Origin of the sequence: Nocardioides sp. CCNWLW216, from assembly GCF_037120545.1 — a bacterium.
In the GTDB taxonomy this organism is placed as follows: Bacteria; Actinomycetota; Actinomycetes; order Propionibacteriales; family Nocardioidaceae; genus Nocardioides; species Nocardioides lianchengensis.
The window spans coordinates 248,144-474,514 of record NZ_JBBBBJ010000001.1 but is presented as its reverse complement, the minus strand read 5'-3'; the positions used below and the strand labels follow the sequence as shown (position 1 = coordinate 474,514).

The 226,371-nt window shown below is 71.5% G+C and carries 222 protein-coding genes (1 of these 222 running past the window's edge); 105 read left to right on the top strand and 117 right to left on the bottom strand.

Annotated elements, in window-relative coordinates; translation table 11 throughout:
* Nucleotides 1–227, bottom strand: the 5' portion of a protein-coding gene (locus V7S47_RS02240; RefSeq protein WP_336560057.1) for a PspC domain-containing protein. The gene continues 1,057 nt to the left of window position 1, outside the view; only the first 227 of its 1,284 coding nucleotides appear in the window; the start codon lies at nt 225–227; its stop codon lies off the left edge, out of view.
* Nucleotides 228–359: 132 nt separating this feature from the next.
* Between V7S47_RS02240 and V7S47_RS02235 the strand changes: the two genes are divergently transcribed.
* Together V7S47_RS02235 and V7S47_RS02230 are read left to right on the top strand one after the other, a co-directional pair.
* A complete protein-coding gene (locus V7S47_RS02235) occupies nt 360–1,532 on the top strand; it encodes a PspC domain-containing protein (protein ID WP_336560056.1) in 1,173 nt (390 codons plus the stop codon).
* The gene (locus V7S47_RS02230; protein WP_336560055.1) at nt 1,529–1,831 is read left to right on the top strand and encodes a hypothetical protein; all 303 of its coding nucleotides are present in this window, start codon (nt 1,529–1,531) and stop codon (nt 1,829–1,831) included. Before V7S47_RS02235 ends, V7S47_RS02230 begins: the two co-directional genes overlap by 4 nt.
* Nucleotides 1,832–1,834: 3 nt before the next feature.
* Here the strand turns inward: V7S47_RS02230 and V7S47_RS02225 are convergent, their stop codons facing one another.
* Both V7S47_RS02225 and V7S47_RS02220 read right to left on the bottom strand, forming a co-directional pair.
* Nucleotides 1,835–2,965 (bottom strand): glycerophosphodiester phosphodiesterase, encoded by a 1,131-nt coding sequence (locus tag V7S47_RS02225; protein ID WP_336560054.1) that lies wholly within the window; start codon nt 2,963–2,965, stop codon nt 1,835–1,837.
* A 48-nt stretch (nt 2,966–3,013) separates the two neighbouring features.
* A complete protein-coding gene (locus V7S47_RS02220; RefSeq protein WP_336560053.1) occupies nt 3,014–4,030 on the bottom strand; it encodes a glycerophosphodiester phosphodiesterase family protein in 1,017 nt (338 codons plus the stop codon).
* Between the two features lie 77 nt (nt 4,031–4,107).
* On the opposite strand from V7S47_RS02220, the gene V7S47_RS02215 reads away from it, so the two are divergent.
* Nucleotides 4,108–4,659, top strand: a complete 552-nt coding sequence (locus V7S47_RS02215) for a YbaK/EbsC family protein (RefSeq protein ID WP_336560052.1) — start codon at nt 4,108–4,110, stop codon at nt 4,657–4,659.
* Nucleotides 4,660–4,662: 3 nt separating this feature from the next.
* Here the strand turns inward: V7S47_RS02215 and npdG are convergent, their stop codons facing one another.
* Nucleotides 4,663–5,349 (bottom strand): NADPH-dependent F420 reductase, encoded by a 687-nt coding sequence (gene npdG / locus V7S47_RS02210; RefSeq protein WP_336560051.1) that lies wholly within the window; start codon nt 5,347–5,349, stop codon nt 4,663–4,665.
* Between the two features lie 112 nt (nt 5,350–5,461).
* Here npdG and V7S47_RS02205 point away from each other — a divergent pair, with 112 nt between their 5' ends.
* The 3 genes from V7S47_RS02205 (at nt 5,462) to V7S47_RS02195 (ending at nt 9,190) form a co-directional block, all read left to right on the top strand.
* The gene (locus V7S47_RS02205; protein ID WP_090849970.1) at nt 5,462–6,499 is read left to right on the top strand and encodes an LLM class F420-dependent oxidoreductase; all 1,038 of its coding nucleotides are present in this window, start codon (nt 5,462–5,464) and stop codon (nt 6,497–6,499) included.
* Entirely contained in the window at nt 6,496–6,918 is a 423-nt protein-coding gene (gene arr / locus V7S47_RS02200) for an NAD(+)--rifampin ADP-ribosyltransferase (RefSeq protein WP_336560430.1), read from the top strand. Before V7S47_RS02205 ends, arr begins: the two co-directional genes overlap by 4 nt.
* 88 nt (nt 6,919–7,006) lie before the next feature.
* Nucleotides 7,007–9,190, top strand: coding sequence for an acyltransferase family protein (locus V7S47_RS02195; RefSeq protein ID WP_336560050.1), 2,184 nt, complete (start codon nt 7,007–7,009; stop codon nt 9,188–9,190).
* Here V7S47_RS02195 and V7S47_RS02190 read toward each other — a convergent pair.
* A complete protein-coding gene (locus V7S47_RS02190; RefSeq protein ID WP_336560049.1) occupies nt 9,168–9,875 on the bottom strand; it encodes a MerR family transcriptional regulator in 708 nt (235 codons plus the stop codon). The two genes, V7S47_RS02195 and V7S47_RS02190, sit on opposite strands and share 23 nt — an antisense overlap.
* A 79-nt stretch (nt 9,876–9,954) precedes the next feature.
* Between V7S47_RS02190 and V7S47_RS02185 the strand changes: the two genes are divergently transcribed.
* The 15 genes from V7S47_RS02185 to V7S47_RS02115 all read left to right on the top strand — a co-directional run bounded on the left by V7S47_RS02185 (nt 9,955) and on the right by V7S47_RS02115 (nt 28,049).
* Nucleotides 9,955–11,103 (top strand): acyl-CoA dehydrogenase family protein, encoded by a 1,149-nt coding sequence (locus tag V7S47_RS02185; RefSeq protein ID WP_090849967.1) that lies wholly within the window; start codon nt 9,955–9,957, stop codon nt 11,101–11,103.
* A 134-nt stretch (nt 11,104–11,237) separates the two neighbouring features.
* The gene (locus V7S47_RS02180; RefSeq protein WP_336560048.1) at nt 11,238–12,080 is read left to right on the top strand and encodes an ABC transporter permease; all 843 of its coding nucleotides are present in this window, start codon (nt 11,238–11,240) and stop codon (nt 12,078–12,080) included.
* 34 nt (nt 12,081–12,114) lie between these two features.
* Complete coding sequence (locus V7S47_RS02175; protein ID WP_336560047.1) at nt 12,115–13,200, top strand: taurine ABC transporter substrate-binding protein; 1,086 nt, start codon at nt 12,115–12,117, stop codon at nt 13,198–13,200.
* The gene (locus V7S47_RS02170) at nt 13,197–13,985 is read left to right on the top strand and encodes an ABC transporter ATP-binding protein (protein WP_336560046.1); all 789 of its coding nucleotides are present in this window, start codon (nt 13,197–13,199) and stop codon (nt 13,983–13,985) included. Before V7S47_RS02175 ends, V7S47_RS02170 begins: the two co-directional genes overlap by 4 nt.
* An 84-nt stretch (nt 13,986–14,069) precedes the next feature.
* Nucleotides 14,070–15,557 carry a hypothetical protein gene (locus V7S47_RS02165; protein WP_336560045.1) on the top strand — a complete coding sequence of 496 codons (1,488 nt, stop codon included), beginning with the start codon at nt 14,070–14,072 and terminating at the stop codon, nt 15,555–15,557.
* Nucleotides 15,554–16,510, top strand: a complete 957-nt coding sequence (locus V7S47_RS02160) for a phosphatase PAP2 family protein (protein ID WP_336560044.1) — start codon at nt 15,554–15,556, stop codon at nt 16,508–16,510. Before V7S47_RS02165 ends, V7S47_RS02160 begins: the two co-directional genes overlap by 4 nt.
* Before the next feature lie 4 nt (nt 16,511–16,514).
* Nucleotides 16,515–16,970 (top strand): VanZ family protein, encoded by a 456-nt coding sequence (locus V7S47_RS02155; protein ID WP_336560043.1) that lies wholly within the window; start codon nt 16,515–16,517, stop codon nt 16,968–16,970.
* 99 nt (nt 16,971–17,069) lie between these two features.
* Nucleotides 17,070–17,474 carry a pyridoxamine 5'-phosphate oxidase family protein gene (locus V7S47_RS02150; RefSeq protein ID WP_336560042.1) on the top strand — a complete coding sequence of 135 codons (405 nt, stop codon included), beginning with the start codon at nt 17,070–17,072 and terminating at the stop codon, nt 17,472–17,474.
* A gap of 107 nt (nt 17,475–17,581) precedes the next feature.
* Nucleotides 17,582–19,714 (top strand): MMPL family transporter, encoded by a 2,133-nt coding sequence (locus V7S47_RS02145; RefSeq protein WP_336560041.1) that lies wholly within the window; start codon nt 17,582–17,584, stop codon nt 19,712–19,714.
* On the top strand, nt 19,711–22,209 hold the full coding sequence (locus V7S47_RS02140) for a bifunctional FO biosynthesis protein CofGH (protein ID WP_336560040.1): 2,499 nt from the start codon (nt 19,711–19,713) through the stop codon (nt 22,207–22,209). The genes V7S47_RS02145 and V7S47_RS02140 overlap by 4 nt, the downstream gene beginning before the upstream one ends.
* A 72-nt stretch (nt 22,210–22,281) precedes the next feature.
* Nucleotides 22,282–23,319: a mechanosensitive ion channel family protein gene (locus V7S47_RS02135; RefSeq protein WP_090849948.1), complete on the top strand. Its 1,038-nt coding sequence runs from the start codon at nt 22,282–22,284 to the stop codon at nt 23,317–23,319.
* A gap of 183 nt (nt 23,320–23,502) precedes the next feature.
* Complete coding sequence (locus tag V7S47_RS02130; RefSeq protein ID WP_336560039.1) at nt 23,503–24,597, top strand: sugar ABC transporter substrate-binding protein; 1,095 nt, start codon at nt 23,503–23,505, stop codon at nt 24,595–24,597.
* Nucleotides 24,598–24,729: 132 nt separating this feature from the next.
* Nucleotides 24,730–25,506 carry an ATP-binding cassette domain-containing protein gene (locus tag V7S47_RS02125; RefSeq protein WP_090849946.1) on the top strand — a complete coding sequence of 259 codons (777 nt, stop codon included), beginning with the start codon at nt 24,730–24,732 and terminating at the stop codon, nt 25,504–25,506.
* Between the two features lie 20 nt (nt 25,507–25,526).
* Nucleotides 25,527–26,801 (top strand): sugar ABC transporter permease, encoded by a 1,275-nt coding sequence (locus V7S47_RS02120; protein ID WP_090849944.1) that lies wholly within the window; start codon nt 25,527–25,529, stop codon nt 26,799–26,801.
* A 21-nt stretch (nt 26,802–26,822) separates the two neighbouring features.
* Nucleotides 26,823–28,049, top strand: a complete 1,227-nt coding sequence (locus V7S47_RS02115) for an ROK family protein (protein ID WP_090849942.1) — start codon at nt 26,823–26,825, stop codon at nt 28,047–28,049.
* On the opposite strand, the gene V7S47_RS02110 is transcribed toward V7S47_RS02115, so the two are convergent.
* The 3 genes from V7S47_RS02110 to xylB are packed head-to-tail and all read right to left on the bottom strand — an operon-like array spanning nt 28,032 to nt 31,793.
* Nucleotides 28,032–29,246: an ROK family transcriptional regulator gene (locus tag V7S47_RS02110; RefSeq protein WP_336560038.1), complete on the bottom strand. Its 1,215-nt coding sequence runs from the start codon at nt 29,244–29,246 to the stop codon at nt 28,032–28,034. The genes V7S47_RS02115 and V7S47_RS02110 overlap by 18 nt on opposite strands.
* Nucleotides 29,236–30,402, bottom strand: a complete 1,167-nt coding sequence (xylA, locus tag V7S47_RS02105) for a xylose isomerase (protein ID WP_336560037.1) — start codon at nt 30,400–30,402, stop codon at nt 29,236–29,238. Before xylA ends, V7S47_RS02110 begins: the two co-directional genes overlap by 11 nt.
* A 26-nt stretch (nt 30,403–30,428) precedes the next feature.
* Nucleotides 30,429–31,793 carry a xylulokinase gene (xylB, locus tag V7S47_RS02100; protein WP_336560036.1) on the bottom strand — a complete coding sequence of 455 codons (1,365 nt, stop codon included), beginning with the start codon at nt 31,791–31,793 and terminating at the stop codon, nt 30,429–30,431.
* Between the two features lie 103 nt (nt 31,794–31,896).
* Here xylB and V7S47_RS02095 point away from each other — a divergent pair, with 103 nt between their 5' ends.
* Nucleotides 31,897–32,358 carry a DUF5709 domain-containing protein gene (locus V7S47_RS02095; RefSeq protein WP_090849933.1) on the top strand — a complete coding sequence of 154 codons (462 nt, stop codon included), beginning with the start codon at nt 31,897–31,899 and terminating at the stop codon, nt 32,356–32,358.
* A gap of 24 nt (nt 32,359–32,382) precedes the next feature.
* On the top strand, nt 32,383–32,526 hold the full coding sequence (locus V7S47_RS02090; protein ID WP_170866893.1) for a GPGG-motif small membrane protein: 144 nt from the start codon (nt 32,383–32,385) through the stop codon (nt 32,524–32,526).
* Between the two features lie 53 nt (nt 32,527–32,579).
* Here V7S47_RS02090 and V7S47_RS02085 read toward each other — a convergent pair whose 3' ends face one another.
* Nucleotides 32,580–32,978, bottom strand: a complete 399-nt coding sequence (locus V7S47_RS02085; RefSeq protein ID WP_336560035.1) for a VOC family protein — start codon at nt 32,976–32,978, stop codon at nt 32,580–32,582.
* Nucleotides 32,979–33,038: 60 nt separating this feature from the next.
* On the opposite strand from V7S47_RS02085, the gene V7S47_RS02080 reads away from it, so the two are divergent.
* Nucleotides 33,039–33,914: a TIGR03619 family F420-dependent LLM class oxidoreductase gene (locus V7S47_RS02080; RefSeq protein ID WP_336560034.1), complete on the top strand. Its 876-nt coding sequence runs from the start codon at nt 33,039–33,041 to the stop codon at nt 33,912–33,914.
* Between the two features lie 41 nt (nt 33,915–33,955).
* On the opposite strand, the gene guaA is transcribed toward V7S47_RS02080, so the two are convergent.
* The 6 genes from guaA to V7S47_RS02050 all read right to left on the bottom strand — a co-directional run bounded on the left by guaA (nt 33,956) and on the right by V7S47_RS02050 (nt 43,148).
* Nucleotides 33,956–35,521, bottom strand: a complete 1,566-nt coding sequence (gene guaA, locus V7S47_RS02075) for a glutamine-hydrolyzing GMP synthase (protein ID WP_336560033.1) — start codon at nt 35,519–35,521, stop codon at nt 33,956–33,958.
* A 255-nt stretch (nt 35,522–35,776) separates the two neighbouring features.
* Nucleotides 35,777–37,504: a GMC family oxidoreductase gene (locus V7S47_RS02070; protein ID WP_336560032.1), complete on the bottom strand. Its 1,728-nt coding sequence runs from the start codon at nt 37,502–37,504 to the stop codon at nt 35,777–35,779.
* Nucleotides 37,504–39,126: a succinic semialdehyde dehydrogenase gene (locus V7S47_RS02065; RefSeq protein WP_336560031.1), complete on the bottom strand. Its 1,623-nt coding sequence runs from the start codon at nt 39,124–39,126 to the stop codon at nt 37,504–37,506. Before V7S47_RS02065 ends, V7S47_RS02070 begins: the two co-directional genes overlap by 1 nt.
* A 231-nt stretch (nt 39,127–39,357) precedes the next feature.
* Nucleotides 39,358–40,812, bottom strand: a complete 1,455-nt coding sequence (locus V7S47_RS02060; protein ID WP_336560030.1) for an aldehyde dehydrogenase — start codon at nt 40,810–40,812, stop codon at nt 39,358–39,360.
* Nucleotides 40,813–40,885: 73 nt separating this feature from the next.
* Complete coding sequence (locus tag V7S47_RS02055; protein WP_336560029.1) at nt 40,886–42,004, bottom strand: hypothetical protein; 1,119 nt, start codon at nt 42,002–42,004, stop codon at nt 40,886–40,888.
* Between the two features lies 1 nt (nt 42,005).
* Complete coding sequence (locus tag V7S47_RS02050) at nt 42,006–43,148, bottom strand: phosphotransferase family protein (protein WP_336560028.1); 1,143 nt, start codon at nt 43,146–43,148, stop codon at nt 42,006–42,008.
* A gap of 94 nt (nt 43,149–43,242) precedes the next feature.
* Between V7S47_RS02050 and V7S47_RS02045 the strand changes: the two genes are divergently transcribed.
* On the top strand, nt 43,243–43,848 hold the full coding sequence (locus V7S47_RS02045; protein WP_090849916.1) for a TetR/AcrR family transcriptional regulator: 606 nt from the start codon (nt 43,243–43,245) through the stop codon (nt 43,846–43,848).
* 36 nt (nt 43,849–43,884) lie between these two features.
* On the opposite strand, the gene V7S47_RS02040 is transcribed toward V7S47_RS02045, so the two are convergent.
* The 3 genes from V7S47_RS02040 to V7S47_RS02030 form a co-directional block, all read right to left on the bottom strand.
* Nucleotides 43,885–44,697 carry a carbon-nitrogen hydrolase family protein gene (locus V7S47_RS02040; RefSeq protein ID WP_336560027.1) on the bottom strand — a complete coding sequence of 271 codons (813 nt, stop codon included), beginning with the start codon at nt 44,695–44,697 and terminating at the stop codon, nt 43,885–43,887.
* Nucleotides 44,698–44,726: 29 nt separating this feature from the next.
* A complete protein-coding gene (locus V7S47_RS02035) occupies nt 44,727–46,748 on the bottom strand; it encodes a pre-peptidase C-terminal domain-containing protein (protein ID WP_336560026.1) in 2,022 nt (673 codons plus the stop codon).
* 126 nt (nt 46,749–46,874) lie between these two features.
* Complete coding sequence (locus V7S47_RS02030; RefSeq protein WP_336560025.1) at nt 46,875–47,981, bottom strand: GuaB3 family IMP dehydrogenase-related protein; 1,107 nt, start codon at nt 47,979–47,981, stop codon at nt 46,875–46,877.
* Nucleotides 47,982–48,024: 43 nt separating this feature from the next.
* On the opposite strand from V7S47_RS02030, the gene V7S47_RS02025 reads away from it, so the two are divergent.
* The gene (locus tag V7S47_RS02025) at nt 48,025–50,046 is read left to right on the top strand and encodes an AAA family ATPase (RefSeq protein WP_336560024.1); all 2,022 of its coding nucleotides are present in this window, start codon (nt 48,025–48,027) and stop codon (nt 50,044–50,046) included.
* A gap of 158 nt (nt 50,047–50,204) precedes the next feature.
* On the opposite strand, the gene guaB is transcribed toward V7S47_RS02025, so the two are convergent.
* Entirely contained in the window at nt 50,205–51,707 is a 1,503-nt protein-coding gene (guaB, locus tag V7S47_RS02020; RefSeq protein WP_336560023.1) for an IMP dehydrogenase, read from the bottom strand.
* 79 nt (nt 51,708–51,786) lie between these two features.
* Between guaB and zwf the strand changes: the two genes are divergently transcribed.
* Genes zwf through V7S47_RS02005 form a run of 3 tightly spaced genes read left to right on the top strand, consistent with a single transcriptional unit; the run spans nt 51,787 to nt 55,859 of the window.
* Entirely contained in the window at nt 51,787–53,199 is a 1,413-nt protein-coding gene (gene zwf / locus V7S47_RS02015; protein WP_336560022.1) for a glucose-6-phosphate dehydrogenase, read from the top strand.
* A complete protein-coding gene (locus V7S47_RS02010; RefSeq protein ID WP_336560021.1) occupies nt 53,192–55,000 on the top strand; it encodes a glycoside hydrolase family 15 protein in 1,809 nt (602 codons plus the stop codon). Before zwf ends, V7S47_RS02010 begins: the two co-directional genes overlap by 8 nt.
* A gap of 34 nt (nt 55,001–55,034) precedes the next feature.
* On the top strand, nt 55,035–55,859 hold the full coding sequence (locus tag V7S47_RS02005; RefSeq protein ID WP_336560020.1) for a hypothetical protein: 825 nt from the start codon (nt 55,035–55,037) through the stop codon (nt 55,857–55,859).
* Here V7S47_RS02005 and V7S47_RS02000 read toward each other — a convergent pair.
* Nucleotides 55,856–56,758: a GNAT family N-acetyltransferase gene (locus V7S47_RS02000; protein WP_336560019.1), complete on the bottom strand. Its 903-nt coding sequence runs from the start codon at nt 56,756–56,758 to the stop codon at nt 55,856–55,858. The genes V7S47_RS02005 and V7S47_RS02000 overlap by 4 nt on opposite strands.
* A 76-nt stretch (nt 56,759–56,834) precedes the next feature.
* On the opposite strand from V7S47_RS02000, the gene V7S47_RS01995 reads away from it, so the two are divergent.
* Genes V7S47_RS01995 through V7S47_RS01985 form a run of 3 tightly spaced genes read left to right on the top strand, consistent with a single transcriptional unit; the run spans nt 56,835 to nt 60,292 of the window.
* Nucleotides 56,835–58,373: a glycosyltransferase family 39 protein gene (locus V7S47_RS01995; RefSeq protein ID WP_336560018.1), complete on the top strand. Its 1,539-nt coding sequence runs from the start codon at nt 56,835–56,837 to the stop codon at nt 58,371–58,373.
* 39 nt (nt 58,374–58,412) lie between these two features.
* Entirely contained in the window at nt 58,413–58,943 is a 531-nt protein-coding gene (locus tag V7S47_RS01990; RefSeq protein WP_336560017.1) for a SigE family RNA polymerase sigma factor, read from the top strand.
* Between the two features lie 2 nt (nt 58,944–58,945).
* A complete protein-coding gene (locus tag V7S47_RS01985; protein ID WP_336560016.1) occupies nt 58,946–60,292 on the top strand; it encodes a hypothetical protein in 1,347 nt (448 codons plus the stop codon).
* A 159-nt stretch (nt 60,293–60,451) separates the two neighbouring features.
* On the opposite strand, the gene groL is transcribed toward V7S47_RS01985, so the two are convergent.
* The 3 genes from groL to V7S47_RS01970 form a co-directional block, all read right to left on the bottom strand.
* Nucleotides 60,452–62,077, bottom strand: a complete 1,626-nt coding sequence (gene groL, locus V7S47_RS01980) for a chaperonin GroEL (protein ID WP_336560015.1) — start codon at nt 62,075–62,077, stop codon at nt 60,452–60,454.
* Nucleotides 62,078–62,156: 79 nt separating this feature from the next.
* A complete protein-coding gene (groES, locus tag V7S47_RS01975; RefSeq protein ID WP_090850792.1) occupies nt 62,157–62,450 on the bottom strand; it encodes a co-chaperone GroES in 294 nt (97 codons plus the stop codon).
* Nucleotides 62,451–62,625: 175 nt separating this feature from the next.
* Nucleotides 62,626–63,696, bottom strand: a complete 1,071-nt coding sequence (locus V7S47_RS01970) for a hypothetical protein (protein ID WP_336560014.1) — start codon at nt 63,694–63,696, stop codon at nt 62,626–62,628.
* A gap of 56 nt (nt 63,697–63,752) precedes the next feature.
* Between V7S47_RS01970 and V7S47_RS01965 the strand changes: the two genes are divergently transcribed.
* Nucleotides 63,753–64,922, top strand: coding sequence for a class I SAM-dependent methyltransferase (locus tag V7S47_RS01965; RefSeq protein ID WP_336560013.1), 1,170 nt, complete (start codon nt 63,753–63,755; stop codon nt 64,920–64,922).
* 37 nt (nt 64,923–64,959) lie between these two features.
* On the opposite strand, the gene V7S47_RS01960 is transcribed toward V7S47_RS01965, so the two are convergent.
* From V7S47_RS01960 to V7S47_RS01950, 3 genes are all read right to left on the bottom strand, one after another.
* Entirely contained in the window at nt 64,960–65,589 is a 630-nt protein-coding gene (locus V7S47_RS01960) for a hypothetical protein (protein WP_090849888.1), read from the bottom strand.
* Between the two features lie 141 nt (nt 65,590–65,730).
* On the bottom strand, nt 65,731–66,354 hold the full coding sequence (locus V7S47_RS01955; RefSeq protein WP_336560012.1) for an MBL fold metallo-hydrolase: 624 nt from the start codon (nt 66,352–66,354) through the stop codon (nt 65,731–65,733).
* Complete coding sequence (locus V7S47_RS01950) at nt 66,351–67,451, bottom strand: S-(hydroxymethyl)mycothiol dehydrogenase (RefSeq protein WP_336560011.1); 1,101 nt, start codon at nt 67,449–67,451, stop codon at nt 66,351–66,353. The genes V7S47_RS01955 and V7S47_RS01950 overlap by 4 nt, the downstream gene beginning before the upstream one ends.
* Before the next feature lie 98 nt (nt 67,452–67,549).
* On the opposite strand from V7S47_RS01950, the gene V7S47_RS01945 reads away from it, so the two are divergent.
* The 5 genes from V7S47_RS01945 (at nt 67,550) to V7S47_RS01925 (ending at nt 73,125) form a co-directional block, all read left to right on the top strand.
* Nucleotides 67,550–68,029, top strand: a complete 480-nt coding sequence (locus V7S47_RS01945; protein ID WP_336560010.1) for a SigE family RNA polymerase sigma factor — start codon at nt 67,550–67,552, stop codon at nt 68,027–68,029.
* On the top strand, nt 68,026–69,177 hold the full coding sequence (locus V7S47_RS01940) for a hypothetical protein (protein ID WP_336560009.1): 1,152 nt from the start codon (nt 68,026–68,028) through the stop codon (nt 69,175–69,177). The genes V7S47_RS01945 and V7S47_RS01940 overlap by 4 nt, the downstream gene beginning before the upstream one ends.
* A gap of 101 nt (nt 69,178–69,278) precedes the next feature.
* Complete coding sequence (locus V7S47_RS01935; RefSeq protein WP_336560008.1) at nt 69,279–69,800, top strand: SigE family RNA polymerase sigma factor; 522 nt, start codon at nt 69,279–69,281, stop codon at nt 69,798–69,800.
* Complete coding sequence (locus tag V7S47_RS01930) at nt 69,797–70,945, top strand: hypothetical protein (RefSeq protein WP_336560007.1); 1,149 nt, start codon at nt 69,797–69,799, stop codon at nt 70,943–70,945. Before V7S47_RS01935 ends, V7S47_RS01930 begins: the two co-directional genes overlap by 4 nt.
* Nucleotides 70,946–71,007: 62 nt before the next feature.
* Entirely contained in the window at nt 71,008–73,125 is a 2,118-nt protein-coding gene (locus tag V7S47_RS01925; RefSeq protein WP_336560006.1) for an MMPL family transporter, read from the top strand.
* A 91-nt stretch (nt 73,126–73,216) separates the two neighbouring features.
* Here V7S47_RS01925 and tsaD read toward each other — a convergent pair whose 3' ends face one another.
* The 11 genes from tsaD to glmS all read right to left on the bottom strand — a co-directional run bounded on the left by tsaD (nt 73,217) and on the right by glmS (nt 86,051).
* Nucleotides 73,217–74,266 carry a tRNA (adenosine(37)-N6)-threonylcarbamoyltransferase complex transferase subunit TsaD gene (gene tsaD / locus V7S47_RS01920; protein ID WP_336560005.1) on the bottom strand — a complete coding sequence of 350 codons (1,050 nt, stop codon included), beginning with the start codon at nt 74,264–74,266 and terminating at the stop codon, nt 73,217–73,219.
* A gap of 46 nt (nt 74,267–74,312) precedes the next feature.
* Entirely contained in the window at nt 74,313–74,765 is a 453-nt protein-coding gene (rimI, locus tag V7S47_RS01915) for a ribosomal protein S18-alanine N-acetyltransferase (RefSeq protein WP_336560004.1), read from the bottom strand.
* Nucleotides 74,762–75,394 carry a tRNA (adenosine(37)-N6)-threonylcarbamoyltransferase complex dimerization subunit type 1 TsaB gene (gene tsaB, locus V7S47_RS01910; RefSeq protein ID WP_336560003.1) on the bottom strand — a complete coding sequence of 211 codons (633 nt, stop codon included), beginning with the start codon at nt 75,392–75,394 and terminating at the stop codon, nt 74,762–74,764. Before tsaB ends, rimI begins: the two co-directional genes overlap by 4 nt.
* 21 nt (nt 75,395–75,415) lie before the next feature.
* Nucleotides 75,416–76,855 (bottom strand): tRNA (adenosine(37)-N6)-threonylcarbamoyltransferase complex ATPase subunit type 1 TsaE, encoded by a 1,440-nt coding sequence (gene tsaE / locus V7S47_RS01905; RefSeq protein WP_336560002.1) that lies wholly within the window; start codon nt 76,853–76,855, stop codon nt 75,416–75,418.
* Entirely contained in the window at nt 76,852–77,886 is a 1,035-nt protein-coding gene (locus V7S47_RS01900; protein ID WP_336560001.1) for an alpha/beta fold hydrolase, read from the bottom strand. Before V7S47_RS01900 ends, tsaE begins: the two co-directional genes overlap by 4 nt.
* Nucleotides 77,883–79,034 carry an alanine racemase gene (gene alr / locus V7S47_RS01895; protein WP_336560000.1) on the bottom strand — a complete coding sequence of 384 codons (1,152 nt, stop codon included), beginning with the start codon at nt 79,032–79,034 and terminating at the stop codon, nt 77,883–77,885. The genes V7S47_RS01900 and alr overlap by 4 nt, the downstream gene beginning before the upstream one ends.
* A 15-nt stretch (nt 79,035–79,049) precedes the next feature.
* Entirely contained in the window at nt 79,050–80,429 is a 1,380-nt protein-coding gene (locus tag V7S47_RS01890) for an NAD(P)H-hydrate dehydratase (protein WP_336559999.1), read from the bottom strand.
* A 54-nt stretch (nt 80,430–80,483) separates the two neighbouring features.
* Complete coding sequence (locus V7S47_RS01885) at nt 80,484–81,584, bottom strand: cohesin domain-containing protein (protein WP_336559998.1); 1,101 nt, start codon at nt 81,582–81,584, stop codon at nt 80,484–80,486.
* The gene (locus V7S47_RS01880) at nt 81,584–83,425 is read right to left on the bottom strand and encodes an amidase family protein (protein WP_336559997.1); all 1,842 of its coding nucleotides are present in this window, start codon (nt 83,423–83,425) and stop codon (nt 81,584–81,586) included. The genes V7S47_RS01885 and V7S47_RS01880 overlap by 1 nt, the downstream gene beginning before the upstream one ends.
* Nucleotides 83,426–83,859: 434 nt before the next feature.
* Nucleotides 83,860–84,210: a holo-ACP synthase gene (locus V7S47_RS01875; protein WP_090849851.1), complete on the bottom strand. Its 351-nt coding sequence runs from the start codon at nt 84,208–84,210 to the stop codon at nt 83,860–83,862.
* A complete protein-coding gene (gene glmS, locus V7S47_RS01870) occupies nt 84,207–86,051 on the bottom strand; it encodes a glutamine--fructose-6-phosphate transaminase (isomerizing) (protein WP_090849849.1) in 1,845 nt (614 codons plus the stop codon). Before glmS ends, V7S47_RS01875 begins: the two co-directional genes overlap by 4 nt.
* 106 nt (nt 86,052–86,157) lie before the next feature.
* On the opposite strand from glmS, the gene coaA reads away from it, so the two are divergent.
* Complete coding sequence (coaA, locus tag V7S47_RS01865) at nt 86,158–87,126, top strand: type I pantothenate kinase (protein ID WP_090849846.1); 969 nt, start codon at nt 86,158–86,160, stop codon at nt 87,124–87,126.
* On the opposite strand, the gene V7S47_RS01860 is transcribed toward coaA, so the two are convergent.
* From V7S47_RS01860 to rplM, 6 genes are read right to left on the bottom strand one after another with little or no spacing between them, the layout of a single operon-like run.
* Nucleotides 87,113–88,129: a GNAT family N-acetyltransferase gene (locus V7S47_RS01860; protein WP_336559996.1), complete on the bottom strand. Its 1,017-nt coding sequence runs from the start codon at nt 88,127–88,129 to the stop codon at nt 87,113–87,115. The genes coaA and V7S47_RS01860 overlap by 14 nt on opposite strands.
* Nucleotides 88,126–88,917 (bottom strand): ABC transporter permease, encoded by a 792-nt coding sequence (locus tag V7S47_RS01855; RefSeq protein ID WP_090849842.1) that lies wholly within the window; start codon nt 88,915–88,917, stop codon nt 88,126–88,128. The genes V7S47_RS01860 and V7S47_RS01855 overlap by 4 nt, the downstream gene beginning before the upstream one ends.
* The gene (locus tag V7S47_RS01850; protein WP_336559995.1) at nt 88,914–89,813 is read right to left on the bottom strand and encodes an ABC transporter ATP-binding protein; all 900 of its coding nucleotides are present in this window, start codon (nt 89,811–89,813) and stop codon (nt 88,914–88,916) included. Before V7S47_RS01850 ends, V7S47_RS01855 begins: the two co-directional genes overlap by 4 nt.
* Nucleotides 89,814–89,844: 31 nt before the next feature.
* Complete coding sequence (gene glmM, locus V7S47_RS01845) at nt 89,845–91,188, bottom strand: phosphoglucosamine mutase (RefSeq protein WP_336559994.1); 1,344 nt, start codon at nt 91,186–91,188, stop codon at nt 89,845–89,847.
* Between the two features lie 10 nt (nt 91,189–91,198).
* On the bottom strand, nt 91,199–91,702 hold the full coding sequence (gene rpsI, locus V7S47_RS01840; protein ID WP_090849837.1) for a 30S ribosomal protein S9: 504 nt from the start codon (nt 91,700–91,702) through the stop codon (nt 91,199–91,201).
* 38 nt (nt 91,703–91,740) lie between these two features.
* Complete coding sequence (gene rplM / locus V7S47_RS01835) at nt 91,741–92,184, bottom strand: 50S ribosomal protein L13 (protein WP_090849835.1); 444 nt, start codon at nt 92,182–92,184, stop codon at nt 91,741–91,743.
* A 237-nt stretch (nt 92,185–92,421) separates the two neighbouring features.
* Here rplM and V7S47_RS01830 point away from each other — a divergent pair, with 237 nt between their 5' ends.
* Both V7S47_RS01830 and V7S47_RS01825 read left to right on the top strand, forming a co-directional pair.
* The gene (locus V7S47_RS01830) at nt 92,422–93,711 is read left to right on the top strand and encodes a citrate synthase (RefSeq protein ID WP_090849834.1); all 1,290 of its coding nucleotides are present in this window, start codon (nt 92,422–92,424) and stop codon (nt 93,709–93,711) included.
* 100 nt (nt 93,712–93,811) lie between these two features.
* Entirely contained in the window at nt 93,812–94,456 is a 645-nt protein-coding gene (locus V7S47_RS01825; protein ID WP_336559993.1) for an HAD family hydrolase, read from the top strand.
* A gap of 142 nt (nt 94,457–94,598) precedes the next feature.
* Here V7S47_RS01825 and V7S47_RS01820 read toward each other — a convergent pair whose 3' ends face one another.
* Together V7S47_RS01820 and V7S47_RS01815 are read right to left on the bottom strand one after the other, a co-directional pair.
* Nucleotides 94,599–97,061, bottom strand: a complete 2,463-nt coding sequence (locus V7S47_RS01820; protein WP_336559992.1) for a choice-of-anchor A family protein — start codon at nt 97,059–97,061, stop codon at nt 94,599–94,601.
* Between the two features lie 120 nt (nt 97,062–97,181).
* On the bottom strand, nt 97,182–98,807 hold the full coding sequence (locus tag V7S47_RS01815; protein WP_336559991.1) for a long-chain-fatty-acid--CoA ligase: 1,626 nt from the start codon (nt 98,805–98,807) through the stop codon (nt 97,182–97,184).
* Nucleotides 98,808–98,911: 104 nt separating this feature from the next.
* On the opposite strand from V7S47_RS01815, the gene V7S47_RS01810 reads away from it, so the two are divergent.
* Nucleotides 98,912–100,246 (top strand): S1C family serine protease, encoded by a 1,335-nt coding sequence (locus V7S47_RS01810; RefSeq protein WP_336559990.1) that lies wholly within the window; start codon nt 98,912–98,914, stop codon nt 100,244–100,246.
* Nucleotides 100,247–100,338: 92 nt separating this feature from the next.
* On the opposite strand, the gene V7S47_RS01805 is transcribed toward V7S47_RS01810, so the two are convergent.
* Entirely contained in the window at nt 100,339–101,355 is a 1,017-nt protein-coding gene (locus V7S47_RS01805) for a GNAT family N-acetyltransferase (RefSeq protein WP_336559989.1), read from the bottom strand.
* Nucleotides 101,352–103,037: an ABC-F family ATP-binding cassette domain-containing protein gene (locus V7S47_RS01800; protein ID WP_336559988.1), complete on the bottom strand. Its 1,686-nt coding sequence runs from the start codon at nt 103,035–103,037 to the stop codon at nt 101,352–101,354. Before V7S47_RS01800 ends, V7S47_RS01805 begins: the two co-directional genes overlap by 4 nt.
* A 157-nt stretch (nt 103,038–103,194) precedes the next feature.
* Between V7S47_RS01800 and V7S47_RS01795 the strand changes: the two genes are divergently transcribed.
* Genes V7S47_RS01795 through V7S47_RS01770 form a run of 6 tightly spaced genes read left to right on the top strand, consistent with a single transcriptional unit; the run spans nt 103,195 to nt 109,395 of the window.
* On the top strand, nt 103,195–104,340 hold the full coding sequence (locus tag V7S47_RS01795; RefSeq protein WP_336559987.1) for an acyl-CoA dehydrogenase family protein: 1,146 nt from the start codon (nt 103,195–103,197) through the stop codon (nt 104,338–104,340).
* A gap of 12 nt (nt 104,341–104,352) precedes the next feature.
* Nucleotides 104,353–105,498 (top strand): acyl-CoA dehydrogenase family protein, encoded by a 1,146-nt coding sequence (locus V7S47_RS01790; protein ID WP_336559986.1) that lies wholly within the window; start codon nt 104,353–104,355, stop codon nt 105,496–105,498.
* A gap of 35 nt (nt 105,499–105,533) precedes the next feature.
* Nucleotides 105,534–106,487 carry a phosphatase PAP2 family protein gene (locus V7S47_RS01785; protein WP_336559985.1) on the top strand — a complete coding sequence of 318 codons (954 nt, stop codon included), beginning with the start codon at nt 105,534–105,536 and terminating at the stop codon, nt 106,485–106,487.
* Between the two features lie 37 nt (nt 106,488–106,524).
* Nucleotides 106,525–107,676, top strand: a complete 1,152-nt coding sequence (locus V7S47_RS01780; protein WP_336559984.1) for an acyl-CoA dehydrogenase family protein — start codon at nt 106,525–106,527, stop codon at nt 107,674–107,676.
* Nucleotides 107,677–107,699: 23 nt separating this feature from the next.
* Nucleotides 107,700–108,650: an alpha/beta hydrolase gene (locus tag V7S47_RS01775; protein WP_336559983.1), complete on the top strand. Its 951-nt coding sequence runs from the start codon at nt 107,700–107,702 to the stop codon at nt 108,648–108,650.
* 22 nt (nt 108,651–108,672) lie between these two features.
* Nucleotides 108,673–109,395: a hypothetical protein gene (locus V7S47_RS01770; RefSeq protein ID WP_336559982.1), complete on the top strand. Its 723-nt coding sequence runs from the start codon at nt 108,673–108,675 to the stop codon at nt 109,393–109,395.
* Between the two features lie 12 nt (nt 109,396–109,407).
* Here the strand turns inward: V7S47_RS01770 and V7S47_RS01765 are convergent, their stop codons facing one another.
* Nucleotides 109,408–110,619 carry a PucR family transcriptional regulator gene (locus V7S47_RS01765; RefSeq protein ID WP_336559981.1) on the bottom strand — a complete coding sequence of 404 codons (1,212 nt, stop codon included), beginning with the start codon at nt 110,617–110,619 and terminating at the stop codon, nt 109,408–109,410.
* 153 nt (nt 110,620–110,772) lie between these two features.
* On the opposite strand from V7S47_RS01765, the gene V7S47_RS01760 reads away from it, so the two are divergent.
* From V7S47_RS01760 to V7S47_RS01730, 7 genes are read left to right on the top strand one after another with little or no spacing between them, the layout of a single operon-like run.
* Complete coding sequence (locus tag V7S47_RS01760) at nt 110,773–111,537, top strand: ABC transporter ATP-binding protein (protein ID WP_336559980.1); 765 nt, start codon at nt 110,773–110,775, stop codon at nt 111,535–111,537.
* Nucleotides 111,537–112,241: an ABC transporter ATP-binding protein gene (locus tag V7S47_RS01755; RefSeq protein WP_336559979.1), complete on the top strand. Its 705-nt coding sequence runs from the start codon at nt 111,537–111,539 to the stop codon at nt 112,239–112,241. The genes V7S47_RS01760 and V7S47_RS01755 overlap by 1 nt, the downstream gene beginning before the upstream one ends.
* 23 nt (nt 112,242–112,264) lie before the next feature.
* On the top strand, nt 112,265–113,143 hold the full coding sequence (locus V7S47_RS01750; protein ID WP_336559978.1) for a branched-chain amino acid ABC transporter permease: 879 nt from the start codon (nt 112,265–112,267) through the stop codon (nt 113,141–113,143).
* Nucleotides 113,143–114,180, top strand: a complete 1,038-nt coding sequence (locus V7S47_RS01745) for a branched-chain amino acid ABC transporter permease (RefSeq protein WP_336559977.1) — start codon at nt 113,143–113,145, stop codon at nt 114,178–114,180. Before V7S47_RS01750 ends, V7S47_RS01745 begins: the two co-directional genes overlap by 1 nt.
* Nucleotides 114,177–115,496: an ABC transporter substrate-binding protein gene (locus V7S47_RS01740; protein ID WP_336559976.1), complete on the top strand. Its 1,320-nt coding sequence runs from the start codon at nt 114,177–114,179 to the stop codon at nt 115,494–115,496. Before V7S47_RS01745 ends, V7S47_RS01740 begins: the two co-directional genes overlap by 4 nt.
* 42 nt (nt 115,497–115,538) lie before the next feature.
* Complete coding sequence (locus V7S47_RS01735) at nt 115,539–116,459, top strand: hypothetical protein (protein ID WP_336559975.1); 921 nt, start codon at nt 115,539–115,541, stop codon at nt 116,457–116,459.
* 2 nt (nt 116,460–116,461) lie between these two features.
* Nucleotides 116,462–117,130 carry a maleylpyruvate isomerase family mycothiol-dependent enzyme gene (locus V7S47_RS01730; protein WP_336559974.1) on the top strand — a complete coding sequence of 223 codons (669 nt, stop codon included), beginning with the start codon at nt 116,462–116,464 and terminating at the stop codon, nt 117,128–117,130.
* Here V7S47_RS01730 and V7S47_RS01725 read toward each other — a convergent pair.
* From V7S47_RS01725 to V7S47_RS01715, 3 genes are read right to left on the bottom strand one after another with little or no spacing between them, the layout of a single operon-like run.
* Nucleotides 117,120–117,521 carry an arsenate reductase ArsC gene (locus V7S47_RS01725; RefSeq protein WP_336559973.1) on the bottom strand — a complete coding sequence of 134 codons (402 nt, stop codon included), beginning with the start codon at nt 117,519–117,521 and terminating at the stop codon, nt 117,120–117,122. The two genes, V7S47_RS01730 and V7S47_RS01725, sit on opposite strands and share 11 nt — an antisense overlap.
* Complete coding sequence (locus V7S47_RS01720) at nt 117,518–118,186, bottom strand: aquaporin (RefSeq protein ID WP_336559972.1); 669 nt, start codon at nt 118,184–118,186, stop codon at nt 117,518–117,520. Before V7S47_RS01720 ends, V7S47_RS01725 begins: the two co-directional genes overlap by 4 nt.
* On the bottom strand, nt 118,183–118,542 hold the full coding sequence (locus tag V7S47_RS01715; protein ID WP_336559971.1) for a metalloregulator ArsR/SmtB family transcription factor: 360 nt from the start codon (nt 118,540–118,542) through the stop codon (nt 118,183–118,185). The genes V7S47_RS01720 and V7S47_RS01715 overlap by 4 nt, the downstream gene beginning before the upstream one ends.
* Before the next feature lie 74 nt (nt 118,543–118,616).
* On the opposite strand from V7S47_RS01715, the gene V7S47_RS01710 reads away from it, so the two are divergent.
* Complete coding sequence (locus tag V7S47_RS01710; protein ID WP_336559970.1) at nt 118,617–119,015, top strand: ArsI/CadI family heavy metal resistance metalloenzyme; 399 nt, start codon at nt 118,617–118,619, stop codon at nt 119,013–119,015.
* 6 nt (nt 119,016–119,021) lie between these two features.
* On the opposite strand, the gene V7S47_RS01705 is transcribed toward V7S47_RS01710, so the two are convergent.
* Both V7S47_RS01705 and truA read right to left on the bottom strand, forming a co-directional pair.
* Nucleotides 119,022–119,621 (bottom strand): class I SAM-dependent methyltransferase, encoded by a 600-nt coding sequence (locus V7S47_RS01705; protein ID WP_336559969.1) that lies wholly within the window; start codon nt 119,619–119,621, stop codon nt 119,022–119,024.
* Nucleotides 119,618–120,409, bottom strand: a complete 792-nt coding sequence (gene truA, locus V7S47_RS01700) for a tRNA pseudouridine(38-40) synthase TruA (RefSeq protein ID WP_336559968.1) — start codon at nt 120,407–120,409, stop codon at nt 119,618–119,620. Before truA ends, V7S47_RS01705 begins: the two co-directional genes overlap by 4 nt.
* A 37-nt stretch (nt 120,410–120,446) precedes the next feature.
* Here truA and V7S47_RS01695 point away from each other — a divergent pair, with 37 nt between their 5' ends.
* Entirely contained in the window at nt 120,447–122,114 is a 1,668-nt protein-coding gene (locus V7S47_RS01695) for an FAD-dependent oxidoreductase (RefSeq protein ID WP_336559967.1), read from the top strand.
* A gap of 13 nt (nt 122,115–122,127) precedes the next feature.
* On the opposite strand, the gene V7S47_RS01690 is transcribed toward V7S47_RS01695, so the two are convergent.
* The gene (locus V7S47_RS01690; protein WP_336559966.1) at nt 122,128–123,039 is read right to left on the bottom strand and encodes a PfkB family carbohydrate kinase; all 912 of its coding nucleotides are present in this window, start codon (nt 123,037–123,039) and stop codon (nt 122,128–122,130) included.
* Nucleotides 123,040–123,069: 30 nt separating this feature from the next.
* On the opposite strand from V7S47_RS01690, the gene V7S47_RS01685 reads away from it, so the two are divergent.
* From V7S47_RS01685 to V7S47_RS01675, 3 genes are read left to right on the top strand one after another with little or no spacing between them, the layout of a single operon-like run.
* Nucleotides 123,070–123,417, top strand: a complete 348-nt coding sequence (locus V7S47_RS01685; RefSeq protein ID WP_442945324.1) for a GntR family transcriptional regulator — start codon at nt 123,070–123,072, stop codon at nt 123,415–123,417.
* A 21-nt stretch (nt 123,418–123,438) separates the two neighbouring features.
* A complete protein-coding gene (locus tag V7S47_RS01680) occupies nt 123,439–123,645 on the top strand; it encodes a hypothetical protein (protein ID WP_336559964.1) in 207 nt (68 codons plus the stop codon).
* Nucleotides 123,642–124,610, top strand: coding sequence for a ketopantoate reductase family protein (locus tag V7S47_RS01675; RefSeq protein WP_336559963.1), 969 nt, complete (start codon nt 123,642–123,644; stop codon nt 124,608–124,610). Before V7S47_RS01680 ends, V7S47_RS01675 begins: the two co-directional genes overlap by 4 nt.
* A 61-nt stretch (nt 124,611–124,671) precedes the next feature.
* Here V7S47_RS01675 and rplQ read toward each other — a convergent pair whose 3' ends face one another.
* The 9 genes from rplQ to V7S47_RS01630 form a co-directional block, all read right to left on the bottom strand.
* Entirely contained in the window at nt 124,672–125,244 is a 573-nt protein-coding gene (gene rplQ, locus V7S47_RS01670) for a 50S ribosomal protein L17 (protein ID WP_336559962.1), read from the bottom strand.
* A gap of 150 nt (nt 125,245–125,394) precedes the next feature.
* The gene (locus V7S47_RS01665) at nt 125,395–126,411 is read right to left on the bottom strand and encodes a DNA-directed RNA polymerase subunit alpha (protein WP_090849781.1); all 1,017 of its coding nucleotides are present in this window, start codon (nt 126,409–126,411) and stop codon (nt 125,395–125,397) included.
* A 149-nt stretch (nt 126,412–126,560) separates the two neighbouring features.
* Complete coding sequence (gene rpsD, locus V7S47_RS01660) at nt 126,561–127,169, bottom strand: 30S ribosomal protein S4 (protein WP_336559961.1); 609 nt, start codon at nt 127,167–127,169, stop codon at nt 126,561–126,563.
* A gap of 29 nt (nt 127,170–127,198) precedes the next feature.
* Entirely contained in the window at nt 127,199–127,606 is a 408-nt protein-coding gene (gene rpsK / locus V7S47_RS01655; RefSeq protein WP_090849777.1) for a 30S ribosomal protein S11, read from the bottom strand.
* A 68-nt stretch (nt 127,607–127,674) separates the two neighbouring features.
* Nucleotides 127,675–128,049 (bottom strand): 30S ribosomal protein S13, encoded by a 375-nt coding sequence (gene rpsM, locus V7S47_RS01650; protein WP_090849774.1) that lies wholly within the window; start codon nt 128,047–128,049, stop codon nt 127,675–127,677.
* A 227-nt stretch (nt 128,050–128,276) separates the two neighbouring features.
* On the bottom strand, nt 128,277–128,390 hold the full coding sequence (gene rpmJ / locus V7S47_RS01645; RefSeq protein ID WP_004008316.1) for a 50S ribosomal protein L36: 114 nt from the start codon (nt 128,388–128,390) through the stop codon (nt 128,277–128,279).
* A gap of 30 nt (nt 128,391–128,420) precedes the next feature.
* Nucleotides 128,421–128,642: a translation initiation factor IF-1 gene (infA, locus tag V7S47_RS01640; RefSeq protein WP_026145687.1), complete on the bottom strand. Its 222-nt coding sequence runs from the start codon at nt 128,640–128,642 to the stop codon at nt 128,421–128,423.
* 270 nt (nt 128,643–128,912) lie between these two features.
* On the bottom strand, nt 128,913–129,956 hold the full coding sequence (locus V7S47_RS01635; protein WP_336559960.1) for an LLM class flavin-dependent oxidoreductase: 1,044 nt from the start codon (nt 129,954–129,956) through the stop codon (nt 128,913–128,915).
* A 39-nt stretch (nt 129,957–129,995) separates the two neighbouring features.
* Nucleotides 129,996–130,988 carry a TerC family protein gene (locus V7S47_RS01630; RefSeq protein ID WP_090849770.1) on the bottom strand — a complete coding sequence of 331 codons (993 nt, stop codon included), beginning with the start codon at nt 130,986–130,988 and terminating at the stop codon, nt 129,996–129,998.
* Between the two features lie 250 nt (nt 130,989–131,238).
* Between V7S47_RS01630 and V7S47_RS01625 the strand changes: the two genes are divergently transcribed.
* From V7S47_RS01625 to V7S47_RS01615, 3 genes are read left to right on the top strand one after another with little or no spacing between them, the layout of a single operon-like run.
* Nucleotides 131,239–132,120, top strand: coding sequence for a WXG100 family type VII secretion target (locus tag V7S47_RS01625; protein ID WP_336559959.1), 882 nt, complete (start codon nt 131,239–131,241; stop codon nt 132,118–132,120).
* Entirely contained in the window at nt 132,117–132,887 is a 771-nt protein-coding gene (locus V7S47_RS01620) for a hypothetical protein (RefSeq protein WP_336559958.1), read from the top strand. Before V7S47_RS01625 ends, V7S47_RS01620 begins: the two co-directional genes overlap by 4 nt.
* Nucleotides 132,884–133,141 (top strand): hypothetical protein, encoded by a 258-nt coding sequence (locus V7S47_RS01615; protein ID WP_336559957.1) that lies wholly within the window; start codon nt 132,884–132,886, stop codon nt 133,139–133,141. Before V7S47_RS01620 ends, V7S47_RS01615 begins: the two co-directional genes overlap by 4 nt.
* A gap of 8 nt (nt 133,142–133,149) precedes the next feature.
* On the opposite strand, the gene map is transcribed toward V7S47_RS01615, so the two are convergent.
* The 24 genes from map to rpsJ all read right to left on the bottom strand — a co-directional run bounded on the left by map (nt 133,150) and on the right by rpsJ (nt 145,690).
* Nucleotides 133,150–133,974, bottom strand: a complete 825-nt coding sequence (gene map / locus V7S47_RS01610) for a type I methionyl aminopeptidase (protein WP_336559956.1) — start codon at nt 133,972–133,974, stop codon at nt 133,150–133,152.
* 99 nt (nt 133,975–134,073) lie between these two features.
* Nucleotides 134,074–134,649, bottom strand: coding sequence for an adenylate kinase (locus tag V7S47_RS01605; protein WP_090849760.1), 576 nt, complete (start codon nt 134,647–134,649; stop codon nt 134,074–134,076).
* Nucleotides 134,650–135,945, bottom strand: a complete 1,296-nt coding sequence (secY, locus tag V7S47_RS01600; RefSeq protein ID WP_090849758.1) for a preprotein translocase subunit SecY — start codon at nt 135,943–135,945, stop codon at nt 134,650–134,652.
* A 185-nt stretch (nt 135,946–136,130) separates the two neighbouring features.
* Nucleotides 136,131–136,571, bottom strand: coding sequence for a 50S ribosomal protein L15 (gene rplO, locus V7S47_RS01595; RefSeq protein ID WP_090849756.1), 441 nt, complete (start codon nt 136,569–136,571; stop codon nt 136,131–136,133).
* Between the two features lies 1 nt (nt 136,572).
* Nucleotides 136,573–136,755, bottom strand: coding sequence for a 50S ribosomal protein L30 (gene rpmD, locus V7S47_RS01590; RefSeq protein WP_090849754.1), 183 nt, complete (start codon nt 136,753–136,755; stop codon nt 136,573–136,575).
* A complete protein-coding gene (rpsE, locus tag V7S47_RS01585; RefSeq protein ID WP_090849752.1) occupies nt 136,755–137,369 on the bottom strand; it encodes a 30S ribosomal protein S5 in 615 nt (204 codons plus the stop codon). Before rpsE ends, rpmD begins: the two co-directional genes overlap by 1 nt.
* 34 nt (nt 137,370–137,403) lie before the next feature.
* Nucleotides 137,404–137,787, bottom strand: coding sequence for a 50S ribosomal protein L18 (gene rplR / locus V7S47_RS01580; RefSeq protein ID WP_090849750.1), 384 nt, complete (start codon nt 137,785–137,787; stop codon nt 137,404–137,406).
* Between the two features lies 1 nt (nt 137,788).
* On the bottom strand, nt 137,789–138,328 hold the full coding sequence (gene rplF / locus V7S47_RS01575; protein ID WP_090849748.1) for a 50S ribosomal protein L6: 540 nt from the start codon (nt 138,326–138,328) through the stop codon (nt 137,789–137,791).
* A 30-nt stretch (nt 138,329–138,358) separates the two neighbouring features.
* On the bottom strand, nt 138,359–138,766 hold the full coding sequence (rpsH, locus tag V7S47_RS01570) for a 30S ribosomal protein S8 (RefSeq protein ID WP_056151934.1): 408 nt from the start codon (nt 138,764–138,766) through the stop codon (nt 138,359–138,361).
* A gap of 77 nt (nt 138,767–138,843) precedes the next feature.
* A complete protein-coding gene (locus tag V7S47_RS01565; protein ID WP_090849746.1) occupies nt 138,844–139,029 on the bottom strand; it encodes a type Z 30S ribosomal protein S14 in 186 nt (61 codons plus the stop codon).
* Between the two features lies 1 nt (nt 139,030).
* A complete protein-coding gene (gene rplE / locus V7S47_RS01560) occupies nt 139,031–139,609 on the bottom strand; it encodes a 50S ribosomal protein L5 (protein WP_090849744.1) in 579 nt (192 codons plus the stop codon).
* Nucleotides 139,609–139,971 carry a 50S ribosomal protein L24 gene (gene rplX, locus V7S47_RS01555; RefSeq protein WP_090849742.1) on the bottom strand — a complete coding sequence of 121 codons (363 nt, stop codon included), beginning with the start codon at nt 139,969–139,971 and terminating at the stop codon, nt 139,609–139,611. The genes rplE and rplX overlap by 1 nt, the downstream gene beginning before the upstream one ends.
* A complete protein-coding gene (gene rplN / locus V7S47_RS01550) occupies nt 139,971–140,339 on the bottom strand; it encodes a 50S ribosomal protein L14 (protein ID WP_090849740.1) in 369 nt (122 codons plus the stop codon). The genes rplX and rplN overlap by 1 nt, the downstream gene beginning before the upstream one ends.
* Nucleotides 140,340–140,427: 88 nt before the next feature.
* On the bottom strand, nt 140,428–140,703 hold the full coding sequence (gene rpsQ, locus V7S47_RS01545; RefSeq protein ID WP_090849738.1) for a 30S ribosomal protein S17: 276 nt from the start codon (nt 140,701–140,703) through the stop codon (nt 140,428–140,430).
* The gene (gene rpmC / locus V7S47_RS01540) at nt 140,700–140,939 is read right to left on the bottom strand and encodes a 50S ribosomal protein L29 (RefSeq protein ID WP_090849736.1); all 240 of its coding nucleotides are present in this window, start codon (nt 140,937–140,939) and stop codon (nt 140,700–140,702) included. Before rpmC ends, rpsQ begins: the two co-directional genes overlap by 4 nt.
* A complete protein-coding gene (gene rplP, locus V7S47_RS01535) occupies nt 140,939–141,358 on the bottom strand; it encodes a 50S ribosomal protein L16 (protein WP_090849734.1) in 420 nt (139 codons plus the stop codon). The genes rpmC and rplP overlap by 1 nt, the downstream gene beginning before the upstream one ends.
* A gap of 2 nt (nt 141,359–141,360) precedes the next feature.
* Nucleotides 141,361–142,203 carry a 30S ribosomal protein S3 gene (gene rpsC / locus V7S47_RS01530; protein WP_090849732.1) on the bottom strand — a complete coding sequence of 281 codons (843 nt, stop codon included), beginning with the start codon at nt 142,201–142,203 and terminating at the stop codon, nt 141,361–141,363.
* 1 nt (nt 142,204) lies between these two features.
* Nucleotides 142,205–142,630, bottom strand: coding sequence for a 50S ribosomal protein L22 (rplV, locus tag V7S47_RS01525; protein WP_090849730.1), 426 nt, complete (start codon nt 142,628–142,630; stop codon nt 142,205–142,207).
* Nucleotides 142,627–142,908 (bottom strand): 30S ribosomal protein S19, encoded by a 282-nt coding sequence (rpsS, locus tag V7S47_RS01520; protein WP_090849727.1) that lies wholly within the window; start codon nt 142,906–142,908, stop codon nt 142,627–142,629. The genes rplV and rpsS overlap by 4 nt, the downstream gene beginning before the upstream one ends.
* 5 nt (nt 142,909–142,913) lie before the next feature.
* Nucleotides 142,914–143,750, bottom strand: a complete 837-nt coding sequence (gene rplB / locus V7S47_RS01515) for a 50S ribosomal protein L2 (RefSeq protein ID WP_090849725.1) — start codon at nt 143,748–143,750, stop codon at nt 142,914–142,916.
* 29 nt (nt 143,751–143,779) lie between these two features.
* Entirely contained in the window at nt 143,780–144,085 is a 306-nt protein-coding gene (gene rplW / locus V7S47_RS01510; protein WP_090849723.1) for a 50S ribosomal protein L23, read from the bottom strand.
* Nucleotides 144,082–144,708 carry a 50S ribosomal protein L4 gene (gene rplD, locus V7S47_RS01505; protein ID WP_090849721.1) on the bottom strand — a complete coding sequence of 209 codons (627 nt, stop codon included), beginning with the start codon at nt 144,706–144,708 and terminating at the stop codon, nt 144,082–144,084. Before rplD ends, rplW begins: the two co-directional genes overlap by 4 nt.
* A gap of 2 nt (nt 144,709–144,710) precedes the next feature.
* Nucleotides 144,711–145,370 (bottom strand): 50S ribosomal protein L3, encoded by a 660-nt coding sequence (gene rplC / locus V7S47_RS01500; protein ID WP_090849720.1) that lies wholly within the window; start codon nt 145,368–145,370, stop codon nt 144,711–144,713.
* Between the two features lie 11 nt (nt 145,371–145,381).
* The gene (rpsJ, locus tag V7S47_RS01495; RefSeq protein WP_008360994.1) at nt 145,382–145,690 is read right to left on the bottom strand and encodes a 30S ribosomal protein S10; all 309 of its coding nucleotides are present in this window, start codon (nt 145,688–145,690) and stop codon (nt 145,382–145,384) included.
* Nucleotides 145,691–146,103: 413 nt separating this feature from the next.
* On the opposite strand from rpsJ, the gene V7S47_RS01490 reads away from it, so the two are divergent.
* The 7 genes from V7S47_RS01490 to V7S47_RS01460 all read left to right on the top strand — a co-directional run bounded on the left by V7S47_RS01490 (nt 146,104) and on the right by V7S47_RS01460 (nt 152,942).
* Entirely contained in the window at nt 146,104–147,264 is a 1,161-nt protein-coding gene (locus V7S47_RS01490; RefSeq protein WP_336559955.1) for an NAD(P)H-dependent amine dehydrogenase family protein, read from the top strand.
* A gap of 4 nt (nt 147,265–147,268) precedes the next feature.
* Nucleotides 147,269–147,760, top strand: a complete 492-nt coding sequence (locus V7S47_RS01485; RefSeq protein ID WP_090849716.1) for a carboxymuconolactone decarboxylase family protein — start codon at nt 147,269–147,271, stop codon at nt 147,758–147,760.
* A gap of 65 nt (nt 147,761–147,825) precedes the next feature.
* A complete protein-coding gene (locus V7S47_RS01480) occupies nt 147,826–148,947 on the top strand; it encodes a hypothetical protein (RefSeq protein WP_336559954.1) in 1,122 nt (373 codons plus the stop codon).
* Nucleotides 148,944–149,564: a DUF4129 domain-containing protein gene (locus V7S47_RS01475; protein ID WP_336559953.1), complete on the top strand. Its 621-nt coding sequence runs from the start codon at nt 148,944–148,946 to the stop codon at nt 149,562–149,564. Before V7S47_RS01480 ends, V7S47_RS01475 begins: the two co-directional genes overlap by 4 nt.
* On the top strand, nt 149,561–150,679 hold the full coding sequence (locus V7S47_RS01470) for a DUF4350 domain-containing protein (RefSeq protein WP_336559952.1): 1,119 nt from the start codon (nt 149,561–149,563) through the stop codon (nt 150,677–150,679). The genes V7S47_RS01475 and V7S47_RS01470 overlap by 4 nt, the downstream gene beginning before the upstream one ends.
* Complete coding sequence (locus V7S47_RS01465) at nt 150,676–151,647, top strand: AAA family ATPase (protein ID WP_336559951.1); 972 nt, start codon at nt 150,676–150,678, stop codon at nt 151,645–151,647. The genes V7S47_RS01470 and V7S47_RS01465 overlap by 4 nt, the downstream gene beginning before the upstream one ends.
* A 2-nt stretch (nt 151,648–151,649) precedes the next feature.
* Nucleotides 151,650–152,942: a DUF58 domain-containing protein gene (locus tag V7S47_RS01460; RefSeq protein ID WP_336559950.1), complete on the top strand. Its 1,293-nt coding sequence runs from the start codon at nt 151,650–151,652 to the stop codon at nt 152,940–152,942.
* Nucleotides 152,943–152,949: 7 nt separating this feature from the next.
* Here the strand turns inward: V7S47_RS01460 and V7S47_RS01455 are convergent, their stop codons facing one another.
* On the bottom strand, nt 152,950–153,945 hold the full coding sequence (locus V7S47_RS01455) for a stage II sporulation protein M (protein ID WP_336559949.1): 996 nt from the start codon (nt 153,943–153,945) through the stop codon (nt 152,950–152,952).
* Nucleotides 153,946–153,987: 42 nt separating this feature from the next.
* Here V7S47_RS01455 and V7S47_RS01450 point away from each other — a divergent pair, with 42 nt between their 5' ends.
* Together V7S47_RS01450 and V7S47_RS01445 are read left to right on the top strand one after the other, a co-directional pair.
* Nucleotides 153,988–154,797 carry an RDD family protein gene (locus V7S47_RS01450; RefSeq protein ID WP_336559948.1) on the top strand — a complete coding sequence of 270 codons (810 nt, stop codon included), beginning with the start codon at nt 153,988–153,990 and terminating at the stop codon, nt 154,795–154,797.
* Complete coding sequence (locus V7S47_RS01445; protein ID WP_336559947.1) at nt 154,794–155,288, top strand: AraC family transcriptional regulator; 495 nt, start codon at nt 154,794–154,796, stop codon at nt 155,286–155,288. The genes V7S47_RS01450 and V7S47_RS01445 overlap by 4 nt, the downstream gene beginning before the upstream one ends.
* Here V7S47_RS01445 and V7S47_RS01440 read toward each other — a convergent pair.
* Nucleotides 155,202–155,753, bottom strand: a complete 552-nt coding sequence (locus V7S47_RS01440; protein WP_336559946.1) for a hypothetical protein — start codon at nt 155,751–155,753, stop codon at nt 155,202–155,204. The genes V7S47_RS01445 and V7S47_RS01440 overlap by 87 nt on opposite strands.
* A 115-nt stretch (nt 155,754–155,868) precedes the next feature.
* Here V7S47_RS01440 and V7S47_RS01435 point away from each other — a divergent pair, with 115 nt between their 5' ends.
* Nucleotides 155,869–156,309, top strand: a complete 441-nt coding sequence (locus V7S47_RS01435; protein ID WP_336559945.1) for a VOC family protein — start codon at nt 155,869–155,871, stop codon at nt 156,307–156,309.
* A 2-nt stretch (nt 156,310–156,311) separates the two neighbouring features.
* Here the strand turns inward: V7S47_RS01435 and V7S47_RS01430 are convergent, their stop codons facing one another.
* The 4 genes from V7S47_RS01430 to V7S47_RS01415 form a co-directional block, all read right to left on the bottom strand.
* Nucleotides 156,312–157,373 carry a hypothetical protein gene (locus V7S47_RS01430; RefSeq protein WP_336559944.1) on the bottom strand — a complete coding sequence of 354 codons (1,062 nt, stop codon included), beginning with the start codon at nt 157,371–157,373 and terminating at the stop codon, nt 156,312–156,314.
* On the bottom strand, nt 157,370–157,861 hold the full coding sequence (locus tag V7S47_RS01425) for a SigE family RNA polymerase sigma factor (protein ID WP_336559943.1): 492 nt from the start codon (nt 157,859–157,861) through the stop codon (nt 157,370–157,372). Before V7S47_RS01425 ends, V7S47_RS01430 begins: the two co-directional genes overlap by 4 nt.
* A 16-nt stretch (nt 157,862–157,877) precedes the next feature.
* Nucleotides 157,878–159,179, bottom strand: coding sequence for an MFS transporter (locus tag V7S47_RS01420; protein ID WP_336559942.1), 1,302 nt, complete (start codon nt 159,177–159,179; stop codon nt 157,878–157,880).
* Nucleotides 159,180–159,271: 92 nt separating this feature from the next.
* Nucleotides 159,272–160,477 (bottom strand): S8 family peptidase, encoded by a 1,206-nt coding sequence (locus V7S47_RS01415; protein ID WP_336559941.1) that lies wholly within the window; start codon nt 160,475–160,477, stop codon nt 159,272–159,274.
* A gap of 230 nt (nt 160,478–160,707) precedes the next feature.
* On the opposite strand from V7S47_RS01415, the gene V7S47_RS01410 reads away from it, so the two are divergent.
* Complete coding sequence (locus V7S47_RS01410; RefSeq protein ID WP_336559940.1) at nt 160,708–162,384, top strand: dihydroxyacetone kinase subunit DhaK; 1,677 nt, start codon at nt 160,708–160,710, stop codon at nt 162,382–162,384.
* A 1-nt stretch (nt 162,385) separates the two neighbouring features.
* Here the strand turns inward: V7S47_RS01410 and trmB are convergent, their stop codons facing one another.
* Nucleotides 162,386–163,111 carry a tRNA (guanosine(46)-N7)-methyltransferase TrmB gene (gene trmB / locus V7S47_RS01405; protein ID WP_336559939.1) on the bottom strand — a complete coding sequence of 242 codons (726 nt, stop codon included), beginning with the start codon at nt 163,109–163,111 and terminating at the stop codon, nt 162,386–162,388.
* A gap of 33 nt (nt 163,112–163,144) precedes the next feature.
* Between trmB and V7S47_RS01400 the strand changes: the two genes are divergently transcribed.
* Nucleotides 163,145–164,488: a transaminase gene (locus V7S47_RS01400; protein WP_336559938.1), complete on the top strand. Its 1,344-nt coding sequence runs from the start codon at nt 163,145–163,147 to the stop codon at nt 164,486–164,488.
* A gap of 63 nt (nt 164,489–164,551) precedes the next feature.
* On the opposite strand, the gene tuf is transcribed toward V7S47_RS01400, so the two are convergent.
* The 7 genes from tuf to V7S47_RS01365 form a co-directional block, all read right to left on the bottom strand.
* The gene (tuf, locus tag V7S47_RS01395; RefSeq protein WP_090849681.1) at nt 164,552–165,745 is read right to left on the bottom strand and encodes an elongation factor Tu; all 1,194 of its coding nucleotides are present in this window, start codon (nt 165,743–165,745) and stop codon (nt 164,552–164,554) included.
* 83 nt (nt 165,746–165,828) lie between these two features.
* Nucleotides 165,829–167,889 (bottom strand): elongation factor G, encoded by a 2,061-nt coding sequence (gene fusA / locus V7S47_RS01390; RefSeq protein WP_218856912.1) that lies wholly within the window; start codon nt 167,887–167,889, stop codon nt 165,829–165,831.
* 121 nt (nt 167,890–168,010) lie between these two features.
* Nucleotides 168,011–168,481 (bottom strand): 30S ribosomal protein S7, encoded by a 471-nt coding sequence (gene rpsG, locus V7S47_RS01385; RefSeq protein WP_090849676.1) that lies wholly within the window; start codon nt 168,479–168,481, stop codon nt 168,011–168,013.
* A gap of 1 nt (nt 168,482) precedes the next feature.
* Entirely contained in the window at nt 168,483–168,857 is a 375-nt protein-coding gene (gene rpsL / locus V7S47_RS01380) for a 30S ribosomal protein S12 (RefSeq protein ID WP_028636428.1), read from the bottom strand.
* 151 nt (nt 168,858–169,008) lie between these two features.
* Complete coding sequence (locus V7S47_RS01375) at nt 169,009–170,313, bottom strand: MFS transporter (protein ID WP_336559937.1); 1,305 nt, start codon at nt 170,311–170,313, stop codon at nt 169,009–169,011.
* Between the two features lie 8 nt (nt 170,314–170,321).
* On the bottom strand, nt 170,322–170,771 hold the full coding sequence (locus V7S47_RS01370) for a MarR family winged helix-turn-helix transcriptional regulator (protein ID WP_336559936.1): 450 nt from the start codon (nt 170,769–170,771) through the stop codon (nt 170,322–170,324).
* A gap of 128 nt (nt 170,772–170,899) precedes the next feature.
* Entirely contained in the window at nt 170,900–172,336 is a 1,437-nt protein-coding gene (locus tag V7S47_RS01365) for an NCS2 family permease (RefSeq protein ID WP_090849669.1), read from the bottom strand.
* A 48-nt stretch (nt 172,337–172,384) separates the two neighbouring features.
* Here V7S47_RS01365 and V7S47_RS01360 point away from each other — a divergent pair, with 48 nt between their 5' ends.
* Nucleotides 172,385–172,693 carry a DUF2530 domain-containing protein gene (locus tag V7S47_RS01360; RefSeq protein ID WP_336559935.1) on the top strand — a complete coding sequence of 103 codons (309 nt, stop codon included), beginning with the start codon at nt 172,385–172,387 and terminating at the stop codon, nt 172,691–172,693.
* Here the strand turns inward: V7S47_RS01360 and V7S47_RS01355 are convergent.
* The gene (locus V7S47_RS01355; protein ID WP_336560429.1) at nt 172,690–173,457 is read right to left on the bottom strand and encodes a DUF3027 domain-containing protein; all 768 of its coding nucleotides are present in this window, start codon (nt 173,455–173,457) and stop codon (nt 172,690–172,692) included. The two genes, V7S47_RS01360 and V7S47_RS01355, sit on opposite strands and share 4 nt — an antisense overlap.
* 77 nt (nt 173,458–173,534) lie before the next feature.
* On the opposite strand from V7S47_RS01355, the gene V7S47_RS01350 reads away from it, so the two are divergent.
* On the top strand, nt 173,535–174,986 hold the full coding sequence (locus tag V7S47_RS01350; protein WP_336559934.1) for an MFS transporter: 1,452 nt from the start codon (nt 173,535–173,537) through the stop codon (nt 174,984–174,986).
* Between the two features lie 3 nt (nt 174,987–174,989).
* On the opposite strand, the gene V7S47_RS01345 is transcribed toward V7S47_RS01350, so the two are convergent.
* Nucleotides 174,990–175,385, bottom strand: a complete 396-nt coding sequence (locus tag V7S47_RS01345) for a cold-shock protein (RefSeq protein WP_170866887.1) — start codon at nt 175,383–175,385, stop codon at nt 174,990–174,992.
* Between the two features lie 55 nt (nt 175,386–175,440).
* Nucleotides 175,441–176,871 (bottom strand): HAD hydrolase-like protein, encoded by a 1,431-nt coding sequence (locus V7S47_RS01340; protein ID WP_336559933.1) that lies wholly within the window; start codon nt 176,869–176,871, stop codon nt 175,441–175,443.
* 110 nt (nt 176,872–176,981) lie between these two features.
* Here V7S47_RS01340 and V7S47_RS01335 point away from each other — a divergent pair, with 110 nt between their 5' ends.
* Nucleotides 176,982–179,108 carry a S8 family serine peptidase gene (locus V7S47_RS01335; RefSeq protein WP_336559931.1) on the top strand — a complete coding sequence of 709 codons (2,127 nt, stop codon included), beginning with the start codon at nt 176,982–176,984 and terminating at the stop codon, nt 179,106–179,108.
* Here V7S47_RS01335 and V7S47_RS01330 read toward each other — a convergent pair.
* The 7 genes from V7S47_RS01330 to V7S47_RS01300 form a co-directional block, all read right to left on the bottom strand.
* Entirely contained in the window at nt 179,077–179,448 is a 372-nt protein-coding gene (locus tag V7S47_RS01330) for a hypothetical protein (RefSeq protein WP_336559930.1), read from the bottom strand. The genes V7S47_RS01335 and V7S47_RS01330 overlap by 32 nt on opposite strands.
* Nucleotides 179,449–179,795: 347 nt before the next feature.
* Nucleotides 179,796–181,409, bottom strand: coding sequence for an AMP-binding protein (locus tag V7S47_RS01325; protein ID WP_336559929.1), 1,614 nt, complete (start codon nt 181,407–181,409; stop codon nt 179,796–179,798).
* A gap of 17 nt (nt 181,410–181,426) precedes the next feature.
* The gene (locus tag V7S47_RS01320) at nt 181,427–181,981 is read right to left on the bottom strand and encodes a dihydrofolate reductase family protein (protein ID WP_090849653.1); all 555 of its coding nucleotides are present in this window, start codon (nt 181,979–181,981) and stop codon (nt 181,427–181,429) included.
* Between the two features lie 63 nt (nt 181,982–182,044).
* On the bottom strand, nt 182,045–182,455 hold the full coding sequence (locus V7S47_RS01315; RefSeq protein WP_336559928.1) for an SRPBCC family protein: 411 nt from the start codon (nt 182,453–182,455) through the stop codon (nt 182,045–182,047).
* A gap of 81 nt (nt 182,456–182,536) precedes the next feature.
* Nucleotides 182,537–183,823, bottom strand: a complete 1,287-nt coding sequence (locus V7S47_RS01310; protein ID WP_336559927.1) for an RDD family protein — start codon at nt 183,821–183,823, stop codon at nt 182,537–182,539.
* Nucleotides 183,824–183,840: 17 nt separating this feature from the next.
* On the bottom strand, nt 183,841–185,097 hold the full coding sequence (locus V7S47_RS01305) for an FHA domain-containing protein (RefSeq protein WP_336559926.1): 1,257 nt from the start codon (nt 185,095–185,097) through the stop codon (nt 183,841–183,843).
* Nucleotides 185,094–185,912: a PP2C family protein-serine/threonine phosphatase gene (locus tag V7S47_RS01300; RefSeq protein ID WP_090849645.1), complete on the bottom strand. Its 819-nt coding sequence runs from the start codon at nt 185,910–185,912 to the stop codon at nt 185,094–185,096. The genes V7S47_RS01305 and V7S47_RS01300 overlap by 4 nt, the downstream gene beginning before the upstream one ends.
* 33 nt (nt 185,913–185,945) lie before the next feature.
* On the opposite strand from V7S47_RS01300, the gene V7S47_RS01295 reads away from it, so the two are divergent.
* The 10 genes from V7S47_RS01295 (at nt 185,946) to V7S47_RS01250 (ending at nt 196,511) form a co-directional block, all read left to right on the top strand.
* Nucleotides 185,946–188,234 (top strand): helicase C-terminal domain-containing protein, encoded by a 2,289-nt coding sequence (locus V7S47_RS01295; RefSeq protein WP_336559925.1) that lies wholly within the window; start codon nt 185,946–185,948, stop codon nt 188,232–188,234.
* A gap of 11 nt (nt 188,235–188,245) precedes the next feature.
* Entirely contained in the window at nt 188,246–188,776 is a 531-nt protein-coding gene (locus tag V7S47_RS01290) for a CGNR zinc finger domain-containing protein (RefSeq protein ID WP_336559924.1), read from the top strand.
* Between the two features lie 95 nt (nt 188,777–188,871).
* Complete coding sequence (locus V7S47_RS01285; protein ID WP_336559923.1) at nt 188,872–190,512, top strand: DNA repair helicase XPB; 1,641 nt, start codon at nt 188,872–188,874, stop codon at nt 190,510–190,512.
* On the top strand, nt 190,509–190,955 hold the full coding sequence (locus V7S47_RS01280; RefSeq protein ID WP_336559922.1) for a hypothetical protein: 447 nt from the start codon (nt 190,509–190,511) through the stop codon (nt 190,953–190,955). The genes V7S47_RS01285 and V7S47_RS01280 overlap by 4 nt, the downstream gene beginning before the upstream one ends.
* Before the next feature lie 100 nt (nt 190,956–191,055).
* Nucleotides 191,056–191,688 (top strand): hypothetical protein, encoded by a 633-nt coding sequence (locus V7S47_RS01275; protein ID WP_336559921.1) that lies wholly within the window; start codon nt 191,056–191,058, stop codon nt 191,686–191,688.
* Nucleotides 191,685–192,311, top strand: a complete 627-nt coding sequence (locus V7S47_RS01270) for a hypothetical protein (protein ID WP_336559920.1) — start codon at nt 191,685–191,687, stop codon at nt 192,309–192,311. The genes V7S47_RS01275 and V7S47_RS01270 overlap by 4 nt, the downstream gene beginning before the upstream one ends.
* A gap of 97 nt (nt 192,312–192,408) precedes the next feature.
* Nucleotides 192,409–192,879 carry an RtcB family protein gene (locus tag V7S47_RS01265; protein WP_336559919.1) on the top strand — a complete coding sequence of 157 codons (471 nt, stop codon included), beginning with the start codon at nt 192,409–192,411 and terminating at the stop codon, nt 192,877–192,879.
* Nucleotides 192,880–193,141: 262 nt separating this feature from the next.
* Complete coding sequence (locus V7S47_RS01260) at nt 193,142–193,561, top strand: hypothetical protein (RefSeq protein WP_336559918.1); 420 nt, start codon at nt 193,142–193,144, stop codon at nt 193,559–193,561.
* A gap of 771 nt (nt 193,562–194,332) precedes the next feature.
* Entirely contained in the window at nt 194,333–195,409 is a 1,077-nt protein-coding gene (locus V7S47_RS01255) for a tyrosine-type recombinase/integrase (protein WP_336559917.1), read from the top strand.
* A gap of 121 nt (nt 195,410–195,530) precedes the next feature.
* Complete coding sequence (locus V7S47_RS01250) at nt 195,531–196,511, top strand: EcsC family protein (protein WP_336559916.1); 981 nt, start codon at nt 195,531–195,533, stop codon at nt 196,509–196,511.
* Between the two features lie 42 nt (nt 196,512–196,553).
* Here V7S47_RS01250 and V7S47_RS01245 read toward each other — a convergent pair whose 3' ends face one another.
* Entirely contained in the window at nt 196,554–197,639 is a 1,086-nt protein-coding gene (locus V7S47_RS01245) for a hypothetical protein (protein WP_336559915.1), read from the bottom strand.
* Between the two features lie 298 nt (nt 197,640–197,937).
* Here V7S47_RS01245 and V7S47_RS01240 point away from each other — a divergent pair, with 298 nt between their 5' ends.
* From V7S47_RS01240 to V7S47_RS01220, 5 genes are all read left to right on the top strand, one after another.
* Entirely contained in the window at nt 197,938–199,278 is a 1,341-nt protein-coding gene (locus V7S47_RS01240; RefSeq protein ID WP_336559914.1) for a DUF4365 domain-containing protein, read from the top strand.
* Nucleotides 199,275–200,474: an argonaute/piwi family protein gene (locus V7S47_RS01235; RefSeq protein ID WP_336559913.1), complete on the top strand. Its 1,200-nt coding sequence runs from the start codon at nt 199,275–199,277 to the stop codon at nt 200,472–200,474. Before V7S47_RS01240 ends, V7S47_RS01235 begins: the two co-directional genes overlap by 4 nt.
* A 15-nt stretch (nt 200,475–200,489) precedes the next feature.
* Entirely contained in the window at nt 200,490–200,711 is a 222-nt protein-coding gene (locus tag V7S47_RS01230; protein ID WP_336559912.1) for a hypothetical protein, read from the top strand.
* A gap of 236 nt (nt 200,712–200,947) precedes the next feature.
* Nucleotides 200,948–205,000, top strand: a complete 4,053-nt coding sequence (locus V7S47_RS01225; protein ID WP_336559911.1) for an Eco57I restriction-modification methylase domain-containing protein — start codon at nt 200,948–200,950, stop codon at nt 204,998–205,000.
* Nucleotides 204,997–208,440 carry an SNF2-related protein gene (locus V7S47_RS01220; protein WP_336559910.1) on the top strand — a complete coding sequence of 1,148 codons (3,444 nt, stop codon included), beginning with the start codon at nt 204,997–204,999 and terminating at the stop codon, nt 208,438–208,440. Before V7S47_RS01225 ends, V7S47_RS01220 begins: the two co-directional genes overlap by 4 nt.
* A 264-nt stretch (nt 208,441–208,704) precedes the next feature.
* On the opposite strand, the gene V7S47_RS01215 is transcribed toward V7S47_RS01220, so the two are convergent.
* From V7S47_RS01215 to V7S47_RS25670, 4 genes are all read right to left on the bottom strand, one after another.
* A complete protein-coding gene (locus V7S47_RS01215; protein ID WP_336559909.1) occupies nt 208,705–208,935 on the bottom strand; it encodes a hypothetical protein in 231 nt (76 codons plus the stop codon).
* Between the two features lie 637 nt (nt 208,936–209,572).
* The gene (locus V7S47_RS01210; protein WP_336559908.1) at nt 209,573–210,637 is read right to left on the bottom strand and encodes a hypothetical protein; all 1,065 of its coding nucleotides are present in this window, start codon (nt 210,635–210,637) and stop codon (nt 209,573–209,575) included.
* Nucleotides 210,634–211,758, bottom strand: a complete 1,125-nt coding sequence (locus tag V7S47_RS01205; RefSeq protein ID WP_336559907.1) for a YDG/SRA domain-containing protein — start codon at nt 211,756–211,758, stop codon at nt 210,634–210,636. The genes V7S47_RS01210 and V7S47_RS01205 overlap by 4 nt, the downstream gene beginning before the upstream one ends.
* Nucleotide 211,759: 1 nt before the next feature.
* Nucleotides 211,760–212,014, bottom strand: a complete 255-nt coding sequence (locus V7S47_RS25670) for a helix-turn-helix domain-containing protein (protein ID WP_442945323.1) — start codon at nt 212,012–212,014, stop codon at nt 211,760–211,762.
* Nucleotides 212,015–213,007: 993 nt separating this feature from the next.
* On the opposite strand from V7S47_RS25670, the gene V7S47_RS01200 reads away from it, so the two are divergent.
* The 10 genes from V7S47_RS01200 to V7S47_RS01155 all read left to right on the top strand — a co-directional run bounded on the left by V7S47_RS01200 (nt 213,008) and on the right by V7S47_RS01155 (nt 223,932).
* A complete protein-coding gene (locus V7S47_RS01200) occupies nt 213,008–213,601 on the top strand; it encodes a helix-turn-helix domain-containing protein (RefSeq protein WP_336559906.1) in 594 nt (197 codons plus the stop codon).
* Between the two features lie 123 nt (nt 213,602–213,724).
* Nucleotides 213,725–215,119: a hypothetical protein gene (locus V7S47_RS01195; protein WP_336559905.1), complete on the top strand. Its 1,395-nt coding sequence runs from the start codon at nt 213,725–213,727 to the stop codon at nt 215,117–215,119.
* Nucleotides 215,116–216,900, top strand: coding sequence for a hypothetical protein (locus V7S47_RS01190; protein WP_336559904.1), 1,785 nt, complete (start codon nt 215,116–215,118; stop codon nt 216,898–216,900). The genes V7S47_RS01195 and V7S47_RS01190 overlap by 4 nt, the downstream gene beginning before the upstream one ends.
* The gene (locus V7S47_RS01185) at nt 216,897–218,834 is read left to right on the top strand and encodes a hypothetical protein (protein ID WP_336559903.1); all 1,938 of its coding nucleotides are present in this window, start codon (nt 216,897–216,899) and stop codon (nt 218,832–218,834) included. Before V7S47_RS01190 ends, V7S47_RS01185 begins: the two co-directional genes overlap by 4 nt.
* The gene (locus V7S47_RS01180) at nt 218,831–219,274 is read left to right on the top strand and encodes a hypothetical protein (RefSeq protein ID WP_336559902.1); all 444 of its coding nucleotides are present in this window, start codon (nt 218,831–218,833) and stop codon (nt 219,272–219,274) included. The genes V7S47_RS01185 and V7S47_RS01180 overlap by 4 nt, the downstream gene beginning before the upstream one ends.
* A 66-nt stretch (nt 219,275–219,340) precedes the next feature.
* The gene (locus tag V7S47_RS01175; protein ID WP_336559901.1) at nt 219,341–220,057 is read left to right on the top strand and encodes a hypothetical protein; all 717 of its coding nucleotides are present in this window, start codon (nt 219,341–219,343) and stop codon (nt 220,055–220,057) included.
* 100 nt (nt 220,058–220,157) lie between these two features.
* A complete protein-coding gene (locus tag V7S47_RS01170; RefSeq protein ID WP_336560428.1) occupies nt 220,158–220,865 on the top strand; it encodes an RtcB family protein in 708 nt (235 codons plus the stop codon).
* Nucleotides 220,866–220,896: 31 nt separating this feature from the next.
* Complete coding sequence (locus tag V7S47_RS01165; RefSeq protein ID WP_336559900.1) at nt 220,897–221,754, top strand: oxygenase MpaB family protein; 858 nt, start codon at nt 220,897–220,899, stop codon at nt 221,752–221,754.
* Nucleotides 221,755–221,844: 90 nt separating this feature from the next.
* The gene (locus V7S47_RS01160) at nt 221,845–223,095 is read left to right on the top strand and encodes an MSCRAMM family protein (RefSeq protein ID WP_336559899.1); all 1,251 of its coding nucleotides are present in this window, start codon (nt 221,845–221,847) and stop codon (nt 223,093–223,095) included.
* Between the two features lie 132 nt (nt 223,096–223,227).
* Nucleotides 223,228–223,932: an MSCRAMM family protein gene (locus tag V7S47_RS01155; protein WP_090849621.1), complete on the top strand. Its 705-nt coding sequence runs from the start codon at nt 223,228–223,230 to the stop codon at nt 223,930–223,932.
* Nucleotides 223,933–223,941: 9 nt separating this feature from the next.
* Here the strand turns inward: V7S47_RS01155 and V7S47_RS01150 are convergent, their stop codons facing one another.
* The gene (locus V7S47_RS01150; RefSeq protein ID WP_336559898.1) at nt 223,942–224,319 is read right to left on the bottom strand and encodes a nuclear transport factor 2 family protein; all 378 of its coding nucleotides are present in this window, start codon (nt 224,317–224,319) and stop codon (nt 223,942–223,944) included.
* 67 nt (nt 224,320–224,386) lie between these two features.
* Here V7S47_RS01150 and V7S47_RS01145 point away from each other — a divergent pair, with 67 nt between their 5' ends.
* Together V7S47_RS01145 and V7S47_RS01140 are read left to right on the top strand one after the other, a co-directional pair.
* On the top strand, nt 224,387–224,986 hold the full coding sequence (locus tag V7S47_RS01145) for an HD domain-containing protein (RefSeq protein ID WP_336559897.1): 600 nt from the start codon (nt 224,387–224,389) through the stop codon (nt 224,984–224,986).
* On the top strand, nt 224,983–226,281 hold the full coding sequence (locus tag V7S47_RS01140; protein WP_336559896.1) for an 8-oxoguanine deaminase: 1,299 nt from the start codon (nt 224,983–224,985) through the stop codon (nt 226,279–226,281). The genes V7S47_RS01145 and V7S47_RS01140 overlap by 4 nt, the downstream gene beginning before the upstream one ends.
* Nucleotides 226,282–226,371 lie beyond the last annotated feature (90 nt).

Below are 226,371 nucleotides of genomic sequence, written 5' to 3'. Positions count from 1 at the left end.
GGACCGTCCTCGAACCGGGTGTCGCTCGGCAGCATCAGCCACAGCCCGGCGTACACCATCACGCCGAGCCCGCCCAGGAGCGAGGTGAGCAGGAACCCGGCCCGCACCCACAGCACCGGGACGGCGAGGTGCCGGGCCAGTCCGGACGCGACGCCACCGAGGACGGAGTCGTGGGAGTCGCGGTAGGCCTTCCGGGGCTCGTACGGCGGGTTCGTCGTCATGCTCATCGCCCCTCCATCGTCTCATCGGGCACGATGCCGGACCATGAGGATCGACCCCGAGAGAACCCCGGCCCGCCTCGGGCAGGATCAGGGTCGACCCCGATGGTCCGCGGGCCGCTCGACGACGATGGTGATGACATGACGACGACACCACCCGAGGCACCGACGGGTCCCGGCCCCCAGGAGGGGCCGCGCACCACCCGGGACGAGGTCCGCGACCTCGGCCGCCTCCGCCGCTCCACCACCGACCGCAAGATCGCCGGCGTCGCGGGCGGCCTGGGCCGCCACCTCGACGTGGACCCACTGCTGCTGCGGGTCGCGCTCGTGGTGCTGGTCTTCTTCGGCGGCGCCGGGCTGATGATCTACGGCGCCTGCTGGCTGCTGGTCCCCGAGGACGACGGCTCCGAGCCGGTCGTCAGGCTCGACGAGCGCACCCGCACGGTCGCGCTGGTCGTCGTCGGCATCGTCGCTGCGGCCGCCCTCATCGGCGACTCGTGGGGCTTCATCGGCTTCCCGTGGCCGGTGGTCGTGATCGGCGCGATCGCGCTCGTGGTGCTGACCCGCACGAAGAAGCCCACCCCGACGTACGCCGGACCGCCGACGCCGTCGTACGCCCCCGGCGTGCCGCCGTACGCCGCACCGCCGCCGTACGCCGCACCGCCGACCTACGCCGCCCCGCCCGTCTACGTGCCGCCGCCGCGGAACCCCCGCAAGCGCGGGCCGCGCCTCTTCTGGTTCACCCTGGCCCTGATCGCCCTCGCGGAGGGACTGCTCGGCACCGCCGACCTCGCCGGTGCGCCGGTCGCCGACTCGGCGTACCCCGCCCTGGCCCTCGGCCTGGTCGCGGTGATGCTGCTCGTCGGGTCGGTCTACGGGCGAGCCGGCGGCCTGATCGCGCTCGGCCTGGTCGCCGCGATCGGCGTGGTCGCCTCGACCGCCGCCGACCGGTGGGACGCCGAGGGCGTGACGGAGCGCCCGCTCACGGCGGCCGGCCTGCAGGACGACTACCGGCTCGGTGCCGGCGAGATGGTGGTGGACCTGACCGGGATCACCGACCTCGACGCGCTGGACGGCCGCACCCTCCAGCTCGACGTCAGCGTGGGCCGGATCGAGGTGATCGTGCCGGATGACCTCGCCGTCGAGGTGCAGGCGGCCGCGCACGGCCCCGGCAACATCATGCTGTTCGGCAACGACCGCGGCGGCATCGACAGCACCGCCAGCGCGTCGTACGACCCCGGACTCGGGGACCACCCCGAGCTGTCCATCGACGCCGAGATCAACGTCGGCGAGATCGAGGTGAGGACCCGATGAGCACTCCCCTGGACAGCGGACGCCACCCCGTCAACGTGGGCCACCTCGTGATGGGCTTGGCCTTCCTCGGCCTGGTCGCCGTGTGGGCCGTCGTGCAGAGCGACGTCATCGACGACGACGCCATCCGCTGGCTGCTGCCCGTCCCGTGGGTGTTGGCCGGCGCGGCCGGCCTGGTGGCCTCGGTCCTCAGCGGGCGGCGTCACACCCAGCGCCAGGTCGGCTGGGTGCCGCCGGCCGGGACCGCCGAGGAGGCGGACCCGGCCGACGACCCGGCCGACGACACCCGGTCGTTCAGCTGAGGATCAGTCAGCCCAGGCGTCCCGGGCCGTGACGGCGAGGTCGGGGTGGTCGGCGAACAGGCCGTCCACCCCGGCGTCGAGCAGGGCCCGGATCTCGGCGCCGACCCGGCCGTGAGCGTTCGGGTCGGTGCCGCGCCGGAAGTTGGTGGCCAGGAACTGGTTCTCGGCGCGGACGGTGAAGACCAGCACCCGCAGCCCCGCCGCGTGCGCGTCGCGGACCACGGCGCTCGGCCGACCGGTCGCCCCGGTGGCCGGGTCGCGCGGCAGCACCCAGTCCTTCTGCGGGCCGACCCAGTCCGCATACCGCGCGATGTCGCGCAGCCCGCGCCGGCTCAGCATCGAGGCGTACGACGTCCCCGGCCGGTCGGCCGGCCCGCCGCGCGAGTCGACGAGCTGCTCCAGCGGCAGGTCGGTGACCCGGTCGAGCTCCTGCAGGTTGCCGACCTCGAAGGACTGCAGCAGCACCTTCGCCCGCTTCGAGGCCAGGCCGTGCCTCCGCAGGCTGCGCAGCATCGGCTCCTCCAGCGAGAGCCCGATCGAGTCGAAGTACGACGGGTGCTTGGTCTCCGGCGCCACCCCGACCCACTCGCCGGTCCGGCGGTGGTGCTCGACCACCAGGTCCAGCACCTCGTCGAAGGTCGGGACCTCGAAGCGGCCGTCGTACGCCGTGTTGTCGGGGCGGACCTGCGGGAGCCGCTCGATCGCACGGAGCGACTTCAGCTCGGCCAGGGTGAAGTCCTCGGTGAACCAGCCCGTGAGCGGCACGCCGTCCACGACCTTGGTGGTCCGCCGGTCCGCGAACTCGGGGTGGTCGGCGACGTCGGTCGTCGTCCCGATCTCGTTCTCGTGACGGGCCACCAGGACGCCGTCCTTGGTCGGAACCAGGTCGGGCTCGACGTAGTCGGCGCCCTGCCGGATCGCCAGCCGGTACGACGCCAGCGTGTGCTCGGGCCGGTAGCCGGAGGCACCCCGGTGGCCGACGACGAGCGGCTCGTCGAGCTGGTCGAGGCCACGGTGGCCGGTGAAGTGGCCGGTGGAGTGGCCGGTGGCGGACGCCGGCGCCGTGGGGCCGACGAGCAGGGCGGTGGAGGCGAGGGCGAGCCCCGCGAGGAGGGAGACGGTCCGAGAGGTCATGCATCGATCCCAGCCGCGCCCGGTGTGCACGGGGTGAACGGGCACCGACTAGGCGGCGGCGACCACCGCACGGATCGCCAGGTCGGGGTGGTCGGTGATCAGCCCGTCGACGCCCGCGTCCAGGAACGCGTCGGCCAGCCCGCGCAGGTCGCCGAGCCCGGCCGGGTCGTCGCCGACGCGGTGGTCGGTCGGCAGGTAGTGGTTCTCCGCGCGCAGCGTCCAGACGTAGACGTCGAGCCAGCGCCGGTGCGCGTCGCGGACCAGCCGGGTCGGCTCGTCCAGGGCGCCGTCGGCGGTGCGGGGCAGGACCAGGTCCTGGTGCACGCCGATCGCGTCGGCGTACTCCTCGATCGCGTCCAGCGCGGGGCCGTCGACCGGGTCGCCGACGTCGAGCAGCTGCACCAGCGGCACCAGCGTGCGCCGGGCCAGGCGGCGCAGCACCGCCGGGTCGAAGGACATCAGGGTCACCCGCGAGCGGGCGTGGTCGAGGCCGTGCCGACGCAGGTCGGCCAGGAGCGGCTCGTCCAGGGACAGCCCGAGCGCGTCGAAGTACGGCGGGGACTTCAGCTCGACCAGGACGCCGACCGCGCGGCCCCGTCGTACCGACTCGGCACCGACCATGGCCAGCACCTCGTTGAGCGTCGGCACGCCCTCGCGGCCGTCGTGGACGGTGTTGCCGGGGCGCAGCCCGGGGCGCCGCTCGCGGGCGGCGAGCGTCTTCACCTCGGCCAGGGTCAGGTCCTCGGCGAACCAGCCGGTCATCGTCTCGCCGTCGACCACCTTGGTGGTGCGCCGGTCGGCGAGCTCCGGGTGGGCGGCCACGTCGGTGGTCAGGCTGAGCTCGTTCTCGTGGCGGGCCAGGAGCACGCCGTCCGCGGTCGGGACCACGTCGAGCTCGATGGCGTCGGCGCCCAGCCGGATCGCCGTCCGGTAGGCGTCGAGGGTGTGCTCGGGTCGGTAGCCGCTGGCCCCCCGGTGGGCGACCACGGCGGGCGTGACCACGAGGCTGGCGGTGCGCGGCCGGGTCCGGGACCCGCCGGGGAGTGGAACGGTCAGGACGCTCACAGGACATGGATCGCATGCCCGCACGTCCCGGCGACGGCCCGCGCGTGGCCGTCAGGTGAATGCCACATGATGGGCCCATGACCCTCCCCACGCTCGGCGGGCTGGACCCGCTGCCCGTGCTCGACCACCCCGACCTGCTCGGCCCGAACGTGGCCGCCGCGCTCGCGACCTGGCCGTACGCCGGCGAGATCGCCGTGGTGGCGATCGACCCGGACCTCGCCGACACCGCCGCGATGAGCGCGGCCTACGACCTCCCGCTCGACACCGGCGCCAACTGCGTGGTCGTCTCCGGCAAGCGCGACGGCGAGGAGCGGGTCGCCGCCTGCGTGGTCCGGGCCGACACCCGCGCCGACGTGAACGCCCTGGTCAAGCGCACCCTCGACGTCCGCAAGTGCTCGTTCCTGTCGATGGACCGTGCCGTCGAGGAGTCCTCGATGGAGTACGGCGGCATCACGCCGGTCGGCCTGCCCCCGGCCTGGCGGGTGCTGGTCGACAGCCGGGTCCTCGACGTCGACGTCGCGGTGCTCGGCTCCGGCGTACGACGCAGCAAGCTGCTGGTCCCCGGTCGGCTGGTCGGCGAGCTGCCCGGCGCCGAGGTCATCGAGGGGCTGGGCCTGACCGTCGCGTGAGGGTCACTCGGTCGCCGCGTGCTCCAGCCCGGAGACCCGGATGCCGGAGTTCACCTTGTACTTGCGGTTGATCGAGATCAGCACCGCGGTGAACGGCTCCAGCTGGCGGGCCAGGCGCAGCTTGCCGGCGTCGATGCCGACCCGGCTGGTCACCGACGCGGCCAGCTCCATCGCCACCTGCTTGGCCTCGACCACGTCGCCGACGACGAGGACGTCCTCGTCGAGGTACTCCTCCTCGCTCCACAGCAGCACCGCGGAGACGTTGTGGAACGCGCCCACCACGGTCGCCTCGGGCGCGATCCGCTGGGCCGACTCGGCCGCCGAGCCCTCGCCGCCGTCGACGACCCGGCCGTGGGCGCCGCGCTTGTCGAAGGCCAGCGGGTTCACGCACGAGATCACCGTCTTGCCGGCCAGCGGCAGCGTGGCGACCAGCTCGTCGTGGCCGTCGTACGGCACCGCGAGGAGGACGACGTCGGCTGCCGCGACGGCGTCGGCGTTGGCCAGACCGGTGACGGTGCCCGCGCCGGACACGCCCGCCAGCCGCTCGGTCACCTCGGCCGCCACCGGCTCGGCCTTCTCGGCGGCCCGTGAGCCCAGGATGACCTCATGCCCGTGCTTGGCGAACCGGTAGCCCAGCCCCTTGCCCTGCGGTCCGGTGCCACCGATCACGGCGATGCGGTACGTCGTCAACGTGTTCTCCTCCACTCGTCTCGGGGTCGTCCGACCCCCTCGGATCATGGCATTGTTAACGTGACAGCAACGCTGTCACGATGAATGTCACACCGACCACGAAGGCAACGCCATGAAGCTCTCGACCGCTCTGATGTACGCCGGCAACCCCCGCGAGTCCGCCGACCAGATCGCCACCTGGGAGAAGGCCGGCCTCGACATGGTCTGGGTGGCCGAGGCGTACGGCTTCGACTCCCCCACGCTGATGGGCTACCTGGCTGCGAAGACCGAGACGGTCGAGATCGCCGCCGGCATCCTCAACGTCTTCTCGCGGACGCCGGGCGCGCTGCTGCAGACCGCCGCCGGCCTCGACAACGTCTCCGGTGGCCGCGCCGTGATCGGTCTCGGCGCCTCCGGTCCGCAGGTCATCGAGGGCTTCCACGGAATGCCCTACGAGCGCCCGCTCGGTCGCACCCGCGAGGTCATCGAGATCCTGCGCGCCGGCCTGCGCCGCGAGACGCTGGTGCACGAGGGCCGCAACTTCACCCTCCCGCTCCCGAGCGACCAGGGTCTCGGCCTCGGCAAGCCGCTGAAGCTGCTGACCCGGCCCGAGCGCGCCGACGTCCCGATCTGGGTGGCCGCCCTGGGCGACAAGAACGTCGAGATGACCGCCGAGATCGCCGACGGCTGGCTCCCGCACCTCTTCCACCCCGGCAAGGCCGCCGACGTGTGGGGTGAGGCGCTGGCCCGCGGCACCGCCAAGCGCTCCGCCGACCTCGGCCCGCTCGAGATCAGCGCCAACGCCATGGTGGCGATCGGCGAGGGTCCGGAGACCAAGGCGATGCTCGACTTCGCCCGTCCGCTCTACGCCCTCTACGTGGGCGGTATGGGCGCGCGCGGCAAGAACTTCTACTTCGACCTGGCCTGCCAGTACGGCTACGAGAAGGAGGCGCAGGAGATCCAGGACCTCTACCTCGGCGGGAACAAGCGGGACGCCGAGGCCAAGGTGCCGCTCGAGTGGCTCGAGGCCGGCAACCTGGTCGGCCCGAGGTCGTACGTCGCCGAGCGCATCGCCGCGTTCCGCGAGGCCGGGGTGACCAACCTGTCGATCGTGCCGGCCACCGCCGACCCCGCCGCCACCATCGCGGAGGTCAAGGAGCTGGTCTCCTGAACCCGCCCGACGACCCCGGGCCGTTCTTCCACGGGACCAGGGCGACGCTCGCCATCGGCGACGACCTGGTCGCGGGCTTCGGGTCGAACTTCCAGGCCGACCGGGTGATGAACCACGTCTACTTCACCTCGATCGTCGAGACCGCGGTCTGGGGAGCCGAGCTGGCCACCGCGCTCGCCGGGCTCGACGAGCGCGGTCACGTCTACGTCGTGGAGCCGCAGGGTCCCTTCGAGGACGACCCGAACGTCACGGACAAGAAGTTCCCCGGCAACCCCACCCGCTCCTACCGCACCCGGTCCGCACTGCGGGTGGTCGGCGAGGTCGAGGACTGGGAGGGGCACCCGCCCGAGGTGCTCGCGGGGATGCTCGACAACCTCGCGCGGCTGCGCGAGCAGGGTCTGGACGTCATCGAGGACTGAGACCGAGGTCATGGCCTGGTGAGGAGTCCTCTCAGTCTGAGTGGGTAGGGTCCCCGACGATCTTGGCCGCGCCGGAAGGACCCACCCCGTGCCCCAGCGACCGGACGGACGCGTCCGCGTCCCGACCGAACGCCCCGGTCGGCACCGCCTGACGCGGGCGCCGGCCACCGGCCGGCCCGGCTTCCGCGACGACATCCAGGGCATGCGCGCGCTCGCCGTGCTGGCCATCATGGTCTTCCACGCCGGGCTCAGTCCCTACCCCGGCGGGTTCGTCACCCTGGACGTCTTCTTCGTCCTGTCCGGCTTCCTGATCACGTTCCTGCTGCTGCGCGAGATCGACCGCACGGGCACCGTGTCGCTCACCTCGTTCTACGCCCGCCGGGCCCGCCGGATCCTGCCGGCCGCCACCGTCGCGACCCTCGGCACCCTGCTCGCGACCTGGCTGTGGCTGGGGGTCGTCGAGGTGCGTGACACCGCCACCGACGGGATCTGGGCGAGCCTCTTCGCCGCCAACGTCCGGTTCGCCACGCAGGAGACCGACTACTTCGCCCAGGACCAGCCACCGTCCCCGCTCCAGCACTACTGGTCCCTCGCGGTCGAGGAGCAGTTCTACGTCGTCCTGCCCCTGCTGATGCTCGCCTGCGTCCTCGTCGTACGACGTCGCTGGGGTGGTGACCGGGGCACGACCCGGCACGCGATCGGGCTGAGCATCGCGGTGATGACCTCGGTCAGCCTGCTCTGGTCGACGCACGCCTCGACCGTCAGCCCCGACACGGCGTACTTCTCGACCTTCACGCGGGCCTGGGAGTTCGGGGTGGGCGCCCTGCTGGCGCTGGCCGCCCCGCGCTTCGCGTACCTGCTCACCGACCGGGCCCGCAACCTGCTCGCCGGCGCGGGGCTGGCCCTCATCGTCATCGCCTGCTTCACGGTCACCGAGTCCGACCCGTACCCGGGCGTGCTCGCCCTGCTCCCGGTCCTCGGCACCGGCGCGGTGCTGGTCGCGGGCGCGGAGGCGACCGGGCGACCCGCCCTGGTCCAGCGCGCCCTGGGCTGCCGCCCGCTGCGGTTCGTGGGCGACGCGTCGTACTCCCTCTACCTGTGGCACTGGCCGGTGCTGGTCATCGCGACCCAGCACGCGGGACGCGACCTGCGCCTGGGCGAGACCCTGGCCATGCTCGGGCTCAGCGTGCTCGTCGCGCTGGCCAGCTGGCGCCTGGTCGAGCAGCCGTTCCGCCGACCGGTACTGCGCCTGCCGCGCGCGCTCGTGCTCTACCCGCTCTCCGTCGTCCTGGTCGTCGGGGGCAGCGCCTGGGCGGTCCGCTGGGCCGAGGCGCCCTCCGGGACGCTCCAGCCCGCCATCACCTCCGCCGACCTCGACGAGGGCCCCGGCGACGAGCCCGTCTCCGAGGAGCCGGCGGTGGCTCTCGTCCAGGCCTCGGTGGTGGCCGCTCAGGACGGGACCGACATCCCGTCGGTCCTGCGTCCGGGGCTTCTGGACCTCGACGCCGACCGCGCCGACCTCGGGGGCTGCGAGTTCTACGGGACCCCGTTCGAGCGGTGCCAGCGCGGGGACCCCGACGCCGACCGGACCCTGGTCGTGCTGGGCGACTCCCACGGACGGCACTGGATCCCGGCCTTCGAGGAGATGGGCTTCACGACCTACTACCTGGTCAAGTCTGGCTGCAACCCGAGCCTGCGGGACGTCGCCGCCCGCGACCTCAGCGGCGACTGGGACCAGTGCGCCGACTTCGCCGACTGGGCGCGCGAGCAGGTCGCCGACCTCCGTCCCGACCTGGTCGTGCTGTCCGGGTCGGTGCCACCGGGATTCTCGATCGACGGCGAGGTCCGCACCGACGACCTCACCGCCCGGGACACGGTGCTCGAGAGCTACCGCGAGACGATCGACGAGCTGACCCCCCTCGCCGGCGAGGTCGTCGTGCTCGGCGACGTGCCCCGGCGCCAGACCCTGGCCGGCAGCTGCCTCGGCGCCCGCGGCGCCACGCTCGAGGACTGCCTCGAGCGGCCCGTCGAGCGCAACCAGATGATGACGGAGGCGATGCGGGAGGCGACCCGCGGCACGTCCGCGCGCTTCGTCCCGATCGACGACTGGTTCTGCGCCGACGACCGCTGCCCCGCCGTCGTCGGCGACGTCATCACCATGCGCGACAAGCACCACATCTCGACCGTCTACGCCGCCGAGCTCGCCGTACCCCTGGCGGAGCGGATCGGGATCGAGATCCCGACGTCGGTCATCGAGCCAGCGACCTCGTGATGACCGCGTTGGCGGCGCTCTGGAAGCGCACGACCAGCGCCTCCAGCGTCAGCTGCCGCAGCCGCGGCAGGGTCTGCTCCAGCCGGGCGGCCTCCTCGGGCGTGTGCCCCTCGCGGTACGGCGCGAGCACCTCCGCCCGGAGGATCTGGGTGAGCTCCTCGGCGAGCGCGTCCATGTGGCGGGCGATCGCCTCCCCCGCGGCGGCCACGCCCTCGGGCGCGATGTCGAGCTCGAGCAGGTCCAGCCCGATCCGCAGGTTGGGAAGCGCGCGGTAGCCGCGGCCCTGCCGCTCCAGGGCACCGAGGCGGACCAGCAGGTCCAGGTCAGTGGCGGACAGGCGGCGGCCCGCCTCCTCCTCCAGGCCGGCCCGGGTGACCTCGCGCGGCGGCTCGGACGTCCAGGACGTCAGCATCGCGCGCTGCAGCGCGAGATCCTCCACCGTGGCGCCCGCGGGCAGCGACGCGACGTACCGCTCGACGGCCTGGAGGGTGAAGCCGTGGTCCTGCAGCGCCCGGACCAGCTCCAGGTAGGCCTCGTGCAGCGGACCGTAGTAGGCGATCCGACCGCGCCGCTCGGGCGGCGGCAGCAGGCCGAGCGAGGCGTAGTAGCGCGTCGTGCGCACGGTCATACCGGCCGCGGCGGCCAGCTCGTCGACGGTCAGCAGCCCGGTCGGCGAGGTGGTCACGAAACGAACCCTAACGGTTGAACCGTGACAGTATGGCTGTCACAGTAAGACCGTCACGTCCGCACCGAAGGAGACCCCCATGCCCGAGCGCCCGTCCGTCTACGAGCAGGAGCACGAGGACTTCCGCGGCACCGTCCGCGCCTTCCTCGAGCGCGAGGTCGTGCCCCACCACGAGCAGTGGGCGAAGGACGGCCAGGTCGACCGAGCCGTCTGGACCAAGGCCGGCGAGCAGGGGCTGCTCTGCTTCGACGTCGAGGAGGAGTACGGCGGCCCGGGGATCCAGGACTTCCGCTACAACATGGTCGTCGCCGAGGAGATCTCGCGCGTCGGCGCCAGCGGACTGGGCTTCCCCGTCCACACCGACATCATCGTCCCCTACATCAGCCAGCTCGGGACCGAGGAGCAGAAGCAGCGCTGGCTCCCGGGCCTGGTCAGCGGCGAGCTGATCTCGGCCATCGCGATGACCGAGCCGGGCGCCGGCTCGGACCTCCAGGGCATCAAGACCACGGCCGTCGACAAGGGCGACCACTACGTCCTGAACGGCTCCAAGACGTTCATCAGCAACGGCATCCTCTCCGACGTCGTCATCGTCGTCGCGCGCACGAACCCCGACGCCGGCCACCAGGGCATCAGCCTCCTGGTCGTCGAGCGCGGCATGGAGGGCTTCGAGCGCGGGCGCAACCTCGACAAGATGGGACTGAAGGCCCAAGACACCTCCGAGCTGTTCTTCGACAACGTCGTCGTCCCGAAGGAGAACCTGCTCGGCGAGGAGGGCTCCGGCTTCATCTCGCTGATGGTCAACCTGCCCCAGGAGCGGGTCTCCATCGCCGCCATCGCCATCGCCGCGATCGAGCACATCCTCGATCTCTGCCTCGCCTACGCGAAGGAGCGCGAGGCGTTCGGCAAGCCGATCGGCAAGTTCCAGCACAACCGGTTCCTGCTCGCCGAGATGGCCACCGAGGCCCACATCGCCCGACTGTTCGTCAACGACTGCGTGATGAAGCTGAACGAGGGCAAGGTCGACACCGCGCTGGCCTCGATGGCGAAGTACTGGACCACCGAACTGCAGAAGAAGTTCGCCGACCAGGGCGTCCAACTGCACGGCGGCTACGGCTACATGAACGAGTACCCCATCGCCCAGGCGTACGTCGACAGCCGGATCCAGACGATCTACGGGGGCACGACCGAGATCCAGAAGGAGATCATCGGGCGGAGCCTGGGGATCTGAGGAGTCTCGATCCGCTCGCGACCGCGGCCGCCCCCCGCGAGGGGCGGCCGCGGTCGCGAGCGGGACTAGACCGATCGTCTCGAAATACACCTCCCCGATAAAGACGATCGGATCACTATGATTTGATCGGCCGCATGGCCTCCCCCACGACCGTGCGCGCCCGTGCCGTACGACGGCAGCGCCTGCGCCGGATCCCGCTACACGTCGGGACCCTGGTGGCCCTGGTCGCCCTGTGGTGGCTGGTCACCCGGCTGGGGCTGGTGCGACCGCTGTTCCTGCCACCGCCCGGCGACGTCTGGGACGCGTTCGTCCGGGCCAACACCGACCACCCGCTGAGCCCGGGGTCCGACCGGATCGTCCGCGGCGAGCAGAACTACTACCTGTGGGAGCACCTGCTCGCCAGCCTGCAGCGGATCGGCATCGGCGTCGGGGCGGCCGTCGTGGTCGGGATCCCCGTCGGCCTGGTCATGGCCACCACCTGGCTCGGCGTCGTCCTGGAGCCCTACCTGAGCTTCCTGCGCGCGCTGCCGCCGCTCGCCTACATCGGCCTGCTCATCGTCTGGTTCGGCATCGGCGACACCTCGAAGGTCTGGCTGCTCTTCCTGGCCGCCTTCCCGCCGATCGCGATGGCGACGATCTCCGGCGTGCGCGGCGTGCGCGAGGACATGGTCAACGCGGTGCTCTCGCTCGGGGCGTCGCGCCGCCAGACGCTGACCGCGGTGATGATCCCGGCGACCCTGCCCGAGATCCTCACCGGCGTCCGGGTCGCCGTGGGCTTCGCGTGGACCACCGTCGTGGCGGCCGAGATCGCCAACGGGATCCCCGGCATCGGCGCGCTGGCCTACCTGTCGGGCCAGAAGCTGAACTCCGACCTCGTCGTCGCCTGCATCCTCGTGATCGGCCTCGCGGCGATCGCCCTCGATCTCGGCCTGAAGTTCCTGGAGAAGGTCCTTGTCCCCTGGCGGGGCAAGGCGTGAACCACGCCGCCACGGCGTACGAAGGAGAACTCGCATGACCCGAAGGACCACCGGCGCGGCCGTGCTCGCGACCGCCGCACTCGCGCTGTCACTCAGCGGCTGCGTCGAGTCGGCCGACGAGCGGAAGGCCTCCGACGCCGAGAGCAAGGCGGCCGAGACCGACTGCCCCTGGACCCCGGACGAGTCGGTCACCACGACCGCCCGGATCGCCTGGCAGGCCATCCCGAACGGCGACGCGGTCGTCAAGGACCGCGGCATCCTCGAGGCCTGCCTCCCGAACGCGAAGATCACCTGGGTGCAGGCGGCCTCCGGCGGCGACGTCATCACCTACTACGGCGCGGGCGAGGTCGACCTCGGCCTGATGGGCTCGGCACCGGCGGCCCGGTCCTCCTCCGAGCCCGTGGTGCGCGACGTCGACATCGCGACGATCTGGATCCACGACGTGATCGGCGACGCCGAGTCCCTGGTCGTCAAGGACGCCGCGGTCACCGACCTCGCCGGCCTGAAGGGCGGCACCATCGCCACCCCGTTCAGCAGCACCGCGCACTACTCGCTGCTCCAGGCCCTGGCCGACGCCGGGCTGGACCCGGCGAAGGACGTCACGGTCATCAACCTCGACCCCGACAAGATGCCGGCGGCCTGGCTCGGCGACGAGATCGACGCCGCCTGGGTCTGGGACCCGGTGCAGAGCCAGCTCCTCGAGGAGGGCGGCACCCGGCTGATCTCCAGCTCCGACACCGCCGCCGCGGGCCGTCCCACCTTCGACGTCGGGACGGTCGACCGCGCCTTCGCCGCTGAGAACGAGGACTTCCTCACCACCTGGGCGAAGGCGCAGGACTGGGCCGTCCAGCTGATCCAGGACTCCCCGGCCGAGGCCGCGGAGTCGGTCGCCGTGGTGCTGGGCATCGACCCGGCCGCGGCCGAGGCGCAGTTCGCCGGGCTGGAGTTCCACGGGGCGGCCGAGCAGGCCGGACCGGACTTCCTCGGCGGCAAGTTCGCCGACGACCTGCTCACCACCGCCCAGTTCCTGCTGGAGCAGGGCGAGATCGAGGCGGTCGGCGACGCCGCCCAGTACGCCGAGCACGTCGACGCCGGCCCCGCCACCCGGGCCGCCGAGTGAGCCACGGGCGGGCCATCGCGTTCGACGGCGTCGAGCACCACTTCGACGTCGGTGGCACGCCCGTGCCCGCGCTCGATCGGATCGACCTCACCCTGGAGCCCGGCGAGCTGGTCACGCTCGCCGGGCCCTCGGGGTGCGGCAAGACCACCCTGCTGAGGCTGGTCGCCGGCTTCCTCCCGCCCGCGACCGGCTCGGTCACGGTCGGGGGCGAGCCGGTCCGCGGCCCCGCCGAGGAGCGCGGGGTCGTCTTCCAGCAGCCCACCCTCTTCCCCTGGCTGACCGTGCGCGGCAACGTCGAGCTCGGACCGCGGCTGCGTGGCGTGGCGAAGGCGGAGCGGGCCGAGCTGGCCGACCGCTACCTGCGCCTGGTGGGCCTGCAGGACTTCGCACAGCACCGGCCGTACGAGCTCTCCGGCGGCATGCAGCAGCGCTGCCAGATCGCCCGGGTGCTGGCGAACGAGCCGGGCATCGTGCTGATGGACGAGCCGTTCGGGGCACTCGACGCGCTCACCCGGGAGCGGCTGCAGGAGGAGCTGCTGGAGATCTGGCGGGCCACCGGTCGAACCATCCTGTTCATCACCCACAGCGTCGACGAGGCGGTCTTCCTCGGCTCGCGGGTCCTGGTGATGAGCCCGCGCCCGGGCCGGATCGTCTTCGACGAGCCAGCCGTCTTCGGCGAGCACGGGGCCCGGGTGCCGGCCGACGAGATCCGCGCCCTGCCCGAGTACGTCGCCCTCTGCGACCGGGTGCGGCACGCGATCCACCAGCCGACCAACGTCGGCTGAGACACCGACCCAGGTATCTGGCGCGACCTGAGAGGACTCCTCACCCTAGAGTTGTCGCCTGTCAACCGCCTGTGAGGGGAATCCGTGCACCGCCGCGTCACCAGCCCCTGGACCCTCCGGTCCCCGTGGCTGTACGTCGCCGGCCTCGCACTGCTGGCCTGCCTGGGCTGGGTGCCGTTCGCCGGCCGCACGCTGAGCCCCGACGAGGGCGGCATGCTCATCGTGGCCGGCCAGTGGGCCCCCGGCAGCTCGCTCTACGGCGACTACTGGGTCGACCGGCCGCCGGTGCTGGTGGCCCTGTTCGCGCTCGCCGACGCCTTGGGCGGCGCGGTCGCGCTGCGGGTGCTCGGCGTGCTGGCCGTGGTCGCCTCGGTCGCGCTGGCGGGTCTGATCGGGCGGCTCGCCGTACCCTCCTCGCGCGGAGCGCCGCTGCTCACGGCCGCCGCCGCGGCCGCGCTGGTCGCGACCCCGCTCTTCGGCGGCGGCGCGGTCAACGGCGAGCTGCTGGGACTGCCGTTCCTGCTCGGCGGCACGGCGGCCCTGCTGCGCTCGCGGACGGCGACCGACTGGCGGAGCGGGTTCGGCTGGGCGCTCCTCGCCGGCGTCGCCGGAGCCTGCGGGGCGATGGTCAAGCAGAACCTGATCGACGTCTTCGTCCTCCTGGCCGCCCTGGTGGTGCTCCAGTGGCGGCCACGGCGGGACGGGTCGGCGGCCCTCACGCGCACGCTGGCCGGTGCGGGCGCCGGGGCGCTCGCCGCCGTCGCGCTGGCGGTCTGGCTGGCCGCCCTCCGGGGCACCGACCCGGGCGCACTGTGGGACGCGGTCGTCTCCTTCCGCGGCGAGGCCGCGGCCAAGATCGTCTCCTCCGCCACCGAGACCACCACCCGCCGGCTGCTCGGCATGATCGGCGCCCTGGTCGCCAGCGGGGCGCCGCTGCTCGTCGCCGCGCTCGCCCTGACCGCCCGCCGGCCGCTCCGCACCGCCGACGGCCCCGGCGACCTGCGCTGGGCCGCCCTGGTCGTGCTGGGCTGGGACCTGCTGGCCGCCTACCTCGGCGGCAGCTACTGGCTGCACTACCTCACCGGGCTGGTGCCCGGCATCGTGCTGGTCGCGGCCGCCGCCGCGCAGCGCCGGCCCCCGCGCACCCGCCTGCTGTCCACGGCGTACGCCGTCACCGCGCTCTCCTCGGTCGTCGCGATCCTGGTCGTGGCGGTGCACCCGGTCGAGCGGCCCGAGGAGCCGGTCATCGACTACCTCAGCGACAAGGTCCGGCCGGGCGACACCGGCATGGTCGCGTTCGGCGCGGCGAACATCCTGCAGGAGTCCGGGCTGCGCAGCCCCTACCCTGACCTCTGGAGCCTGCCGGTCCGGGTCCGCGACCCCGACCTCGAGCGGCTCTCGGAGCTGCTCGCCGGCCCCCGGCGGCCGACCTGGCTGGTCCTCGCGGGCCGCACGATCGGCACCTGGGGCGTCGACGCCGGCACGGCCCAGGAGCAGGTCGAGACCCACTACGAGCTGGTCGGCAGCCCCGGCCGCTTCACCGTCTACCACCGGAAGGACCACACCCCGTGACGTCCGCGCCCGCCCAGGTCGTCGTACCGCCCACGCGCGGGGCGACCCGGCGCCTCGCCATGACGGCGTACGCCCTGGCCCTGCTCGTGTGGAGCCTGACGATCGGCATCCCGAGCGACACCCTCGGCGTGTGCCTGTGGATCTTCATCGGGACGGTCGCGTGGCACGCGGCCGCGCCGGTCGACACGGCACGGGCCTGGTGGCGCGACTGGTGGCTGCCGATGCTGCTGCTGGTGGCCTACTCGCTGCTGCGCGGCTTCGCCGACCAGACCTTCATCCCGGTCCACGTCACGGCGCCGATCCGCTTCGACGAGTGGCTCGGCGGCGGCACCACCCCGACCGAGCAGCTGCAGGCCGCGTGGTGCGGCGACCCGTGCATCGTCACCGACCCGCCGCGCTGGTACGACACGGTCGTCACGAGCGTCTACGCCTCCCACTTCCTGGCCTCGCTGGGCCTCGCCGGGGTGCTGTGGGTCCGCAACCGCGACGAGTACGTGCGCTGGATCCGCCGCTTCGTCGCGATGAACTTCGCCGGCCTGACGATCTACTTCCTCTACCCGATGGCACCGCCGTGGATGGCCGGGCGCGACGGGTTCATCGGCACGGTCGTCCGGATCACCGGACGCGGCTGGTCCGAGATCGGCCTGCACCGGCAGTCGATCTTCTTCGGCGGCCTGCCCAACAAGGTCGCGGCGATGCCGTCGCTGCACGCCGGCTTCTCGTTCCTGCTGGTCTTCTACGCGATCCAGCGGCTGCGCCACCCCGCCCGCTGGCTGCTGCTCGCCTACCCGGTCGCGATGTCGGCGAGCCTCGTCTACTCCGGCGAGCACTACGTCATCGACGCGATCGCGGGGGCTCTGGTCGCCCTGCTCGTGCTGGTCGGCTGCCAGGTCTGGGAGAACCGGCGCGCCGCTCGCGGCACCAGCACCGCCACCAGCACCTCGGCAGACTGAGGGGATGCTGCACCGCCACCCGTTCCTCAGCCTCGCCACGCTCGCCTACCTCGGGTTCGTGGCCTGGCTGACCCTGACGCCGGCCTCCACCGCGCCGACGTCGAGCGACCTGGTGCTGCGGGTCCTCGCCCGCCTGCAGCGGTACGACGAGCTCACCTGGCTGACCTACGACCGTGCCGAGTTCCTCGCCAACGTCGCCCTCTTCGTCCCGGTGGGGCTGTTCCTGCTGCTCCTGGTCGGCACCCGCTTCTGGTGGGTCGCCGCCGGCCTCGCCTTCGCGATGACCTCCGCCATCGAGACCGCCCAGCGCTCCATCCCCGGGCGGGTGCCGGACGAGCGCGACCTGCTCGCCAACACCGCGGGCGCCCTGGTCGGCATCGTGGTCGGCGTGGTGCTGACCCTGCCCGCGACCCTGCGTCGGGGCCGGGCCCGTCGCACCCGCAGCCACCAGCCCGCCTGACCCCCATCGCCGAGTCGGCGTGAGTTCGGTGCCCAAGGTCCCGCGTCCGTGGGACCTCCGCACCTGTCGGCACCGAGCCCGCGGCCGGACGCTGGACCCATGACGGACGAGCAGGCGCACGCGGTGGAGCTGGACCCGGCGGAGTGTTGGGAGCTGCTGGCCTCGGTGCCGGTCGGGCGGGTCGCGTGGACGACGTCGGCCGGCCCGGCGGTGGTCCCGGTCAACCACGTCGTCGATGCCGGGACGGTCCGGTTCCGGACCGCGGCGTACGCCGCCCTCGCGCAGAAGGTCGACGCCGAGCGGGTCGCCTTCGAGGCCGACGCGATCGACCCCGCGAGCCGGACCGGGTGGAGCGTGGTCGCCCGCGGCCGCGCCGAGGTCCGGTACGACGGGGGCCGCGACGGCGCCGTACCGCTGCCGGAGCCGTGGGCGGCCGGTTCCCGGCACACGGTCGTGGTGGTGCACGTCGACGAGATCACCGGCCGCCGCCTGCAGCACGGCTGACCGGTCTGGACCAGTCGGCAAAATGCCGATGAGACTCACCCGCGCGGGTGGTCGGATCAGGGACATCCCCGATGTCCTCCATCCCCCCTCCCTGCTGGAGTCTCCCCATGCATCGTCAGATCGCCGGCCGACTCACGAGCCCGGTCACCAAGTGGATCGTCGTGGTCTTCTGGATCGCCATGTTCGCGGCCATGGGCTCACTGAGCTCGAAGCTGATCGACGTCCAGAACAACGAGGCGTCCTCGTGGCTGCCCGAGAGCGCCGAGTCGACCAAGGTCGCCGACGAGCTCTCGGCGACCATCGACCCCAACGACATCCCGACGCTGGTGGTCTACAACCGGGAGGGCGGCCTCACCGACGACGACCGCGCGGCGATCACCGAGCAAGCGGTCGAGCTCGGCGAGATCGACGGCGTCACCGGCGAGGTGCTGTCGGCCGAGGCCGCTGCGGCCGCCGGGTTCGGCGGCTACTCCGAGGACGGTGCGGTCGCCGTGACATCGCTGACCTTCAACTTCGGCGCCAACGGCTGGAACGACATCCCCGACGCGGCCGACGAGATCCGGGACATCGCGGAGATCGACGGGGTCACGGTCCATCTCGCGGGCTTCGGAGGTCAGGCGGCCGACGCGGCCGAGTCCTTCGAGGGCATCGACACCAACCTGATCCTGATCACCCTGCTGGTCGTGATCGTGATCCTGCTCTTCACCTACCGCAGCCCGATCCTCTGGCTGCTGCCCATCATCAGTGCCGTCTTCGCCTACACGGTGTCCGGCGGGGTGGTCTACCTGCTCGCCAAGTACGCCGACCTGACCGTCAACGGACAGAGCCAGTCCATCCTGGGGATCCTGGTCATCGGCGCCGGCACCGACTACGCGCTGCTGCTCGTCGCGCGCTACCGCGAGGAGCTGCGCCGGCACGAGGACCGGCACGAGGCGATGGCCTTCGCCCTGCACCGCGCGGCACCCGCGATCCTGGCGAGCGCCGCCACCGTCGTGGTCGGCCTGCTCTGCCTGGTCTTCGCCGACCTCAACTCGACCGCCGGCCTCGGCCCGGTGCTCGCGGTCGGGGTCGCGATCACGTTCCTGGTGATGGTCACCCTGCTGCCGGCCCTGCTGGTCATCGTGGGCCGCTGGGTGTTCTGGCCCAAGCGCCCCACCTTCGGCTCGGACGAGCCGAACACGACCGGCTTCTGGTCCCGGGTCGGCCAGCGGATCGACCGCCGCCCCCGCCGGGTCTGGGTCGTCACGGCCGGTCTGCTGGCCATCGCCTGCCTCGGACTCTTCCGCCTCGACGCGTCCGGGCTGTCGACGGAGGACACCTACACGAAGGAGTTCGACTCCATCAAGGGCCAGAAGGTGCTGGTCGAGCACGGCATGGTCGACAACTCCAACACCGTGCAGGTCGTCACGAACACCCAGGCGGCCGGCGCGGTCAGCGAGGCCCTCGGCACCGTCGACGGACTCGGCGCGCCGCTCGAGCCGAAGCCGGTCTCCGACACCCGGGTGTACGTCGAGGCCACGATCGACGCCGACATCTCCTCGACCGCCGCCTTCGACATCGTCGAGGCCACCCGGGACGCGGTGCACGGGGTCGACGGCGCCGATGCCCTGGTGGGTGGCGGCTCTGCCTTCTACCTCGACACGAAGGTGGCCTCGAACCGCGACAACGTGGTGATCATCCCGATCGTGCTGGTGGTGGTCTTCCTGATCCTGGTCCTGCTCCTGAGGGCCCTGCTGGCTCCGCTCCTGCTGATGCTGACGGTGGTGCTGTCGTTCGGGGCGGCGCTCGGGATCTCCGCGCTCCTGTTCGAGTACGTCTTCGGCTTCGCCGGCTCCGACCCGTCGTTCCCGCTGTTCACCTTCGTGTTCCTGGTCGCCCTGGGCATCGACTACAACATCTTCCTGATGACCCGGGTCCGGGAGGAGGCGGCGGTCCACGGCACCCGTCAGGGGTCGCTGATCGCGCTCGGCTCGACCGGTGGGGTGATCACGTCGGCCGGCCTGGTGCTCGCCGCGACCTTCCTGGTGCTCGGCACGATCCCGCTGGTCTTCCTGGCCGAGCTCGGCGTCGCGGTCGCCCTCGGCGTCCTGCTCGACACGATGATCGTGCGCTCGGTGCTGGTGACCGCGCTCAACCTCGATCTCGGGGGACGGATCTGGTGGCCCTCGTCGCTCGACCGGGGCCCAGTGACCGGTCCCTCACCCACGGACCAGGGCGGCGAGGCTAGCCTGACGAGGTGACGGACCGGCCCACTCCCCAGCAGGTACGACGAGCCCTGGCGCGGGCCGAGCGAGGGGCGGCCCTCGACGTACCGGAGGCGGCGGCGCTGCTCGCCGCCACCGGACCCGACCTGGAGCGACTGACCGCGGCGGCGGCCAAGGTGCGCGACGCGGGCCTGGTCGCGGCCGGCCGGCCGGGGGTGGTGACGTACTCGCCGAAGGTGTTCATCCCGGTCACCAAGCTGTGCCGCGACAAGTGCCACTACTGCACCTTCGTGGAGACGCCCGGCCACGCGCGGCGCGAGGGCCGCGAGCCCTACCTCTCCCCCGACGAGATCCTCGAGATCGCCTCGCAGGGGGCGGCGCTGGGCTGCCTCGAGGCGCTGTTCACCCTCGGCGACCGCCCCGAGGACCGCTGGCCCGGGGCCCGCGAGTGGCTCGACGAGCGCGGCTACGACTCGACGCTGGCCTACGTCCGGGCGATGGCGATCCGGGTCCTGGAGGAGACCGGCCTGCTGCCGCACCTCAACCCCGGCGTCATGTCGTGGGAGGAGATGAACCGTCTCAAGCCGGTCTCCCCCTCGATGGGGATGATGCTGGAGACCACCTCGGCGCGGCTGTTCGAGACCAAGGGGCTGGCCCACTTCGGCTCGCCCGACAAGGACCCCGCCGTACGCCTGCGGGTGCTGGAGGACGCCGGTCGGCTCTCCATCCCGTTCACCACCGGGATCCTCGTCGGCATCGGCGAGACGCTCGAGGAGCGGGCCGAGACGATCTTCGCGCTCCGCGCCACCTCGAGGGCGTACGGCGCTGTGCAGGAGGTGATCGTCCAGAACTTCCGGGCCAAGCCCGACACCGCGATGCGGCACACCGACGACCTCGACCTCGACGAGTACCGCGCCGCGCTGGCCGTCACCCGCCTCGTCCTCGGCCCCAAGGCCCGGATGCAGGCGCCGCCCAACCTGGTCGACCTGGCCGAGTGCCGCGCGCTGCTGGACGCCGGCGTCGACGACTGGGGCGGCGTCTCGCCGCTGACCCCCGACCACGTGAACCCCGAGCGGCCCTGGCCCTCGCTGGAGCGGCTGCGCTCGATCACGGCGGAGTGCGGCTTCGACCTGCAGGCGCGGCTCACCGTGCACCCCGAGTACGTCCGCCAGGGCGAGCCGTGGCTCGACCCGCGCATCTCGGCCCACGTCGCCGCGCTCGCGACCGACGACGGACTGGCGCGGCCCGGCGTACGCCCGACGGGGCTGCCGTGGCAGGAGCCCGACGGCGGCTTCGCGAGCGTCGGACGCACCGACCTGTTCGCCGCCGTCGACACCGAGGGCCGCACCGACGACCGGCGCTCCGACTTCACCGACGTGTACGGCGACTGGGACTCGGTCAAGGACGCCGCGTCCGCGACCGGCGCTCCCGCCGTGCTGCACGCCGAGGGCCGCGAGGCGATGGCCGCCGCCGAGGCCGACCCCGGCAACCTCTCCGACGAGCACGCGCTGACCCTGATGACCGCCGAGGGCCCGCTCCTCGAGCAGGTCGTGAAGCTGGCCGACGCGCTGCGCCGGGAGACCGTGGGCGACGACGTGACCTACGTGGTGAACCGGAACATCAACTTCACCAACGTCTGCTACGTCGGCTGCCGCTTCTGCGCCTTCGCCCAGCGGCGCACCGACGCCGACGCCTACTCCCTGTCGTACGACGACGTCGCCGACCGGGCCCAGGAGGCCTGGGAGCTCGGCGCGACCGAGGTCTGCATGCAGGGCGGCATCGATCCCGAGCTGCCCTCGACGGCGTACTTCGACCTGGTCGCGGCGGTGAAGCAGCGCGTCCCCGAGATGCACGTGCACGCCTTCTCGCCGATGGAGGTCGTCAACGGCACCGCCCGCACCGGGCTGTCCATCGAGGACTTCCTCATCAAGGCGCGCGAGGCCGGCCTCGGCTCGCTGCCCGGCACCGCCGCCGAGATCCTCGACGACGAGGTCCGCTGGGTGCTCACCAAGGGCAAGCTGCCGACCCGCACCTGGATCGAGATCGTCTCCACCGCCCATCGGGTCGGCATCCCCACGACCAGCACGATGATGTACGGCCACGTCGACAACCCGAAGCACTGGGTCGGCCACCTCCGGGTCCTCTCCCGGATCCAGGACGAGACCGGCGGGTTCACCGAGTTCGTGCCGCTCCCGTTCGTCCACACCAGCGCGCCGATCTACCTCGCCGGCGTGGCCCGCCCCGGACCCACCCTGCGCGACAACCTCGCGGTGCACGCGATGGCCCGGATCCTGCTGCACGGCCGGATCCGCAACATCCAGACCTCCTGGGTCAAGCTCGGCATCGACGGCACCCGCGCCATGCTGAACGCCGGCGCCAACGACCTCGGCGGCACCCTCATGGAGGAGACCATCTCCCGGATGGCCGGCTCCGAGCACGGCTCGGCCAAGACCGTCGCCGAGCTGGTCGAGATCGGCAGCGGCATCGACCGACCCGTCCGCGAGCGCACCACGACGTACTCCCTCCGCTGAGCGCCTGTGGAGTGACCGACCGCACCGGGACGGGGCGCATCGGCGGGCGGTGACGCGGGGACCGGTGGCCACATGGCTGTCTCTCCCGTGAACGCCCTGGTCGCCGCCGGCTCCGCGCTGGGCGGCGCACTCGTCCTGATCCTGGTGGTGCACCTGCTCGCCAAGGTGCTGGTACGACGGTGGCCGCCCGCCGACGAGCTGGTGCGTACGGCGAAGCTGCCGTTCCGGGCGCTCGTGCTGATCCTGGCGGTGAACGGCTGGGTCGCAGGAGTCCGTCCGCACGACGGCGGGGACCTCTGGTGGGACGCCGCCGGCCTGGGCTGTCGCGTCCTGGCGATCTCGGCCGGCGCCTGGCTGCTCGCGGCCGCGCTGCTGTTCGTCGAGGACCTCGGGATGGGCCGGGCGCGCACCGACACCCGCGACAACCGGGTGGCCCGCCGGGTCCGCACCCAGGTGCTGATCATCCGGCGGCTCACGGTCGCCGCGGTCGTCGTGATGGCAGTGGGGGCGATCCTGCTCAGCTTCCCCGGCGTCCGGGCGGTCGGCGCGAGCGTGCTGGCCTCGGCCGGCCTGATCTCCGTGGTCGCGGCGCTGGCCGCCCAGTCGACGCTGGCCAACGTCTTCGCCGGCCTCCAGCTCGCGTTCAACGACGCGATCAAGATCGACGACGTCGTGATCGTCGAGGAGGAGTGGGGCTGGATCGAGGAGATCACGCTGAGCTACGTCGTCGTACGGCTCTGGGACGACCGGCGGCTGATCCTGCCGTGCACCTACTTCACGACGACCCCGTTCCAGAACTGGACCCGGCGCAACTCCGAGCTGCTGGGCGCGGTCGAGCTGGATCTGGACTGGGACGTCGACACCGACGCCCTGCGGCTCGAGCTCGACCGGATCATGGCGACGGCCGATCTCTGGGACGGCCGGGTCGCGCACTTCCAGGTCGTCGACGCGGTCGGCGGCTACGTCCGGGTCCGGGTGCTGCTCACCGCCGTCGACGCCCCGACCCTGTTCGACCTGCGCTGCCACGTCCGCGAGGCGCTGGTCCGCTGGCTGCGGACCGAGGCCCCGCAGGGCCTCCCCCGCCAGCGTCTCCGGATCGACCCGTCCTGAGCGTGGTCGCGCGTCGTTCGTCAAGGGTCGTACGGACCGCTTGGTAACAGATCGGAAACGTCGCTCGTCACAGGTAGACGTGACTGCAGTCACCTCATATGTTGTGGCGCACAACAAACGCGCGGCGAACCTCCGACGGACGGACGGGCGGGCGCGGTCGAAAATCGCAAGGAGGCGGTTCGCGTGAAGCGAAAGCACAGCTTGGCCATCGTCGGGATGCTCGGCGTGGCGATGTCCCTCACCGCATGTGGGGACGACTCGTCGTCCGGCAGCGGTGGCGGCTCGGGCAACGAGGGTGGGTCTGAGGTCGGCAAGGTCGGCGTCATCCTGCCCGACACGGAGTCGTCGGTCCGCTGGGAGAGCGCGGACCGGCCGGCCCTCGAGGCGGCCTTCAAGGCGGCCGGCGTCGAGGCCGACATCCAGAACGCCGGCGGCGACGCCGAGCGGATGACCCAGATCGCCGACACCATGATCGGCGACGGCGTCACCGTCCTGGCCATCGTCAACCTCGACTCCGAGTCGGGCGCGGCGATCCAGGAGAAGGCCAAGGCGGCCGGCGTGGCCACCATCGACTACGACCGCCTGACCCTGGGCGGCACGGCCGAGTACTACGTCTCGTTCGACAACACCGTCGTCGGCGAGCTGCAGGGCCAGGGCCTGGCCGACTGCCTGGGCGACAAGGACGCGAACATCGTCTACCTGAACGGGTCGCCCACGGACAACAACGCGACCCTGTTCGCGGAGGGCGCCCACAGCGTCCTCGACGCCAAGACCAACTACAAGGTCGTCGGCGAGCAGGCCGTCCCGGACTGGGACAACGAGCAGGCGGCCACGATCTTCCAGCAGCTCTACACCGCTGCTGACGGCAAGGTCGACGGCGTCCTCGCCGCCAACGACGGTCTCGGTGGCGCCGCCATCGGCATCCTCGAGGGCAACGGCCAGGCCGGCAAGGTCCCGGTCACGGGTCAGGACGCCACGGTCGAGGGTCTGCAGAACGTCCTCGCCGGCACGCAGTGCATGACGGTCTACAAGTCCGCCACGCAGGAGGCCGGCGCGCTGGCCGAGGTCGCCATCGCCCTGGCCAAGGGCGAGGAGGCCGACGTCACCGGCACCACGGTCGACTCCTCGGACGACAGCGAGGTCCCCTCGATCCTGCTGGAGCCGCAGTCCATCACCAAGGAGAACGTGAAGGACGTCATCGACGACGGAGGCCAGAAGGCCGCCGACGTCTGCACCGGCGACTTCGCCGCTCTCTGCACGGAGGCCGGGATCTCCTGATCCCCGCCGGGCAGGCCGCCGACCGGATCGGTCGGCGGCCTGCCTCCTTCCACGAGAGGCGCCTGGCTCGTACCCTCGGCCCGGGCGCCTTTCGTTCTTCCGAACAACAATTACTGAGGAGAGTGGGACCTCATGACACAACCGCTGCTCGAGCTGCGCGGGGTCAACAAGAGCTTCGGTGTGGTGCACGTCCTGCACGACGTCGACTTCGCCGTCTACCCGGGCCAGGTGACCGCCCTCGTCGGCGACAACGGCGCCGGCAAGTCCACCCTGGTCAAGATCATCGCCGGCATCTACGGCCGTGACACGGGCGACTACCTGTTCGACGGTGAGCAGGTCAACGTCCACGGCCCGCGCGACGTCGCGGACCTCGGCGTCGAGGTCGTCTACCAGGACCTCGCGCTGTGCGACAACCTCGACATCGTCGAGAACATGTTCCTCGGCCGCGAGCTGCGCTCAGGCATCGTGCTCGACGACAACGCGATGGAGGAGAAGGCGCGAGAGACCCTCGCCTCCCTGTCGGTCCGCACCGTGAAGTCGGTGCGCCAGAGCGTGGCCAGCCTCTCCGGCGGCCAGCGCCAGACCGTCGCCATCGCCAAGGCCGTGCTGTGGAACTCGAAGGTCGTGCTGCTCGACGAGCCGACCGCCGCCCTCGGTGTGGCCCAGACCCGCCAGGTCCTCGATCTGGTGCGCCGCCTCGCCGACCGCGGCCTGGGCGTGGTGCTGATCTCGCACAACATGACCGACGTGCTCGAGGTCGCCGACCGCATCACTGCTCTCTACCTCGGCCGGGTCGCGGCCGACGTCTTCAAGGAAGACGTCAACCAGACCCAGATCGTCGAGCTCATCACGACCGGACGCTCCGGGGAGCTCGGCATCGCCGAGAACCCCGCGACCGCGACCGTCTGAGAAGGACCGGAGACCTCATCATGACCGTCGGATCCGACATCCCCGCGAAGACCGCCGACAGCGACTTCGCCAACGACAACCGCCAGGCCGCCACCATCGGCGACGCCGCGCGTGACTACCTCAACCGCCTCCGTGGCGGTGACATGGGCTCGCTCCCGGCCATCCTCGGCCTGGTCGTGCTCTTCGGCGTCTTCACGACGCTCCACGACCGGTTCCTCACCACCTACAACATGGCGAACCTGGTCATCCAGGCCAGCTCGATCATCGTGCTGGCCATGGGCATCGTCTTCGTCCTGCTGCTCGGCGAGATCGACCTCTCGGCCGGCGTCGCGGGCGGCGCCTCGGCGACGATCATCGCCCTGGTGATGATCGACTACGACTGGCCGTGGTGGGCAGCCACGATCGCCGGCATCGCCGCCGGTGCCGTGATCGGCTTCGTGATCGGCTCACTGGTCTCGTTCCTGGGCATCCCGTCCTTCGTGGTCACCCTGGCGTTCTTCCTCGCGCTCCAGGCGGTGCCGCTGAAGCTCATCGGCTCGGGCGGCTCGCTCCGGTTCGACGACTCGGTGCTGCGTGGCCTGTCGATCAAGAACATCCCCGTGACCGCCGGCTGGATCGCAGCCGGCCTCATCGTCGTCGGGTTCGCCGCCCTGTCGCTGTGGCGCTACCGGTCGCGCTCGGCGCGTGGCCTGGTCCACCAGCCGCTGGCCCTGGTCGTCATCCAGATCGTCGTCCTCGCCGCGATCGTCCTGGGCCTGACGGCGCTCCTCAGCGCCAACCGCGCCCCGAACCCGAACCTGTTCGAGATCTCCGGGATCCCGCGGGTGCTGCCGGTCGTCATCGCGCTGCTGCTGTTCTGGACCTTCGTGCTGACCCGGACCCGCTTCGGCCGACACCTGTACGCCGTCGGCGGCAACGCCGAGGCCGCGCGCCGCGCCGGCATCAATGTGACCCGGATCAAGATCAGCGCCTTCATGATCTGCACCGGCATGGCGGCGATCAGCGGCCTGCTGTCCGCGTCGTACACCGGCAAGGTCTCGCCGGGCTCCGGCGGCGGCAACGTGCTCCTGTACGCCGTCGCGGCGGCCGTCATCGGCGGCACCAGCCTCTTCGGTGGTCGCGGCCGGGCCATGGACGCGGTCATCGGCGGCCTGGTCATCGCGACCATCCCGAACGGTCTGGGCCTGCTCAACCAGGCGGCGTACATCAACTTCGTGGTGACCGGCGGCGTGCTGCTGCTCGCCGCGAGCGTCGACGCGATCTCGCGCCGCCGTCGCTCCGCAGCGGGCGTCTAGGTCGAGACCGGACCGATCACCATGAGCCGCCAACGGGCGGGCCTCGGCACCAACCAGGAGGCCGTGCGCCGCCACAACCTCGGGACCCTCCTGCGCCACGTGCACCGGGCGGGACACATCTCCCGCGCCGAGCTGACCAGCATGATGGGGCTGAACCGCAGCACCATCGCCGGGCTGGTCGCGGAGCTGGAGTCGCTCGGCGTCACCGAGCGCGCGCTGCCGGTCGGCGCGCGCCAGGGCGCCGGGCGACCCTCCGCGGGGGTCGCCCTGGCCGACAACGGCCCGTACGTCATCGCGGTCGACCTCGGGGTCGATCGCGCGGCGGTGGCCCGGGTCGGGCTGGGCGGCGTCGTCCAGCAGCGCACCGAGGCCCCCATCGACGGGGGCGGGGGCGAGGCCTGGCAGGTCGGCGCCTCGGTCGCCGCCCTGATCCGGGGCGTCGTCGAGGGCGCGCCGGCCGCCGCTCCCCTGGTCGGGATCGGCGTCAGCGTCCCGGGTCTGGTCCGGCGCAGCGACGGGCTGATCCGGCTGGCCCCGAACCTGGAGTGGCACGACGTCTCCTTCGGCAGCATCGTGCTGGCGGCGCTCGGCCTGGACATCCCCGTGTCGATCGCCAACGACGCCGACCTCGGCGCCCTCGCCGAGCACCAGCGCGGCGCGGGCGTCGGGATCGACGACCTCATCTACGTCTCCGGCAACGTCGGCGTCGGTGCCGGTGTGATCACCGGCGGTCACCGGCTCCAGGGCGCGGGCGGGTACGCCGGCGAGCTCGGCCACCTGCGCTTCAACCCGCAGGGCCGGCCCTGCCACTGCGGCAACCTCGGCTGCTGGGAGACCGAGGTCGGCGCGCACGCGATCGCCGAGGCGATCCACTGCCCCGCCGACAAGGTCGCCCAGCTCGGCGAGGTCCTCGGCGGCTTCGACAAGCCGACCCGCGAACTGCGCGCCACCGGTACGGCGCTCGGCCACGGCCTGGCCAGCATCGTCAACGCCTTCAACCCGCGTCTGGTGGTCCTCGGCGGCTACTTCCGCTCGCTCTTCATGCTGGTGGGCGCCGAGGTCAACGCCGGTCTCGCCGACCGCGCGCTGCCCGCTCCTCTGGAGTCGGTCACCCTCGCGCTGCCGGGCCTGGGCGAGGACTCGGTGCTCCTCGGGGCCGCCGAGATCGCCTTCGAGCCGCTCTTCGTCGACCCGGTCGCCGCACTCGGCAACGCCCTGGTCGACGTGCGCTCACGCCTCGCCGGCTGAGGCCTCGCGCGCCGTCAGGTCGAGATCGCCGGCGAACACGTCCGCGAAGGCCTGCTCGGCGGCGCCCAGCGCGGCCGCCTGGATGCCGAGCGTGCTGAGCCGCAGCTCGGGCCGCACCTGGGCCGCCGACGCGAGTCGCCGGTCGAGGGTGGCCCGGGCGGGGGCCAGGACCAGCTCGCCGAGCGGCACGAAATAGCCGCCGAGGACGACCACCTCCGGATCCAGTACGCCGGCCAGCATCGCCAGGCCGAGACCGACGTCCTCCCCCACCCGGGTCAGCACCGCCCGTACGCCGGGGTCGAGCGCCGCCCGCTCCGCGACCGCGGAGGCCGTCTCCAGCGGGGTGTCCAGCTCCGGCATGCCGACCGCCGCGAGCACCGCGTGCAGGCCGATCGAGGCCTCCCAGCAGCCCTGCCGCCCGCAGCCGCAGCGGGCCGAGGAGTCGCCGATCGGCATGTGGCCGACCTCCCCGGCGAACCCCGCTGCACCGCGGACCAGCTCGCCGCGGTCGACGATGCCGGCGCCGATACCGACGGTGCCGGTGAGGTAGAGGGCATGCTCGGCGCCGACCGCCGCGCCGTGGTGCGACTCGGCGTACGCCGCGCAGTTGGCGTCGTTCAGCACCCGGACCGGCGCGCCGACCAGTGCCTCGACCCCGTCGGCCAGGCCCGGGCCCTCGACGCCCAGGTTCGGCGCCCAGGCGACGGTGCGGTCGTCGCCCCGCACCAGCGCGGGTACGGCGACCGTCGCGCCGACCAGGACCTGCCCGGCGGCCCGGCAGCGGGCGGTGACGTCACGGGCCAGCCCGGCCAGGGCCGCCTCGTCGACGCCCCCGTCGAGGGCGACCGGGCGGGTCTCGGTGAGCCGCACCTGCCCGGCGAGGTCGAGCACGACCGCGGCGACGTAGTCGACGTTGAGCTCCAGGCCCAGGCCGACCCAGGGCTCACCGCGCAGCGCCACCGGGCGCCCGGGCCGACCCCGGGCGCCGCTGCGGACCTCGCTCTCGGCGGAGGACTCGGTGACCGCCCCCGCCTCCTCCAGGCCGGCGACGATCACGCCGACCGTGGCCTTGGCGAGGGCGGTGCGCTGCGCCAGCTCGGCCCGGGTCGCGGGTCCGAGCTGGCGCAGGCTGCGGAGCACCAGCGCGGCGTTCTGCCGCCTCAGGCGCTCCGTGCTGGCCGGTCGGTCAGCGGACACCGTAGAGGTGCTCGAGGGCGAGCTGGTCGAGGTGCTCGACCGCGGCGCCCTGCTGGGCCAGGAGCTCGGGGTCCGGCAGCGGCCAGTCGAGCAGCTGCTGCCACCCCTCGCCCTCACCGAGCGTGGTCTGCGCCAGCTCGGGGAGCTTGGCGGCCGCCAGCGCGGCCTGGACCTCGGGGTCGGCGCGGAAGGCCTTCACCTTCTCGCGCAGGATGAGGTAGTTGCGCATGTTGGCCGCGGCCGAGACCCACACGCCGGCCTCGTCCTCGATGCGCGCCGGCTTGTAGTCGAAGTGGACCGGGCCGTCGTACCCGCCGGCGAGGAGGGTGTCGACCACCCAGAACGCGCCACGGACGTTGCCGGCCCCGAAGCGCAGGTCCTGGTCGTACTTCGGGCCGTTCTGACCGTTGAGGTCGATGTGGTAGAGCTTGCCGGCCCACAGCGCCTGGGCGTAGCCCGCCGCGGCGTTCATGCCGGCCATCTCCTCGTGCCCGATCTCCGGGTTGACGCCGACCAGCTCGGGCCGCTCCAGCTCGTTGATGAAGGCGAGCGCGTGACCGATCGTCGGGAGCAGGATGTCGCCGCGGGGCTCGTTCGGCTTCGGCTCGATGGCGAAGCGGAGGTCGTAGCCCTTCTCGGTGACGTACTCGCCCAGGAGGTCGAAGGCCTCCTTCATCCGGTCCAGCGCGACCGCGGTGTCCTGCGAGGCGCCGTACTCCGCGCCCTCGCGGCCGCCCCAGGCGACGTAGACCTTGGCGCCGAGCTCGGCGGCCAGGTCGACGTTGCGCATCACCTTGCGCAGCGCGAAGCGGCGGATGTCGCGGTCGTTGTTGGTGAAGCCGCCGGCCTTGAAGACCGGGTGGCTGAACAGGTTGGTGGTCGCGGTCGTCACGGCCAGGCCGGTGTCGGCCAGGCCCTTCTTGAACCGCTCGATGATCGCGTCGCGGGTGGCGTCGTCGCTGCCGAAGGGGATCACGTCGTCGTCGTGGAAGTTCACGCCGTACGCGCCCAGCTCGGCGAGCTTCTCCAGCGCGTGGATGGTGTCCATCGGCGGGCGGGTCGCGCCGCCGAACGGGTCGACGCCCTGCCAGCCGACGGTCCAGAGACCGAAGGAGAACTTGTCCTCGGGCTGCGGCGTGGGGATCTCGATGGTCATGGTGGTGCCTCTCTTCGTTGAGCCGGTCAGGCGTCGCGCACGGCCGCGTAGGCCGTGCGTACGACGGGGGTGGGGTCTGCGGTGAGGGTCTCGGTGGCGGCCAGCTCCCAGTCGGGCAGCCGACCGGTCAGCGCCCAGGCGGCCTGGCGGGCGGCGCCGCGGGCGACGTACTCCCCGGCGGGCGGGAGGACGACCGGACGGCCGAGGACCGCCGGCGCCAGCGCGCGTACGGCGGCGCTGCGCGTCGCCCCGCCGACCATGAGGATCCGGCGCGGCTCCTGCCCGGTCGCGCCGACGACGAGGTCGACGGCGTCGGCCAGCGAGCAGAGCAGCGCCTCGACGGCGGCGCGGGCGAGGTCCTCGCGGGTGGTGCGGGGGGTGAGCCCGACCCAGGTGCCGGTGGCGTCGGGCCGGTTCGGGGTGCGCTCGCCGCCGTAGTAGGGCAGCAGGGTGAGCCCGTTCGACCCGGCCGGCGCGGCGAGCGCGAGCGCGGCCAGCTCGTCGTGGTCGACGCCGAGCCAGCGGGCCTGCAGGTCGAGGATCTGGGCGGCGTTGATGGTGGTGGCCATCGGCAGGAAGCCTCCGGCGGCGTCGGCGAAGCCGGTGATCGCCCCGCTGCCGTCGGCGACCGGGACCGCGCTGATCGTGGACGCGACCCCGGAGGTGCCGATGGAGACCAGGACGTCACCCGCCTCCAGGCCCATGCCGAGGGCGGCCGCGGCGTTGTCGCCGGAGCCGGCCGCGACCGGCGCGCCGCCGGCGGTGTGCGCGGCGACGGCGTCGGGGGCGACCACGGTCGGCAGGCCGACGACGCGGCCGAGTGCGAGCTCGAGCAGGTCGGGTCGCCACTCCCCCGCCGCGGTGGCGAAGTAGCCGGTGCCGGACGCGTCGCCGCGGTCGGTGAAGGCCGGGGTGCCCGGCGCCGAGAGGTGGCGCGAGACGTAGTCGTGGGGCAGCAGCACCTCGGCGACCCGGGCCGCGTTCTCCGGCTCGTGGTCGCGCAGCCAGCGCAGCTTGCTGGCGGTGAACGAGGCGACCATGACGCTGCCGATCGCGTCGGCGCAGGCCTGCGGGCCGCCCATCTCCTCGATCAGGTCGCGGGCGGCCCCGGCACTGCGGGTGTCGTTCCACAGCAGGGCGTCGCGGACCGGCACGCCGGCCTCGTCGAGGGCCACCATGCCGTGCTGCTGGCCGCCCACCGCGACCGCGTCGGCCCGCTCCAGCAGGCCGGCGGTGGCGGTGTCGAAGGCGCTCAGCCAGGCGCGCGGGTCGACCTCGGTGCCGGCGGGGTGCGGCGCCGTACGGCTGTCGACGACGGTGCCGTCGTCGGCATCGACGAGCAGGGCCTTGGTCGACTGCGTCGAGGAGTCGACGCCTAGGACGAGGGTCACACCCGCAATTAAGTACGAGACTCGAACTAAAGTCAAGGAGTGGGCATGACGCTCGTGACGGCCGGGTACTCGATCGGACGGACACGACAGACGAGGAGGGACCATGACCCAGGGCGACAGCACCCCGGATCCGGCCGACCAGGAGACCTACGGCGACTACAGCGTCGACGACGAGGACCAGCCGGTCGCCGAGGACCAGCTCCTCGACCAGGACGTCGCGGACGAGGCCGACCGCGGGTACAGCCCGCCCGAGAGGTACTCCGCCGGCCAGGGCTACGGCAACACGCCCTGGGAGGAGGAGCACCGCGAGACCATCGACCAGCGCCTCGACCAGGAGGAGCCGGAGCCCGACCCGTACGACGAGAAGGTCACCGAGGACCTTCGCGACGGCGAGGTGGGCGATCGCCGCGCCGGCCGTCTGGTCGACCCCGACCAGGGCTTCGGCACCGACACCGAGTCCGACCTGGTCGGCGAGGACGTCGGCATCGACGGCGCCGCGGCGTCGGCCGAGGAGGCCGCCGTCCACATCGTCGAGGACCCCTCCTCCGACGACGACTACCGCTAGACCTCTACGACAGGAGCAACACTCATGGGCTTCATTCTCTGGATCATCGCCGTCATCCTGGTGATCGCGGGCATCTTCCAGCTCTTCAAGGGCGAGACCCTCTGGGGCATCGTGCTGATCATCGTCGGCTTCGCCGTCGGCCCGGGCGGCTACAGCATCTTCAAGTAGCGCCCGCTCCTCGATCGCCCGTCCGACCCCGTCGGACGGGCGATCGTCATTTCTCAGTCCTCGGGCTCGTCGGCCAGCACGACCTCGACCTCGAACCCCTCGTCGTTCTCCAGGTAGAGCGCCGTGTGCCGGTCGCCTCCGGCGTGCGGGTAGCGGTCGGCGAACATCTCGTGCCAGCCGTGCGCGCTCGACTCGGCCCGGAGCCGGTCGAGGGTACGGCGGTCGCCGATGTGCAGCGCGAGGTGGTTGACCCCCGGCCGGAGCCGGTCGTGCGGCTCGTCGACCTGGTCGCCCGAGCGCTCCAGGAAGACGTAGGTGCCGTCCGGGTGCGCCCACGAGCGGACCGCCTCATCGGCCTCCCAGCCCAGCTCCCCGAGCAGCCAGCCCCATTCCTCCGCAGCCAGGTCCGGGTCACTCACCCACAGATCGAGGTGGTGCAGCGCACGCATCATCGGGCCACCCTAAGTCCCGTCCGCCGCGCACGAAACGAGAACAGGTTCTAGTCTGGCCTCGTGCGCTTCTCCATCAGTACGGCGTTCCTGCCGACCGACCAGCTGACGCCCATCGCCCGGGCGGCCGACGAGCTGGGCTACCACGCCCTGGCGATCCCCGACCACGTGGTCGACCTGGAGACGCTGAGCACGCCGTACCCCTATACGCCGGACGGCGCCCGCCGCTGGGACTTCTCCGCGGAGTGGCCCGATCCCTGGGTCCTGGTCGGCGCGCTCGCCGCCGTCACGACCCGGCTGCGGTTCTTCACCTCGGTCTACGTGCCGGCGATGCGCAACCCGTTCCAGGTCGCGAAGTCGGTCGGCACCGCGGCCGTGCTGTCGGGCAACCGGGTCGCGCTGGGGGTGGGCATCGGCTGGTGCGAGGAGGAGTTCGCGCTGCTGGAGGAGAACTTCCGCACCCGCGGCAAGCGCACCGACGAGGGGCTCGCCCTGGTCAAGGAGCTCTGGGAGCCCGGCTGGACGGAGTTCAAGGGCGACTTCTACGACGCCCCGAGACTGGTGATGGAGCCGACCCCGACCGAGCAGCCCCCGGTCTACGTCGGCGGCCTCTCCGAGATCGCCTTCGCGCGCGCCGCCCGGCACGACGGCTGGATCGGCGATATGTACAAGACCGACGAGGCCATCGGCTGGGCCACCCGGCTCGCCGAGGTGCGCGAGGAGAAGGGCGCGACCGGCGACTTCTCGGTCATCGTCGCCCTCACCGACGCGTTCCTCCCCGAGCACTTCGAGCGCGCCCGGGCCGGCGGCGTCACGGACTGCATGACCATGCCGTGGGCCTACTACTTCGGTCTGGACGCGGGCGTCGACCAGAAGGTCGAGGGCATGGCCCGCTTCGCTGCCGACGTCATCGAGCCGCTCCGGGCCGCCGCGGGCTGATTCGTCCGCTATCCGGACGCCGCGCAGCCGACCGACCCCGGCTACTCCCACTCGATGGTGCCGGGGGGCTTCGAGGTGACGTCGAGCGTGACCCGGTTGACCTCGGCGACCTCGTTGGTGATGCGGGTGGAGATGCGCTCGATGACGTCGTACGGGAGGCGGGCCCAGTCGGCGGTCATCGCGTCCTCGGAGGTGACCGGGCGGATCACGACCGGGTGGCCGTAGGTGCGGCCGTCGCCCTGGACGCCGACGGAGCGTACGTCGGCCAGCAGCACGACCGGCATCTGCCAGATGTCGCGGTCGAGGCCGGCGCGGGTGAGCTCCTCGCGGGCGATGGCGTCGGCCTCGCGGAGCAGGTCGAGCCGCTCGCGGGTGACCTCGCCGATGATCCGGATGCCCAGGCCGGGGCCGGGGAACGGCTGGCGCCAGACCATGGTCGACGGCAGGCCGAGCTGCTCGCCGACCGCGCGGACCTCGTCCTTGAACAGGGTGCGCAGTGGCTCGATCAGCTCGAACTTGAGGTCGTCGGGCAGCCCGCCGACGTTGTGGTGGGACTTGATGTTGGAGGTGCCGGCGCCGCCGCCGGACTCGACCACGTCGGGGTAGAGGGTGCCCTGGACGAGGTACGCCGTCTCCCCCTCCTCGGCGTCGCCGAACACCCGGACCTGGGCGGCCTCGAAGGTGCGGATGAACTCGCGCCCGATGATCTTGCGCTTCTGCTCGGGCTCGCTGACCCCGGCGAGCGCGTCGATGAACTGGTCGGCGGCGTCCACGACGTCGAGGGCGTCGAAGACCTCCTCGAAGTCTCGGCGGACCTGCTCGGTCTCGCCGAGGCGCATCATCCCGTGGTCGACGTAGACGCAGGTGAGCCGGTCGCCGATGGCGCGCTGCACGATCGCCGCGGCCACGGCGGAGTCGACACCGCCGGAGAGCGCGCAGATCGCCCGCCCCGCGCCGACCTGCTCGCGGATCCGCTCGACCTGCTCCTCGACGATGTTGAGCATCGTCCAGGTCTGCCGGCAGCCGGCGATGTCGTGGAGGAAGTGCTCGAGGACGGCCTGGCCGTGCTCGGAGTGCAGCACCTCGGGGTGCCACTGCACGCCGGCCAGGCCGCTGTCGACGTTCTCGAACGCCGCGACCGGCGTGGACGCGGTCGAGGCGAGCACGGTGAAGCCCTCGGGGGCCGCCGTGACGGAGTCGCCGTGCGACATCCAGACCCGGTGCTCGGCGGGGATGTCGGCCAGCAGGGTGCCGGGCTCGCCGACGACCACGTCGGTGCGGCCGTACTCGCGGGCCCCGGTGTGCGCGACCTCGCCGCCGAGGCCGCTGGCCATCAGCTGGAAGCCGTAGCACATGCCGAAGACGGGGGTCCCGGACGTGAAGATGGCGGTGTCGATCCCGGGCGCGCCCTCGGCGTACACCGAGGACGGACCACCCGACAGGATGATCGCCTTCGGCTTGCGCGCGAGGATCTCCTCGACCGGCAGCGTGTGCGGCACGATCTCGGAGTAGACCCGCGCCTCGCGGACCCGGCGGGCGATCAGCTGGGCGTACTGGGCGCCGAAGTCGACGACCAGGACCAGGTCGTGGTCGGGCTGCTGCGTCATGGGCTGAGCCTATCGGCGCGCGGGCCCCTCCCCCCAGTCGGGAGACGCCCCCGGACGTGCATCAGGGCCCGGCCGGGGAGGGAGGGTGGCCGGGCCCTGATCCGTCCACGCACCTGTTGGACAGCGCCTGGACACGTCGACCCGGTGGTGGGAGGGAGCAAGTGGTCCGGGTCTTCTGCTGCTCCAACGACCCCTCGACGGGCGGGTTACGGCGGGCGCCGTACGAGTTCCGCCGAGGTCTGGACCAGCGTGCCGTCAGCTGACCCCGACGATGGGCAGCCGCAGCGCCCCCGGCGCGTCGGCGGGTACGACGGGCGCCGCCGGGGCGACCGGTTCGAGGCGGACGTAGCTCTCCCCGAGGCCGGGACGCTGGTCGCGCTCGCCCTTGTTGGGCCAGAACGCCATCGCCCGCTCGGCCTGCGCCGTGATGGTCAGCGACGGGTTCACGCCCAGGTTGGCGGTGACCGCGGAGCCGTCCACGACGTGCAGGCCGGGGTGGCCGTAGAGCCGCTGGTAGGGGTCGACCACGCCGGTCTCGGGCGAGTCGCCGATCGCGCAGCCGCCCAGGAAGTGGGCGGTCAGCGGCATGTTGAACGCATCGCCCACCGCGCTGCCGGGGAAGCCGTTCATGATCCGCGCCATCGCCCGGATCGCCTCGTTGCCGGCCGGGATCCAGGTCGGGTTCGGCACGCCGTGGCCCTGCTTGGAGGTGAGGTAGCGCTTGCGCGTGAACGGGATCCGCTTGGTGTAGGTCGTGATCGAGTTGTCGAGGCTCTGCATGACCAGCGCGATGACCGTCCGCTCCGACCAGTGCTTCATGTCGTAGAGGTTGGGGACATCGCGACGCTGCCGCCACATCTCCCGGGCCCAGGTGCGCCAGCGCGGCTCGTCGCCGTCGCCGTCGGTCAGCACCGACTGCAGCAGCGACATCAGGTTGCTGCCCTTGCCATAGCGCACCGGCTCGACGTGGGTGTCGGGGTCGGGGTGGAAGCTGGAGGTGATGGCGACGCCCTGGCTGTAGTCGACGTCGCCGTCGTAGGCGATCGCCCCGCCGATGGACTCCGAGTTCGTCCGCGCGAGGTAGCCGATCCGCCCCGAGACGCCGGGCAGGTGCCCCTCGTCCTTCATCCGGTGCAGCAGCCGCTGGGTGCCCAGCGCCGAGGCCGAGAAGACGACCTGCTCGGCCGTGAGGGTACGGCGGGCGCCGCGGCTCGGTCGCTTGGCCTTGGTGAACTTGACCTGGACGTCGTACCCGCCGCCGTCGCGGGGGCTGACCCGGGTCACCGTGGTCAGCGGCAGCACCGCCGCGCCGTGCTGCTCGGCGAGGTAGAGGTAGTTCTTGACCAGGGTGTTCTTGGCGTTGTGGCGGCAGCCGGTCATGCACTCCCCGCAGCCGATGCAGGTGGTGCGCTCGGGGCCGGCACCGCCGAAGAACGGGTCGGCGACCCGCTCGCCCTGCTCCTGGCCGGGACCGCCGAAGAAGACGCCGACCGGGGTCGGGTGGAAGGTGTCGGCCACGCCCATCTCGGAGGCGACCTTCTCCATCACCTCGTCGGACGGGGTGCGCAGCGGGTTCTCGACGACCCCGAGCATCCGCTTGGCCTGGTCGTAGTAGGGCGCGAGCTCGGAGCGCCAGTCGGTGATGTGACCCCACTGCGGGTCCTCGTAGAACGCCGGGAGCGGCTCGTAGAGCGTGTTGGCGTAGACCAGCGAGCCGCCGCCGACGCCCGCGCCGGAGACGATCAGGCAGTCGCGGAGCGCGTCGATGCGCTGGATGCCGTAGCAGCCGACCTCGGGACGGAAGAGGTACTTCTTCACGTCGAACGAGGTGTCGGGCAGGTCGGCGTCCTCGAAGCGGGCGCCGGCCTCGATCACACCGACCCGGTAGCCCTTCTCGGTCAGCCGCAGCGCGGTGACCGAGCCGCCGAAGCCGGAGCCGACGACCAGGACGTCGAAGTCGAAGTCCTCGTGCTTGCCGCTCATCAGGCTCGCCCCAGCTTCTTCATCAGCCGCAGGTTGGCGGTCATCACCTTCGCGTACGCCGCGTCGGACATGCCGAGCATGGGTGCGAACCGGATCAGGCGCTGGGTCGCGACCGACTGCGACTCGGTGTAGCGGTGGATGCCCTCGCTGCCCTGGCGGCGACCCATGCCGGACTGCCGCATGCCGCCCATCGGGGAGTCGATGCTCGCGAAGGTGGCCCCGAAGGCCTCGTTGATGTTGACCGTCCCGCACTTGATCCGGGGCGCGATCGCCCGGGCGCGGGCGCCGTCCTGGCTGTAGATCGACGCGTTCAGGCCGTACTCGCCCTCGTTGGCGCGGGCGACGGCGTCCGCCTCGTCGTGGAAGCGGTAGAGGGAGACGACCGGACCGAAGGTCTCCTTGCCGAAGCAGGTCATGTCGGGCGTGACGCCCTCCAGGACGGTCGGCTCGAAGAAGTAGGGGCCGAGGTCGGGCCGGGCGCGGCCACCGGTCAGCACCCGGGCGCCCTTCGCCACCGCGTCCTCCACGTGGGCGACGACCGTGTCGAGCTGGGCCTGGGAGATCAGCGAGCCCATGTCGTTGCCCCAGTCGAGCGTGGCCCCGAGGGTCATCGCCTCGGTGCGGGCCACGAACCGCTCGACGAACCGGTCGTAGACCTGGTCGGCCACGAACACCCGCTCCATCGACACGCAGAGCTGGCCCGCGTTCGAGAACGACGCGCGTACGGCGCCCTCGGCCGCCTTCTCGAGGTCGGCGTCGCGCAGCACGAGCAGCGGGTTCTTGCCGCCGAGCTCGAGCGAACAGCCGATCAGCCGCTCGGCGCAGGCCTGGGCGACGGTCCGACCGGTGGCGGTCGACCCGGTGAAGCAGACGTAGTCGGAGCGGGCGATCACGGCCGGACCGGTCTCCGCGCCGGGGCCGGCGACGACCTGCCACAGGTCGCGCGGGAACCCGGCCTCCTCGAGCAGCTCGGCCGCGAGCAGGGCCGAGAGCATGGTCTGGGCGTCCGGCTTGGCGACCACGGCGTTGCCGGCGAGCAGGGCGGGGAGGCCGTCGCACAGCGCCATCGTGAAGGGGTAGTTCCAGGGCGAGATGATGCCGACGACGCCCTTGGGCACCCGGTTGACCTCGACGCGCGTCAGGCCCGGGACGACGCCCAGCTTGCGCTGGGTGTCGAGGTGCTGGTGGGCGGTGCGGGCGTAGTAGCGCGCGGTCAGCGCGATGTGGAGCGGCTCGTCGAAGGCGTGCTTGCGGGCCTTGCCCGACTCCCACACGATCAGGTCGATGATCTCGTCCTGGCGGTCGAGCACCAGGTCGTGCAGGCGCAGCAGGGCGGCCGACCGGGCCTCGATGCCGGTGCGCGCCCAGGCCGCCTGCGCGCGCCGGGCCCGCGCGAACGCCTCGTCCACGTCGGCGTCCGTCGACTGCGGGATGTGGGCCAGGGGCGCGCCGTTCAGCGGCGAGCGCACCTCGACCGTGCGCCCGGACGTCGCGAGCAGCCGGGCGGTCAGCGCCTCGACGTACTCCGGCTCCAGGGCGTACGACGCCGCCGGGTCGTGCTCGGGGTCGCGCGGTCCCTCGACGAGCGGACCGCCGGACGGGGTGGGGTTCGAGGCACTCATGATTCCGAGGGTATGTGACCCCCGTCTCCGGAACTACCTTCCAGTAGGAATGTGTCCGGATTTACAAGAGCGGGGTCACTGTCAACGCCGCGCTCTGGTGGTTGAGGTGCGAGCGGAGCGAGCCTCGAAACCCGTCTTGCCGAGAGTCGGCCTCGTCCGAGGGGGCTTCTCAACTCATCGGGTTTCGAGGCTCGGCGCGAGCGCGCCTCGCACCTCAACCAGCGTCGGGGGTCACATGGCCGGCGCGCTGGGGTAGATCGCCTTCAGCTCGGTGTACTGCGCGAGGCCCTCGGGCCCGAACTCCCGGCCGATGCCGGAGGCCTTGAAGCCGCCGAACGGGGCGGCGAAGTCCATCGTGTAGGTGTTCACGCCGTACGTGCCGGCGCGGACCCGGCGGGCCACGTCGAGGCCGGCGGACTGGTCGGCGGTCCACACCGTGCCGGCCAGGCCGTAGTCGGACTCGTTGGCGATCCGGACGGCGTCGTCGACGTCGTCGTACGCGATGACCGAGAGGACCGGGCCGAAGATCTCCTCCTGGGCGATCCGCATCCGGTTGTCGACGTCGGCGAAGACGGTGGGCCGGACGTACCAGCCCGAGGAGAGGCCGTCGGGCATGCCGTTGCCGCCGACGACGAGGCGGGCGCCCTCCTCCTGACCGAGGGCGATGTACTTCTCCACCCGCTCCTGCTGGCGCTGCGCGACCATCGGGCCGATCTCGGTCGCCGGGTCCTCCGGGTCGCCGACGGCCATCCCGGAGACGGTCTCGGCGAGCGCGTCGACCACGGCGCCGTAGTTCTTCCGCGACGCCAGGATCCGGGTCTGGGCGACGCAGGCCTGCCCCGAGTTCATCAAGGCCACGAACTTCAAGCCCTCCATGGTCGCGGCCAGGTCGGCGTCGTCGAGGACGATCGCCGCCGACTTCCCGCCGAGCTCCAGCGACACGCGCTTGAGCTGCTCGCCGCACACCGCGGCGATCTTGCGGCCGGCCGCCGTCGAGCCGGTGAAGGCGACCTTGTCGACGCCCGGGTGGGCGACCAGGTGCTCCCCCACCTCGCGGCCGGCGGCCACGATGTTCACGACCCCGGCGGGTACGCCGGCCTCCGCGAGCAGCTCGGCCATCAGGTAGGCGTCCAGCGGGGTCTCGGGCGCCGGCTTCACCACCACGGTGTTGCCGGCGAGCAGCGCCGGGACGACCTTCGAGATGGTGGTGAACTGCGGGACGTTCCACGGCGGGATGGCCGCGACCACGCCGACCGGCTCGCGCCGCACGATGACGTCGGCCCCCAGCGCCCCCGGCCGGGTCTCCTCCCACGCGAAGGCGCGGGCGATGGTCAGGAACGACTCGATCTGCATCCACGGCGCCGGCGACTGCGCCAGGTTCGCGAACGAGGTCGGGGAGCCCATCTCCGTCGTGATCAGGCCCGCCATCTCGGTCAGCTTGCCGGCGTACAGCATCGAGAAGGCCTGGATCACCTCGATCCGCTCCTCCGGGCTCATCCGCGGCCACGGTCCCTCGTCGAAGGCCCGGCGGGCCGCGGCCACCGCGGCGTCGACGTCGGCGTTGCTGCCCTCCGGCACGGTCGCCACGACCTGCTCGGAGTGGGGCGAGACGACCTGCAGGGTCGCCGAGGTGGCGGGGGCGGCCCAGCCGCCGTCGATGAAGAAGGAGTCGCGGTCGAGGCTCATAGCAGGGTCTCCTGGAGGGGTGCGGGGGTTTCGAGACGGGACTTCGTCCCTCCTCGACCACCGTCGGTCGGGGTCAGGGGGCGAGGGTGAAGTAGTCGACGAAGCCGCTGGGGTCGTGGCGGCCGATGCAGAAGTGCTCGAAGAGGCCCCAGCCCTCGACGGTGCGGCCGCCCTCGGTGAGCAGGCCCTGGCCGACGTGGTCGACGCAGCCGAACATGAAGCGGCCCGTCACCGCCTCGTCGGCCATGTCGTAGGTGACGCGCTCGACGAACTTCTCGCCCTTCCACACGCCGTGGGTCCAGTCCGGGTCGCCGCCGTACCCGCCCCCGACGTGGAGCGGCGTCGCCAGCAGCGAGGAGACCTCGAGCTCGATCAGGTCGCCCGCGCCGTTCGTGCACCGGATCGTCGCGCCGGTCGGGGTCCGGGTCCCGGCGGTGTAGTGGACCTCCACCCGCGGCCAGCCGAGCTGCTCGACGCGGCCGTCGGGCCAGACCCGGTGGCAGTCGTTGAGGGTGCGGTAGCCGTTCGGGTCCTCCTGCAGGATCAGGACGACCGCGAAGTCGTCGAAGGCCAGCGGCACGTAGAGCCACCACATGCCCTCGAACGGCGGGTCGCTCGGCGCGCCCGGAGGCTCCGCCTCCCCGACCGGCCGGATGCCCCAGGAGCGGTCGCGGCTGCCGATCCAGCGGTCCGGGGTGACCTCGATCCGCTCTCCGTCGATCTCGAGGTGGCCGGACCAGCTGCCGAGCTGGGCGAACCGCTGCGCGTCCAGGGTGGTCCGGGCGCCGGAGCGCAGGATGTGGTGCTCCTCCTGGATCACCGGGAAGAGGCCCTGCCAGGTCAGGTCGGCCGCGATGCCCTCGGTCTCGTCGACCTGGATCCGGATCCGCTGGAGCGGCTCCTCCACCTCGACGCGGTAGCCGCCGACCTGCTGGTGGAGCCGGTCCCCGTCGCAGAGGTCGGAGAAGTGCAGGGCGGTCTGCTTCCCGTCGCGCGCGACGAGCAGGTAGGCGTCCTTGGTGCCGAGGTTCGGGTAGTAGCCGAGCCCGGTGATCACCATGATGTCGCCGCTGCGGTCGTGGCAGTTGAAGTAGTTGCGGTCGTAGAAGTTGCGGTCGCTGGACGCCGGCCAGGCGATCGGCAGCGGCGCCTGGTGGATCGGGTACTCGTCCAGGGGGCTGATGCCGGACATCTCAGTTACCTCCTTGTGAGGCAGCCGCCTCGTCGAGGAGCCGCTCGAGCAGCGGCTTGTGGTGGAAGAGCGACTCGACGTCCGCGGGCGGCTCGATCTCGCCGAAGTGCACCGACCGGGCGCCGGTGCGCATGAAGACGACGGCCCACTGGACCGCGTTGTAGACGTGGTACCAGCGCAGGTCGCCGAGCTCGACGCCGGTGAGCCGGGCGTACGTCGCCGCGACGTCCTCGTCGCGCATGAAGTCAGGCATGCCCGGCATCTCCAGCATGTCGGTGATCGACTGGAACACCTGGTGGGCGAAGATCATCCAGCTCACGTCGAGCTCGCGCGGGCCGATGGCGACCATCTCCCAGTCGAGCACGGCGACCGGCTCGAAGTCGGCGTACATCATGTTGCCGATCCGCGAGTCGCCCCAGCAGAGCACCGTGTCGTGCCCCTCCGGCATGTTCGCCTCGAGCCAGGCGAAGGCCCGCTCGACGACCGCGGAGCGGCCGATGTCGGCGACGGCGAACTCGTACCACTCGCGGGCCCGGGCCAGGGTCCGGTCGAGCAGGTCCTCCCCCGGGTGGTCGGGGTCGAGGAAGGCGAAGGTCTGCTCCGCGTCGGGGATCGCGTGCAGCTGGGCCAGCACCTCGACACTCGAGTCCTGCAGTCGGCGCTGCTCCTCGGGGGTGGCGTCGAAGAGCCAGTTGTCGCCGAAGGTGTAGGGCAGCACGTCCTGCGGGACGATGCCGTCGATCCGGTCCATGAGGAAGAACGGGCTGCCGAGGACCGTGCCGGTCGGCTCCATCCAGCGCACGCCGGGCACGGGCACGTCGGTGAGCTCCCCGACCAGCCGCATCACGTCGTACTGGTGCTGGAGCTCGTAGTGGGCGAAGACCGGGAAGTCGGTCTCGGCGGGGGCCACTCGAGCGACGAACCGGTGGGCCTGCCGCTCGCCGTCCTCGGTCCAGGTCGCGTCGAAGAGCAGGGTCTCCGACGACATGCCGTTGCTGTCGACGCCGGCGTGGAGCACCACGGTCGGGTCGGCACCGGCGGGCAGCAGGGTGGCCAGCCAGTCGGCCAGCAGGCCCGGGACGGTGCTGGCGTCGCGGCTGGAGACCTGCAGCTTCATGTCGGCGGGCGGCGGTGCCTGGGTCACGGTTCCTCCCGGGGTGTGACGTAGGTCATGAGACGGCCAGCATTGTTGGAACGTGTTCTAGTTGTCAACGGGTTCCGTTACGCTGCGTCTCGTTATGGCCTCACCGGTCCAGTCCGCCGCCCCCGGTCGACCGCGCGACCCGCGCATCGACCAGGCCGTGCTGCGCGCGGCCGAGGAGCTCGTCGTCGAGGTCGGGTACGCCGACCTGACCGTCGGCGCGATCGCCGAGCGGGCCGGCACCACCAAGCCCGCCGTCTACCGACGCTGGCCCGGGAAGGCCTACCTGGTGCACGAGGCGGCCTTCCCCGACCTCGCGCCAGGCCCCGCGCCCGACGACGGACCGCTCGCCGACGACGTCCGCGCGATGGTGGCCGCCTGCCGCGACGTGTTCGCCCGGCCGGTGGCCCGCGCCGCCCTGCCCGGCCTGCTCGCCGAGGTGGTCGGCGACCCGGTCCTCAACGCCGCCGTGCTCGCCCGCTTCCGGGCCGGCACCTGGGGGTCGATGCACGAGCGCCTGGTCCGCGCCGTCGAGTCCGGCGAGGCCCGCCCCGACGTCGACCCCGACGTCCTCATCGAGACCGTCGGTGGCGCGACCCTGCTGGCCCTGCTCAACCGTCCCGACGGCGTCCTGGGTGACGACTGGGTCGAGTCGCTGTCGGCCCTGCTGCTCGGCGGCCTGCTCGGCCCCGACAGTCCCTGACGTCCTGCTGGTCGCCGACCCGCAGATGGTCAGGGACTATCGGCGGAGGCGGGGGCCGAGGGTGGGGCGGTGGTCGTGGTGCATGCGGTGGCGGGCGCGGGTGGCCGTGACCAGGGCCGGGTCGAGGTCCGCGACCGCCAGGCCCTCCTCCTCGGCCAGGCGCGCGAGCGGGCGGCCCTCGGGGTCGTAGACGGCCGAGCCGCCGATGAAGGACGACGCGCCGCAGCTGCCGGTCAGGCCGGCGACGACGACGTAGAAGCCGTTCTCGAGGGCGCGGGCGGCGTAGTAGAGGTCGCGGCGGTGGGCGCCGCCCGGGAAGTAGGCCATCGAGCTGAGGTAGCCGACCGCCCCGTCGTCCGCCGCCGCGCGCGCGTGCTCGGGGAAGCAGCCGTCGTAGCAGATCGAGAGGCCCAGCTCGTGGCCGTCGACGGTGATCGAGGCGCCGTGGTCGCCGGGCGTGAAGTGGTCGTTCTCGGCCCCGTCGAGATGCTGCTTGTCGTACGGCGCGTCCGTCCCGCCGTCGGGCCGCACCACCACCGACGAGAGCGTACGACGACCTCCGCGCTCCAGCGCCGCGCTCGCGACGACCGTGGTGCCGGTCGCGGCCGCGGCGGCGCGGAGCGGGTCGAGGACCGGGCCGGCCAGGTCCTCGGCCGTCGGGAGCGGGCCCGCGAACACGGCGGCGTCGTACCCGGTCAGGAAGGCCTCGGGGAGGACGAGCAGCCGGACGTCCTGGCTGCCGGCGAGCTCGGTGAGCCGGGCGGCGGTGGTGACGTTGGCGGCCAGGTCGCCGGCGACCGCGGCGGCCTGGCCGGCCGCGACGCGGAGCACGGGAGGATCGACGTCCATGCGCCGATCCTCCCGTGCCCGGGGGTGGATCAGGAGGAGGGGTAGGCCCAGGCGGTCACGTTGAGCGTGTCCTCCAGGCCGGTGAAGCCCTCCGCCGGGGTGTAGGTGTCCTCGGTGAAGTGCACGTCGAGGTCGTCGGCGGTGCCGCCGATCCCGTCGGGCCCGACGCCGAAGAGGTTGTCGAAGCCGGCGCCGCCCGAGTCCATGATGTTGACGGTCTCGGACAGGTTGTCGGTGTGGTAGCTGCCGACCATGTGGCCGACCTCGTGGGCGGTCACGTTGCCGACGGCCTGCGCGACGAACGCCTCGCGGTCGCTGGCGCTCGTCAGGTAGGTGTTCAGCGACGCGTCGTCGCCGGCCGGGTCGCTGAGCACGTCGAGCAGGACCAGCGCGGTGTCCTCGTGGCCGTAGTTGCCGGGGTCGATGTACTGGGCGATGCCGATGGTGCTGATGCCCGACTCGGCGATGGTGCCGCCGACGACGACCCGCGAGACGTTCTCCTTCCCGGCCACCTCCGGGTGGTTGCGGGAGTTCACGACCCGGACCTGGAGGTTCGGGTTGAGGCCGCCCTCGGCGACCTCGTCGCGGAGGTTGTCGCGGACCTCTCGCGTGATCTTGGTGATCATCGCGTCCTCGCGGGCCCGGGTCAGGCCCCACTTGCCGAGGAAGGCGGAGAACGGCGAGAGCTCGCGGACGCCGGGCCCGCCCCACAGGCCGGTGTTGACCCGCCCGCCCTCGAAGTCGAGGTAGACGGTCTGCTTCTGCTTCGGGTCGGTCTCCGCACCGGGCCGGTAGGCCTCGAGGCGGACCTGGTAGTCGCCGAGGGTCGCGCCGATGTCGAGGACGTACCATCCGGCCTCCTCGGCGACGTAGGCCAGCGTGGTGTTGCCGCCACCGGGCAGGGGCGACTCCGGGGCGTAGAGCGCCGAGGCGTCGAGCAGCTCGGAGCCGACCGCGACCGAGCCGTCGGGACGGTGCACGGTGAGACCCGACGCGGCCTTCTCGGCGACCGCACCGACGACGTCGCCCGGCTTCAGGCGCACGGCGTACTTGTCGGAGTCGACGGTGGTCGCGGCGATCGACAGGCCGTAGTCGCCCTCCTCGCCGACGCCGTTGCCGGAGCCGGAGTCGAACGGGTCGTTCGGGAGCGGGCCGAAGAAGTTGAAGCCGCCGACCATCAGGTAGTAGGTGCCGACCGTCTCGGGCGTGTAGCTCAGCAGACTGGCGTAGCCGGCGCCGCCGTCGTCGTCGGCGGCGACCAGCTCTCCGGCCTCGTCGTACAGGGCGAGAACGGTGTCGGTGGTCGTCGCCGAGGTGTCGGCCACGATGCTCAGTCCCGCGGCGACGTCGACGGCGTAGAAGTCGAAGTCGCCGGAGCCGTCACCCTCCGACCCGTGCGGCCCGTCGCCGAGGGTGCCGGTCGTGGTGACCGCCGCCTCCCCCTCCAGGCCGGTGTCGCCGGCCAGCGGGATGGCGCCGTTGTCCTCGGCCACCGGCGCGAGGGCGGCCGGGGTGCCGGTGAACAGGTCGGCGCGCTCGCCCAGGATCCGCACGACGTTGTTCTTCTTCGCGCCGGTGCCGAACGTGGTGATCCGCTCGGCGGTCTCGAGGGTGTCGTTGGAACCGCCCGTGCCGTCGGGCTCCTGCTCGTCCCAGACCACGGCGGCCTGGGCGGCCGGGGTCGCGGTGGCGGCCTGCTGGCGCGCGTTCCGGAGCGAGGCCGACGACTGCCGGGTCGCGCCGGCGGCCGCGAGGCGCTGCTTCCACCCGGCGTAGTCGACCTTCGTGACGTCGGGGACCTCCGCCAGGAACGGGTTGGGTACGACGGCGCCGGCCGCCTTGGCCTGCCGGGCCGCGAGCGTCTTGGGCGCGACCTGGAAGCCGGCCTCGAGGGCGGTGCGCTGACCCGGGGTCAGGTCGGGGGCGGCCGCGGATCCTGGGGAGGGATCAGCCGCGAGGGTGGACGCCGGGACCGCGAGCGCGGCCAGCGCGAGGCCGAGCGCGCCGGCCAGCGGCGCGAGCAGCCGCCGACGGCGGGAGGGGTGAGTCATGGGGGTGCTTCTTTCCCGAGAACGACGGTCCTCAGGGACCCCACGATCGGCAGGATCCCCGATGACCCTGGAGCCTGGAACGTAGGCCCTCGCCCCGGGAAGGTGAAGACACTCCCCAGCGGAGATTTACTCCACGACGACCTCGACCCGCTGGAACTCCTTCAGGTCGGTGTAGCCGGTGGTGGCCATCGACCGCTTCAGCGCACCGATCAGGTTCATGGTGCCGTCGGCGACGCGCGAGGGACCGAACAGGATCTCCTCGAAGGTGCCGACCGTCTCGAACTCGACCCGCTGGCCGCGCGGCAGTTCGGCGTGGTGCGCCTCGGTGCCCCAGTGGAAGCCGCGGCCGGGGGCGTCGCTGGCCCGGGCGAAGGGCGAGCCGACCATCACGGCGTCGGCCCCGCAGGCGATCGCCTTGGCCAGGTCGCCGGACTTGCCGATCGAGCCGTCGGCGATGACGTGGACGTAGCGGCCACCCGACTCGTCGAGGTAGTCGCGGCGGGCGGCGGCGACGTCGGCCACCGCGGAGGCCATCGGCACCGCGACGCCCAGGACGGTCCGGGTCGTGTGGGCGGCCCCGCCGCCGAAGCCGACGAGTACGCCGGCCGCGCCGGTGCGCATCAGGTGGAGCGCCGCCTGGTGGGTGGCGCAGCCGCCGACCACCACGGGCACGTCGAGCTCGTAGATGAACTCCTTGAGGTTCAGCGGCTCCGACTGCGACGAGACGTGCTCGGCGCTGACCGTCGTCCCGCGGATGACGAACATGTCGACACCCGCGTCGACGACCGCCTTCGCGAACTCCTTGGTGCGCTGCGGCGACAGCGACCCGGCCACCGTCACGCCGGCCTCGCGGATCTCGCGCAGCCGCTCGGTGATCAGCTCGGCCTTGACCGGCTCGGTGTAGATCTCCTGCAGCCGCCGGGTGCCGTCCGTGCCGCGCAGACCCGCGACCTCCTCCAGCAGGTCGCTCGGGTCCTCGTAGCGCGTCCACAGCCCCTCGAGGTTGAGCACCCCCAGCCCGCCGTACCGACCGAGCGCGATGGCGGTGGCCGGGGACATCACCGAGTCCATGGGCGCGGCCAGGACGGGCAGCTCGAAGCGGTAGGCGTCGATCTGCCAGGCCGTGCTGACCTCCTCGGGGTCGCGGGTGCGCCGGGAGGGCACGATCGCGATGTCGTCGAAGGAGTACGCGCGGCGGGCCCGCTTGGCCCGGCCGATCTCGATGTCGGTCACGGGGCGAGTCTCCCATGGGGTCGCTTCCTAGGATGAGCCCACCATGCTGGTCCTCCCGCCGCACCTCGCCCCCCTGCTCTCCGGTCGACCCGTCCTGGACGCGGTCGGGTACGCCGACCCGTGGCCGATCCCGGAGGGCTGGACGCAGCAGGTCCAGCAGCGGGTGCGCGAGCTGGCCGAGGACCCGCGCGGGTTCGGCGAGAAGAAGATGGGCGGCAGCTTCCTCCCGACCACGTCGTACGTCGTGCCGCTAATGTGGCGGCTGCTGACCTACCTGCCGGGCGCGATCCCGGTGTGGACCGGCGCCGGCACGTCCCTGTCGGGCCGGATCATCGAGCCGTGGTTCACGGCCGACTACCAGGTCGTGGACCGCGAGGTCACGATGTACCGCAACACCGAGCACCTGTGGTTCCTCGACACCTTCCGCTCGGCCTTCAGCTCCGGAGCGGAGGCCCGGATCGCCTCGCTCGAGCTGAGCCTGGAGGGGATCGCGGTCCTGGAGCCGGTGCCGCCCTTCCAGCCGCGCGCCCGACTGCTGACCACCCTGCTGAACCGGGTCCTGGAGGACCCCGCGCTGCGTGCGGTGCACGCGACCGGCACCTGGGCCGAGGTCGAGACCGCCTGGCGCACCTCCGTCCTCACCGACGAGGAGGCCCAACTGCTGCCCGAGGCGCGCGGCTGGCCGGCCCACCTGGCCTGGTCGCTGGACGGGCTCGACGCCGCGCACGCCCACCTCGCGGCGCGGACCAGCCGCACCCAGGGCGTCGACGAGCTGGTCGCGGCCCTCGCGCTGCACGGCGGCGTCGACGAGCTGCCGTCCGCGCTGGTGGCGGCGGTCGGCGCGACGCGCTACGGGCTGGTCCACACCGAGTTCGAGCGGCTTCGCCCCGGCTTCGACCGCGACGATTGGCTCGGCGACACCCGGGGCTGGCTGGCCCGCGCCATGGTCGGCGGCCACCTGGACGCCGTACGGCTCTGGCTGGTGACGGCCTCGCAGGTCGGCCACCTCGTGGTCGGCCTGCCGGACTGGAAGCGCTCGTCCGGGGCTCCGAACCGCTCCGGGTACGTCGAGGACCTGGCCAACGTGTTCCGCCCGCCGAGCCGGCCGGACAACCCGCTCGTCAGCCGACTCGACCATCTGGCCCCGGTCGGCGGCACCCCGCTGGTCGCGACCGGCGCCGACCCCGACGTGGTGCTCGGCGACCCGAACGAGCGTCAGGTGGAGATCGGCGACCCGCTGGGCGAGCTGGACGAGCTGATCGGCCTCGCAGACGTCAAGGAGCAGGTACGACGGCTGGTGGCCGAGGTCCAGGCGGAGAAGCTGCGCGTCGACGCCGGCATGCCGCCCTCCGAGCGGGCCCGGCACATGGTCTTCCTCGGCAACCCCGGCACCGCGAAGACCACGGTCGCCCGGCTGCTGGCCCGGATCTACGCCCAGCTCGGCGTGCTCGAGAACGGTCACCTCGTCGAGGTGGCCCGCGCCGACCTGGTCGGGCAGTACATCGGCCACACCGCCCCGCGCACCACCGCCGCCTTCGAGCGTGCGGTCGGCGGGGTGCTCTTCGTCGACGAGGCCTACGCGCTGGTCCCGCCCGACTCGGCCCGCGACTTCGGGCACGAGGCGATCGCCACGCTACTGAAGCTGATGGAGGACCGCCGCGACGACGTGGTCGTCATCGTGGCGGGCTACCCGGTCGAGATGCGCCGCTTCCTGACCTCCAACACCGGCCTGGCCTCGCGCTTCCCGACCACCATCGGCTTCGCCGACTACGCCGTCGAGGAGCTGGTCGCGATCTTCGAGCTGGTCGCCGGGAGGGCGGGCTACGCCTACGGCCCCGAGGTGCTCGACGGGCTGCGCCGCCTGGTGCCGTCGCCGCGCCCGGTCGGCTTCGGCAACGGCCGCTTCGTCCGCAACGTCTTCGAGGAGGCGGTCGCCCGCCAGGCGCTCCGGATCACCGCGCTCGTCTCGCCCACGCCCGAGCAGGTCCGCGAGCTGCTGCCCGCCGACCTCCCGCCCGTCCCGCCCCCGCCGAAGCAGGCGGCGACGTCCGGCATGTACCTCTAGCCCCGCCGACCCGTCACTGAGTGACCGCTTTTCGCGGCGTGTCGATCCGGAAGTGACGGGTCGATCCGCGTCCTCGCGGCGGCGGCTCGGGATCGACCCGTCGATCGCTGCCCGACACGCCGCGAAAATGAGGCATTCAGTGACGGGTCAGCGTGGGGTCAGCGGCCGGTGTAGTTGGGGGCCTCGACTGTCATCTGGACGTCGTGGGGGTGGCTCTCCTGGAGCGAGGCGGAGGTGATCCGGACGAACCGGCCCTTCTCCTGCAGCTCCGGGACGGTCGCCGCGCCGACGTAGAACATCGACTGGTTGAGACCGCCGATGAGCTGGTGGGCGACGGCGGCCAGCGGGCCGCGGAAGGCGACCTGGCCCTCGATGCCCTCGGGGACGATCTTGTCGTCGCTGGTGACCTCGGCCTGGAAGTAGCGGTCCTTGGAGTAGGACTTCTTGCCGCGGCTCGACATCGCGCCCAGCGAGCCCATGCCGCGGTAGGACTTGAACTGCTTGCCGTTGACGAAGACCAGCTCGCCCGGCGACTCCTCGCAGCCCGCGAGCAGCGAGCCGAGCATCACGGTGTCGGCGCCGGCGACCAGCGCCTTGGCGATCTCGCCGGAGTGCTTCATGCCGCCGTCGGCGATCACGGGTACGCCGGCGGGCTTGCAGGCCAGCGAGGCCTCGTAGACCGCGGTGACCTGCGGGACGCCGACGCCGGTCACGACGCGGGTGGTGCAGATCGAGCCCGGGCCGACGCCGACCTTGACCGCGTCGACGCCCGCGTCGACGAACGCCTGGGCGCCCTCGCGGGTGCCGACGTTGCCCCCGATGACCTGGACGTGCTTCGTGGCCGGGTCGCTCTTGAGCCGCTGGACCATGTCGAGCAGCAGCCGCACGTTGCCGTGGGCGGTGTCCGCGACCAGGACGTCGACGCCGGCGTCGATCAGGGTGGTGGCGCGCTGCCAGGCGTCGCCGAAGTAGCCGATGGCCGCGCCGACCAGCAGGCGGCCCTGGTCGTCGTACGACGCGTTCGGGAACTGCTCGCCCTTGACGAAGTCCTTGACGGTGATCAGGCCGGCCAACCGGCCCTGGCCGTCGATCAGGGGCAGCCGCTCGCGCTTGTGCTTGCGCAGCAGGACGGTGGCGTCCTCGCGGCTGATGTCGGCCGGGCCGGTGATCAGCGGCATCTGGGTCATCACCTCGTCGACCTTGGTGGTCGCCCACTCCGCGACCGGGGTGAAGCGCAGGTCGCGGTTGGTGATGATGCCGATCAGCCGGTTGTCGAGGTCGACGACCGGGAGGCCGGAGACGCGGTACTCGCCGCAGATCCGGTCGAGCTCCTCCAGCGTCGCGTCCGGGCCGATGGTGACCGGGTTGGAGATGATCCCGGTCTGGGTCCGCTTGACGAGGTCGACCTGGTAGGCCTGGTCCTCGATCGACAGGTTGCGGTGGAGCACGCCGAGGCCGCCCTGGCGGGCCATCGCGATGGCCATCCGCGACTCGGTCACGGTGTCCATGGCCGCGCTGACGAGCGGCACCTTCAGCGAGATCCCGCGGGTCAGCCGCGAGGTCGTGTCGATGTCGGCCGGCGCCAGGTCGGAGTGACCCGGCAGCAGGAGGACGTCGTCGTAGGTGAGACCGAGGGCGGCGAACTTGTCGGGGAGCTCCACGCCCCCAGCCTACCGGCGCCTCACCCGTCCGGGCGCCGCGGACCGTGTGCCGCCGGGCACGTCCGGGCACCGGGCGGAGGTGCCCGACGACACCACCTCCGATGCCCAGCTCCCTCCCCACGTCCTGGTCCTCTTCGGCGCCACCGGCGACCTCGCGAAGCGCAAGCTCTTCCCGGGCCTCTACGCCCTGGCCGCCGCCGGCCGGCTCCCCGAGCAGTACGCCGTCATCGGCAGCGGCCGGCACTCCCCCGGCACCGACGACGAGTTCCGCCAGCAGGTCCGCGACGGATTGACCGACTCCGTCGAGGAGTACGACGAGCAGGTCCTCGACGACCTGGTCGCCCGGGTCTCCTTCCAGACGTCCGACGCCGACGACGGGGCCGACCTGGCCGCCGCCGTCACGAAGGCCGAGGACGGCATGGGCGACGACGTACGACGGCTCGTCTACCTGTCCGTGCCGCCCTCGGCGATGGAGGACATGGTCGCCATGCTCGGCCGCGAGGGGATCGTGGAGCGGGCCCGGCTGGTCGTCGAGAAGCCGTTCGGCCTCGACCTCGAGTCGTCGCGGTCGCTGGACGCGGCGCTGAAGGACGTCGTCGACGAGGAGCAGGTGTTCCGGATCGACCACTTCCTCGGCAAGGAGGCGGTCCAGAACATCCTGGCGCTGCGCTTCGCCAACGGGCTGTTCGAGCCGGCCTGGGACCGGCGCAGCGTGGCCAGCGTGCAGATCGACGTACCGGAGGACCTCGGACTGGAGGGCCGCGCCGCGTTCTACGAGTCGACCGGGGCGCTGCGCGACATGGTCTCGACCCACCTCTCCCAGCTGCTCGGCTTCGTCGCCCTGGAGGACCCCGGCAGCCTCGACGAGCGCGCCGTACGCGACGCGAAGGCGGCGCTCTTCGCCGACCTGCGGCCCTTCGACCCGGACCGCGTGGTCTTCGGCCAGTACGACGGCTACCGCGACGAGGACGACGTCGAGGACGAGTCGGACGTCGAGACGTTCGTCGCGCTGGAGGCCTTCGTCGACAACGACCGCTGGCAGGACGTGCCCTTCTACCTGCGCACCGGCAAGGCGCTGGCCGAGGGCCGGCGGACCATCACGCTGCGCTTCCGGACGCCGGAGTCGCCCCTGCTCGCCGGCGATCCCGGTCGCAACGAGCTGGTGCTGGAGCTGGCCGACGACGCCGTCATCAGCATCGACGTCCGGGCCAAGAAGCCCGGGCCCGACATGCGGCTGACCGAGGCGACCTTCCACCTGGACCTCGGCGACGAGGACCCGGCCGAGCCGCTGGAGGCCTACGAGCGGCTGCTGCTCGACGTGCTGCGCGGCGACCAGACCTTCTTCACCCGCGCCGACGAGGTGGACCGGCTCTGGCAGGTCTGCCAGCCGGTCCTGGACGCACGGCCCGCCGTACATCCCTACGAGCAGGGGTCGTGGGGGCCGCAGGCCGCGCTCGACCTCCCGGCGGGTGGCTGGCGGCTCGGTGGCTGAGGGCTACCTGCCGATCGCCGACCACGGCCTGATCGGGGACCTGCGCACCTGCGCGCTGGTGGGGGCGGACGCGACGATCGACTGGTTCTGCGCGGGGCGCTTCGACTCCCCCAGCGTCTTCGGCTCGCTGCTCGACCCCGAGCGCGGCGGGTCCTGGCGGCTCGGTCCGGTCGGCGGCGCGGCCCGGACGACGCAGTTCTACCTGCCCGACTCGGCCATCCTGGTGACCCGCTTCCTCACCGAGGAGGGCGTCACCGAGGTGCACGACTTCATGCCGGTGCTGCGCTCGCACGACCCCGACCACCGACAGCGGATCACCCGCCGGGTGGTGGCCGTCCGCGGGCACGCCCGGATCCGGATGGAGCTGACCGCGCGGCCCGACTACGGCCGCTGCGACCCGACGACCGAGCCCGTCGAGGGGGGCGTGCTGGTCACGGGCGCCGGCGTACGGCTGGGGCTGACGTCGACCGTCGACCTCGACACCACCGACGGGACGGTCAGCGCCGAGGTCGCGCTCGACACCGGCGACGAGGCGCTCTTCGTGCTGCACGTGCTCGACGAGGACGACGACCTGCGCCCCGACGACTGCGCCGACACCGAGCACCTTTTCGAGCAGACCGCCCGGTTCTGGCGGGACTGGCTCGCGCAGTCGACGTACGCCGGACGCTGGCGCGAGATGGTCGACCGCTCGGCGATCACCCTGAAGCTGCTCACCCACGAGCCGAGCGGCGCGATCATCGCCGCGCCGACCACGAGCCTGCCCGAGGAGGTCGGCGGCGGGCGCAACTGGGACTACCGCTACGTCTGGATCCGCGACGCCGCCTTCAGCCTCTACGCCCTGCTCCGGCTCGGCTTCACCGACGAGGCGGGCGCATTCATCGAGTGGCTGTCCGAACGGATCGGCTCCCCGGAGACCACCGACGACGACCTCGGACCCCTGCGGGTGCTCTACGACATCGACGGCAACCTGCCGCACGAGTCCGAGCTCGACCACCTGCGTGGGTACGCCGACTCCCTCCCCGTCCGGGTCGGCAACGGGGCGGTCGACCAGCTCCAGCTCGACATCTACGGCGAGCTCATCGACTCGGTCTACCTGTTCAACAAGTACGGGCCCGGCATCAGCCACGACGCCTGGGCCGACCTCACCCGGCTGCTGGAGTGGGTGCTGGACAACTGGGAGCGCGAGGACGCCGGCATGTGGGAGATCCGCGACGACCCGCGGGCCCACACCACCTCGCGGCTGATGTGCTGGGTGGCCATCGAGCGGATGATGCGCACCGCCCGCCAGCGCGGGCTGCCCGGCGAGCTGGCTCGCTGGGCCGAGGTCCGTGACGCGATCTACGCGCGGATCATGGAGCACAGCTGGGACGACTCCGTGGGCGCGTTCATGCAGCACGAGGGCGCCGACACCGTGGACGCCGGCGTGCTGCTGATGCCGATGGTGAAGTTCGTGGCGCCGAACGACCCACGCTTCGTCTCGACGCTGAGGGTGGTCGAGGAGCGGCTGGTCTCCGACAGCCTGGTCTTCCGCTACGACCTCGGCCACGCCACCGACGGCCTCGACGGCACCGAGGGCACCTTCTCGCTCTGCTCGTTCTGGTACGTCGAGGCGCTCACCCGGCTCGGTCGCCTCGACGACGCCCGGCTGGCGCTGGAGAAGATGTTCACCTACGCCAACCACCTCGGCCTGTACGGCGAGCAGGTCGGCCTCACCGGCGAGCAGCTGGGCAACTTCCCCCAGGCGTTCACGCACCTCGGCCTGATCAGCGCCGCGCTGAACCTGGACCGGGCGCTGGGCTGAGGAACTCGCCGCCGCCGCGACGCGTCGTACGAGCATGCGTCGACTCCTCGCCCTCGCCGTCCTGGTGCCCCTGCTCGCCGGGTGCGGCGACGAGACGCAGCAGGCGACCTCCGCCGCGGCGGCCAGCCGGTCGTACGACGGCCCGCTGTTCGTGACCCGCGAGGAGGCGACCCGCCCCCGGGCGGGTGCGGCCGGCGACGTCGTCGCGTGCGACACCTGGGGCGGCGGCGGGTTCGAGGACGCCGAGGTGTTCGCCGAGGGGGCGACCGCCGACGGTCCCGACCAGGCGCTCGAGACGGCGCGTAGCGAGGGCGGCGGCCCGTGGGCCTTCCGCGCCGAGGACCTCCGGGTCGCGGCCGAGACCGACGACCGGGTGCTCTACGTGGCCGAGGTCGACGGTCGGCCCAAGCAGGCGCTGATCGTGCACGACGGCCAGGGGTCCGAGGGCGCGGGTGGCGACGGCTGGTACCTGGAGTCGTGGGCGCAGTGCGACCCGGTCGAGCTGCCGGCGTACGCCGAGGAGATCGGGCTGCAGGTCTGGACCGACGCCGACGGGCGCCCGGTGCCGAAGTCGGGGCTCGAGGCCTGGCTCGGCCCCGTGCACTGCGGCTGGGAGTCGATGGTCCTGCTGACCCTCGGCGAGCGGACCTACGTGCGGGAGCCGCTGGCCGAGCTCTCCGACTTCTTCGCCGAGGAGTACGCCGAGGGCGTGCGCGTTCCGCGCGACGCGGTCGACACGGGCTTCGAGCGCGAGGGCGAGCAGTTGTGGCTGGCCGCCGACCGCTCACGGGCCTACGTCGGCACCCGCGACGACGCGGAGCTCTGGCCCGCGACCGTCGAGCCCCTCGGCTGCGACTAGCCCAGCGGCTTCAGGTCGCGCACGGGCACCCGGACGGTGAGCACGTCGGCGGCCATCCGGATCCGGCCGCGCATGCCCGCGGCCAGGACCATCGGGAGCACGGCCTGGTTGTCGGAGCGGGTGGTGAGGATGATCTCGGCGGCGCCCATCCGGTGCGCCAGCCGGGAGGCGTCGACGAGCAGCCGGGTGCCGATGCCGCGGCGCTGCCAGGTCGGGTCGACCCGCAGGATCACGGGGCGTACCTCGGGGTCGTCGGCCAGCGCCGGCTGGACGGTCGCGAGGCCGACCACGACGTCCCCCATGATCGCGGAGACCGAGTCGCCCTCGTTGACGTAGTCGGGCGTCTGCCCGCCGCCGAGACGGCGACCGGTGGTGTTGGAGCCGATCGCGGCCGACTCCTTGCTGCGCTGCAGGACGTCGCTGACCAGGTCGGCCATCGCCGCGCCGCGCGCGTGCTCGGTCGGCGTGAAGGGCGCCTGTCGACGCACCTGCACCTGGACGTCGCCGACCGTCATCTCCATGACGTCCTGGGCGATCCCGGCGCCGGTCGCCGGGTCGGCCTCGGCGTCGAAGAGCTGGGCGACGACCTCCGGGAAGGACGCCGGCTGGGCCAGGATCGTCCGGGCGGCCTGCACGTAGCGGGTCGGCTGGTCGGAGAGCGCGGCCTCGGTGCAGGGGGCCGCGTTCACGAAGACGGCGCCGGAGCCCTCGATCAGCCCGCCGATCTCGGTACTCCCCCACCCGTCGGGGGTCCGGAGCACCAGCTCGTCGGTGACGTTCTCGATGTCGGGGAAGATCTGCAACCCCAGGATGTTCACGCCGGCCGCCCCGCAGTGCTGGGCGAGGACGGCGAGTGCTCCGGGGCGGTCGGGCAGCGTCGTACGAACTCTCCACAGCATGCTCCCCACCCTCCTCGCACGACGTTGCGCACCCGCGTCGACCCTGTTACCTGCGTGCAACAAATCAGATCGAGGGGTGTCTGAGAAGGTGTCCGGCATGGGCCGGCTCATCGGCTGGGTCGACGCCCGGCACACGATCGCGATCTCCGCCGTCGCCGCGTTCCTGCTGCGGCTGCCCGGGCTGACCCGGCCGGTGCGCGCCGACGAGGCCGGCTTCACGCTCGTCGCCCGCGCCTGGGACCCGTCGCCGGAGCACCTCTACGGACCGTTCTTCGTCGACCGCCCGCCGCTGCTGATCGCGATCTTCCGCGGCTCCGACGACCTCGGCGGTCCGCTGTTCATCCGGGTCCTGGGCGCGCTCGCCTGTGCGCTCCTCGTCGTGCTGGCGGCCTGGACCGCGCGACTCGTGGCCGACGAGCGATCGGCCCGCTGGACGGCGGTCTGCGTCGCCACCATCACCTCCACCACGGTCATCGACGCGGTCGCGGTGAAGGGCGAGCTGCTGGGGCTGCCGTTCGTGATGGCGGCGTGCGCGCTCACGCTGCTCGCCGTACGACGGCGCTCGGCGTGGCTGGCCCTGCTGGCCGGTCTGGCCGCCGGCACCGCGCCGCACATCAAGCAGAACCTGGTCGGCGGGCTGGTCTTCGCCGCGGTGCTGCTGCTCGCGTCGGGGCTCACCCGGGTGCTGCGCCCGGGCGAGGTGGCCCGGCTCACGGCCGCCGGCCTGGTCGGCGCATCCGTGACGACGGTGGCGACGATCGCCTGGGCGCTCTCGGCCGGCGTGCACCTCGACGTGCTCTGGTACGACCTGGTCGGCTTCCGCTCCGACGCCGCGTCCGCGATCGCGGCCGGCTCGCCCGACGCCCCGGTGCTGCGCGCCGGCGTCCTGCTCCTGGCCGCCCTGGTGTCCGGGCTGCTGATCGTGGTGGGCGGCTTCGTGTGGCACGTGCGTGAGCTGTGGTCGGCCGACCGGGCCCTGACCGCCGCGACCGCCGCGCTGCTGGTCACCGACACCCTCGCCCTGGTCTACGGCGGCAGCTTCTGGCGCGACTACCTCTTCCCGCTGGTCCCCGGCGCCGCGCTGGCCGCGGCCCTGCTGGTCACCCGGCCCGACCCCGGCGGGCGCCGGATGCGGGCCGTCGTGCTCGGGGCGGCCGTCTCGGCGCTGGCCTGCCTGGTCGGCTGGTCCGTGCTCAACGCGGCCGGGCTGCAGGAGTTCCACGAGCACGACACCGGCGTCGCCATCGAGGCCGCGGCCGAGCCCGGCGACACGCTCGTGGTCTTCGGCGGCCGGGCCGACCTGCAGCTGGCCAGTGGGCTGAGGTCGCCGTACGAGCACCTGTGGAGCCTGCCGATGCGCACCCTCGACCCCGACCTCGACGACCTCGACACCCTCGTCGCCGGCCCCGACGCCCCCACCTGGCTGGTCGAGTGGGTCGGCTTCACGACCTGGAGCGAGGACGGTGGTGCGCGCCTGCGCCGCCTCGTCGAGGAGCGGTACGACGTCCACGGCGCCGGCTGCGACGGCCGACCGGTCTACCTCCTGCGGGGACTCGACCGCGGACCGGTGGCGCCGAACTGTGGCGAGACCGTCATGCAACCGATCCGGCCCTGACCCCGTTCTTCTCGGCATGGGACGACGAGAGGGACGCGGGTGAACCGGACGGACGAGCAGGCCTTCACCGAGTTCGCCCTGGCCTCGCGGACCCGGCTGCGGCGTACGGCGTACCTGCTGTGCGGCGACTGGGACCGGGCCCGCGACCACGTGCAGGAGGCGCTGGTCCGGGTCTACGTGCGCTGGCCGAGGCTGCAGAAGCAGGGCGGTGAGCTCGCCTACGCCCGGCGCGCGGTGGCCAGCGTGGTCATCGACGAGTCGCGGCGGCGGTCGAGCCGGGAGCTCCCGGCCGACCCCGACCTGGACCGGCCGTCCACCGAGGACGTGGCCGCGGCGGTGACCGACCGGGCCGCCCTGATGGCGGCCCTGGCCGGGCTGCCGCCGCGCCAGCGGGCCTGTGTCGTCCTGCGGTACTTCGAGGAGCTCGACGTCCGCGAGACCGCCGCCACGCTCGGCTGCAGCGAGGGGACGGTCAAGAGCCAGACCTCGCGCGCCCTGGCGTCGCTGCGGTCGGTGTTCGAGAGCGCGTCGCGGGACGCGCTCGTCTTCGACGTGATGGGGAGGCAGTGATGGTGAACGACCTGGTGGACCTGATGCGGGGCAGCGCGGACGACGCGCCCCCGGACGACGTCGACGTCGCGGCGGTGGTCACCACCGCCCGCCGGCGGGTACGGCGCCGCCGCGGGGCGGTCGGCGCGGTCGCCCTGGCGACCGCGGCCGTCACGACGGCCGGCGCGCTGAGCTGGGGCGGCCCGGGGACCGGGACCGACGGGCCGGTCGCCGGCAGCCCGCCGCGCCCGGACGCGCCCGTGCTCCGGCTGGCCGATGCCGAGGCGGCCGTGGCAGGACGCGACTACGACGAGCTGACGTCGTACACGAACGAGGACCTGGACGCCGACAACGGGCAGTACCTCGACGGCGTCACGACGGACGGGCTGGTGCTCTTCCGCGACGGGCCGCGGGCGGCTCAGCGCTGGCCGCGCTTCGCCCTGATGGATCCGGCGACCGGCGAGAAGGACTGGCTCCCCCGCCTCGACATCGGACAGAGCCAGACCTGGCCGATCGAGCTCGGCGCGGACCGCCTGGTGCTGCTCGGGGTGGACGAGTCCGAGATGGACGACGACGGCCTGGAGGGCGGTCTGCTCGCCTACGTCTTCGACCGCGACGCCCGGGCCTGGACCACGATGACCTGGGCGGACCTTCCCCCGGTGGAGATGGGCACCGGGGACGTCGGGCCCGACGGCCGGCTCTACGTGCGGACCCCCGACACCCGCGGCGCGGTCCCGGAGGGCGGATGGCCGGTGAGCGCCGACGGCGACGCCGAGGACGCCGACGCCGAGGGCGACACCTACCGGCTCTGGTCGGTCTCGCTGACGGACCCCGAGGACGTCCGGGACGAGCGGCTGGTGGTCGGCGACGTCGCCTTCACCGACACCGCGATGGTCTGGACCGACTCGACGAACGGCGACGCCGGCCGGGTGCACGTGCGGAACCTCGACTCGGGCGAGGAGAACGTCTTCGACCCCGACACCGGCGAACGGTGCAACCTGCTCGGCTTCGGCGCGAGCGGCGAGCGGATCGTGATGAGTCAGTACTGCGGCACCTACGCCGGGGGCGAGCGCGACGACCGCGTGCAGGTCCTCAGCACCGACGGCGACCAGGTGGTCACCCTCCAGGACAGCGGCGCCGAGGGCTGGCTGCCGCGGGGCAGCGACGTGGTCAACGTGACCGTCTACTCCGACGACGAGGCCGGCACCTACGTCTACGACCTCGGAACCGACCGGTTCCTGCGGGTCAGCGACGCGCTGTCGTCCTGGGGCCTCGGCGGCCCGACCGGGGAACCTCGCCAGTTCCTCTGGCACACCCCCGAGAACGGCGGCAGGGGCGCGACCCAGCACCTGGGTGTGCTGAAGGACTGACCACAAAGGGCCGAGTCAGCACTACTAGTGCTGACTCGGCCCTCGTGCGTGGTGCGGTGGTCGGGTCTCGGGACGCCCGTCGCGACCTCGTTTCCTCGGCCGCGGGGCTACTCGACCTTCGTGCCTGCTTCCGTCCGGAGCGAGCTCCGGACGGGGCACTCAGTGACCGTGGCCGTGCCCGTGGCCGCCAGCGGCCGGGGCATCGTCCTCTTCCTCGGGCTTCTCGACGATCAGCGTCTCGGTCGTCAGCAGCATCGCCGCGATCGAGGTCGCGTTGACCAGCGCGGAGCGGGTCACCTTGACCGGGTCCAGGACGCCCTGGGCGACCAGGTCGCCGTACTCGCCGGTGGCGGCGTTGTAGCCGTTGCCGACGCCGAGCTCGCGGACCTTGGTGGTCACGACGTAGCCGTTCTCGCCACCGTTCTCGGCGATCCAGCGCAGCGGCTCGTCGGCCGCCTTGCGGACCACGCGGACGCCGGTCGCCTCGTCACCGGTGAGGCCGAGGTCGCCCTCGAGCACCGACACCGCGTGGATGATCGCGGAGCCGCCGCCGGGGACGATGCCCTCCTCGATCGCGGCGCGCGTCGCGGAGACGGCGTCCTCGATGCGGTGCTTCTTCTCCTTCAGCTCCACCTCGGTGGCGGCGCCGACCTTGATCACGCACACGCCGCCGGCCAGCTTCGCGAGGCGCTCCTGGAGCTTCTCGCGGTCCCAGTCGGAGTCGGTGTTCTCGATCTCGGCCTTGATCTGGTTGACGCGACCCTCGACCTCGGCCGAGTCACCCGCGCCCTCGATGATCGTGGTGTCGTCCTTGGTGATCACGACGCGGCGGGCGGTGCCCAGCACGTCGAGGCCGACCTGGTCGAGCTTGAGCCCGACCTCGGGGGCGATGACCTGGCCACCGGTGAGGGTGGCGATGTCCTGCATCATCGCCTTGCGGCGGTCGCCGAAGGCCGGGGCCTTCACCGCGACGGCGTTGAACGTGCCGCGGATCTTGTTGACGACCAGCGTCGACAGCGCCTCGCCGTCGACGTCCTCGGCGAGGATGAACAGCGGCTTGCCGGCCTGGATGACCTTCTCGAGCAGGGGCAGCAGCTCCTGGATCGAGGAGATCTTCCCCTGGTGCAGGAGGATGTAGGGGTCGTCGAGGACGGCCTCCATGCGCTCCTGGTCGGTCACGAAGTAGGCCGAGATGTAGCCCTTGTCGAACTGCATCCCCTCGGTGAACTCCAGCTCGGTGCCCATGGTGTTGGACTCCTCGACGGTGATCACGCCGTCCTTGCCGACCTTGTCGAAGGCCTCGGCGAGGAGCTCGCCGATGTGGGCGTCGCGGCTGGAGATCGTGGCGACCGAGGCCATGTCCTCCTTGGAGTCCACGTCGCGGGCGGCCGCGCGCAGGGCGTCGCCGACGGCGGCGGCCGCGGCGTCCATGCCCCGCTTGAGGCCCATCGGGTTGGCGCCGGCGGCGACCGCGCGCAGACCCTCGTGGACCATCGCCTGGGCGAGCACGGTGGCCGTGGTGGTGCCGTCACCGGCGACGTCGTTCGTCTTGGTGGCCACCTCCTTGGTCAGCTGCGCGCCGAGGTTCTCGAACGGGTCGTCCAGCTCGATCTCACGGGCGACGGTCACGCCGTCGTTCGTGATGGTCGGGGCGCCCCACTTCTTGTCGAGGACGACGTAGCGGCCCTTGGGGCCGAGCGTCACCTTGACGGCGTTGGCGAGCTTGTCCACGCCACGCTCGAGCGCGCGGCGGGCGTTCTCGTCGAACTCCAGGATCTTGGGCATTGCTCTCCTCTAACGAGTTCGGGTCGTGCGGCTCAACGGGCGCCGGAGCGCACGCTGAGCCACACGACCCGGAGTGAAATCAGGAAACGACGGCGAGGACGTCGCGCGCGGAGAGGATGAGGTACTCCTCGCCGGCGTACTTGACCTCGGTGCCGCCGTACTTGCTGTAGATGACCTTGTCGCCCACGGCGACGTCGAGCGGGACCCGGTTGCCGTTGTCGTCGATGCGGCCGGGGCCGATCGAGATGACCTCGCCCTCCTGGGGCTTCTCCTTGGCGGTGTCCGGGATGACCAGGCCGGAAGCCGTGGTCTGCTCGGCCTCGAGCGTCTTGACGACGATGCGGTCCTCGAGGGGCTTGATGTTGACCGACACGATGTCGACCTCCACTTTCGAACTTCGGATGGCGGGTGGAACACGTCTGGTGCCTGCGGTTCCGGTACGCCGTCGCGGGGGTCGAACCGGCCTCACAAGCGCTGGCACACTCGCGGGGAGAGTGCCAGCTCCGAAACTAGCACTCTGCCCAACTGAGTGCCAGGGCCACCCCTGCTCAGTCGTCGGCACCGGGGTCGGGCACGCGCACCGACCGCGCCAGGGACACCGTCGGGCGCTCGGGGGCACCGGGCAGGAGGGTGCCCGTGGGTCGGCCCACGTAGGTCGCCCGGAAAGAGACCCGGTGGCGCTCGCGGGGCTCGACGGCGAAGACGACCCGCTTGTCGTCCTGCTGATTGCCGAGGCGCCGCGGCAACGTCGAGACGGGGCGCATCCCGTCGGCGAGCACCTCCCACGTCCGCAGGCGGGTGCGGTAGTCGGTCAGGTCGTTGTCGCCGATCCACCGCAGCGCGAGCAGGTCGCTCGAGGCGTCGGCGACGAACCAGACCTGGCCGGTGCCCGCCCAGCCCAGGCCGTCGACGTACGGCACCTCCCACGAGTCCAGGACGCCGCACGCGAAGAGCGGCTCCAGCCCGCGGGTGCGCTCGGAGACGGGGCAGGAGCCCCCGCCGTCGCCGAGCGAGCGGTCGGCCCCCAGCGGGACGTCGTACAGGCCGGCCGCCCGGCCGGGGTCGACCGCACGCGTCGCGAGGTCGACGGTCTGGGTGACGCCGTCGTAGGTCACCTCCAGCGCGAGGTCGTCGGCATCGCGGGGCACCCCGACGTAGACGCGGTCGGGGTCGCCGACGCCGCTGAGCTGCCCCACGTCGGGCACCTCGGTACGCCGGCCGTCCACGAGCACGGCGAGCCCCACGTCGAGGCCCTCGTCGCTCACGTCGGACCCGGTCATCAGGCGCATGACGTCCGAGCCGTAGCCGAGGAACTCGCGTCCCCAGGCGAGCCGGAGGACGCGGGCGTCGTCGGCCGCGGGCACGTCCTCGAACTCCCCCGGCACCTCGTCGTCCGGCACGGCCCGCAGGTCGTCGTCGACCTCGAAGTACGCCGGGCCCGACGGCAGCCGCACCTCGATGCCCCCAGTCACCTCGGGCAGCACCGCCCGGCCCTCGATGACGTCGCCCACGGCGACCACCGGCCGGTCGTCGTGGTCGCCGGTCGCGCCGTCCCCCGGGCTGCATCCCCCGAGCAGGAGGGGCACCGCGGCGATCGGGGCGAGGAGGCGTCGGGGCACGACGAGAAGGTTCCGCCGCCCGCGCTCCCTGAAACCGGGCCTGACAGGATCACCACGTGGACCTCGACGCCTTCCGCTGGCTGCTCACCGAGCCCGGCCAGCAGCTGCTGGCCCGGGCCACCGAGGTCGCCGGCGACGACCCCCTGCGGGCCCAGTCCGCGCTGCGCCGCGACGCCTCCGCCGAGCAGGTGGCGGCCGCGCTGACCCAGGCCACGCTGCGGCTGCGCGCGGTCCCCAAGTTCGGCGACCTGGCACCGCGGCTCTACTTCACCCCCGACGGCCTCGAGCAGGCGACCCGGGTGCCGGTGGCCGAGCACCGCGCCGCGCGTCTCGAGGCGTTCCGTACGACGACGCTGGTCGACCTGGGCTGCGGGATCGGCGGCGACCTGATGGCCGCGGCCCGGACCGGCATCACCTGCGCCGGGGTCGACCTGGACCCGGTGCGGGTCGAGGTCGCCCGCGCCAACCTGGAGGCGCTCGGCCTGCCCGGCGCGGTGATGGTCGCCGACGCGACCACGGTCGACCCGGCGCCGTTCGACGTGGCGTTCGCGGACCCGGCCCGCCGTACCGGACGGGGACGGTCGTTCGACGTGGACGACTGGACGCCGCCGTGGCCCTTCGTCGAGCAGCTGCTGCGCCGGGACTCCTGCGTGAAGGTCGCGCCCGGCATCCCGCACGGGCTGGTGCCCGCCGCCGTCGAGGCGGAGTGGGTCAGCGACCACGGCGAGGTCAAGGAGGCCGCGCTCTGGTCCGGCAGCCTGGCCACGACCGCGCGCCGCGCGACGGTGATCGGCGACGGCGGCCTGGCCACCATCACCGACGAGGACGACCCGGGGCCCGGCACGGTCGGCGTGGTCCCGGTCGGACGGTTCCTCTACGAGCCCGACGGCGCGGTCATCCGGGCCGGGCTGGTCACCGCGGTCGCGTCCGGGGTGGGCGGCGGGCTGGTCGACGAGCACATCGCCTACGTGACCTCGGAGCAGTCGTTCGCGACCCCGTTCGCCCGCGGGTACGAGGTGCTGACCGAGCTGCCCTACCGCGAGAAGCAGCTGCGGGCCGCCCTGCGCGAGCGCGGCATCGGGCGGCTGACGATCAAGAAGCGGGGCGTGGACGTCGTACCCGAGCAGCTGCGCAAGCGGCTCGACCTGCGCGGCGACGACGAGGCCACGATCGTGCTGACCCGGGTCGCCGGACAGGGAACGGCCCTGCTGGTCCGACCCTTCTGAGGGCCGACCCAGCAGGACCGGTACGACGACCTGGGGTTCAGGCCATCTGCGGGACGGGCGCGCCTGCCGTCCGGGTGGCGGTCCGGCGGGCGTGGACCAGCCCGACCGCGCCGAGCAGGAGCAGGAAGCCCGCGCCGACGAAGGAGACGATCGCCGCGATCCCGGCGATGGTGCCGATGGTGGCGAACGCGTAGCCGTAGAGGAGCAGGCCGCGGAGGGTGTTGCCCATGAAGAGCGACTCGCGCAGGCCCATCCAGGCGTCCGCCTCGTCGATCTGCGCCTGGGTGGCGGCCGGGTTGTCGGCGACGGCGGCCGACAGCTCGCGGCCCTTGGCGCTGGCCTCCTCGTAGGTGACGGCCTCGCCGTCGTTGAGGGCGGCACCCTGCGCGTTCATGTGGGCCTGGATGTAGTGGTCCGCGAAGGCCTTGGCCTCGGCACCGGTGTCGAGCGGGCTGCCGGCGTACTCCTCGAGGGCCTCGCGGTCGGCGTCAGGCAGGGAGGTCAGCGCGTCGCCCTCGGGCATCACGATGTCCTGGGCCGAGAACTGCTGCTCGACCTGGTCCCCGATGAAGGTGTTGGCCCAGGTGAGGAGGCCGCCCGCGATCAGCAGCACCGCTGCCAGGAGCACCCCCGTCCACGAGATGAGTCTGTCGAATGCGGCGCGCATGGTGACCCTCCTGGATCTCCTGCCCGGGACCTGGTGTCCCGTGCTGATGAGTCCAGGTTGTCGTCGGCCGTCGGCGTGTCGGCAGAGGCGAAGGTGACCGGGTCCCGGGCCGGAGGTCCTGCCGGCCCGGGACGTCTGGCGTCAGGCGCCGAGCGCGGCCTTCTCGGCACCGATGGTGGTGTCGTCGCCGTGGCCGGTGTGCACGACCGTCTCGTCCGGGAGCGCGAAGAGCTTCGCGCGGATCGAGGCCTCGATGGTCGGGCGGTCGCTGAAGCTGCGCCCGGTCGCGCCCGGGCCGCCCTGGAAGAGCGTGTCTCCGGTGAAGACGGCACCCAGCGAGGGGGCGTGGAAGCAGACCGCGCCCGGGGCGTGGCCGGGGGTGTGCAGCGCCCGGAGCAGGGTGCCGCCGACCATGATCTCGAAGCCGTCGCCGAGGTCGACGTCCCAGAGGTGGCCCCGATCGTCCTGAGGGTGCGTGAGCTCCCACAGCGGCTTGTCATCGGGGTGCAGCATGATCGGCGCCACCACCCGCTCGCGCAGCTCCGGCGCCTTCCGCGAGTGGTCGTCGTGGGCGTGGGTCAGCAGGATCGCGCGTACGGCGCGGTCGCCGACCACGGCCAGGATCGCGTCCACGTCGTGGGGGGCGTCGATGACCACGCACTCGGCGTCGTCGCCGACGACCCAGATGTTGTTGTCGACGTCGAAGGTCTCGCCGTCGAGGCTGAAGGTGCCGCTGACCACCGCGTGGTCCACCCGGGCGGTCACAGGATGACGACCGATCGCAGCACGTCGCCGTGGTGCATCTTCTCGAAGGCGGCCTCGATGTCGTCGATGCCGATCTCCTCGGTCACGAACGCGTCCAGGTCGAGCCGACCCTGCTGGTAGAGGTCGACCAGCATCGGGAAGTCGCGGGTCGGCAGGCAGTCGCCGTACCAGCTGGACTTCAGGGCTCCGCCGCGGCCGAACACGTCGATCAGCGGCAGGTCGGGGACCTTCATGTCCGGGGTCGGGACGCCGACCAGGACCACGGTGCCGGCCAGGTCGCGGGCGTAGAACGCCTGCTTCCAGGTCTCCGGGCGCCCGACGGCCTCGATGACCACGTCGGCGCCGTCGGCGCCGTCGTAGGTCTCGGCGGCGATCCGCTTGATCTCCTCGACCGGGTCCACCTGGGACGAGTCGACCGTGTGCGTCGCGCCCATCGCCTTCGCCTTGGCGAGCTTCTTGGGGTCGATGTCGACGGCGATGATCGGGCTCGCGCCGGCCAGCGCGGAGCCGGCGACCGCGGCTACGCCGACGCCCCCGCAGCCGATGACCGCCACGCTCTTGCCCCGCGTGACCGCGCCCGTGTTGATCGCCGCGCCGATGCCGGCCATCACGCCGCAGCCGAGCAGGCCGACCGCGGCCGGGCGGGCCGACGGGTCGACCTTGGTGCACTGCCCGGCGGCGACCAGGGTCTTCTCGGCGAACGCGCCGATGCCGAGGGCCGGGGAGAGCTCGGTCCCGTCCTCGAGGGTCATCCTCTGGGTCGCGTTGTGGGTGTTGAAGCAGTACTGCAGGTCACCGCGCTTGCAGGCACGACACTCGCCGCAGACCGCGCGCCAGTTGAGGATCACGAAGTCGCCCGGGGCCACGCCCGTGACGTCCGGGCCGACCGCCTCGACGATCCCCGCGGCCTCGTGGCCGAGCAGGAACGGGAACTCGTCGTTGATCCCACCCTCGCGGTAATGGAGGTCGGTGTGGCAGACCCCGCAGGCCTGGACCTGCACGACCGCCTCGCCCGGGCCCGGGTCGGGAACGTTGATGGTGACCACCTCGACGGGTGCCCCCTTGGCCTTCGCGACGACGGCCTTGACCTGCTGCATGCTGCTCCCTCTCCTCGAAACCTGACGGGCTCATGCAACCGTATGCGGGCCGTCCTCGTGTAGGGGGTGTGCAGGAGACAGGGACGAGGAGCGGATCAGTGACGGACTTCGAGTCCTGGCTGGTCGCCCGCGAGCCTGCCCTGCAGCGTCTCGCGCACCTGCTGACCGGCGACGCGCACACCGCGCAGGACCTCGTCCAGACCTCGCTCGCCAAGCTCTACCTGGCCTGGGACCGACTGGCCGACCGCGACAACGTCGACGCCTACGCACGCCGGATCCTCGTCAACGAGCACCGTTCCGCGTGGCGCCGACCGTGGCGCCGGCGCGAGGTCCTGACCGAGGAGATCCCGGACAGCGGCTCCGCCGCCGAGGAGTACGACGGCCGCAGCGAGGCGGTCTGGCGTTTCGTGGCCACCCTGCCGCCGCGGCAGCGGGCCGTGATCGTGCTGCGCTACTACGAGCAGCTGACCGAGGCCGAGACCGCGGACGTGCTCGGCATCTCCGTGGGCACCGTCAAGTCGCAGGCGAGCCGGGCCCTCGCCGCGCTGCGGACCCACCTCCCCGAGGAGCTGGCATGAGCACCGAGGACCTGCTCGGCGACGCGCTGCGCGCCCGGGTCGACCACACCGACCACCCGCGCACCCCGCTGGCCGAGGTCGTCTCGACCGCCCGGCGGATCCGGCGCCGTCGCCGGGCCACGACGGCCGCGGTGGCTGCGGTCGTCGTCGCCGTGCTGACGACGCCGTTCGTCCTGACCGCCGGGGACCGTCCCGACAGCGCCCCCGATCCGACGCCGCCGACGCCGGACGTCCGGCTCGGGGACGTCCCGCTCGGCGACCCGCCGGGCGTCGCGTGGCTGGACGGCAGCGACTACGTCGCCGCCGACGGCACCCGCACCGCCCTGCCCCTCGACCAGGTCACCCGGGCGACGCCGTACGACGGAGGCTTCCTGGTCACCTCCTTCGGTGACAGGCGCATCACGCTGCTCGACGGGCGGCTGCGCGAGGTGTCGCGCCGCTGCTACGCCGGCGGCGGGTTCGCGGTGAGCGACGACGGCCTGCGCACGGCGTACACCACCAGCGGCTGCGACCGCTCGGACCCGGTCCTCCACGTGGGTCCGACCGGCGGCGACGGCGGCGAGCGGACCGCACCGCTGCCGATGGTGGACGCCGGACCGGTCGGCTTCCTGGGCGACGGGGTGGTCGTCAACTCGCTCAACGAGGGACCGCCGGCGATCGTCACCCCGGGCGACTCCCCCACGCGCCTCGACGTGCTGGGCACCGCCGTCGACGTCGACGAGCGGCTCGGTCTCGTCGCGGGTCGCCTGGCCGGGGAGCCGACGCCCGAGCAGGCGACGTCGACCGGCGCCGTGGTCGACGCGCGCACCGGCTCGGTCCGGTGGACCGCGCCCGGCTGGGGTCCGCTGGCGTTCAGCCCCGACGGGTCGATGGTCCTCGCCGGAAGGTCCGGGGACCCACTCGTCCTGGCGGCCTTCGACAGCGCGGCCGGCGACCGGCTGCACGAGCTCACTATGCCGGCGGGGGTCCAGGTCTGGCAGGTGGGCTGGGAGGACGACGAGCACCTGCTGGTGGTCGTCAGCCAGGGCCGCACGGAGACGATCCTGCGCACCACCCTCGACGGGACCCTCGAGCGGGCGACCGACACCGCGCCGTACGACGAGGACGCCGACCGGCGCCTCGGGCTCGCGCCCAACGACTTCCCCTGACGGCTCTTGCAACCCTTTCCGCGGCGATCGCGTCCTCCTCTCGACACGAACGGGAGAGGCAGATGCAGACCACCGAGAGAGCGGGCCCCGACACTGGGGGCATGAGCCGCTCGGAGGCCCGGGACGCGGAGTTCACGGCGTACCTCGTCGCGCGGCAGCCGGCGCTGCTGCGGACGGCGTACCTGCTCACCGGCGACCGGCACCAGGCCGAGGACGTCCTGCAGACCGCGCTGGCCAAGCTCTACCTGAGCTGGGACAAGGTGCGCGACCGCGGCGCCGTCGACGGCTACGTACGGCGGATCCTGGTCAACGAGAACAACTCCGTGTGGCGGCGAGGGTGGAAGCGCCGCGAGCACGCGACCGAGGTCGTGCCCGAGGGCGCCCCGCACGTCGACGCGTACGACGAGGGCACCGGCGACGCGCTCTGGCAGGTCGTGCGGACGCTGCCCCGCAAGGCGCGCGCCGTGGTGGTGCTGCGCTACTACGAGCAGCTGACCGAGGCCGAGACCGCCGAGGTCCTCGGGATCACCGTCGGGACCGTGAAGTCCCAGGCCAGCCGGGCGCTCGCCACCCTGCGTGAGCGCACCCCCGCCGCACTCGACCCCCGGGAGGAGGAGCGATGAACGACCAGACCCTTGAGGAGCGGCTCGTCCGCTCCCTCGACCAGCAGGCCGGCGCCGTGTACGACGCCCCGTTCGGCCTGGACGACGTCCGCGACCGGGCCTCCTCGATCCGTCGCCGGCGGCGCGGGATCGCGGTCGGCGCGGTCGCCGCCGTGCTCGCGGTGGTCGTCCCCACGGCGCTGCTCGTCGGCGGCGGGAACGACCGCGCCGTCGACCCGGCTCCGCAGCCCGTGGTGGAGCCCGGTTCCGCCACGCTCCACGACGGCGTGATCACGCTGGCGGACGGCCGGACCGTGGCGGTGGACCTCCCCGACGACGTGACGATGTTCGGCGTGCTGGCCGACGGGCGGTTCGTCGTACCGGTGAACGAGACGGAGAGCGTCCATGTCCTGTCCCCCGACGGCGCGCCGATCGCGGAGTACCCGGTCCTCAGCACCGTGATCAGGATGGGCGAGGGCCACCGGACCGTGGCCTGGACCGGGCCGGACTACCGCATCCAGGTCCTCGAGAGCGAGGTCGCCGAGCCGGTCGCCTTCCCGGGCGTCCCGATGGAGGGCGAGGCCGAGGGCTCGATCGACGCGGTGCTCGGCTCCGACTGCGCCGGCGGCGGGTGCCGCGTGCTCGCGGGTGACTACACGACGACGTCGTACGAGATCACCCTGGGCGGGGCGGCGCCGCTGACCACGTCCGCGCCGTTCCGGGTCGAGGACGTCAGCCCGGACGGCGGCCTCTGGACGGTGCAGTACGCCGACGACGGCGACCCCCAGTTCGGCTGCTCCGGCGTGTACGACGCCGCGGCCGCGACGATCACCGCCCGGACCTGCGACACGTCCAACCTGCGCTTCTCCCCCGACGGGCGGCACCTGACCGGCATGCGCGGCGACAACAGCATGTACGACGGGGTGACGGTGCTGGACCTCGATCTCAAGTCGACCGTCCTGCGCTACGAGCCCGCCGACGGTGCCGTCGTGAGCCGGGCCGCCTGGGCGGACGCCGACCAGCTGCTCGTCAGCACGGCCGATCTCGAGGGCGAGGGCTGGACGCTGTCCCGGATCGGCATCGGCGGCGCGACGAGCGACGTCGTGGACGGCCCCGCACCCGGCGGGGAGCCCGAGCTGGTGACGGAGTACGTCTTCTCCGAATGACCCCGAACATCGCTACCTAAGTCGCATGCACCCCGGGGTACGGCGTCGCTAGGTTGAGGATCATGTTCGGAGCCCTCGGTCGCCTCGCGTCCCGTCGTCCCTGGTACGTCATCGCCGCGTGGCTCGTCTTCGCGGTCCTGGTCGTCGCCTTCGCCCCCAAGGTCGAGTCGACCACCGACCAGGCCGACTTCCTGCCCGACTCCTACGAGTCGATCAAGGCCACCAACCTGATCAGCGACGCGTTCCCGCAGCAGCAGGACTCCGGCGCCACGATCGTGTTCGACCGGACCGACGGCGAGCCGCTCACGGCCGACGACCAGACCAGGGCCGGCGAGATCGTCAGCGGCCTGGACCTGCCGGAGGTCTTCACCGCCGCCGGGGAGCTGCAGGTGTCGCCGACGCAGCAGGTCGCGATCGCCAACCTGGCCCTCGACCCGGACGTGACCGGGCAGGACCCCGACGAGTACAACCAGGTCGAGGACCTGCGCGACGACCTGGCCGAGGCCACCGACGGGACCGACCTGCGGGCGCAGACGACCGGGTCCCTGCCCCAGACCTACGACCAGGCGGAGTCCGGCAGCAACGCAGAGCTGATCGTCGGCGTGGCCACGATCGTGCTGATCGTCGTGCTGCTCGGCATCATCTTCCGCAGCGTCATCATCGCGATCATGCCGATCTTCCTGGTCGGCGGCATCTCGGTCATCGCCAACGGCCTCATCGACGTGGCGGCCAAGGTCTTCGACCTCCAGAAGGACGACTCGACGAGCGTCATCCTGATCGTCGTCCTCTACGGCATCGGCACCGACTACATCCTGTTCTTCCTGTTCCGCTACCGCGAGCGGATGCGGGCGGGCGAGGAGCACCGCTCGGCGGTCGCCCAGGCGCTGGAGCGCGCCGGTGAGGCGATCGCCTCGGCCGGTGCCGCGGTCTTCGTGGCCTTCATGACGCTCGCCCTCTCCAGCCTGGGCATCTTCCGGTCCATCGGGCCGTCCCTGGCCATCGCGGTCGCCGTCACCCTCGTCGCGTCCCTCACCCTGGTCCCGGCCGTGGTGACCGTGCTCGGCCGCGCCCTGTTCTGGCCCTCGAAGAACTGGAAGCAGCCGGCCACCGGCACCCGGTTCGGGTCGATCGGCACGTCGCTGGGCAAGCACCCGGTCCGTTTCGCGCTCGCCTCGGGCGGCGCCCTCGCCGTACTCGCCGTGTTCGCGCTGGGCTTCAACCCGACCTTCGACCTGGGCTCGGCCGGCTCGTCGTCGACCGTCGAGTCGGCACAGGCGACCGAGACGCTGGAGGACGGCGGCTTCTCGGCCGGTGCGACCCAGCCGACGCCGATCGTCCTGCACGCCGACGACGGGCTCGACCCGGCCGACTTCGCCGCCTTCTCGGCCGCCCTGGCGAAGGCCCCGGGCGTGGCCGCGGTCTCCCCGGACGCGGTGCCGTCCGAGGACGGCACGACCGCGCTCTTCATCGTGACGCTGAAGGAGGACCCGTCCTCGGACGCGGCGCTCGGCGACGTCAAGGACGGGCTCCGACCGGCGGCCGACGCGGCCGCTCCCGAGGGCAGCGAGGCGTACGTCGGCGGGCTCACCTCGGTCTTCGTCGACTTCCAGGCGGCGATGAACCGCGACTACGCCGTGGTCTTCCCGGTGGCCGCCGTCATCATCATGATCATCCTGGCCCTGCTCCTGCGCTCCCTGGTCGCGCCGCTCTACCTCATGGCCTCGGTCGGGCTCGGCTTCGGCGCGACCCTCGGCGCCGCGGTGCTGGTCTTCCAGCACGCCGCTGGCGAGAGCGGGCTGATCTTCCTGCTGCCGATCTACATCTACCTGTTCGTGGTCGCCCTCGGCACCGACTACAACATCCTGATGATCGCCCGGCTGCGCGAGGAGTCGCGGGAGGGCAAGAGCTCGCGCGACGCCGCGGCCGAGGCGGTGCACCACGCGGGGCCGACGATCGCCGCCGCGGGCGTGATCCTGGCGGGCACGTTCGCGTCCCTCATGCTGGCCGGCAACTCGCTGCTGGTGACGATGGGCTTCTCGATCGCCTTCGGCATCTTCGTCGCGGCCTTCGTGATGTCGATGTTCTTCACCCCGGCCATCACCGCGCTGATCGGACACGCCGCCTGGTGGCCGGGTCACGGCGACGAGAAGAAGCCGGAGCCGGAGACCGCGGAGGGCTGACCTCCCGGGCACGCCGCGGCGAGGCCAGAAAACTGACGGGCCGGCTCGACGGGACGCGCGCTCCGGGTGGCCCCGCCCGTCAGTTTCGGACCTAGCCGGCGAGGACCTCGGTCACCGGCAGGCTGGAGTCGGCGGGCAGGTCGAGTGGCGACGGCGTCCGGCCGCGGGCGACCATCTCGGCGCCGAGGGCGGCGACCATCGCGCCGTTGTCGGTGCACAGGCCGGGGCGCGGGACCCGGACCCGGATGCCCAGCTTCGACGCCCGCTCCTCGGCGACCGCGCGGAGTCGCGAGTTGGCGGCGACACCGCCGCCGATGAGCAGGTCCTCGATCCCCTCCGAGGTGGCGGCGTCCAGCGCCTTGCGGACGAGCACGTCGCAGACCGCCTCCTGGAACGACGCCGCCACGTCGGCGACCGGCACCGGCTCGCCGGACCGCTCGCGCGCCTCGACCCAGCGCGCGACGGCCGTCTTGAGCCCGGAGAACGAGAAGTCGAAGCGGTGCCGCTCCAGGTCGCGGCGGGAGGACAGGCCGCGCGGGAAGTCGACGTACACGCTGCTGCCCTCGCGGGCGACCCGGTCGATGTGGGGACCGCCCGGGAACGGCAGGCCGAGCAGCCGGGCGACCTTGTCGAACGCCTCGCCGGCGGCGTCGTCGATGGTGGCACCCATCGGCTGGACGCCGCTGGTGACGTCCTCGACCCGGAGCAGGCTGGAGTGGCCGCCGCTGACCAGCATGGCCAGGCACGGCTCGGGCAGCGGCCCGTGCTCGAGCTGGTCGACCGCGACGTGCGAGGCGAGGTGGTTGACGCCGTAGATCGGCTTGCCGAGACCGAGCGCCAGCGCCTTGGCCGCGGCGACGCCGACCAGCAGCGCGCCGGCCAGGCCGGGTCCGCTGGTCACGGCGATCGCGTCGACGTCGCGCAGCCGGACGCCCGCGGTCTCGCAGGCACGCTCGAGGGTCGGGACCATCGCCTCCAGGTGGGCACGGCTGGCCACCTCGGGGACCACCCCGCCGAAGCGCGCGTGCTCCTCGACGCTGCTCGCGACCGCGTCGGCCAGCAGGGTGCGGCCGCGCACGATGCCGACACCCGTCTCGTCGCAGGACGTCTCGATGCCGAGGACCAGGGGCTCGTCGCTCACCCGACCATCGTGCCCGACCGGGTCGCCCGGCCGGAACTCGCGGGTCCTACCCGCAGCCGCTGACCAGCGGCAGCCGCAGCACGATCGCGGTCGTGCCGTCGGCGTAGTAGCGCGGTCGCCGGTCGATCTCGACGAAGCCGCGGGCGGCGTAGAAGCGCAGCGCGCCGGCGTTGTCCTCGCGGACCTCCAGCAGCAGCCGGTCCGCGCCGGACGCGCGGGCCAGGCGGCAGCCCTCGTCCAGCAGCGTCGTCGCCAGCCCGGTACGACGGGCCGCGGGGGTGACGGCGATGCGCTGCAGCTCGGCGATGTCGGCGACCGCGCTCACGACGGCGTGCCCGACCAGGGCCCCGTCGACCTCGGCGACCAGGTAGAACACGGTCGGCAGGTTGCCGGCGATGCCCTCGCCGACCAGGTGCGGCGACCAGGCGTCGGCGCCGAGGTTCTCGGCCTCGAGCGCAGCGACCTCCTCGACGTCGGCGAGGGTCGCCGCGCGGATCACGACACCTTCTTCGGCGGCCGCGGCAGCTCGGCGTCCGGCCGGCGCAGGTAGAGCGGCTCCGGGTCGACGATCTCGGCGAGCTCCTCGGCGACCGCACGGGCCAGCCAGCCGGCGCTGGGACGCTGCGGGCCGGTGGCGTGCGGGAACGCGTCGGGGTAGAGCGACCCGCCCTCCCCCACCACCGGCAGGTCGGTCGCGACGTCCGCGGGCTTCGACACGACGGGGCCGTCCAGGCGGGCGCCGGTGGCGTCGTACGACGCGAGGTAGACCTCCTTGCGCCGGGCGTCGGTCGCCACCACGAAGTCCCCGCCCAGCGAGGACGCCGCCTCGACCGCGAGGACGTCGAGCGAGCAGACGCCGTACACGGGGACCTCGAGGACGAAGCCGAGCGTGCGGGCAGTGACCAGGCCGACCCGCAGGCCGGTGAACGGGCCGGGGCCGACGCCGACCGCGATCGCGGTCAGGTCCTGGCGGACCAGGCCGGCCTGCTCCAGGGCGGACGCGATCAGCGGCGCGAGCTGCTCACCGTGCTTCATCGGCCGCTCGGAGGTCAGCTCGACGACCACGTCCTCGCCGTCGTGGAGGGCGACGGCGACCAGGGGCGTGGCGGTGTCGAAGGCGAGCAGCACGGGCGCGAGCCTACGAGAGACCTACGAGAGGCCCAGCGCGAGCCGGGCCAGATGGGCGTCGATCGGCGACAGACCGGGCAGGTCGGACTCGAGGTCCCACCAGACCATCTGCTTCACGTCGCCGGCCGGGGCCGCGTCGGAGGGGTGGTCGACGACGCAGCGGTAGATGGCGGCGTACTCGATGCGGCGCTCGTGGCCCAACTGCACCGTGGCGACCCCGACGAAGTCGAGCTCGGGCGCCTCGGCACCGGTCTCGGTGAGGTACGCCGTCGCCGCGGCCCGACGGGGGGTCTCGCCCAGGTCGTCGTCGACCTCCTTGCCCGACAGCTCCCACTCGCGGCTCCAGTGGTTGCGGACCATCAGGGCGCGGACCTGCGAGCCGTCGCGGTGCTCGGCGACCGTCAGCGACAGCACCAGCGGGATCTCGGGGTCGAGGTGGTCGAGCTCGGCCTCGGGGCAGCGGCGGAAGTCGAGCAGCAGGTTCTCGTTGAGCTTCTCGGCCAGGGGGGGCCGGTGGCTGGAGGGGACGTCGAGCTCGTACCAGCGCGGGCCGACCGGCGTCATCAGGACCCGACGCGGGTCGAGCTCGGACGGGTCGTCGAGGTCGGGGTCGTCGTCGGCGAGCGCCCGGATGATCCGGACCTCCAGCCGCGACTCGGCCAGCCCCTCGGCCACGCCCTCCCCCCACTCGACGACGGTCACGGCCTCGTCGAGGGAGGTGTCGAGGTCGAGGTCGTCGAGCTCCTCGATGCCGCCGAGCCGGTAGGCGTCGACGTGCACGAGGGCCGGGCCGTCGACCAGGGACGGGTGGACCCGGGCGATGACGAACGTCGGCGAGGTGACGTCGCCGCGCACCTGCAGCCCGGTCCCGATGCCCTGGGTGAAGGTGGTCTTGCCGGCGCCGAGCTCGCCGCTGAGGACCAGCAGGTCGCCCGCCGCCAGCTGGGCGGCGAGGGTCTCGCCGATCTCGCGCATGGCCTCCGCGTCGGGCGCGTCGAAGACGAAGGTGTTCAGCGGCCTGCGCAGCTCGACGTTCGGCGAGTGGCGGCGTACCTCCCGGAAGCCCTGACGCTGCCAGAAGCGCACGGTGCGGGGCAGCTCCTCGCGGGCGACCACGGTCAGGTCGTCGAAGCCGGACGAGGCGTAGACGGCCGCATCGATCAGCCGGCCCGCGACGCCGTGGCCCTGGGCGCTCGGGAGCACACCGAACCGGCGCAGGTACATCGTCCCGCCGATCGGGTCGAGGACCAGGGCGCCGACGCTCACCTCGCCCAGCCGGGCCACCAGGCCGCCGTGCTTGCCGAGCAGCGCGGCCAGGCTCTCCTCGGTCTCGGTCAGCGCGTCGGCGGGCGGGTCGAGCGGCGGGCGGGCCGCGAACGCCTCGCGGACCACGCCCAGCACCTCGGCGGCGGCCTCCGGCCCGACGCGGTGCACCGACGGGACGATCCGGGTCGTGCTCATCGTCCGGCTCCTGCCTCGGCGTAGAGCTGCCCCAGGGCCGGGTCGACCTGGTCGTGCGACTCGATCATCACCATGTGCCCGGCCCCTTCGACCTCCAGCAGGCGCGAGCCCGCGATCCGCTCGTGCAGCTTGCGGCTGTGCCCGATCGAGGTGAGCCGGTCGTCGGTGCCGCAGACGATCGTGGTCGGCACCTTGCCCATCACCTCGACCGCGTCGAACTTGTCCAGGCCGCGGAAGCTCGGGAAGAACTCGGCCACCACCTCGAACGGCGTGGCGGAGAGCATGTCGTCGACGAAGTCGACGTACGCCGGCGGCACCGGTCCACCGAAGGCGAAGACGTCGGTGGCGACCGTGGCGACCGAGCGACCCAGCCGGCGCAGCCCGTCGACGGTGCGGTGGCTGCGCGCCAGGGTGCGGACGGCGCCGTCGGTGAGCCCGCTGCCGAGCCGCGACGGGATGAACGGCAGGAGCAGCCGGCTCGGGTCGAGGCCGCCCGCGGTGGTCGCGACCAGCCCGACGCCGACGACCCGGTCGCCGAACAGCTCCGGGCGCTCCTCGGCCAGCGCCACGACCGTCATGCCGCCCATCGAGTGCCCGACGAGGACGACGGGCCCGTCCGGCACCACCTCGTCGAGCAGCTGGGCCAGGTCGGTGCCGAGCTGCTCGATGGTGGCGTTGCCACGGTCGGAGCGGCCCGAGCGGCCGTGGGAGCGCTGGTCGTAGAGGACCGCCCGCAGCCCGGCGCGCCGGCAGGCCGCGCGCTGGAAGTGCCAGCAGTCCAGGTTGAGCGCGTAGCCGTGGCAGAACACCACGGTCAGCTCCGAGTCGGCCTCGTCGACCTCGACGTGGAGCGGGACGCCGTCGGACGCGACGACCGTGGTGGGCGTGCCGCGCAGGCTGCCGAACTCGGTGCCGTCGGGGTCGCGGCGGGCGATCGAGCGGCGCCGGCGGGTGACGCCGACCGCGGTGCCGGCCGCGGCGAGACCGGCGGCCCCGGCCGCGGCGCCGAGAAGCTTGCGGGTGACGCTCACGCGGTCGCCCCCGGATCGGTCTCGCTGTCGACGTACCGACGCGGCATCCGGCCGCTGCCGATCCGGGTGACGATCTCGTAGCTGATGGTGTCGCTGGCCTCGGCCCAGTCCTGCGCGGTCGGGCCGCCGTCGTGACCGTCGCCGAACAGCTCGACGTCCTCGCCGGGCCGGTGCTCCTCGCCCTCGAGGTCGACCAGCAGCTGGTCCATGCAGACCCGTCCGCGCACCGGCCGGCGCCGGTCGCCGACCAGCACCTCGGCGTGGTTGCCGGAGCGGCGCGGGACGCCGTCGCCGTACCCGACGGGCACCAGGCCGATCGTCGTCGGCGTCTCGGCGATCCAGGTGCGGCCGTAGGAGACGGCGTCACCCGCCTCGACGTCCTTGACCAGGGCCAGCGAGGCCCGGGCGGTCATGGCCGGCCGCAGGTCGACCCCGGAGGTCTCCCCCGGCGCCGGGTCCAGGCCGTACGACGCGATGCCGCACCGGACCAGGTCGAAGCGCGAGCTGGGCCGCAGCAGGGTGGCCGCGGAGTTGGCGAGGTGGCGCACCTCGGGCCGCAGCCCGGCCGCCTCCGCGACCGTCAGCGCCCATCGGAACGACGCCTCCTGCGCGTCGTTGGCCGGGTCGTCCGGCTCGTCGCTGGAGGAGAAGTGGGACCAGATTCCGGTGACCTTCCAATGCCCGGCCCGCTCGCCCTCCCGGGCGCGCTCGATCAGCGCCGGCCAGGACGCGGGCGACGCACCGCCGCGGGACAGGCCGGTGTCGATCTTCAGCTGGACCAGGGCGGTGCGGCCGGTGTCGCCCACCGACTCCTCGATCTCGTCGAGCTCGGCCGGGGTGTAGGCGGTCAGGTCGAGACCGGCGGCGACGCCGGCGTCGTACTCCTCGCCGGGGACGTAGAGCCAGCACAGGATCCGGCCGGTGTCGCCGGAGGCACGCAGCTCCAGCGCCTCGTCGAGGGTCGCGACGCCGAGCCACTCGGCGCCCGCCTCGCGGGCGGCGCGCGCGACCGGGACCATCCCGTGGCCGTAGCCGTCGGCCTTCACGACCGTCATCACCGGGACGCCGGCCAGCTCACGCAGCACCTGGACGTTGTGCCGGATCGCCGCGAGGTCGACGACGATCTCGGCGCGGGCGGCGGGCAGCATGACCTCTATCCTCCCTCAGACGCGTGGGAGGTTGCGGACCGCGTCCGGGATCGCGTGCGCCACCTCACCCGCGACGACCGGGCCGCCGCGCGACGCCAGGGCCGCGGCCGCGCCGTGCAGCCAGGACCCCACCGAGGCCGCGTCGTACGACGGGAGCCCGGCGGCGAGCAGCGCACCGATCAGCCCGCCCAGCACGTCGCCCGCGCCGGCGGTGGCCAGCCACGGGACCCCTGTCTCGGTGACCCGCACCCGCCCGTCGGGCGCCGCCACCAGGGTCCGGCGCCCCTTCAGCAGCACCACGCAGCCGTACGACGTCACCGCGTGCCGCGCGTGCGCCAGCGGCGCGCGCTCGACCTCGGCCCGCTCCACGCCGAGCATCCGGGCGAGCTCGCCGGCGTGCGGCGTCAGGACGGTGTGGCGCGGGAGGGTCTGGTCGACGTGGTGGAGCGCGTCGGCGTCGACGACGGTCGGGACGCCGTCGGCCAGCGCGGCCCGGAGCTCGGCCCCGGCGTGCTCACCCCCGCCCGAGCCGACCACCCAGGCCTGGACCCGGCCGGCGCCGACGACCTCGGGGTGCGCGGTCCGCACCCGGTCGGCGACGGCGGGCTCGCCGACGTACCGGACCATGCCGGCCAGGCCGCTCGCCGCGCCGGCCACGCTCAGCAGCGCGGCGCCCGGGTACTGCGTCGAGCCGGCCCGGACGCCGACGACGCCGCGGGTGTACTTCTGCGCGTCGCTCGTGGGCCGCGGCAGCAGCTGGGCCACGTCGGCGGGCTGGAGGGCCTCGACGTGCGCGTGCGGCAGCTCGAGACCGAGGTCGACCAGCTGCACCGCGCCGCAGGCCGCCGCGGCCGGGTCGACGAGGTGGGCGATCTTGTGGGTGCCGAAGGTGACCGTGAGGTCGGCGACGACGTGGGCGTCGGGGAGCTCACCGGTGTCGACGTCCACGCCGCTCGGCGTGTCGACGGCGACCAGCGGCACGCCGGCGACCCGGGCGAAGGCGGCCGCCGCGTCGGGCCGCAGACCCGGTCGGCCGCCGATCCCCACCACGCCGTCCACGACGACGTCGGGGCGGACCGGGGCGTCGGTCACGACCCGGCCGCCGGCCGCGTGCAGAGCCGCGAGACCGCCCGGGTGCGCGTGCTCGGACAGCAGCCAGGCCTCGACCGCGCAGCCGCGCCGGGCGAGGACCGCGCCGGCGTACAGGGCGTCGCCGCCGTTGTCGCCCGAGCCGACGAGCAGCAGCACCCGCCGCCCGTACGACGACCCCAGCAGGTCGAGGACCGCGTGCGCCAGCCCGTGCGCCGCCCGCTGCATCAGCGCACCCTCGGGCAGCCGGGCCATCAGCGCCGACTCGGCCCGGCGTACCTGCTCGACGGTGTGTGCGTGCCTCACCCGGCCGACCCTACTGAGCGCAGGGTCGGCCGGGTGCGGCGTGGAGCAGCCGGGTCAGCGACGGACGCGGACCGTGACCGTCTTGCTGCTGGCCGTGAAGCCGACAGCCGGCCGGTAGACGACCTTCAGCCGGTAGCTGCCGGCCTTCTTGCGGGGCAGCGTGACGGTGACCTTGCCGTTCTTCAGCGTGGCGGCGGCCTTGACCACCTTGCCGCCGTAGGTCACCTTCACGGTGCCGGCCGGGGTGATCCCGGAGGACGCCACCGCGATCCGCACCGTCGGGCGCTTGCCCTTCTTCACCGTCCGCGGCGCGGCCACCCTGGTGGAGGTGGTGGCCCGGGCGACGGTGCCGGCGGCGGCCGTGGCCGAACCGGTCACGTGGTCCTTCTTCGCCGCCGAGACGACCACGTCGACCAACGCGTCGGCATCGGCCGGGCGCAGGACGTAGGACCGGCCCGTGGCCCCGGCGACCGGCCGGCCCGCGCGGCGCCACTGGTAGGCCAGCGACACCCCGGAGACGTCCCAGCTGCCGCCCGAGACGGCGAGCGTCCGGCCGACCCGGACCGTGCCGGACACCTTCGGCGCCGTCGTCGCGACCGGGGCCGCCTTGGCGAGCGCCTCGACCGGGATCACGCCGATGCCGGTCGTCGTGGTCGACGTCCGGGCGGTGGTGACCGTCTCCAGCGACGGCGCCGAGACCGCCGCCGGGCCGACGCCGACCGCCGTGAAGGTGACCTCGGCCAGGGTGACCGGACCGGTCGCGGCCGGGGAGGTGCCGAGCTTGGTGTGCACCACCTCGACCGCCCCCGCCGACTCCAGCCCGTACGTCGAGCCGGTGAGGTCGGTGCTCGCACTGTCGTCGACGTAGTCGAGCACGTCGGCGTCGTAGGCGAGCTTCAGGTCGTAGGCGTAGAGGTCGCTCACGTCGGTGGCGGTGACCTTCACGGTCACCGTGTCACCCACGACGACCTCGTCGGCCGACACCTCGATGCCGTAGCCGTCGAGGGCCGCGGCCTCGGTGATGACGGTGTCGTCCGGACCGGCCACGGCGTTCGGGATCCAGGCCAGGGCCCCGAGGCCGAGGGCCAGGGCGGCCACCCCGCCGATCTGCTGCCGGCGCTTGCTCATCTGCTTCCTCTTCTCGATCGCGCTCATCAGTCCTCCCCGAGGGCCGGGAAGAGCGCCGGGGTGGTGCGGTGGTGGGTGGCCTGCTCGTAGTCGTAGGCGTAGCCGAGCAGCATCTCCTCGGAGTAGCTCGGGCCGAGCAGCTCGAGGTTGACGCCGGCGCCCAGGATCGGGCTAGTCCCGTCCCCGGCCGCCGCCTGGCCCATCGGGACCGACACCGCCGGCATGCCGGTGTTCGGGCTGAGCCGCATGTTGGTGCTCTGCGTGCCGTACGGGTTGCCGCTCGGGTAGATCAGCGCCGACACATTGTGCTCCGCCAGGAGGGCGTTCACCGCGACCTCGCCGTCGGCGATGGCCTTGAGGTGGGTGCCCATCCAGGTCTCGTACTGCGTCTGGGTGACGTTGTTGCGCCCCGAGTAGGTGCCGGACCGGCCCGGGACCATCTGACCGCCCGCCAGCAGGTCCGCGATGCTGCGCTGGGTGAGCGTCGGGTCGAGGTGCTGCTCGATGTAGATGTTCAGGTCGTGCTTGAACTCGTTGGTGCTGCCGCTGCCCTCGTTGAGGGTGGCGTTGAGAGACGTCGTGGTGATCGGCACGACGGTGGCGCCCTGAGCGGTCAGGTCCGCGACGGCCTGGTTGAACAGACGCACGGTCGTGGCGTTGGTGCCCACCATGCTCGTCAGGTAGCCGATCCGCTTCTCCTGGAGGGCGTTCGGGTCCAGCGCCGCCGTGTACGACGCCGGCACCTTGCCGGCCTGCTCGCTGGTGATCGGGTCCTTCGGGTCGACGCCGGTGACCGCGTCGAGCGCGATCGCCGCGTCCGCGACCGAGCGGGTGATCGGGCCGCCGGTGTCCTGGCTCAGTGCGAGCGGGACGATCCCGTCCCGGCTGGACAGGCCGACCGTGGGCCGGATGCCGACCAGCTGGTTGTACGACGACGGGACCCGGATCGAGCCGCCGGTGTCGGTGCCGAAGCCGATCGCGCCGAGGTTGGCCGCGATCGAGGCGCCGGTGCCGCCGCTCGAGCCCCCGGCGGTCCTGGTCATCACGTAGGGGCTGGAGATCAGCAGCGACTTGCCGGCGTCGCTGTTGGTGCTGAACTCCGAGGTGAAGCCGAGCGCGAACTCGTCGAGGGACGCCTTGCCCAGGATGACGGCGCCCGCGTCGCGCAGGCCCTTCACCATGAACGCGTCGTCGACGGTCTGGTTGTTCTTCCAGCCACCCGTGCCGGCGCTGGTCGGCATGTCCACGGTGTCGTAGTTGTCCTTCAGCAGGACAGGGATGCCGTCGAGCATGCTCGACGGGCCGCCGTTGGCCGCCCGGGCCGCGTCGCTGGCCGCGGCCGCGGCGAGGGCCTTCGGCCCGCCGGTCGTGACGATCGAGTTCAGGGCCCGGGTACCGGTCGCCTCGAACGTCTTCGCGTCGTACGCCGCGATCCGGTCGAGGTAGGCCTGGGTCAGCTTCACCGAGCTGGTGACGCCCGCGTTCATCGCCTTCTGCATGTCGAGCGCCGACGCCTCGACCAGGTCGAACGCGCCGTCGTCGTACAGCATCCGCTGCGAGAGGTCGGCGACGTCGGTCAGCTCGATCTCGTCGTCACCGTCGTAGTCGGCCGCGGAGACGGCCGCCCAGCCGGCGTCGCCCTTCTTCGTGCCGAGAGCTGCGACGAGCAGGTCGAGGTCGTCGCCGTCGATCTGCTGGTCCCCGGTGAGGTCACCCTTCGTGTAGTACGGGGCGAGGTAGACGCCGTCGCCCGTGGCGGCGGGAGCCGCCTCCTGCGAGCTGGCCGGACCGGTGGCGCCCACCGTCAGCACGGCCGTGCCGAGAGCCGCTGCGGCGAACGACGCCCGCGACCTCCTGAGTTTCTTCACGTTGTTCCTCCCCTGGTCGATCCCGAGACCGCCGTGACCGTAAGGAGACGGGATTACCGAACCGTTTCGGCAGCGAGTCCGGGAGGGACGACTTCGAACCGTGTTCCTCGGCGCGCGTCCAGGCGCACGACCGCGGGGCTGTGGATCGACCCGCCCTGTCCGGCCGGGTCGTCGCGACGACCGCTGGCCCGCTCAGCCGCACCCAGACGAGGTGGCTCGGTGTCCTGCACACGGGACCTCACGCACTGCTCATCGACCCGACGGCGGCCGAGGCCCAGGGGCTTCGCCACTGGCGTCTGGCCACCCCGATCTCGCTCATCGCCTGGATCGGGGCCATGCGGCACCATGCTCGCCGACCTGCGGCGCCTCGGCGTACCCGAGTCGTGACCCCGGGCGTGCGTCGAGGCGCACCTCCAGGAGCACGACTCTCGGGCTCAGCCCTCCAGGACCACCACGGCCGAGGCGATGCCGGCGTCGTGGGAGAGCGAGACGTGCACGGAGACGACGCCCAGCTCGGTGGCCCGAGCGAGGACCGAGCCGCGCATCTCCAGCAGCGGCCGGCCCGAGGACTCGTTGACCACCTCGGCGTCGTGCCAGGCCAGGCCGACGGGCGCGCCCAGCGCCTTGGCCAGGGCCTCCTTGGCGGCGAACCGGGCGGCGAGGGAGGCGAGCGGGCGGCCGGCCTCGGCGGGGGTGAACAGCCGGTCGCGCAGGCCGGGGGTCCGCGCCAGGGACGCGCCGAAGCGCTCGATGTCGCAGACGTCGATGCCGACCCCGACGATCACTCGACCGTGACCGACTTCGCGAGGTTGCGCGGCTGGTCGACGTCGTGGCCCATCGCGGTGGCCAGCTCGCACGCGAACAGCTGCAGGGGTACGACGGCGACCAGCGGCTGGAGCAGCACCGGGACCCGGGGCAGCCGGATGACGTGGTCGGCGTACGGCGTGATCGCCTCGTCGCCCTCCTCGGCCAGGCAGATCGTGTAGGCGCCGCGGGCCCGCACCTCCTGGATGCCGCTGATCATCTTGTCGTGCAGCTGGTCGCGCCCGCGGGGCGGGACGACGCACAGCACCGGCAGCCCCTCCTCGACCAGCGCGATCGGGCCGTGCTTCAGCTCGCCCGCGGCGAAGCCCTCGGCGTGCAGGTAGGCGAGCTCCTTGAGCTTCAGCGCCCCCTCCAGGGCGACCGGGTAGCCGGCGTGCCGGCCGAGGTAGAGGACCGATCGGGTGCCGACGTGCTCCCGGGCCAGGTCGTAGATCTCGGGTGCCGCGTCGAGCACCGAGGAGATGTGGGCCGGCATCGCCTCGAGCTGCTCCATGACCAGCGCGATCTCGTCGCCGTACCGCGTGCCCTTGACCTGGGCGAGGTAGAGCGCGAGCAGGTAGCAGGCGACCAGCTGGGTCAGGAACCCCTTGGTCGAGGCGACGCCGATCTCCGGGCCGGCGTGGGTGTAGATGACCGCGTCGGACTCGCGCGGGATGGTCGAGCCGTTGGTGTTGCAGATCGCCAGCACCTTGGAGCGCTGCAGCCGGGCGTGCCGGATGGCCTGCAGGGTGTCGGCGGTCTCGCCGGACTGGCTGATCGCGACGACCAGGGTCGAGTAGTCGAGGATCGGGTCGCGGTAGCGGAACTCCGAGGAGAGCTCGACCTCGACCGGCACCCGGCACCAGTGCTCGATGGCGTACTTCGCGACCATGCCGGCGTAGAACGACGTGCCGGCCGCGATGATGATGATCTTGTCGATGTCGCGCAGCTCCTGGTCGGAGAGCCGCATCTCGTCGAGCTGCAGCTGCCCGCCGCGGGTGTGCCGGCCGAGGAGCGAGTCGGCGACCGCGCGGGGCTGCTCGAAGATCTCCTTGCGCATGAACCAGTCGTGGCCGTCCTTCTCGGCGGCCGACAGGTCCCAGTCGACGTGGTAGCGCTTGCCCTCGGCGGGCGTCCCGTCGAAGCCGGTCACGGACACGCCGGAACGGGTGATCGTGACGACCTGGTCCTGGCCCAGCTCCAGCGCCTCGCGGGTGTGCTCGATGAACGCGGCGACGTCGGAGCCGAGGAAGTTCTCGCCCTCGCCCAGGCCGACGACCAGCGGGCTGTTGCGCCGCGCCGCGACCACCCGGGAGGGGTCGAGCGCGTCGACGGCGACCAGGGTGAAGGCGCCCTCGAGCTGCTGGCAGACCCGCTGCATCGCGGTCGTCAGGTCGACGCCGGTGGCGACCTGCAACTCCAGCAGGTGGGCGGCGACCTCGGTGTCGGTCTCGGAGAGCAGGTCGTGCCCGTCGGCCTCGAGCCGGGCCCGCAGGTCGGCGAAGTTCTCGATGATCCCGTTGTGGACCAGCCCGACCCGGCCGGCGTGGCCGAGGTGCGGGTGCGCGTTGGCGTCGTTGGGCGCGCCGTGGGTGGCCCAGCGGGTGTGCCCGATGCCGGTGGTCGAGGGCGGGAGCGGCGCGTCGACGATCGCCTTCTCGAGGTTGGCGAGCTTGCCCGCCCGCTTGTCGACCGCGAGCGCGTCGCCGTCGACCAGCGCGATCCCGGCGGAGTCGTAGCCGCGGTACTCCAGGCGCCGCAGTCCCTCGATGACCACGCTCTGGGCCTGCTGTTCCCCGACGTAGCCCACGATGCCGCACATGGGCCCCACTCTAGGGCGGTGTCCCCGCCCCGCCCGGGAGCGCCCGCCGGGCAGTGAGGCGGACGCCACACCCGGCGGCGGCAACCTTGCTGCAACAATCGCGCCCATGTCTTCCGGCGGTCACCACGACGGTGCCCACGAGTCCTCCCCGTACGCCAACCTCGACCGGTCGGCCTGGGCGGCGCTCGCGGCGGAGACCGAGAACCCGCTCAGCGTCGAGGAGGTCCAGAGCCTCCGCGGCCTCGGGGAGTCCCTCGACCTCGACGAGGTCCAGGAGGTCTACCTCCCCCTGAGCCGCCTCCTCAGCCTGTACGTCGGCGCCGCCGGCCAGCTGCACCGCGCCCAGGAGGCCTTCCTCCACCAGCGCACCCCGCCGCGCACGCCGTTCGTGATCGGGCTGGCCGGCTCGGTGGCGGTCGGCAAGTCGACGACGGCCCGCGTGCTGCAGCAGATGCTCGCCCACTGGCCCGAGCACCCGAACGTCGCGCTGGTGACGACCGACGGCTTCCTCTACCCGAACGCCGAGCTCGAGCGCCGCGGGATCCTGCAGCGCAAGGGCTTCCCCGAGTCCTACGACCGCCGCGCGCTGCTCCGCTTCGTGGTCGACATCAAGTCCGGCAAGGACGAGGTCGAGGCGCCGACGTACTCCCACCTCGTCTACGACGTCGTGCCCGACCAGAAGGTCGTCATCAAGCGGCCCGACATCGTGATCGTCGAGGGCCTCAACGTCCTGCAGCCGGCGCGGGTGCGCGACGACGGCCGCACGGGCCTGGCGGTCAGCGACTTCTTCGACTTCAGCGTGTACGTCGACGCCGGCCGCGACAAGATCCGCGACTGGTACGTCTCCCGCTTCCTGCGCCTGCGCGAGACCGCGTTCCGCGACCCGGGCTCCTACTTCGCCAAGTACGCCGCCCTCACGCCCGACGAGGCGGTCGCCGAGGCGCAGCGCATCTGGGACACGATCAACGGACCCAACCTGGTCCAGAACATCCTGCCGACCCGCGCCCGCGCCACGCTGGTGCTGCGCAAGGACCGCGACCACTCGGTCCGCTACGTGCGGCTCAGGAAGCTGTAGCGGAGCGCTTCTGCACGTCGAGGCAGCGCTCGACGACCCGGTAGCCGAGCGCCTCGTTGACCGCGTTCATCGGCGCGTTGACCCCGGCGTTCGTGGTGACGACGACCGGACAGGCCGGGAACAGCTCCTGCAGCCGCCGGTGGGTCGCCAGCTTCATGCCGAGCCCGAGCCGGTGACCGCGGTGCTCGGGCAGCACCAGCGTGCCGCCGACGGTGGCCAGCCGGGGGTCCGCCCGACCGACCCCGAGCTCGTGGAACCCGGCCAGTCGACCGTCCGGCGCCACCCCGACCGCGACCAGCCAGGCCCGGGCCGAGGCGGCCATCCGCTCCTCGTGCTCGTGCAGCCGCTCCGGGGTCCAGGCGGCGTCCTCGAGGTCGAGGTCGCCGCTCGGGACCATCGACATGAAGCGCGACAGCAGGCCGCAGAAGTCGTCGACCCACTCCGGCGGGACCCGGTCCTCGAAGGCCGCCACGCGGTAGCCGTCGAGGTGCCCGGCGACGTCGACCTCCAGGGGCGGCCAGCGGTCCGGTGCGACCGCCAGGTCGAGCAGCTTGGACTCCTCGGCGCTGGCGACCGGGTAGCCGTACGCAGCGGCGAACAGCGACCCCGGGCTCTCGCCGTCGACCGGCGCGTGGGTGGTCCCGACGTACGTCGTCCGTCCCTCCGCGGCCGCCCGGCGCTCCAGCTCGGCCAGCAGTGCGCGGCCGGCGCCGCGCCGCCGGTACTCGGGCCGCACCCGGACCTCGATCTCGGCGAGGTGCCGGTTCTCCAGCAGCCACCACACGACCAGGCCGTGGCCGACCACCTCGCCGTCCACGACGGCCAGCAGGCGGGAGCGGGCCAGGTCGCTGCGGACCGCCCGCATCGACGCCGACCCGACGTCCCAGGACGGCCAGGCGTCGTACGGTCGGTCGTGGGCGGTGACCGCCGCGCCGACCTCCCACCACGCACGCAGGGCGGCGTCGTCGGCCAGGTCGACCTCCCGGAGCGCGACGCCGCTCACCCGATGTCCCGCCGGAAGGTCGTGAGCCGACCGAGCAGCGCGAAGACCGCGCCGTACCCGAGCAGCACCAGCGCGCCGGCCCACCGCGGCAGCAGGTCGACCCCCGCGATCTCGCCGAACAGGCTGGCGCCGATGAGCGCGTCGGCCGCCGCTCCGGGCAGGTACGCCGAGACGCCGGCGACGGCGTCGAACGCACCCAGGGCGGTGCGGGCGATCGGCTCGACCAGCTGGGTGAAGGCGAGGATCACGACGACCACGGCGACCTGGTTGGTGAGCAGGGTCCCGAGGGCCGCGCCCACGACCGCCCACACGGCGGTCGTCACGACGCCGAGCACCAGGACCGCGATCACCTCGGGGTCGGTGAGGAACGCGCCGTCGCCGCGCCAGGACAGCAGCGGCGCGCTGGTCGCGACCAGGGCGAGGACGCCGACCAGCCCGAGGGCCAGGCCGACGGGCACCGTCGCGAGCAGCTTGGCCACCACCACGACCGTGCGTCGCGGCTCGACCAGCAGCGTCTGGGTGATCGTGCGGTGCCGGAACTCGGAGGTCACCGAGAGGCTGCCCACCACGAGCGGGAAGACGTAGCCGATCGCGTTCACCAGCGAGTACGTCGCGGTCGCGGCGTCGACGCCGGTGAGCGGGGCCTCGGCCCCGTCGGCGGTGACGGTGAAGGTGAAGGCCATCACCGCGCCGATGAACGCGAGGTAGCCGGCCATGCCGATCAGCAGCACCCACCAGAGCCGGGTCGAGACCAGCTTGCGGTGCTCGGCGAGCAGGGCGTTCCTCATGCCGCCACCTCCGGCACCGCCGTGAGCCGCAGGAAGGCCGCCTCGAGGTCCTCGGTGCGCGTGGCGAGCTGGTGCAGCTCCAGGCCGGCGGCGAAGCAGGCCGCGCCCGCCTCCGCGGCGGGGATTCCACGCACCAGGAGGCCGGCCCCCTCCGGCTCGGCGGTCCAGCCCCGGTCGGCGACGAGCCGGGCCAGCCCGGCGGGGTCGGCGGCGACCACGAGGGTGCCCGACTCCGCGGAGGCGGCCAGCTCGGCGAGCGAGGAGGCGTGCACGAGCCGGCCGCGGGCGATGACCACGACCTCGTCGACGGTGTGCTGGACCTCGGTGAGGACGTGGCTGGAGACCAGCACGGTCCGGCCCTCCTCGGCGAAGCGGCGGAGCAGCCCACGGAGCCAGACGATGCCCTCGGGGTCGAGGCCGTTGGCGGGCTCGTCGAGGACCACCGCCGGCGGGTCGGCGAGCAGCGCCGTCGCCAGGCCCAGCCGTTGCTTCATCCCCATCGAGTACGCGCCCACGCGGCGGTCGCCGAAGTCGCCCATCCCGACCAGCTCCAGCACCTCGCGGCAGCGCGCCCTCCCGGCCCCGACCTGGGGCGCGTAGGTCTCCAGGTGCGCCAGGCCGGTCCGCCCGGGGTGGAACCCGGGGTCCAGCGACGAGCCGACGAGCCGGGCCGGCTGCGGGTGCTCGGCGTACGGGCGGTCGCCCACGAGGCCCCGGCCGGAGGTCGGCTCGGCCAGGCCCAGCAGCATCCGCAGCGTGGTGGTCTTGCCGGACCCGTTGGGTCCGAGGAAGCCGGTCACCACCCCGGGGCGCACGGTGAAGGACAGGTCGTCGACGGCGCGGACCCGTCCGAACTGCTTGGTCACGCCCTCCAGGGTCAGTGTCGGCCCAGTCATGGGACCACCCTAGTGAGAGGCCGAGTCGACCTCAGCCGAGGGCGAGCCGGTCGCGGACGACCGCGGCCAGCCGCTCGGCGACGCCCTGGGCGCCGTCCTGGGTCTCCGCCTCGACCATCACCCGGACCAGCGGCTCGGTGCCGGAGGCCCGCAGCAGCACCCGGCCGCTGCTCCCCAGGGCGGCCTCCTCGGCGGCGACCGCCTCGAGGAGGACCGGGTCGTCGGTGCGGGCGCGGTCGACGCCGGGGACGTTCAGCAGGACCTGCGGGAACCGGGTCATCACGCCGGCCAGCGAGGCCAGCGACTCCCCCGTCACGACCATCCGCTCCAGGACGTGCAGCGCGGTGAGCAGGCCGTCGCCGGTGGTCGCGAACTCGCGCTGGATGACGTGGCCCGACTGCTCGCCGCCGAGGAGGTAGCCGCCGGCGTTCATGTCCTCGAGCACGTAGCGGTCGCCGACGGCGGTCTGGCGCACGCGGACGCCGTGCTCCTCCATGGCCCGGAGGAACCCGAGGTTGCTCATCACGGTCACCACGACCGTGTCGTCGGCCAGCCGGCCGGCGTCGCGCAGGCCGAGGGCCAGGATGGCCAGGATCTGGTCGCCGTCCACGACCTCGCCGCGGTGGTCGACCGCCAGGCACCGGTCGGCGTCCCCGTCGAGGGCGAAGCCGGCGTCCGCGCCGTGCTCCAGCACGGCCGCGCGCAGCGGCTCCAGATGCGTCGAACCGCAGCCGTCGTTGATGTTGAGCCCGTCGGGCTCGGCGTTGATCGCGATCACCGTCGCGCCCGCCTCGGCCAGCGCGAGCGGTCCGGCCTCGGACGCGGCCCCGTGGGCGCAGTCGAGGACGACCTTCAGGCCGCTGAGCGGCTTGGTCGTCGCGACGAGGTGGGCGACGTACTCCTGGATCGGCGTGGCGTACGGCGTGACGCGGCCGACGTCACCGCCGGTGGGCGGCTCCCACGGCTGACCCATCCGCTCCTCGATGGCCTGCTCGATCGCGTCGTCGAGCTTGACGCCCCCGCGGGCCAGGAACTTGATGCCGTTGTCGGGCATCGGGTTGTGCGAGGCGCTGATGACCACGCCCAGGTCGGCGCCCAGGGAGTCGGTCAGGTAGGCGACGCCCGGCGTCGGGACCACCCGGACGCGCAGCACGTCGACGCCCGCGGAAGCCAGACCGGCCACCACGGCGTGCTCGAGGAACTGGCCCGAGATCCGGGTGTCCCGGCCGACCACGGCGAGCGGCCGCTTGCCGGCGTACTCGCCTCGGTCGACCAGCACCCGGGCGGCGGCGACGGAGAGGTCCAGGGCCAGCGAAGCGGTCAGTCGACCGTTCGCCAGACCCCGGACCCCGTCCGTGCCGAACAGACGTCCCACGAAGGAGACGTCAGCGCTTGCTGAACTGCGGAGCCTTGCGGGCCTTCTTGAGGCCGGCCTTCTTGCGCTCGATGACGCGGGCGTCACGCGTGAGCAGCCCGGCCTTCTTCAGCGCCGGGCGGTTGGCCTCGACGTCGATCGCGTTCAGGCAGCGGGCCACGCCGAGGCGCAGCGCGCCGGCCTGGCCGGTGATGCCACCGCCGTGGATGCGGGCGATGACGTCGAAGCGCCCGTCGAGCTGCAGCTCGGCGAAGGGCTCGTTGACGACCTGCTGGTGCAGCTTGTTCGGGAAGTACGACTCCAGCGTCCGGCCGTTCACGCGCCACTGGCCGGTGCCGGGGACGATGCGGACGCGGGCGACGGCCTCCTTGCGGCGGCCGGTGGCCCCCGCCGGAGCGATGGTCGCGGGACGCAGCGGGGCGTCGGCGGACGGGGCGCTCTCGGAGCTGTAGGCAACGCCCTGCTCGTCGGCCTGGAAGGTCTCCTCGACCTCGTTGGTCTCAGTGTCAGCCACTGTCAAATCCTCTTCAGATCTCGGTTCGGCGGGTGCGATTACTGGGAGATCTGGGTGATCTCGAAGGGAACGGCCTGCTGCGCCGCGTGCGGGTGCGTCGGGCCGGAGTAGACCTTCAGCTTCTTCAGCATCTGCCGACCGAGCTTGTTCTTGGGGAGCATGCCCCAGACGGCCTTCTCGATCGCCTTGCGGGCGTCCTTCTCCAGCAGCTCACCGATCGGGGTGGCCGAGAGGCCGCCCGGGTAGCCGGAGTGGCGGTAGGCCATCTTCGTCGTCTTCTTGGTGCCGGACAGGGCCACCTTCTCCGCGTTGATCACAATGACGAAGTCACCGGTGTCGACGTGGGGAGCGAAGATCGCCTTGTGCTTGCCACGCAGGAGGTTCGCCGAGGTGACGGCGAGCTTGCCGAGGACGATGTCCGTGGCGTCGATGACGTGCCACTGGCGGGTGATGTCCCCGGGCTTCGGGCTGTACGTAGGCACAGGTCTAGCCTTCTCGTTCGTTGGGACCCGGGCGGTCTGCCGACCGGGTGGGTGAAGACGCGCCTTCTGACGAACACTGCCCGGCTCGAACTCGTCCGGATCTGCCCTCGAAGAGAGAGCGGCAGGGGCGCGACCACTCAAGATACGGGCCCCGCGAGGCGCCGGTCAAAACGCCGAGGGGACCGTGACGCGGACACCGGGTGTCGGTGCTTTACCGGCAACGGATAAGTTGCGAGGGTGACTGATTCCCTCACCGTCCGTGACAACCGCACCGGACAGGAGTACGACGTACCGATCGTCGACGGCACCATCCGCGCTGCCGACCTCGGGAAGATCAAGGCCACCGAGGAGACCCCGGGCCTCGCGGTCTACGACCCCGGCTTCGTCAACACCGCCTCCTGTCGCTCCGCCGTCACCTACATCGACGGCGAGAAGGGCATCCTGGAGTACCGCGGGTACCCGATCGAGCAGCTGGCCGAGAAGTCCAACTTCCTCGAGGTCGCCTACCTGCTGATCAACGGCACACTTCCGTCCAAGGCCGAGTACGACGCGTGGGTGCACGAGATCACTTACCACACGTTCGTGCACGAGAACGTGAAGTCGTTCATGGAGGGCTTCCGCTACGACGCGCACCCGATGGGGATGCTGATGGCGTCGGTGGGGGCCCTCTCCACGTTCTACCCCGACGCGCGCAACATCTCCGACGCCGACAACCGGCACATGCAGATGGTCCGGATGATCGCGAAGATGCCGACCCTGGGCGCCTGGTCCTTCCGGCACGCGCAGGGCAAGCCGTTCGTCTACCCCGACAACGACCTCGGGTACACCGCGAACTTCCTCTCGATGCTGTTCAAGATGAGCGAGCAGAAGTACGAGCCCGACGAGCGGCTGGTCAAGGCCCTCGACGTGCTGTTCATCCTGCACGCCGACCACGAGCAGAACTGCTCGACCAACGCCGTCCGCTCGGTCGGCTCCTCGCAGGTCGACCCCTACTCCGCGGTCGCGGCCGGCGTCGGCGCCCTCTTCGGGCCGCTGCACGGCGGGGCCAACGAGGCGGTCCTGCGGATGCTGCGGCGGATCGGCTCGAAGGAGAACATCCCGTCCTTCATCGACGGGGTCAAGAACGGCAACGAGAAGCTGATGGGCTTCGGCCACCGGGTCTACAAGAACTACGACCCGCGCGCCAAGATCATCAAGAAGTCCGCCGAGGACGTCTTCGAGGTCACCGGCACCAACCCGCTGCTCGACATCGCCCTGGAGCTCGAGAAAATCGCGCTGGAGGACGAGTACTTCGTCAAGCGCAAGCTCTACCCCAACGTCGACTTCTACTCCGGCCTCATCTACGAGGCCTTCCAGTTCCCGCCGGAGATGTTCACGGTGCTCTTCGCCATCGGCCGTACGCCGGGATGGCTCGCCCAGTGGCACGAGCTGGTGCAGGACAAGGAGCAGAAGATCGCGCGCCCGAAGCAGATCTACACGGGTGACCGCCAGCTGACGTTTGCGCCCGCGTCGGAGCGCTGGCGCTGAGCGCAGCGAGGCCCCAGCGCTCCGACGAGGCACGGGACGGGTCGAGCAGCGGCGCGGCTGAGGAACGAAGCCGCGACCCGCGTACCGAGACCACACCGGCTTGAGCAAGCAGACCACGACGACCCCCGACGGCACGACACCGTCGGGGGTCGTCTGGGATCTGGGCAACGTCCTGATCGACTGGCAGCCGGCCGCGGCGATCGCGGCAGGCGTCGGCGCGGCGGAGGCGGCGCGCTTCCTGGCGGCTGACGACTTCGACTTCCTGGCCTACAACCACGTCCAGGACGCCGGTGGCCGCTGGGCCGACGCGGAGGCCTCGGTCGCCCGGTCCCACCCGCACTGGGCCGCGCACGCGCGGGCCTACCGCGAGCACTTCCCGCTCTCGCTGGTCGGCGAGGTGGCGGGCACGGTCGACGTCGTACGCGCCCTGCACGCGGCGGGCGTCCCGCAGTGGGGACTGACCAATTGGTCCGACGAGCTCTGGCCGCACGCGCCGGCGATGTTCGACTTCCTGGCCCTGCTCGACGGCGTCGTCGTCTCCGGCACCGAGGGCGTCGCCAAGCCCGACCCGCGGGTCTTCGCCATCGTCGGCGAGCGCGCCGGCCTGCCGCTCGGCGACCTGGTCTTCGTCGACGACCGGCCCGACAACGTCGCCGCCGCGACCGCGCTCGGCATGCACGGCCTGCTCTTCACCGACGCCGCCGCGCTCCGCGCCGCACTGGCCTCCCGCGGCCTGCCGGTCTGAGCCGCCCCGGGTCGCCCGCGGCCGTCGGCCGCCCACGATCGACGCAATTGCGCTGGTTACGGGTGAGTAGGTCGGCTACCGGCCCGTAACCAGCGCAATTGCGCTGTTCGTGGGCCGGGGCATGGCGGGGCAGGGCGGGCGATCAGCTCCGCCGCAGCACGACCCGTCGTACGTCGCGGGCGCCGCGGGCGGGGGTGACCACGACGTCGACCACCCGGGCGGTACGGCGCTTGCGGAAGGCCTTGCGGCCCTTCTTGGTCAGCTTCACCGTCACGACCGTGACCGTGCCGGCGCGCAGCGCGGCCTTGCCCTGGGCGAGGACCGTGCGGCCGGAGCGCAGGACGACCGTCCCGGTGCCGGGCATGGACGAGACGACGCGGACGACGGCGACCTTGGCGGTCGCCCCGGCGGCGGCAAGGGCGGTGGCGGTGACGGCGCCGGGCTGGACGCTCATCGAGACCGAGGCGCTGTTGTTGGCCGGGTTGGCGTCCTCGGAGGTCGAGGTGACCGTGGCGGTGTTGTCGACGACCACCGGGAGGTCGTGGCCGCGGACCTCCGGACCCGGCCGGTCGCCGAGGCACTCCAGGTCGAGGAGCACCTGCTGGGCACTGCCCGTCGTGTTGAGCAGCCGGAAGGCGCGAGCCTTCAGCCGCGGGTCGTTGCCGAGGTGGACGACGCCGGCGGGCAGCGACCAGGTCGCGGTGATGCCCTTGGCCAGGTCGGAGCAGATGACCTGCTCCTCGACGACGGCGCCCGGCGGGACGGTGACGGTCCGGGCGACGTGCTGCAGCGCCAGGTCGTGCGTGTGGCCGTCGGCCGCGGACACCTCGCGCCGCAGGCAGCGCAGCGACGGGACCACGGTGGTCGCGTCGTCCAGGTCGAAGACGAACCGCCAGCCGGTCGCGCCCACGGGCTCGGACCCCGACCAGCGCGGGGCGCCGCCGGTGGTCGTGTAGCCGGGGACGATCGGGACGGTGCCGGTCGGGCAGGACAGGGTGGCGGTGCGCCGCCCCGCGGCCCACGAGTACGACGCCGTCACGGGGTTGGTGTCCGCGTCCAGCGCGTGACGGTGGCCCTGGGTGACCTCGGTCGTCGGCGGCAGGCAGACGACGAACGCCTTGGCCTGGGCGCGGCCGGCGGCGTCGTTGCGCACGACCGCCTTCCAGGTGCCGAGGCCGGTGGACTCCTGACGCAGCACCCGGACGTCGGTGAGGGCACCGGTGCCCTGGTCGACGTGGTCGACGCGGAGCTGGCCGTCGCTGAGGATCGCGCCGACCCTCGGGCAGCCGACCGACACCGTCCTGGTCTCCCCCGGCTCCAGGTCGACCTGCCACTCGTGCTTGGTCGGGGTGAGCTCGTGCAGCGCCCAGCGGTCGTCCGAAGCGCCCGCTCCGGCGACGGGGTCCGCGGTGACGGCGAGGCCGTACGACCGGGACGCGCCTGGGGCGAGGGTGCCCGCGGCGCAGGTGACCGTGCGGCCGGAGACGGTGCAGCCGCTCGACAGGGACTCGAGCGTGACGCCGACGGGCAGCACGTCGCGGACGACGACCCCCGTCGCGGCGGCCGCACCGAGGTTGCGGGCGGTCAGCGTGTAGGTGACCTGGTCGCCGCCGCGCGGGCTGACGGTCGACACGGTCTTGGCGACGGAGACGTCGGAGCGCTGCTCGGGTGCCTCCGGCTCGGTCGGCGTGGACGTCGTCCCCGGCAGGCAGACGGTGGCGGGCAGGAAGGCGACGTGGGTCTCGTTGGGCGAGCGGAACGACTTCGCCACGACCTGCCCGACGAGGACGCCGAGCTGCACGGTGACGTCCGCACGAGGGGCGATCACGTGACCTCCGAAGTCGGAGCCCACGTCGAACCGGAGGCTGGTGGCCTCCGGGAAGTTCCAGATGAACGGCCCGCGGGCGCGGACCCCGGCCGTGGTCGGCTGCGCGCCGCCCGGCGTGAGGGTCATCTTGCTGGTGATGCTGACGGAGGCGCCGCGGACGTTGACGAGCACCGCGGCACCGGTCGGGACGTCGTACGCGATGGTCTTCGCGGCGGTCAGCTCGGACTGGGTGAGCGTGAAGACGTTGAGCTTCGGGTCGGAGCCGCGGAGCACGATGATCCGGTTGACGACGTCGCTCTGCTCGACCAGCGTGCCGGTGGCCGCGGCGGCGCCCCACTGGGTGGAGGCCGCGCGCAGCTGGGCGAAGGCGGTGGCGAAGTCGATCGGGTTGGCGCTGAGGTAGCTGCCGCCGCTGTTGTGGTTGACGCCCGACTTCGGGACGACGTACGCGCTGCCCTTGTTGAGGTTGAACCACTCGCCGTGGCTGCCCGCGACGACCAGGGTCGGAAAGGTCTTGGCCACGGTCAGGTCGGACCCGACCGTCATGCCGGTCGGGAGGTTTCCGCCGTAGGCGACCGAGCCCTCCGACTCCGAGGTGCGGTGGCCGTCGCCCTCGACGAACTCGGTCCAGCCGGTGGCCTGGCCGAGCGGGTGGACGGTGTCCACGCACACGGTCCCGGCCGAGGCCGGCAGCCCGGTCACGGTCACCGTCAGTCCGGCCAGCGCGAGTGCCAGCGCCGCCAGTGCGGCGACGCGGACGCGTGCGAACCCTCCCACGACACCACCCCCCAGTTCTCGTCGTCACCGTGACCCTGGCAGGGCCGCGAGCGCGCACGGAAGGGCTGTGGAGGAGCCGTTACCGGCCTGTGGGCGCACTGGTGGTGCCCCGTGGACCGGTCAGTTCACGGAGCGCTCGCGCCCCTCCCAGTACGGCGCCCGCAGCTCGCGCTTGAGGATCTTGCCGGTGGGGTTGCGGGGCAGCAGGTCGAGGACGTCGACCGACTTGGGGCACTTGTAGTGGGCGAGGTGCTCGCGGCACCACGCGATCAGCTCGTCCTCGGTGGCGGAGGTGTCGGGCTTCAGCGCGACCACGGCCTTCACCGACTCGCCCCAGCGGTCGTCGGGGACGCCGATGATCGCCACCTCCATGACCGCCGGGTGCTCGGCGAGCACCCGCTCGATCTCGGGGCTGTAGATGTTCTCGCCGCCGCTGATGATCATGTCCTTGAGCCGGTCCTCGACGAAGACGTAGCCGCCGTCGTCGACCTTGCCCATGTCGCCGGTGCGGAACCAGCCGCCGTCGACCAGCACCTGCGCGGTCTCCTCGGGCTTGCCCAGGAAGCCCTTCATGACCTGCTTCGAGCGCAGCCAGATCTCGCCGTGCTCGCCGACCGGCAGGTCCTCCAGGGTGCCGGGGTCGACGATCCGGACCTCGACCCCCGGGATCGGACGTCCGGCGGAGACCAGCCGCTCCGGGTGGTCGGGGTCGCGGTGGTCCTCGGGCATCAGGTGGGTGGCGACGCCGGCCACCTCGGTCAGGCCGTAGACCTGCACGAAGTCGGTGTCGGGCCAGGCCTCCATCGCGGCGCGCAGCAGCGGGAGCGGCATGGGCGAGGCGCCGTAGGTGTAGGTCTTCAGGGCCCCGAAGAGCCGGACGGCGTCCGGCCCGGCCTGCAGGACCTGCGCGAGCACGGCCGGCACCAGGAAGGTGCGATTGGCGCCGTTCAGGATGGCCCCGGCCAGCGAGGCCCCGTCGGGCTCGCGGGTCATCACGCTCGCGACGCCGTCGTGCATGCCGAGCAGGACGTACGACGAGCCGCCGACGTGGAACAGCGGCATCGCCACCATCATCTTGTCGTCGGCGTCCAGCGTGAGGCCCTCGTGGGAGCAGACGGTGTGCTCGACCATGTTGGTGTGGGTGAGCATCACGCCCTTGGGCCGCCCCGTGGTGCCGGAGGAGTACATCACCAGACACACGTCGTCGGGCTCGACGTCGGCCGACCGCCCGACCGGGGTCGCCGCCGCGAGGAAGGCCTCGTACGCGTCGCCCTCGGCGCCGTCGGGTGTCACCTCGATGATCGTCTCGACCTGCGTGAGCCGGTCCCGGATCTTCTCGATCGCGGGCATCAGCTCGGTGCCGACCACCAGGACCCGGGCCCCGCTGTCGTTGACCGCGTAGTCGATCTCGTCGCCGGCGAGGCGCCAGTTGATGATCGCGTTGGCCGCGCCGAGCGACCCGGCGCCGAGGCTGATCTCGACGCACGCGGGGTGGTTCTTGTCGAGGAACGCGACCACGTCGCCGCGACCGATCCCGAGCGCCTGCAGCCCGCCCGCAGCCCGTCGTACGCGGTCGTCCCACTCGCGCCAGGTCCAGGTGCGGCCGAGGTAGGTGAGGCACTCGGCGTCGGGGCGGGTCGCGGCCCAGTGGGCCACGCGGTCGTCGACGAAGCGGGCGACCGGCGCGTCGCCGAAGGGGGTGTGGGTGGCGGCGTCGACGGCCTCGGGGGCGGCAGTGGCGTTCATGCGCCGATGGTGACCCACATCACAGACGGGGGCAAGGGCGCTTCTTCGCGGTCTTCCAGCCCGGTCTCAGCATCATCACAGGCTTCCTGGTCACAGTCATGGGTATGAACGACCGCCACCACGACGACACCCAGCCGGTCTACCCCGGCACCCCGCAGGACCCCGCGACCGACACCGCGAACCACCCGGTGTTCGGTCCCCCGCCGCCGCCCCCGTCCTTCCCGCCCCCCGGCGCGACCTCGGGCCCGGCGCAGACCGAGGTCCTGGTGCAGCAGCCGCCCCACCGCGGCCGCAAGGGCTTCGCGGCCGCCGTCGTCGCCGCCGCACTCGTCGTGGGTGGCGCCGCCGGTGTCGGGGGCGCGGCCGCCTGGTCGGCCTTCGACGACGAGCCCGCGAGCGGGACGGCGTCCCCGTCGGGCCGCACCACCTCGCAGGTCGTCGACACCCCGGACGGCCCGGCCGCCGACGGCTCGGTCGAGTCGGTCGCCTCCTCGGTGCTGCCCTCGGTCGTCAAGATCAACGTCAGCGGCTCCGACGGCGCCGGGTCCGGCTCGGGCATCATCCTGAGCTCCGACGGTCAGATCCTCACCAACAACCACGTCGCGTCGCTCGCCGGCGAGGGCGGCAAGATCTCGGTCTCGTTCAACGACGGGACCAAGGCCGACGCCGAGGTGGTCGGCACCGACGCGCTGACCGACCTCGCGGTGATCCAGGCCCAGGACGTCGACGGCCTCACGCCGGCCACCCTGGGGTCCTCCGACGAGCTCGCCGTGGGCGAGGGCGTCGTGGCCATCGGCTCGCCGTTCGGCCTCGACGCGACCGTCACCAGCGGCATCGTCAGCGCGCTCAACCGACCGGTGGACGTGGGCTCCGACGGCAACGGCAACACCACGGCGTACCCCGCCATCCAGACCGACGCCGCGATCAACCCCGGCAACAGCGGTGGCGCCCTGGTCGACATGAACGGCCACGTGGTCGGGATCAACTCCTCGATCCAGTCCACCGCCTCGTCGTCCAGCCAGGAGAGCGGCTCGATCGGCCTGGGCTTCGCCATCCCGATCGACGACGCGATGCCGATCGTCGAGCAGATCATCGACGGCGAGACCCCGACCCACGCCCGGCTGGGCATCACGGTCTCGAACGTCGGCGCCGAGCAGGGTCAGGGCGGCGGGCTCCCGCAGCAGCAGTCGGAGGCCACCGTCGAGGGCGCCGAGATCCAGGAGATCGGTGACGGCTCCGCGGCCGGCAAGGCCGGCCTCGAAGGCGGCGACGTCATCACCAAGGTGGACGACCAGCTGGTCTCCAGCTCCGACGACCTGATCGCCACCATCCGGTCCTACCGGCCCGGCGACACCGTCACCATCACGTTCCAGCGCGACGGGTCCGAGAAGACCGCCGAGCTGAAGCTGGACTCCGACGGCTCGACCTCGCGGTCCTGACGTCGGGCTCTCCGGGGGGAGAGATCGGACCCCGTCACCGGTACGCCGGTGGCGGGGTCCGTGGCATTTCGGGGGCCGTCGGGGAGCAGGTCTCAGAGCCGCTTCTGGAACTCCGCCAGCCGGGCGACCGGCACGAAGCCGAGCCGGTCGTTGACGCCGATCATGTGGTCGTTGACCTCGGCGTTGTAGGTGACGACCTTCGCCAGGCCGGGGTGGCGCTCCTGCAGCAGCCGCAGGTTCGCCACCTTCAGCGCGAGCCCCAGCCGGTGACCCCGGTGGTCGGTGCGCACCAGGGTGCCCCACTGGTAGGCGCGGTCGGACTCGTGCACGGTGACGGCCAGGTCGGTGTAGGCGACCACCTCGCCGACGGCCGTGAGCGCGACGGTGTTGATCTTGCTGCGCCCCTGCTGGGCGACCACGGCCTCGCCCTCGCGCACCGCCGTGGCACTGGCCGCCTCGGGCTCCACGTCGAGCTCGCCGGTCGGGGCCTCGGTCATCAGGGTCGACGTGAGGTCGGCCCAGCCCTGCAGGAGCTCGTCGGGCACCGGGCCCACCCAGGACCGGAGCGTGTACGACGCGTGGTGCGGCGCCGCCTCCGCGGCCAGCCGGTCGAGCAGCCCGTCGGCCACCGGCAGCGCGAGCTCCCGCTGCACGTCGCTCAGGGCGAGCGCGTAGCCGGCGGCCCGCGCGAAGTCCGGCCCGGGCGCGCCCGCGCCGTCGGCGCCGGCGTCGTAGGCGAAGGCGGCCTCGCCGCCGAGGATCGTCCGGCCGTGCTCGCGGGCGACCCGCTCGAGGTGGGCGACCATCGCGGCGCCGTGGCCGCGGCGCCGGTGAGCGGGCAGCACGTGGACGCTGAGCTCCGCCCGGTCGAGGTTGTCGAGCAGCGGGACCCGCATCCAGCCGGTGGCCACGACCTCTCCGTCCACCACCCCGCTCCAGCCGGCATGCCAGGCGCGGCTGGTGCGCTCGCGCAGCAGGACCCGCACCTCCTCCAGCTGCCAGACGACCGCGTGCTCGCCCATCCCGTGCGCCTGGGCGACGGCGTACACGTGGTGCCAGGCGTCGACCGCGGGGCCGTCGTCGGGGTCGAGCTCGCGGACCTCGATCATCGCGCGCGCTGCACCCGGCCCTCGTCCCACACGGGACCGTCCGACTCGTAGACCGCGCCGTCGGCGCCGTACACGAGGAACCGGTCGAAGCCGCGGGCGAACCAGCGGTCGTGGGTCACCGCCAGCACGGTGCCCTCGAACGCGGCCAGGCCCTCCTCCAGCGCCTCGGCGGACTGCACGTCGAGGTTGTCGGTGGGCTCGTCGAGGAGCAGCAGGGTCGCGCCGGAGAGCTCCAGCAGCAGGATCTGGAAGCGCGCCTGCTGGCCGCCGCTGAGCGACTCGAACGGCTGCTCGCCGGCGTGCGCCAGCTCGTAGCGGTCCAGCACCCGCGCGGCCTGCTCGCGGCCCATGCCCTGCCGACCGTCGGGGTGTCCGTCGCCGCGGTGCAGCACCTCCAGCAGGGTCCGGCCGATCAGCTCGGGGTGCTCGTGGGTCTGGACGAACCAGCCCGGGCGCACGCGTGCGCCGAGCTTGGCCTTGCCGGTGTGCGGGACCGGGCGGATCTCGGCGTCACCGACGGGCCGGTGCTCGACGTCGGGGTCGCTGCCGCCGGCCGCGAGCAGGCGCAGGAAGTGGGACTTGCCCGACCCGTTCGAGCCGAGCACGGCCACGCGCTCGCCGTACCAGACCTCGAGGTCGAAGGGCTCCATCAGCCCGGTCAGCCCGAGGTCCTCGCACACCACCGCGCGCTTGCCGGTGCGGCCGCCCTTGAGGCGCATCGACACCTGCTGCTCGCGCGGCTGCTCCATCGGCGGCCCGGCCTCCTCGAACTTGCGGAGCCGGGTCTGCGCGGCGCGGTACTGGCTCGACATCCCGTCGTTGTACTCGGACTTGACCTTCAGCCGGAGCACCAGCGCCTTGATCTTCGCGTGCTCCTCGTCCCAGCGCTTGCGCATCTCCTCGAAGCGCGCGAAGCGGTCGCGGCGCGCCTCGTGGTACGACGCGAACCCGCCCGGGTGGGTCCACACGGTGTTGCCAGCGGCCCCCAGCTCGACCGTCACGACGCGGGTCGCGGTGTTGTTGAGCAGCTCCCGGTCGTGACTGATCATCAGGATCGTCTTGTCCGACTCGCGGACCCGCTGCTCCAGCCAGATCTTCCCCGGTACGTCGAGGTAGTTGTCCGGCTCGTCGAGCAGCAGCACCTGGTCGGGACCGCGGAGCAGGAACTCCAGCACCAGCCGCTTCTGCTCGCCGCCCGACAGCGTGGTCAGCTCGCGGTACTTGGCCCGGTCGTAGGGCAGCGCCAGCGCGGCGATGGTGCAGACGTCCCAGGTGACCTCGACGTCGTAGCCGCCGGCGTCGGCGTACTCCCCCAGCGCCGTGGCGTAGGCCATCTGGGTCTTCTCGTCGTCGCTGTCCATCAGCGCCAGCTCGAGGCGATCGACCTCGGCGGCGGCCTCGCGCACCCGCGGCGGGGAGACGCTCAGCAGCAGGTCGGCCACCGTGGTGCTGCCGACCGCGACGTGCTGGCGCATCACGCCCAGACCGCCGCTGCGGGTCACCGCGCCGGCGTGCGGCTGCAGGTCGCCGGTGATGATCCGCAGCAGCGTCGTCTTGCCCGCCCCGTTGGCGCCGACCAGCGCGACCTTGGCCCCCTCGCCGACCCGGAACGAGACCTCGTCGAGCAGCACCCGCCCGTCGGGCAGCTCGTAGCGGACTCCTGCGACATCGACGTGACCCACGTCGACGAATTGTCCGTCATCGGGGGGTTGCGGGCATCTTCTTTACGTCGTGGGGCGTTGTCCTGCTTCCCGGATCACCGGATCCGTGCGGCGCGCACATCGTGACAGTTGCACTGTCACGGCATGATGGGCGCGACACCCAGGGGAGGGGAGAAGCATGCAGCTGGAGCTGTCACCGGAGGACCAGGCGTTCCGCGAGGAGATGCGCGAGTTCTTCACGACGAAGTTCCCGCAGGAGATCCGCGACGCGGTCATCGCCGGGCGTGAGCTGACCAAGGACCAGATCGTCGAGAGCCAGCAGGTGCTCAACGCGGCCGGGCTCGCCGTACCCCACTGGCCCGAGGAGTACGGCGGCCGCGGCTGGTCCGACCTCCAGCGGCACCTGTGGAACGACGAGATGCAGGCGGCCGGCGTACCGCTGCCGCTGGCGTTCAACGCCAACATGATCGGCCCGGTCCTCGCGCACTTCGCGTCGAAGGAGATCAAAGACCGGTTCCTGCCACCGACGGCCAACCTCGACATCTGGTGGAGCCAGGGGTTCTCTGAGCCCGACGCCGGCTCCGACCTGGCCAGCCTGCGCACGACCGCGGTCCGCGACGGCGACGACTTCGTGGTCAACGGCCAGAAGACCTGGACCACGCTCGGCCAGTACGGCGACTGGATCTTCACCCTGGTCCGTACCGACCCGGAGGTGAAGAAGCAGGCCGGCATCTCGATGCTGCTGATCGACATGACCCTGCCCGGCGTCGAGGTCCGACCGATCGAGCTGATCGACGGCGGCTTCGAGGTCAACGAGGTCTGGTTCACCGACGTCCGGGTCCCCGCCGACCTGCTGGTCGGCGAGCTCAACGGCGGCTGGACGATCGCCAAGTTCCTGCTCGGCAACGAACGGGTCGGCGTCGCGCCGATCGGGACGACCAAGCGGGTGCTGGCCCAGGCCAAGCAGCTGGCCGGGAGCCAGCTGGAGGACCCGTTCACCCGGGCCCGGTTCGTCGAGCTCGAGAACGAGCTGCTCGCCCTGGAGCTGACCGCGCTGCGCGTGGTCGCGCACTCCGAGGGCGGCGAGCCGCACCCCGCCAGCTCGCTGCTGAAGCTGAAGGGCACCGAGATCCAGCAGGCCGTCAGCGAGCTGGTGCTCGACCTGGCCGGCCCGGCCGGCCTCGCGTCCGGCGGCGACAGCGGCGTCCCCGAGTGGGCCCGGCACGCGGCGCCGACGTACCTCAACCTCCGCAAGGCGTCGATCTACGGCGGGTCCAACGAGATCCAGCGCCAGATCATCGCCAAGACGATCCTCGGCCTCTGAGAGGGGACGGACATGGACTTCACGTTCGACGACGAGCAGGACGCCCTCCGAGACGCCACCCGTGGCCTGCTGAAGAAGGCGTACGGCGACTACGAGCAGCGCCGCAAGGCGGTCGCCGAGGACCCGGGCTTCAGCGAGAGGGTCTGGGGCCAGCTGGCCGAGATGGGCCTGCTCGGGCTGCCCTTCGCCGAGGACGACGGCGGCGTCGGTGCCGGACCGGTCGAGATCGGGATCGTCGCCCACGAGCTGGGCCGGGTGCTCGCGCCGGAGCCCTACCTCACCAGCGTCGTGCTGGCCGGTGGCCTCGTCTCCGCGGCCGGCACCCCCGAGCAGCGCCAGGAGGTGCTGGGCGCCCTGTCGGCCGGCGAGAGCGTGCTGGCCTTCGCCCACGACGAGGAGGGCAGCCGCTGGGCGCCCACCGCCACGGCCGTGACCGCCGCGCAGGACGGCGACGCCTGGACGCTGAGCGGCGTCAAGGAGCCGGTCCCCCACGGCGCCCGCGCCGACGTGCTCGTGGTCAGCGCCGCGCTGCCCGACGGCGGCACCGGCCTGTTCCTGGTCGACCCGGCGGGTCTCGAGCGCACCGCCTACCCGACGTACGACGGGGGCCGCGCGGCCCGGATCGTCCTCGACGCGACCGCCGCGACCCCGCTCGGCACCCCGGGCCAGGACCTCGAGGCGACCATCGCCACCATCCAGGACATCGGCCGGATCATGGCCGGTCACGAGGCGCTCGGCGCGATGGAGGTCGCGCTGGCCACCACCACGTCGTACCTCACGAGCAGGAAGCAGTTCGGGGTCACGCTCAACACCTTCCAGGCCCTGACCTTCCGAGCGGCCGACATGTACGTCTCGCTGGAGCTCGCCTCGAGCCTCGTGCAGTGGGCGACGATGGTGCTCGGCACCGGCGACCCGGCCCGCGCGGCCGACGCCGCCGCCCGCGCGGCCCTCCAGGTCAGCCGGGCGGCCCGCCACGTCGGCCAGGAGGCCATCCAGCTGCACGGCGGGATCGCGATGACGGCCGAGTACTCGGTGGGCAGCTACGCCGCCCGACTCTCGGCCCTCGACCACCTGCTCGGCGACGGTCAGCACCAGCTGTCCGTGCTCGCCGCGCGGGTGGAGGAGCACCCCGGGCTCGACCCGCTCGCCACCGCCTGACCGGGAACGTAGGGCGAACTCTTAGACTCCTCCGCATGGTGCAGCAGGCCGAGGAGCCGAACGACGTCCTCGCCGAGGAGGGCCGCCCCGTCCCGGCCCGCGGCACCCGCCGGAAGGCGCGGATCGCCGCGATGGTCGGCTACGCCGTCCTCCTCGGCATCTGGATCGACCTGCTCGGCATCCCCAACGACACCCTGCAGGTCTTCCTGTGGCTGTGGCTCGGGACGATCGCGTGGAACATCGAGGCGGAGCCGCGCTACCACCTGTACTTCCTGCGCGACTGGTGGCTGCCGGTCGTCGGCCTGGTCATCTACTTCTACAGCCGCGGCCTCACCGACGAGCTCGGGCTGCCCGTGCACATCACGATGCCGATCCGGTTCGACGAGTGGCTCGGCGGCGGGATCACCCCGACCGAGCGGCTCCAGGACGCGTGGTGCGGAGACCCGTGCCTGAAGACCACCGAGGCCCGGTGGTACGACCTGTTCTTCACCACCGTCTACGCCACGCACTTCCTGACCGGGCTGACCATCGCCGCGGTGCTGTGGGTGCGCAACCGGCGCGACTGGATGATGTGGATGCGGCGCTATGTCGGCATCAACTTCGGCGCACTGGTCATCTACATCGTCTACCCGATGGCGCCGCCGTGGATGGCCTCCGAGCAGGGCTACATGGGCGAGGTCACCCGGATCACCAGCCGCGGCTGGTCCGACATCGGCCTGGAGCGGATCGACCTGATCCTGCACGGTGTCGGCAACCCGGTCGCGGCGATGCCGTCGCTGCACGCCGGCATCTCCTTCCTCGTCGCGATGTACGCCGTCCAGCGGCTGCGCACCCCGTGGCGCTTCGCGCTGCTGCTCTACCCGCTGGCCATGTCCACGGCCCTCGTCTACTTCGCCGAGCACTACGTCATCGACGTGCTCGCGGGCGGCCTGCTGGCCTTCCTGGTGCTGGTCGCCGCGAACGCGTGGGAGCGCCGCCGGGCGGTCTAGCCGCCGTCGCCACCGCCCGGGGTGCAGGATGGCCCGCATGGACCTCGGACTCAGCGACGAGCAGGAGGCGTTCCGGGCACTGGCCCGTGACTTCCTCGACCGCGAGGCGGTGCCCCACCGCACCCGCTGGGACCGCGACGAGCAGGTCGACCTCGACATCGTCCCGAAGCTCGCCGAGATCGGCTTCTTCGGCCTCACCATCCCCGAGGAGTACGGCGGCCTCGGCGGCGACTACCTGACCTACGTGCTGGGGATGGAGGAGCTCGGCCGCGCCGACTCCGCCCTGCGCGGGATCGTGTCGGTCTCCAACGGCCTCGTCGGCAAGTCGGTCCTCGGCTTCGGGACCGAGGAGCAGAAGCAGCGTTGGTTGCCCGGGATCGCCGACGGGACGATCCTCGGCTGCTTCGGGCTCACCGAGCCCGACACCGGCTCCGACGCCGGCAACCTGACCTCCAAGGCCCGCCGCGACGGCGACGACTGGTTGATCAGCGGCCAGAAGCTGTTCATCACCAACGGCACCTGGGCCCACGTCGCCCTGGTCTTCGCCCGCACCGGCGGACCCGGCCCGAAGGGCGTCAGCGCGTTCCTGGTCCCGACCGACTCCCCCGGCTTCGAGGCCCGCGAGATCACCGGCAAGCTCGGTCTGCGCGGGCAGGCCACGGCCGAGCTCTTCCTCGCCGACGTCCGGGTCCCGGCCGACGCGCTGCTCGGCGAGGAGGGCCAGGGCTTCCGGATCGCCATGACCACCCTCGACAAGGGCCGGGTCTCCGTGGCCGCCGGCTGCGTGGGCATCGTCCAGGGCTGCCTGGAGACGACGGTCGAGTACGCCACGAGCCGCACCCAGTTCGGCCGCCCGATCGCCGGCTTCCAGCTGGTCCAGGACATGATCGCCGACATCTCCCTGGACGCCGATGCGGCCCGGCTGCTCGTCTGGCGGTGCGCCGACCTGATCGACCGCGGGCTGCCGTTCGGCGTGGCCGCGTCCAAGGCGAAGCTGTTCGCGTCCGAGGCCGCCGTACGCGCGGCCAACAACGCCATCCAGGTGCACGGCGGAGCCGGGTACGTCGACGAGTACCCCGCCCAGAAGTACCTCCGCGACGCGCGGGTGATGACCCTCTACGAGGGCACCAGCCAGATCCAGAAGCTGCTCATCGGCCGCGCCGAGACCGGCATCAGCGCGTTCGTCTGACCACGTCCGGAACAGGGAGAGACATGACCGAGCTCGACCCCCGCCTCGACCCCGAGATCGCCGGGCTGCTGGCCTTCCTGGCCGCGGCCGGCACCCCACCGATGAGCGAGGGCACCCCCGCCCAGGCCCGGCAGGGCTTCCGCACCCTGGCCGTCGACCTGCGCGACCCGGCCTCGGTCCCCGACGTGGCGTCGGTGGTCGACACGACGGTGCCCGGCGGGGCCGGCGACCGGCCGGCCCGGGTCTACCGGCCGGCGGAGGGCCCGCTGCCGACCGTGGTGCTGCTCCACGGCGGCGGCTGGGTGATCGGCGACCTGGACACCCACGACGTGATGGCCCGCAGCATCGCCACGCTGTGCGACTGCGTCGTGGTCTCGGTCGACTACCGGCTCGCGCCGGAGCACCCCTTCCCGGCCGCGGTCGACGACGCCCTCGCTGCCGCCCGCTGGGCGGCCGCCCATCTCGACGAGCTCGGCGGCACCGACCGGCTCGGCGTGGCCGGCGACAGCGCGGGCGGCAACCTGGCCGCGGTGGTGGCGCAGACGCTGCGCGACGAGGGGACGCCCCTGGCCGCCCAGCTGCTCGTCTACCCCGGCACCGACTTCACCGCCGACTTCCCGTCGCGCACCGAGAACGCCGAGGGTTACTTCCTCGACCAGGCCACGATGCTCTGGTTCGCCGCCCAGTACGTCGGCGACGCCGCCCCGGAGACGCTCGCCGACCCGCGGCTCTCCCCGCTGCACGGCCGCCTCGACGGGCTGGCCCCGGCCGTGGTGGCCGTCGCGCAGTTCGACCCGCTCCGCGACGAGGGGACGGCGTACGCCGAGGCGCTGCGCGGAGCCGGCGTCCAGGTCGAGCTGGCGTCGTTCGACGGGCTGATCCACGGCTTCGTCGACATGGGTCGCCACTCGAAGGCCGCCCAGGCCGCGGTCGAGGAGACCTGCCGGCTCTTCCGGGGCCTGCTGCACGGCTGAGAGGGTCCTCTAGGCTCGACGCGTGCGTCTGACTCGGAGCCTCCCCGCCGCCCTGCTGGTTCTCACGCTGCCGCTCGCCGGCTGCTCGGACGGGGACCCGGGCGACGACCCGTCGGCCGCGGGCTCGAGCAGCGCCGCCCCGTCCGAGCCGTCCGAGGAGCCCACGGATGAGCCCACGGACGAGCCGACCGACGAGCCCGCCTCCGGCGACGCCCAGCCGGTCGAGACCGACCAGGTGGCCTTCGAGGTGCCGGCCGACTGGGAGGTCGTCGATCCCGACGAGTTCACCGGCGACAAGGACGGCGGCGCCATCGAGGACGACCCCGCCGGCGGTGAGCTCACCGACCGGCTCGGCATCAGCGGCGACCAGCTGCTGCAGATGATGGGGCAGGCCGACGTGATCGTGCTGAGCGGCGCCGGCTCGGTCGACGGGTTCATCGACAACCTCAACGTCCTGCACTACCCCGGACCGCTGCCGAACACCCCGGAGCTGCAGTCCCAGCTCACCGAGCAGTACGCCAACCTGGGCGCCGACGACCCGCAGTTCAGCACCGCGCAGACCGGGGCCGGCGAGGCGGTGCTGGTCGAGTACGTCCTGCCGTTGCAGGGCCGGGAGGTCCAGGGCCGGGCGATCGCCGTCCAGAGCGGCTCGGACGTCGTCACGATCACCGTGTCCGCGCGCGACGCCGACCTCGCGACCCGGGTCGCCGAGCAGGTCGTGGCCAGCCTCAGCGCCGCCGGCTGACCCCGGGACCGCTCAGCCACGCCCCTTCGCGAGCAGGGCCAGGCCGAGCAGCATCTTGTCGCGAGGGTCGGCGAGGGTGCGGCCGGTGAGCTCCTCGATCTGGCGCAGCCGGTAGATCACGGTATTGCGGTGGCAGAACAGCTCGGCCGCCGCGTGCGTGGGTGAGCCGTCGTGGCGCAGCAGCGCCGCCAGCGTGTCGAGCAGTACGGCGGACTGCGCCTCCGGCTGCGCGAGCAACGGTCCGAGCGTCTCGGCGAGCAGGAGCGGCGCGACCTGCGGGCTCCCGGCGACCAGCACCTCGGGCAGCCGCTCGGTCACCGAGACCACCCGCTGCTCGCCCCGGGCCAGGGTCTCGGCGGCCCGGGTCGCCAGCTGGAACGCGGTCGGGAACCCTGCGAGCCCGTCGGGGCTCGCCGCGACCCCCATCCGGCCCGCGACGTGCGGCGCGAAGAGCTCGACGAGGCCGTGCTCGTCGGGCAGCTCGCCCGAGAGCAGGGCGTAGTAGACCCCCGACCGCACGTGCCACCGTGCCGGGATCCCGAGCCGGTCCAGCCGGTCCTCGGCCGGCGCGAGCGCGTCGCCCGGGTCGCTGCCGTCGTAGAGGACGACGACGCAGGCGACCGCGTCGTCGGGTCCGATGTCGAGGGCCGCCCGCGCCTCCTCGGCGTACTCCGGGTCCGCGCCACGGCCCTCCAGCAGCGCGTCGAGCACGCTCTGCTGGCGCTGCAGGTCCTGACGCTGGAGGCGGGCGCTCTCGCGACGGTAGGCGTCGATGAGGATGGCGTTCTGGACGTCGAGGTTGGACCAGACGGTCTTGGCGGCCCGGAGCAGGACGCCGTCGTCGACGTCCGGGGCCACGTCGGAGCGGGCCCGCGAGACCAGCGCCTCCCAGAGGATCCGGGCGCCGAGCGTGTAGGCGTTGAGCACCAGCTCCAGCGGCACCCCCTGCCGGGCGCGGCGTCTCCCGGTGTCGCGCCACAGGTCGACCGCGCTCTCGTGGTCGGTGGTGGCCTCGCCCGCCAGGATCTGCAGGCCCCGGCGGATGTGCTGGCGCGTCGAGGCGCGGACATCGGCCCGCAGCTCCGGACCGACCCGCTCGTAGATCTCGGCGTCGCGCTCGAAGAGCGTCAGCGTGATGCTGTCGGCGATCGCGTCGGACTGGTCGACCAGCAGCGTCCACGCGTGCCGGAGCTCGTCGTCCACCACGGCCGCCGCTCGACGCATGGGGGCACGTTCGCACTCCGTGCACAACCCTGGCCAGCCCTGGGCCGGATCTGCGGCGCCCGGACCAAGCATCTCTGGGCGCTGTGCCCAATGACCTCCCTGTGCGCTCCCACCAAGGTGGTGCAGGTCACAGCGCCCAACGGAGGAGCCAGGATGAAGGACGGACCCGAGCTCGCCCTCCGCGACGTGACCGTCACCTTCGGCGGGCTGACCGCCCTCGACGGGGTCGGGCTGGAGCTGCGGCCGCGCCAGGTGCACGGGGTGATCGGACCGAACGGCGCCGGCAAGACCACCCTCTTCAACGTCGCCTGCGGGTTCGTCTCGCCCGACCGCGGCCGGGTCGAGCGTCGCGGCGAGCCGCTGGACCGGCTCCGTCCCCACCGGCTCGCCGGGCTCGGGATGGCCCGCACTCTGCAGGGCCTCGGGCTGTTCGACCGGATGAGCGTGCTCGACAACGTGATGGTGGGCGCCGACCGGCACGCCCGCTCCGGCTTCCTCGGCGGCCTGCTCGGCCTGGCCACCCGGGACGAGCGCGCCCTGCGCGAGCGGGCGTACGACGCCCTCGCGCGGCTCGGGGTCGCCGACACGGCCGACCGCTACCCACCGGGCCTCCCCTACCCGTTGCGCAAACGGGTCGCCCTGGCCCGGGCGCTGGTCAGCGAGCCCGAGGTGCTGCTGCTCGACGAGCCGGCGAGCGGACTGGGCGCCGACGAGATGCGCGAGCTGGGCGACCTGGTCGTCGATCTCGGTCGGAGCTGCGCCGTACTCCTGGTCGAGCACCACATGGACCTGGTGATGCGGGTCTGCGACGAGATCACCGTCCTCGACTTCGGTCGGGTGATCGCCCACGGTCGCCCGGACGACGTCCGCGACGACCCGGCCGTGGTCGCCGCCTACCTCGGCGGCGAGGTGGCCTGATGCTCGCCGTCCGGGACCTGACGGCCGGCTACGGGCCGGTCACCGCGCTGCGCGGGGTGAGCTTCACCGCGGCGCGGGGCCGGATCACCGCCGTCCTGGGCGCCAACGGTGCCGGGAAGACCACGCTGCTCCGCACCGTGTCCGGCCTGCACCGCGCCCGGTCGGGCGGCGTCGAGCTCGACGGCCACCCGCTCGACCGCGTGCCCGCCGAGCGGATGCCCGCGCTGGGCCTGGCCCACGTGCCGGAGGGCCGGGGCGTGATCACCGAGCTCACCGTCGAGGAGAACCTCCGCCTCGGTGGCCTGGGCCGCGGCGGCCGGGTCGACCCGGCCGCGCTGGACCGGGCCTACGCCCTCTTCCCACCCCTCGCGGACCGGCGGGCAGCGCCCGCGGGGAGCCTGTCCGGCGGCGAGCGGCAGATGCTCGTCATCGGCCGCGCCCTGATGGCCGAGCCGGCCCTGCTCCTGCTCGACGAGCCGTCGCTGGGCCTGGCGCCGCGGGTCGTCGTCCAGATCTTCGAGCTGCTGCGCGACCTGGTCCGCGACGAGGGCCTGACCGTGCTGCTCGTCGAGCAGAACGCCCGCAGCGCCCTGTCGGTCGCCGACCGCGGCGTCGTCCTCAACCTCGGCGAGGTCGTCGCCGACGAGGACGCCGACGTGCTCGCCGCCGACGACCAGCTCCGCCACGCCTACCTCGGCTTCTGACCCGCGACCGGACCGGAGACCCCGTGCAGCAGCTCGTCAACACCGCCCTCGGCGGCCTCACCCTCGGCATGGTCTACGCCGCGTTCGCGCTGGCGCTCGTGCTGATCTGGCGCTCGACGCGGGTGGTGAACTTCGCCCAGGCACCGATGGCCATGGTCACGACGTTCGTCGCCCTGAGCGTGATCGAGGCCGGCCACTCCTACTGGCTGGGCTTCGCCGCGGCGCTGCTCAGCGGGCTGCTGCTCGGCGCGTTCCTGGAGCGGGTCGTCGTACGCCCGGTCGAGGGGAAGGCGGAGATCAACGCCGTGATCCTCACCCTCGGGCTGTTCATCGTGCTGCACGCCCTGGCCGCGGTGGTCTTCGGCAATCGGTTCCGGTCCTTCCCGGCGCCGTTCGGCATCCGCGGGATCGAGGTGGGCGACCGCACCATCGCGCTGACCGGCTTCGGGATCTTCACCGTTCTGGCCGTGATCGTGGTGATGATCCTCCTGGTCGCGCTCTTCCGGTTCACCGACGTCGGCCTGCGGATGCGCGCCGCCGCCCACAGCCCCGAGGTCGCCCGGATGCTCGGGGTCCGGGTCGGCCGGATGCTGACGCTGGGCTGGGCGCTGGCGTCCGTCGTCGGCTCGCTGGCCGGGCTGCTGATCGCCGGGGGCAGCCTGGTGCACCCCGGCTACATGGACTCCGTCGTGGTCTTCGGCTTCGTCGCGGCGGTCCTCGGCGGCCTCGACAGCCCGGTCGGCGCGGTGGTGGGCGGCCTGCTGCTCGGCCTGTCCCTCAGCTTCGTCAGCGGGTACGTCGGGTCGCAACTGGTCGCCCTCGCCGCCCTGGCGATCCTGATGCTGGTCCTCACCCTCCGACCCGGCGGCCTGTTCGCCCACACCCCGGCGAGGCGGGTGTGATGCGCCCTCGGCTCCCCGCCTCGTCGCTGGCGCGGCACCTGCTCCTCGCCGCCCTCGGCCTGGTCGTCGTGGTGCTGATCCTGCAGGGCGTCAGCGACTTCCGCCGCTTCCAGCTCGCGGAGCTGGCCTACCTCGGGACCGCCGCCGGAGGACTGACCGTGCTGACCGGGCTCAACGGCCAGATCTCGCTCGGGCACGGCGCCCTGATGGCCGTCGGCGCCTACGTCACCGCCCTGCTCCTCCCCGACCGCGGGGCGAGCACCCCGCTTCCGCTGGTGGTCCTGGCCGCGGTGGCGGTGACCGTCGTCGTCGGTGCGCTGGTGGGCGCCGCGGCCGCCCGGCTGCACGGCCCCTACCTCGCCGGCGCCACCCTCGCACTGGCCGTGGCCGTCCCGGGGATCGCGCTCTACTTCAAGGAGACGCTCGGCGGCGAGCAGGGCCTGCGCGTCTCGCTCCCGGACCCGCCGACCTGGGTGCTCGACGCGTCGTACTTCCTGACCGGGCAGGACCTCACCACCAGCGGGTACGTCGCACTCCTCGCCTGGACCGTCCTGCTGGTCACGTTCGTGATGCTGGCCAACCTCGCCCGCGGGCGGGTCGGCCGGCGCTGGCGGGCCGTGCGGGACGACGAGGTGGCCGCCGAGCTCGCCGGGATCGACCTCGGCCGGGCCCGGGTCTCCGCATTCGTGGTCAGCGCCGCCGCGGCCGGCGCCGCCGGCGCCGTCCTGGCCCTGACGGTCCGGCTCGCCGCGCCGAGCAGCTTCTCGCTGACCCTCAGCCTCACCCTGCTCGCGGCGGTCGTCCTGGGCGGTCTGGGGAGCCTGGCCGGCGCGCTCGCCGGCGCCGCCCTGCTCACCTTCCTGCCCCAGGTCGTCACCGACGCCGGCACCGGCCTCGGGCTCTCCGACATCCAGGCGGCCGAGCTCGCCCCCCTGGTCTACGGCCTGGTCATGGTCGCCGTCGTCCTGGTCGCCCCGACCGGCCTCGCCGGCACCGTCCGCTCCATCCTCACCACCTCGAAGGGAACCCCACGATGAGACAACTGAACCGGACGGCGGTGCCGTTGCTCGCGGTCACGCTCGTCCTCGCCGCGTGCGGCGCCGGCGGCCGGGACGAGGACGACGGCGACGGCTCGTCGACTCCTCAGCCGGGCGTCACCGACGACTCCGTCACCGTCGGCGCGCACTTCCCCCTGACCGGCGTGGCCGCCCCCGGCTACAGCGAGATCCCCACCGGCGCCCAGGCCTACTTCGACTTCGTCAACGCCGCGGGCGGGGTGCACGGCCGCGAGATCGAGTACGTCGTCAAGGACGACGCCTACAACCCGACCAACACCAGCAAGGTCACCAACGAGCTGGTGCTGCAGGACGAGATCTTCGCGATGGTCGGCGGGCTCGGCACGCCCACGCACAGCGCGGTGGTCGACTTCCTCAACGACGAGGGGGTGCCGGACCTGTTCGTGTCGTCCGGGTCGCTGCAGTGGGGCGACGACGTCGAGGCGGCGCCGTACACCTTCGGCTGGCAGCCGGACTACGAGATCGAGGGCAAGATCATCGGGCAGTACGTCGCCGAGAACCTCCCCGACGCCAAGGTCGGCCTCTTCCTCCAGGACGACGACTTCGGCGAGGACGCCGAGAAGGGCGTGCGGCAGTACGTCGACGACCAGATCGTCGGGGTCGAGCGCTACACCTCCGGCAACACCGACGTGGGCCCGCAGGTCGCCGGGCTGCAGGCGGCCGGCGCCGACCTGGTCCTGGCCTTCGACACCCCGTCGTACACCGCGCTGAGCCAGCTCACGGCGCTCAAGCTCGGCTACGAGCCGCAATGGTTCTACAGCAACGTCGGCTCCGACCCGCGCCTGGTGGGCGGGCTGCTGTCGGAGTTCTCCGAGGGGGCGGTGGAGCCGGGGGCGAACGCGCTCGACGGCGTGCTCAGCACGGAGTACATCCCCGGCGTCGACGCCCCCGACGACGCGTGGGTCCAGCTGTGGCAGCGGGTCTGGGACGAGCACGGCGGCGACGGCGAGCTGACCAACTACCGCATCTACGGCATGTCCCACGCCTACGCGTTCGTGCAGGCGCTCCAGGCCGCGGGCGAGGACCTCACCCGCGACGGGCTGGTCGAGGCGCTCGAGGGGCTGGGCGACCAGCCCGGGCCCCAGCTCGCCCCGTTCCGGTACTCCGCCGACAGCCACCTCGGCATCTCCGGCCTGCGGGTCGTCGAGCTGCGGGGCGGGGTCGGGGAGCCGAAGACGCCGGTCCTGGTCTCCGACATCGGCGACGCCGAGATCAGCGAGGACTCCTCCGACCAGGCCGAGGACGCACCCCCGGAGAGCGGCGTCCCGTCGGACTGAAAAGCCGAGCGCGTCGGGCCACCGGGCCGCCATGATCGGGGCATGGACGGCACCCGGTGGACCGACACGGCCTGGCTGACCGGGGCGCACGCCTGGATCGAGGAGCGGCTGACCGGCCTCGGGCTGACCCGCACCGGCGAGGTCGAGCAGCCGCACGTCGCGCCGTGGTCGACCGTGCTGCGGGTCCCGACCGACGCCGGCGCCGTCTTCTTCAAGGCCAACGACGACCTGCTCCGTCACGAGGCCGCGCTGGTCGGGCTGCTCGCCGCGCGGGCACCCGACCGGGTCCCACCGCTGCTGGCCGTCGACGTCGACCGCGGCTGGATGCTGATGGCCGACGCGGGTGAGACCCTGCGCGAGGTCGTCGCCCGCGAGCAGCGCCTGGACCGCTGGTACGACGCCCTCGACGCCGTCGCCCGGATCCAGCTCGCGGTCGAGGACGACGTCGAGGAGCTGCTCGCCCTCGGCGTGCCCGACCACCGGCTGGCCGGGATCCCGTTGGGCTACGCCCGGCTGATGGACGAGATCGACGCGGAGCCGCGCTTCCGCCGGGCCCAGGGGTACGTCGAGGAGCTGTGCGCCGAGCTCGCGTCGTACGGCGTCCCCGACACGATCCAGCACGACGACCTGCACGACGCGCAGGTGTTCGTGCAGGGTGACCGGCAGCGGGTGCTGGACTGGGGCGACGCCTGCGTCTCCCAGCCGTTCTGCGTGCTGTCGGTGGCCCTCGAGGGCGTGGTCGCCTGGGGCGTCGACGACGTGGAGGGCTCGGTCGACACGACGCCGTTCCGCGACGCCTACCTCGCCCCGTGGGCGGAGCGGCTGCCGGGCGTCGACCTGGCCGCGGCCGTCGTACCCGCCCTGCGGCTGGGGTGGGCGGTGCGTGCGGTCAACGGGCACGTGCCCGAGGATGGGGACCCGACGCTCGCGCGTCTGCGGATGTTCCTCGACGGACGGGTGTGAACGTGGACCGGCTGACCCTGCTGCGGACCGCGACCGAGCGGTTCGCGACCGTGCTCGACGACGGCGACCTCGCCGCCCCGGTGCCGGCCTGCCCGGGCTGGACGCTCGCCGACCTGGCCGAGCACGTCGGTGGCGTGCACCAGTGGGCCGCGCACGCGGTCGTGCACGGCACGCCCGACGGCCCCGAGAGCCCGGCGCCGGCGACCGGGGTCGCGGACTGGTACCGCGCGCAGGCCGCCCACCTGGTCGGCGTGCTCGCCGAGCGACCGGCCGGCGCGCCCGCCTGGACCTTCGGCCCCGAGCCGCGGACCGCGGAGTTCTGGCGTCGGCGCCAGGTGCACGAGGTCGAGATGCACACCTGGGACGCCCTGGCCTCCCAGGGCCGCCGGCACGCGTTCGACCCCGCGCTCGCGTGGGACGGCGTCGACGAGGTCGCGACCGTCTTCTACCCGCGCCAGGTCCGGCTCGGCCGCACCGACCCGCTCCCCCGCACCCTGAGACTGACCGCGACCGACCTCGGACGCTCGGTCGACCTGGGCGAGGGAGACCCGGTCGAGGTCGCCGCGCCGGCGGAGGACCTGCTGCTCCTGCTGTGGCACCGCACCGCGCCCGCGTCGTACGACGTGCCGCCGGAGGCGGTCCCGCTGCTGGCGCAGGCACTCACCCCGTGACCCCCAGCGAGGCGAGCAGCGCCTCGACCCGGCCGCGGATCTCGTCGCGGATCGGCCGCACCGCCTCGAGGCCCTGACCGGCCGGGTCCTCGAGCACCCAGTCCTCGTAGCGCGTGCCGGGGAAGAACGGGCATGCGTCGCCGCAGCCCATCGTCACCACGACGTCGGCGACCCGGACCGCGTCCTCCGTGAGCACCCGCGGCCGGGCGGTGGCGAGGTCGATGCCCTCCTCGGCCATCGCGGCCACCGCCGCCGGGTTGACGGTGTCGGCGGGCTGCGAGCCCGCCGAGAGCACCTCGACCCGGTCGCCGGCCAGGTGCCGCAGGTAGCCCGCGGCCATCTGCGAGCGCCCCGCGTTGTGGACGCAGACGAAGAGCACGGTGGGCTTCATGCGGTGACCTCCCGGTCGAGGGCGAGGAACGCGACGAGGGCGGCGGCGGCCGCCCCGGCGAGCAGTTGGACGGCGACGAACGCCGGGACGGAGCCGGGCGCGATGCCGGCGAAGGTGTCGGAGAGCATGCGGGCGACGGTCACCGCGGGGTTGGCGAAGCTCGTCGAGCTCGTGAACCAGTACGCCGCGGCGATGTAGCCACCGACCGCGAGCGCGACCACCTCCACCCGGCCGGCCCGGAGGCTGCCGACCACCACCAGCACCAGGCCCACCGTCGCCACCGCCTCGGCGAGCAGCAGGTGCGCACCGTCGCGCTCGGTGCTGGCGAGGCTCACCGGCGCGAGGTCGAACATCAGGTTGGCCAGCACCGCGCCCAGCGCACCGCCGGCCACCTGCGCGGCCACCAGCGTGAGGGCGGTCCGCGAGCCGATCCGGCCGAGCAGCCGCTCGACCAGGGTCACCACCGGGTTGAACGAGGCGGAGACGGGCTGCAGGGCCAGGACGAGCGCCACCAGGACCGCGCCGGTGGCGAGGCTGTTCTCCAGCAGCTGCAGGCCGGGCTCACCGGGCGAGAGCCGGGTGGCGGCGATCCCGGAGCCGACGACGGCGGCCACCAGGAACGCCGTACCGACGAGCTCGGCGACGCTGCGCCGCAGCAGCGTCACCGCCCGACTCCGCCCAGCAGTGCCGCCAGGTCGCCCAGCACCTGCGGCCGGACCCGGTAGTAGACCCAGACCCCACGCTTCTCGCGGTCGAGGAGACCGACGTCGTGCAGCACCTTGAGGTGGTGGCTGATGGTCGGCTGCGAGAGGTCGAAGGCGTCGCCCAGGTCGCAGACGCAGGCCTCGCCGTCCGCGTGCGAGCCGACCAGGGACAGCAGCCGCAGCCGCACCGGGTCGGCCAGCGCCTTCAGCAGCGGCGCGATCCGGGCCGCGTCGTCCGCCCCCAGGGGGTCGCGGACGATCGGCGAGCAGCAGGCAACCGCGTCGACCGGCGTCATCTCGAGCACAGACTTCGACATGCATCGATATTGACAGAGGTCGATGTCATAGGTCAAATATCGATATCCGTCTATCTCTACCTCCGGAGGCCCCCGTGTCCCGCATCCAGCTCGCCCTCAACGTCGACGACCTCGAGGCGTCGGTGGACTTCTACCGCCGCCTGCTCGGCGTGGAGCCGGCCAAGCGCAAGCCCGGCTACGCCAACTTCGCCGTGGCCGAGCCGCCGCTGAAGCTCGTCCTCCTCGAGAACCCCGGCGCCGGCGGCAGCCTCAACCACCTGGGCGTCGAGGTCGCCGACGTCGACACCGTCGACGCAGAGCTCACCCGCCTGGGGGCGGCCGGGCTCGCCTCGACCGAGGAGCGCGACGTCACCTGCTGCTACGCGAAGCAGGACAAGTTCTGGGTCGAGGCCGCGCCCGACGGCGAGCGTTGGGAGGTCTACACCAAGCTCGCCGACGCCGAGACCTTCGCCGGCGAACCTGCGTGCTGCTGAACCACGTCAGCCCCGCCGCGTCTCCAGCACCCGGAAGCCCTTCGCACTGGCCAGTCGGGTGGTCGGGAACCCCTGCTCGCCGAGCCAGCGCTGCAGCGAGTCGGCGCCCAGGTTCTTGCCGACCACCATCACTGCCCGCCCGCCGGGCGCGAGCCGGGGCAGCCAGGTCAGCAGCAGCTCGTGCAGCGCGTCCTTGCCGATCCGGATCGGCGGGTTCGACCAGATCTCGTCGTACGACGCGTCCGCGGCGATGCCGTCCGGGGTGGACGCGGCGTAGCGGTCGGCGATCCCGAGCGCGGCCGCGTTCTCGTTGGCCAGCAGCACGGCGCGCTCGTTGACGTCGACCGCGGTCACCACCGACCCGGGGACGGCCACCGCGACGGCCAGGCCGATGACGCCGTACCCGCAGCCGAGGTCGAGGACCCGTCCGGCGGGGGGCGGCTCGGTCTCGCGGAACAGCACCGCCGTCCCGATGTCGAGCCGGCCCTGGGCGAACACGCCCGACCCGCTCACCAGCTCCAGGTCGTGGCCCCAGACCGACGCGCTCACCGGCGCGCGCTTGAAGGCGACCGTCGGGTCGGCGCTGAAGTAGTGCTCGTCGCTCATGTCCTCTTGGCCCTCGTCAGCTGGTTGCGGGCGGCCAGCTCGTCGTCCACGGGGTAGGCCACCTCCTCCAGGGTCAGCCCGTGCGCGTGCAGCACCGCGACCGCCGGGTCGCGCCGCTGCGCGTGCAGCATCTCGGCCGCCCACTCCACGGGCCTGCGCCCCTCGCCCACCGCGACCAGGCAGCCGACCAGCGCGCGCACCATGCTGTGACAGAACGCGTCGGCGCGCACGGTCCCCATCAGCAGTCCGCCGTCGGAGCGCGCCCAGGTCAGGTCGAGCAGGGTGCGGATCGTGGTCGCGCCCTCGCGCTGCTTGCAGAACGACGCGAAGTCCTGCTGGCCGACCAGCGTCGCCGACGCCTGGTTCATCAGCTCCTCGTCGAGCGGGCGCGGCCAGGCCAGCACGTGGGAGCGGGTCAGCGGGTCGAGCAGGTCCGGCCGGTCGGCGATCCGGTAGGCGTAGCGCCGCCACAGGGCCGAGAACCGGGCGTCGAACCCGTCCGCGGCGACCGCGGCCCGTCGTACCCGGACGTCGGGCGGGAGGACGCCGTTGAGCCGGCGGACCAGCCGGTCGAGGTCCGGCTCCTCGGCGAGGTCGACGTGCACGACCTGCCCCCGTGCGTGGACGCCGGCGTCGGTCCGCCCGGCGCAGACCAGGTCGACCCGGTCGACGCGCAGCACGGTCGCGAGCGCCGACCCCAGCGTCTCCTGCACCGTCCGCAGCCCGGGCTGCGTCGCCCAGCCACGGAACTCCGTGCCGTCGTAGGCGAGGTCGATCCGGATCCGCACCCTCCCATCCTTCCGTATGCCTCACTAGGCTGGGAGCGTGCCCGTCTCCCCCTCCATCGTGCTCGTGTCGGAGCACCACCTCGACGATCTCCGCGGCTCGTTCCGCCGCTACGAGCACGAGTACGACGTCCGCTGCGCCCGTTCGTGCGCCGAGGCCGACGCCGAGGCCGAGGCCGTCGTGGAGGCCGGCGGCACGGTCGCCCTGTTCGTCTCCGACTCGGTGCTGCCCGACTGCCACGTGCTGGAGGGTTTCCACCGCTGGCGGGCCCGGGTCCCGAACGCGCGCCGGATCATCGCCGCCCACTGGGACCGGTTCATCGCCGACGCTCCCGGCCTGCGTGCCGGCATGGCCAAGGGCAAGTACGACGCCTACCTGCTGATGCCCCGCGGGACCCGGGACGAGGAGTTCCACAACGCGGTCACCGACCTGCTCAGCGACTGGGGCTCGACCATCGCCGACCCCGAGGTGGTCTCGGCCAAGATCGTCACGCCCGTGCCGGGCCCCGAGACGCTGGCCATCCACGACTTCTACGACCGGATCGGCATGCCGGTCCGGGTCTACCACCCCGACGAGCTGGCCGAGCACCGGCTGGACCTCGGGATCCCCGAGGACCCGACGTACCCCGTCGTCTGGGCCTCGAACCGCCCGCTCATCGAGGCCGCGACGGTCCGCAAGGTCGCGATGAGCATGTACGGCGCACCCAGCGACCTCGAGGTCGTCGACGGCACGGTCGACGTGGCCGTGGTCGGCGGTGGGCCCGCGGGCCTCGCGGCCGCCGTCTACGCGACCTCCGAGGGCCTCTCCTGCGTGGTCCTGGAGTCCGAGGCGCTCGGCGGCCAGGCCGGCACCAGCTCGATGATCCGCAACTACCTCGGCTTCCCGCGCGGCATCTCGGGCATGCGGCTGGCCCAGCGCGCCCGCAACCAGGCGCTGCGCTTCGGCACCCAGTTCGTCACCGGCTGGTCGGTCGACGAGCTGGTCCCCGGCCGCGACGGCGCCCCCCACCGGCTGTGCACCGAGGGCGGCGACATCCGGGCCCGCGCGGTGGTGATCGCCAGCGGCGTGGCCTACCGCAAGCTCCGGGTCGAGCCGCTGGAGCAGCTGGTCGGCAACGGCGTCTTCTACGGCGCCGCGATGACCGCCGCCCGCGAGATGGAGGACCAGGACGTCTTCGTCGTCGGCGGCGGCAACTCCGCCGGCCAGGCCGCCGTCCACCTGTCGCGCTTCGCGCGCTCGGTCACCATCCTGGTCCGGCGTCCCTCGCTCGAGGAGACCATGTCGCAGTACCTCGTCGGCGAGATCGAGTACAACCCCCGCATCAGCGTCCAGACCTGCACCCGCGTCGTCGACGGCGGCGGCGACGCTCACCTGCAGTGGCTGTGCCTGGAGGACACCCGCACCGGCGAGCGCACGAAACGCGACGCGTACGGCCTGTTCCTGCTCCTGGGCGCCGAGCCCACCTGCACCTGGGTCCCGCCCCAGGTCTCCCTCGACGAGAACGGCTTCGTCCTCACCGGCCGCGACGTCCCGCGCGACCACTGGGTCGACGGCGTCCCCCCGGCCGACCTGGCCACCACCGTCCCCGGCGTCTTCGCCGCGGGCGACGTCCGCTCCGGCTCGATGAAGCGCGTCGCCGCCGCCAGCGGCGAGGGCGCCAGCGTGGTCTCCCTCATCCACAAGTTCCTCGCCCCGCCGGAGGACTGAGGCACCGCCGGCCCTACCCCAGCTCGTTCCGGTACGGCGGGTCCGCGCCGGGACGGGCCACCACCAGGGCGGCGGCCCGGGCCGCGTGCTGCAGCAGCGCGGCGCGGTCGACGTCGCGGAGGTCCGCGAGCGCGACCCGGCCATCCGGACCGAGCAGCCCGCGCGCCCACAGGCCGTCGATCAGCGCCGCACCGAAGGTGTCCCCGGCCCCGATCGTGTCCACGACGACGGCGGTCTGCGCCGGCACGTCCACGACCCCGTCGGCCGCCACCCAGGTCGACCCGTCGGCGCCCCGGGTGATCACGACGGCCACCGGCCCCCGCTCGAGCAGCCGCCGCGCGGCCGAGACCGGGTCGGCGTCGGGGTGCAGCGCGAGCAGGTCCTCGTCGCTGGCCTTGACCAGGTCGGCCCGCGCGACGACCGCCTCGACCGCCGCCCGCCACTCCGGCCCGGTGCCGGTGATCGCGGGGCGGGCGTTGACGTCGTAGGTCACCAGCGCGTGGGGGCGCATCCGGTCCAGCAGCTCGACCACCTGGGTGGCGCCGGGCGCCAGCACCGCCCCGATCGAGCAGGCGTGCACCGCCAGCGGCCGCGGCTCGTCCGGGACCTCGCCGAGCCGCCACGCCAGGTCGAACTCATAGCTCGCCGACCCGTCCTCGGCCAGCGTCGCCTGCGCGGTCGCGGTCCGCTCGATGACCTCGGGGTCCGAGGCCAGTCGGACGCCGTCACGACCGATGTGGGCGGCCACGATGCCGCCGTACCGGTCGTCGGCGATCGCCGTCGCGAACCGGACCGGCCGCCCGAGACGGGCCAGCGCGACGGCCACGTTGGCCGCGCTCCCGCCCGCGTGCTCGACCACCGACCCGTCGGCCCGTCGTACGACGTCGACGAGCGACTCCCCCACCACCAGCACGTCCGGCTCCATGCTCCTCACCCTAGGGTGAGGAGGGTGCAGGTGAACCCGCTGGACCCCGGCAGTGCGACGCCCCCGTTCGAGCAGCTCCGCACCCAGCTCGCCGCCCGCGTCGCCGCCGGCGACCTCCCGGCCGGCACCAAGCTGCCGACCGTGCGCGCCCTGGCCGCCGACCTCGGCGTCGCCAACGGCACCGTCGCCCGGGCCTACCGGGAGCTCGAGGTCGACGGGGTGCTGGTCACCGAGGGCCGCCGCGGCACCTTCGTCGCGACCACCGCGGCCACCACCGACGACGCCGCGCTCCGCGCCGCCCGGGAGTACGCCGGCGTCGCGCGGCGCCTCGGCCTCACCCGGCCCGAGGCGATCCGTCTGCTCGACGACGCCTGGTAGCCGCGGTGGCATGATCGAGCCATGCCGGACACCTCGGAACGCCGTGCCCCCCAGACCACCGTGAGCTGGGTGGCGGTCTCCGACGTCGTCATCGGCCTCGTCGTCCTGATCGCGGGTCTGGCCCAGGACTCGACCCCGCTGGCCATCGGCGGCGGGGTGCTGCTGGTGGTCGGCGTGGGCGTGCTGAGCACCGCCTCGATGCTCCGCAACCGCCCCTCCCGGCCGTGAGCGCGCGCTACGTCGTCTACGGCACCGGTGCCGTCGGCGGGGTGATCGGTGCCAACCTGCACCTGGCCGGCCTGCCCGTCACCCTCGTCGCCCGCGGACCGCACCTCGACCGGATCCGCTCCGGCGGGCTGGTCCTCGACCGCGGCGACGGCCGCCAGGTCGTCCGGGCACCGGCCGTCGGTTCGGCCGCGGAGGTCGACTGGTCCGAGCCCGCGGTGGTGCTGCTGGCCGTGAAGGGTCACCAGACCGCGGCCGCGCTCGACGACCTGGCCGCGCACGCGCCGCCCACCACGGTCGTGGTCTCCGCCCAGAACGGCGTCGCGAACGAGGTGGCGATCCTGCGCCGGTTCGCGGCGACGTACTCGCTGTGCGTGATGCTGCCCTCGACCCACCTCGAGCCGGGCGAGGTCATCCAGAAGTGCTGGCCGGTCCCGGGGATCCTCGACATCGGCCGGATCCCGCACGGGGTGGACGACACCTGCGAGGCGGTCGCGGCCGACCTGCGTGCCGCGGGGTTCGAGTCGGTGCCGCGGGCCCAGATCATGGCCTGGAAGCACCGCAAGCTGCTGATGAACGTCGGCAACGCCGTCGACGCGGTCTGTGCCCGGGGCGAGTCGGCCGACGACCTCCGGGAGCGGGCCCGAGCGGAGGGCGAGCTGGTGCTCCGCGTGGCGGGGGTACCCCTGGTCAGCGCCGAGGAGGACGTCGAGCGCCGCGGCGACGTGCTGCGCCCGCGCGCCGACCTGCCGGCGGACCTCGGCGGCTCGACGTGGCAGAGCGTCTCGCGCGGCGCGAGCGTCACGGAGGTCGACCACCTGGCCGGCGAGATCGTGCTGCTCGGCCGGTTGCACGGCGTCCCGACACCGGTCAACGAGCTGCTGCAGCGCACGGCCCACGAGCACGCCCGTGCTGGGGCCGCGCCGCGCTCCCTCGACGCCGCCGACCTGCTGGCGCAACTGGCCTGAGACGCGGACCGGCCCGCCACCCCAGGGGGATGGCGGGCCGGTCAGGTGCTGCTGGGTGCGATCAGGCCTTGGACTCGTCCTCGGACTCACCCTCGGTCGCGTCGGCCTCGGGGGCCTCCTCGACCGGGGTCTCCTCGGCGACGACGCTCTCCTCGGGCGACGCCTCCTCGGTCTGCGCGGTCGGCGCGTCCTCGGCGACGGTCTCCTCGGCGGGAGCCTCCTCGACCGGGGCAGCGGCGGCCGGAGCGGCCTTCGTCTTCGGAGCCGACGGGGCGTAGGCCTCGGTCACCAGCTCGATGACCGCCATGGGGGCGTTGTCGCCCTTGCGGGGACCGACCTTGGTGATGCGGGTGTAGCCACCGGGGCGCTCCGAGAAGGTCGGCGCGATCTCGGTGAAGAGCGCGTGCACGACACCCTTGTCACGGATGGTCTTGAGGACCTCGCGACGGTTGTGCAGGTCGCCCTTCTTGGCCTTGGTGATCAGCTTCTCCGCGTGCGGACGCAGCGCACGCGCCTTCGCCTCGGTCGTGGTGATCCGGCCGTGCTCGAAGAGCTGGGTGGCCAGGTTCGCCAGGATCAGGCGCTGGTGCGACGGGCTGCCGCCGAGGCGGGGACCCTTGGTGGGCTTCGGCATGGTGTTCTCTCTTCTCCCGAGCCGTACGAGGTACTCGGATAGATTTCTCAGTGAGGTACCCGCCCGGCGGTGGCGACGGTTTCGGCCGTCACCACCGACGGGGTCCGGGGCGGAGCCCCGGTCGGGCTGGTACGGGCGAAGCCCGTGCGATCAGTACTGCTCGTCCTCGACGAAGGCGTCGTCGTCGTCATCGCCGTACGCCGCGAGAGCGGCGTGCGGGTCGAAGCCGGGCGCGCTGTCCTTGAGGGACAGGCCCATCTCGACCAGCTTGGCCTTGACCTCGTCGATCGACTTCGCGCCGAAGTTGCGGATGTCGAGCAGGTCCTGCTCCGAGCGGCTGATGAGCTCACCCACGGTGTGGATGCCCTCGCGCTTGAGGCAGTTGTAGGAGCGGACGGTCAGCTGCAGGTCCTCGACCGGGAGGGCGAGGTCGGCAGCCAGCTGCTCGTCGACGGGCGACGGGCCGATGTCGATGCCCTCAGCCTCGACGTTCAGCTCGCGCGCCAGCCCGAACAGCTCGACCAGGGTCTTGCCGGCCGAGGCGATCGCGTCGCGGGGACGGATCGACGGCTTGGTCTCGACGTCGATGACCAGCTTGTCGAAGTCGGTGCGCTGCTCGACACGGGTCGCCTCGACCTTGTAGGTCACCTTCAGCACGGGGCTGTAGATCGAGTCGACCGGCATCCGGCCGATCTCGTTGTCGGCGCCCTTGTTCTGGACGGCCGAGACGTAGCCGCGGCCACGCTCGACGACGAGCTCCATCTCCAGCTTGCCCTTGTCGGACAGGGTGGCGAGCTTCAGCTCCGGGTTGTGCACCTCCACGCCGGCGGGCGGCGTGATGTCGGCACCGGTGACGTCACCGGCGCCGGACTTGCGGAGGTACATCGTGACGGGCTCGTCGTGCTCCGAGGAGACGACCAGGCCCTTCAGGTTGAGGATGACCTCGGTGATGTCCTCCTTGACCCCCTCGATGGTCGAGAACTCGTGGAGGACGCCGTCGACCTTGATGCTCGTGACCGAGGCACCGGGGATCGACGACAGGAGGGTACGACGCAGCGAGTTGCCGAGGGTGTAGCCGAAGCCGGGCTCCAGCGGCTCGATCACGAACCGCGAGCGGAACTCGTCGACGGTCTCTTCCGACAGGGTGGGGCGCTGTGCGATGAGCACTGATTCTTTCCTTTCCGGGCCCACCCGCTATTTGACGGGCCCGAACATGCTGGCGTGACGGAAGGATGGTGCCGAAGGCTCCGACCCGCGACCCGGGGTCTGGGGGCGGAGCCGACAGCGGGGGCCACGGGGGCGGAGCCCCCGTGTGGTTACTTCTTCGAGTAGAACTCGACGATGAGCTGCTCCTGGACCGGGAGGTCGATCTGGGCCCGGGTGGGGAGCTGGTGCACGAGGACGCGCATCCGGTTCGGCAGCGCCTCCAGCCACGCCGGGACGACGCGCTCGCCGTGGGTCTCGCGAGCCACGATGAACGGGGTCGTCTCGAGCGACTTCTCACGCACGTCGATGATGTCGTGCGCGGTCACCTGGAAGGACGGGATGTCGACCTTCTTGCCGTTGACCAGGAAGTGACCGTGGGTCACCAGCTGGCGGGCGTGGCGACGCGTGCGGGCGAAGCCGGCGCGGTAGACCACGTTGTCGAGGCGGCACTCGAGGAGCTGCAGCAGGTTGTCACCGGTCTTGCCGGCGCGCCGCGAAGCCTCGACGTAGTAGTTGTGGAACTGACGCTCCAGGACGCCGTAGGTGAAGCGGGCCTTCTGCTTCTCCTGCAGCTGCGAGCGGTACTCGCTCTCCTTGATGCGCGCGCGGCCGTGCTGGCCGGGGGCGTAGGGACGGCGCTCGAACGCGGCGTCCCCACCGACGAGGTCGACGCCGAGACGGCGCGACTTGCGGGTCATGGGGCCGGTGTAACGGGCCATTACGTAAGTCTCCTATTCCGTTCGGGCGGTCAGACGCGCCGGCGCTTGGGCGGGCGGCAACCGTTGTGGGGCGTGGGCGTGACGTCCTGGATGGTGCCGACCTCGAGGCCGATCGCACCCAGGGACCGGATCGCCGTCTCGCGGCCCGAGCCCGGGCCCTTGACGAAGACGTCGATCTTCTTCATGCCGTGCTCCATCGCCCGGCGACCAGCGGCCTCAGCGGCCATCTGCGCGGCGAACGGGGTGGACTTGCGCGAGCCCTTGAAGCCGACGGTGCCGGCCGAGGCCCACGAGATCACCGCACCGGTCGGGTCGGTGATCGTGACGATCGTGTTGTTGAACGTGCTCTTGATGTGGGCTTCGCCCTGAGCGACGTTCTTCTTCTCCTTGCGACGCACCTTCTTGGCGCCGGCCGCAGTGCGGCTCTTGGGAGGCATGCAGTTATCTCCTGAGGTTCTGGTCTGAAAGAGCTCTGTGAACGAGGATCAGCGCGAGGACGCGCAGATCACTTCGCCTTCTTCTTGCCGGCAACCGTGCGCTTCGGACCCTTGCGGGTGCGCGCGTTGGTCTTGGTGCGCTGACCGCGGACCGGGAGGCCCATGCGGTGGCGGCGACCCTGGTAGCTGCCGATCTCGATCTTGCGGCGGATGTCAGCCTGGACCTCGCGACGGAGGTCACCCTCGATCTTGAAGTTGGCTTCGATCTCGTCACGGAGCTTGACCAGCTCCTCGTCACCCAGCTGGTGGACGCGGAGGTCGGGGCTGACCCCGGTGGCCTCCAGCAGCTGCTGGGCGCGGGTACGGCCGATGCCGTAGATGTAGGTGAGTGCGATCTCGATGCGCTTGTCGCGCGGGAGGTCGACACCGACGAGGCGTGCCATGTGGCGTTCCTTCTCTGGTTCACAGCGGTTTCGTTCGTGTCGCGTCCCGGCTCCGCCGGGCTCCGGCCGCTGCTCCGGAGGTGGTTCGCCGGCCCTGTCGCCAGGGACCGACTAAGCGATCACGTTGAGGTGTGTGCAGTTGTGGTGGAGCGGTGGTGCGGTTCTGCTGGGTCTCGATACGCCCGCTCGTTCCTCACGGGCCACTCGACCTTGGTCGCTGGCGCGACCTAGCCCTGGCGCTGCTTGTGGCGCGGGTTCTCGCAGATCACCATGACGCGGCCGTGGCGACGGATCACCTTGCACTTGTCACAGATGGGCTTGACGCTGGGGTTGACCTTCACGAGGAGGTCCTCTCGATTTCTCGGCTGCTGCTACTTGTAGCGGTAGACGATCCGACCTCGGGTGAGGTCGTACGGCGAGAGCTCCACCACCACGCGGTCCTCGGGGAGGATCCGGATGTAGTGCTGGCGCATCTTGCCGCTGATGTGGGCGAGAACCTTGTGGCCGTTGCTCAGCTCGACGCGGAACATGGCATTAGGCAGGGCTTCCGTAATGGTGCCCTCGAGCTCGATCACGCCTTCTTTCTTCGGCATGTCCTCCACAATCTGTCGCTTGGATGTCTACCGTTTGCTGCACCGGGACCGGCACGGACCGGTCACGGCTGGCCCGGGAACCTCCACCCGCGGACGGGCGGTGGACCTCGTGCAGCCGCCCCCTGGGTCTCTTCCCAGGCACGCAGCGGACGGCTCTTCCGAGCTGATCACTGGTGTTCCGGGCAGCCGCGAGGCACCACAGGGCAGACCCACGTTGGGCCGACACGCCAGTTTAGTCAAAACCTGACGAGAATCACTAATTGCTGCGGCTCAGCCCACGAGGAGGCGCAGGGTCTCCTCGCGTGCCGGGCTGGAGCCGGGCTCGGTGCCGGCGGCGGCACCGGCCACGGGATTGACCATCACCTCGTCGACGCCGTACGACGCGGCGAGGTCGGCGAGGCGGGTCCGGGCCTCCTCGGGGGCTCCGATCACCCACCGCTCGGCCATCGCGTCGATGCTCGCCCATTGCGCGTCGCTGAGCTCGGCCTGCTCGGCCTCCTCGACGCTGACCTGGGGGCCGAGCGGCTGCCCGCTGCGCAGCGCCAGCATCATCTGCAGCTGGGGCAGGGCGCGACGACGGGCCTCGGCCGCGTCCGCGGCGACCGACGCGTTGACGGTCAGGAAGGTGCGCGGCTCGGCCAGTTCGGGCGAGGGCCGGAAGCGCGAGCGGTAGAGCGCCAGCGCCTCGCCGGTCCCGCTGCCGGAGAAGTGGTGGGCGAAGACGTACGGCATCCCCTTCTCGGCGGCGAGCAGCGCCGAGTAGTCGGAGGAGCCGAGCAGCCAGATCTGTGGCACCGAGCGGGCCGCGGGCGTGGCTCGCAGCACGTGGGTGCGGCCCTGGACGGCCAGGCCGACGCCGTCCGGCTCCATCATCGCGAGCACGTTCTCGACGTACTCGGGGAAGCGGCTGACCGCCTCGTCGGTGACCCCGCCGGCGCCGTGGCGCAGCGCCCAGCCGGTCACCGGGTCGGTGCCGGGCGCGCGGCCGATGCCGAGGTCGATCCGGCCGGGATAGGCGGCCTCGAGGAGCGCGAACTGCTCGGCGACGACGAGGGGGGCGTGGTTGGGCAGCATCACGCCGCCCGAGCCCACTCGCAGCCGCTGGGTGGCGCCGGCGACCATCCCGATCAGCACGGGCGGGTTGGTCGCGGCGACGGCCGGCATGTTGTGGTGCTCGGCGAGCCAGTAGCGCCGATAGCCCAGGTCGTCGGCCACCCGGGCCAGGGCGAGGGTGGCCGCGATCGCGTCGGCGGTGTCCTGGTCGCTGCGGACCGGCACCAGATCCAGGACGGAGAGGGTCGGGAGGTCGCTCATCGACGACCCAACCCCCTCCGGTCCACGGCTATTCCGTGATCACACGGCCGCGGGGTCGTCCTCGCGGTCCTTCTTGTCCTTGATCAGGCTGGCCACGGTCGTGAGCACGAGGGTCACGATGATGACGCCCAGGCTGAGCAGCGACGAGATGTCCGGGACGTCGAAGTGCTCGCCGCCGTTGAGGAAGCCGAGCTCGTTCTCGTGCATCGCGTGCAGGACCAGCTTGACCCCGATGAACGCCAGGATGAAGGCCAGGCCCAGGGACAGGTAGACCAGGCGCTCGAGCAGACCACCGAGCAGGAAGTACAGCTGCCGCAGGCCCATCAGCGCGAACACGTTCGCGGTGAAGACGAGGTAGGGCTCCTGGGTGATGCCGAAGATCGCCGGGATCGAGTCGAGCGCGAAGAGCAGGTCGGTGGTGCCGAGCGCGATGATCACGATCAGCATCGGCGAGATCACCCGGACGCCGTTCTCGTGGTACCAGAGCTTGAGGCCCTCGAAGCGCTCCCCCACGTTGAGGTGGGACTGCGCGAACCGGACGATCCGGTTCTCCTCCGGGTGCTCCTCGTCGTGGCTGCGGTACGACTTCACCAGGCTGACGGCCGTGTAGACCAGGAACGCGCCGAAGATGTAGAAGACCCAGCTGAAGTTGTTGATCAGCTGGTAGCCCAGCGCGATGAAGATGCCGCGGAAGATCAGCGCCAGGATGATGCCCACCATCAGCGCCTCCTGCTGGTACTCGCGCGGGACCTTCAGCGCGGCCATCAGGATGATGAAGACGAACAGGTTGTCGATCGAGAGGCTGTACTCGGTCAGCCAGCCGGCGTAGAACTCGATGCCGTAGTCGTGGCCGTGGAAGAGCAGCACCCACACCCCGAAGGCGACCGCGGCGCCGACGTACACGCTCAGCGCGATCGCGCACTCGCGCAGCGAGGGCTCGTGCGGGTCGCGGGCGATGATGACGACGTCGAAGAGCAGCACGGCCACCGTGACGGCGATCGTGATGCCCCATTCGAGGGCGGATACGTCCACAGGTGTTCCTCCAGGTCAGGGGACGGCGGTTGGCGCCTGAGGTCTCTTCCGCCACGACGCGCGCGGCCCACGACCCCGGACCGGCGTTCGTGCCGGACGTGCTGACGATGTCGTGACGAAGGAATACTCCCCTCCTGCGGCGCTCATCCTCGCACGGTCGTCGACCGCTCCGCGCCATGGCTCGTCCCGTGGGCCACGACCCGGAAGTCTCCGACTGACATGTCCGGTACCCCGTCCCTACCCTCCAGACATGACCGGACTGGTGGGCGCCGACACCGACGAGCTCCGCGCGCTCGCCACGGACCTCCGCGCCGGGGCCGACGAGCTCCGCGACCTGACCGCCCAGCTGGCCCGTGGGCTCGACGCCGCCCACGAGTGGCAGGGCGCGGACGCGGCCCGGTGCAAGGACGAGTGGGCGGGCTTCGCCTCGATGCAGCTGGCCGGCGTCTCGTCCGCGCTGGAGACGGCCGGCGACCTGCTCGAGGCGAACGCCGTCGAGCAGGACCGGGCGAGCGGCGAGACCCGGCACGCCGGCTGGGGCTGGGCCGTGCTCGACTTCGTGGCGGACGCCTTCCCGCTCGGCAAGGCGCTGTGGGACACCAAGGGCGTCCTGGAGAAGGGGGCGCTGCTCGCCGCCTTCGTCCGCGCGCTGCAGCTGCCCGCCACCGGGTTCGCGGCGCTGAGCCGGTTCGAGGCGGTCCGTGACGCGATGGCCGCCCTCAACGGGAAGCTGACCGGCGGCCTCGGCCGGTTCCTGCTCCCGGTCACGGTCTACAGCGGGTTGAAGGACGCGATCACCGGCCACGGCTACAGCGGCTGGCGCGAGTGGGGGGCCCGCGGGTTCGGCGCGATCGGCGCGGCCAGCGCCGGGGTGCTCATCGCCGGCGCCGTCGGCCTCGTCTCGGCGCCCGTCGTCCTGACCGCCGCCGGCGTGGGAGCCGTCGCCTACTCCGTGTGGAGCCTCGGCAACTCCGCTTGGGACAACCGCCAGCAGATCGGCGGGTTCCTCTCCCGCCTGGCCCACGGGACCTGGGCGCCCGACGGCTGGGCCCGGACCCAGGTCGACGGGGCCCTCGACTGGGCCCGTCGACAGCTCGCCCCCACGCGCCTACCGGCAGGAGCAGGTTCATGACCGTCACAGACGTCGACGTGCGCACCCTCGAGGTGCTCACCGACGAGGAGCTCAGCGTCCTCACGACCGGGCCCGGCGTCGTGGTGACCCCCTACCTCGACACGGTGCCGGACGCGGCCCTCGACGCGGTCCGCCGTACGGCGTTCCGCGGGCTGGTATGCCGCGGTCTCGTCGACACCCCGGACCCGTCCGCGGCCGACCGGGCCGCAGGCGAGGTGCTGGTGCGCGAGGACGTCAGGTCGGCCGTCACCCTGCGCGAGGCGGCCCGCACGGTCGTCGCGGTGGCACGCACCGCGACCGGTCGCCAGGACTTCTGGTACGCCCACGTCGTGCGCGAGGTGGTACTGCTGGAGGAGGTCGGTCCCGACGGGCTGCACCGCTTCGCCCTGGCCCGGGCCGCCGATCTCCCCGAGCTGCTCGTGGCCGCGGCGATCGCGCCCGGGGCGGCCGACGGCACCGGGGAGCCGGTCCACCTCGACGCCGAGGTCGATGCGGAGGCCCCGCCGGAGCTCGCCGCACGCTTGGGCGAGGCGCACCTGCGGGCCGACGTCGTCAAGGTGGGGGCGGGTCGGGTCGGCTCGCCCGCCCGCAGCCACCGGCCGGTGCTCACGGGCGTCTGGACCGGCCCGGTGGGCAGCTGGTCGGTGCTCGCCGATCCCGCGACGGCGTCCGTCTCGGCCCACCCTCGGCGGGTCGAGGAGCTGGCCGAGCGGCTGCGCGACCTGGCCCGCGAGGCCGTCGAGGAGCAGGAGGGGATCTTCGCGTGATCGGCATGAACACCGAGGCGGTCCACGAGCTCGCCGTGCAGATGGCGACCGTGGCCGACCGGATCCGGGCCCTGGAGACCAGGCTGAGCACCCGGCTCGCGGCGACCGACTGGGTCGGGCGCGACCGGGAGCGCTTCGACGCCCAGTGGCAGGGCGACCACGTGCGCGCGCTGCGGGAGGCCGCCGGCGCCCTGGAGGACGCCTCGCGGCTGGCCGCGGACAACGCCCGCGAACAGGACCGGGCCAGCGCCTGAGCGGACCGTCAGTCGCCCAGCGGTCCGAACGGGACGCCGAGGGAGGCCAGCGCCTGCTCGCCACCGTCGAGCGCGGTCAGCACCCAGGTGCCGGCGTCGGTCAGCACGAACGTGTTCTCGAAGTGCGCAGCCCAGCTGCCGTCCGTCGTGACGACCGTCCAGTCGTCGTCGAGGACGTCGGTCCGCTTGCCGCCCAGGGTGACCATCGGCTCCACGGCCAGGGCCAGCCCCTGGACCAGGCGCGGGCCGCGGCCCGGCTTGCCCACGTTCGGCACGTTCGGCGGCAGGTGCATCGCCGAGCCGATCCCGTGGCCGACGTAGTCCTCGAGGATGCCGTAGGAACCGGCACCCCGGACGTGCTTCTCGACCGCGTGCGAGATGTCGGTGACCCGACCGCCCACGCGGGCGGCGCCGATCCCGTGCCACATGGCGGCCTCGGTGACCGCCATCAGCTCGGTGACCTCCTCGGGCACGTCACCGACCGCGACGGTCACGGCCGCGTCGCCGTGCCAGCCGTCGACGATCGCGCCGCAGTCGATCGAGATGACGTCCCCGGACGCCAGGACCCGGGACCCGGGGATGCCGTGCACGACCTCGTCGTTGACCGAGGCGCAGATCGACGCGGGGAACCCGTGGTACCCCAGGAACGACGGCGTGGCCCCGGAGGAGCGGATGTTGTCCTCCGCCATCGCGTCCAGCTCGGCCGTGCTGATCCCCGGCCGCACGGCGGCGCGCAACAGCTCCAGCGTCCGGCCGACCACGAGGCCGGCCTGCCGCATCAGGAGCACCTGGTCCGGAGTCTTGATCTCCAGACCGCGGTCGAGAAATCCCATGGACAGTTCCTTTCAGTCACCGGGTCGACGAGCCGGCTGCGACCTCGTTCCTCGGTCGCACGGCTCGCTCGACCACCGCTGAGCTGATCCGCTGGCGCGTCAGCTCTCCGGGAGGACGTCCAGTGCCTCGAAGATGCGCTTGGTGACGTCGTCGACCTCGCCCATGCCGTCGATCTCCTGCAGCAGCCCGCGCTCGCGGTAGACCTCGATCAGCGGCTCGGTCTGCTCGGCGTACAGCTCCTGGCGACGACGGATGACGTCCTCGGTGTCGTCGGTGCGACCCTCGACCTGGGCCCGCTGCAGCAGCCGGCTGACGATCTCGTCCTGGTCGACCGTGAGCACCACGACCGCATCCAGCGCGTGCCCGGTGAACTTGATCATCCCGTCGAGCTCCTCGACCTGCGCGAGGGTGCGGGGATAGCCATCGAGCAGGAAGCCGGGTACGGCGTCCTCCTCGTCGATCCGGTTGCGGACCATGAGGTTGGTGACCTCGTCGGGGACGTACTCCCCCGCGTCCATGAACCGCTTGGCCTCCAGGCCCAGCGGCGTGCCCTGCGAGACGTTGGCCCGGAAGATGTCGCCCGTCGACACCGCCGGGATCCCGAAGTGCTCGGCGATGAACTTCGCCTGCGTGCCCTTTCCCGCTCCCGGCGGGCCCATGATGATCAGTCGCATTTAGCGGAGGAATCCTTCGTAGTTGCGCTGCTGGAGCTGGCTCTCGATCTGCTTCACCGTGTCCAGCGCGACGCCCACCATGATCAGGATCGAGGTGCCACCGAAGGGGAAGTTCTGGTTCGCATCGATGAGAACCAGCGCGATCAACGGGATCAGCGAGATGAGCCCGAGGTAGAGCGCGCCCGGCAGGGTGATGCGGGACAGGACGTAGGACAGGTAGTCCTCGGTCGGCTTGCCCGCCCGGATCCCGGGGATGAAGCCGCCGTACTTCTTCATGTTGTCGGCCACCTCTTGCGGGTTGAAGGTGATCGACACGTAGAAGTAGGTGAAGAAGATGATGAGCAGGAAGAAGACCGCCATGTAGAGCGGGTGCGAGCCGTCGACGAAGTAGTCGTTGAGCCAGCCGACCCACTTCGAGCTGCTGGTGTTGTTGAACTGCACCGCCATGGCCGGCAGGTAGAGCAGCGACGAGGCGAAGATGACCGGGATGATGCCGGCCTGGTTCACCTTGAGCGGGATGTACGTCGAGCTGCCGCCGAACATCTTGCGGCCGACCATCCGGCGCGCGTACTGCACCGGGATCCGGCGCTGGGCCTGCTCGATGAAGATGACCGCCGCGACGATCACCAGACCGATGGCCATGACGACCCCGAAGGTCCACCAGCCCTGCGACTTCTGGACCGCCCACAGGGCGGTCGGGAAGGTGGCGACGACCTGCGTGAAGATCAGGATCGACATGCCGTTGCCGACGCCGCGGTCGGTGATCAGCTCACCGAGCCACATGATCACGGCCGTGCCGGCGGTCATCGTGACCACGAGGACGAGGAAGGTCGCGGTGCCGTCGTCGTGCAGCAGCGGCTGGTTGCAGTTCTGCAGCAGGTTGCCGGAGCGCGCCAGGGCGACGATGCCGGTCGCCTGGAGCAGCGCGAGGCCCAACGTCAGGTAGCGGGTGTACTGGGTGATCTTCGTCTGGCCCGCCTGGCCCTCCTTCTTCAGCGCTTCGAGCCGCGGGATGACCACGACGAGCAGCTGCAGGATGATGCTGGCGGTGATGTACGGCATGATGCCGAGCGCGAAGATCGTCAGCTGGAGCAGTGCTCCACCTGAGAACAGGTTGATCAGGCTGTAGAGGCTCGAGTCCTCCAGCTGGTTGAGGCACGTGTCGACGTTCGCGACGTGCACGCCTGGAGCGGGGATCTGCGAACCGGCCCGGAAGATCACGATGATCAGCAGGACGAACAGCAGCTTGCGCCGCAGGTCCGGCGTCCGGAAAGCGTTGGCGAATGCGCCTAGCACGAGACGATCCTCTTTCTCCTGTGCAGAAAATCAGGGTGTCCGCAGACAGCGCCCAGAAACCCCGGGAAGCCTAACAGGGGTACCGGGCCGCCGCGGTGGCGACGTCGGAATGACGGGCCGGGAACAGCAACGGGCGCGGCACGGCTGCGAAAGTGCAGCCACGCCGCGCCCGTCAGCACAACGAATCAGACGAGGGTGGTGGTTCCGCCCGCGGCCTCGATCTTCTCCTTCGCCGAGGCGGAGACCGCCTGGACGCTGACGTCGACCTTCACGGTCAGGTCGCCCTGGCCGAGAACCTTGACGGGCTGGCCCTTGCGGACCGCACCCCGAGCCACGAGCTCCTCGACGGTCACCGCGCCACCGTCGGGGAACAGGGAGCTGATCCGGTCGAGGTTGACGACCTGGAACTCCACCTTGAACGGGTTCTTGAACCCCTTCAGCTTGGGGAGCCGCATGTGGATCGGCATCTGGCCACCCTCGAAGGCGACCGGAACCTGGTAGCGGGCCTTGGTGCCCTTGGTACCGCGACCCGACGTCTTGCCCTTGGAGCCCTCACCGCGACCCACACGGGTCTTCGCGGTCTTGGCACCGGGCGCGGGGCGCAGGTGGTGCAGCTTGAGCGTCATGTCACTCCACCTCCTCGACCGTCACCAGGTGACGGACGGTGTTGACCATGCCGCGGATCTCCGGCCGGTCCTCCTTGACGACGACGTCGCCGATGCGCTTGAGACCGAGCGTGCGCAGGGTCTCGCGCTGGTTCCGCTTCAGGCCCACGAGACCGCGGTCCTGACGCACCTTCAGCTGAGCCATCAGGAGACACCCCCCGCGGGGGCGACGACCTCGGCGCGCGCCTTCAGCAGCGCGGCCGGGGCGACGGACTCGACGGGCAGGCCACGACGAGCCGCGACCTGCTCCGGCTGCTCCAGCATGCGCAGCGCCTCGACGGTCGCGTGCACGATGTTGATCTGGTTCGACGACCCGAGCGACTTGCTCAGGATGTCGTGGATGCCGGCGCACTCCAGCACCGCGCGCACCGGGCCACCGGCGATGACGCCGGTACCGGGAGCGGCCGGGCGCAGCATGACCACGCCGGCGGCCTTCTCACCCTGGACCGGGTGCGGGATGGTGCCCTGGATGCGGGGGACGCGGAAGAAAGCCTTCTTCGCCTCCTCGACACCCTTGGCGATCGCCGCGGGAACTTCCTTGGCCTTGCCGTAGCCGACGCCGACCAGACCTTCACCGTCACCGACGACCACGAGGGCGGTGAAGCTGAAGCGACGACCACCCTTCACGACCTTGGCGACACGGTTGATCGCAACGACGCGCTCGATGTAGGCGGTCTTGTCAGCAGCCTGGCCGCCGCGACGGTCGTCGCGACCCCCCTGGCGCCCGCCACCGCGCTGTCCGCGCTGGGCTCCGCTCATGAGACTTTTCCTCTTCTCTTTCTGGCTCTTGCGATCAGAAGGTCAGGCCGCCCGAGCGGGCGCCGTCCGCCAGGGCCGCGACGCGACCGTGGTACTTGTTGCCGGCACGGTCGAAGACCACGCCGTCGATCCCGGCAGCCTTGGCGCGCTCGGCGACGAGCTCGCCCACGCGCTTGGCCTTGGCGGTCTTGTCGCCGTCGGTCGAGCGCAGGTCGGCCTCCATGGTGGAGGCGTAGGCCAGCGTCTTGCCGACCAGGTCGTCGACGACCTGGACGGTGATGTGCTTGGCGCTGCGGGTCACGACCAGGCGCGGACGCTCGGGAGTGCCGGCGACCTTCTTGCGGCCCCGCACCTGACGGCGCAGGCGCGAGCGCACGCGCGACGCGGTGTGCTTGTTGTTCTTCAGCGAGATCGCCATGTCACTTACCAGCCTTTCCGACCTTGCGGCGGATGTGCTCGCCGGAGTAACGGACGCCCTTGCCCTTGTAGGGCTCCGGCTTGCGCAGCTTGCGGATCTTGGCGGCCACCTCGCCGACGAGCTGCTTGTCGATGCCGAGCACACCGAGCTTGGTGGGGCTCTCGACGGCGAAGGTGATGCCCTCCGGCGCGTCGAAGATGATCGGGTGGGAGTACCCGAGCTGGAACTCCAGCTGGGTGGGGCCCTTGGACAGGACGCGGTAACCGACGCCGACGATCTCGAGCTTCTTCTCGTAACCGTCCGTCACCCCCACGACCATGTTGTTGACCAGCGTGCGGGTCAGGCCGTGGAGCGACTTGCTGATGCGCTCCTCGTCGGGACGCTTGACGTCGAGGACGCCATCGGACTTCTCGACGGTGATCGGGGAGGCCACGGTGTGGGACAGGGTGCCCTTGGGCCCCTTGACCGTCACCAGCTGGCCCTCGATCGCCACGTCGACGCCCGAGGGCACCGCGACGGGGAGCTTGCCAATGCGCGACATGCTGTTGTTACTCCTTCGCAGTTCTCGTCGTCACCAGACGTAGGCGAGGACTTCCCCACCCACGCCCTTCTGGTTCGCCTGGCGGTCGGTCAGCAGGCCCTGGCTGGTCGAGATGATCGCGACCCCCAGACCGCCGAGCACCTTCGGGAGACCCGTGTGCTTGGCGTAGACCCGCAGGCCCGGCTTGCTGATGCGGCGAACGCCGGCGATGGAGCGCTCGCGGTTGCGGCCGTACTTCAGGGTGATGGTCAGCGTCTTGCCGACCTCGCCCTCGGCGGGCTCCGCCACGTCGTACGACGTGATGTAGCCCTCCTGCTTCAGGATGTCGGCGACACCCTGCTTGAGCTTGCTGTACGGCATGGAAACCGCGTCGTGGTACGCCTGGTTGGCGTTGCGCAGACGAGTGAGCATGTCTGCGATCGGGTCAGTCATCGTCATGGAAGGTCGTTCTCTCTCTTCTGTGGTTTCGCTCGTCGCAGGGACGGGCGACCTTCAGCGGTCGTGGGTCCTGGAACTCACCAGGAGGACTTGGTGACGCCGGGCAGCTCGCCGCGGTGCGCCATCTCGCGCAGGCAGATCCGGCACAGGCCGAACTTCCGGTAGACGGCCTTGGGCCGGCCGCAGCGCTGGCAGCGGGTGTAGCCGCGGACCGCGAACTTCGGCTTCTTAGCGGCCTTGACCTTCAGAGCGGTCTTCGCCATGTCAGTTCTCCTTGAACGGGAAGCCAAGCTGCTTGAGCAGCGCGCGGCCCTGGTCGTCGTTGGTGGCCGTGGTCACGATGGTGATGTCCATGCCGCGCGACCGGTCGATCCGGTCCTGGTCGATCTCGTGGAACATGACCTGCTCGGTCAGACCGAAGGTGTAGTTGCCACGACCGTCGAACTGGCCGGGGTTGAGGCCGCGGAAGTCGCGGATCCGGGGAAGCGCCAGCGACAGCAGGCGGTCCAGGAACTCCCACATCCGGTCGCCGCGCAGGGTGGTGTGCGCACCGATCGGCATGCCCTCGCGGAGCTTGAACTGCGCGATGGACTTGCGGGCCTTGGTCACCAGCGGCTTCTGGCCGGTGATCGCGGTGAGGTCCTTGACCGCACCCTCGATCAGCTTGGAGTCGCGAGCCGCCTCGCCGACGCCCATGTTCACCACGATCTTCACCAGGCCGGGGACCTGCATGACGTTCGGGATCTCGAACTCGGACTTCAGCGCGGGGAGGATCTCCTCGCGGTAGCGGGTCTTGAGACGCGGCGTGACGGCCGCGGACGCGGTGGTCTGGGTCTCGGTCATCAGATTTCCTTGCCGGTCTTGCGCGAGATGCGGACGCTGCGCGTCGCGGAGTACGTCGAGCCGTCCGGGCGCCGCTTGGTGACCTCGTCACGGCGGAAGCCGATCCGGGTCACGCCGTCGCCCTCGACGAGCATGACGTTGGAGACGTGGATCGGCGCCTCGGCGGTGATGATGCCGCCGGTGGTGCCGGCGCGACCGCCCTGGTTGACGACCTTGGTGTGCCGCTTGACGCGGTTGACGCCCTCGACGATCACCCGCTGCTCCTCGCGGAGCACCTGGATGACCTTGCCCTCGGCGCCCTTGTCCTTGCCGGCGATCACCTTGACGGTGTCGCCCTTCTTGATGTTCAGCGACTTGGTCATCACAGCACCTCCGGCGCCAGCGAGATGATCTTCATGAACTTCTTCTCGCGCAGCTCGCGGCCGACGGGGCCGAAGATGCGCGTGCCGCGCGGCTCGCCGTCGTTCTTGAGGATGACGGCGGCGTTCTCGTCGAAGCGGATGTACGAACCGTCGGCACGACGGCGCTCCTTGACGGTGCGCACGATGACGGCCTTGACGACGTCACCCTTCTTGACGTTGCCACCGGGGATCGCGTCCTTGACGGTGGCGACGATGACGTCACCGATACCGGCGTAGCGCCGACCCGAGCCACCGAGAACACGGATGCAAAGGATCTCCTTCGCACCGGTGTTGTCGGCGACCTTGAGTCGCGACTCCTGCTGAATCACTGTTCTCTCCTTGTCGAGCCGGTTCTCGTCCCCTCACGGGAGACGAGCCTGGCCGAACGGTGTTGGGTGGAGGGCTGGGCCCTCCGGATCACTTGGCCTTCTCGATGACCTGGACGACGCGCCAGCGCTTGGTGGCGGACAGCGGGCGGGTCTCCATGAGGAGGACCCGGTCGCCGATGCCGCACTCGTTGGCCTCGTCGTGCGCCTTGAGCTTGCTCGTGCGGCGCAGGACCTTGCCGTACAGGGCGTGCTTCACGCGGTCCTCGACGGACACGACGACGGTCTTGTCCATCTTGTCGCTGACGACCAGGCCCTCGCGGACCTTGCGCGCGTTGCGCTCGGTGGTCGGGGTCTGCTCGCTCATGCGGCACCATCCTCGTCGTTCGAGCCCGGGGCGGTCCGGATGCCGAGCTCGCGCTCACGCACCACGGTGTAGATCCGGGCGATGTCCTTCTTGACCGTGCGGAGCCGGCCGTGGCTCTCCAGCTGGCCGGTGGCCGCCTGGAAGCGGAGGTTGAAGAGCTCCTCCTTGGCCTCGCGCAGCTTGGCCTCGAGGTCGATGTCGTTCATCTCGTCGAGCTCGTGAGCAGTCGTCGCCATCAGAATTCACCTGCCTCACGGGTGATGAACCGGCACTTCATGGGGAGCTTGTGCATCGCGCGGCGCATGGCCTCGCGGGCGGTGAGCTCGTCCACACCGGAGAGTTCGAACATGACACGGCCGGGCTTGACGTTCGCGACCCACCACTCGGGCGAGCCCTTGCCGGAACCCATCCGGGTCTCGGCGGGCTTCTTCGTCAGCGGGCGGTCGGGGTAGATGTTGATCCACACCTTGCCGCCACGCTTGATGTGACGGGTCATCGCGATACGCGCCGACTCGATCTGGCGGTTGGTCACGTAGTGGCCCTCGACCGCCTGGATGCCGAAGTCGCCGAAGGCGAGCTTCGTGCCACCCTTGGCCGCACCGGTCCGCTTGGGGTGGTGCTGCTTGCGGTGCTTGACACGACGGGGCATCAACATGGTCAGGCCTCCTTCGGGGCTTCAGCGGCAGGAGCCGCGGCCTCGGCCGGAGCGTCGGCAGCGGGAGCGGCGTCGCCACGGTCCGAACGGGTCGGACGGTCGCCACGCGAGCCACGGGTCGGACGGTCGGCGCCGCGAGCACCGCCGCGAGCACCGTCGCGGCCACCGCGACCGGGGACACCGGCGCGGGCAGCGGCCTGGGCCTGGCGCTCGGCACGGGTGCCGGCGACCTCGCCCTTGTAGATCCAGACCTTCACGCCGATGCGGCCGAAGGTGGTCTTGGCCTCGTAGAAGCCGTAGTCGATGTCGGCCCGCAGGGTGTGCAGCGGCACGCGACCCTCGCGGTAGAACTCGGTGCGCGACATCTCGGCGCCGTTGAGCCGGCCGGAGCACTGGATCCGGATGCCCTTGGCACCGGAGCGCATCGAGGTCTGCATTGCCTTGCGCATCGCGCGGCGGAACTGCACGCGGCCGGCGAGCTGCTCGGCGACGCCCTGGGCGACCAGCTGCGCGTCGATCTCGGGGTTCTTGACCTCGAGGATGTTCAGCTGGACCTGCTTGCCGGTGAGCTTCTCGAGCTCGCCGCGGATGCGGTCGGCCTCGGCGCCACGGCGACCGATGACGATGCCCGGACGCGCGGTGTGGATGTCGACGCGGACCCGGTCACGGGTGCGCTCGATCTCGACCTTCGCGATGCCGGCCCGCTCCATGCCCTTGCTGAGCAGCTTGCGGATGGCGACGTCCTCGCCGACGTACGACTTGTAGAGCTTGTCGGCGTACCACCGCGACTTGTGGTCGGTGGAGATGCCGAGGCGGAACCCGTTCGGGTTGATCTTCTGTCCCATATCAGGCCTTCCGTCCCTTCTTCTCGGCGACCACGGCGGCCGGCTGCACGACCAGCGTGATGTGGCTGGTGCGCTTGTTGATGCGGGTCGCGCGGCCCTGGGCCCGGGGGCGCCAGCGCTTCATCGTCGGACCCTCGTCGACCTGGGCACCGGCGACCACGAGGTCACCGGCGTCGAGGCCCTCGGTCGTCGTCGCGTTGGCGACGGCGCTCTCGAGGACCTTGTAGACGGTCTCGGAGGCGGCCTGCGGCGCGAACTGCAGGAGCGAGAGGGCCTCGTCCACGGGCAGGCCGCGGACCAGGTCGACGACGCGACGGGCCTTCATCGGGGTGATCCGCGCGAAGCGGGCGGTCGCGAAGGCTCCCGGCTGGTCGCCGAGCAGCGTCTCGCGGCGGGCGCTGGTGCGCTGACGCTCGGTCGTGCTCATCGGCGACGTCCCTTCCGGTCTTCCTTCACGTGCCCGCGGTAGGTGCGGGTCGGGGCGAACTCGCCCAGCTTGTGGCCGACCATCGAGTCGGTCACGAACACCGGGACGTGCTTGCGGCCGTCGTGCACGGCGATGGTGTGGCCGATCATGTCGGGGATGATCATGGAGCGGCGCGACCACGTCTTGATGACGTTGTGGGAACCCTTGGCGTTCTCCGCGTCCACCTTCTTCTGAAGGTGGTCGTCGATGAAGGGGCCCTTCTTCAGGCTGCGAGGCATCTCAGTTACTTCCTACCCTTGCCGGACTTGCGGCGACGGATGATCTGGGAGTCGGAGGCCTTGCGCTTGCGCGTGCGGCCCTCGGGCTTGCCCCACGGGGAGACCGGGTGACGGCCACCGGAGGTCTTGCCCTCGCCACCACCGTGCGGGTGGTCGACCGGGTTCATGACGACACCGCGGACGGTCGGGCGCTTGCCCTTCCAACGCATCCGGCCGGCCTTGCCCCAGTTGATGTTCGACTGCTCGGCGTTGCCGACCTCGCCGATCGTGGCGCGGCAGCGCACGTCGACGAAGCGCATCTCGCCCGAGGGCAGACGCAGCGTGGCGCGGCTGCCCTCACGGGCGACCAGCTGGGCGCTGTTGCCGGCGGAGCGGGCCATCTTGGCACCGCCGCCCGGCCGCAGCTCCACGCAGTGGATGGTCGAACCGACGGGGATGTTGCGCAGCGGCAGGTTGTTGCCCGGCTTGATGTCGGCGTTCGGGCCCGACTCGACCGGCGTGCCCTGCTCCAGGCCCTTCGGCGCGACGATGTAGCGCTTCTCGCCGTCGGCGTAGTGCAGGAGCGCGATGCGCGCGGTGCGGTTCGGGTCGTACTCGATGTGCGCGACCTTGGCCGGCACGCCGTCCTTGTCGTAGCGACGGAAGTCGATGATGCGGTAGGCACGCTTGTGACCGCCGCCCTGGTGCCGGGTGGTGATCCGGCCCTGGTTGTTGCGGCCGCCCTTCTTGGGCAGCGGACGCGTCAGCGACTTCTCCGGCGTGGTCCGGGTGATCTCGACGAAGTCGGCCACCGAGGAGCCACGACGGCCCGGGGTGGTCGGCTTGTACTTGCGGATAGCCATATCTCAGTCCTCGTGATCTCAGAGCCCGGTCAGGAGACCGGACCTCCGAAGATGTCGATGCGGTGGCCCTCGGCGAGCGAGACGATCGCGCGCTTGGTGTCCTTGCGCTTGCCGAGCCCGTTGCGGGTACGGCGCGTCTTGCCGACGCGGTTGATCGTGTTCACCGAGGTGACCTTGACGCCGAAGACCTTCTCGACCGCGATCTTGATCTCGGTCTTGTTGGCGTCGGGACGCACGATGAAGGTGTACTTGTTGGCGTCGAGGAGGCTGTAGCTCTTCTCGGACACGACCGGCGCGATCAGGATGTCGCGGTGGTCCTTGTGCAGGGTGCTCACTTGGAGACCTCCTTGGCGGTACCGCTCACGAACGCGTCGTAGGCGCCCTTGCTGAAGACGATGTCGTCAGCCGCGAGCACGTCGTAGGTGTTGAGCTGGTCGACGGCCACCAGGTGCACCTCCTGCGCGTTGCGCAGGGAGAGCCAGGTGACGGTGTCGGTGCGCTCCAGCACGACCAGGAAGTTGACGCGGTCGGCCAGACCGGCGAGCGCGGCCAGCGCGGCCTTGGTCGACGGCGCGTCGCCGGAGACCAGGGCGTCGACGACGTGGATGCGCTCGTTGCGGGCCCGGTCGGAGAGGGCACCGCGCAGGGCGGCGGCCTTCATCTTCTTGGGGGTGCGCTGGTCGTAGTCACGCGGCTTGGGGCCGTGGACGACGCCACCACCGGCGAACTGCGGCGCGCGGGTCGAGCCCTGGCGGGCGCGGCCGGTGCCCTTCTGCTTGTAGGGCTTGCGGCCACCACCGCGGACCTCGCCGCGACGCTTGGTGGAGTGCGTGCCCTGACGAGCGGCGGCCTGCTGGGCCACGACGACCTGGTGGATCAGCGGCACGTTGACGGCCACGTCGAAGATCTCGGCGGGCAGCTCGACCTTGACGGTCTTCGCGGTGCTCTTGGTAGCCATGCTCAGGCCTCCTGAGTCTTCTTGGCGGCCGAGCGCAGGACCACGAGCCCACCCTTGGGGCCGGGAACGGCGCCCTTGAGGAGGATCAGGCCACGCTCGACGTCGACGGCGTGCACGGTGATGTTCTGCGTGGTGACGGTGTCGTTGCCCATCCGGCCGGCCATCCGGACACCCTTGAACACGCGACCGGGGGTCGCGCAGGCGCCGATCGAGCCGGGCTTGCGGTGGTTGCGGTGAGCACCGTGCGAGGCCGAGACACCGGCGAAGCCGTGGCGCTTCATGACACCGGCGAAGCCCTTGCCCTTGCTGGTGCCGGTCACGTCGATCTCCTCGCCGGCGGCGAAGGTGTCGACGGGCAGCTCCTGGCCCACGGTGTACTCGGTCGCGGCGGTCGTCCGGATCTCGACCACGTGGCGGCGCGGCGTGACGCCGGCCTTCTCGAAGTGGCCGGTCTCGGGCTTGGTGACCTTGCGGGCCTCGATCTCGCCGAAGCCGATCTGGACGGCGTTGTAGCCGTCGACCTCCGGCGTGCGCACCTGCGTCACGACGTTGGTGCCGGCGGCGATCACGGTCACGGGGACGACGCGGTTGTTCTCGTCCCACAGCTGGGTCATGCCGAGCTTGGTGCCCAGCAGCCCCTTCGCGTTGCGTTCGAAAGTCATGTCCTCAGACCTCAGAGCTTGATCTCGATGTCGACGCCGGCAGGCAGGTCGAGCCGCATCAGCGAGTCGACCGTCTTCGGCGTGGGGTCGATGATGTCGATGAGGCGCTTGTGGGTGCGCATCTCGAAGTGCTCGCGGGAGTCCTTGTACTTGTGGGGCGAGCGGATGACGCAGTACACGTTCTTCTCGGTCGGCAGCGGCACCGGGCCGGCGACCTTGGCACCCGTGCGGGTGACCGTGTCCACGATCTTGCGCGCCGAGGTGTCGATCACCTCGTGGTCATAGGCCTTGAGCCTGATGCGGATCTTCTGTCCCGCCATAGGTCTCTCTCGTCCTTACTTCTCAGCTGCCGCGTGCTTGTCCAGGACGTCCTCCGGCTGAGTAGGTCCTGCCCTGCTGCTCGCCACCCTGCTCCGACCCCCGCGGTCGGGCGTGTCGCGGCCCTGGGGCGCAACACAGGACCGGGATCCTGAGCTTGGTTGTGTGTGGCCCTCGACGGTGTGTCGAGATGATCGGGTCTCCCCTCTGCATCACTGCAGAGCCGGTGCGGACGCACACCAGACCACCGAGGATCTCCAAGTTGGAGAGGGAGACGCGATTCAGTAGTCAAGATGTGCCGCACCCCGGTGACCCACCGGAGCAACCGGACTATCTTGGCAGACATCCCCAGCAGCGCCAAATTCGGCGGCTCGTGCCCCTGACCGGGGCCGTCGGTGTCGGCTACTGTCCGACCATGCAGAACGAGAACACGTTCTATTCCGACGCGGGATCCGCTGGTCAGAGCGTACCCGTCGTCGTCTGGGGGACGGGGAACATGGGCCGCGCGTCGATCCGGGCCGTGGCCGCCCACCCGGGCCTCGAGCTCGTCGGTGCGCTGGTGGCCAATCCCGACAAGGTCGGCCGCGATGCGGGTGAGCTCGCGGGCCTCGACCGGCCCCTCGGCGTACCGGCCACGGCGGACGTCGACGCCGCGCTCGCCGCTCTCGGGGGTGGGGGCGCCGTGGCCTACATGGTGTCGGGCGACGTCCGACCCGACGAGGCCCTCGCCGACGTGGCCCGCGCCTTGGCCGCCGGCGCGGTCGTGGTGACCCCGGCCGTCTACGCGCTCTACGACCAGCGAAACGCCCCTGCCGCGATGCGGGAGCCGCTGCTGGCCGCGGCCCACGCGGGACGTTCGGCCCTCTTCGTCAGCGGGGTCGATCCCGGCTGGGGCAACGACCTGCTCCCGGTGCTCGTCAGCTCCCTCGCCGGGACCATCGACCAGGTCCGCTGCCAGGAGATCTTCGACTACGCGACGTACGACGCCCCCGACGCGGTGCGCTTCCTGGTCGGGATGGGCGAGCCGATGGACTACGAGCCGCCGATGGTCGCCGCCGGGGTGCCGACGATGGTCTGGGGCGGCCAGGTGCGGATGATCGCGCGGGCACTCGGCGTCGAGCTCGACGAGATCCGCGAGACGCTCGACCGCCGGGCCCTCGACGCCGACGTCACCAACCAGATGGGCACCTTCGTCGCCGGGAGCCAGGGCGCGCTGCGCTTCGAGGTCCAGGGAGTCGTCGGCGGCGAGCCGCTCATCGTCGTCGAGCACGTCACCCGGATCACCCCCGGCGTCGCCCCCGACTGGCCCGTCCCGCCCGACGGCGGCGACGGCGCGCACAAGGTGGTGATCGAGGGTCGGCCGCGCATCGAGGTCAGCCTCGAGGCCACCGACGAGTTCGTCGAGGGCGTCGGCAACCGCGCCGCCGGCGGCAACGCGACCGCCGCCAACCGACTGGTGAACGCCATCCCGTGGCTGCTCACCGCCGAGCCCGGCCTGTACGACGGGCTCGACGTACCGCTTGCTCCGCCCACCGGCCGCCTCGGCCGCACGCCCCCCGCATCGATCGGAAGGTGACCTCATGATCGTCGACATCCCCGAGGGCAAGGACCCCCTCATGTACGTCTGGGGCCAGATGGTCCCCGGCATCGGCCCCGCCGCGGCGACGTTCTCCCAGGCGGTCTACGAGCACGGCACCATCGAGCTGCGCACGTTCGAGGCCGCCCGGCTGCGCACCGCCCAGATCAACGGCTGCCTGTTCTGCCAGGACTGGCGCACCGAGCGCGACGGCGTGAAGGTCGAGGACGGCTTCGACGAGGCCGTCACCGCCTGGCGCACCAGCCCGGCCCTCGACGAGCGCGCCCGGCTCGCCGCGGAGTACGCCGAGCGGTACGCGCTCGACCACCACGGCCTGGACGACGGCTTCTGGACCCGGATGAAGGCGGCCTACTCCGACCGCGAGATCGTCGAGCTGTCGATGTGCCTCGGCTCCTGGATCGCCTTCGGGCGGCTCAACCGGGTGCTGGGTCTCGACGAGGCGTGCGTGCTGCCGGACCACCTGTCGAAGCGCTGACGCGGGCGGCGCGCCCGCCTGACAGGATGGGCGCGCCGGAGACCGGAGCGGAAACGGGAGTTCAGATGTCGGGCCACGAGAGCTACCCGCCCCCGGGCTCGCAGCCACCGCCGCCGGGCTGGCAGCAGCCGCCCCCGCAGGCACCGCCGGGGTGGCAGCAGCAGCCCCCGGCCGGGTGGCCGCCGCCGTACCCCGCCCCGCCGTCCGGGCCCTGGCCGCCCGCGGCGGCCATGCTCGGAGCCGCCCACAAGCCGGGCGCGATCCCGCTGCGACCGCTGGGGCTCGGTGACGTCTACGACGGCGCCTTCAAGATCATTCGCTACAACCCGAAGGCCACGGCCGGGGTCGCGGTGCTGGTCACCGTGCTGAGCACGGTGCTCACCCTGCTGACCGTGGCCGCCCTGCTCGCCCTCGGGGCGACGTTCACCCGGTCCACGGCGTTCTCCGGGTCGAGCGGGGACTCGCTCACCGACAGCTACGGGAGTACGGCGCAGTTCCTCTCCACCACGGTCCTGCCGCTCCTCCTGCAGTCGCTGGGCACGCTGGTGGTGTCCGGCACGGTGGCGCACGTGGTGCTGGCGGCCGCGACCGGGCGCCGGATGACGATCGGCCAGGCCTGGGCAGCCACGGAGGGTCGGCGCTGGCGGCTCGTCGGCCTGACCCTGCTGCTGGGCCTGCTGACGGTGCTGCTCCTCGGGGCCTACGCCGCGTCGTGGCTGCTCGTCGACGGCCTGGCCGCACGCGTCCTCTACGGGCTGGTCGGCGGTCCGCTCTTCGTGGCCCTGATGTGGTGGTTCTGGATCCGGGTCTACTACCTGCCCGTGCCCGCGCTGATGCTGGAGGACGTGGGTGTGCTCGGTGCGATCCGGCGCGGCCACGGCCTGACCCGTCGCGCGTTCTGGCGCACCTTCGGGATCGCCCTGCTCACCATCGTCGTGACGGGCGTGGCCGCGTCGATGCTCGCGGTGCCCTTCCTCGTCCTGGGCGAGGTGGCGGCCGCGTTCGTCGACGGCTCGGCGGGCGTGCTGGCCGTCGAGGCCACGACCGGGCTGAGCACGATCGTGGCCGCGGCCTTCGTCACCCCGTTCACGGCCGCGGTGGCGACGCTGCAGTACGTCGACCTCCGGATGCGCAAGGAGGCGTTCGACGTCGAGCTGCTTGGCATGGCGGGGATCGTCGAGCGGTGAGCCCGCTGCTCCGGATGCCGCTGTCCGACCCTCCGCTCGTCCCCTCGCCCGACGACGCCCGTGCGCGGCTACGGGAGGAGCTGGTCCGCCCGGAGTACCACGACCGGAACGTGCTGCAGCAGATCCTCGACGCGGTCGGGCGGTGGTTCGACGACACCGTCGACGCGGCGAGTGGGGCTCCCCCGCTCAGCACCGCCGCGGCGCTCCTGGTCGCGGTGCTGCTCCTGGTCGGCCTCGGACTGCTGGTGTCGCGGGTCCGGTCCGCGCCGCGGGCGCAACGGGCCGGCGCGGTGCTCGGCGACGAGGCCGTCACGTCGGCGGAGCTGCGGGCCCGGGCCCGGGCCGCCCTGGCCGAGGAGCGGTACGAGGACGCGGTGGTCGAGGGCTTCCGCGCCCTGACCGTCGGCCAGGTCGAGCGGGGCCGGCTCGATGACCGACCCGGCGCGACCGCCCACGAGGTCGCGGAGGCCCTGGCGTCCGACCGCCCGGACCTGCGGGAGCGGGTGATCGCCGGTGCCGGCATCTTCGACCAGGTCAGGTACGGCGACCGCCGCGCCACCCGCGAGCAGGCCGCCGGTGTCCTTGCCCTCGACGACGCGCTCGAGGGGGTCCGGTGAGCACCCTCGTCGCCACCGGGCGTCGGCACCGGTCGAGCCTGCTGGTCGCGGTCGTGCTGCTGCTCGGCGTCGTCGCTGCGGTCGTGCTCGGCGGTCCGGCCAGCACGACCGACCCGCTCGATCCCGACAATCCGGCACCCGACGGCGCCCGGGCGGTGGCCCGGGTCCTGGCGGACGAGGGGGTCGACGTCGACGTGGCCCGTGGCGCCGACGCCCTCGAGGCAGCGACGGTGGACGAGGCCACGACGGTGCTCGTCACCCGACCCGACCTGCTCGGCGACTCGACCGTCGAGCGGCTGCTCGACCACGGGGCACCGGCCGCGCAGGTCGTCGTCGTCGGAGCCGCACCGGGAGCAGCCGGCGCGCTCGGGGTCGGCGCGCCGTCGTGGGTGGCGCTGGGCGACGGGCGGGATGCGGACTGCTCGGACCCGCTGGTCGGCGACCTCGAGATCGCCGTCGATCAGGCGCTCGCCTACCCGGATCCGGGCTGCTTCGCCGACGACGAGGGCGCGGTCCTGGTCGACGGCCCGGGCAACCTCGTGCTCCTCGGCGCCGACGAGGCCCTGACCAACGACCAGGTGCTGCGCGCCGACAACGCAGCGCTCGCGCTCCGGCTGCTCGGCCAGGAGGAGCGGCTGGTCTGGTACGTCCCCGACCTGGCCGACCTCACCGGCTCCGACGGGGTCAGCGCCGCCAGCCTCGTACCCCGCTGGATCGGGCCCGGTCTGCTCCTGCTGACCCTGGTCGTCGGCTCGCTGATGCTCTGGCGGGGCCGACGGCTGGGCCGGCTGGCGGTCGAGCCGCTGCCGGTCGTGGTGACCGCGGCCGAGACCACCCGCAGCCAGGGTCGGCTCTACCGGCGCAGCGGCGACCGGGGCCACGCCGCGGCCGCGCTGCGGGCCGGCGCCCGGACCCGGCTGGCCGAGCGGCTCGCCCTGGGGACCGGCACCGCGCCCGCGGACCTGGTGCGCGCGGTCGCCGTACGCACGGGGCGGGCGGAGCCCGACGTGCACGCCCTCCTCGGCCCGGACGCTGCCGCGCCGGGCCACGACAAGGACCTGATCGCCCTGGCCACCGAGCTGGCCGCACTCGAGGAAGAGGTACGACGAGGATGACCGAGAACCCCTCCGCCGACACTGGCGCGCGCGACCGGCTGGTCGCCGTCCGGGCCGAGGTGGCCAAGGCGGTGGTCGGCCAGGACGCCGCCGTCTCCGGGCTGCTGGTCGCGCTGCTGTGCGGTGGCCACGTGCTGATGGAGGGGGTGCCCGGCACGGCCAAGACGCTGCTGGTGCGGACCCTCGCCGGCGCGCTCGACGTCGGGACCCGGCGGGTGCAGTTCACCCCGGACCTGATGCCGGGCGACATCACGGGCTCGATGGTGATCGACTCCCACGCAGGCGAGCTCAGCTTCCGCGAGGGCCCGGTGTTCACCAGCCTGCTCCTGGCCGACGAGATCAACCGGACCCCGCCGAAGACCCAGTCGGCGCTGCTGGAGGCGATGGAGGAGGGGCAGGTGTCGGTCGACGGCGTCTCGCACCCGCTCCCCCGGCCGTTCCTGGTGGCCGCGACGCAGAACCCGGTCGAGTACGAGGGCACCTACCCGCTGCCCGAGGCCCAGCTGGACCGGTTCCTGCTGAAGGTCGTGCTGCCGATCCCGCCGCGGGCCGACGAGCTGGAGATCCTGCGCCGGCACGCGGACGGGTTCGACCCGCGCGACGTGGCCGCCGCGGGGGTCACGGCGGTCGCCGGGCCGGACGACATCGCCGCCGGGCAGGCCGCCGTACGACGGGTGCAGGTCTCGCCGGAGGTCGCCGGCTACATCGTCGACATCGCCCGCGCCACCCGCGAGTCGCCGTCGCTGAGCCTCGGCGTCAGCCCGCGCGGCGCCACCGCGCTGCTGAGAGCGTCACGGGCCTGGGCCTGGCTGACCGGCCGCGACTTCGTCACCCCCGACGACGTGAAGGCGCTCGCCCACGCCACCCTCGTGCACCGGCTGGCCCTGCGGCCCGAGGCCGAGCTCGAGGGGGTCGACGTCGCGCAGGTGCTGGCCTCGGCCCTGGGCTCCGTCCCGGTCCCCCGCTAGCCGTGGCGATCTCCGGCCGCGTGCCGCTGCTCCTGCTGCTGGGCCTGGTCCCGGTGGTGCTGCGGCCTGCCGCGAGCACGGTGTGGCTCTGGCTCGCTGCGGTCGCGCTGGTCGTGGTGGCCGACGTGCTGCTCGCGCCGAGGCCGGGCCGGCTCCAGGTCGAGCGACGGCGGGTCGGAGCGGTCCGGATCGGCGAGCCCGCCGAGTCGCAGGTGCGGCTGGTCAACGACGGCACGCGCCGGGTCCGGGCGCTCGTCCGGGACGCCTGGCAGCCGACCGCCGGCGCGAGCGCGAACCGGCACCGGGTCTCGCTCGGGCCCGGTGAGGCGACCGTGCTGCGCACCCCGCTCCTCCCCCGCCGGCGCGGTGACCTGCGGGCCCTCGGGGTGACCGTCCGCGCGCACGGTCCGCTGCGGCTCGCCGCGCGGCAGGCGACCCTCGACGCGCCGGGACACGTGCGGTCCCTGCCGGCCTTCCCGTCCCGCCGGCACCTGCCCTCGCGGCTCGCCCGGCTGCGGGAGCTCGACGGGCGCGCGGCCGTGCGGGTGCGCGGCCAGGGCACCGAGTTCGACTCGCTGCGGGAGTACGTCCGCGGCGACGACGTCCGCTCGATCGACTGGCGCGCGTCCGCCCGCAACCGCAACGTCGTGGTCCGGACCTGGCAGCCCGAGCGGGACCGCCGGGTGGTGCTGGTGCTCGACACGTCGCGGACCTCGGCCGGCCGGGTCGCGGACGTCCCCCGTCTGGACTCGGCGATGGACGCGACCCTGCTCCTCGCCGCCCTCGCGGCCCGCGCCGGTGACCGGGTCGACTTCGTCGCCGGCGACCGGCGCGTCCGGGCCCGGCTGCGCTCGGCCGGCTCACGAGACGTCGCCGCCCGGCTCCAGGACGTGATGGCCGACCTCGAGCCGGTGATCGTCGAGGCCGACTGGGGCGCGCTGGCCGGCGCGGTCACCGCCCTCGGCCGCCAGCGCGCGCTGCTGGTGCTGCTGACCCCGCTCGAGCCCGCGGCGGTCGAGGAGGGACTGCTGCCGGTCCTGCCCACGCTGACCCGCCACCACCGCGTCGTCGTCGCCTCCGTGCGCGACCCGGCGCTGGAGGAGCTGGCCGGGCGCCGTACCTCCCTCGACGACGTGTACGGCGCCGCCGCGGCCGAGCAGGCGCTGCGCCGGAGGCGAGCCACCGCCGACCTGCTCGGCGCCCTCGGCGTCGAGGTGATCGACGCCGACGCCGAGCGGCTGCCGCCGGCGCTGGCCGACCACTACCTGTCGTTGAAGGCGCGCGGGCTGCTCTGAGAGCGTCCTACTCCTGCATGGCCACCCGGTCCTCCAGCAGCGCGGCGTCGACGTCGCCGGTGCTGCCGCGCAGGACCGCCTGGCGGCCGAGGACGAAGACGTAGGCGAAGAAGAGGACCTCGGCGAGGACGCCGATCGCGAGCCGGGCCCAGGTGGGCAGGCCGGACGGCGTCACGAACCCCTCGATGATCCCGCTGACGAGCAGCACGGCGACGAGCCCGAGCGCGACCGTGCCGGCGGTGCGGCCCTCGCGAGCGATCGACTGGGTGCGGGTCAGGCCGCGCGGCTCGACCCAGGACCAGAACAGGCGCAGGCCGACGCCGCCGGCGACGAAGACCGCGGTCAGCTCCAGCAGTCCGTGTGGGAGCAGCAGTCCCCAGAAGTGCTGCCCGTGGTCGTGGCGGTGCATGATCGAGCCGATGATCGCGAGGTTGGCGATGTTCTGGAACAGCAGGTAGACGACCGGGAACCCCAGGATCCCCAGGGCCACGCAGAGCGCGGCGACCCAGGCGTTGTTGATCCAGACCTGGGCGGCGAAGTTCCCGGCGGCGTACTCGCTGTAGTAGCCCTCGAAGTCCTCGTTGACGAGCTGGTCGACCTCGGCCGGCGAGAGCAGGCTCTGCTCGACCGCGGGGTGCTGGACCAGCCAGATCATCATCACCGCGATCACGACCGCGTTGGCGACCAGGCAGCCCAGCCACCACCAGCGCAGCCGGTAGAGCGCGGCCGGGAAGCGGTCGGTGAAGAACCGGGCGACGCCGCGCCAGGAGCCGACCCGGGCACCGACGGTGCGGTAGCGGGCCTTGGCCAGGAGGGAGGAGAGGTAGGCGATCGTCGCCCCGTCGGGTGCGGAGGTTCGCAGCACGGAGAGCTGCGTCGCCACCCGCTGGTAGAGCTCGACCAGCTCATCGCTCTCGGCACCGCTCAGCCGCCGACGACGGACCAGGTCCTCCAGGCGCTGCCACTCGTGGGCGTGCGCGAGCACGTAGGCGTCGAGGTCCACGCGATCACCCTAGTGGCGCGCGCGCCCCTAGACTTCGACCCGATGTCAGCCCCGGAGTTCGCCACCCTCACCAGCGACGACCTCGTCACCGGCGAGGCCGTGGCGCTCGACCTGCCGCCGGCCGGGCTCGGGGTGCGGATGGTGTCGTCGCTGATCGACGTCTGCCTCACCATCGTGCTGCTGTTCGTCGTGCTGCTGGTCTTCGTCGTCGCCGCCCTGCAGGCCGACGGCGCGATCTTCCACATCGCGATCATCGGCACCCTGATCACCGTGTTCCTGGTCTACCCGACGGCGATCGAGACGCTCACGCGGGGCCGCTCGGTCGGCAAGCTCGCGATGGGGCTGCGGACCGTCCGCGACGACGCCGGTCCGATCAGCGCTCAGCACGCCTTCGTCCGCTCGCTGATCGCCGTGGTCGAGATCTGGGCCTTCACCGGCGCGCCCGCGTTCATCTGCGCCCTGATCAGCCCCGGCGGGAAGCGGCTGGGCGACTACGCCGCCGGGACGTACGTCGTGCGCGAGCGGGTCCGGCTGCGGCTCGCCGTACCTCCGCAGATGCCGCCTCCGCTGGCCGGCTGGGCCCGGACCGCCGACGTGCGGGCGCTGCCGACCGGGCTGGCGCTGGCGGTGCGCCAGTACCTCTCCCGCCTCCCCGCCCTCGACCCCGGCTCCCGGGAGCGGATCGGGCTCGACCTGGCCGGCCGCGTCTCGACGTACGTCGCTCCGGCGCCGCCGCCCGGCACCCCGCCCGAGGCGTTCCTGGCCGCCGTGGTCGTCACCCGGCGCGAGCGGGACGGCGCCCGCCTGGCCCGCGAGGCCGAGCTCCGGCGTCGGCTGACCCGGCGCCGATGAGCCTGCGGGCCCCCGACGACACGCTCGTCCACCTGCGCCGCGCCCGGGACCACGCCGACCGGAACTTCGCGGAGCCGCTGGACCTGCCGGCGCTGGCCGCCGTGGCCGGCATCAGCAAGTACCACTTCCAGCGACTGTTCACCGCGACCTACGGGCGCAGCCCGGCGGCGTACCTCTCCGAACGGCGCATCGAGCGCGCCCAGGACCTGCTCCGCGCGACCAACCTGACGGTGACCGAGGTCTGCCACGCGGTGGGGTTCTCCAGCCTCGGCTCGTTCAGCAGCCGGTTCCGGCAGCTGGTCGGCGAGACACCCAGCGCGTTCCAGCGGCGGTACGCCGAGTCCGGCGTCCCGCGGGTGCCCGGCTGCTACGTCTTCATGTGGGGGCTGGCCGAACGTCGCGGGTCAGAGCCCGCTGGAGAGGACCAGCCCGTTGCGGGCCTCCAGCCGCCAGCCGGTGGCGACCGGTCCGGCCAATCCGACCACGCCTGATGAGACGACCCGGACCGGGGTCGCCTCGGTCAGCAGCGCCTCGACCGACCCGGCCTGGGCGTCGCTGAGGCGGGCGGTCCCCGGGATCCGCCAGCGGGAGGTGCCGGGACCGCCGCCGCTGACGTGGTCGGGCGTCCCGGACTCGTCGAGCACCATCGTCTGCACCTCCTCGCTCGCGACGAGCAGCGTGACGCCGCCCTCGTCGTGGCTGATGCCGGTGACCCGGGCCCCTTCGTGGCGGGTGACGAAGTGGCGGCCCAGGTCGGGCAGGTGTCGCAGCTCGCCGAGTCGGCGGCGCAGGACGAGCGAGGCCGCCGCGACACCGGCCGCGGCCAGGGCCACGGCCAGCAGGACGGCCGCGCCCGCGACGCGCAGGCTGGTGTCGACGCCGAGCAGGCCGACGGTGAGCACGCCGGCGGCCAGGACGCCGACGAGGGTCAGGACGGGGACGAGTCGCGAGGTCATGCCGTCGATCCTGCGAGCCCGGGCGGTGCGGGCGCCGTACCCCGGCTGTGGGGCGGCTGTGGTTGTCGCAACCTGGGAGAAGCATCCCGCCGTACGACGTCCCTAGCCTGGCCGCATGATCACCAACATCTCCCTGGTCAGCGTCTTCGTCACCGACATCGACGACGCTCTCGCCTTCTACACCGACGTCCTCGGCTTCACGGCGCGGGAGGACCTCATGTTCGGCGAGGACTTCCGCTGGTGCACCGTCGTGCACCCGAACCAGCCGGAGCTCCAGGTCCACCTGACGACGCCGTCGGCACCACTGTCGGACGACCTGGTCGCGGCCATGCGTCGGGCCCAGGCCGAGGGCGGGCTGCCGGGCCTGGGGCTGGCCGTCGACGACTGCCGGAAGACCTACGAGGAGCTGTCCGCCAAGGGCGTCGTGTTCCTGCAGGAGCCGACCGAGCGGCCGTACGGTGTCGAGGCCCTGATGCGGGACAACTCCGGCAACTGGATGGTGCTGGTCGAGCACCGCGACTACGTGCCCGAGGACTTCGAAGGCTTCGAGGTCTAGGTTCAGGAGGTCAGCTTCAGCGTCCCGGACGGGTCCTGGTAGAGCAGCCGGCAGGTCCGCTCGACCGCGTCGCACTCCTGCAGCGTGCCGGTGTTGGTCTGGTCGTCGCGTGCGGCGACGACGAACGTGTCGGGACCGGTCCACGCGATGCCTGCCGCGGGGCCGTCGACCTCCGTCGCCACCGGCGAGAGACGTCCGTCGCGTGGGTCGACCAGCGTCACCCCGTCCGGCGCGGTGCGGGCGTAGCTCGTGCCGTCCGGAGCGAGCCGGCCGCTGTAGCCCGCGCCGCGGATCCGGGACAGGAGCTCGCCCGTGCTCGCGTCGAAGAAGCGAGCGCCGTGCGACGTCTCCAACGCCAGCACTCCGGCCACCAGGTCCTCATCGATGATGCCTCCCCCGGTCGGCAGCGACCGGACCGGGCCGCCGGTGCCGGTGAGGAGGTAGCCGTCAGACCCCGAGTCGACCCGGTGGTCACCGTCGAAGGCTGCGGCGATGCCGCCGTCGGCGGGCTCGACGTCCAGGTCGGTCCAGGTCCGGGTCTCGGGCGACCACGCCCGGTAGGTGTCGTCCTCCTGCTGGGTGATGATCCGACCGCCTGCCGGGTCCAGGTAGTCCCGGAGACCCGTGCCCAGCCTCTCGGCCTTCCCGGGCACCCCGTCCTGATCGACCGGCACGGCCACCAGGTCCCCCGCCCCGTCCGAGAGCAGCACCCGTCCCCCGAGGACACCCAGCACGTTGCGCGCCGCGATGCCCGTCACGGTGAAGCCGGCCGGCCCGCCGACGACCAGGCGGCCCTGCACCACGAAGCCGACGACCCGACTCGGGTCGTCGACCTCCAGCGGGGACCCGCTGGCCACCGGGGCCCGGTCCTCCTCGGGGAGGAGCCGGCCGACGCCCGCCGCTGCCGCGGTCACCGCGACCGCCGCCACGAGCGCGACCGCGGTGCGGCCCGTCGTACGACGGCGACGCGCGGCGCGGACCCGGGCCTGGAGGGCGACCCGGTCGGGGGCGGGGACGTCGACGGCGTCGCGGACGGCGCTGAGGGTGGTGCGGACCTGGTTCATGACAGCTCCTCGATCAGGGTCCGGGCGTCGGGTAGGGCGGCACGCAGCCGCTGGACGGCGTGGTGGGTCTGGCTCTTGACCGAGCCGACGGAGCAGCCGAGCTCCTGGGCCGTCGCCTCGACGGTGAGGTCCTCGACGTAGCGGAGCACCAGGGTGGCCCGCATCCGCGGCGGCAGCCGGCGTACCTCCGCCCACAGGTCGAGGTGCTCGGCACGCACGTCGAGCCCTCCGGCGTACGACGACTCCGGCAGCTCGTCGGTCGGCACCTCGCGACGCCGCTTGGGCCACTGCCGGGTCATCTGCCGGACCATCGCCTGGCGGACGTAGCCGTCGGCCGCGCGCGTGTCGCGGATCGACGACCAGCGCACGCAGGTGCGGGCCAGGGCGTCCTGCAGCAGATCCTCGGCCTGGTGCCGGTCACCGGTGAGCAGGTACGCCGTACGGAACAGCGGCGCCCAACGCGCGGCCATGAACTCCTCGAACGTCACACCCGGAGAAGACACCTCAGGGCGCCGAAAGGTTGAGAGCCCTCTCGTCGGGCCGCTCCGGGATGAACAGGCACAGGCCGGCCGCCAGCAGGCACAGCACGCCGGCGGTGATCCAGGCGACGAAGTAGTCGCCGTTGGCCTGCCGGACCCACCCGGCGAAGCTCGCGGCGACGCCGGCGCCGACCATGTGGCTGGCGAAGACCCAGCCGAAGACCACGCCGGCTCTCTCGATGCCGAAGTGCTGGCGGCACAGGGCCACCGTCGGCGGCACGGTCGCCACCCAGTCGAGGCCGTAGAAGACGACGAACAGGAACAGGCTCGGGTGCACCTGCGGGCCGAGCAGCAGGTGGACCCACAGCAGGGAGAGACCGCGCAGGCCGTAGTAGGCGAAGAGCAGCTTGCGCGGGTCGACCCGGTCGGTGAGCCAGCCGCTGGCGATGGTCCCGACGATGTCGAAGACGCCGATCAGGGCGAGCAGGCTCGCGCTCGTCGTCCGGGCCATGCCGTGGTCGTGGACGGCCGGGATGAAGTGGGTGCCGATCAGGCCGTTGGTCGACCACCCGCAGATCCAGAACGTCGCGAACAGGATCCAGAACGTCCGCGAACGGGACACGCCGCGCAGGGTGGTCAGCGCGGTGGCGGCCGCGCCGCGCGAGGCGATGACGGGCGGCGGGGGCGTCCAGTCCGCGGGAGCGCCGTACGGCGTGGCGCCGACGTCGGCCGGCTGGTCCCGCATCAGCCACAGGACGAGCGGCACCAGAGCCAGCGCGAACGCCGTCACCAGGCCCGCGGCCCAGCGCCAGCCCGGCCCCTCGGCCAGGTGCGCGATGGCCGGCAGGAACACCAGCTGACCGGTCGAGCTGGCCGCCGAGAACACGCCGACCACGAGGCCGCGGTGCCGGACGAACCAGCGGTTGGCGACGATCGCGCCGAAGACCAGGGCCAGCGACCCGGTGCCGACCCCCACCGCGAAGCCCCACAGCAGCCACAGCTGCCAGGCCTCGGTCATCACCAGGGTGAGACCCGAGCCGGCGGCGACGAGGGTCAGCGAGGCGGCGACCACCCGCCGTACGCCGAAGCGCTCCATGAGGGCGGCCGCGAACGGCGCCGTCAGGCCGTAGACGATCAGGTTGAGGCTGACCGCGCCGCTGGTGGTGGCCCGTGACCAGCCGAAGTCCTCCTCGAGCGGCTCGAGCAGCGCTCCGGTCGACGAGCGGAAGCCGGCCGCCGCGATCAGCGCGGCCATGGTGATGATTGCGACCGGCCAGGCCCGGTGGAGCCGCCGCGCCCCGACGCTCTTCTCCAGGGACGCGGTCACGCGCGTCAGCGTAGAACGCCGCCTGTGGACAAGTCCGCCGAGTCGGCGCACATGTGCGCCGACTCGGCGAGCTCATCCACAGGCGGGGTGGGTCAGAAGCCGGTGAACAGGAGCAGGTTGGGCGAACCGGCGGGGTCGGCGATCGCGTCCGGTGTCGCCGCGTCGGTCAGGCCGGCCGAGACGTCCGCCGGGCTGGCACCGGGGTTGGACTCCAGGTAGAGCGCCGCGGCACCCGCGACGTGCGGGGAGGCCATGGACGTGCCGGAGATCGTGTCCGTCGCGGTGGAGCCGCCGATCCAGGCCGAGGTGATGTCCTCGCCGGGGGCGATGATGTCGACGCACGAGCCGAAGTTGGAGAAGTAGGCGAGCTCGTCGCTGCTGTTGGAGGCCGCGACGGTGATCGCCGAGGGAGCCGCCGCCGGCGAGCTGCCGCAGGCGTCGGAGGTCTCGTTGCCCGCGGCGACGACCGTGGTCACCCCGGCAGAGGTCAGCCGCTCGACGGCCGCGTCGATCGCGGCGTCGGCCGGACCACCGAGGCTCATGTTGGCGACCGCCGGACCGCCCTGGCCGGCCACCCAGTCCATGCCGTCCACGACGCCCGCGAACGAGCCGCTGCCCGCGCAGTCGAGCACCCGGACGGGCACCAGGGTGACGTCCTTGGCGACGCCGTACGTCGTGCCGCCGACGGTGCCGGCGACGTGCGAGCCGTGGCCGTTGCAGTCTTCGGTGCCGTTGCCGTCGCCGACCGCGTCGTACCCCTCGCCGAGGCGGTCGGCGTACTCGCTGTGGGAGCTGTTGATGCCGGTGTCGATGACGTACGCCGTGACGCCCGCGCCGGTGGCGGTGTACTCGTAGGTGCCGGAGAGCGGCAGCGCCGCCTGGTCGATCCGGTCGAGACCCCAGGTCGCGTCGTCCTGGACCTCGTTGATCGTGACCTGGGCGTCCTGCTGGACGAAGGCGACGTCGGGGTCCTGGCGGACCGCGGCGAGCTCGTCGGCGCTCAGCTCGGCGGCGTACCCCTTGAGGCTGCGGAAGGTGTCGGAGATCTGGGCCCCCTCGCCGCGGGCCTCCTTCTTCGACGCCCGCAGCTCCTGCAGCGAGCTGCCCTCCTTCAGCATCACGACGTAGTGGCCCTTGATGGCCCCGGACTCCGCCTTCATCAGCGGGGCCGCAGACCCGTCCTTGGCGGCCGCCGGGGCGGTCCCGGTCGCAGCGCTGGCGCTGCCCGTGGCGAGCCCCGCCGAGGCCAGCGTGGTGACGGCGAGGGCTGCCGCTCCGAGAGCTGTTCGCTTCAACATCCTGCTTTGACCTCCAGTGGAGCCGATCGGGCTCCTCGTCGGCACCGTCCCGAGAAACGGACAGCGAGCGGTGTGGTCGACCGCTGCCACCGACCCTCCCCCGGCCCGCAGGGGGCCACCAGCGGGATAACCCTTGACGTCACCCCACGGTGGCCGGGTCGACTTGGACCCGGTGGACAGGGTGGAGCTGAGCGTCCCGCCCTGCTCCTGTTCCCGACGGAAGGTCCGACATGGCCCGCAGCTTCCTGACCGACGGCGTCTCCCCCTCCGCCCACGCGCTGGAGGGGGTGGCGCTCACCTCCGGCCGCACGGTCGGCACCAGCCCCGCCCCGTCGTACGTCTGGGCGCTCCGGCCCGCACCCGAGCGACAGGTGGCGCTGGTCAGCGGCGGCGGCGCGGGTCACGAGCCGATGCACGCCGGCTTCGTCGGCGCGGGCGGCCTCGACGCCGCCGCGCCCGGCGAGGTCTTCACCTCCCCCCACAACCGCCAGGTGTACGCCGCCAGCGCGCGGGTGGCCCGACCCGGCGGCGTGATCCACGTCGTGAAGAACTACACCGGCGACCGGATCAACTTCGCCATCGCCGCCGAGCGGCTGCGCGCCGAGGGCCACCAGGTGGCCGAGGTGCTGGTCGACGACGACCTCGGCTCCGAGGGCCACGAGGTCGGGCGGCGCGGTACCGGCGCGACCGTCGTCGTCGAGAAGGTGCTGGGCGCCGCCGCCGACACCGGCGCGACGTTCGACGACCTCGTCACCCTCGGCCGCCGCGTCGTCGACCGCTCGCGGACCCTCGCCGTCGCCCACGGGGCGCAGACCTCCCTCGAGACCGGCGAGCCGGCCTTCGACGTCGCCCCCGGCGCCCTCGAGTACGGCGTCGGCATCCACGGCGAGACCGCCGCCGAGAGCATCGACCAGTCGGACCTGGGCACGCTGGTCGACCGGATGGTCGGCGACCTGCTCGCCGCGCTGCCGGCCTCCGACGACGGCTACCTGCTGCTGGTCAACGGGCTCGGGGGCACCGGCAACCTCGAGCTGGCCCACGTGGCGACCGAGGCCGCCCGCGCGCTCGACGCCGCGGGCCGCCGGCTGCGCAGCGTCGTGACCGGCACCTACGTCTCCGCGCTCGACATGCGCGGCTTCTCGATCACCCTCACCGCCGCCGAGGAGTCCTGGCTGGCGCACTGGTGGGCCCCGCACGACACGGTCGCGCTGCCGAGCCCCCGCGAGCTCGGGACCGGCGTCACCGCCGCCGCCGAGGACTCCGCACCGGCCACCGCTCGGGAGCCCTCGCCCTGGCTCGCCGGGCTGGCCGCCACGTTCGAGGCCCGTCGCCCCGGGCTCAACGCCCTCGACCAGCGCGCGGGCGACGGCGACATCGGCACCAACCTGGACAACGGCCTCCAGGCCGCCGTACGACGGGCTCCGGGTCCGGAGGCCGACCTCGCGGCCGACCTGACGGCGGTGGCGGGCGCGTTCCTGGACGACGTCGGCGGCTCCAGCGGTCCGCTCTTCGGCCTGGTGTTCCAGGCGGTCGCCACAGCGGTCGAGGGAGCAGACGACCCGTCCGCGGCCCTCGTCACCGGGCTCCGCGAGGGCCAGGAGGCGGTGACCCGGGTCGGCGGCGCCGTCCCGGGCGACCGGACCCTGCTCGACGCCCTGGCCCCGGCGGCCGCGGGCCAGCGCCTCGACCGCGAGGCTGTCGCCGCGGCGGTCGCGGGTGCCCGTGAGACTGCGCAGCTGGTGGCCAAGCGCGGCCGGGCCAGCTATCTCGGTGACCGGGCGCTCGGCGTTCCCGACCCCGGCGCCGTCGCCGTGGCCCTGCTCCTGGCCGCGCTGCTGGAGCGCCTGGACGGCTCGGTCGACGCCGACCTGCGGACCGACCTGGACGAGCTGGTGGCCGGGCTGTGAGTCAGCGCCTGACGTAGCGCAGGTCGGTGATGTCGCGGCCGACCTCGAGGCCCTTGCGCTCGAACTTGGTGACCGGCCGCTCGGACCAGCGCTCGACGACGCCGCCGTCGAGAGCCGGCTCGGAGTCGAGGACCTCGCGCATCTGGTCGGCGTAGTCGGCCCAGTCGGTGGCCAGCCGCCAGGTCCCGCCCGGCACCAGCCGGGTCGAGACCAGGCGGGCAAAGTCGGCGTCGACCAGCCGGCGCTTGCGGTGCTTCTTCTTGTGCCACGGGTCCGGGAAGAACGTCCACAGCTCGCTGATGCTCGCCTCGCCCAGGAGGTGCTCCAGGGTCCACGCCGCGTCGACGCTGCACAGCCGGAGGTTCTCCGCCCCCGCCTCGGCCGCCCGCCAGAGCGTGTCGGCGACGCCGGGCCGCCACACCTCGAGCGCGAGGACGTCGTACGACGGGCGCGCCGCCGCGAGGACGGCCGTCGCCTCCCCTACGCCCGACCCGATCTCCACGATCAGCGGCGCCTCGCGGCCGAACCACGACGCCCACGCGAAGTCGGGCCGGTCGACGGCCTCGTCCGGGATGACCCACTTCTCCTGGTGCGCGGCCCAGGCCGCGGCCTGGTTGGGGGTGAACCGTGCCCCGCGCCGTGAGTAGCTCAGCACCTCCCGCATCCGGCGACCGTCCTCGGTCAGCCGGTGGTGGGGTCGTGCGGGTCGGACGCCGTGCTCGTGCATGCGCCCATCCTCCCTGATCGCTACGTTCTGACCATGATCGACAGAGCCCGTCTCCAGTCCCTGCACGCCGAGGAGGAGCGCCGCTTCGTCGAGCTCCACCCCCGATCCGCCGCCCTGGCCGAGCAGGCCCGCGGACCGCTGCTCGCGGGCGTGCCGATGCCGTGGATGACCCGCTGGCCCGGGGCGTTCCCGGTCTTCGTGGAGTCAGCCTCCGGCGCCCGCCTCGTCGACGTCGACGGCGTCGAGTACGTCGACCTCTGCCTCGGCGACACCGGTGCGATGACCGGGCACGCGCTCCCCCAGGTGGCCGAGGTGATCGCCGAGCGGGCCCGCACCGGCATCACCACGATGCTGCCCTCGGCCGACGCGGTCTGGGTCGGGGAGGAGCTGGCCCGGCGCTTCGGCCTCCCGACCTGGCAGCTGGCCATGTCGGCCACCGACGCCAACCGCTTCGTGCTCCGCTTCGCCCGCTACCTCACCGGCCGTCCGCGGGTCGCGGTGTTCGACTGGTGCTACCACGGCACCGTCGACGAGACCCTGGCCGTGCTGGACGGCGACCGGGTGGTCCCCCGCCCGGGCGCCCTCGGGCCACAGCTCGACGTCGCGGTGACCACCGCGGTCGTCCCGTTCAACGACCTCGACGCCCTCGACCGCCGCCTCGCCGAGGGTGACGTCGCGTGCCTGCTGATGGAGCCGGCGCTCACCAACATCGGCATCGTGCTCCCCGAGGAGGGCTACCTGGCGGGCGTCCGCGAGGTCACCCGGCGGCACGGGGTGCTGCTGATCGTCGACGAGACGCACACGATGTGCGCCGGGCCGGGCGGCTGCACGGCCGCCTGGGCCCTCGACCCCGACCTGGTCGTGGTCGGCAAGGCGATCGCGAGCGGGGTCCCGGCCGCGGCGTACGGCATGAGCGCCGAGGTCGCCGGGCGGCTGTCCGGCCCGATGCTCGGCCACGAGATCGACGTCGCCGGGGTCGGCGGCACCCTGACCGCCAACGCGCTCGCGCTGGCCGCGGTCCGGGCGACGCTGTCGACCTGTCTGCGCGAGGAGGACTTCGCGGTCGCCGTACCCCTGGCGGAGCGGTTCACCGAGGGCGTCGCCGAGGTGATCGCCGAGCACGGGCTGCCCTGGCACGTGCAGCGGCTCGGCTGCCGCGCGGAGTACTGGTTCTGCCCGCCGCCCCGCGACGGCGCGGCCGCGGCGGCGGCGGTCGACGAGGAGCTCGAGGCGTTCCTGCACCTGTGGTGCCTCAACCGCGGCGTGCTGCTGACGCCGTTCCACAACATGGCGCTCTTCAGCCCGCACCACACCACGGCCGACGTCGACCGGCACACGGAGGTGTACGCCGAGGCCGTCGCCGCCCTGCTCGGCTAGCGGAATGCAGGACGGCCCCGGACCGCGGTCCGGGGCCGTCCTGGTGAAGCTGGTGGGACTAGATCACTTGGTGATCTTGGTGACCCGGCCGGCGCCGACGGTGCGGCCACCCTCACGGATCGCGAACCGCAGGCCCTCGTCCATGGCGATGGGCTGGATCAGCTCGACGGCCATCTCGGTGTTGTCACCGGGCATGACCATCTCGGTGCCCTCGGGCAGCGTGACGACGCCCGTGACGTCCGTGGTCCGGAAGTAGAACTGCGGACGGTAGTTGTTGAAGAACGGCGTGTGACGGCCGCCCTCCTCCTTCGACAGGATGTAGACCGAGGCGTCGAAGTTGGTGTGCGGGGTCGTGGTGCCCGGCTTGATGACGACCATGCCGCGCTCGATGTCCTCGCGCTTGGTGCCACGGAGGAGCAGACCGACGTTCTCGCCCGCCTGGCCCTCGTCGAGCAGCTTGCGGAACATCTCGACACCGGTGACGGTCGACTTCTGGGCCTTCTCGCGGATGCCGATGATCTCGACCTCCTCGTTGACCTTGACGATGCCGCGCTCGATGCGACCGGTGATGACGGTGCCACGACCGGTGATCGTGAAGACGTCCTCGACGGGCATGAGGAACGGCTTGTCCGTCTCACGCTCGGGGGTCGGAATGGCCTCGTCGACCGCGTTCATGAGCTCGACGATCGAGTCGCCCCACTTGGCGTCGCCCTGCAGCGCCGGGAAGGCCGCCACGCGCACGACCGGGATGTCGTCGCCCGGGAACTCGTACTCGGAGAGGAGCTCGCGCACCTCCATCTCGACGAGCTCGATGAGCTCCTCGTCGTCGACCATGTCGCACTTGTTGAGTGCGACGACCAGGGCGGGGACGCCGACCTGGCGGGCGAGCAGCACGTGCTCACGCGTCTGGGGCATCGGGCCGTCGGTGGCCGCCACGACCAGGATCGCGCCGTCCATCTGCGCCGCACCGGTGATCATGTTCTTGATGTAGTCGGCGTGACCCGGGCAGTCGACGTGCGCGTAGTGGCGCGCCTCGGTCTGGTACTCGACGTGCGCGATCGAGATCGTGATGCCGCGCTGACGCTCCTCGGGAGCCTTGTCGATGTCCTCGAACGCCGACGCGGCGTTGAGGTCCGGGTGCTTGTCGTGCAGCACCTTGGTGATCGCCGCGGTGAGCGTCGTCTTACCGTGGTCGATGTGACCGATGGTGCCGATGTTGACGTGCGGCTTGGTCCGCTCGAACTTCGCCTTAGCCACTGGGGGCTCCTCCTGGTTGGTGTGTTGCTGACTCGTACTGACTGGGTGGTGCCGAGGGTCCGTGCTGAGTAGGCCCGGGTGGGCTACTCGCCACGGACCTTCTTGATGATCTCGTCGGCGATGTTCGTGGGAACCTCGGCGTACGAGTCGAACTCCATCGAGTACGAGGCCTGGCCGGAGGTCTTGGACCTCAGGTCGCCAACGTACCCGAACATCTCGGACAGCGGCACGAGGGCGTTGACGACGATGTCGCCGTGCCGCTCCTCCTGCGCGCGGATCTGACCGCGACGGCTGTTGATGTCGCCGATGACGGTGCCGAGGAACGAGTCGGGCGTCGTCACCTCGACCGCGAACATCGGCTCCAGCAGGACCGGCTTGGCCATGCGGGCGGCCTCCTTGAAGGCCTGGTTGCCGGCGATCTTGAACGCGAGCTCGGACGAGTCGACGTCGTGGTAGGCGCCGTCCTCGAGCGTGAACTTCACGTCGACCATCGGGTAGCCGGCGAGCACGCCGAACTCCATGGCGTCCTGGCCACCCTGGTCCACCGACGGGATGTACTCGCGGGGCACGCGGCCACCGGAGACGCTGTTGACGAACTCGTAGCCCGCACCGGTGCCGGTCTCGGGGTCGATGTTCGGCCCGAGGGAGACGACGACCTTCGCGAACTGGCCCGACCCACCGGTCTGCTTCTTGTGGGTGTAGCTGTGGCCGGTGACCTCCTTGCGGACGGTCTCGCGGTAGGCCACCTGCGGCTTGCCGACGGTCGCCTCGACGCGGAACTCGCGCTTCATCCGGTCGACGAGGATCTCCAGGTGGAGCTCGCCCATGCCGGCGATGATCGTCTGGCCGGTCTCCTCGTCGGACTTGACCGTGAAGGTCGGGTCCTCGTCGGAGAGCCGCTGGATCGCGGTGCCCAGCTTCTCCTGGTCGCTCTTCGTCTTGGGCTCGATCGCGACCTCGATCACCGGAGCCGGGAACGTCATCGACTCGAGGATGACCTGGTGCTGCGGGTCGCTCAGGGTGTGACCGGTCTTGGTGTCCTTCAGACCCATCACGGCCACGATCTGGCCGGCGCCGACCGACGCGATCTCCTCACGCTTGTTGGCGTGCATCTGGTAGACCTTGCCGATCCGCTCCTTGCGGCCGTTGACCGAGTTGACCACGGTCGAGCCGGCCTCCAGCTTGCCGGAGTAGACGCGCACGTAGATCAGCTTGCCGAGGTGCGGGTCGGAGGCGATCTTGTAGGCCAGGCCCGAGAACGGCTCGTCGTCGGAGGGCTTGCGGATGATCTCCTCGTTCTCGTCCTTGACCGAGTGGCCGACGATGCCCTCGATGTCGAGCGGGGACGGGAGGTACTTGACGACCGCGTCGAGCAGGGGCTGGACGCCCTTGTTCTTGAACGCGGTGCCGCAGAGGACCGGGTTGACCTTGTCGGCCAGAGTGGCGCGACGGATCGCGGCCTCGAGCTCCTCGACGGTGAAGTCCTCGCCCTCGAGGTACTTCTCCATGATGTCGTCGTCGGCCTCGGACAGCGTCTCGAGGAACTTCTCGCGGTACTCGGCGGCCTGCTCGGCCAGCTCCGCGGGGATCTCCTCGACCTCGTAGTCCTCACCCATCTTGGTCTCGCCGCGCCAGGTCAGGGCACGCATGCCGACCAGGTCGATGACACCGAGGAAGTCGCCCTCGGCGCCGATCGGCAGCTGGAGGACGAGCGGGTTGGAGTTGAGGCGCTCGACCATCATGTCGACGCAGCGGAAGAAGTCCGCGCCGGTGCGGTCCAGCTTGTTGACGAAGCACATCCGGGGCACGGAGTACTTGTTGGCCTGCCGCCACACGGTCATCGTCTGCGGCTCGACACCGGCGACGCCGTCGAACACCGCGACGGCACCGTCGAGGACGCGCAGCGAGCGCTCGACCTCGGCCGTGAAGTCCACGTGGCCCGGGGTGTCGATGATGTTGATCTGGTGGTTCTTCCACCAGCAGGTCGTCGCGGCGGACGTGATCGTGATGCCGCGCTCCTGCTCCTGCTCCATCCAGTCCATCGTGGCCGCGCCCTCGTGGACCTCACCGATCTTGTAGGTGATGCCGGTGTAGAAGAGGATGCGCTCGGTGGTGGTGGTCTTGCCGGCGTCGATGTGCGCCATGATGCCGATGTTGCGGACCTTGTTGAGGTCCGTGGTGATGTCGACAGCCACTGTCTGTGCGTTCCTTAGAAAGTAGGAAGGTGCGGTGCGAGCGGGGGCTGGTACCCAACCCCCGCCGAGATCACCAGCGGTAGTGCGCGAAGGCCTTGTTGGACTCGGCCATCTTGTGGGTGTCCTCACGCTTCTTCACCGCGGCACCGAGGCCGTTGGAAGCGTCGAGGATCTCGTTCATCAGCCGCTCGTGCATGGTCTTCTCGCGACGGTCCGCCGCGTAGCCGACGAGCCAGCGCAGCGCGAGCGTGGTGCCGCGCGTGCCCTTGACCTCGATCGGGACCTGGTACGTCGCGCCGCCGACGCGGCGGGACTTGACCTCGATGGCCGGCTTCACGTTGTCCATCGCACGCTTCAGCGTGACGACGGGGTCGGTGCCGGTCTTCTCGCGGCAGCCCTCGAGCGCGGTGTAGACGATGCGCTGAGCGACCTGCTTCTTGCCGTCCTGGAGGACCTTGGACACGAGCTGGGAGACCAGCTGCGACCCGTAGACCGGGTCGACGTCGATCGGCCGCTTGGGAGCGGGACCCTTGCGCGGCATATCAGCTCTTCTCCTTCTTCGCGCCGTAACGGCTGCGGGCCTGCTTGCGGTTCTTCACGCCCTGGGTGTCGAGCGTGCCGCGGATGATCTTGTAGCGGACACCGGGGAGGTCCTTCACCCGGCCGCCGCGAACGAGCACGATGGAGTGCTCCTGGAGGTTGTGACCGACGCCCGGGATGTAGGCCGTGACCTCGACGCCGCTGCTCAGGCGCACACGGGCGACCTTGCGGAGGGCGGAGTTCGGCTTCTTCGGGGTGGTGGTGTAGACGCGGGTGCAGACACCGCGCCGCTGGGGCGAACCCTTGAGGGCAGGCGTCTTGTTCTTCGACACCTTGTCCTGGCGGCCCTTGCGGACCAGCTGGTTAATCGTGGGCACCTGGCGGTTCCCTTTCTTGGTGACTCTCAGTGCGGGGCACGGTGCCGCGCACGATCGAACTGCTGCGTGTCCGGGTGGTGCGAACCAACCGGTGTTGCTCACCCCCGAGGTCGGGCGTGTCGCGCCTGGTGCCGCGGTCCTGTCCCGCGATCTACTTCCGAGCACGCGCAACGGCCTGGTCGTCCCAGACACGAGGAAAGAGGCTACCGGGCGCCCCGACAGGGGTCAAAACGCGCTGACGGCGCTGTTCCTGGGCCAGGTAGACGATCGTGGCGACACCGACGCCGAGCAGGGTGATCAGGCCACCCCCGACCAGGGTCCAGCGGGCCCCGAAGGTCTCCCCCACCCAGCCCACCACCGGCGCGCCCAGCGGCGTACCGCCCATGAAGATCATCAGGTAGAGCGCCATCACGCGTCCGCGCAGCGCCGGCGCCGTCGAGACCTGCATCAGGGTGTTGGCTGCGGTGATCATGGTCAGCGCCGACAGGCCCAGCAGTGGCATCCAGACCGCGAAGGCGACGTACGACGGGAGCACGCCGGCGACCACCTCGACGGCACCGAAGGCGAGTGCGGCGCCGACGACCAGACGCAGCCGGACCACCGGGCGCCGGGCGGCGAGGAGCGCGCCGGTCAGCGAGCCGACCGCCATGAAGGTGCCGAGCAGGCCGTACTCGGTCGCGCCCTTGTCGAACACCTGGGTGGCCATCAGGGCCGAGGTCATCTGGAAGTTGAGGCCGAAGGTGCCGACGACGAAGACGATCACCAGGACCAGCACCAGGTCGTGGCGGCTGCGGACGTAGCGCAGCCCCTCGCGGATCATGCCGCGCGATCGCCGCGACGGCTCGACCTGGGCCAGGCGGGACGCGTCCATGCCGCGCAGCGCCAGGATCGGGGCGAGGTAGCTGACCGCGTTGAGGACGATCACCCACCCGGTGGCCTGGGCGCCCCCACCGAGGGCGGCGATGAGCACGCCGGCGACCGCAGGCCCGACGATCCGGGCGGCGTTGAAGGACGCCGAGTTGAGGCCCACCGCGTTGGTGAGGTCCTCGGGCGAGACGATCTCGCTCACGAACGACTGGCGTGCCGGGGCGTCGAAGGCGGTGCCGATGCCGAAGACCAGGGCCAGCACGTAGACGTGCCACACCTCGGCGACACCGGTGACGGCGAGCACGCCGAGCACGAAGGCGGGGACGGCCATCATCACCTGGGTGACCTGGAGCAGCTGGCGCTTCGGGACCCGGTCGGCGACCACGCCCGCCAGCGGCGAGAGGAGCAGGGCCGGGAGGAACTGGAGGCCGGTCGTGATGCCGACCGCGGTGCCGCCGTTGACGGCGAGCTGGAGGACCAGCCAGTCCTGCGCGACGCGCTGCATCCAGGTGCCGGTGTTCGACACCACGGCGCCGGCGGCGTAGCGGCGGTAGTTGGCGTTGTGGAGCGAGCGGAACGTGGGGCTCAAAGCGGGTGTCAGTCCTCCTGGGCGAGGCGTTCGAGGATGGGGGCGGCGCGGCGGAGGACGTCGCGCTCGTCGGGGGTCAGGTCGCGCAGCCGGCGGGCGAGCCACTCGTCGCGACGGCGACGGTCGGCGAGCAGGGTGGCGCGGCCGGACTCCGAGATCGCCACCAGCACCTGGCGGCCGTCGGTCTCGTGCGGGCGTCGTACGACGTGGCCGCCCTCTTCGAGGCAGTTGACCGTGCGGGTCATGCTCGGCGCCTTCACGCGCTCGCGGGCGGCGAGCTCGCCGACCGTCAGCTCGCCGTGGCGGTACAGGGCGCCCAGCACGGCCATCGCGTTCATGCTCAGCTCGTTGGCCGGGTCGACCTCGTTGGCGAGGCGGCGACGCAGGCGCATGACGGACAGCCGGAGCTCGGAGGCGAGACCGGCGCCGGTGCGGGCGACCTTCTGGACGGTGGGCATGTCGTTAGCATAACTCATTACTCTTGCTAACTATTCCGGGGTGATGGGCGTCTGCAGGTTCACCGGCCGGCAGGTGAACCCTGCACTGGGGGGCCGATGCATCGGCCCCCCAGTGCGGGCTTCGCCCGTCAGGTCAACCAGGAGGTGATCGGGTCGATGGCGAAGTAGACGACGAAGAGCCCGCCGACGACGGCCATCAGGGGGTGGATCTCGCGGGCCTTGCCGACGACGAGCTTGATGAGCAGGAAGGCCAGGAAGCCGCCGCCGATGCCGACCGAGATCGAGTAGGTGAACGGCATCAGCACGATGGTCAGGAAGGCCGGGATGGCGATCTCGACGTCGGACCAGGCGATGTCGGTGACCTGCTGCATCATCAGGAACCCGACCAGGACCAGGGCCGGGACGGCCGCCTCGGAGGGGATGGCCCGCACGATCGGGGTGAAGAAGGTCGCCAGCAGGAAGAGCAGGCCGGTGACCACCGAGGCCAGGCCGGTGCGGGCGCCCTCGCCGACGCCCGAGGCCGACTCGATGTACGACGTGTTGGAGGAGACGCCCCCGAGACCGCCGGCGATGGCGGCGACCGAGTCGACGACCAGGATCCGCTCGGGGTTCGGCGGGATGCCGTCCTCGTCGTTCAGGCCGGCCTCGGCACCGATGGCCGTCATCGTGCCCATGGTGTCGAAGAAGTCGGCGAGCAGCAGCGAGAAGACCAGGAGCAGCGCGGCGATCACGCCGATCGAGCCGAACGCGCCGAAGAGCGAGACCTCGCCCAGGGTGCCGAAGTCCGGGACGTCGACGAAGCCGTCGAGGTGGGGCACGCTCAGCGCCCAGCCGCCGGGGTTGTCGGCGGACCGGGCCCCGAGGTCGAGGACGCCGTCCAGCACCAGGGCCAGGACGGTGGTCACCGCGATGGCGATCAGGATCGCGCCGCGGACGCGCCTTACCCACAGGGCGACGAGGAGCAGCAGGCCGACGGCGAAGACCAGCACCGGCCAGCCGCTGAGCTGCCCGGTCTGGCCGAGCTGGACGGGCACCGTGGTCTGCGCGGCGTCGGGGATCCGGGTGACGAAGCCGGCGTCGACGAAGCCGATCAGCGCGATGAACAGGCCGATGCCGACCGAGATCGCGACCTTCAGCTGCGTCGGGACGGCGTGGAAGACCGCCGTCCGGAAGCCGGTCAGCACCAGGACCAGGATCGCGATGCCCTCGAGCACCACCAGGCCCATCGCGTCGGCCCAGGTCGAGCGGGTGGCGATCTGCACGGCGACGAAGGCGTTCAGGCCGAGACCGGTGGCCAGGGCCAGCGGGAAGTTGGCCACGGCGCCCATCAGGATCGTCAGGACGCCGGCGACCAAGGCGGTGCCGGCCGCGATCGCGGGAAGGTTCGGCGCAGCGCCACCGGCCAGGTAGTTGCCCTCGCTGTCCTGGACGAAGCCGAGGATCAGGGGGTTGAGCACGATGATGTACGACATCGTCAGGAAGGTGACGAGGCCGCCGCGCACCTCCTGCCCGACGGTGGAGCCACGCTGGCCGATCTTGAAGTAGCGCTCGAGTGCCAAGGTCACGACGCACCAGCATTCCAGGCCGCGCGCCGGCCGGGCTAGCCTGCCCCCGTGGAGTTCAGCGACGAGCAGCCGACGCAGCACGAGATCGGCAACCGCACCTACCTCGTCGCCGACGTCGAGCCGCTGGACGTCGACGGCGTGCGCACGGTGCTGGTCGGGTCGATCGCATGGGCGGTCGCGTTCGTGGCCCTGCTGCCGTTCTACGGCGAGCTGGAGGCCGAGGGGCGCACCTGGTGGCTGTGGACCTGCCTGGCCGGGTTCGGGCTGGGGCTCTTCGGCTACGAGTACTGCCGCCGGCGCCGGCGGACCCGGGTCGAGGCCGCGGAGGCCACCGACCCGCCTGTCACCGAGGGCTAGAAGCGCTCGAGCTCGTCGAGGCTGACCGTGTCGATCACGTGGTCGGGCAGCGGCTGCGGCTCGTGCTTCTTGGCCAGCCGCACCTCGGAGTGGGCGCCGCAGCCGTGGTCGAACGACACGACGCGGCCGTCGTCGTTGGCGTCGCCGTTGGCACAGACACCGAAGAGCTCGGACAGCGGTCCGGCGATGCGGACCAGGAAGCCGCAACCGTGGCAGTGGTCGGGGGCCGACTGGGCGATCGGGGCGGACGGGCCGCCGTCGCCGTCGTACCAGCGCTGGGCGGCGAGGTCGCGGCCCTCGACCGACAGGGTGCGGGCCCGGCCGAGGTAGAGGTCCTGCGCGACCTGGCGGATCTGGGCCTTCTCGTCGGCGTCGAGCGGGTCGTCGCCGAAGGAGTACGTCGGGACCAGCCGCGGGTCGTCGTCGTCGACCGGGAGCAGGTCGCCGGGGGTCATGTCGCCGGGCTTGATGCGCTCGCGGTAGGGCACCCACTCGGGCGCGACGATCGCCTCGTCGCCCGGGATCAGCACGACCTCGTCGACGGTGATCAGCTTCTGCCGCGGCGCGCGGGCGACGGTCACCGACCAGCGCCAGCCGACGTACCCGGGGCGGGTGCAGGCGAACAGGTGGGTGACGACCCGCTCCCCCTCGACGACGTGACCGAGGTGATCGCCGACGTCGGTCGGCTCCGCCTCCTGCAGGAGGGTGTCCCGGGCCAGGTCGACCGCCGCCACGGCGGCGGAGTCGGGCTTGGCGCGCAGCATCGTCGTCACGGCGGCATCATGACCCATCGGCCGCGGCGCTGTCAGGTCGGGGCGGCACCTCAAGGCAGGATGTGCGCATGACGTCGGAGGACCAGCGGTGGCGTGACCCGCACGCCGACGGCACGGGCACCCGCACCGACACCGGCCCGACCCGCGCCGACCGGGCCCGCTCGGTGGGCCGCGGGATCGGCACCGGGGCCAAGGTGACCGCGCGCGGCATGGCCGCGACGGGCCGGGTGACCGGCAAGGTCGGGCGGGCCGTCGGGCGCAACGCGCGCCGGGCCGCGGGCGCCCAGGGAGCGGAGCAGTCGGGGCTGAACCGGCTGATCTACCTGCACTTCTTCAACACCGCCGGCGACGCCGCGGTCGCGATCTCGCTGGCCGGCAGCCTGTTCTTCCAGGTGCCGTCGGGCGAGGCCCGCGGCCAGGTGGCCCTGTTCCTGGGCCTGACGATGCTGCCGTTCGCGATCGTCGCTCCGCTCATCGGGCCGTTCCTCGACAAGTTCAGCCACGGCCGGCGCTGGGCGATCGGGGCGACCCAGGCGATCCGCGCGTTCCTGTGCTGGGCGCTGGCCGGCGGCATCAGCGGGGGCACCTCGCCCTGGCTCTTCGCGGCCGCGCTCGGCGTCCTGGTCTCCTCCAAGGCGTACGGCGTGACGCGGGCGGCCGCCGTACCCCGGCTGCTCCCGGAGGGCTTCACCCTGGTCAAGGCCAACGGCCGGGTGTCGGTCTCCGGCCTGGTCGGCGTCTCGGTCTCGGCCCCGCTGGCGGGTCTGGCCTCGCTGGCCGGTCCGGAGTGGTCGCTGCGCTATGCCTTCCTGCTGTTCGCGGTCGCGACCGTCTGCGCGATCCGGCTGCCCGAGGCGGTCGACTCGTCGGCCGGCGAGGGCGCGCTGGCCTTCCGCGACGAGACCGACGACGGCCGCCCGGGCCGGCGTCCCCGCACCCGGATCCCCCCGGCCGTCGCGTTCGCGCTGCGCGCGAACTGCGGACCGCGGTTCCTGTCGGGCTTCCTGCTGATGTTCATGGCGTTCCTGCTCCGGGAGAACCCGCCCGAGAGCTCGCTGTCGGCCGAGCTGCTCATCGGCGTCGTGGTGGGCGGCGCCGGCGCCGGCAACGCGGTCGGCGTGGCGCTGGCGGCGATGCTGAAGAAGATCAGCCCGTCGGTCACCGTGGTGCTGGTGCTGCTCCTCGACGCGGCGGCCGCGCTGCTGGCGGCGCTGTTCTACGGCGTGCTGTTCCTGGCCCTGCTCGGGCTGGTCGCCGGCATGGCTCAGACGCTGGCCAAGTTCTGCCTCGACTCGACCATCCAGCGCGACATCCCCGAGCGGGTGCAGGCCAGCGCCTTCGCCCGCAGCGACACGACGCTGCAGCTGGCCTGGGTGGTCGGCGGCTTCGTCGGCATCGCGATGCCGCTGGAGCCGGCCCGGCTCGGCCTGTCGGTCGCGTTCACGGTCCTGGCGGCCTGGACGGTGTTCGTCCTGGTCAACCGGGTGCAGCAGCGCCCGGCCCGTCGTACGCCGGCGTAGGGCTCAGATCTCCAGCTCGTCGGCGAGCGCGCGGAGCAGCTTGGCGGTGGGCTTGGCCGCCTTGGCGTCGGGGTGACGACCGTGGCGGTAGGCCTCACCGACGTTGTCGAGCAGCCGGATCAGGTCCTCGACGATCGGGGCCATCTCCTCGGGCTTGCGCCGCCGGGCCTGGGACTGGGCCTTGGACACCGACGCCGGGGCGTCGACGACGCGGACCTGCAGGGCCTGCTCGCCGCGTCGGCCCTGGGCGATGCCGAACTCGACGCGGGTGCCGGCCTTGAGGTTGGTGGTGCCCTCGGGCAGCGCCTCGGTGCGGACGTAGACGTCCTCGCCGCCGTCCTGCGACAGGAAGCCGAAGCCCTTGTCGGCGTCGAACCACTTCACCTTGCCAGTGGGCACGGTCTGACCTCTTCCATCGTGTTACGCGAGTTCCGCAGGGATGCGGAGTCGGAGTCTAGAGCGACTCGTTCATCGATCCCGAACGAAATCCGCGAGCGTCCACCTCGGCGGCCTCGAACCCGGCGTCGCGGACCGCTGCGAGCACCGCCTCCTCCAGGCCCCGGGCCAGCGGCAGCAGGGCCGCGTCGAGCTCCACCGAGGCGCGCTCGCCCAGGTCGCGGACCCGCAGGTTCGCGAGCGGTACGCCGGCCAGCGCGGCCCGGACCCCGCTCTCGGCCCGTTCGACGCGCCCCAGCCGGAAGGGGGTGACCTCGACGCCGTACGCGACCCGCGACGAGAGGCAGGCGGCCGCGGGCTTGTCCCAGGTCGGCAGCCCCCAGCGCCGCGAGGCCTCGCGGACCTGGGCCTTGGTCAGCCCGGCGTCGCGCAGCGGGGCGATCGCGCCGCGCTCGGCCGCCGCCCGGATGCCGGGACGGAAGCCGACGACGGCGTCGTCGGCGTTGGTGCCGGTGGCGACGTGGGCGAGCCCGAGGTCGGCGGCGAGCGGTACCAGCACGTCGAGCAGCTCGGCCTTGCAGAAGAAGCAGCGGTCCGGCCCGTTGGCGCGGTAGCCCTCGCGGTCCATCTCGTGGGTCTCGGGGGTGAGCACCCGCACCCCCAGCGACTCCGCGAAGTCCCGGGCGGGGTCGCGCTCGGCCTGGGGCAGGGAGTGGGAGTAGCCGGTCGCGGCCGCGACCCGCTCGGGACCGAGCGCGCGGACGGCGGCGGCCAGCAGCAGGGCGCTGTCGGCGCCGCCGCTGTAGGCGACCAGCACCGAGCCGCGCTCGCGGAGGTCGGCCTCGAGAGCCGCCATCCGGGTGGTCAGCAGGTGCTCGTCGAGCCAGGCCGGGAACTCCAGCAGCGAGTCGAGCACCACGTGGGTGCCGGCGGCGAGCAGCTCCTCACGGGTGCAGCCGCCGGTCAGCACGGACACGCTGAGCGCCCCGGCCGCGAGCGCGCCCTCGACGTCGTGGACGTGGTCGCCGACATAGATCGACGCGCCCTCGCGGACCAGCACGTCGGCCTTGCCGACACCCCACACCCAGCCCTCCAGGTGGTCCACGTCGAAGCCGACGTGGTCGAGGTGGAGGCGGGCGTTGTCGGGGAACTTGCCGGTCACGACGAGCACCCGCCCGCGGTGCCGTCGTACGGCGGCGATGGCGTCGTGGGCGCCCGCCAGCGCGGGGACCGAGGTGATCGCGTGGTCGGGGTACAGCGCCCGGAAGCGGTCACCGGCGGCGGCGATCGCGTCCTCGGGGAGGTAGGGCTGCAGCAGCAGGTCGAGGGGCGGTCCGAGCCTGGCGGTCATCTCCTCGACCGGGAAGTCGACCCCCAGCTCGGACCCGAGCGCGCGGAGCACGTCGCCGAACCCCGGCGCGGTGTCGATGAGCGTCATGTCGAGGTCGAACCCGACCGCCAGAGGGGCTGGGGCGGGGCGGTCGGACATGCGGTCAGGCTAGCCCGCGGTGGGCACACGTTTGGCAGGGTGCCCCCTCCCCTGTCACCCTGGGCGTTTCTGGGACGGGTGTTCACTCGAGAGACGGGTGGGAGGTCGAGATGGGGAGTCGTCGTCGTACGACGCTGCTCGGCGCGCTCGCCGCGGCCCTGATGGTGGCGCCGCTCGCGCCCGCCCAGGCCCGGACCGCCACCGTCGAGCCTGCCACCGATCTCTTCCTGGTCACCCTCGACACGCCCGGCGCCGCCGGCCGGTCCGCCGGGCTGTCCACCGCGCTCGACCGCTTCCGGATGACCGTCCAGCAGGACGCCGTCCTGGTGTCGGTCGCGGCTCCGCGGCCGGTCTACCGATGGACGACCGCCCTCAACGGGGTCGCCGTCGAGCTCACCGACGACCAGGCCCAGGACCTGCAGGCCGACGGCCGGGTGGTGTCGGTCGAGCGCAACGAGGTCCGTCCGCTGGCGGGGACCGTGGCACCCGCATCGAGCGCCGCACCGGTCGGCGCCGGCCGGGCCCGCGGGGGCGCCGGCGTGGTGATCGGGGTGGTCGACACCGGCCTCGACGCCGACCACCCGCTCTTCGCCAGCACTCCCGGCCTGGCCGACGACCCCGAGGGGTTCACCGGGCCGTGCCAGACCGGAGAGGGCTGGTCCGCGTCGTCCTGCACCGCGAAGGTGATGGGGGCGCGCTGGTTCGTCGACGGCTTCGGCGCCGACCGGACCCGCAGCTCCGAGCAGCTCTCGGCCCGCGACGACGACGGGCACGGCACCCTGGTCGCCTCGATCGCGGCCGGTGACGCCGGGGTCCGGGTGCGCACCGACGCCGGCACGCTGGGCCGCTACTCGGGCGAGGCTCCCGACGCCCGGCTCGCGGTCTACAAGGCCTGCTGGACCGCGCCCGAGCCACGCGACGACGGCTGCGCGACCGCCGACCTGGTGACCGCGATCGACCGGGCCACGGCCGACGGCGTCGACGTCCTCAACCTCTCGGTCGGCGGGCCCGCGCAGGTCGACACCGTCGAGCGTGCGCTGCTCGGCGCGACCGAGTCCGGTGTCGTCGTGGTCGCCGCCGCCGGCAACCAGGGCGGCAGCCGGTACGCCGCCCACCCCTCCCCCTGGGTCACCACCGTCGGCGGCAGCACGGGCGTGGAGCGCACCGGCCGCGTCGTGCTCGGCGACGGCCCGCGCCTGCGCGGCGCGATGCTCTCGGCCCGCTCGGTGGGCCCGGCCCGCCTGGTCGTCGGGGCCGACGTCCCGGCCGCCGGGAGCACCCACGCCGCGGCCCGGGCCTGCGAGCCCGGCAGCCTCGACGCCGGCCTCGTCGCCGGCCGGGTCGTGCTGTGCGAGCGCGGCCGGGTCGGCCGGGTCGACAAGTCCGCGGCCGTCCGGCGGGCCGACGGGGTCGGGATGGTCCTGGTCAACACCGGTCCCGCCTCGCGCAACGCCGACCTGCACAGCGTCCCCACCGTGCACCTCGACGCCCGTGCGGGCCGCGTCGTACGACGCTGGGCCGCGCGGCATCCCGCCGGCGAGCTGAGCCTGCGCCCCCTCGGTCCGAGCCGCGCCGCGAGCCGCGTGCTCGACTGGTCCGGCTCGGGCGACCCCACCGCCACCGTCCTCAAGCCCGACCTGGTCGCGCCGGCGACCGGCCGGCTCGGCGCCGTACCGGCGCGGGTGCGCTCCTCGCGCTGGGACCTCGCCTCCGGCACCTCGGTCGCCAGCGCCCAGGTCGCCGGTGCGGCCGCCCTGCTGGTCGCCCGGCACCCCGACTGGTCGGTCTCGGCCGTCCGGTCGGCCCTGGTCACGACCGCGTCGACCACCGCCGGCGGCTCGGTCCTCGACTCCGGCGCGGGCCGGCTCCGCGCGGACGCGGCGCTGCGGCCCGGCCTCGCCTACGAGATCGATCCCGCCGACTACCGCCGTTGGCTCGACGGTCGCCGGGTCCGGCTCAACACCCCGTCGGCCGTCCTGCACGCGGGCCAGGACGTCGTGCGCCGCACGATCACCAACCAGGGGCGCCGGACCCGGTACTTCTCCTCCTCCACCTCCGGGTTCCGCCGCCACGGCGTCACCCTCACCCCGGCCGCCGTCCGCCTGAAGCCCGGCGAGTCCGCGACCTGGACGCTGCGGGTCACCGGCCCCGACCCGCGTCCCTTCGACGACGGCTACGTCACCTGGACCAGCGGTGACGGCACGGTCACGCGGATCCCGGTGCTGCTGACCCGCTGACCCGGCGGCGTCGTACGACGAGGAGCCCGGCCAGGGCCAGCAGCCCGCCGACCACGCCCAGTCCGGCCTCGCGCCAGTGCCACGAGAGCCACCCGGTGCGGGTGCCGAAGACCAGGCCGCCGAGTCCCCGATGCGGCTCCCCGGCGAGTGCGCCGGCGGCCATGCTGACGCAGCCGACTGCCAGCGCCGGGTCGGTCACGACGAACGTGCGGCCGGAGCGGTCCACGAGGCCGCCGGACGCGACGTCGACCGGCAGGCCGTCGTACCAGCTGGTCGGGCAGTCCCAGAGCGACCCGATCCGGCCGGACCACATCTGTGTCCCTGTGCGGGTGTCGAGCACGACATCCGTCTCCGCTCCCGGTCCGCCGACCACGAGCAAGAGGCTGCGGCCGTTGGGTGACACCGAACCGGACCACTGGTTGAGAGATCCGGACTCCGGCCTCCGCGCCTCGAGGTTCACCCGGTCGACCTCGCGCGCCCGGTCGTCCGTGACGAGCAGTTCCACGGCGCCCGGGGCGTTACCCTCCACCAGCCAACCCAGCCGGTCCGCCGAGAGCCAGCCCACCGGCGAGCCGCTCGGGCTGGGGAGGTCGGGACGTCCGCGCCAACGAGCCGGCGCGCGCCTGCACCCAGGCCTCGAAGTCCTCCACACCCTTATCCGCGCACACCGGGGCGGGTCCGGGTGGGTCAGAGGCCGAGCTTCTCGGCGGACTCCTCGCGCATCTGGACCTTGCGCACCTTGCCGGTGACGGTCAGGGGGAACTCCTCGACGACCAGGACGTAGCGCGGGACCTTGTAGTGCGCGAGCCGGCCGTCGCAGTAGGCGCGCACCGCGGCGGCGTCGAGCGGCACCGCACCCGCACGCATGCGCACCCAGGCGCAGAGCTCCTCGCCGTACCGCTCGTCGGGGACGCCGACGACCTGGACGTCCTCGACGTCCGGGTGGCCGTAGAGGAACTCCTCGATCTCGCGCGGGTAGATGTTCTCGCCGCCGCGGATGACCATGTCCTTGATCCGGCCGACGATCACGCAGTAGCCGTCCTCGCGCATCTCGGCCAGGTCCCCGGTGTGCATCCAGCCGTCGGCGTCGACGGCCTCGCGCGTCTTCTCCGGGTCGTCCCAGTAGCCCAGCATCACGCTGTAGCCGCGCGTGCACAGCTCGCCGGGCGTCCCGCGCGGGACCGTCTCCCCCGTCGTCGGGTCGACCACCTTGACCTCGACGTGCGGGTGCACCCGGCCGATCGTGGCGGTACGACGGTCCAGGTCGTCGTCCACCCGGGTCTGGCAGCTGACCGGCGCCGTCTCGGTCATGCCGTAGGCGATCGACACCTCGTGCATGTGCATGTCCTCGATGCAGTGCTTCATCACCTCCACCGGGCAGATCGAGCCGGCCATGATCCCAGTCCGCAGCGACGTCAGGTCGTACGACGCGAAGCCCGGGTCGTGCTGCATCGCGATGAACATCGTCGGCACGCCGTACACGCCGGTGCAGCGCTCGTCCTGGATCGCACGGAGCGTCGCTGCCGGGTCGAAGCCGGGCGCCGGGATGACCATCGTGGTGCCGTGGGAGGTGCAGCCGAGGTTGCCCATCACCATCCCGAAGCAGTGGTAGAAGGGCACCGGGATGCAGAGCCGGTCCTCGGGCCCGAGCCGGATCAGCTCGGTCGTGAGGAAGCCGTTGTTGAGGATGTTGCGGTGGCTGAGCGTCGCGCCCTTGGGCCGGCCGGTGGTGCCGGAGGTGTACTGGATGTTGATCGGGTCGTCCGGTGCGAGTCGGGCCGCCCGCTCTCCGAGCACCGCCTCCGGCAGGCCGGCACCGCCCGCGAGCAGCTCGTCCCAGTCGGCCGTGCCGAGGAACACGGCGCGCTCCAGCCCCGGGCACTCCGCGCGCACGTCGTCGACCATCCGCCGGTAGTCGGAGGTCTTGAACCGCTCGGCAGCGACCAGCAGCCGCAGCCCCGACTGGTTGACGGCGAAGGCCAGCTCGTGGGTGCGGTACGCCGGGTTCACGTTGACCAGCACGACCCCGGCGCGGGCGGCGCCGTACTGGACCAGGGTCCACTCGGCGCAGTTGGGCGCCCAGACCCCGACCCGGTCGCCGACCTCCAGCCCCGCCGCCACCAGCCCGCGCGCGACGGCGTCGACGTCGCGGTCGAGCTCGGCCCAGGTCCACCGACGCCCGCTCGCGACCTCGACCAGCGCCTCCCGCTCGGGGTGCCGGGCGACGGTGCGGGCCAGGTTGTCGCCGATGGTCTCGTCCAGCAGGCCGGGGGTGCTCTCGCCCTTCGCGTACGACTCCATCCGGGGACGCTAGGCGCTCATCGCCGCGGACGGAAGACCTGGTACTGCACGCCGTTCGAGTACGTCGTGGAATCGACCAGCGTGAGTCGGACCTTGTCCTCGGCGTCGGTGGGGAACGGGCCGCGGCCGCTGCCGAGGACGACCGGGAAGACCATCAGCCGCACCTCGTCGACCAGGCCCGCCTTCAGCAGGCCCTGGGTGAGCTGCATGCTGCCCTGCACGTAGATCGGGCCGCCGTCGCCCTCCTTCAGGCCGGCGACGTCCGCGAACGAGATCACGGTCGTGTCGTGCCACTGCGGGTCGGTGACGGTCGAGGAGACGACGTACTTGGGCAGGGAGTTCCAGCGGGCGAAGAAGTCCAGCGATGGCCAGACGGGCGAGAACGCGTCGTAGCTGCGCCCGCCCATCAGCATCGCCCCGGCCTCCTCCTGCTCGCGGCCCTTGACGTCGTACTGGGTGGGGTCGGCCTCGATGTCGGTGGTCCAGCCGGTGTGGCGGTAGCCCTCCTCGCCGCCGGGCGCCTCGGCGACGCCGTCGAGGGAGACGAAGTGGGTGGTGACGATCTCGCGCATCAGGGGTTCCTCTCGTGGATGGGTTCATCCTCTCCACGAACGGGACCGACGGGATACGACAGGTCAGGCCGAGCTCTCTGCGAGCTCGACCAGCCGGGCCATCGCGACCGGGGTGTCGTTCGTGACGATCGGCCCGATGTCGTCGGCGCCGGGACCCTCCACGGTGGTGCGGACCGTGATCTCCGACCCGTCGCCGGCGGGGATGACCACGTGGTCGATCCGGATCACCAGGTCGCCGATGGTGAGCCGGTCGAGGAACCGGGTGCCGGGCTCGACGATCTCGAGCACGAACGGCGCCTCGATCGGTCCGGCCAGCACGATGGTGCCCGCGGCCCCCTCGGCGAAGTGACCCTCCAGGGCGACGCTCTGCACCGGCGGGTCCCAGGACGGCCAGCTGCCCGGGTCCTTCCAGAGCGCCCAGATGGCCGCGGGTGGGGCGGAGGTGGTGACGGTGCGCTCGAACTCGAAGGTCATGGTCGGCAATCTAGAACAAGTTCTAGCTCAGCAGCGAGGGGTCCGGGTAGCCGGTCCTGCGACCCGGCACGGGCAGCCCGGTCAGTCGTCGCGGGCGACCGTCATGGTGCGGTCGCCGAAGCGGACCTGGTCGCCCGCCAGCAGGGTCGCCGGCTTGTTACCGGAGAGGTGGCGCGGGACGCCGCGGCGGATCAGCACCGAGCCGTTGGTCGACCCGCGATCCATCACGACGAGGGCCCCGTCCGGGACCACCTGGAACTGGGCGTGGGTCTTGGACAGCGACTGGTCCTCCGAGGCCAGCGGCACCAGGCGGTGGACCGGCTCCCCCGGCCGCCCCTCGGGGCGACGGCCGACCAGGGTCAATCCGCTCACCTCGAACGCCTCGCCGGTGTCGAACGCGACTCGCCACCGGGGCTGCGGCGCGGGCGCGCTCGGGGTGGGCGGTGCCGCCGGCGCGGAGGACGGCGGCGCCGCAGGCGGTACAGCGGGCGGCGGGCCGGTCGGCGGCGTACCGACGAGCGGGTAGCCGAGCTGGCGCCGGCGGGTGCGGGTCGGGGCGGTCCGGGCCTCCAGGGCCGACACCTCGACCGGCTCCGGCACGGGCTCCGGGGCGATCTCCCGCGCGGGCTCCGGGGCGGGCTCGGGGACGGGCGGGGCAGACGGAGCGACCGGGGACGGGGCCGGCGTCGGCAGGGTGGGGACTGGCGGTGCGGGACGTGCGGGGGTCGGCAGGGTCGGCGGAGCGGGGGTCGGCGGGGCGGCCACCGGGGGCCGCGGGGCGGGACGTGCGGGTGGTTCGGGACGCTCGGGCTCCGGCGGCGGCGGGACCAGCCGCATGGCGGTGAGGTTGACGATGGCCCGCGGCGCGGGCTCCTCGGCGATCTCGGCCGCGGGCAGCGGGCGCACGTCGACCACGACCGAGCGGGCCCGGCGGTCGTGCCAGCCGCGGCGCCGACCGCCCGGGTCCATGACCGCCGTCCAGGCCAGCGCGGCGACCCCGAATCCGAACGTCGGCAGGGTCCCCACCCCGAGGACGACGGTGCGCAGCAGCGCGCGGCCCACCCCGATCGGCGCGCCGGTCTCGACGTCGACCACCCGGAGACCGACGGCGGCCTTGCCGGGCGAGGTGCCCCGCAGGCCGAGCAGCACCGCGTGGACCAGGCCGACGACCAGCACCACCCCGACGATCACGGCGATCCCGCCGATGGTGTGGCCGGGTTCGAGGAGCAGCATCACCGCGCCGGCCACGCCGGCCGCGATCACGGTCCAGCCCAGCAGCCGGTCGAGGGTGAACGCGTAGAAGCGTCGGTCCAGCTCGGCGGCCGGGAAGGCCGCGTCGGCTGCGTCGGGGGTCGGGTGGTCGGTCATCGGCTGCCGGTGGGTGCTCAGGGGTTCGAGACGCGGATGGTCACGCCGTCACCGAGGTCGACCACGGCACCCGGCAGCAGCTGGACCGCCACCCCCGGCTGCAGCACCTCCGGCGGCAGCCCCGGCTGGACCAGCACGGTGCCGTTGGTCGAGCCCAGGTCGGTGACGACCGCGCTCCCGTGGTCGGCTCCGGAGCCGGGGCGGATCTCCAGGTGGGTCGAGGAGATCTCCTGGTGCGGGCTCGAGACCGTCACCAGCCGGGGCTGGTCGGTCGCGGTGAACCGCCGGGCCTCGGGGGCCCGGCCGACCAGGACGACCCGGTCGACGTCGACCAGCTCGCCGCCGGAGAAGCTGAGCCGGGCCACCGGTCGGGCCGTGACGGCCGGGGCCTGCGGCTGACCGGGGATGCCGGGCTGGGGGCGCTCGAAGTCGTCACCGGTGCCCGGGCCGGGGGTGCGCGTGGTGCCGTCGTGGTCGGTCGGGTCCCACCCGCCCGGCACGGGCGGCGGGGGCGGCACGGTCGGGATCGGCGGCACCACGGCCAGCGGAGGCAGCGGGGGGACGGGCGGGGCCGGCGGCGGGGGCGGCAGGTCGGGCAGCTCGCTGAGGTCGATCGCCTCGGTCGGCTCGTCGGCCAGCTCGTCGCCGAGCTCGTCCGCGAACGACGCCTCCTCGACGACCTCCTCGACGGCGGACTCCTCCTGGACCGGCTCCTCGTCGACCGGCTCCTCGACGAGCGCGGCCACCGGCTCCAGGACCGGCGGCTCCACCCGCTCGGGCGTGGGCACGGGGACGGGCGCGGCGTCGTCCAGGGCCTCGACGTACGGCGGCCGGTCGAGCCGACCGACCCGCACCAGCCCGTCGTCGATGGGGCGGTCGGCACCCTCGGCGTGGTCGGCGACGTCGATCCGGACGGCCCGCACCCCGGGGAGCACCCGCTCCACCCACGTGGTGGCGTCGGCTCCGTCGAGCGCGACGGGCCCGTCGAAGGTGTCGATGCCGGCCCGGGCCGGTCCGCGCAGGACGACCCGCACCCGGTCGCCCACGTCGGCGACCAGCACGAACCCCGGCAGCGAGCGCAGCCCACCGGCGATCAGCGCATCGAGCACCTCGTCGGCGCCGGCACCGCCGTCGACGAGCTCCCAGAGCGCGGCCACGCGGGACCGCTCGGACGGTGGGACCAGGACGGCGATGTGACCGCTGTCCGGGCCACCGAGGACGGCGTACCAGTCACCGGGTCGGTAGGACCGGAGACCCGTCGGCGCGACGGTCATGGCAGGGCTCCCAGCTTCTCCTCGAGACTCACCGGCTGACGCTCGGAGTCGGGTTGCTCGTGATCCCATCCCACCACATCGACGACGACGGCCGTCGCGTTGTCCCGTCCCCCCGCCGCGACGGCGGCGGCGACCAGGTCGGCAGCGGCGGCCCGCGGGTCGCCGGCCCCGGCCAGGACGGCGCCGATCTGCTCGTCGTCGAGCATCCCGTTGACCCCGTCGGAGCAGAGCACCAGCCGGGCGGTGCCGGCGAACGGGAGGAGGAAGTAGTCGGCCTCCGGGTGCTCCGACGCGCCCAGGGCCCGGGTGACGATGTGGCGCTCGGGGTGGAGGGAGGCGTCGGCGGCGGTGATGGTGCCGGCGTCGACCAGCTCCTGCACGAGGCTGTGGTCGACGCTGACCTGCTCGAGCAGGCCGCCGTCGAAGCGGTAGGCCCGCGAGTCGCCGAGGTTGGCCAGCAGCCAGCGCGACTCGCCGTCCACCTCGACGAGGAGCGCGACGACCGCCGTCGTGCCGGCCTGGTACGACGGGTGCCCGGCGGCCTGCTGCCGGGCGGCGTACGCCTCGATCCGCTGCTGGCAGACGACCAGGGTGGCCGCGACCGTCTCGGGACCGCGGGCGGGGTCGTAGCCGGCCTCGGCGAGCCGGCCGAACTCCTCGACCACGATCGCGCTGGCGACGTCGCCGCCGTCGTGGCCGCCCATGCCGTCGGCGACGACGAAGACCGGCGGCCGGGCCAGGAATGAGTCCTCGTTGACCTCGCGGACCCGGCCGACGTCGGTCGCGCCGCCGTACCGGAGCTCGACGCTCCTCACGCGCGCGCCCGCGGGGTCGGTAGCGTGGGAATGATGTCCGGACACCCTTCGCCCGCCGAGGACCCCGACGCGGGGTACCGCTCGCTCGCCGACCAGCTGCGCGCCTGGCCGGACGAACGACTCGCCCGGCTGCTGTCCGACCGTCCGGATCTCGCCACCCCTGCCCCTCACGACTCCGGTCAGCTGGCGTCCAGGGCCGCCGTCCGATCCTCGTTGCTCCGTGCGCTCGACCAGCTGACCCGGGTCGAGCTCTGCGTCCTAGATGCCCTCGTCGTCCTCGGCCAAACCACGCCGGAGGCGCTGCCCGCGGTGGTGTACGCGGAGCCGGCCACGGTCGCGACCGCGCTGGCCCGGCTGGAGGCGCTCGCCCTGGTGTGGCGGAGCACCTCCGGGCTGCGTCCGCTCTCCGGCGTGCCGGAGAGCCTGAGCGGCGGACCGGGGTCGAGCGGCCTGCAGAAGGTCTCGCCCGATCCGCTGCCCGCGGCCGAGGTGGACCGGCGCATCGGCCAGCTCTCCGACCCGGCCCGCGCCCTCCTCGATCACGTCGCGGCCCATGGCGGCGAGGCGACCACGGGCACCTCCCGCCACCACGTGACGCCCGAGGACGCCGAGACGCCCGCGGAGGAGCTGCTCTCGCGCGGCCTGCTGGTCCCCCGCTCCGGCGGCGTCGTCGTGCTGCCGGGTGAGGTGGGCCTGGTGCTGCGCGGCGGCCGGACCACGACCGAACCGGTCGACGTCGTCCCCGGGCTGGTGACCTCCGAGCGGTCGGCGACCGTGGTCGACCGGGCGGCGGCGGGAGCCGCCTTCGACGCCGTACGACGGGTGGAGCTGCTGCTCGACCACTGGGGCACCCACCCGCCGGGCGCGCTGCGCAGCGGTGGGCTCGGCGTGCGAGACCTGAAGGCGACGTCGGTGCACCTGCAGGTCGACGAACCGGCCGCGGCGCTGATCGTCGAGACCGCGTACGCCGCCGGGCTGGTCGCGACCGCCGCCGATCCGGACGGCAACCCGGTCTGGGTCCCGACCGACGCGTACGACGCCTGGTCGGCCCAGCCGCCGGCCGAGCGGTGGGCGACCCTGGTCCGGGCCTGGCTGTCGTCGCCGCGGATGCCGGGGCTGGTCGGGCAGCGCGACACGGCCGGCAAGCCGTGGAACGCGCTGGCCCCGGAGCTCACCGGCATCCACCAGGTCGAGAGCCGGCGGATGGCGCTGGAGGCGCTCGCGGACCTGCCCGCGGGGTCGGTCCTGGCGACCGGCACCGGCACCCCGTCGCTGGTCGCCCTGGTCGCGTGGCGCCGGCCGCGGCGACCGCGCACCCGCGCCGACCAGCTGGTCTGGGCGGTCACCGAGGCGTCGGTCCTGGGCGTGGCGGGGCTGGGCGCGCTGGCGTCGTACGGCCGGGCGCTGGTGGCGGGCGAGGACCCGGTCCCGGGGCTGGCCGGGCTGCTGCCCGAGCCGGTCGACCACGTGCTGCTGCAGGCCGACCTGACCGCGGTCGCGCCCGGCCCGCTGGAGTCCGGGCTGGCCCGCACGCTCGCGCTGGTCGCCGATGTCGAGTCGCGCGGCGGCGCCACGACGTACCGCTTCACGCCGGGGTCGGTACGCCGCGCCCTCGACACCGGGTGGACCGCCGCCGAGCTGCACGCCTTCCTCGCCTCGGTGTCGCGGACGCCGGTGCCGCAGCCGCTCGCCTACCTCGTCGACGACACCTCACGCACCTTCGGCACGATCCGGGTCGGGCACGCCGAGGCGTTCCTGCGGGCCGACGACGAGACCGCGCTGACCGAGCTGCTGCACCACCCCAAGGCCGGGTCGCTGGGGCTACGACGGCTGGCGCCCACGGTGCTGATCAGCAGCACCCCGATCGACGTCCTGCTGCCGCGGCTGCGCGAGCTCGGGGCGGCGCCGGTCGTCGAGGCCCCGGACGGCACCGTGCGCGTCACCCGTCCCGACCTGCTGCGCGCCCGCACCCCGCGCGAGCACCGGCGCGGGGCGGGCGCGGCGGCGGCCCGTTCGACGGCCGTGGTCGCGGCGGTCGTGACCGCCATCAGGTCCGGCGACCGGGCCGCCCTGGCGCGTCCGTCGTCGGCCGGATCGCTCACCCCGAGCGGCTCGCTGGCCGCGCTGCGCGAGGCGGTGGAGAGCCGCTCGACGGTGCTGATCGGCTACGTCGACAACCACGGCACGGCGACCGAGCGGATCGTCGACCCGATCTCCGTGGAGGGTGGCCAGCTCACCGCCCACGACCACCGCTCGGACGACGTACGGTCCTTCGCGGTGCACCGGATCTCGGTCGTGAAACCGGTTGCCGGGTCTTCCTAGACTTCGTCGTCGTGGACGTCATCCGGTACGCCGAGCAGTCGGCCGCGTTGCTGAACGCGGAGATCGACGGCGTCGACGCGCTCGTGGCGCACCTGGGTGAGCGCGCGTGGCTGCACGCGCAGGCCAGCGACCGTGACTGCATGCTGCTGCGGAAGTTCCAGCGCGAGCTGCGGCCGGTCTTCGAGGCGGCCGCCGCCGACGACGCGGCCGGCGTCGTCGACGGGATCAACGAGCTGCTCGTGCGGCACCCGCTCACCCCGCAGATCACCGGCCACGCGCCGGACGAGGGGCACCTGCACCTGCACGCCGCCGCCCGCGGCGCCTCGGTGGCCGAGCTGCTCGTCGGGGAGTCCCTGCTCGGCCTGGCCACCCTGGTCTGTGACCTCGGCCCGTCCCGCCTCGGCGCCTGCGACGCCGCCCCGTGCACGAACGTCTATGTCGACACCTCCCCCAACGCCTCGCGCCGCTACTGCTCCGAGCGGTGCTCCTCGCGCGCCAACGTCGCGGCGTACCGGGCGCGGCAGCGGGCCGTCGCTGGTTGAGGCGTCACGCGTCTCACCGGGTCTCGTGGCTCGGGACTTCGTCCCTCGCACCGCAACCAGCGTCGGGCGTCGGGGGGCCTCCGTAGACTTGTCCGGTGAACGACGGACCCCTGATCGTCCAGTCCGACAAGACCCTCCTCCTCGAGATCGACCACGAGCGCGCGCAGGACTGCCGCAAGGCGATCGCGCCGTTCGCGGAGCTGGAGCGCTCCCCCGAGCACATCCACACCTATCGGCTGACGCCGCTCGGCCTCTGGAACGCGCGCGCCGCGGGCCACGACGCCGAGCAGGTGGTCGACACGCTGCTGGAGTACAGCCGGTACGCCGTGCCGCACGCGCTGCTCGTCGACGTCGCCGAGACGATGGCCCGCTACGGGCGGCTGCGGCTGGAGAAGCACCCGGTGCACGGGCTGACCCTGGCCAGCACCGACCGGCCGGTGCTGGAGGAGGTGCTGCGGGCCAAGAAGGTGCAGGGCATGCTCGGCGCCCGCATCGACGACGACACCGTGGTCGTGCACGCCTCCGAGCGCGGCAACCTGAAGCAGGCGCTGCTGAAGCTGGGCTGGCCGGCCGAGGACTTCGCCGGGTACGTCGACGGCGAGGCGCACCCGATCGACCTGGCCCAGGACGGCTGGACGCTGCGCGACTACCAGCGCGACGCGGCCGACTCGTTCTGGCACGGCGGCTCGGGCGTCGTCGTACTCCCGTGCGGAGCCGGCAAGACCATCGTCGGGGCGGCGGCGATGGCGCACGCGCAGGCCACGACGCTGATCCTCGTGACCAACACGGTCAGCGCGCGGCAGTGGAAGGACGAGCTGGTCCGGCGCACCTCGCTGACCGAGGACGAGATCGGCGAGTACTCCGGCGCCGTCAAGGAGATCCGCCCGGTCACGATCGCGACGTACCAGGTGCTGACGCTGAAGCGGAAGGGCGCCTACCCGCACCTCGAGCTGCTCGACGCCCGCGACTGGGGCCTCATCGTCTACGACGAGGTGCACCTGCTCCCGGCGCCGATCTTCCGGATGACCGCCGACCTGCAGGCGCGCCGGCGGATCGGCCTGACCGCGACGCTGGTGCGCGAGGACGGCCGCGAGGGCGACGTGTTCTCCCTGATCGGCCCCAAGCGGTACGACGCCCCCTGGAAGGACATCGAGTCGCAGGGCTGGATCGCGCCCGCCGACTGCGTGGAGGTGCGGGTGACGCTGCCGAACGACGAGCGGATCGTCTACGCGACCTCCGAGCCGGAGGAGCGCTACCGGATCGCCTCCTGCACCGCCGAGAAGACCCGGGTCGTCCAGGACCTGGTCGCGCAGCACGCCGACCAGCCGACGCTGGTGATCGGGCAGTACCTCGAGCAGCTCGACGAGCTCGCCGCCGCGCTCGACGCCCCGGTCATCAAGGGCGACACCAGCGTGAAGGAGCGCCAGCGTCTGTACGACGCGTTCCGCTCCGGCGAGGAGAGGCTGCTGGTGGTCTCCAAGGTCGCCAACTTCTCCATCGACCTGCCCGACGCCGAGGTGGCCATCCAGGTCTCCGGGTCGTTCGGGTCCCGGCAGGAGGAGGCGCAGCGGCTCGGCCGGTTGCTCCGCCCCGGACACGACGGCAAGGTGGCCCGCTTCTACACCGTCGTCTCCCGCGACACCGTCGACGCCGACTTCGCCCAGAACCGGCAGCGGTTCCTGGCCGAGCAGGGGTACGCCTACCGGATCGTCGATGCGGAAGACTTGCCCGCGTGAGCCTGCCTCCCCCGCCGCCCGGTCCGCCCCCCTCGCAGCCGTCCTCGCAGCCGCCCCCGGCCCAGGCCCCGGCCGGGTGGGTCGCCCTGACGCTGCAGGGCAGCGTGATGACCAGCAACATGATCGCGCCGAAGGTACGGATGAACGGCCACCCGGTGCCGGCGTCGTACGGCCAGAACCCGATCCTGGTCCACCCCGGCCGGATCCGGGTCGACATCAGCTGCCAGTGGCTGCGCGAGTACGGCCAGGCGACCCTCGACATCGACGTGGCGCCCGGCCAGACCGTCCCGGTCTTCTACGCCGCCCCGCTGCACCAGTTCACCCGCGGCCGGATCGGCCACGAGAAGCAGCCACGGCCGGGCGTGGTCGGTCTGGTCGTCACCCTGCTCCTCATCCTCGCGTTCGTCGTCGCGGTCGTCGCGGCCGCGGTCGTCGCCGGCTGAGACTCGCGTCTCGATCCACCGGACGTTCGGTGAATCGCCAGCGGGGAGCGCCGCCGGTCCTTAACCTTCGGGGTTCGACCCCACCCCGGAAGGACCCCCCGTGCCCCTCCCCCGCCGGCGCACCCGCGTCGCCCTGCTCGCCGCCGCCCTGACCCTGCTCACCGCGCCGGTCGCCACCGCCGGCTCGGCGCACGCCGGCACCTGGTCGCACGAGGACGCGCGCGGCGACGTCGTCCGGATCGGCATCGCCGACGACAAGCCGACCGGCGAGGTCGATCCCGACGAGGCGACGACCGACATCACGAAGTTCACCGTCAAGCACGCCCCGCGCAAGGTGGTCATCACGCTGAAGATCCGGGACCTCCGCAGCGGTGACAGCGCGCTGATCGGCCGCATCGTGACGCCTCGGACGGCGTACGACGTCTCGGTGTTCCGCACGAGCGACATGCGGATCTTCAGCCTCAGCGAGGGCCGGCGCGCGACCGACGTGCCGTGCCGCGGGAAGAAACAGTCCTTCGACACCAAGCGCGACCGGGTCACGCTCACGTTCCCCCGGGTCTGCCTCGGCAACCCGAAGTGGGTCCGGGCCGGCGCCGGCTTCCTCCGCGGCAACCTGCTGAGCGGCGACGAGACCACGACCGTCACTCTCGACGAGGCGCTGCGCACGGGCAGCGAGGAGGCCGCGGCCAGCGACGCCCCGCTGAAGGTCGGCAAGAAGGTCCGGGTCGGGTGAGGCGCGCCGCCGTACTCCTGAGCGCGCTGGCGCTGCTCGCGACGCCGGTCGTCACGGCCGGCAGCGCGGCGGCGGAGACCTGGACGCACCGCGACGCTCGGGGCGACGTCGTCGACGTGCCGTACGACGACGACCTGACCAAGATCACCGCCAACCCGGACGACGTGGCCGCCGACATCACCCGCCTGAGCGTGCGACACGGCACCCGTCGCGTGACGGTGACGCTGGGTCTGCGTGACCTGCGGACCGGGGGCACCGGCGTGGGGGTCCGACTGGTGACCCCACGCGGGGACTTCACGCTCACGGCTTTCGCGGTCGACGGTCTCCGCATGCACTTCTTCCAGGAGACGGCGAAGTCCGACTCGGACGAGGAGGTGGCGTGCCGTGGCGACCGGGTCCGCCTCCAGCCGCGCCACGACCGGGTGCGGGTCTCGATCCCGCGTACCTGCCTCGGCGAGCCGCGCTGGGTCCGGGCCGGCGGCATCTTCATGCACGGCATCGAGCGCGCCGTCGCGGAGGAGGGCCCCTTCCAGGTGGACGAAGCCCTGCACACCGGCATGACCCGGGAGTTCGTGGAGGGTGACGCCTACCCCGTCGCCCGCCGCAAGGTCCGCGTGAGCTGACCAGCACACTCAAAACCCGTCGAGCAAGGCGTTTCCGGGCACCTACCTTCGGCAGTCGTCGGCCGCCCGGCCGACGACTGCCAGCAAGGAAAGGACCATGGAGCAGATCACCAAGAAGCTCATCAGCTGGGCTTCGATCCTCGAGGAGGGCACGCGCCAGCAGGCGGTGACGGCGTCGACGATGCCGTTCATCCACCCGCACCTCGCGCTGATGCCCGACGCCCACCTGGGACGGGGGGCGACCGTCGGGTCGGTCATCCCCACGCTCGGCGCGATCATGCCGGCCGCCGTCGGCGTCGACATCGGCTGCGGCATGATCGCCGTGCGCACCCAGCTCACCCGCGACAAGCTGCCCGCCGAGCGGCGCAGCCTGCGCGAGGCCGTCGAGCGGGCCATCCCGCTCTCCGCCGGCGTCAGCAACCGGACGATCAGCCGCGACCACACGCGGGTGCGGCTGGAGGAGCTGACCCGACGCGCCGAGCAGGCCGGCTTCGACCCCGCGTCGTACGCCGGGCGCTGGGAGCTGCAGTTGGGCACGCTGGGGTCGGGCAACCACTTCCACCCCTGACCCCCGCACTGTCAACCATGACCCTAGGGCCGCTGCGAGGCAACAACCATGTGGGCGGCGGGATGACCTTGGAGCGGCACGACGACGACTCCTTCGACCCTTCGGGCTGAGTCCACGGATCCCAGAACGACGTGACGCGTTGCAGACCGGATGGGATGCACCGAACTCGTTCGTTGAGACCAGCAGACACCTCTTGAGATTTCGATGACTAGGACATATATGTTCTGCTCGTCGAGGTTGAGCCGCAAGGAGAGTGGTTTTCGTGAACGAGCCCGTCTGCACATGCTGGCGGTTCCCGACGACCGACGGTCAAGTCCTCCCACTGCGGGCCGCCTCCTTGCAGCACGATGTTCAGATCACTCTTCACAGCGGCGAAGTCGTACAGGGTTGGTCATACGGCGCGGAGACAGTCACCCTTCCCCAAGGATCGACGACACTCGTCGTCGAGGTCGAGCCGCAGGATGGGTCGGACGTCATCGCTCTCAGACCTGAGCAGATCGCAACGGTCACGCCAGTCGGCGGACACACCGAACGAGAGTCGTTCCTGGATGCCCTATCTGCACTCATCGACCACGTCCGCGTCGGCAAGCCAACCGAACACATGCACCTGGTGGCGGCGGACCACGAGACGATCGAAGTGACCGTGACTCGGCGCGGTCACAGTTGCTCGCCACCTTCCTGACGGCACGGGCATACCTCGCGCATAACGCGAGGTTCCCGACCCGCCCCGACCTGGCGAGTCAACTATCGAGTCGAAGGCCCTCGACCAGGGTCGCCGGATTCACCTCCAACGCGAAAATGGCGTCACTGAAGCCGCCATCGACGTGCAAGGCGTAGGCCCGACGAGCCTCAGGACAACGCTCGATAGACGGGCGGGGGACTCACGTGGCTAACAACACACTCATGCGAAGGACTTCTACAATGACCGACCCCGGTGCAGACCCCATGCCTGCTCAACTCGCTTCCGCCGATGGGTCGTATTCGCCGAATCCGGTTGTTCCCACCACCGAGATGGTCGCCCGGGCCTGGCACGCACTGAGCGATGAGGCTATAGGGGGAGTTGCGTTCGATGGTCCCGACTGCACCTGCCGCAACTACGCCCCGCACGTGAGGTCAGTCCTCGATCTCTTCTCCGGACGTCCCACCCCTGAACCCGAAGGTCTTGGTTCGGTTGTCCTCAACCCGTTCACTGGCGGCATTTGGGTCCGGGCAGCGCATCCCACACTGCCCTGGCATGACCCAACGGCGGCGTCATCGCAGCAGTGGACCGACCCCACCTGCGAGGACTGGTTCGACTGGGGCGACCTACCGCGTCCCCTCGTTGTCCAAAGCACAGGTTGGACACCGCCGCGATCAGGATCCTGACGCGCAGAACCGTGACCGCACTCCCAGCCCCGATCCGGACTGCGAGGCGCGGAACTCATGAGGCAACCATCAAACCCAGGGAAGTTCATTGGCGAGTGTTAGTAGACGGCCAAACGGCCGCTGGCGAGCGCGGTTCCGGGACGCGGACGGCCGCGAACACGCCCGGCACTTCATCGACGAGGGGGACGCGCACCGATGGCTCAACGGCGTAGCAACCTCAATTGAGTCCGGGAAACACTTCGGAACGGCCGACGGACGGATCACCTTCCAAGCCTTCGCGGAGGCGTGGCGGGCCATGCGTCTGCACCGGGCTAGCAGCGCCGCACACGTCGAGACCATGCTCCGCCGCCACGTCTACCCAAGCCTCGGATCGAGACGACTCGATTCGATTGTCCACACCGACATCCAACGGTGGGTTCAGACGCTCAGCGAGGTGTTGGCCGGGTCCACGCTCCGAGTAGTACACGGCATCGTCTCCTCGATCTTCCGTGCCGCCGTGAACGATCGAAGAGTCCTATCTAACCCTTGTGACCACACGAGGCTCCCGCAGCGGGAGAGACGACTCGTGGTGCCGCTACGAACCGAACAAGTCGTGCGGCTACGCGACGCCGTCCCCAGCGGTCTCCGGACACTCGTCACGGTTACCGCCGGAACCGGCATGCGACAGGGAGAGGTCTTTGGGATAACTCGCGACCGGCTACGCCTCGGCGGCGAAGACCCGGTCGTCATCGTTGACCGCCAACTCCGCACGCTCCCCGGACCCACCACCGCCTTCGGTCCGCCCAAGACATCAACCAGCCGCCGAATCATCCCCCTCCCACAGGTGGTGGTCGAAGCACTCGACCACCACATCCGGCTGCACGACGTCGCCGACGACGGCCTAATCTTCACTCTCGGCGGCCAACCCATCACCCGGCAGGCGTTCGGACACCTGTGGCGACCCGCAGCCAAGACTGCCGGACTCAATGCTCTGACTGGCACTGGCATGCACGCGCTCCGTCACTACTACGCGTCGTTGCTCATCAGGTATGGCGAGTCAGCCAAGACGGTCCAAGCGCGCCTCGGGCACTCTTCGCCCAGCGAGACGCTCGAGACGTACGCCCACCTATGGCACGACTCGAACGATCGCACCCGGCTAGCGGTCGACACCGAACTGCGCCTGTGAAGGGGTGCCGCATGACCTGAGAGCATGGCCGCAAGGCCAGTTATCTGGCGGAAAGCAACAATGCACACTGCTCTCCTCGAACGCGCGTCGGGTGTCGGCATCCTGTGCTTACCTATCGCTCATGACCGCCGACGGCGCACCTGGGATGTCTCGCTACGAGGCGCAAGCATGGGTTGAACTCAACGACTATTGGACGAAGAAGGTTGAACGTCGCGGCCTCCCACCGAAGGTGTCTAGCGCCGTGGGATCTACGTCTGCCACGGTGAAGAGCGTTGCGAGCGCAACCGGCGGGTTTGTTCGCGACATCACGCCCCAGCCGGTCAAGAATGCGGGCGGGGTCGTTCTCGACCGGACCCTTGAACCCACGGTGCGCGCCGTTGTCGGGCTGCTCGAACTTGTCACCGAGACCGTTCAAGAACTTAGCGACGCCGAGAAGGTGCTCGCGCATCACCGGGCCAACGGTCACGACATCGAGACGATGGCTGACCTTCGCACGCTAGACCTCGAGCAACTCGACACCGTCACTCGCAAACTCGCCTGGCGCTCCCGACTTACCGGTGCGGTGGAAGGCGGGGCCATGGGAGCACTCACTTTCGTCCCGGTCGCAGGCACCGTCGCCGCCATCGGCGCGGACCTGGTCGTCATGCACGCTCTCTCCACAGCCATCGCGACCCGCGCCGCCCACGCATATGGCGTCGATCCCAGCAGTGACGACGAACGTCATCACCTTGAACGGATGCTACGCAAAGCCTGGACCGCCCAAGCGCCCAAGGCGGGCACCGTCAAGAGTGCCAGTGACGCCTTTCAAGCCGGAGCGGGACGAGTCCGATGGAGCGACAAGTTCCGCAACGACCACCGCATTGCCCACGCTCTTGAGAGCCTGATGAAGCAGATGGGCAACGGCAATCACGTGCCCATCGAAAAAGTTGTCAGCAAGATGCCCGCCATCGCCGTGGTTACTGCAGCCGGTACCAACAGCACCGTCCTAGGCTCCCTCGCCAAGACTTCAGTCCGCTATGGACAGACCCTTCACCTCGCCAGGAAGCACGACCTTCCACTCCCAGCCAGCCTGAACCAGGGACCGACACAGTTACCGGCCTAGCGGCGCGATGGCTCCGCGTCCCTCAACCTCCTCACAAGGGACCTACGGGACGTCGATGCTGTCGCCGTCCTGCTCGACCACCTCTACGGCGAGGGCGTCGACGGCAGCGATAACTGCCTTGACCTGCGCCAAGAGTGCTATCTCGACCGCCTCTCGCTCAGCGCCCAACGGGAGGGCGAGGGGCACTAGGACGTCGTTTGCCTGCTGGCGAGCGTGGTGCCCAATCCCTGCCTCTGTCAGTGCTTGCGACGTCAACGCCATCTCCTGAGTGGTCTTCAGACTCACCTGAGCCCACGCGGGTCCGGGACCGTGCTCGTCCCACCAGTTCAGCCAGGTGCCGACCCACATCGACTTGCCCGAGGGCGTGGTGATGTGTCGACCGAAGCCTCCGTCAGCGCTGCCGTTGCGGACCTTCTTCGACGACGCGCGCGAGCACACTGCCTTGATGACCTCGGTAAGGGACTGAAGTTGACGACCCACACGGGGTGGGAGGTCCTCCTGCATCACCGGGATCCATCCAGTGCTGGTCCGCCACTTCACCAGTCCGGCGATCTGCGCCAATTCGGCAGCGCCGCCCCTATCCCCATCGAGCGAAAGGTCGCTACTCAGGCGATTCAACAGCGACTCCCACGACACCACTGCGAGCACATGATTAGTTGTGCCGAGAGGCATTGACGCGACTCCGGCTTCCTCGGCCCCGTCAGGCAGGACGGTGGGCGCGAGTGCTCCACCTGGTGTCACCGAGATGATGCTCCAGAGGTTCCGCATCCGGTCGCGGGGAACCAGGAACACCAGTGCGGCAGGCGTCCCCGCAGTCAGTTTCCCGACATACGCGCCACTGACCTGCGCCTTCGTGAGTGCGGCATCGAACTTCGCCTCAACAACCAGCCGGGTACCTGTCGTGTCAGATGCGACGAGGTCCGGCCGTCCCTCCACATCGGGCACGATGTCCTGCCCGGTAAACCTCAACCCGGTCGTAGTTGTCCCCGGACACAGTTCGGACAGCAGATTAGACATAGAGGACGCAGCCGCCTTCGAGGTTGCACACAGGTGCACCAGAGCGTCCGTGGCCACCGGCTCGGGTTGCAGTTTGCGGGAGGCCACGATCGTCGCAAGGAGGTTGCTCACTTCTCGGATGCTTCCACGAAGCCTCGTCCTCGTCTCCCGAACTGCAGGTACGAGGGCACACATACGCGAAACGGCGTGATTACCAAAGTCAGAGTGCCGCGCCTGCGCCCTCTCTATCGCCACTCCAGGCCCAGTTGCGTCGTTAGTTTCAATCAGCCCACCGTTCTGCTTCTAGGCGACGTCAGCGCTTCGGCTTCGCCGCTCTGCATTGGCGACCGGGCTCGAAGCGCGCCGGACTGTCGGTGCGATCAGTCAGGATGAGCACCTAGACATGGACTCTGCGGAAGATGATGTCACCGTGACCCTCGGCAAGATGATCGACGACAACACCCATAAAGGCGATGCCGGTATCGCGCTCATCCACCGTCGCGTCAGCCAAATGGACCAGGTCTGGCATGAACGCACCATCGACCCCGGTATCGACGGCACCATCGAACTTCGCGACCCGGACACCGGCGAGATGAGCAACCAGCACATCTTTGTGCAGAGCAAGGCCAGCGATCGGTTCCCCGGTGAGACCGACACCAAGTTTCATTACATCTGCAAGGCGCGAGACGTCGACTACTGGATGAAGGCCGGGCACAACCCCGTCATCCTCGTCTGCTCTCATCCCGAGACAGGCGAAGCCTGGTGGGCCCACATCCAGTCCTGGTTCGCCGATCCGGCCCGCCGCGCCGCGCTCAGAGTCGACTTCGACAAGGCGACCCAGAGATTCGACAAGGACACCCCGCCCCGCCTATTCGCCGTGGCAGATCCCCACGGCAAAGCACACACGCCCGTCGCCGACCAGCGTGCGGAAACGCTAGTCAGCAACCTCCTAGCGGTGGAGTTCCCGGACTCATTCTTCAGTGCGCAGGCATCGACCTCGTCGGTCGGGGCCATATACGCCGCTCAACGGGCCTCGCCCTACTCGGTGCGCAACGACTTCGTTCTGAGCCACGGCCGCATCTACGCCTGGGACCAGATCGCCGGAACCGGCCTCGTGCGTTCCACCGAGACCGCAGCCCTGCGCACACCGACCGGTGAACTCGCGGGCGGCAACCCGGACGAACGCCGTCTCTTCGTACGCCTCCTCGGAGCCGCACTCCAACATGACCTACGGGACACGTGCCGCTGGAACAACGGCCGCAAGTTCCTGCACTACAGACCCACCCCAGACCTGTCCGAGCGCAAGGTCCTCAGCGCATCTGGCAGTAAGCGGATCGCCTTCAAGGGCTTCTACCAGCGTAAAGACGACCCGACTCGCCATCAGTTCTACCGGCACGCAGCCGTCCACTACAACTTTCTCGAGATCGGCGGCCACTGGTTCTGCGAACTGAGGCCAAACTACTTCTTCACTAGTGACGGCTATAAGGAGAGCGCCTTCGCCGACGACTACCTCAGCAAGATGAAACGGCTTGAACGCAACTCCGCCGTCCTAGGCGAAACCCAACTCTGGGCAGGCATCATCCGAGGCAACACCGAGACCCCTCAACTGAGCCTCCTCGACGACGACCAGTCCGACGACCGAATCCTCTCTTTCGGACCACTCGTCACCTTCGACGTCGACCGGGGCATCGACGACAAAGACTGGCTACCGCCCGGCGGGATCGACACGAACCCTGACCAGATGGCGCTCGACTTCGAGGACTTGGAATGAAAATCACGATCCTCGACGAACCCACCCTCGAGTTCGCTCACGGCGGTCATCACATTGACCCACGACACGGCATCGACTTTTACGGCCCGGCCGACCTTGACGACACCGCCGTCCGAGTCATCCGCGTCGGCATCATCGGCCCCCAAGCCTCCATCGACGGCGTCAAACGATGGCTCGACACCTGCCGCAGTAGCATCTCCGCCAAGAAGAGCCACCTCGGGCACCTCTACATGCCCTTCCCGGGCTTCGACACCGACCGCGCCTTCCGCTCCACCATCATCTGGAACAGCCGTCTCGAACGACCCATCGCTAAGCGCGACCTCGACACCCTCGACGGAGCCAGCCCCCTCACTGCAGCCCAAGCCGCCGTCGACATCTACGACCGCGAACTCGAGGCCCTGCATGAAGAACCAAACTGCGACGTCGTCATCGTCTGTCGCCCCGACAACCTCATCGACACCGGCACGCGCACTCGACGAGGTAAGTCAGGCGAGGATGCTTCCGCGCCCCTACCCGCTGGGCACGGCGACTTCCACTCACTTCTGAAAGCCCGCTCCCTTCGCTACAGCCAGCCCATCCAACTCATCCGCAGATCCACCTGGGATCCGACCTTCAAGGACCCCAAAGCCGCTGAGGTCAGGGTCAAACAGGACGAGGCCACCCGCGCGTGGAACCTCCACACCGCCCTCTACTACAAGGCTGGAGGCGTCCCCTGGCGACTCCCGCGCGACCCGCGCGACCTCGCCAGTTGCTACGTGGGAGTTGCCTTCTACGGCACTCAAGAGCATGAGACACTCGAAACGAGCGTCGCGCAGGTCTTCAATCAGCGAGGCGACGGCGTCATCGTCCGTGGCGGACAGGCCCGGATCTCCAAGATCGACCGGCAGCCACATCTCACCGAGGACGACGCACATCGACTACTGCGCGACTCCCTCGAGAAGTACCGCCGCGAACACAAACAGAGCCCCGCAAGGATTGTGCTCCACAAGACTTCCGCGTTCACCGACGAAGAGGCTGCCGGGTTCCGCGCCGCCGCCAACGAGCAGTACATCGACATCCTCGAACTCATCTGGCTCAGCCGATCCGAGCACCTACGTCTCTTCCGCAAGGGTCAACAGCCGCCGCTGCGTGGGACCCTCATGACGCTCGACGACCACCGACACGTCCTTTACACGCGCGGTAGCGTGCCCTTCTAGAAGACCTACCCCGGCATGTACATCCCGCAACCAGTCGGCATGCGGCTCCACATGGTCGAAACCAGCCCTGAAGACCTCGCCGCCGAACTGCTGTCTTTGACCAAGATGAACTGGAACGCCACCCAACTCGACGGACGCGAGCCAATCACCCTGCGCACCGCTGACAAGGTCGGCGAGATCCTCCGTCATCTAGGCCCCACCGATCTCCCAGCGTCGCGATACGCCTTCTACATGTAGATCGAGGCGTCTCGGGGCGCGACAACGGTTGCCACCGGCGGTGGCTGCCGCTAGACCCTCCAGGTCCGCGGGTTCGAGGGTGCCCAAAGCGGCGCGAGGGTGTACTGGGCCTTCTCGCGGGGCTGCGCGGCCGAGCCGAGATTGACGACTCGACGTAGGCAGCACGTCCTGCCGCTGTCTGTCCGATACCTAAGGCAAGATCAAGAGACGGTGGACCAGCCAAAGGAAACTAGAACTTGAGCACTTTCGACTTCGACGACTTTCTCGCCGATTCCGACGCACAGGAAATCGACTGGATGCGCCCGCCCGGTGCGCCCGCCGCCCTGGAAACCATCCGCATCTCCATCGGCCTCGGACCCGACGCCCTAGAGGTCGTCACCGCCAAGTCCACCGGCGCACCAAAGATGGACGACGTGCGTCGCTTGTGGTCGCTTCGATGGAACCGCCGTGCCGCACCGGTCCTGCTCGTCGTCGCTCACGAAAATGCCTCCGGCTGGGAAGCAACCGTCTGCGGACCCAGCGCCGACCCCACCGCCATCCCGGGCCTCGAACTCAGCAAGGTCGACCGAATCTGCTCTGCGGCCCTGTCGGAACCCACCGCAGCAGCAGCCAAGCGCACCCTCCAGCGGCTCCTGGTCAGCCCCCAGGACCAACTCGTCGCAGGGCTCACGAACAAGGGACTTTTCGCCTCACACGAACTTCGCCACGGGGTTCCCACGCGAGCCGACTGGCCGACGGCCCGAACCGCCGGTACAGCGCTCCTGACTAAGACCGGGACCGACCTCATCGCCGGACTCGGCTACACGCCGTCCGCCCACGGATCGCTTGCTCAGATCCTCTCGGTCGGGAGTACCCGGCACGCGGTGGCGGTCCTCCTCAACGAGAACGAACTGTTCGATCGGCCCGGACAGCGCTTCGGAGCCGTCTCACCGGTCACCCAGGGCCTCGCAATTGCACAGGAACAAAACCTTCCCTGGCTGATCGTCATACGAGGCACTCTGCTTCGGCTCTACCCCGCCAAGCCAGACATTGGCGTCGGGCGAAAGGGCCAGTCCGAGACCTACGTCGAACTCGACCTCGCGACCGTCTCGAACGACGACGCGGGCTACCTCCCGCTCCTCTTCTCACCCGACGCACTCGCCGAAGGCGGCACGGTCGGACAGATCCTCGCCGCATCCGCCGACCACGCCGCAGCGCTCGGAGCCCGACTGCGCGACCGCGTCTACGTCGACGTCGTGCCCGCCCTCGCAGTCGCAGTCGCCAACGCCATGCAGGCTGCCGAGGGTGTCGACCTTGACGAACGAGACCTCCAAGAGGCGTACCACCGCACCCTGGTCATCCTGTTCCGGCTGCTCTTCGTCTCCTACGCCGAAGACCGAGGACTCCTCCCATACGGGCGCAACCCGCGCTACACGAAGAAGGCCCTCAAAACCCTCGCACGCGAGTTTGCAACCAACCCCGACATCGCCTTCGACGCCGAGGCCACAGACCGGTGGGAAGACCTCCTGTCCGTCTGGCGAGCAGTAGACGACGGCAACAGCGAATGGGACGTGCCCCCCTACAACGGTGGTCTCTTCGCCACCGACGCTGACCTGCATCCCTCCGGGCACGCCATCGCCCAGATGCGCCTCACCAACGCAGAAATTGGTCCCGCGCTCAAGGCGCTGCTCATCGACCGAGGGGCCGACGAGGATCTTGGGCCGGTCGATTTCCGGTCATTATCCGTTCGCGAGTTCGGCACCATCTACGAGGGCCTCCTCGAATCGTCGCTCTCCATCGCACCCACCGACCTCACGGTAGACGCGAAGACGAGGGCGTTCTTGCCCGCCAAGGCGTCCGACCACGTCGAGGTGCGCGCCGGACAGGTCTACTTTCACAACGCATCCGGTGCCCGTAAGGCAACCGGGTCGTACTTCACCAAGGCGTTCGCTGTTGAGCACCTCCTTGACACTGCCCTCGAATCCGCGCTGACGGACCACCTAGCCAAAGTCAAGACGTTGCTGGACGCAGGCGACGAAGCCGCCGCAGCGGACGCGTTTTTCGACTTCCGCATCGCCGACCTCGCGATGGGTTCCGGGCACTTTCTCGTCGCTGCCATCGACCGCATCGAGACCCGCTTCGCCAAGTTCCTCGCCGATAACCCCATCCCCAACATCAACGACGAACTCACTCGGCTCTCCATTGCAGCAGAGGAAGCGCTCGGCGAAGCAGCCGGGACCGTCGAGATCGAAACCGCAATGTTGCTCCGCCGCCAAATTGCCCGCCGATGCATCTACGGACTCGACCTCAACCTCATCGCCGTCGAACTGGCACGACTCGCCATCTGGATCCACACCTTCGTTCCCGGCCTCCCAATGTCGTCCCTGGACCACGGACTCCGCGTCGGAAACAGCCTCACTGGCATCGGCACCGTTGATGAGGCATTGGCGGTGTTCGAGCCGCGAGCCTCCGCTGGACAGTTCAGTCTCTTCGGTGACCAGATTGAGGAGGCACTCAAGACCGCTAGAGACCGATTGATGAGGGTGGCTCGAACCGCTGAAGCCACCAAGGCTGAGGTGCGCGAGGCGACTCGCGCACACGCGCAAGCCATGGATGATGCCGGAGACGCTCGCGCCCTGCTTGACGCGGCTGTTGCGGTCCGACTGGGCCTTTGCCCCATCCCATCTGGCCCGGACGAAGCCATCGCAGTTGGCGAGTCTTCCCCAGTCCAACTCGCCGTCCGCAAGTTGAAGGCGGCGCACCTTCCTTACCTCTTCCCAGAAGTCTTCATGCGGGTGAACGGGGGCTTCGACGCGATCTTGGGGAATCCGCCATGGGAGAAGGTCAAGGTCGAGGAACACCGGTTCTGGGGTCTTCGCCACCCCGGTCTGTTGTCTCTGTCGAACAAGTCCATGTGGGAAGAGATCGACCGCTTGAAGTTGGAGCGGGAGGATCTTGCCGCCGAGTACCTAGAGGAGGCAGAAGCCACACAAGGCTTGCGTCGCCTCATCGCTGCGGGCCCATTCCCAGGGCTCGGCAGCGGTGATATCGACCTCTACCAGGCTTTCTGCTGGCGGGACTGGGACCTCCTTCGTGATGGCGGTAGGGCCGGGATCGTGTTCCCCCGAAGTGCGCTGTCAGGATCTGGAACCGCGATGTGGCGTAAAGCCGTCGTCGATGGTGGGTCCTTTGAGAACGTATGCACGCTAGTGAACAGTCAGCAGTGGGTTTTTGACGAGGTGCACCCGCAGTACACCGTGTCGCTCACCACCGTTCGCAAGGGCGGGACGGAACGATCAGTGACGCTAGAGGGCCCGTATCACTCGGCAAGAGAGATGGCGGCGGGTTCGGGAAACACCATCACGATCCCATCCCAGGAGTTTGCAGGATGGACGACCGGGCACGCCTTTCCGATGCTTCCCGGCGTCGATGCTGTAAGGATATTTCGCGCGATGCGCTCGCACCCCAGACTGGACACTGCGACCAGCAACTTCGAGTTCAGGCCCGTCGCTGAACTGCACGCCAGCGCCGACAAGCACCTGTTCGACATGGACCTTGCGTGCCCTGCAGGCGACATTAAGGTCTATAAGGGTGTCTCGTTTGACATCTGGCAGCCCGACGGAGGTACCTACTACGGGTACGCAGACCCTGCGGTCGTCCTGCCCGCGCTCCTAGCGAAACGGCAGCGTCAAGCGCGGAGCGCACGATCCGCGCTGCACGGGATGTCCGCCGGAACCATCCAGTCCCTAGATGCGCTTAGGCCAAGAATCGCATTCCGCAACGTCACAAGATCCACTGACTCGCGTACGTTCCGTGGAGCGCTCGTGCCACCCAACGTCGTACTCACGCACGGTGCTCCGTACTTCGTGCGCCGGGAGGGCGGTGCGCCAGAGGAGGCTTATCTGCTCGGTATCCTCTCCTCGATCCCGCTCGATTGGTACGCCCGCCGTGTCGTTGAACTCAACATGGTGTTTGAGATCTTGAACGGATTCCCAATCCCACGCCCCAGTCATGACAACCCACTCCGAGTTCGGCTGACGGAACTAAGCGGACGACTTGCGGCAATTGATGGGCGATACGCCGCATGGGCCGAAGAAGTAGGAGTACCGGTCGGTTCCGTCACAACGGACGCTACGAAGAACGAACTGATCGCCGAGATCGACGCCCTGTCCTCACTCCTTTATGGTCTCCAGCGGGCAGACGTAGAGCACATGTTCATGACCTTCCACCGTGGTTGGAACTACCAGCCGAGACTCGAAGCGGTCCTAGCGCACTACGACGCCTGGGAGTCGAAAGGTGATGCCCAATGACGACACTGCCCGACAAGACTCGGCCCGAGTTTGCAACGAACAACCCGGACGCGGGTGAGCAGGTCTCCACAGCCATCAACACCCTGCTGTCGCACCTGCGTACGCAGTGGGTGAGTCCGCCGTCTCTCGCGATCGCAACCGCGTACTTCAACCCCGGCGGGTTCGGCCTCTTGGCGTCGGAATTAGAACAGGTAGGCGCAGTCCGCCTCCTGCTCGGCGCTGAACCGCTGGATGTGGATGAGCGCTCGCGCGTGCGTCCGCTCGGTCAACGTGCTCGTCGCCGTGGCCCTGGTCCCGACGTGCAACGAGCGCTGGAAGGGCACACGCGGTCGCTCGAAGAAGACCGGAACCTCCTTGGGTTCACCCGCGACGCGGACGCGTCTGCACGTCGGTTGGTGAAGTGGCTAGAAGAGCACCCCAACGTCGAGGTTCGCCGCTACGAGGACGGGTTCCTGCACGGCAAGGCGTTCATCGTTGAGACACACGACACGGGCGTGCTGGCGGGGTCGTCGAACTTCACGTACGCCGGGCTCGCTCGCAACAACGAACTCAACCTGGGTCTCTACCAGCCCACCCCCGTGCGGCAGGTCATCGACTGGTTCAACGAACAGTGGGACAAGGCGAAGCCCTACGACCTCGCCGGGCTCTACAAGGCCCGGTGGGAGGCCCACCAGCCGTGGGACATCTTCATCCGGATGCTGTTCGAGAACTACGGCGCGGACCTCGAGGAAGCGACCGCCGGGTCCCGGCTCGGGCTAACCGCGTTCCAAGCCGACGGCGTGTGGCGCGCCAAGCGCATTCTCGACCGTCGCAACGGTGTCCTCATCGCCGATGAAGTCGGACTCGGCAAAACGTTCCTCGCCGGTGAACTCATCTACGAAGCGACCGTCGAGCGGCGGCAGAAGGTCCTCATCGTCTGCCCCGCGACCCTTCGTGATTCAACGTGGTCGGGGTTCCTTCGTGACATGAACCTCCGCGCGGACGTCGTCTCGTACGAGGAACTCGTCTACAACATTGACTCCGCCGGTAAGAAGACCTCATCGCTGCAGAACCTCGACGAGTACGCGATGGTCGTCATCGACGAGGCCCACGCGTTCCGGAACAACCTGACACTGCGTGCCGAGGCGTTGCACCGGATCGTTGACTCAACTGTCCCGAAGGACCTCGTGTTGTTGACCGCCACCCCGGTCAACAACAGCCTCGAAGATCTCTACAACCTCATCATGTTCTTCGCTCGCAATGACTACGCGTTCGCGGACGTTGGTATCCCGTCGCTGCGTCAATACTTCAACCAGGCCATCGCAACCGACCCCGACGACCTCACCGCGCAGCAACTGTTCGACGTCCTCGACGCGACCGCCGTGCGCCGCACCCGACGGTTCGTGAAGAACCACTACCGAGGCGACAAAGTCCGCATCAACGGCGTCGAGCAGGAAATCTCGTTCCCGACCTGCGAGGTCCAGCGAGTCGACTACGACCTCTCCGCTGTTCTGCCCGGCGTCTTCGACGCCCTCGCCACCGCCCTCGGCGCAGACCTCGACGACCACGTTGTTGCAAGCGTGGGAGGCGCAGGAGTGATCCTGGCCGACATCGGCCAGGTCCTCACGATGGCCCGCTACGTGCCCTCCCAGTTCCGCCTCGACGGCGAAACCGAACATTACGAAGCCCAAAACGCGGGGCTTCTGCGTTCCGCGCTGCTGAAGCGGTTCGAGTCGTCGGCGTACGCGTTCTGCCGCACCGTCGAAAAGATGCTTGAGTCCCACGACCGGTTCCTCCACGCACTCGACGCCGGATACGTCCTTAGCGGAGACAACCTGCGCGACTTCGCCGCCGTCGGCATGGACGACGCCGAAGAGTTCCTTGCCGAACTCGAAGACGACGACGGCACCCTCGACGCCGTCGGATACAACGTCCCCGACCTTCGTGAGGCCGTCGAAGCCGACCGTGCACTCCTCGCGATGTTGCATGAACGAGTCCGCCACGTCGACCACACCACCGACCCCAAGATCGAACGTCTCATCAACGAACTGGCCGACATCGCCAAGCACGCAACCGACGAAGGCATCGGCGACGACGACACCCGCAACAAGCGGAAAGTTCTCGTCTTCACCTACTTCGCCGACACGGCCAACTACATCGAAACCGCACTAAAGGACGCCCTCATCAGTGACCCCCGGTTGAGTGACTTCCGTGACCGGTACGCCCTCGTGTCCGGGCCCGACAAGGCCAACCGGACCGACCTCATCGCCGGATTCGCACCCCTCACCGCCGGAACGGGCGAAGAGGACGACATCTACGACCTCCTCGTCACCACCGACGTGCTCGCCGAAGGTGTCAACCTTCAACAGGCCCGGCACATCATCAACTACGACCTGCCGTGGAACCCGATGAAACTCGTCCAGCGGCACGGACGAATCGACCGCATCGGCTCCCTCCATACCCGCGTGTTCATGCGGTGCTTCTTCCCCGACGAAGACCTCGACCGCATCCTCGGCCTCGAAGAACGCCTCCAACGCAAACTCAAGCAAGCCGCCGCCGCAGTCGGCGTCGGAACCGTCCTACCAGGCGTCGACCCCGTCGAACGGTCCATCACCGAAACCCGCGACATGATCGAACAGATCAAGCGCGAAGAAGCCGCCATCTTCGAAGACGGCGGATCAGCGGCACTCTCAGGCGAGGAGTATCGCCGCCGCCTCACCAACGCGTTCAACAACCCCACCACCAAAGCCCGAGTCCTCGCGCTCCCATGGGGTGCGGGCACCGCCCTTGAACGTGACCACGCCGACCCCGGCTTCGTGTTCTGCGCCCGCGTCGGTGACCACGACAAACCGTTCTACCGTTACGTCCCCCTCAACGAAGACCTCACCACCCGCGTCGTCACCACCGCCGACGGCGATCAGACCCCCGAGGTCATCCGGGAAACGCTGTCGTGCCTCTCGCACGCCGACCCTGGCGACGACACCACGCCAGCCGTCGACCTCAGCCCCGAGATGTACCAAGCCGCCTTCGACGCTTGGGCCGTCGCACGCGACGACATCCACCTCGACTGGTCGCTCCGCACCGACCCCGGACGCCTCGCACCACCCCTGCCGAAGGTGATGCGCGACGCCATCGACTTCATCGAACAACACGGCAACCACCTCGGCGACAAGCAGGACACCCTGACCAGTCGTCTCAAAGCGCCTTACACCAACCGCGTGCAGCGAGCGATCCGCGCTGCCCTGAACGCCGCTGCGGCGGACACCTCCTCCAAGACCGCCCGCGACACAGTGGACGCGCTCGCCGCCGTTGCCGACGAGTACGGCCTCAACATTCCCGAACCGCCCGTGCCGCTGCCACCGGCCCAACCCGACGACATCTACCTCGTCTGCTGGACTGCAATCACGCCGACCCCCCTGATGCCCGACACGCTCGTCAAGACCGCATCGGAACTCTTCTGACAAGCGTCTGTGACGGCGCGCAATCCGATGTGTGCTCCGGCACCCCTGTCGAGAAACATAGCCACGCTGAGTGCCTTCGGATTGAAGCAGCGCCCGGCGGTTCAGCCCTCGTGCGTCCTTACGATGAGGTGACCGGACTGGTCGGTGCATAGGCGACGAACCGAGTCCAGCCCGAGCGAGGCGGCACTGCTCCCGATCAACCCTGGCGTTCGCCGTAGAGGACGGCATGCTGGCCCGCGACTGGAGGTGACGGCGACTTCGGTCTCACAAGATCGGGTCACGCTTACGCGCTATGTACGCCGCAAAACGAGCGCACACATTCGCATGAGCCATGACGGCGCGCGCAGCGGGCTGGACGTGCGGGAGGTCGTCGTCCGGGTTCAGGTGATGCTCGTAGGTGAGGGTCCAAACGCGACAACCGGGGCACAGTCCAACGACGGTCCACGCCTGAGGGTCGTGCTTGATGATCGTCGACTTCGAGATGTCGAGCAGCATGACGATCTGGTCAGGAGAGGTGCGGGGGCCAATGATCATGTGCGAATACAACCAGTCAAGGTTTGACGAGTAGCGGGCTGCCCGGTGCTGATACAGGCGCGGTCCTGATCGTATGCAGGACATGGCGATTATCGGGGCGGGACTCATGCCCTGCTCCAGAACGACTAACCAGCGGGAGCGCGAACGATGGTCTTGCTGGACCCACCGCTTCAGCCAGATCAGGTCTCGTCAGGATCGGATGCAACAGCGCCCAAGCCCCCGCGTTCGCCTCGTTGGAACCTCGCCAGTGGGGACTTCTTCGCCGAGTTTGTACACGTCGTCAGTCGTTCCGGTGTCCCACCGGCAGGAGCCCTTTCCCTAGAGACCGCAGGACCTGCTCCCCCGTCACCCGAGTGATCTGCCGGAATCGCTGCTCCCAGCGAGAGTCCAGGAAGATCGGCGGGCAGACCAGCGAAGCAATGCGCGGGTTCGAAAGGTTGCGGTACGACCATCGGCGTACCCTGCACCACCGGAGAGGACCGACCCGGACCCACTGTCGCCGGTCCCACCGCCAGACGGTGAAGCCCAGCGGGCCAACCGATGCGCCGCACACGGGGGCGTCCGTTCGTGATGCTTGCGGCTTCCAACCTGATTGGGGCTACGGGGCGGGCCGGAACGTTTGCTTTTCGGTGGTGCCGGTCCACAGTTCCTGGTTGCCGTGTTCGCGCCAGAACTGGAAAATCGTATGCCCTCTCAGGGCTTGGATTTCGAAGGTCTCGCCGGTGACGTCCTCGTCGTACGGTGCCGCGAGCCCTGCGAGGGTAGTGCAATCACCGAGCACGACGTAGTCGAATCGCCTCAACCCCGACTGGTCGCGCAGCGCCTTGTCACCCTGGAACTCGTAGTTCTGACCCGGTTCAAGGCCCACCCGATAGATCCATGGGTGCGCCATCTCGTACTCCACGACCCTAGTGTGGTGTTCATATATGTGCGAAGCCGCGATGTGTTCAGCGGGCACCCAGAGTCCGACACGCGCGGTTCGCTGCGAAAGGCGTTCCTTGTACACATCCAGGACCAGGTCTGGAGGCAGGCCATCCGGCGATTGATCAAGCCGCAGGGGCAGACGCCCGGTCCCGGACATTGCTATACGTTGAAGGTCAGCGTCGGTCGCGATTCGGTCGAGGCTGGTGAAATACGCGTAGGCACAGTTCTCCAATTCGCGGGTGCCTTGGAAGTTCCACGCCGACCCTCGAATGTAGCCACTCTTGAGAATGAGGGGCTTGAACGGCTTCGCGGTGTGGTGGTAAAGGCGAAGTTCCACGCCGCCGTCTTCCCGTAGGCGATAGCGCCCGGCTTTATAAAGCGCGAGGTTCGCCGGGCCGTGAATGGTGCAGCGATACATCTGAGAATGGTCGGCAAAGTCAGTAACGAAGCCGTCTCCGGTGATGTCGACCCGGATGATAATGTCGCGGTTCCATGGGTTCGCCACGGCGAGGTGCACGCCGGTGTAGCCGGGGTCGTCGAGCATCAACATCGACGGGTACACCCACTGGGGCTGTAGCCAGTAAGGCGCGTTGCTGGAGACCATCACATGATCGGGAAGCACGATAGTTCGACCACGCCGATGGACGAGGCGTACTTTCACGTAGCCGTCGTACGCGGTTTCAAATTCTGCCGCATCGACGTGTCTACGAGGTGTGGGCCGTGCGTTCGTGTGGCTCATTCGAACCCGTGATGTTTGCGGTGATAGGACAGATCATCTGCGCTGAGAAAGTGCTTGCTCACGACCACATTCAACGGCCCCACGGGACTTCCGTCACGTTCATAGACGAAGAAGTTGCTAGCGATGTACAGCCCACCTCGGTCGAACATGACGTGGTGGTTGGGGCACAGGCACAGCATGTTGCTGACCTTGTCTGCTCCGTTGTGGGGTTCACCGATTGGGCGGATGTGTGCGCCTTCGCTGTAGGGGCCGTTGGCGAGTTCGATTCGGATGTGGCAGATTTGGCAGCGGTTGTCGTAGAGGGCTTTGACGGCCTTAGAAACTTTGGTGTCTCGCTGCTTGCCGTACACCATCGATGCCGTCGTGCCCGGCGTCTCTTTGCCTTCCGGTACCTCGCTGCCCGGCGACCGATGGGGGGAAATGTCCGGGGCTTCGGGCTCGTCCACCGGCGGCACGGGCGGCTCGAACGGCTGCGTGGGCTGTGGCGCAGAGGGAGCGCGGGGCGCTGGCGGGGTGAGTTGGGCGTGTCGAATCCTCGTGCCGCGACCCTTGGGTGGCTCGCGCCGGTCGAGTCGGGTGCGGTTCCAACGCATCACGGTGGGCAGTTTCTGTCCGGGGTAGTCGGACATGCGCACCCAGGGCAATGCCTCCTCGGGGGTGAGTTGGACCATGAGAAACCGGCATACGAGGAAGCCGTCGTTGCCAGGTTCGGTCCAGTAGTCGTCGACCCAGTAGAGGCCGTCATAGCGGTAACCGTGGGTGGGGGCGTAGATGTCGGCTCCGTTGCCTCGCAGGACGCGGACGGGCCTGTTGTACTGGTGGGAGTAGACGAGCGCGGCGTTGTCTCGGTCGTTCAGTGACTGATTCGTGATCTGTCGACCGGTCGCGCCGTCCCGTCCGCCTTGTCCGGTGTAGAGGATCCAGTCGCCGTGATCGATGTCGTCGCTATAGCCGCCGGACGGGCAGATGGCACCTGCGCCGGGTTCGTCAGTGCGAGCGTCGATGCCGCGTCCCCACTGAGTGTGGACGTGTTTTTCCATGGCGTCGCGGCGGGAGTCATAACGGGACCCGACGGGCTGACCGGGGTATTCGCCGATGGTCAGGGGTCGCTTAGAAGCCACGTCACAGCCCTGCTTCGGCGAGTAGCGATCCGACGGTGGTGCCGAGGGCGGTGGCAACCGCGCGGAGTGTGCCGAGGGTGGGGTTGCTGCTGCCTGCCTCGAGTCGCCGCACCATCTGGACCGAGATGTGCGCACTGGCAGCGACCTGCTCCTGAGTGAGGCGTGCGAGGTCGCGGCGCACACGGAGTGTGTCCGCGAGTGCGGTGGCGAGCGGTTCAGGCAGGGGCCGGTGAGTCCCGGTCTTTACTTCTGGCACACGCAGAGGATTGTCACCAGGTATGCAGGAGACGAGAACATTTATGTTCTATAGGGGCACAAGTCCTGACAGCGACTAGGCGTTCACCTCGAACCCGTGCCAACGAGGTCTGCGCGCCGTTGGGGTCTATCACCAGCCGCCCCGGGGCTGACGACGCGTGCCGAGAAAGCAGACGCCAGACGGAACCTTCAGTGCCGTCCAGCACCCCACTCGCGCGCCACCGAACGCGCAAGGTGTTCCACCTGGCCTATCGACCCACCGTCGCTCAACCAGGCCACGGGCGTGGCTCCGTCGAGTTCTTCGGCCGGGGTGCGCATCAAGACGGCCACCGCCCACGAGTCGAACTCACGGAGGATCCTGAGCAGGACGCGAAGGCCGGGTCGAACTTCGACCACTCCATCGCATCGCTGGAACTGGTCGACCGGATACACGTACACCCCATCACTCGTCGTGACCGCCAGGATTGAACCGGCCTCCCGCCGATCGCGAAGAACGTCAGCACTGATGCCAAGCGCGCTGCACACCTTCTCGGCTGACCACACGGGCCTCACCACGGGCGCGAGCCCGTCAAGGCTCTCCCGTCTCTCCGGGGCAGGGGGTAGATGTGCCGGTCGCGGTTCATGCACGCCGTCCAGTATCAGTCATCGCCGGGAGGCATGGTTGAGGCGCACGCCCCGGATCTGCCACTCGATGAAGTCGCCGTCACCCGAGAGCCGCTCGCTGGCCCGACGGAACACTGTCGTCGGGCCGAGCACTCCGAACGGCGACCTGAAGGACATCCCCGGGCGGCGCAGTTGGGGACAACCGCGCCATCCCGACCGGCCAGCGTTTCGCCGCCTGAAAGGCGGCTGGGCGACAGCCGACTCGTCTCGAGAGGCAACCCACCGCTGGTCCTGACCCAGCCCAGCGGCTCGACCTGCCCCGAACGGTCGCCCCGGTGGTAAATGCAACCAAGTCTCGCGCCCCAGGGCACGGATGTGTCATATTTGACACATGGCAGATGACGCGCAGGCCGAACGAACGGCCGAGAGGGCGCTGGGGGCGCGCATCCGCAACCTGCGGTTGGCCGCTGGTCTGACCCAGGCCGATATCGCGCTGGCCGTTGGCATGGACCGGGCGCAGTTCGCGCGGGTCGAGCACGGCCGCCATGCGGTGGCCGCAACCCGACTACCTCAGATAGCCCAGGCCCTGGGTGTCTCTGTGACCGAAGTAGTCGACCGAGCGTGGGACGAGGCCGCCGAGCCGCCTAACGGGCCGGAGGTCGACGTCTTTCACACCTGGCTACTGGGCGACCATCGGCTCCAACTACAGGCCACGCGAGCACGGCTCCCGTATGTAGTGCGGCTGGCATGTTCCTGCTCGACGGAGCCCCTTTGGCAGCGGAAGGTGGAGCGTCACTTCGACCTCCTCGAAGCCACAAGAACCGACGCCTCGCTTCTAGGACGCGTTCTGCCCCATTTGAAGCAACAGGGGTACACGGACACGCGCCGACTGAGCGACCTCGAAGCCGAGGTCACGCTCGCGGGCTTGGGAGCGAGGGACCTACTTTCCGCACTCGACCGCGCCGACGACAGGTGGCACATGTGAGCGGTTTCCTCGGTTGGCACAGCAAATTTCCGCGCCTGGCTTGCTCGCACGATGTCCCCCACCGACTCACTCTCGCGCGGAGCAACGGTGCTTAGGAGTAGGCGGTGGAAGCCGACCCTTGCAGTGGACGCGACTGCTCGGCCGCCGGGCCGGGCCCAACTACTGACCGGTGCGAGATTCTATTTCGACGCCGATCTGAGACCGGTTCGACCTCTGAATGACTGGCTCACCGAGATCTCCACCGCGCATCCGCTGGAGACAGTCAAGTCTTACGGCTACGAAGTGGCTCGGTTCTCTGACTTCCTAGAAGTCGAGTTCGATACCACCCTGCTGGGCGAGGACCTTCTGGCCGACGGAGATCGATACCTTCGGGCCTACAACGCTCACCTCGTTCGTCCCGAGGCCTTATCCTCTGACAGCCTCGCCCCGAAGGGCGCGTCGCGCTCCGTCGTCGGCAAGGTTCGCGCAGCACTGCACTCGTTCTACCGGTTCTGCACATACGACCGCCGCATCGAGTCCTTCCCGTTCACGCTGGTGACGACGTCGACGCGGTACGGCGACATCGAGACCCTCGCCTACATGCGAGGTGGGCGCATCACCGACCCATTCCGCGATCCAATCCCCAGCAGTCAGTTGGACGACTACTACTTCGTCGGCCTCCTGGGAACGCTCCCTGACGGCTCGGTCGACACCGGCTTCGGTTCGTGGCAATCCGCCCAACGGAATGCCGCAGGGTTCGGGCTTGGAGTTGGCCTTGGGCTTCGGCACCGCGAGATTCTTGGGACCACCATCTTCGAGGTCCCGCGCGCGCACCCCGACGGGCTGACCCCGGCGAGGGTCGCAGGCGGCATCGCTAAGGGCGGGCACAGCCGCAAGGTGGTCGGACTTTCGCAGTGGCTTCTCCCGGTGCATCGCTATATCAGCGGCGACCGTCGGTCGATCGCACGGCGAGCGACGTGGCGACCCGAGCGCGCATGGGTCGTCGATCCGATGCGCACCACTCAGTTCGAAGTGGTCGTCGAAACCCCGAACGGCCGCCACGAAACGCATCGGTGGAATGACCTCAACCACGAGCAGAGGGCAAGGCTGATGATGCCTCGGGGCGGTTCGCCCATGGTCCTTCTGGACCACTCGAAGAAGAACGGCGCTCCGCTCAGGGACGACGACTCGCTCAACTCGGCATTGGCCCTGGCAGGTCGACGGTGTCAGCAACATTGGCCCGCCCTCGACTGGTCGTACACCGCACATCATCTGAGGCATACCTTCGCCACGGAGTTGACCATGTTGCTGGCCGAAAGCGATCAGGTCGTCGCCAACTTCAAAGCCCAACACGGGCGACCTCCGGTCTGGGCCTCGATGTTGATGAGGCAGGACAAGAGCCGAATCGTGCAGGACTCAATGGGACATCGCTCCGTGACCACCACCCATGGCTACAACCGGGCGGCGATGTGGTCGCTGCTGATTTCTGTCGCTGCCGACCCCGAGCATAACCCGGCGATCCGCGAGGAGAGGCCATGAGAGACGCACGCCGAGGCTTGTTGTCAGCGCTGACGGAGGTGCCGTTCGGCATCAGTGCCGTAGCCGACGGACGGGTGCACCGGCTCGACTACTCCGTCATCCCAGACACACCGCTGCGGCAGCAGATGCGCGACGCTGCGCTTGTCGCCTTGATCGATCAAGGGGGACGTGTTCGCTCTATCGGATCGGCCCGCGCCTACCGCGATGCCGCCATCTACGCGCACGACCTATTGAGCCGGAGTGCGCAGCCAGCGGAGTCGCCTCTTGACATCCGTACGCTTTCCGTTTCGACGTTGCACGCAGTGCTGTTCGAGAACCGGATGTCCCCCGCAACTGTGCGGACCACCTTGGCTCGTCGCATGCTGTTCCACGCGGCTGACTGCCTTGGCGTCGAGTCGACGGCTCGTTATCTCCGCAACCTACGCCTACACGGTTTCGCTTCCCCGATTGAGCCGTACACGGAGGCGGAACTGGAGTGCGTCATTGACTGGTGCAAGACACGCCTGAACTCGCTCTTCACCCGACGGAGGGAAGCGTTCGCACTCATCGGGGCCGACCCGGATGTTGAGAACGACGAGGAGATCCTCGTCCATGCGAACGCCGTCCTAAACGAACCCCTGGACGAGATGTCGCGCGACCAGCGTTGGTGGGTGGCGGAGTTTCAGGCCAACGGCTTCCGCACGCCGCCTCCGCCCGTACACCGTCGCGCGCCGTACCGCCTGGCCCGCCAGGCGCTGTTCCCCGATGCACTTGACGCCCAGGCCGCTGCGCTGCTTGTCATCAACGAGTACGGCGCAGAGGCTTCGATGCTCATCAGCATGGACATCACTGACGTGCGCCGCGAAGCGAACAACTCGTCCGTCATCATCATCAAGGGAATCAAGACGCGCGCGGACAAGGCTGTGAGTCGCAAGGGCAACGCAGTTGCGCTCTGGAGCGGCGGGCGCGTGCTAGAACGATGGATCGACGCAACCTCTTCTTTGCGACGGTGGACCGGAACGCACCACCTTTGGCTGTGGGTTCAGGGCAAAGAATCGCCCAAGACCGTTCTGCACCCGGTCGCGACATTCGTCCCCGAGCGGCCGATCATCCTCGAAGGCGGGTCCGCCACTCTGGAGATGCCGGGGGGCGGCACCGTTCGCATGAGTACCCGCAAGATGCGGAAGACGTGGATGGCGCGCGCTGACCGCGCATTCGGAGCCGGTTTCGGTGGTGCTCTGGACCCAAACCACGACATTAAGACCGCCTGGACGTTCTACCGGAGCGTCGGTCTGTCCCATGATGAGCGACTTGCTGTCATCGCCGAAGCCCAGGATGACTACTTCGCCTCTATCAAGGGGGCAGGGCTCATCGTTACGGACCGACTCGGCCGCGATGAGGCCAAGTCGTTGCTCGTCTCTAACGGCGTGGAGCCCGCCGCTGCTGAGCGGATGTTGCGAGGAGACGTGTCGGACAGTGGCACAACCGCCTGCAAGGACCCATACAAGGCTCCCGGACAGGCCGAAGGGACACTATGCCGGAAGGTTCCCTACGCCTGTCTCCTATGCCCCAACGCAGTTCATACCACCGCACACCTGCCGGTAGTGCTGGCGCTGCGAGAGCACATCGAGAACCAACGTGACACCTTGCCCGCCGAGGACTTCGTGGCCCGCTGGGCGGGGGTCGACATGGGCGTTGAGCGTGTCATCGAGGCCTTCTCGTCGATGGCCGTCAATAAGGCTCGCCAGGACATCGCTGCCGCTCGCGAGCGCATCGAACGGTTGAGAGGAATCTACGGATGACGCGAATCCACGCATCCAGCACTGCCCCGCGTCCAGCCAGCCGGTTCGCCGGACGCAACCTGGCTGACTTGTTTGGCGTCGACGGCCTGATCGGTGTCTACGAGGAGGACGTGTGGGACTTCGACGGCCACCCCGACACGGCCGACGGCGGAGGAAAGCGTCGCCACTACTTCGACGACGCGCCCCCCGGCCTGCGAGATCCCCTCAAGGAATTCTTTCTGCTGGCCGTCCGGCCGCAGGTGCACACCGACAGCATCAGCCCCGACCTCATGGGCGTAGCGCCCAAAGACGTAAAGACCGTACAGCGCATGTACCCCGGCCTCGTCGCCGACCTCTCGTGGCTCACGGCGCGCACAACAAGTGGCCTCCTGAGGGAAGTCACTCAGGAGCACCTCGACGCCCTCCAGGCCGAACGCACGATCGACCATCGGCGTGTCGCAGCGTTGCAGTCCTTCGGACGCTACGCATCAGGCATGTCGCCAGCACTGGACACGCTCACGGTCCAGCCATGGCAGGGACGCTCCGCGCTCTCGGTAGCCGGTGGGCTGCCGGACAACGACGGACGGAACACCACTCCGCTGTTCGCTGTCGAGGCCATGTGGCCGTGGCTGGAGACCGCCATGCTTCTAGTCACCCACGGGGTGAGCATCGTCGACGTCGCCAACCGCGAACTCGTCACTGACCTAAATGAGTTCCGGCCAGGTACCGGCAGATTGCGCAACGCCAAGACCCGCTCCCGGCCCGCACGACGAACCATGACGTTTGACCTCCCTGACGGAGACCCCGTGAGGTGGTTCAGCAGTGACTGCACCCGGCAACAGGCCCAGAAGATGGTCGGCTACGTGGCCGCCGCATGCGCATTCCTCACCGTGGCGTTCACTGGCATGCGCGCAAGCGAGATGGAGGCGATCCCACGGACCGGCAACCTCGACGACATCGAACTCGGCGGGGCACGCCGTCCGCTCCTGACGAGTTACCTCGTCAAGCGGCGCGAGACGCCGAAACCCGAGCAATGGCTCATCCCACCTATCGTCGCCGACGCCGTCCGAGTCATGCAGTACCTGCTCGACTCCAGCCACATCGCAGCCGACCAGACGTTCCCCCCCACCGGCCTGCCGCCCCTGTTCGACCGCCGAGCGCTCGCCTCCATGCGGCGTTCCAGCGGCCCCACGGTCATGCGGTTAGAGAGGGTCATCGACCGGCTCCAGGAAGCGAACGAATCGCTCAGCGGCCTGGGCCTCGTCCCGCGACACCTCGGCGTGGCCCCTACCGGTCGCCAACTTCGCCGCAACCTCAGCATCGTCGTCTCCTCACGCCAGGGCGGCCCCCAAGCCGCCATGGAGCAGTTCAAGTGGCAGAGCCCCGAGACTGCCTCCGGCTACTTCCGCGTCGCACCAGACGCGATCGCAACCGGACAGCGCCAGGTATTCCAGGAAGTCGCGGAACTCCATGCCGACCTCGTGGTCGATGCGCTCCGTGACGAGTTCACTGTTTGGGAGAAGCACGTGCATGCGGACGAGTCCACCGACTTCCCCCTCGGCCAGGACGGTCGGCGGAAGCGAGACATGTTCGCCGCCGTCCGCAACGAGATGGGCCACGAACCCCGCGTCGAGGAAGACGACAGGCGACTCCGCAGCCTGCTCCGCACCCATGCCGAGAACATGCACCTCACCGAGTTCGGCTGGTGCGACTTCGACGAGGCCTTCGCTCGCTGCGGCGGCATCGGCGGACCCAACCCCGCCAAGTGCGACCCCTACGCCTGCCTCAACCACTCCACGCCATCAACATCGGTAGGCGCACACGTCGTCAAGCACGACAGGCTGCTGCAAATCACGACCAACCGGCAGTTCCCCACCCTCGCCCGTGAAAAGGCACGCGCCGACGCCGAGACCATTGCAGACCACCTCGGCCCCCACCTCCTAGATAAGCCATGACCGACAAACTCGAGGGGCTCGACATCGAAGCCCTCACGAACCACCCCACCCGCCTCCGCGCGGCCGCCGCAACATACGCGCTGCTAATCGCCGGAGAGCGACCGAGCGTGAGCCGCGTAGCCAACCTCGTCGGCGTCACGCGACAGAACATCCACAAGAGCCACGAGCCCGTCGCTGAACTCATCAAACGGCTACGAAGCGAATGGACCCCAAAGCCCAATGGAGCGACTGCGGACTTGATTCAGCAGCGCGACGCGGCCGTCGCCGACGCGGCACGTGAACGACGCAAGCGCAAAACGGCCGAAGCGGAGCGTGATCGCGTGATGCACCACTTGGAACTCTGCGATGCCACGCTGCAGGAGTTGGCACGCCGAAATCCAGGTGTTCGCAACCTGCTTTCCCTACCCACCCGCGCCACCGACCATCCGGAACCAGAGTGAGCCGCCCCCGCCCGACTCTTGAACGAAAGTCTGCAAGCGACTCCGCGTCATGCCAGCATCGAGGCCATGCCGAAGTTCGCTCCGGGCGAGACCGTCTGGGTGTCGTCAAAGCACCTACCCGGCCAGCAGCCCTTCGCGCTCATGGAGCGCAAGGTCCTGGCCGTCATGGACAGGTCGATTGTTGTCGACGACCGACAAGGCGGCACGGTCAAGGTGTCGACACGATCAGCGCACCCCCGCAGTCTCGGCTTCCTAGTCCTCCGCGTGGGCGACCTTGCGACGGAGCCCACACTGCTTGATCCCCTCGCCAAGAGCGTCCTGCAGTACCTGCGGCTGCTGATCTCGGACACTGAGATTCGAATGCTCCACGTTCGGACACAGGACGAAGTGCGAGAGTTCATGCGCACGCACGGGGCAGCATTCAGTCACGTGGTGCTCATCGGGCATGGAACGAGCAGTTCACTGATCGCTCTAGGGACCCAACTGTCGGGGACCGAAGTGGGATCGATGTTGAATGCCGGCGATCCGAAGGTGGTCATCTCCCTCGCATGCTCGACCGGCAAGACGGCGTTCGCTCGGAAGTTGAGCGAGAGTCCGGCTTGCCGAGAGTTGGTCGCACCATTCAGCGACGCTCACGGAGCAGCCGCCTCGTTGTTCCTGCAGACCTTGCTGCACAAGCATCTCTTGATGGGCCACGAGTTCCGCACAGCGTTCCGGATCGCGAACGACGGGCTCGAGGGGACGCACTTTCGACACTGGCGGTCGGGCGTCCGACAAGACTAGGGCCGCTCCCCCTCATCGCCGCCCCGGTTGTCACCCAGCGCTTGGCACGGTTGACAGTCACCGCTCAGTTGACACCTTCAATCCGGTAGAAAACCACTTCATCGAGGTGACCGTCGACGAGCTCGACCGGGTGTGGCTGTTCCTGCACTCGGGCTCGCGGGGCGTCGGCAACAAGATCGCCCAGAAGCACATCCAGGTCGCCCGCGACCTCTGCGCGAAGTGGTGGATCCCGCTGCCCGACCAGGACCTCGCCTACCTCGCCGAGGGCACCGACGAGTTCTGGGCCTACATCCGCCAGATGCGGTGGGCGCAGCACTACGCGCTGCTCAACCGCGAGGAGATGATGGACCGGCTCGTGCGGCAGGTCGAGGAGTGGACCGGCGGCCCGGTGGAGCGGCAGGAGGAGATCAACTCCCACCACAACTACACCGAGCAGGAGCACCACTACGGCCGGGACGTGTGGCTCTCCCGCAAGGGCGCGATCAATGCCGAGGCCGGGCGGCCCGGGCTGATCCCCGGGTCGATGGGCACCGCGTCGTACGTCGTGACCGGCAAGGGGTTCGCGCCCTCGCTGAACTCGGCCCCGCACGGGGCCGGACGGGAGTACTCCCGGTCGAAGGCGCGGCGGACCTTCACCCGGGAGCAGCTCCAGGAGGCGATGGTCGGGATCGAGTACCGGGACACCGACGCGTTCATCGACGAGATCCCGGCGGCCTACAAGGATATCGACCAGGTGATGGCCGACGCGGCGGACCTCGTCGAGGTCCGCCACGTGCTGCGGCAGATCGTCAACGTCAAGGGCGACTGAGGGTCGCGAACCCCGGACTACCGTCGGGGACATGACCGACCTCCGCACCCGGCTCGGCGCCGCGCTCTTCGAGCGGGTCGCCGGGCCGGACGGCGCCCGCGAGCGCGACCGCATCCACGGCCGACCCGGCCCGCGGCTCTACGAGCCGGGCAGCCCGATCACCCGGGTGCACGGCGACGCGTCGATGTTCGTCGGCGGTCTCCGGGCCCTGCTCCTGCAGACCCTGCACCCGGCGGCGATGCGGGGCGTGGCGGAGCACTCGGGCTACCGCGGCGACATGTGGGGCCGGCTGCACCGCACCAGCACCTTCCTGGCCACCACCACCTTCGGCCACGTCGAGGACGCCGAGCGCACCATCGCGATCGTGCGGGCCATCCACCGGCGGGTCACCGGCACCATGCCGGACGGCACGCCGTACGCCGCCTCGGACCCGCACCTGCTGCAGTGGGTGCACGTCGCCGAGATCGACAGCTTCCTGCGCGCGCACACCGTCTACGGCGCCGCGCCGCTGCAGGGCGCCGAGCGCGACGAGTACGTCGCCCAGGCCGGCGAGGTCGCCCGCCGGCTCGGGGTGCTCGAGCCGCCGACCACCGAGGCCGAGCTGCGCGACGTGCTGGCGTCGTACCGTCCCGAGCTGGGCGGGACGCCGGAGGCGCGGGAGGCGGTCCGTCACGTCCTGGTGCACCCGCCGCTGCCGCTCGCCGCGCGACCGCCGTACGCCGTCCTGTCCGCGGCCGCCGTCGCCCTGATGCCGGCCTGGACCCGACCGCCGCTGCGACTGCCGTGGCTGCCGGTCTCCGAGCGCACCGTCGTCCGGGTCCTCGGCACCGCCGCGACCGGCACGATCCGGTGGGCGATGCGCCCTCCCGAGGTCGCCGTCGGATCTTGAGGGAACCCTGCACCTTCCTTGAGGGCGGGCCCCGGCTGCCGACCTACGATGGAGTCCGACCCGTCCGTCTGTCTGCTCGGAGCTCTCGTCATGGGGACCACCACCGCCCGCCGCACCACGACCGTCCTGGCCGTGCTCGTCGGCCTGTTCGCCTCGCTGCTGCTGTCCGTCGCCGCGACCGCCCCGGCGGAGGCCGCGTCGGCCGCCCGCACGTTCGAGGTCCGGGGTCAGGTGCTCACGCCCGGCAAGCTGCCGAGGCTGCGGCTGAAGTGGTTCACGCGGGACTGGACCTATCTGGGTGAGAAGCGGGTCAGCGGCGACATCTACACGCTGAGCCTGGCCCCCGGCACCTACCACCTGCAGTTCGTCGACCAGCGGCCGTCGTACGACGTCACGAAGTACGCGCCCGCCGACGTCACGGTGACGATCCGCAACCGGAGCGTCCAGAAGGACGTCCGGATGCGACGCGGTGCGGCGATCACCGGCACGGTCCGCACCGGTGGCGTGGTCGGGAAGGGCGCCCGCGTCGTGGCCGCCAACACCTACGAGCAGTCCTACGAGACGAAGGCCAACGACAAGGGCCAGTTCGCCATCGGCGGTCTCCCGACCGGGAAGTACTCCGTGTTCACCTACGACCGTCGCGGCACCTACGTCGACAAGAGCACCTACGTCGGCCGGCTGAAGCAGGGCCGGGCCAAGAACGTCGGCATCCGGCTGCGCAAGAAGGGCGGCAGCCTGCTGGTCGACCTGTTCCGCGGCGACGGCTCCCGGGCGACCGGGAAGTTCGCCGTGACCGCGGTCAGCAAGAAGACCGGCCAGTGGTGGACCGCCACCGCCCGCGGCGGCAAGGTCACCTTCCGCGGCCTCTACCCCGGCCGCTACACCCTCGTCGCGCCCGGCAACGGCGACTGGCTCGCCCGCACCGGCCCCATCGCCGGCGCCAACGTGCGCCCGGGCCGCGCCGACCTGGCCAGCCGGTTCACCTGGACCAAGCGCGGCGCGTGGGTCACCGGTCGGGTCGTCGACGGGAAGTCCGGCCAAGCTCTCGGCAAGGTCACGGTCACCCTCTACTCCAGTGGCGGACAGGCGCTGGCGACCACGACCTCCGGTTCCACCGGCCTGTTCAAGCTGAGCGGACAGCTGACCACCAGCAGCAACCTCACGCTCCAGGTCCGCCCCGGCGGCCCGAACCCGCCGTACCTCACGACCGGCAAGCTGTACTGCAAGTTCGACCAGCGCAACTACGCCGTCGCTCGGATCACCACCAGCCGGCAGTACGACGCACGCAGCGTCGCCATCCCGCGCAGCGCCTCGCAGGACAGCGACGCCTGCCTCGCGTGAACTCCACGCTCCCCTTGCGGCTTTCTTGAACCAGACCTGACGGAAACCGACACGCGGTCTTGATCCTCGCTCCCTAGGTTCGTGCCATCAGGGCGATCGGCGCCCGTCCGCACCATCCATGGGGAGAAAGCCATGAGCACGACCAGCACCACGACCGAGCGGGGCCGCATCCAGGGCCGCATCCACGCCCCCGGACCCTGCGTGGTCCAGATCCGGTGGTACGCCGTCGACGGCCGCTGCCTCGGCCGCAAGCGGTCGTACGCCGGCTCCTGGTCGCTCCGGCTCCCGGCCGGCCGCTACTTCGTCGAGGTCGAGGACGAGCGCGCCGAGTCCGACCCCACCCGCTTCACCACCAGCACCTCCGCGGTCGTCGTGCGGGCCGGCTACGTCTCCGAACTCGACGTACGACTCACCCGCGACACGCGCACCTCCCCCGCCCGCCGCGTCGTCGAGGCCCCGGCCCCGGCCGGCGTACTGCAGGGCCGGGTCGTGGACGGCGCCGACCCGACCGCCACCCTCGCGGGCGCCCGGGTCCGGCTGCTCGACGCGGACGGCCGCCTGGTGGGCCGCACCCGCACCGAGGCCAGCGGCTACTTCGCCTTCGAGGCGCTCGCGACCACGCACGGGCTCCAGCTCGTGGTCCGCCCGGCGCCGGCGAGCCACGACCACCTGCGCCTGCACCTCACCGGCCTGAGCGTCCACGACGGCGCCTGGCGCGACCTCGGCGACCTGGCGCTGCCGGCCAACGACCGGCCGCGCCCCGCCCCCCGGCTGCGCTCCGCCGCGGCCGAGTTCGGCTCGTCCGCCGCGCTCAGCCTGCCGGCGACGCGCGTCTGACCCGTCGGGTCAGGTCACCGTCATGTCGGTGTCGGCGTTCCAGTAGGCCTTCATCGAGGTGATCAGCCCGTCGTCGTCGAAGGTCATCACGTCGATCGGGGCCATGGTGAAAGTCTGGTCGCCGACCTTGGTGCTGATCCGGAACAGGAACGCCGCCTGGCCGCCGCCGATGCGGGCCTCCACCAGGCTGGTCTCCTGCTCCAGCCCGTCGAGGTTGCCGTAGAACGTCGCGATCTCCTCGCGGGTCGTGAGCACGTCGGCGCCGACCGGGTCCTCGACCGTCGCGCCCTCGGCGTAGAGGGCCACGACCTCGGCGGACGTGCCGTTGCCGACGCGGTCGACGTACGCCTCGACCACCTCGCGGATGCGTTCGTTGCTCGCTGCCATCGTCGTTCTCATTTCTGTAACAGGTTCTCGTGCACGCGACCCTAGTCCGTCTTGGTTGAATGTGCGGGTGGACCTGAGTGACAGATGGCCCCTGCCCGACTCCCCCGACCTGCGGGACGAGCTGATCGCGGCCTACGCCGACGAGACGCGCGGCTACCACGACACGCTCCACCTCACCGAGGTCCTGGACCGGCTCGACGAGCTGGCCGCCGCCGGCACGTCGTACGACGTCCGTGCGGTGCTGCTCGCGGCGTGGTTCCACGACGCGGTCTACGACGGCGAGCGCGACGCCGAGGAGCGCTCGGCGACCTGGGCCGAGGACGCGCTGCCCGGGCTGGTCGCGCCCGAGGTGGTCGAGGAGGTCGCGCGGCTGGTCCGACTGACCGAGACCCACCACCCCGAGGACCACGACGCCAACGGCTGCGCGCTCTCCGACGCCGACCTGGCGATCCTGGCGGCCCCGGCCGAGCGCTACGCCTCGTACACCTCCTCGGTGCGGCAGGAGTACGCCCACCTCGACGACGAGGTCTTCCGCGCGGGTCGGGCCCAGGTGCTGGGCGGGCTGGCCGACAAGGAGCACCTCTTCCACACCGCCTACGCGCGCGAGCAGTGGGAGGCGGCGGCCCGGGCCAACCTGGAGCGCGAGCTCGACGGGCTGCAGGCGTGACCCGCACCGTCCTGCGCGGCGCGCGGTGGCCGGGCGACGTGGCGTTCGAGGACGGCCTGATCACCGCCGTCGGGTCGGTCCCGGCGGAGGAGGGCGACGTGGTCGTCCGGTGCGACGGCGACCTGCTGACGCCCGGCCTGGTCAACACCCACCACCACTTCTACCAGTGGCTGACCCGCGGCTGGGCCGTCGACAGCACGCTCTTCGGCTGGCTGCAGACGCTCTACCCGGTGTGGGCGCGACTGACCCCCGAGGACGTCGAGGCCGCGGCCCGGCTCGCGCTCGCCGAGCTCGCGCTCTCCGGCTGTACGACGGCCGCCGACCACCACTACCTGGTCCCGGGCGGCGACGACTCGGTCTTCGACGCGATCGCCGCGGCCGCCCGGTCGATCGGGGTGCGCACCCACGTCGCCCGCGGCTCGATGGACCTGGGCGAGAGCCGCGGCGGGCTGCCGCCGGACTCGGTCGTCGAGGACCTCGACGCGATCCTGGTGTCCACCGAGGCCGTGCACGCGCGCCTCCACGACGGCGAGACCATCTTCGTGACCGCCGCGCCGTGCAGCCCGTTCAGCGTCACCCCGGAGCTGATGCGCGAGTCGGCGACCCTCGCGCGCCGGCTCGGGATCCGGCTGCACACGCACCTCGCCGAGACCCTCGACGAGGAGCGCGACTCGGTCGCCCGCTTCGGCCGCCGTCCGCTGGAGCTCCTCGAGGACCTCGGCTGGATCGACCACGACGTCTGGGTCGCCCACGGCATCCACTTCTCCGACCGCGAGGTGGCCCGCCTCGGCGACGCCGGCACCGGCGTCGCGCACTGCCCGTCCAGCAACAGCCGGCTCGGGGCCGGCATCGCCCGGGTCCGCGACCTGGTCGCGGCCGGCGCACCGGTCGGCCTGGGCGTCGACGGGGTCGCCTCCAACGAGATCGGCACCCTGCAGCCCGAGCTGCGGATGGCCCTCTTCCTGGCCCGCCAGCGTGACCTCGACCCCACAGCGTTCCTGCCCATCGACGCCCTCGCGCTCGGCACCGTCGGCGGCGCCCGCTGCCTGGGCCGCCCCGACATCGGCCTCCTGGAGCCCGGCCTGAAGGCGGACGTCGTCGTGTGGCCCGGCGACGACGTCGCCGACGTGCTTGACCCCGTCGCCGCCCTGGTCCTCGGCCCCGAGCGCTCTGCCCGCCACGTCTACGTCGGCGGCTCCCCGATCGTCACCGACGGCCACCTCGTCGACGCCGACCTGCCGACCCTGCGCGCCGACCTGACCCGCCGGGCCCGCCGCCTCTGGCCCCGCCCCTGACCCCCCCGCGTCGGCGGGGGGGGCGCCCGATGGGGGGGGGGGGCGGCGCGCGCGGGGGGGGGCGGGGGGGGGCCGCGGGGCTGCGGGGGG

Coding starts and splice junctions, on each gene's coding strand:
- V7S47_RS02235 (WP_336560056.1), top strand. CDS start 360: ATGACGACGACACCACCCGAGGCACCGACGGGTCCCGGCCCCCAGGAG.
- V7S47_RS02230 (WP_336560055.1), top strand. CDS start 1,529: ATGAGCACTCCCCTGGACAGCGGACGCCACCCCGTCAACGTGGGCCAC.
- V7S47_RS02225 (WP_336560054.1), bottom strand. CDS start 2,965: ATGACCTCTCGGACCGTCTCCCTCCTCGCGGGGCTCGCCCTCGCCTCC.
- V7S47_RS02215 (WP_336560052.1), top strand. CDS start 4,108: ATGACCCTCCCCACGCTCGGCGGGCTGGACCCGCTGCCCGTGCTCGAC.
- V7S47_RS02205 (WP_090849970.1), top strand. CDS start 5,462: ATGAAGCTCTCGACCGCTCTGATGTACGCCGGCAACCCCCGCGAGTCC.
- V7S47_RS02185 (WP_090849967.1), top strand. CDS start 9,955: ATGCCCGAGCGCCCGTCCGTCTACGAGCAGGAGCACGAGGACTTCCGC.
- V7S47_RS02180 (WP_336560048.1), top strand. CDS start 11,238: ATGGCCTCCCCCACGACCGTGCGCGCCCGTGCCGTACGACGGCAGCGC.
- V7S47_RS02175 (WP_336560047.1), top strand. CDS start 12,115: ATGACCCGAAGGACCACCGGCGCGGCCGTGCTCGCGACCGCCGCACTC.
- V7S47_RS02155 (WP_336560043.1), top strand. CDS start 16,515: ATGCTGCACCGCCACCCGTTCCTCAGCCTCGCCACGCTCGCCTACCTC.
- V7S47_RS02150 (WP_336560042.1), top strand. CDS start 17,070: ATGACGGACGAGCAGGCGCACGCGGTGGAGCTGGACCCGGCGGAGTGT.
- V7S47_RS02145 (WP_336560041.1), top strand. CDS start 17,582: ATGCATCGTCAGATCGCCGGCCGACTCACGAGCCCGGTCACCAAGTGG.
- V7S47_RS02135 (WP_090849948.1), top strand. CDS start 22,282: ATGGCTGTCTCTCCCGTGAACGCCCTGGTCGCCGCCGGCTCCGCGCTG.
- V7S47_RS02125 (WP_090849946.1), top strand. CDS start 24,730: ATGACACAACCGCTGCTCGAGCTGCGCGGGGTCAACAAGAGCTTCGGT.
- V7S47_RS02120 (WP_090849944.1), top strand. CDS start 25,527: ATGACCGTCGGATCCGACATCCCCGCGAAGACCGCCGACAGCGACTTC.
- V7S47_RS02115 (WP_090849942.1), top strand. CDS start 26,823: ATGAGCCGCCAACGGGCGGGCCTCGGCACCAACCAGGAGGCCGTGCGC.
- xylA (WP_336560037.1), bottom strand. CDS start 30,402: ATGACCATCGAGATCCCCACGCCGCAGCCCGAGGACAAGTTCTCCTTC.
- V7S47_RS02095 (WP_090849933.1), top strand. CDS start 31,897: ATGACCCAGGGCGACAGCACCCCGGATCCGGCCGACCAGGAGACCTAC.
- V7S47_RS02090 (WP_170866893.1), top strand. CDS start 32,383: ATGGGCTTCATTCTCTGGATCATCGCCGTCATCCTGGTGATCGCGGGC.
- V7S47_RS02085 (WP_336560035.1), bottom strand. CDS start 32,978: ATGATGCGTGCGCTGCACCACCTCGATCTGTGGGTGAGTGACCCGGAC.
- guaA (WP_336560033.1), bottom strand. CDS start 35,521: ATGACGCAGCAGCCCGACCACGACCTGGTCCTGGTCGTCGACTTCGGC.
- V7S47_RS02070 (WP_336560032.1), bottom strand. CDS start 37,504: ATGAGCGGCAAGCACGAGGACTTCGACTTCGACGTCCTGGTCGTCGGC.
- V7S47_RS02065 (WP_336560031.1), bottom strand. CDS start 39,126: ATGAGTGCCTCGAACCCCACCCCGTCCGGCGGTCCGCTCGTCGAGGGA.
- V7S47_RS02060 (WP_336560030.1), bottom strand. CDS start 40,812: ATGAGCCTCGACCGCGACTCCTTCTTCATCGACGGCGGCTGGGCCGCC.
- V7S47_RS02055 (WP_336560029.1), bottom strand. CDS start 42,004: ATGTCCGGCATCAGCCCCCTGGACGAGTACCCGATCCACCAGGCGCCG.
- V7S47_RS02045 (WP_090849916.1), top strand. CDS start 43,243: ATGGCCTCACCGGTCCAGTCCGCCGCCCCCGGTCGACCGCGCGACCCG.
- V7S47_RS02040 (WP_336560027.1), bottom strand. CDS start 44,697: ATGGACGTCGATCCTCCCGTGCTCCGCGTCGCGGCCGGCCAGGCCGCC.
- V7S47_RS02035 (WP_336560026.1), bottom strand. CDS start 46,748: ATGACTCACCCCTCCCGCCGTCGGCGGCTGCTCGCGCCGCTGGCCGGC.
- V7S47_RS02025 (WP_336560024.1), top strand. CDS start 48,025: ATGCTGGTCCTCCCGCCGCACCTCGCCCCCCTGCTCTCCGGTCGACCC.
- V7S47_RS02005 (WP_336560020.1), top strand. CDS start 55,035: ATGCGTCGACTCCTCGCCCTCGCCGTCCTGGTGCCCCTGCTCGCCGGG.
- V7S47_RS02000 (WP_336560019.1), bottom strand. CDS start 56,758: ATGCTGTGGAGAGTTCGTACGACGCTGCCCGACCGCCCCGGAGCACTC.
- groL (WP_336560015.1), bottom strand. CDS start 62,077: ATGCCCAAGATCCTGGAGTTCGACGAGAACGCCCGCCGCGCGCTCGAG.
- V7S47_RS01960 (WP_090849888.1), bottom strand. CDS start 65,589: ATGCGCGCCGCATTCGACAGACTCATCTCGTGGACGGGGGTGCTCCTG.
- V7S47_RS01950 (WP_336560011.1), bottom strand. CDS start 67,451: ATGCAGCAGGTCAAGGCCGTCGTCGCGAAGGCCAAGGGGGCACCCGTC.
- V7S47_RS01940 (WP_336560009.1), top strand. CDS start 68,026: ATGAGCACCGAGGACCTGCTCGGCGACGCGCTGCGCGCCCGGGTCGAC.
- V7S47_RS01935 (WP_336560008.1), top strand. CDS start 69,279: ATGAGCCGCTCGGAGGCCCGGGACGCGGAGTTCACGGCGTACCTCGTC.
- V7S47_RS01930 (WP_336560007.1), top strand. CDS start 69,797: ATGAACGACCAGACCCTTGAGGAGCGGCTCGTCCGCTCCCTCGACCAG.
- V7S47_RS01925 (WP_336560006.1), top strand. CDS start 71,008: ATGTTCGGAGCCCTCGGTCGCCTCGCGTCCCGTCGTCCCTGGTACGTC.
- tsaE (WP_336560002.1), bottom strand. CDS start 76,855: ATGAGCACGACCCGGATCGTCCCGTCGGTGCACCGCGTCGGGCCGGAG.
- alr (WP_336560000.1), bottom strand. CDS start 79,034: ATGCTGCCCGCCGCCCGCGCCGAGATCGTCGTCGACCTCGCGGCGATC.
- V7S47_RS01885 (WP_336559998.1), bottom strand. CDS start 81,584: ATGAGCGCGATCGAGAAGAGGAAGCAGATGAGCAAGCGCCGGCAGCAG.
- glmS (WP_090849849.1), bottom strand. CDS start 86,051: ATGTGCGGCATCGTGGGCTACGTCGGGGAACAGCAGGCCCAGAGCGTG.
- coaA (WP_090849846.1), top strand. CDS start 86,158: ATGTCTTCCGGCGGTCACCACGACGGTGCCCACGAGTCCTCCCCGTAC.
- V7S47_RS01855 (WP_090849842.1), bottom strand. CDS start 88,917: ATGAGGAACGCCCTGCTCGCCGAGCACCGCAAGCTGGTCTCGACCCGG.
- V7S47_RS01850 (WP_336559995.1), bottom strand. CDS start 89,813: ATGACTGGGCCGACACTGACCCTGGAGGGCGTGACCAAGCAGTTCGGA.
- V7S47_RS01815 (WP_336559991.1), bottom strand. CDS start 98,807: ATGAACGCCACTGCCGCCCCCGAGGCCGTCGACGCCGCCACCCACACC.
- V7S47_RS01810 (WP_336559990.1), top strand. CDS start 98,912: ATGAACGACCGCCACCACGACGACACCCAGCCGGTCTACCCCGGCACC.
- V7S47_RS01805 (WP_336559989.1), bottom strand. CDS start 101,355: ATGATCGAGGTCCGCGAGCTCGACCCCGACGACGGCCCCGCGGTCGAC.
- V7S47_RS01795 (WP_336559987.1), top strand. CDS start 103,195: ATGCAGCTGGAGCTGTCACCGGAGGACCAGGCGTTCCGCGAGGAGATG.
- V7S47_RS01790 (WP_336559986.1), top strand. CDS start 104,353: ATGGACTTCACGTTCGACGACGAGCAGGACGCCCTCCGAGACGCCACC.
- V7S47_RS01785 (WP_336559985.1), top strand. CDS start 105,534: ATGGTGCAGCAGGCCGAGGAGCCGAACGACGTCCTCGCCGAGGAGGGC.
- V7S47_RS01780 (WP_336559984.1), top strand. CDS start 106,525: ATGGACCTCGGACTCAGCGACGAGCAGGAGGCGTTCCGGGCACTGGCC.
- V7S47_RS01775 (WP_336559983.1), top strand. CDS start 107,700: ATGACCGAGCTCGACCCCCGCCTCGACCCCGAGATCGCCGGGCTGCTG.
- V7S47_RS01765 (WP_336559981.1), bottom strand. CDS start 110,619: ATGCGTCGAGCGGCGGCCGTGGTGGACGACGAGCTCCGGCACGCGTGG.
- V7S47_RS01760 (WP_336559980.1), top strand. CDS start 110,773: ATGAAGGACGGACCCGAGCTCGCCCTCCGCGACGTGACCGTCACCTTC.
- V7S47_RS01755 (WP_336559979.1), top strand. CDS start 111,537: ATGCTCGCCGTCCGGGACCTGACGGCCGGCTACGGGCCGGTCACCGCG.
- V7S47_RS01745 (WP_336559977.1), top strand. CDS start 113,143: ATGCGCCCTCGGCTCCCCGCCTCGTCGCTGGCGCGGCACCTGCTCCTC.
- V7S47_RS01740 (WP_336559976.1), top strand. CDS start 114,177: ATGAGACAACTGAACCGGACGGCGGTGCCGTTGCTCGCGGTCACGCTC.
- V7S47_RS01735 (WP_336559975.1), top strand. CDS start 115,539: ATGGACGGCACCCGGTGGACCGACACGGCCTGGCTGACCGGGGCGCAC.
- V7S47_RS01725 (WP_336559973.1), bottom strand. CDS start 117,521: ATGAAGCCCACCGTGCTCTTCGTCTGCGTCCACAACGCGGGGCGCTCG.
- V7S47_RS01715 (WP_336559971.1), bottom strand. CDS start 118,542: ATGTCGAAGTCTGTGCTCGAGATGACGCCGGTCGACGCGGTTGCCTGC.
- V7S47_RS01705 (WP_336559969.1), bottom strand. CDS start 119,621: ATGAGCGACGAGCACTACTTCAGCGCCGACCCGACGGTCGCCTTCAAG.
- V7S47_RS01690 (WP_336559966.1), bottom strand. CDS start 123,039: ATGGAGCCGGACGTGCTGGTGGTGGGGGAGTCGCTCGTCGACGTCGTA.
- V7S47_RS01680 (WP_336559964.1), top strand. CDS start 123,439: ATGCCGGACACCTCGGAACGCCGTGCCCCCCAGACCACCGTGAGCTGG.
- rplQ (WP_336559962.1), bottom strand. CDS start 125,244: ATGCCGAAGCCCACCAAGGGTCCCCGCCTCGGCGGCAGCCCGTCGCAC.
- rpsD (WP_336559961.1), bottom strand. CDS start 127,169: ATGGCCCGTTACACCGGCCCCATGACCCGCAAGTCGCGCCGTCTCGGC.
- rpsK (WP_090849777.1), bottom strand. CDS start 127,606: ATGCCTCCCAAGAGCCGCACTGCGGCCGGCGCCAAGAAGGTGCGTCGC.
- rpsM (WP_090849774.1), bottom strand. CDS start 128,049: ATGGCACGCCTCGTCGGTGTCGACCTCCCGCGCGACAAGCGCATCGAG.
- infA (WP_026145687.1), bottom strand. CDS start 128,642: ATGCCGAAGAAAGAAGGCGTGATCGAGCTCGAGGGCACCATTACGGAA.
- V7S47_RS01635 (WP_336559960.1), bottom strand. CDS start 129,956: ATGAGCGACCTCCCGACCCTCTCCGTCCTGGATCTGGTGCCGGTCCGC.
- V7S47_RS01625 (WP_336559959.1), top strand. CDS start 131,239: ATGACCGGACTGGTGGGCGCCGACACCGACGAGCTCCGCGCGCTCGCC.
- V7S47_RS01620 (WP_336559958.1), top strand. CDS start 132,117: ATGACCGTCACAGACGTCGACGTGCGCACCCTCGAGGTGCTCACCGAC.
- map (WP_336559956.1), bottom strand. CDS start 133,974: ATGGGATTTCTCGACCGCGGTCTGGAGATCAAGACTCCGGACCAGGTG.
- V7S47_RS01605 (WP_090849760.1), bottom strand. CDS start 134,649: ATGCGACTGATCATCATGGGCCCGCCGGGAGCGGGAAAGGGCACGCAG.
- rplO (WP_090849756.1), bottom strand. CDS start 136,571: ATGACGCTCAAGCTGCACCACCTGCGCCCCGCGCCCGGTGCCAAGACC.
- rpmD (WP_090849754.1), bottom strand. CDS start 136,755: ATGGCTCAGCTGAAGGTGCGTCAGGACCGCGGTCTCGTGGGCCTGAAG.
- rpsE (WP_090849752.1), bottom strand. CDS start 137,369: ATGAGCGGAGCCCAGCGCGGACAGCGCGGTGGCGGGCGCCAGGGGGGT.
- rplR (WP_090849750.1), bottom strand. CDS start 137,787: ATGGCGATCTCGCTGAAGAACAACAAGCACACCGCGTCGCGCGTGCGC.
- rplF (WP_090849748.1), bottom strand. CDS start 138,328: ATGTCGCGCATTGGCAAGCTCCCCGTCGCGGTGCCCTCGGGCGTCGAC.
- rpsH (WP_056151934.1), bottom strand. CDS start 138,766: ATGACGATGACTGACCCGATCGCAGACATGCTCACTCGTCTGCGCAAC.
- V7S47_RS01565 (WP_090849746.1), bottom strand. CDS start 139,029: ATGGCGAAGACCGCTCTGAAGGTCAAGGCCGCTAAGAAGCCGAAGTTC.
- rplE (WP_090849744.1), bottom strand. CDS start 139,609: ATGACCGAGACCCAGACCACCGCGTCCGCGGCCGTCACGCCGCGTCTC.
- rplX (WP_090849742.1), bottom strand. CDS start 139,971: ATGACCAAGTCGCTGAACATCAAGAAGGGCGACACCGTCAAGGTGATC.
- rpsQ (WP_090849738.1), bottom strand. CDS start 140,703: ATGAGCGAGCAGACCCCGACCACCGAGCGCAACGCGCGCAAGGTCCGC.
- rpmC (WP_090849736.1), bottom strand. CDS start 140,939: ATGGCGACGACTGCTCACGAGCTCGACGAGATGAACGACATCGACCTC.
- rplP (WP_090849734.1), bottom strand. CDS start 141,358: ATGTTGATGCCCCGTCGTGTCAAGCACCGCAAGCAGCACCACCCCAAG.
- rpsC (WP_090849732.1), bottom strand. CDS start 142,203: ATGGGACAGAAGATCAACCCGAACGGGTTCCGCCTCGGCATCTCCACC.
- rplV (WP_090849730.1), bottom strand. CDS start 142,630: ATGAGCACGACCGAGCGTCAGCGCACCAGCGCCCGCCGCGAGACGCTG.
- rpsS (WP_090849727.1), bottom strand. CDS start 142,908: ATGCCTCGCAGCCTGAAGAAGGGCCCCTTCATCGACGACCACCTTCAG.
- rplB (WP_090849725.1), bottom strand. CDS start 143,750: ATGGCTATCCGCAAGTACAAGCCGACCACCCCGGGCCGTCGTGGCTCC.
- rplD (WP_090849721.1), bottom strand. CDS start 144,708: ATGGCTACCAAGAGCACCGCGAAGACCGTCAAGGTCGAGCTGCCCGCC.
- rplC (WP_090849720.1), bottom strand. CDS start 145,370: ATGACTTTCGAACGCAACGCGAAGGGGCTGCTGGGCACCAAGCTCGGC.
- rpsJ (WP_008360994.1), bottom strand. CDS start 145,690: ATGGCGGGACAGAAGATCCGCATCAGGCTCAAGGCCTATGACCACGAG.
- V7S47_RS01490 (WP_336559955.1), top strand. CDS start 146,104: ATGCAGAACGAGAACACGTTCTATTCCGACGCGGGATCCGCTGGTCAG.
- V7S47_RS01485 (WP_090849716.1), top strand. CDS start 147,269: ATGATCGTCGACATCCCCGAGGGCAAGGACCCCCTCATGTACGTCTGG.
- V7S47_RS01480 (WP_336559954.1), top strand. CDS start 147,826: ATGTCGGGCCACGAGAGCTACCCGCCCCCGGGCTCGCAGCCACCGCCG.
- V7S47_RS01465 (WP_336559951.1), top strand. CDS start 150,676: ATGACCGAGAACCCCTCCGCCGACACTGGCGCGCGCGACCGGCTGGTC.
- V7S47_RS01450 (WP_336559948.1), top strand. CDS start 153,988: ATGTCAGCCCCGGAGTTCGCCACCCTCACCAGCGACGACCTCGTCACC.
- V7S47_RS01445 (WP_336559947.1), top strand. CDS start 154,794: ATGAGCCTGCGGGCCCCCGACGACACGCTCGTCCACCTGCGCCGCGCC.
- V7S47_RS01440 (WP_336559946.1), bottom strand. CDS start 155,753: ATGACCTCGCGACTCGTCCCCGTCCTGACCCTCGTCGGCGTCCTGGCC.
- V7S47_RS01435 (WP_336559945.1), top strand. CDS start 155,869: ATGATCACCAACATCTCCCTGGTCAGCGTCTTCGTCACCGACATCGAC.
- V7S47_RS01430 (WP_336559944.1), bottom strand. CDS start 157,373: ATGAACCAGGTCCGCACCACCCTCAGCGCCGTCCGCGACGCCGTCGAC.
- V7S47_RS01415 (WP_336559941.1), bottom strand. CDS start 160,477: ATGTTGAAGCGAACAGCTCTCGGAGCGGCAGCCCTCGCCGTCACCACG.
- V7S47_RS01410 (WP_336559940.1), top strand. CDS start 160,708: ATGGCCCGCAGCTTCCTGACCGACGGCGTCTCCCCCTCCGCCCACGCG.
- trmB (WP_336559939.1), bottom strand. CDS start 163,111: ATGCACGAGCACGGCGTCCGACCCGCACGACCCCACCACCGGCTGACC.
- V7S47_RS01400 (WP_336559938.1), top strand. CDS start 163,145: ATGATCGACAGAGCCCGTCTCCAGTCCCTGCACGCCGAGGAGGAGCGC.
- fusA (WP_218856912.1), bottom strand. CDS start 167,889: ATGGCGCACATCGACGCCGGCAAGACCACCACCACCGAGCGCATCCTC.
- rpsG (WP_090849676.1), bottom strand. CDS start 168,481: ATGCCGCGCAAGGGTCCCGCTCCCAAGCGGCCGATCGACGTCGACCCG.
- V7S47_RS01370 (WP_336559936.1), bottom strand. CDS start 170,771: ATGCCCACCGTCCAGAAGGTCGCCCGCACCGGCGCCGGTCTCGCCTCC.
- V7S47_RS01355 (WP_336560429.1), bottom strand. CDS start 173,457: ATGCTGCGCGCCAAGCCCGACTCCGCCGCCGTGGCGGCGGTCGACCTG.
- V7S47_RS01350 (WP_336559934.1), top strand. CDS start 173,535: ATGACGTCGGAGGACCAGCGGTGGCGTGACCCGCACGCCGACGGCACG.
- V7S47_RS01340 (WP_336559933.1), bottom strand. CDS start 176,871: ATGTCCGACCGCCCCGCCCCAGCCCCTCTGGCGGTCGGGTTCGACCTC.
- V7S47_RS01335 (WP_336559931.1), top strand. CDS start 176,982: ATGGGGAGTCGTCGTCGTACGACGCTGCTCGGCGCGCTCGCCGCGGCC.
- V7S47_RS01325 (WP_336559929.1), bottom strand. CDS start 181,409: ATGGAGTCGTACGCGAAGGGCGAGAGCACCCCCGGCCTGCTGGACGAG.
- V7S47_RS01320 (WP_090849653.1), bottom strand. CDS start 181,981: ATGCGCGAGATCGTCACCACCCACTTCGTCTCCCTCGACGGCGTCGCC.
- V7S47_RS01315 (WP_336559928.1), bottom strand. CDS start 182,455: ATGACCTTCGAGTTCGAGCGCACCGTCACCACCTCCGCCCCACCCGCG.
- V7S47_RS01310 (WP_336559927.1), bottom strand. CDS start 183,823: ATGACCGACCACCCGACCCCCGACGCAGCCGACGCGGCCTTCCCGGCC.
- V7S47_RS01305 (WP_336559926.1), bottom strand. CDS start 185,097: ATGACCGTCGCGCCGACGGGTCTCCGGTCCTACCGACCCGGTGACTGG.
- V7S47_RS01295 (WP_336559925.1), top strand. CDS start 185,946: ATGTCCGGACACCCTTCGCCCGCCGAGGACCCCGACGCGGGGTACCGC.
- V7S47_RS01265 (WP_336559919.1), top strand. CDS start 192,409: ATGGAGCAGATCACCAAGAAGCTCATCAGCTGGGCTTCGATCCTCGAG.
- V7S47_RS01250 (WP_336559916.1), top strand. CDS start 195,531: ATGACCGCCGACGGCGCACCTGGGATGTCTCGCTACGAGGCGCAAGCA.
- V7S47_RS01235 (WP_336559913.1), top strand. CDS start 199,275: ATGAAAATCACGATCCTCGACGAACCCACCCTCGAGTTCGCTCACGGC.
- V7S47_RS01230 (WP_336559912.1), top strand. CDS start 200,490: ATGTACATCCCGCAACCAGTCGGCATGCGGCTCCACATGGTCGAAACC.
- V7S47_RS01220 (WP_336559910.1), top strand. CDS start 204,997: ATGACGACACTGCCCGACAAGACTCGGCCCGAGTTTGCAACGAACAAC.
- V7S47_RS01215 (WP_336559909.1), bottom strand. CDS start 208,935: ATGCTGCTCGACATCTCGAAGTCGACGATCATCAAGCACGACCCTCAG.
- V7S47_RS01210 (WP_336559908.1), bottom strand. CDS start 210,637: ATGAGCCACACGAACGCACGGCCCACACCTCGTAGACACGTCGATGCG.
- V7S47_RS01200 (WP_336559906.1), top strand. CDS start 213,008: ATGGCAGATGACGCGCAGGCCGAACGAACGGCCGAGAGGGCGCTGGGG.
- V7S47_RS01190 (WP_336559904.1), top strand. CDS start 215,116: ATGAGAGACGCACGCCGAGGCTTGTTGTCAGCGCTGACGGAGGTGCCG.
- V7S47_RS01185 (WP_336559903.1), top strand. CDS start 216,897: ATGACGCGAATCCACGCATCCAGCACTGCCCCGCGTCCAGCCAGCCGG.
- V7S47_RS01180 (WP_336559902.1), top strand. CDS start 218,831: ATGACCGACAAACTCGAGGGGCTCGACATCGAAGCCCTCACGAACCAC.
- V7S47_RS01175 (WP_336559901.1), top strand. CDS start 219,341: ATGCCGAAGTTCGCTCCGGGCGAGACCGTCTGGGTGTCGTCAAAGCAC.
- V7S47_RS01165 (WP_336559900.1), top strand. CDS start 220,897: ATGACCGACCTCCGCACCCGGCTCGGCGCCGCGCTCTTCGAGCGGGTC.
- V7S47_RS01160 (WP_336559899.1), top strand. CDS start 221,845: ATGGGGACCACCACCGCCCGCCGCACCACGACCGTCCTGGCCGTGCTC.
- V7S47_RS01155 (WP_090849621.1), top strand. CDS start 223,228: ATGAGCACGACCAGCACCACGACCGAGCGGGGCCGCATCCAGGGCCGC.
- V7S47_RS01150 (WP_336559898.1), bottom strand. CDS start 224,319: ATGGCAGCGAGCAACGAACGCATCCGCGAGGTGGTCGAGGCGTACGTC.